The sequence below is a fragment of the Streptomyces spectabilis genome, from assembly GCF_008704795.1.
GTDB lineage: Bacteria > Actinomycetota > Actinomycetes > Streptomycetales > Streptomycetaceae > Streptomyces > Streptomyces spectabilis.
This window is the reverse complement of sequence record NZ_CP023690.1, coordinates 4221637-4452322: the sequence shown is the minus strand read 5'-3', so window position 1 is coordinate 4452322 and position 230686 is coordinate 4221637. Positions and strand designations below refer to the sequence as shown.

Annotated in this window: 200 protein-coding genes, 4 tRNA genes and 1 riboswitch (2 of these 205 running past the window's edge); of the genes, 115 read left to right on the top strand and 89 right to left on the bottom strand. The window is 72.5% G+C overall.

Features of this window, described 5'->3' with window-relative positions:
- Nucleotides 1–1151: the 3' portion of an amidohydrolase family protein gene (locus CP982_RS19245; protein WP_150511685.1), read on the top strand. The gene continues 127 nt to the left of window position 1, outside the view; 1151 of the gene's 1278 nt are visible here — the last part of the coding sequence; its start codon lies off the left edge, out of view; it ends in the stop codon at nt 1149–1151.
- 9 nt (nt 1152–1160) lie between these two features.
- On the opposite strand, the gene CP982_RS19240 is transcribed toward CP982_RS19245, so the two are convergent.
- The gene (locus CP982_RS19240) at nt 1161–1703 is read right to left on the bottom strand and encodes a Uma2 family endonuclease (protein WP_170316458.1); all 543 of its coding nucleotides are present in this window, start codon (nt 1701–1703) and stop codon (nt 1161–1163) included.
- Between the two features lie 309 nt (nt 1704–2012).
- Here CP982_RS19240 and CP982_RS19235 point away from each other — a divergent pair, with 309 nt between their 5' ends.
- The 6 genes from CP982_RS19235 to CP982_RS19210 all read left to right on the top strand — a co-directional run bounded on the left by CP982_RS19235 (nt 2013) and on the right by CP982_RS19210 (nt 8961).
- On the top strand, nt 2013–2918 hold the full coding sequence (locus tag CP982_RS19235; protein WP_150511683.1) for a TIGR03619 family F420-dependent LLM class oxidoreductase: 906 nt from the start codon (nt 2013–2015) through the stop codon (nt 2916–2918).
- 11 nt (nt 2919–2929) lie between these two features.
- Nucleotides 2930–3715 carry an SDR family NAD(P)-dependent oxidoreductase gene (locus CP982_RS19230; RefSeq protein WP_150511682.1) on the top strand — a complete coding sequence of 262 codons (786 nt, stop codon included), beginning with the start codon at nt 2930–2932 and terminating at the stop codon, nt 3713–3715.
- A gap of 110 nt (nt 3716–3825) precedes the next feature.
- Nucleotides 3826–4941: an LLM class flavin-dependent oxidoreductase gene (locus CP982_RS19225; RefSeq protein ID WP_150511681.1), complete on the top strand. Its 1116-nt coding sequence runs from the start codon at nt 3826–3828 to the stop codon at nt 4939–4941.
- A gap of 76 nt (nt 4942–5017) precedes the next feature.
- Entirely contained in the window at nt 5018–6751 is a 1734-nt protein-coding gene (locus CP982_RS19220) for an N-acyl-D-amino-acid deacylase family protein (RefSeq protein ID WP_150511680.1), read from the top strand.
- The gene (locus CP982_RS19215; RefSeq protein ID WP_150511679.1) at nt 6748–8220 is read left to right on the top strand and encodes an aldehyde dehydrogenase family protein; all 1473 of its coding nucleotides are present in this window, start codon (nt 6748–6750) and stop codon (nt 8218–8220) included. Before CP982_RS19220 ends, CP982_RS19215 begins: the two co-directional genes overlap by 4 nt.
- A 108-nt stretch (nt 8221–8328) precedes the next feature.
- Nucleotides 8329–8961 carry an NADPH-dependent F420 reductase gene (locus CP982_RS19210; protein ID WP_150511678.1) on the top strand — a complete coding sequence of 211 codons (633 nt, stop codon included), beginning with the start codon at nt 8329–8331 and terminating at the stop codon, nt 8959–8961.
- Here the strand turns inward: CP982_RS19210 and CP982_RS19205 are convergent, their stop codons facing one another.
- Nucleotides 8962–10479 carry a CehA/McbA family metallohydrolase gene (locus CP982_RS19205; RefSeq protein WP_150511677.1) on the bottom strand — a complete coding sequence of 506 codons (1518 nt, stop codon included), beginning with the start codon at nt 10477–10479 and terminating at the stop codon, nt 8962–8964.
- A gap of 234 nt (nt 10480–10713) precedes the next feature.
- On the opposite strand from CP982_RS19205, the gene CP982_RS19200 reads away from it, so the two are divergent.
- The 3 genes from CP982_RS19200 (at nt 10714) to CP982_RS19190 (ending at nt 14324) form a co-directional block, all read left to right on the top strand.
- Nucleotides 10714–13308 carry a bifunctional FO biosynthesis protein CofGH gene (locus tag CP982_RS19200; RefSeq protein ID WP_150511676.1) on the top strand — a complete coding sequence of 865 codons (2595 nt, stop codon included), beginning with the start codon at nt 10714–10716 and terminating at the stop codon, nt 13306–13308.
- An 87-nt stretch (nt 13309–13395) separates the two neighbouring features.
- Nucleotides 13396–13929: a cupin domain-containing protein gene (locus CP982_RS19195; RefSeq protein ID WP_150511675.1), complete on the top strand. Its 534-nt coding sequence runs from the start codon at nt 13396–13398 to the stop codon at nt 13927–13929.
- On the top strand, nt 13926–14324 hold the full coding sequence (locus CP982_RS19190; protein ID WP_150511674.1) for a VOC family protein: 399 nt from the start codon (nt 13926–13928) through the stop codon (nt 14322–14324). The genes CP982_RS19195 and CP982_RS19190 overlap by 4 nt, the downstream gene beginning before the upstream one ends.
- A gap of 3 nt (nt 14325–14327) precedes the next feature.
- On the opposite strand, the gene CP982_RS19185 is transcribed toward CP982_RS19190, so the two are convergent.
- Nucleotides 14328–15173 (bottom strand): NAD(P)H-binding protein, encoded by an 846-nt coding sequence (locus tag CP982_RS19185; RefSeq protein ID WP_150511673.1) that lies wholly within the window; start codon nt 15171–15173, stop codon nt 14328–14330.
- A 92-nt stretch (nt 15174–15265) separates the two neighbouring features.
- On the opposite strand from CP982_RS19185, the gene CP982_RS19180 reads away from it, so the two are divergent.
- Complete coding sequence (locus CP982_RS19180; protein ID WP_150511672.1) at nt 15266–15862, top strand: TetR/AcrR family transcriptional regulator; 597 nt, start codon at nt 15266–15268, stop codon at nt 15860–15862.
- Nucleotides 15863–15872: 10 nt separating this feature from the next.
- On the opposite strand, the gene CP982_RS19175 is transcribed toward CP982_RS19180, so the two are convergent.
- From CP982_RS19175 to CP982_RS19145, 7 genes are all read right to left on the bottom strand, one after another.
- A complete protein-coding gene (locus CP982_RS19175; RefSeq protein ID WP_150511671.1) occupies nt 15873–17336 on the bottom strand; it encodes an FG-GAP-like repeat-containing protein in 1464 nt (487 codons plus the stop codon).
- Nucleotides 17337–17392: 56 nt separating this feature from the next.
- Nucleotides 17393–18844 (bottom strand): FG-GAP and VCBS repeat-containing protein, encoded by a 1452-nt coding sequence (locus CP982_RS19170; RefSeq protein WP_150511670.1) that lies wholly within the window; start codon nt 18842–18844, stop codon nt 17393–17395.
- A 118-nt stretch (nt 18845–18962) separates the two neighbouring features.
- Complete coding sequence (locus CP982_RS19165; protein ID WP_150511669.1) at nt 18963–19448, bottom strand: hypothetical protein; 486 nt, start codon at nt 19446–19448, stop codon at nt 18963–18965.
- 785 nt (nt 19449–20233) lie between these two features.
- Entirely contained in the window at nt 20234–21085 is an 852-nt protein-coding gene (locus CP982_RS19160) for a DUF5753 domain-containing protein (protein ID WP_150511668.1), read from the bottom strand.
- Between the two features lie 17 nt (nt 21086–21102).
- Entirely contained in the window at nt 21103–21630 is a 528-nt protein-coding gene (locus CP982_RS19155) for a DUF6879 family protein (protein WP_150511667.1), read from the bottom strand.
- Nucleotides 21608–21835, bottom strand: a complete 228-nt coding sequence (locus CP982_RS19150) for a hypothetical protein (RefSeq protein ID WP_150511666.1) — start codon at nt 21833–21835, stop codon at nt 21608–21610. Before CP982_RS19150 ends, CP982_RS19155 begins: the two co-directional genes overlap by 23 nt.
- A 102-nt stretch (nt 21836–21937) precedes the next feature.
- Nucleotides 21938–22534, bottom strand: coding sequence for a DUF1707 SHOCT-like domain-containing protein (locus CP982_RS19145; RefSeq protein WP_229879439.1), 597 nt, complete (start codon nt 22532–22534; stop codon nt 21938–21940).
- 216 nt (nt 22535–22750) lie between these two features.
- On the opposite strand from CP982_RS19145, the gene CP982_RS19140 reads away from it, so the two are divergent.
- A complete protein-coding gene (locus CP982_RS19140; protein ID WP_150511665.1) occupies nt 22751–23050 on the top strand; it encodes a hypothetical protein in 300 nt (99 codons plus the stop codon).
- On the opposite strand, the gene CP982_RS19135 is transcribed toward CP982_RS19140, so the two are convergent.
- The gene (locus CP982_RS19135; RefSeq protein WP_150511664.1) at nt 23038–23322 is read right to left on the bottom strand and encodes a DUF397 domain-containing protein; all 285 of its coding nucleotides are present in this window, start codon (nt 23320–23322) and stop codon (nt 23038–23040) included. The two genes, CP982_RS19140 and CP982_RS19135, sit on opposite strands and share 13 nt — an antisense overlap.
- Nucleotides 23319–24128: a helix-turn-helix domain-containing protein gene (locus CP982_RS19130; RefSeq protein WP_150511663.1), complete on the bottom strand. Its 810-nt coding sequence runs from the start codon at nt 24126–24128 to the stop codon at nt 23319–23321. Before CP982_RS19130 ends, CP982_RS19135 begins: the two co-directional genes overlap by 4 nt.
- A 125-nt stretch (nt 24129–24253) precedes the next feature.
- Here CP982_RS19130 and CP982_RS19125 point away from each other — a divergent pair, with 125 nt between their 5' ends.
- The gene (locus CP982_RS19125; RefSeq protein WP_150511662.1) at nt 24254–24670 is read left to right on the top strand and encodes an ATP-binding protein; all 417 of its coding nucleotides are present in this window, start codon (nt 24254–24256) and stop codon (nt 24668–24670) included.
- Nucleotides 24671–24800: 130 nt separating this feature from the next.
- Nucleotides 24801–25379, top strand: coding sequence for an antibiotic biosynthesis monooxygenase (locus CP982_RS19120; RefSeq protein WP_150511661.1), 579 nt, complete (start codon nt 24801–24803; stop codon nt 25377–25379).
- A gap of 12 nt (nt 25380–25391) precedes the next feature.
- On the opposite strand, the gene CP982_RS19115 is transcribed toward CP982_RS19120, so the two are convergent.
- Together CP982_RS19115 and CP982_RS19110 are read right to left on the bottom strand one after the other, a co-directional pair.
- Nucleotides 25392–26132 (bottom strand): class I SAM-dependent methyltransferase, encoded by a 741-nt coding sequence (locus CP982_RS19115; RefSeq protein WP_150511660.1) that lies wholly within the window; start codon nt 26130–26132, stop codon nt 25392–25394.
- Between the two features lie 60 nt (nt 26133–26192).
- Entirely contained in the window at nt 26193–27089 is an 897-nt protein-coding gene (locus tag CP982_RS19110) for an MmyB family transcriptional regulator (RefSeq protein WP_150511659.1), read from the bottom strand.
- Between the two features lie 69 nt (nt 27090–27158).
- Between CP982_RS19110 and CP982_RS19105 the strand changes: the two genes are divergently transcribed.
- Together CP982_RS19105 and CP982_RS19100 are read left to right on the top strand one after the other, a co-directional pair.
- Nucleotides 27159–27599 (top strand): VOC family protein, encoded by a 441-nt coding sequence (locus tag CP982_RS19105; protein WP_150511658.1) that lies wholly within the window; start codon nt 27159–27161, stop codon nt 27597–27599.
- 104 nt (nt 27600–27703) lie between these two features.
- The gene (locus tag CP982_RS19100) at nt 27704–28822 is read left to right on the top strand and encodes an ADP-ribosylglycohydrolase family protein (RefSeq protein ID WP_229879441.1); all 1119 of its coding nucleotides are present in this window, start codon (nt 27704–27706) and stop codon (nt 28820–28822) included.
- 85 nt (nt 28823–28907) lie between these two features.
- Here CP982_RS19100 and CP982_RS19095 read toward each other — a convergent pair whose 3' ends face one another.
- From CP982_RS19095 to CP982_RS19080, 4 genes are all read right to left on the bottom strand, one after another.
- Entirely contained in the window at nt 28908–29684 is a 777-nt protein-coding gene (locus CP982_RS19095; protein WP_150511657.1) for a DJ-1/PfpI family protein, read from the bottom strand.
- Complete coding sequence (locus CP982_RS19090; RefSeq protein ID WP_425329815.1) at nt 29681–30667, bottom strand: GlxA family transcriptional regulator; 987 nt, start codon at nt 30665–30667, stop codon at nt 29681–29683. Before CP982_RS19090 ends, CP982_RS19095 begins: the two co-directional genes overlap by 4 nt.
- Nucleotides 30668–30857: 190 nt before the next feature.
- On the bottom strand, nt 30858–32420 hold the full coding sequence (locus CP982_RS19085; protein ID WP_150511655.1) for a sodium:solute symporter family protein: 1563 nt from the start codon (nt 32418–32420) through the stop codon (nt 30858–30860).
- 263 nt (nt 32421–32683) lie between these two features.
- Nucleotides 32684–33469, bottom strand: a complete 786-nt coding sequence (locus CP982_RS19080) for an SDR family oxidoreductase (protein ID WP_150511654.1) — start codon at nt 33467–33469, stop codon at nt 32684–32686.
- Nucleotides 33470–33543: 74 nt separating this feature from the next.
- Between CP982_RS19080 and CP982_RS19070 the strand changes: the two genes are divergently transcribed.
- Entirely contained in the window at nt 33544–34470 is a 927-nt protein-coding gene (locus CP982_RS19070; protein WP_229879443.1) for a hypothetical protein, read from the top strand.
- A 108-nt stretch (nt 34471–34578) separates the two neighbouring features.
- Here CP982_RS19070 and CP982_RS19065 read toward each other — a convergent pair whose 3' ends face one another.
- From CP982_RS19065 to CP982_RS19055, 3 genes are all read right to left on the bottom strand, one after another.
- Nucleotides 34579–34788 carry a DUF397 domain-containing protein gene (locus tag CP982_RS19065; RefSeq protein ID WP_150511652.1) on the bottom strand — a complete coding sequence of 70 codons (210 nt, stop codon included), beginning with the start codon at nt 34786–34788 and terminating at the stop codon, nt 34579–34581.
- 283 nt (nt 34789–35071) lie between these two features.
- Nucleotides 35072–35929, bottom strand: a complete 858-nt coding sequence (locus CP982_RS19060; RefSeq protein WP_150511651.1) for a helix-turn-helix domain-containing protein — start codon at nt 35927–35929, stop codon at nt 35072–35074.
- Between the two features lie 464 nt (nt 35930–36393).
- The gene (locus tag CP982_RS19055; protein WP_150511650.1) at nt 36394–37155 is read right to left on the bottom strand and encodes a GOLPH3/VPS74 family protein; all 762 of its coding nucleotides are present in this window, start codon (nt 37153–37155) and stop codon (nt 36394–36396) included.
- Nucleotides 37156–37333: 178 nt separating this feature from the next.
- Between CP982_RS19055 and CP982_RS42545 the strand changes: the two genes are divergently transcribed.
- The gene (locus CP982_RS42545) at nt 37334–39934 is read left to right on the top strand and encodes a D-alanyl-D-alanine carboxypeptidase (RefSeq protein WP_229879445.1); all 2601 of its coding nucleotides are present in this window, start codon (nt 37334–37336) and stop codon (nt 39932–39934) included.
- A gap of 94 nt (nt 39935–40028) precedes the next feature.
- On the opposite strand, the gene CP982_RS19045 is transcribed toward CP982_RS42545, so the two are convergent.
- The 3 genes from CP982_RS19045 to CP982_RS19035 all read right to left on the bottom strand — a co-directional run bounded on the left by CP982_RS19045 (nt 40029) and on the right by CP982_RS19035 (nt 44856).
- The gene (locus CP982_RS19045) at nt 40029–41693 is read right to left on the bottom strand and encodes a hypothetical protein (RefSeq protein WP_150511649.1); all 1665 of its coding nucleotides are present in this window, start codon (nt 41691–41693) and stop codon (nt 40029–40031) included.
- Between the two features lie 308 nt (nt 41694–42001).
- On the bottom strand, nt 42002–42901 hold the full coding sequence (locus CP982_RS19040; protein WP_150511648.1) for a MerR family transcriptional regulator: 900 nt from the start codon (nt 42899–42901) through the stop codon (nt 42002–42004).
- 29 nt (nt 42902–42930) lie between these two features.
- Nucleotides 42931–44856: a transglycosylase domain-containing protein gene (locus CP982_RS19035; protein ID WP_150511647.1), complete on the bottom strand. Its 1926-nt coding sequence runs from the start codon at nt 44854–44856 to the stop codon at nt 42931–42933.
- Nucleotides 44857–45562: 706 nt separating this feature from the next.
- Between CP982_RS19035 and CP982_RS19030 the strand changes: the two genes are divergently transcribed.
- Complete coding sequence (locus tag CP982_RS19030) at nt 45563–46300, top strand: TetR/AcrR family transcriptional regulator C-terminal domain-containing protein (protein WP_150511646.1); 738 nt, start codon at nt 45563–45565, stop codon at nt 46298–46300.
- 149 nt (nt 46301–46449) lie between these two features.
- Nucleotides 46450–47991, top strand: coding sequence for an MDR family MFS transporter (locus CP982_RS19025; RefSeq protein ID WP_150511645.1), 1542 nt, complete (start codon nt 46450–46452; stop codon nt 47989–47991).
- A 73-nt stretch (nt 47992–48064) separates the two neighbouring features.
- Here CP982_RS19025 and CP982_RS19020 read toward each other — a convergent pair whose 3' ends face one another.
- Entirely contained in the window at nt 48065–48730 is a 666-nt protein-coding gene (locus CP982_RS19020) for a winged helix-turn-helix domain-containing protein (RefSeq protein ID WP_212669191.1), read from the bottom strand.
- A gap of 641 nt (nt 48731–49371) precedes the next feature.
- Between CP982_RS19020 and CP982_RS19015 the strand changes: the two genes are divergently transcribed.
- The 14 genes from CP982_RS19015 to CP982_RS18950 all read left to right on the top strand — a co-directional run bounded on the left by CP982_RS19015 (nt 49372) and on the right by CP982_RS18950 (nt 63024).
- Entirely contained in the window at nt 49372–50595 is a 1224-nt protein-coding gene (locus tag CP982_RS19015) for a cytochrome P450 (RefSeq protein WP_150511644.1), read from the top strand.
- Nucleotides 50596–50612: 17 nt separating this feature from the next.
- Nucleotides 50613–51563 (top strand): methyltransferase domain-containing protein, encoded by a 951-nt coding sequence (locus tag CP982_RS19010; protein WP_150511643.1) that lies wholly within the window; start codon nt 50613–50615, stop codon nt 51561–51563.
- A gap of 43 nt (nt 51564–51606) precedes the next feature.
- Nucleotides 51607–52368, top strand: a complete 762-nt coding sequence (locus CP982_RS19005) for a response regulator transcription factor (protein WP_372503382.1) — start codon at nt 51607–51609, stop codon at nt 52366–52368.
- A 256-nt stretch (nt 52369–52624) separates the two neighbouring features.
- A complete protein-coding gene (locus CP982_RS43120; protein ID WP_308294309.1) occupies nt 52625–53167 on the top strand; it encodes a TcmI family type II polyketide cyclase in 543 nt (180 codons plus the stop codon).
- The gene (locus CP982_RS18995) at nt 53164–54441 is read left to right on the top strand and encodes a beta-ketoacyl-[acyl-carrier-protein] synthase family protein (protein WP_150511642.1); all 1278 of its coding nucleotides are present in this window, start codon (nt 53164–53166) and stop codon (nt 54439–54441) included. Before CP982_RS43120 ends, CP982_RS18995 begins: the two co-directional genes overlap by 4 nt.
- On the top strand, nt 54438–55649 hold the full coding sequence (locus CP982_RS18990) for a ketosynthase chain-length factor (RefSeq protein ID WP_150511641.1): 1212 nt from the start codon (nt 54438–54440) through the stop codon (nt 55647–55649). Before CP982_RS18995 ends, CP982_RS18990 begins: the two co-directional genes overlap by 4 nt.
- Nucleotides 55650–55707: 58 nt before the next feature.
- Nucleotides 55708–55965, top strand: coding sequence for an acyl carrier protein (locus CP982_RS18985; protein ID WP_150511640.1), 258 nt, complete (start codon nt 55708–55710; stop codon nt 55963–55965).
- A 43-nt stretch (nt 55966–56008) separates the two neighbouring features.
- On the top strand, nt 56009–56794 hold the full coding sequence (fabG, locus tag CP982_RS18980; protein WP_150511639.1) for a 3-oxoacyl-ACP reductase FabG: 786 nt from the start codon (nt 56009–56011) through the stop codon (nt 56792–56794).
- A 20-nt stretch (nt 56795–56814) separates the two neighbouring features.
- The gene (locus tag CP982_RS18975; protein WP_150511638.1) at nt 56815–57807 is read left to right on the top strand and encodes an aromatase/cyclase; all 993 of its coding nucleotides are present in this window, start codon (nt 56815–56817) and stop codon (nt 57805–57807) included.
- Complete coding sequence (locus tag CP982_RS18970) at nt 57804–58817, top strand: alpha/beta hydrolase (protein WP_150511637.1); 1014 nt, start codon at nt 57804–57806, stop codon at nt 58815–58817. Before CP982_RS18975 ends, CP982_RS18970 begins: the two co-directional genes overlap by 4 nt.
- Before the next feature lie 64 nt (nt 58818–58881).
- On the top strand, nt 58882–59094 hold the full coding sequence (locus CP982_RS18965; RefSeq protein WP_150511636.1) for a hypothetical protein: 213 nt from the start codon (nt 58882–58884) through the stop codon (nt 59092–59094).
- 70 nt (nt 59095–59164) lie between these two features.
- On the top strand, nt 59165–60148 hold the full coding sequence (locus CP982_RS18960; protein ID WP_150511635.1) for a DUF1648 domain-containing protein: 984 nt from the start codon (nt 59165–59167) through the stop codon (nt 60146–60148).
- Between the two features lie 519 nt (nt 60149–60667).
- A complete protein-coding gene (locus CP982_RS18955) occupies nt 60668–61786 on the top strand; it encodes a GNAT family N-acetyltransferase (protein ID WP_150511634.1) in 1119 nt (372 codons plus the stop codon).
- A 2-nt stretch (nt 61787–61788) separates the two neighbouring features.
- Nucleotides 61789–63024 carry a DegT/DnrJ/EryC1/StrS family aminotransferase gene (locus tag CP982_RS18950; RefSeq protein ID WP_150511633.1) on the top strand — a complete coding sequence of 412 codons (1236 nt, stop codon included), beginning with the start codon at nt 61789–61791 and terminating at the stop codon, nt 63022–63024.
- A gap of 7 nt (nt 63025–63031) precedes the next feature.
- On the opposite strand, the gene CP982_RS18945 is transcribed toward CP982_RS18950, so the two are convergent.
- The 5 genes from CP982_RS18945 to CP982_RS18925 form a co-directional block, all read right to left on the bottom strand.
- Nucleotides 63032–63565 (bottom strand): hypothetical protein, encoded by a 534-nt coding sequence (locus CP982_RS18945; RefSeq protein ID WP_150511632.1) that lies wholly within the window; start codon nt 63563–63565, stop codon nt 63032–63034.
- 16 nt (nt 63566–63581) lie between these two features.
- Complete coding sequence (locus tag CP982_RS18940; RefSeq protein WP_150511631.1) at nt 63582–64253, bottom strand: ferredoxin reductase domain-containing protein; 672 nt, start codon at nt 64251–64253, stop codon at nt 63582–63584.
- Entirely contained in the window at nt 64250–64783 is a 534-nt protein-coding gene (locus CP982_RS18935) for a flavoprotein (RefSeq protein WP_150511630.1), read from the bottom strand. Before CP982_RS18935 ends, CP982_RS18940 begins: the two co-directional genes overlap by 4 nt.
- Nucleotides 64784–64951: 168 nt before the next feature.
- Nucleotides 64952–66076 (bottom strand): PP2C family protein-serine/threonine phosphatase, encoded by a 1125-nt coding sequence (locus tag CP982_RS18930; protein WP_150511629.1) that lies wholly within the window; start codon nt 66074–66076, stop codon nt 64952–64954.
- Nucleotides 66077–66424: 348 nt separating this feature from the next.
- Nucleotides 66425–67834 carry an NHL repeat-containing protein gene (locus CP982_RS18925; protein WP_150511628.1) on the bottom strand — a complete coding sequence of 470 codons (1410 nt, stop codon included), beginning with the start codon at nt 67832–67834 and terminating at the stop codon, nt 66425–66427.
- 379 nt (nt 67835–68213) lie between these two features.
- Between CP982_RS18925 and CP982_RS18920 the strand changes: the two genes are divergently transcribed.
- Nucleotides 68214–70406 (top strand): ATP-binding protein, encoded by a 2193-nt coding sequence (locus CP982_RS18920; RefSeq protein WP_229879448.1) that lies wholly within the window; start codon nt 68214–68216, stop codon nt 70404–70406.
- Nucleotides 70407–70517: 111 nt separating this feature from the next.
- Here CP982_RS18920 and CP982_RS18915 read toward each other — a convergent pair whose 3' ends face one another.
- The 6 genes from CP982_RS18915 to CP982_RS18895 all read right to left on the bottom strand — a co-directional run bounded on the left by CP982_RS18915 (nt 70518) and on the right by CP982_RS18895 (nt 73209).
- Nucleotides 70518–71063, bottom strand: a complete 546-nt coding sequence (locus CP982_RS18915) for a flavoprotein (RefSeq protein WP_150511627.1) — start codon at nt 71061–71063, stop codon at nt 70518–70520.
- 251 nt (nt 71064–71314) lie between these two features.
- Nucleotides 71315–71623 carry a flavoprotein gene (locus tag CP982_RS18910; protein ID WP_150511626.1) on the bottom strand — a complete coding sequence of 103 codons (309 nt, stop codon included), beginning with the start codon at nt 71621–71623 and terminating at the stop codon, nt 71315–71317.
- Between the two features lie 19 nt (nt 71624–71642).
- Nucleotides 71643–72460, bottom strand: a protein-coding gene (locus tag CP982_RS18905) for an IS5 family transposase (protein ID WP_372503381.1) whose coding sequence is annotated in 2 segments (ribosomal slippage) — nt 71643–72109 and nt 72109–72460 — 819 coding nt in all. Because the reading frame shifts where the segments join, the coding sequence is not laid out codon by codon here.
- Between the two features lie 52 nt (nt 72461–72512).
- Nucleotides 72513–72746: a hypothetical protein gene (locus tag CP982_RS18900; RefSeq protein ID WP_308294308.1), complete on the bottom strand. Its 234-nt coding sequence runs from the start codon at nt 72744–72746 to the stop codon at nt 72513–72515.
- A gap of 170 nt (nt 72747–72916) precedes the next feature.
- On the bottom strand, nt 72917–73048 hold the full coding sequence (locus tag CP982_RS42970; protein WP_260423102.1) for a hypothetical protein: 132 nt from the start codon (nt 73046–73048) through the stop codon (nt 72917–72919).
- Between the two features lie 85 nt (nt 73049–73133).
- A tRNA-Arg gene (locus CP982_RS18895) sits at nt 73134–73209 on the bottom strand.
- A 192-nt stretch (nt 73210–73401) separates the two neighbouring features.
- Between CP982_RS18895 and CP982_RS18890 the strand changes: the two genes are divergently transcribed.
- From CP982_RS18890 to amaB, 3 genes are all read left to right on the top strand, one after another.
- Nucleotides 73402–74559: an NAD(P)/FAD-dependent oxidoreductase gene (locus CP982_RS18890; RefSeq protein ID WP_170316457.1), complete on the top strand. Its 1158-nt coding sequence runs from the start codon at nt 73402–73404 to the stop codon at nt 74557–74559.
- 95 nt (nt 74560–74654) lie between these two features.
- Entirely contained in the window at nt 74655–76073 is a 1419-nt protein-coding gene (gene hglS / locus CP982_RS18885) for a 2-oxoadipate dioxygenase/decarboxylase (RefSeq protein ID WP_150511624.1), read from the top strand.
- An 83-nt stretch (nt 76074–76156) separates the two neighbouring features.
- A complete protein-coding gene (gene amaB, locus CP982_RS18880; RefSeq protein WP_150511623.1) occupies nt 76157–77683 on the top strand; it encodes an L-piperidine-6-carboxylate dehydrogenase in 1527 nt (508 codons plus the stop codon).
- Here the strand turns inward: amaB and CP982_RS18875 are convergent.
- Both CP982_RS18875 and CP982_RS18870 read right to left on the bottom strand, forming a co-directional pair.
- Nucleotides 77670–78185, bottom strand: a complete 516-nt coding sequence (locus tag CP982_RS18875; protein WP_150511622.1) for a GNAT family N-acetyltransferase — start codon at nt 78183–78185, stop codon at nt 77670–77672. The genes amaB and CP982_RS18875 overlap by 14 nt on opposite strands.
- A 105-nt stretch (nt 78186–78290) precedes the next feature.
- Nucleotides 78291–79106 carry an SDR family NAD(P)-dependent oxidoreductase gene (locus tag CP982_RS18870; RefSeq protein WP_150511621.1) on the bottom strand — a complete coding sequence of 272 codons (816 nt, stop codon included), beginning with the start codon at nt 79104–79106 and terminating at the stop codon, nt 78291–78293.
- 635 nt (nt 79107–79741) lie between these two features.
- Between CP982_RS18870 and rho the strand changes: the two genes are divergently transcribed.
- On the top strand, nt 79742–80896 hold the full coding sequence (rho, locus tag CP982_RS18865; protein WP_150511620.1) for a transcription termination factor Rho: 1155 nt from the start codon (nt 79742–79744) through the stop codon (nt 80894–80896).
- A 14-nt stretch (nt 80897–80910) separates the two neighbouring features.
- On the opposite strand, the gene CP982_RS18860 is transcribed toward rho, so the two are convergent.
- Complete coding sequence (locus tag CP982_RS18860) at nt 80911–82242, bottom strand: M6 family metalloprotease domain-containing protein (RefSeq protein ID WP_150511619.1); 1332 nt, start codon at nt 82240–82242, stop codon at nt 80911–80913.
- A 357-nt stretch (nt 82243–82599) separates the two neighbouring features.
- Here CP982_RS18860 and CP982_RS18855 point away from each other — a divergent pair, with 357 nt between their 5' ends.
- Both CP982_RS18855 and CP982_RS18850 read left to right on the top strand, forming a co-directional pair.
- Nucleotides 82600–83268: a TetR/AcrR family transcriptional regulator gene (locus CP982_RS18855; protein WP_150511618.1), complete on the top strand. Its 669-nt coding sequence runs from the start codon at nt 82600–82602 to the stop codon at nt 83266–83268.
- A 262-nt stretch (nt 83269–83530) separates the two neighbouring features.
- On the top strand, nt 83531–85060 hold the full coding sequence (locus CP982_RS18850) for an MFS transporter (RefSeq protein WP_150511617.1): 1530 nt from the start codon (nt 83531–83533) through the stop codon (nt 85058–85060).
- Between the two features lie 40 nt (nt 85061–85100).
- On the opposite strand, the gene CP982_RS18845 is transcribed toward CP982_RS18850, so the two are convergent.
- The 3 genes from CP982_RS18845 to CP982_RS18835 form a co-directional block, all read right to left on the bottom strand.
- Nucleotides 85101–85637 (bottom strand): MarR family winged helix-turn-helix transcriptional regulator, encoded by a 537-nt coding sequence (locus CP982_RS18845; protein WP_150511616.1) that lies wholly within the window; start codon nt 85635–85637, stop codon nt 85101–85103.
- An 83-nt stretch (nt 85638–85720) separates the two neighbouring features.
- Nucleotides 85721–86806: a questin oxidase family protein gene (locus tag CP982_RS18840; protein ID WP_150511615.1), complete on the bottom strand. Its 1086-nt coding sequence runs from the start codon at nt 86804–86806 to the stop codon at nt 85721–85723.
- A 48-nt stretch (nt 86807–86854) separates the two neighbouring features.
- Nucleotides 86855–87391 carry a GNAT family N-acetyltransferase gene (locus tag CP982_RS18835; protein ID WP_150511614.1) on the bottom strand — a complete coding sequence of 179 codons (537 nt, stop codon included), beginning with the start codon at nt 87389–87391 and terminating at the stop codon, nt 86855–86857.
- A 198-nt stretch (nt 87392–87589) separates the two neighbouring features.
- Here CP982_RS18835 and CP982_RS18830 point away from each other — a divergent pair, with 198 nt between their 5' ends.
- Nucleotides 87590–88594: a sigma-70 family RNA polymerase sigma factor gene (locus tag CP982_RS18830; RefSeq protein WP_150511613.1), complete on the top strand. Its 1005-nt coding sequence runs from the start codon at nt 87590–87592 to the stop codon at nt 88592–88594.
- Between the two features lie 87 nt (nt 88595–88681).
- On the opposite strand, the gene CP982_RS18825 is transcribed toward CP982_RS18830, so the two are convergent.
- Nucleotides 88682–89665, bottom strand: coding sequence for a helix-turn-helix transcriptional regulator (locus CP982_RS18825; protein WP_150511612.1), 984 nt, complete (start codon nt 89663–89665; stop codon nt 88682–88684).
- Nucleotides 89666–89781: 116 nt separating this feature from the next.
- On the opposite strand from CP982_RS18825, the gene CP982_RS18820 reads away from it, so the two are divergent.
- The 6 genes from CP982_RS18820 to CP982_RS18795 all read left to right on the top strand — a co-directional run bounded on the left by CP982_RS18820 (nt 89782) and on the right by CP982_RS18795 (nt 96494).
- Entirely contained in the window at nt 89782–91320 is a 1539-nt protein-coding gene (locus CP982_RS18820; protein ID WP_150511611.1) for an MFS transporter, read from the top strand.
- Nucleotides 91321–91517: 197 nt separating this feature from the next.
- The gene (locus CP982_RS18815; RefSeq protein ID WP_150511610.1) at nt 91518–92279 is read left to right on the top strand and encodes a DeoR/GlpR family DNA-binding transcription regulator; all 762 of its coding nucleotides are present in this window, start codon (nt 91518–91520) and stop codon (nt 92277–92279) included.
- The gene (gene pfkB, locus CP982_RS18810; RefSeq protein ID WP_150511609.1) at nt 92276–93241 is read left to right on the top strand and encodes a 1-phosphofructokinase; all 966 of its coding nucleotides are present in this window, start codon (nt 92276–92278) and stop codon (nt 93239–93241) included. Before CP982_RS18815 ends, pfkB begins: the two co-directional genes overlap by 4 nt.
- Before the next feature lie 366 nt (nt 93242–93607).
- Complete coding sequence (locus tag CP982_RS18805; protein ID WP_150511608.1) at nt 93608–95614, top strand: PTS fructose transporter subunit IIABC; 2007 nt, start codon at nt 93608–93610, stop codon at nt 95612–95614.
- Between the two features lie 90 nt (nt 95615–95704).
- Entirely contained in the window at nt 95705–96097 is a 393-nt protein-coding gene (locus CP982_RS18800) for a hypothetical protein (RefSeq protein ID WP_150511607.1), read from the top strand.
- Nucleotides 96098–96242: 145 nt separating this feature from the next.
- Nucleotides 96243–96494, top strand: coding sequence for a hypothetical protein (locus CP982_RS18795; RefSeq protein ID WP_150511606.1), 252 nt, complete (start codon nt 96243–96245; stop codon nt 96492–96494).
- Nucleotides 96495–96521: 27 nt separating this feature from the next.
- On the opposite strand, the gene CP982_RS18790 is transcribed toward CP982_RS18795, so the two are convergent.
- The 4 genes from CP982_RS18790 to CP982_RS18775 all read right to left on the bottom strand — a co-directional run bounded on the left by CP982_RS18790 (nt 96522) and on the right by CP982_RS18775 (nt 101341).
- Nucleotides 96522–97295, bottom strand: coding sequence for a DUF6227 family protein (locus CP982_RS18790; RefSeq protein ID WP_150511605.1), 774 nt, complete (start codon nt 97293–97295; stop codon nt 96522–96524).
- Between the two features lie 204 nt (nt 97296–97499).
- Nucleotides 97500–98732 (bottom strand): L,D-transpeptidase, encoded by a 1233-nt coding sequence (locus CP982_RS18785; protein WP_150511604.1) that lies wholly within the window; start codon nt 98730–98732, stop codon nt 97500–97502.
- Between the two features lie 238 nt (nt 98733–98970).
- On the bottom strand, nt 98971–100053 hold the full coding sequence (locus CP982_RS18780) for a P1 family peptidase (protein WP_150511603.1): 1083 nt from the start codon (nt 100051–100053) through the stop codon (nt 98971–98973).
- Between the two features lie 76 nt (nt 100054–100129).
- Complete coding sequence (locus CP982_RS18775; protein WP_150511602.1) at nt 100130–101341, bottom strand: low temperature requirement protein A; 1212 nt, start codon at nt 101339–101341, stop codon at nt 100130–100132.
- Between the two features lie 158 nt (nt 101342–101499).
- On the opposite strand from CP982_RS18775, the gene CP982_RS18770 reads away from it, so the two are divergent.
- Nucleotides 101500–101712: a hypothetical protein gene (locus CP982_RS18770; protein ID WP_150511601.1), complete on the top strand. Its 213-nt coding sequence runs from the start codon at nt 101500–101502 to the stop codon at nt 101710–101712.
- Nucleotides 101713–101752: 40 nt separating this feature from the next.
- On the opposite strand, the gene mscL is transcribed toward CP982_RS18770, so the two are convergent.
- From mscL to CP982_RS18740, 6 genes are all read right to left on the bottom strand, one after another.
- Complete coding sequence (mscL, locus tag CP982_RS18765) at nt 101753–102250, bottom strand: large conductance mechanosensitive channel protein MscL (protein ID WP_150511600.1); 498 nt, start codon at nt 102248–102250, stop codon at nt 101753–101755.
- 138 nt (nt 102251–102388) lie between these two features.
- Nucleotides 102389–102889: an RcpC/CpaB family pilus assembly protein gene (locus CP982_RS18760; protein WP_150511599.1), complete on the bottom strand. Its 501-nt coding sequence runs from the start codon at nt 102887–102889 to the stop codon at nt 102389–102391.
- A gap of 353 nt (nt 102890–103242) precedes the next feature.
- Complete coding sequence (locus CP982_RS18755; protein ID WP_150511598.1) at nt 103243–104094, bottom strand: S-methyl-5'-thioadenosine phosphorylase; 852 nt, start codon at nt 104092–104094, stop codon at nt 103243–103245.
- A gap of 112 nt (nt 104095–104206) precedes the next feature.
- Nucleotides 104207–104533, bottom strand: a complete 327-nt coding sequence (locus CP982_RS18750; RefSeq protein WP_150511597.1) for an FmdB family zinc ribbon protein — start codon at nt 104531–104533, stop codon at nt 104207–104209.
- A 67-nt stretch (nt 104534–104600) separates the two neighbouring features.
- Nucleotides 104601–105866: an MFS transporter gene (locus CP982_RS18745; RefSeq protein WP_150511596.1), complete on the bottom strand. Its 1266-nt coding sequence runs from the start codon at nt 105864–105866 to the stop codon at nt 104601–104603.
- Nucleotides 105867–106194: 328 nt separating this feature from the next.
- Nucleotides 106195–107694, bottom strand: a complete 1500-nt coding sequence (locus CP982_RS18740; protein WP_150511595.1) for a potassium/proton antiporter — start codon at nt 107692–107694, stop codon at nt 106195–106197.
- Between the two features lie 228 nt (nt 107695–107922).
- Here CP982_RS18740 and CP982_RS18735 point away from each other — a divergent pair, with 228 nt between their 5' ends.
- The gene (locus CP982_RS18735) at nt 107923–110763 is read left to right on the top strand and encodes a penicillin acylase family protein (protein WP_150511594.1); all 2841 of its coding nucleotides are present in this window, start codon (nt 107923–107925) and stop codon (nt 110761–110763) included.
- An 82-nt stretch (nt 110764–110845) separates the two neighbouring features.
- Here the strand turns inward: CP982_RS18735 and CP982_RS18730 are convergent, their stop codons facing one another.
- On the bottom strand, nt 110846–111457 hold the full coding sequence (locus CP982_RS18730; protein WP_150511593.1) for a 5-formyltetrahydrofolate cyclo-ligase: 612 nt from the start codon (nt 111455–111457) through the stop codon (nt 110846–110848).
- 94 nt (nt 111458–111551) lie between these two features.
- Here CP982_RS18730 and galU point away from each other — a divergent pair, with 94 nt between their 5' ends.
- The 7 genes from galU (at nt 111552) to CP982_RS18695 (ending at nt 117369) form a co-directional block, all read left to right on the top strand.
- Nucleotides 111552–112454, top strand: coding sequence for a UTP--glucose-1-phosphate uridylyltransferase GalU (gene galU, locus CP982_RS18725; RefSeq protein ID WP_150511592.1), 903 nt, complete (start codon nt 111552–111554; stop codon nt 112452–112454).
- Between the two features lie 75 nt (nt 112455–112529).
- Nucleotides 112530–113834: a molybdotransferase-like divisome protein Glp gene (gene glp / locus CP982_RS18720; RefSeq protein WP_229879283.1), complete on the top strand. Its 1305-nt coding sequence runs from the start codon at nt 112530–112532 to the stop codon at nt 113832–113834.
- A gap of 115 nt (nt 113835–113949) precedes the next feature.
- Nucleotides 113950–114441: a cyclic pyranopterin monophosphate synthase MoaC gene (moaC, locus tag CP982_RS18715; protein WP_144003924.1), complete on the top strand. Its 492-nt coding sequence runs from the start codon at nt 113950–113952 to the stop codon at nt 114439–114441.
- Nucleotides 114438–114962 carry a MogA/MoaB family molybdenum cofactor biosynthesis protein gene (locus tag CP982_RS18710; RefSeq protein WP_150511590.1) on the top strand — a complete coding sequence of 175 codons (525 nt, stop codon included), beginning with the start codon at nt 114438–114440 and terminating at the stop codon, nt 114960–114962. Before moaC ends, CP982_RS18710 begins: the two co-directional genes overlap by 4 nt.
- Nucleotides 114959–115582 carry a GNAT family N-acetyltransferase gene (locus tag CP982_RS18705; RefSeq protein ID WP_150511589.1) on the top strand — a complete coding sequence of 208 codons (624 nt, stop codon included), beginning with the start codon at nt 114959–114961 and terminating at the stop codon, nt 115580–115582. The genes CP982_RS18710 and CP982_RS18705 overlap by 4 nt, the downstream gene beginning before the upstream one ends.
- A 306-nt stretch (nt 115583–115888) precedes the next feature.
- Nucleotides 115889–117181 (top strand): divisome protein SepX/GlpR, encoded by a 1293-nt coding sequence (gene sepX / locus CP982_RS18700; RefSeq protein ID WP_150511588.1) that lies wholly within the window; start codon nt 115889–115891, stop codon nt 117179–117181.
- 114 nt (nt 117182–117295) lie between these two features.
- Nucleotides 117296–117369 (top strand) — tRNA-Ala (locus CP982_RS18695).
- Nucleotides 117370–117433: 64 nt separating this feature from the next.
- On the opposite strand, the gene CP982_RS18690 is transcribed toward CP982_RS18695, so the two are convergent.
- On the bottom strand, nt 117434–118324 hold the full coding sequence (locus CP982_RS18690; protein ID WP_150511587.1) for a sigma-70 family RNA polymerase sigma factor: 891 nt from the start codon (nt 118322–118324) through the stop codon (nt 117434–117436).
- Between the two features lie 75 nt (nt 118325–118399).
- Here CP982_RS18690 and CP982_RS18685 point away from each other — a divergent pair, with 75 nt between their 5' ends.
- From CP982_RS18685 to CP982_RS18675, 3 genes are all read left to right on the top strand, one after another.
- Complete coding sequence (locus tag CP982_RS18685) at nt 118400–119107, top strand: FMN-dependent NADH-azoreductase (protein WP_150511586.1); 708 nt, start codon at nt 118400–118402, stop codon at nt 119105–119107.
- An 84-nt stretch (nt 119108–119191) separates the two neighbouring features.
- Entirely contained in the window at nt 119192–119656 is a 465-nt protein-coding gene (locus CP982_RS18680; protein WP_150511585.1) for a hypothetical protein, read from the top strand.
- A gap of 13 nt (nt 119657–119669) precedes the next feature.
- Nucleotides 119670–120893, top strand: coding sequence for a sensor histidine kinase (locus CP982_RS18675; RefSeq protein ID WP_150511584.1), 1224 nt, complete (start codon nt 119670–119672; stop codon nt 120891–120893).
- 79 nt (nt 120894–120972) lie between these two features.
- Here the strand turns inward: CP982_RS18675 and CP982_RS18670 are convergent, their stop codons facing one another.
- Nucleotides 120973–121452 (bottom strand): GNAT family N-acetyltransferase, encoded by a 480-nt coding sequence (locus tag CP982_RS18670; RefSeq protein WP_150511583.1) that lies wholly within the window; start codon nt 121450–121452, stop codon nt 120973–120975.
- Between the two features lie 75 nt (nt 121453–121527).
- On the opposite strand from CP982_RS18670, the gene CP982_RS18665 reads away from it, so the two are divergent.
- Nucleotides 121528–122316, top strand: coding sequence for an exodeoxyribonuclease III (locus tag CP982_RS18665; protein WP_150511582.1), 789 nt, complete (start codon nt 121528–121530; stop codon nt 122314–122316).
- A 148-nt stretch (nt 122317–122464) separates the two neighbouring features.
- Nucleotides 122465–123478 carry a DUF6528 family protein gene (locus CP982_RS18660; RefSeq protein WP_150511581.1) on the top strand — a complete coding sequence of 338 codons (1014 nt, stop codon included), beginning with the start codon at nt 122465–122467 and terminating at the stop codon, nt 123476–123478.
- Between the two features lie 19 nt (nt 123479–123497).
- On the opposite strand, the gene CP982_RS18655 is transcribed toward CP982_RS18660, so the two are convergent.
- Entirely contained in the window at nt 123498–124124 is a 627-nt protein-coding gene (locus CP982_RS18655) for a MerR family transcriptional regulator (RefSeq protein ID WP_150515563.1), read from the bottom strand.
- A 231-nt stretch (nt 124125–124355) separates the two neighbouring features.
- Between CP982_RS18655 and CP982_RS18650 the strand changes: the two genes are divergently transcribed.
- Genes CP982_RS18650 through CP982_RS18640 form a run of 3 tightly spaced genes read left to right on the top strand, consistent with a single transcriptional unit; the run spans nt 124356 to nt 127728 of the window.
- Nucleotides 124356–125900 (top strand): flavin-containing monooxygenase, encoded by a 1545-nt coding sequence (locus CP982_RS18650; protein WP_150511580.1) that lies wholly within the window; start codon nt 124356–124358, stop codon nt 125898–125900.
- Nucleotides 125897–126847 carry an alpha/beta fold hydrolase gene (locus CP982_RS18645; RefSeq protein WP_150511579.1) on the top strand — a complete coding sequence of 317 codons (951 nt, stop codon included), beginning with the start codon at nt 125897–125899 and terminating at the stop codon, nt 126845–126847. Before CP982_RS18650 ends, CP982_RS18645 begins: the two co-directional genes overlap by 4 nt.
- Nucleotides 126844–127728: an SDR family oxidoreductase gene (locus CP982_RS18640; RefSeq protein ID WP_150511578.1), complete on the top strand. Its 885-nt coding sequence runs from the start codon at nt 126844–126846 to the stop codon at nt 127726–127728. The genes CP982_RS18645 and CP982_RS18640 overlap by 4 nt, the downstream gene beginning before the upstream one ends.
- Before the next feature lie 293 nt (nt 127729–128021).
- Here the strand turns inward: CP982_RS18640 and CP982_RS41805 are convergent, their stop codons facing one another.
- Entirely contained in the window at nt 128022–128189 is a 168-nt protein-coding gene (locus CP982_RS41805; RefSeq protein WP_170316456.1) for a hypothetical protein, read from the bottom strand.
- 92 nt (nt 128190–128281) lie between these two features.
- Complete coding sequence (locus tag CP982_RS18635) at nt 128282–131536, bottom strand: S41 family peptidase (RefSeq protein WP_150511577.1); 3255 nt, start codon at nt 131534–131536, stop codon at nt 128282–128284.
- A gap of 158 nt (nt 131537–131694) precedes the next feature.
- Here CP982_RS18635 and CP982_RS18630 point away from each other — a divergent pair, with 158 nt between their 5' ends.
- Entirely contained in the window at nt 131695–132285 is a 591-nt protein-coding gene (locus CP982_RS18630) for a TetR/AcrR family transcriptional regulator (protein WP_150511576.1), read from the top strand.
- Between the two features lie 123 nt (nt 132286–132408).
- A complete protein-coding gene (locus tag CP982_RS18625; RefSeq protein ID WP_150511575.1) occupies nt 132409–134634 on the top strand; it encodes an MMPL family transporter in 2226 nt (741 codons plus the stop codon).
- 21 nt (nt 134635–134655) lie between these two features.
- On the opposite strand, the gene CP982_RS18620 is transcribed toward CP982_RS18625, so the two are convergent.
- Nucleotides 134656–135024 (bottom strand): SsgA family sporulation/cell division regulator, encoded by a 369-nt coding sequence (locus CP982_RS18620; protein WP_150511574.1) that lies wholly within the window; start codon nt 135022–135024, stop codon nt 134656–134658.
- Nucleotides 135025–135288: 264 nt separating this feature from the next.
- Between CP982_RS18620 and CP982_RS18615 the strand changes: the two genes are divergently transcribed.
- Genes CP982_RS18615 through CP982_RS18600 form a run of 4 tightly spaced genes read left to right on the top strand, consistent with a single transcriptional unit; the run spans nt 135289 to nt 139110 of the window.
- Nucleotides 135289–136368 (top strand): energy-coupling factor ABC transporter permease, encoded by a 1080-nt coding sequence (locus tag CP982_RS18615; RefSeq protein ID WP_150511573.1) that lies wholly within the window; start codon nt 135289–135291, stop codon nt 136366–136368.
- A gap of 1 nt (nt 136369) precedes the next feature.
- The gene (gene cbiQ / locus CP982_RS18610) at nt 136370–137131 is read left to right on the top strand and encodes a cobalt ECF transporter T component CbiQ (RefSeq protein ID WP_150511572.1); all 762 of its coding nucleotides are present in this window, start codon (nt 136370–136372) and stop codon (nt 137129–137131) included.
- On the top strand, nt 137119–137877 hold the full coding sequence (locus CP982_RS18605; protein WP_150511571.1) for an energy-coupling factor ABC transporter ATP-binding protein: 759 nt from the start codon (nt 137119–137121) through the stop codon (nt 137875–137877). Before cbiQ ends, CP982_RS18605 begins: the two co-directional genes overlap by 13 nt.
- Before the next feature lie 36 nt (nt 137878–137913).
- Nucleotides 137914–139110: a serine hydrolase domain-containing protein gene (locus CP982_RS18600; protein ID WP_150511570.1), complete on the top strand. Its 1197-nt coding sequence runs from the start codon at nt 137914–137916 to the stop codon at nt 139108–139110.
- Between the two features lie 34 nt (nt 139111–139144).
- Here the strand turns inward: CP982_RS18600 and CP982_RS18595 are convergent, their stop codons facing one another.
- From CP982_RS18595 to CP982_RS18575, 5 genes are all read right to left on the bottom strand, one after another.
- Nucleotides 139145–139996 carry an EamA family transporter gene (locus tag CP982_RS18595; protein ID WP_150511569.1) on the bottom strand — a complete coding sequence of 284 codons (852 nt, stop codon included), beginning with the start codon at nt 139994–139996 and terminating at the stop codon, nt 139145–139147.
- Nucleotides 139993–140526 carry a YbaK/EbsC family protein gene (locus CP982_RS18590; RefSeq protein ID WP_150511568.1) on the bottom strand — a complete coding sequence of 178 codons (534 nt, stop codon included), beginning with the start codon at nt 140524–140526 and terminating at the stop codon, nt 139993–139995. The genes CP982_RS18595 and CP982_RS18590 overlap by 4 nt, the downstream gene beginning before the upstream one ends.
- Nucleotides 140527–140592: 66 nt before the next feature.
- Nucleotides 140593–142323 carry a penicillin-binding transpeptidase domain-containing protein gene (locus CP982_RS18585; RefSeq protein ID WP_150511567.1) on the bottom strand — a complete coding sequence of 577 codons (1731 nt, stop codon included), beginning with the start codon at nt 142321–142323 and terminating at the stop codon, nt 140593–140595.
- Between the two features lie 183 nt (nt 142324–142506).
- Nucleotides 142507–144138: a penicillin-binding transpeptidase domain-containing protein gene (locus tag CP982_RS18580; protein ID WP_150511566.1), complete on the bottom strand. Its 1632-nt coding sequence runs from the start codon at nt 144136–144138 to the stop codon at nt 142507–142509.
- Between the two features lie 120 nt (nt 144139–144258).
- A complete protein-coding gene (locus tag CP982_RS18575; protein ID WP_150511565.1) occupies nt 144259–144858 on the bottom strand; it encodes a hypothetical protein in 600 nt (199 codons plus the stop codon).
- A 208-nt stretch (nt 144859–145066) separates the two neighbouring features.
- Here CP982_RS18575 and CP982_RS18570 point away from each other — a divergent pair, with 208 nt between their 5' ends.
- Nucleotides 145067–145834: a polysaccharide deacetylase family protein gene (locus CP982_RS18570; RefSeq protein ID WP_150511564.1), complete on the top strand. Its 768-nt coding sequence runs from the start codon at nt 145067–145069 to the stop codon at nt 145832–145834.
- Nucleotides 145835–145859: 25 nt separating this feature from the next.
- Here CP982_RS18570 and CP982_RS18565 read toward each other — a convergent pair whose 3' ends face one another.
- Nucleotides 145860–147602, bottom strand: coding sequence for a dolichyl-phosphate-mannose--protein mannosyltransferase (locus tag CP982_RS18565; protein WP_150511563.1), 1743 nt, complete (start codon nt 147600–147602; stop codon nt 145860–145862).
- A 62-nt stretch (nt 147603–147664) separates the two neighbouring features.
- Here CP982_RS18565 and rsmI point away from each other — a divergent pair, with 62 nt between their 5' ends.
- From rsmI to CP982_RS18515, 10 genes are all read left to right on the top strand, one after another.
- Nucleotides 147665–148594 (top strand): 16S rRNA (cytidine(1402)-2'-O)-methyltransferase, encoded by a 930-nt coding sequence (gene rsmI, locus CP982_RS18560; RefSeq protein ID WP_150511562.1) that lies wholly within the window; start codon nt 147665–147667, stop codon nt 148592–148594.
- Nucleotides 148595–148947: 353 nt separating this feature from the next.
- Nucleotides 148948–149388 (top strand): hypothetical protein, encoded by a 441-nt coding sequence (locus tag CP982_RS18555; protein WP_150511561.1) that lies wholly within the window; start codon nt 148948–148950, stop codon nt 149386–149388.
- Between the two features lie 88 nt (nt 149389–149476).
- The gene (locus CP982_RS18550) at nt 149477–150346 is read left to right on the top strand and encodes a TatD family hydrolase (RefSeq protein ID WP_150511560.1); all 870 of its coding nucleotides are present in this window, start codon (nt 149477–149479) and stop codon (nt 150344–150346) included.
- 159 nt (nt 150347–150505) lie between these two features.
- A complete protein-coding gene (locus CP982_RS18545) occupies nt 150506–152011 on the top strand; it encodes a resuscitation-promoting factor (protein ID WP_229879268.1) in 1506 nt (501 codons plus the stop codon).
- A gap of 485 nt (nt 152012–152496) precedes the next feature.
- Nucleotides 152497–153366 carry a 16S rRNA (adenine(1518)-N(6)/adenine(1519)-N(6))-dimethyltransferase RsmA gene (gene rsmA, locus CP982_RS18540; RefSeq protein WP_150511559.1) on the top strand — a complete coding sequence of 290 codons (870 nt, stop codon included), beginning with the start codon at nt 152497–152499 and terminating at the stop codon, nt 153364–153366.
- Nucleotides 153363–154250 carry a 4-(cytidine 5'-diphospho)-2-C-methyl-D-erythritol kinase gene (locus CP982_RS18535; protein WP_150511558.1) on the top strand — a complete coding sequence of 296 codons (888 nt, stop codon included), beginning with the start codon at nt 153363–153365 and terminating at the stop codon, nt 154248–154250. Before rsmA ends, CP982_RS18535 begins: the two co-directional genes overlap by 4 nt.
- A 79-nt stretch (nt 154251–154329) precedes the next feature.
- A complete protein-coding gene (locus tag CP982_RS18530; protein WP_150511557.1) occupies nt 154330–156135 on the top strand; it encodes an ABC-F family ATP-binding cassette domain-containing protein in 1806 nt (601 codons plus the stop codon).
- Nucleotides 156136–156281: 146 nt separating this feature from the next.
- Complete coding sequence (locus CP982_RS18525; RefSeq protein ID WP_150511556.1) at nt 156282–158099, top strand: outer membrane protein assembly factor BamB family protein; 1818 nt, start codon at nt 156282–156284, stop codon at nt 158097–158099.
- 48 nt (nt 158100–158147) lie between these two features.
- A complete protein-coding gene (locus CP982_RS18520) occupies nt 158148–160061 on the top strand; it encodes an outer membrane protein assembly factor BamB family protein (RefSeq protein WP_150511555.1) in 1914 nt (637 codons plus the stop codon).
- Between the two features lie 289 nt (nt 160062–160350).
- Entirely contained in the window at nt 160351–161058 is a 708-nt protein-coding gene (locus CP982_RS18515; RefSeq protein WP_150511554.1) for a helix-turn-helix transcriptional regulator, read from the top strand.
- 10 nt (nt 161059–161068) lie between these two features.
- Here CP982_RS18515 and CP982_RS18510 read toward each other — a convergent pair whose 3' ends face one another.
- The gene (locus CP982_RS18510) at nt 161069–161386 is read right to left on the bottom strand and encodes a hypothetical protein (RefSeq protein WP_150511553.1); all 318 of its coding nucleotides are present in this window, start codon (nt 161384–161386) and stop codon (nt 161069–161071) included.
- 18 nt (nt 161387–161404) lie between these two features.
- Nucleotides 161405–163093, bottom strand: coding sequence for a sodium:solute symporter family protein (locus CP982_RS18505; RefSeq protein WP_150511552.1), 1689 nt, complete (start codon nt 163091–163093; stop codon nt 161405–161407).
- 217 nt (nt 163094–163310) lie between these two features.
- Here CP982_RS18505 and galT point away from each other — a divergent pair, with 217 nt between their 5' ends.
- The 3 genes from galT to galK are packed head-to-tail and all read left to right on the top strand — an operon-like array spanning nt 163311 to nt 166481.
- Nucleotides 163311–164369: a galactose-1-phosphate uridylyltransferase gene (galT, locus tag CP982_RS18500; RefSeq protein WP_150511551.1), complete on the top strand. Its 1059-nt coding sequence runs from the start codon at nt 163311–163313 to the stop codon at nt 164367–164369.
- Entirely contained in the window at nt 164369–165328 is a 960-nt protein-coding gene (gene galE / locus CP982_RS18495) for a UDP-glucose 4-epimerase GalE (RefSeq protein WP_150511550.1), read from the top strand. Before galT ends, galE begins: the two co-directional genes overlap by 1 nt.
- A 7-nt stretch (nt 165329–165335) precedes the next feature.
- A complete protein-coding gene (galK, locus tag CP982_RS18490; RefSeq protein WP_150511549.1) occupies nt 165336–166481 on the top strand; it encodes a galactokinase in 1146 nt (381 codons plus the stop codon).
- A gap of 120 nt (nt 166482–166601) precedes the next feature.
- Here galK and CP982_RS18485 read toward each other — a convergent pair whose 3' ends face one another.
- Nucleotides 166602–167057, bottom strand: a complete 456-nt coding sequence (locus CP982_RS18485) for a GNAT family N-acetyltransferase (RefSeq protein WP_150511548.1) — start codon at nt 167055–167057, stop codon at nt 166602–166604.
- Nucleotides 167058–167292: 235 nt separating this feature from the next.
- Here CP982_RS18485 and CP982_RS18480 point away from each other — a divergent pair, with 235 nt between their 5' ends.
- Nucleotides 167293–168072, top strand: a complete 780-nt coding sequence (locus CP982_RS18480; protein ID WP_150511547.1) for a LuxR C-terminal-related transcriptional regulator — start codon at nt 167293–167295, stop codon at nt 168070–168072.
- Here CP982_RS18480 and tamR read toward each other — a convergent pair.
- A complete protein-coding gene (tamR, locus tag CP982_RS18475) occupies nt 168031–168528 on the bottom strand; it encodes a MarR family transcriptional regulator TamR (protein WP_144003879.1) in 498 nt (165 codons plus the stop codon). The two genes, CP982_RS18480 and tamR, sit on opposite strands and share 42 nt — an antisense overlap.
- 231 nt (nt 168529–168759) lie before the next feature.
- On the opposite strand from tamR, the gene CP982_RS18470 reads away from it, so the two are divergent.
- Together CP982_RS18470 and CP982_RS18465 are read left to right on the top strand one after the other, a co-directional pair.
- A complete protein-coding gene (locus CP982_RS18470) occupies nt 168760–169590 on the top strand; it encodes a trans-aconitate 2-methyltransferase (protein ID WP_150511546.1) in 831 nt (276 codons plus the stop codon).
- Entirely contained in the window at nt 169590–169970 is a 381-nt protein-coding gene (locus tag CP982_RS18465; protein ID WP_150511545.1) for a VOC family protein, read from the top strand. Before CP982_RS18470 ends, CP982_RS18465 begins: the two co-directional genes overlap by 1 nt.
- 359 nt (nt 169971–170329) lie before the next feature.
- Here CP982_RS18465 and CP982_RS18460 read toward each other — a convergent pair whose 3' ends face one another.
- Both CP982_RS18460 and CP982_RS18455 read right to left on the bottom strand, forming a co-directional pair.
- Nucleotides 170330–171049: a TetR/AcrR family transcriptional regulator gene (locus CP982_RS18460; protein WP_150511544.1), complete on the bottom strand. Its 720-nt coding sequence runs from the start codon at nt 171047–171049 to the stop codon at nt 170330–170332.
- Nucleotides 171046–172065 carry an acyl-CoA desaturase gene (locus CP982_RS18455; protein ID WP_150511543.1) on the bottom strand — a complete coding sequence of 340 codons (1020 nt, stop codon included), beginning with the start codon at nt 172063–172065 and terminating at the stop codon, nt 171046–171048. Before CP982_RS18455 ends, CP982_RS18460 begins: the two co-directional genes overlap by 4 nt.
- Before the next feature lie 309 nt (nt 172066–172374).
- Here CP982_RS18455 and ppc point away from each other — a divergent pair, with 309 nt between their 5' ends.
- Nucleotides 172375–175122, top strand: coding sequence for a phosphoenolpyruvate carboxylase (ppc, locus tag CP982_RS18450; RefSeq protein WP_150511542.1), 2748 nt, complete (start codon nt 172375–172377; stop codon nt 175120–175122).
- 153 nt (nt 175123–175275) lie between these two features.
- A complete protein-coding gene (locus CP982_RS41800) occupies nt 175276–178437 on the top strand; it encodes a DUF11 domain-containing protein (protein WP_170316455.1) in 3162 nt (1053 codons plus the stop codon).
- 204 nt (nt 178438–178641) lie between these two features.
- Here the strand turns inward: CP982_RS41800 and pth are convergent, their stop codons facing one another.
- The 6 genes from pth to CP982_RS18395 all read right to left on the bottom strand — a co-directional run bounded on the left by pth (nt 178642) and on the right by CP982_RS18395 (nt 183776).
- Nucleotides 178642–179238, bottom strand: a complete 597-nt coding sequence (gene pth, locus CP982_RS18420) for an aminoacyl-tRNA hydrolase (protein ID WP_150511541.1) — start codon at nt 179236–179238, stop codon at nt 178642–178644.
- An 89-nt stretch (nt 179239–179327) separates the two neighbouring features.
- The gene (locus CP982_RS18415; RefSeq protein WP_150511540.1) at nt 179328–179912 is read right to left on the bottom strand and encodes a 50S ribosomal protein L25/general stress protein Ctc; all 585 of its coding nucleotides are present in this window, start codon (nt 179910–179912) and stop codon (nt 179328–179330) included.
- Between the two features lie 175 nt (nt 179913–180087).
- A complete protein-coding gene (locus CP982_RS18410; protein WP_150511539.1) occupies nt 180088–181077 on the bottom strand; it encodes a ribose-phosphate diphosphokinase in 990 nt (329 codons plus the stop codon).
- Between the two features lie 159 nt (nt 181078–181236).
- Nucleotides 181237–182706, bottom strand: a complete 1470-nt coding sequence (gene glmU / locus CP982_RS18405; protein ID WP_150511538.1) for a bifunctional UDP-N-acetylglucosamine diphosphorylase/glucosamine-1-phosphate N-acetyltransferase GlmU — start codon at nt 182704–182706, stop codon at nt 181237–181239.
- A gap of 127 nt (nt 182707–182833) precedes the next feature.
- A tRNA-Gln gene (locus CP982_RS18400) sits at nt 182834–182904 on the bottom strand.
- Between the two features lie 11 nt (nt 182905–182915).
- Nucleotides 182916–183776 carry a hypothetical protein gene (locus CP982_RS18395; protein ID WP_150511537.1) on the bottom strand — a complete coding sequence of 287 codons (861 nt, stop codon included), beginning with the start codon at nt 183774–183776 and terminating at the stop codon, nt 182916–182918.
- 177 nt (nt 183777–183953) lie between these two features.
- Here CP982_RS18395 and CP982_RS18390 point away from each other — a divergent pair, with 177 nt between their 5' ends.
- Nucleotides 183954–185285 (top strand): sensor histidine kinase, encoded by a 1332-nt coding sequence (locus CP982_RS18390; RefSeq protein WP_150511536.1) that lies wholly within the window; start codon nt 183954–183956, stop codon nt 185283–185285.
- A gap of 49 nt (nt 185286–185334) precedes the next feature.
- On the opposite strand, the gene CP982_RS18385 is transcribed toward CP982_RS18390, so the two are convergent.
- Nucleotides 185335–185826 (bottom strand): SUKH-3 domain-containing protein, encoded by a 492-nt coding sequence (locus tag CP982_RS18385; protein WP_150511535.1) that lies wholly within the window; start codon nt 185824–185826, stop codon nt 185335–185337.
- A 52-nt stretch (nt 185827–185878) separates the two neighbouring features.
- Nucleotides 185879–186553: a YwqJ-related putative deaminase gene (locus CP982_RS18380; RefSeq protein WP_150515561.1), complete on the bottom strand. Its 675-nt coding sequence runs from the start codon at nt 186551–186553 to the stop codon at nt 185879–185881.
- A 268-nt stretch (nt 186554–186821) separates the two neighbouring features.
- Between CP982_RS18380 and CP982_RS18375 the strand changes: the two genes are divergently transcribed.
- The 3 genes from CP982_RS18375 (at nt 186822) to CP982_RS18365 (ending at nt 191895) form a co-directional block, all read left to right on the top strand.
- Entirely contained in the window at nt 186822–187811 is a 990-nt protein-coding gene (locus CP982_RS18375; protein WP_150511534.1) for an SMI1/KNR4 family protein, read from the top strand.
- A gap of 8 nt (nt 187812–187819) precedes the next feature.
- Nucleotides 187820–190579 (top strand): SUKH-4 family immunity protein, encoded by a 2760-nt coding sequence (locus CP982_RS18370; RefSeq protein WP_150511533.1) that lies wholly within the window; start codon nt 187820–187822, stop codon nt 190577–190579.
- A 410-nt stretch (nt 190580–190989) separates the two neighbouring features.
- Nucleotides 190990–191895: a cellulose-binding protein gene (locus tag CP982_RS18365; protein WP_150511532.1), complete on the top strand. Its 906-nt coding sequence runs from the start codon at nt 190990–190992 to the stop codon at nt 191893–191895.
- A 1253-nt stretch (nt 191896–193148) separates the two neighbouring features.
- On the opposite strand, the gene CP982_RS18360 is transcribed toward CP982_RS18365, so the two are convergent.
- From CP982_RS18360 to CP982_RS18350, 3 genes are all read right to left on the bottom strand, one after another.
- Complete coding sequence (locus tag CP982_RS18360; protein WP_229879264.1) at nt 193149–194747, bottom strand: sodium/solute symporter; 1599 nt, start codon at nt 194745–194747, stop codon at nt 193149–193151.
- Entirely contained in the window at nt 194740–195240 is a 501-nt protein-coding gene (locus CP982_RS18355; protein ID WP_150511531.1) for a DUF485 domain-containing protein, read from the bottom strand. The genes CP982_RS18360 and CP982_RS18355 overlap by 8 nt, the downstream gene beginning before the upstream one ends.
- Nucleotides 195241–195355: 115 nt before the next feature.
- A complete protein-coding gene (locus CP982_RS18350) occupies nt 195356–197011 on the bottom strand; it encodes an MFS transporter (protein ID WP_229879263.1) in 1656 nt (551 codons plus the stop codon).
- 516 nt (nt 197012–197527) lie between these two features.
- Between CP982_RS18350 and CP982_RS18345 the strand changes: the two genes are divergently transcribed.
- The gene (locus tag CP982_RS18345) at nt 197528–198316 is read left to right on the top strand and encodes an ABC transporter ATP-binding protein (protein ID WP_150511530.1); all 789 of its coding nucleotides are present in this window, start codon (nt 197528–197530) and stop codon (nt 198314–198316) included.
- Entirely contained in the window at nt 198313–200895 is a 2583-nt protein-coding gene (locus CP982_RS18340; protein WP_150511529.1) for an ABC transporter permease, read from the top strand. The genes CP982_RS18345 and CP982_RS18340 overlap by 4 nt, the downstream gene beginning before the upstream one ends.
- A gap of 72 nt (nt 200896–200967) precedes the next feature.
- Here the strand turns inward: CP982_RS18340 and CP982_RS18335 are convergent, their stop codons facing one another.
- Together CP982_RS18335 and CP982_RS18330 are read right to left on the bottom strand one after the other, a co-directional pair.
- A complete protein-coding gene (locus CP982_RS18335; protein WP_150511528.1) occupies nt 200968–201219 on the bottom strand; it encodes a type II toxin-antitoxin system RelE family toxin in 252 nt (83 codons plus the stop codon).
- Complete coding sequence (locus CP982_RS18330) at nt 201216–201491, bottom strand: type II toxin-antitoxin system Phd/YefM family antitoxin (protein WP_150511527.1); 276 nt, start codon at nt 201489–201491, stop codon at nt 201216–201218. Before CP982_RS18330 ends, CP982_RS18335 begins: the two co-directional genes overlap by 4 nt.
- 148 nt (nt 201492–201639) lie before the next feature.
- Between CP982_RS18330 and mfd the strand changes: the two genes are divergently transcribed.
- Nucleotides 201640–205179 (top strand): transcription-repair coupling factor, encoded by a 3540-nt coding sequence (gene mfd, locus CP982_RS18325; RefSeq protein ID WP_150511526.1) that lies wholly within the window; start codon nt 201640–201642, stop codon nt 205177–205179.
- Between the two features lie 28 nt (nt 205180–205207).
- On the opposite strand, the gene CP982_RS18320 is transcribed toward mfd, so the two are convergent.
- Nucleotides 205208–205645: a nuclear transport factor 2 family protein gene (locus CP982_RS18320; RefSeq protein WP_150511525.1), complete on the bottom strand. Its 438-nt coding sequence runs from the start codon at nt 205643–205645 to the stop codon at nt 205208–205210.
- A gap of 241 nt (nt 205646–205886) precedes the next feature.
- On the opposite strand from CP982_RS18320, the gene CP982_RS18315 reads away from it, so the two are divergent.
- Together CP982_RS18315 and CP982_RS18310 are read left to right on the top strand one after the other, a co-directional pair.
- On the top strand, nt 205887–206624 hold the full coding sequence (locus CP982_RS18315) for an HNH endonuclease family protein (RefSeq protein ID WP_150511524.1): 738 nt from the start codon (nt 205887–205889) through the stop codon (nt 206622–206624).
- 60 nt (nt 206625–206684) lie between these two features.
- Nucleotides 206685–207446: a GNAT family N-acetyltransferase gene (locus CP982_RS18310; RefSeq protein WP_184925704.1), complete on the top strand. Its 762-nt coding sequence runs from the start codon at nt 206685–206687 to the stop codon at nt 207444–207446.
- Nucleotides 207447–207488: 42 nt separating this feature from the next.
- Here CP982_RS18310 and CP982_RS18305 read toward each other — a convergent pair whose 3' ends face one another.
- Complete coding sequence (locus CP982_RS18305; protein ID WP_150511523.1) at nt 207489–208268, bottom strand: hypothetical protein; 780 nt, start codon at nt 208266–208268, stop codon at nt 207489–207491.
- 457 nt (nt 208269–208725) lie between these two features.
- On the opposite strand from CP982_RS18305, the gene CP982_RS18300 reads away from it, so the two are divergent.
- From CP982_RS18300 to CP982_RS18235, 14 genes are all read left to right on the top strand, one after another.
- Entirely contained in the window at nt 208726–210864 is a 2139-nt protein-coding gene (locus CP982_RS18300) for an N-6 DNA methylase (protein ID WP_150511522.1), read from the top strand.
- 116 nt (nt 210865–210980) lie between these two features.
- A complete protein-coding gene (locus tag CP982_RS18295) occupies nt 210981–211535 on the top strand; it encodes a hypothetical protein (RefSeq protein ID WP_150511521.1) in 555 nt (184 codons plus the stop codon).
- On the top strand, nt 211532–213070 hold the full coding sequence (locus CP982_RS18290; RefSeq protein ID WP_150515558.1) for a serine/threonine-protein kinase: 1539 nt from the start codon (nt 211532–211534) through the stop codon (nt 213068–213070). The genes CP982_RS18295 and CP982_RS18290 overlap by 4 nt, the downstream gene beginning before the upstream one ends.
- Before the next feature lie 189 nt (nt 213071–213259).
- Nucleotides 213260–213898: a SurA N-terminal domain-containing protein gene (locus CP982_RS18285; protein WP_150511520.1), complete on the top strand. Its 639-nt coding sequence runs from the start codon at nt 213260–213262 to the stop codon at nt 213896–213898.
- A gap of 98 nt (nt 213899–213996) precedes the next feature.
- Nucleotides 213997–214956 (top strand): nucleoside triphosphate pyrophosphohydrolase, encoded by a 960-nt coding sequence (locus CP982_RS18280; RefSeq protein WP_229879262.1) that lies wholly within the window; start codon nt 213997–213999, stop codon nt 214954–214956.
- Nucleotides 214957–215098: 142 nt separating this feature from the next.
- On the top strand, nt 215099–216394 hold the full coding sequence (locus CP982_RS18275) for a cytochrome P450 family protein (protein WP_150511518.1): 1296 nt from the start codon (nt 215099–215101) through the stop codon (nt 216392–216394).
- 132 nt (nt 216395–216526) lie between these two features.
- Nucleotides 216527–217660 carry a transglycosylase family protein gene (locus CP982_RS18270; protein WP_150511517.1) on the top strand — a complete coding sequence of 378 codons (1134 nt, stop codon included), beginning with the start codon at nt 216527–216529 and terminating at the stop codon, nt 217658–217660.
- Between the two features lie 191 nt (nt 217661–217851).
- Nucleotides 217852–218038, top strand: a riboswitch (cyclic di-AMP (ydaO/yuaA leader).
- 4 nt (nt 218039–218042) lie between these two features.
- Entirely contained in the window at nt 218043–218783 is a 741-nt protein-coding gene (locus tag CP982_RS18265) for a LysM peptidoglycan-binding domain-containing protein (RefSeq protein ID WP_150511516.1), read from the top strand.
- A gap of 271 nt (nt 218784–219054) precedes the next feature.
- Nucleotides 219055–220335, top strand: a complete 1281-nt coding sequence (eno, locus tag CP982_RS18260; protein WP_184925701.1) for a phosphopyruvate hydratase — start codon at nt 219055–219057, stop codon at nt 220333–220335.
- Nucleotides 220336–220433: 98 nt separating this feature from the next.
- Nucleotides 220434–220931 carry an FtsB family cell division protein gene (locus tag CP982_RS18255; protein ID WP_170316453.1) on the top strand — a complete coding sequence of 166 codons (498 nt, stop codon included), beginning with the start codon at nt 220434–220436 and terminating at the stop codon, nt 220929–220931.
- A 30-nt stretch (nt 220932–220961) separates the two neighbouring features.
- Nucleotides 220962–221483, top strand: coding sequence for a DUF501 domain-containing protein (locus tag CP982_RS18250; RefSeq protein ID WP_150511513.1), 522 nt, complete (start codon nt 220962–220964; stop codon nt 221481–221483).
- Between the two features lie 166 nt (nt 221484–221649).
- A complete protein-coding gene (locus CP982_RS18245; RefSeq protein ID WP_150511512.1) occupies nt 221650–222606 on the top strand; it encodes a Ppx/GppA phosphatase family protein in 957 nt (318 codons plus the stop codon).
- A 443-nt stretch (nt 222607–223049) separates the two neighbouring features.
- Nucleotides 223050–224438: an NAD(P)/FAD-dependent oxidoreductase gene (locus tag CP982_RS18240; protein WP_150511511.1), complete on the top strand. Its 1389-nt coding sequence runs from the start codon at nt 223050–223052 to the stop codon at nt 224436–224438.
- 255 nt (nt 224439–224693) lie between these two features.
- Nucleotides 224694–225992, top strand: a complete 1299-nt coding sequence (locus CP982_RS18235; RefSeq protein WP_150511510.1) for an SAM-dependent methyltransferase — start codon at nt 224694–224696, stop codon at nt 225990–225992.
- A gap of 112 nt (nt 225993–226104) precedes the next feature.
- Here CP982_RS18235 and CP982_RS18230 read toward each other — a convergent pair whose 3' ends face one another.
- Together CP982_RS18230 and CP982_RS18225 are read right to left on the bottom strand one after the other, a co-directional pair.
- On the bottom strand, nt 226105–228624 hold the full coding sequence (locus tag CP982_RS18230; RefSeq protein WP_150511509.1) for an ABC transporter permease: 2520 nt from the start codon (nt 228622–228624) through the stop codon (nt 226105–226107).
- Nucleotides 228625–228782: 158 nt separating this feature from the next.
- The gene (locus tag CP982_RS18225) at nt 228783–229604 is read right to left on the bottom strand and encodes an ABC transporter ATP-binding protein (protein WP_150511508.1); all 822 of its coding nucleotides are present in this window, start codon (nt 229602–229604) and stop codon (nt 228783–228785) included.
- Nucleotides 229605–230029: 425 nt separating this feature from the next.
- Here CP982_RS18225 and CP982_RS18220 point away from each other — a divergent pair.
- Both CP982_RS18220 and CP982_RS18215 read left to right on the top strand, forming a co-directional pair.
- Nucleotides 230030–230112: transfer RNA gene (locus CP982_RS18220), tRNA-Leu, on the top strand.
- Between the two features lie 152 nt (nt 230113–230264).
- Nucleotides 230265–230686, top strand: partial view of a 4-hydroxybenzoate 3-monooxygenase gene (locus tag CP982_RS18215; protein ID WP_150511507.1) — the beginning only. 763 nt of this gene lie beyond the right edge of the window; the window shows 422 of its 1185 coding nt (coding positions 1–422); the start codon lies at nt 230265–230267; its stop codon lies beyond the right edge, outside the window.

Sequence of the window (230686 nt, the reverse complement as noted above, 5' to 3'; positions counted from 1 at the left end):
CGCGGAAGTACCGCGACCGGGGTCCGCGCATCGTCCGCGCCCCCTTGAGGGAAATGTCGTTCCTGGGCGGTAAGTTCGCCCCGGTGATGGGCGCGAAAGGGGAGGAAGGCCCCATCGGGGACTGGTGGGTGTACGAGGATCTGCACCGGCCCCTGACCCGCCTCGACACGGCCGTCGGCTACTCCCGTGACGAGATCCGGCTGGAAGTCATCACCTACGAGCAGATGCGCCCCGGCTCCCACAGCGTCCCGGAGCGGCTCGCCGACATGGACGTCAACCACGTCCAGTCCGGTCTGTGCTTCCCCACCTTCCCGCGCTTCTGCGGCCAGACGTTCACCGAGGCGAAGGATCGTGACCTGGGTCTTCACTGTGTGCGCGCGTATAACGACTGGATGGTGGAGGAGTGGTGCGGGCCCGCGGCCGAAGGACGGCTGATACCGCTCACCCTGATCCCGCTGTGGGACGCGGAGCTGGCGGCCGCCGAGGTGCGGCGCAACGCCGCCCGCGGCGTGCGGGCCGTGGCATTCTCGGAGATACCCCCGCACCTGGGGCTTCCGTCGATCCACACCGACTACTGGGACCCCTTCCTCGCCGCCTGCGACGAGACCGGCACGGTCGTGGCCATGCACATCGGGTCCTCCAGCAAGATGCCCTCCACGTCGGCCGACGCGCCGCCCGCCGTCGGCTCCACCATCACGTTCGCGAACTGTTGCTTCTCGATGGTCGACTGGCTGATGAGCGGGAAGTTCGAGCGCTTCCCGCGCCTCCGCGTCATGTACGCCGAGGGGCAGATCGGCTGGATTCCCTACATCATGGAGCGTGCGGACGTGGTGTGGGAGGAGAACCGCGCCTGGGGCGGCGTCGCCGACAAGGTCCGCAGGCCGCCGTCCGAGCTGTTCGCCGAGCACGTCCACGGCTGCTTCTTCGACGACGCCTTCGGCCTGCGGAACCTCGACGCGATCGGCGTCGGGAACGTCCTGTACGAGACCGACTACCCGCACTCGGACTCCACCTGGCCGAAGTCGCGCGAGGTCGGGGAGGCGCAGATGGGGCAGCTGGCCCCGGAGGACGTGGAGCGCATCGTGCGCGGCAACGCCATCGACCTCCTCGGCCTCACCCCCGACGGGCTGTGGCCGGGCCCCGGGGCCTGAGGGGGCCGCTCAGTCCTCCACGGGGAACCCGCTGGTGTCCAGCGTGAACTTGCGGCCGTCGGAGAGCTTCAGGTCGACGGCAGCCCCGTACGGGTACTCGGTCTTCTTGCGGTAACCGGTGGCGCCGGAGCCTTCGTACAGCGTGCACAGCTTCTTGAACGGGTCGAGGATGAGGTACGTCTCGATGCCGAAGCGGCTGTACTTCGCGACCTTGGTGACGTAATCGTTGTCGTCGGACTCCGTGGAGACGACCTCGATGGCGGCGATCACGTCCTGGCAGATGTAGCGCTTGCCGCGGGGCTCGGCGTCCTCATCAAGGATGGTGATGTCGGGAGCTGTCGACGTCTCGCCGGGGAAGTCGATGCCTACATCGAAGACGATGGGGGCGCCCTGCAGGATGGTGTGGGCCTGCATGACCACGTTGAGGATCGTGTTCGACTGTGCCGGGCTCTGCGGGGTCATGATCACCTTTCCGTCGATGATCTCGACGACAAAGCCCTCGATGTTGGTCTGCGCTTCCACGTCCCGCCAGAGGCGGTCGAGAACTGTCATCGCCATCGTCCTTCCGTCCCTCACTGGCTGGATCTCCGCGCGTTCCAGCCTAGCGGGGCAGCCGGTGCGAACCAGGGGTAATCGCGATCTCTCCGTGAGTGACCTTCCCCCGCCGGTGAGGGGCCGGGGCTTCGCAGGGGCGGGATGTCCCGTGCCGCTCGCGGGCCTTGTCTGATGGGGCGTCAGGTACGACCATGTGGGGCGGCAAGAGGGATGACGTACCGCCGGATCAGGGCAAGGGATGGAGTTCCTATGGCACCGGTGCCGGGTAGTGCGGAAGCCTTTCCTCCGGGCCGTCTCGTCTATGGCATGCAACTGCCGGTGCAGGCCCGCAGCGTGGTGTTCGCCGAGGCGTGGGAGGCGGGCGCGGGCGCGGCCGACCTGGTGGCGGTGGCGCGGGCGGCGGACCGGGCGGGGTTCGCGTACGTGGCGTGCTGCGACCACGTGGCGATCCCGCGGCGGCTCGCCGACGCGATGGGCACGACCTGGTACGACCCCGTGGCCACGCTCGCCCACCTCGCGGCGGTCACCGAGCGCGTCCGGCTCCTCAGCCACGTCGCGGTGGTCGGCCTGCGGCACCCGCTGCTCACCGCCAAGCAGTACGCGACCCTGGACCACCTCAGCGGCGGCCGGCTGATCCTCGGCGTCGGCGCGGGCCACGTGCCGGAGGAGTTCGCCGCGCTCGGCGTGGACTTCGCCCGGCGCGGGCCGCTGCTCGACGAGACGGTGGACGCGCTCAGGGCCGCTCTCGGCCCGGAGGAGTACCCCGAGCACCACGGCCCCGCCTACGACTTCGCGGACCTCGGGCAGCGGCCGCGCCCCGCCGGACAGCGGGTGCCGATCTGGGTCGGCGGCTCCTCCCCGGCCGCCGTGCGCCGCGCCGCCACGCGCGGCGACGGCTGGCTGCCCCAGGGCGATCCGCGCGACCGGCTGCCCGCGCGGATCGCCGAGCTGACGCGGCTGCGCGAAGGGGCGGGCGTCGAGGAGCCGATCACGGTCGGCGCCATCACCGAGCCCCTGTACGTGGGCGAGCCGTCCTGGCATGTCGGGCGGCGCACCCTCACCGGCGAGCCGGCCGCCCTCGCCGACTCGCTGCGCGCGTACGCGGCGATGGGCGTGCACCAGATCCAGGTGCGGTTCCGCAGCCGGAGCCGCAGTGAACTCACCGACCAGATGGCGGCGTTCGGCGCACAGGTCGCGCCGCTGCTCGGCTGAAGGGGACCCGGATGGGCAAGCTCGACGGACGCGTCGTCATCGTCACCGGTGGGGCGCGCGGCCAGGGGGAGCAGGAGGCGCGGCTCTTCGTCGCGGAGGGGGCCCGGGTCGTCATCGGGGACGTCCTGGACGAGCAGGGGGAGGCGCTGGCCAAGGAGCTGGGGGACGCGGCCCGGTACGTCCACCTGGACGTGGGGAGCGAGGGCGGCTGGCGGGCCGCCGTGGAGGCGACGGAGCACGCCTTCGGCAAGGTCGACGGGCTGGTCAACAACGCGGGCATCCTGCGCTTCAACGAGCTGGTCAACACGCCCCTGGAGGAGTTCCAGCGCGTCGTCCAGGTCAACCAGACCGGGGTGTTCCTCGGCATCAAGTCGGTGGCCCCGCACATCGGGGACGCGGGCGGCGGCACGATCGTGAACACCGCCTCGTACGCGGGGCTCACGGGCATGGCGTACATCGGGGCGTACAGCGCGACCAAGCACGCGATCGTCGGCCTGACGCGCGTCGCCGCGATCGAGCTGGCGTCCCGGGGCATCCGTGTGAACGCGATCTGCCCCGGCGCCATCGACACCGCCATGAGCAACCCCGCCCAGCTCGACCCGGAGGCGGACGCGGAGAAGGCGTCCCGGGGCCTGGACGCGCTGTACCGCAGGCACGTGCCGCTCGGCCGGGTCGGGCAGGCGCACGAGGTGGCGCGGCTCGCGCTGTTCCTCACCGCCGAGGAGGACTCGGCGTACATCACCGGGCAGCCGTTCGTGATCGACGGCGGCTGGCTGGCCGGGGTCAACGTCTTCTGACGGAGCGTCAGTTCGGCCGGGCGCCACCCTTGACGCTCCCGGTCGCCGGTGGAACAGTCGGAGCAATCGATCTGACGGTCCGTCAGAAATGATGAGGACGGTGAACCGCCTTGGAATTCGGGCTCTTTGTACAGGGATACGTCGGCCGGCGGGCCCAGACCGACCCGCTGGCCGAGCACCGGGCGCTGATGGAGGAGACCGAGTACGTCATCGCGGCGGACAAGGCGGGCTTCAAGTACGCGTGGGCCTCCGAGCACCACTTCCTGGAGGAGTACTCGCACCTCTCGGCCAACGACGTCTTCCTCGGCTATCTGGCGCACGCCACCGAGCGCATCCACCTGGGCTCGGGCATCTTCAACCCCCTCGCCCAGGTCAACCACCCGGTGAAGGTCGCCGAGAAGGTGGCCATGCTCGACCACCTCAGCGAGGGCCGGTTCGAGTTCGGCAGCGGGCGCGGCGCCGGATCGCACGAGATCCTCGGCTTCCTGCCGGGCATCACGGACATGAACCACACCAAGGAGATCTGGGAAGAGACCATCGCCGAGTTCCCCAAGATGTGGCTCCAGGAGGAGTACGAGGGGTTCCGGGGCAAGCACTGGTCGCTGCCGCCGCGCAAGGTGTTCCCCAAGCCGTACGGGGCGTCCCACCCCGCCATGTGGTACGCGGCCGGGTCCCCGTCGTCGTACGCCATGGCGGCGAAGAAGGGCCTCGGCGTGCTCGGCTTCAGCGTGCAGAAGGTCTCCGACATGGAGTGGGTCCTGGAGCAGTACAAGACGGCGATCCGGGACGCCGACCCCGTCGGGGGCTTCGTCAACGACAACGTGATGGTGACGTCCACGGCGATCTGCGCGCCCACGCACGAGGAGGCCGTGCGCACCGCCGTCGACAGCGAGCTGAACTACCTCCAGTCCCTGGTCTTCCGCTACCACGACACGTTCCCCCGGCCCGAGGGCATCCCGCGCTGGCCCGAGGTCCTGCCCGCCTACACCGAGGAGATCGTCGAACTGCTCATCGCCGAGGAGCTGATGATCTGCGGGGACCCGGACGAGGTCCTTCGGCAGTGCGAGCGGTGGGAGCGGGCCGGGGCCGACCAGCTGTCCTTCGGGCTTCCGGCGGGGATGCCCCGCGAGGACACGCTGCGGACGATCCGGCTGATCGGCGAGCACGTGATTCCCAAGATCGATACGGATCCCGTGCACCGCACGAGCCGGTTCCGTGCGGCCTAGCTCCCGTCCCCCGTTGTTGCCGCTTCGCGGCTCGTCCTCAAACGCCGGACGGGCTTGATTGGGAGGCCGTCTCACCATGCTTGACCACCTCATCACGGGGGCCACCGTCGTCGACGGAACCGGCGCCGCGGCCCGCGTGGCCGACGTGGGCATCAAGGACGGCCGGGTCGCCGTCGTCGCCCCGGGGGTCACCCAGGAGAGCCGTACCAGCGAGGACGCCCACGGCCTCGTGCTCGCGCCCGGGTTCGTGGATCCGCATACGCACTACGACGCGCAGCTCTTCTGGGATCCGTACGCCACGCCGTCGCTGAACCACGGCGTGACGACCGTCGCGGGCGGCAACTGCGGGTTCACGCTCGCGCCGCTCAATCCGGCGCGGCCCGAGGACGCCGACTACACGCGCCGGATGATGTCCAAGGTCGAGGGCATGTCGCTGGTGGCGCTCGAAGAGGGCGCGCCCTGGTCGTGGCGGTCCTTCGGGGAGTATCTGGACGCACTGGAGGGGCGGATCGCCGTCAACGCCGGGTTCATGGTCGGCCACTGCGCGCTGCGGCGGTACGTGATGGGAGCCGACGCCGTGGGCGGGCAGCCGTCGGACGAGCAGCTTCAGCGGATGGTCGCGCTGCTGCACGAGGCCATGGATGCGGGAGCCTGGGGCCTGTCCACGACCCAGTCGTCGACGCACTCGGACGGCGACGGCGCGCCGGTGGCGTCCCGGCACGCGCGCCCCGCCGAGCTGCTCGCCCTCGCGCGGGCGGTCGGCGAGCACGAGGGCACCCAGCTGGAGGCGATCGTCGCGGGGTGCCTCGACCGGTTCGACGACGCCGAGGTCGATCTGCTCGTGGAGCTGAGCGCGGCCGCGGGGCGGCCGCTGAACTGGAACGTGCTCACCATCGACGCGGCCGTGCCCGACCGCGTGCCGCGCCAGCTCGAACCCAGCGAGCGCGCCAGGAAGGCGGGCGGCCGGATCGTCGCCCTGACCATGCCGATCCTCACGCCGATGAACATGTCCCTGGGCACGTTCTGCGCCCTGAACCTCATCCCCGGGTGGGGGGACGTCCTGGGGCTTCCGATACCCGAGCGCATCGCGCGCCTGCGGGATCCGGACGTACGCGCGGAGCTGCTGCGGCGCGCCACCGGCGAGGAGGCGGGCGTCTTCCGGCGGCTCGCGCACTTCGACCGGTACGTCATCGGGGACACGTACTCCGACGCCAACGCCGGGCTCGCGGGCCGGGTGGTCGGCGACATCGCCGCCGAGCGCGGCCAGGAGCCCTTCGCCTGCCTCGTCGACATCTGCGCCAACGACCGGCTTCGGACCGTCCTGTGGCCCATGCCGACCGACAACGACCCCGCGTCGTGGGCGCTGCGCGCCCGGACCTGGGAGCACGAGGACGTCCTGCTCGGCGGCTCCGACGCCGGGGCGCACCTGGACCGCATGTGCGGGGCGCCGTACACGACGCGGTTCCTCGGCGACTGTCTGCGCGGCCGCAGGCTCGTCGGCCTGGAGCGGGCGGTGCGGATGCTCACGGACGACCCGGCGACCCTCTTCGGCCTGCGCGAGCGCGGCCGGGTCACGGAGGGCTACCACGCGGACCTCGTCCTCTTCGACCCGGAGACCATCGCCGCGGGCGCCGCGACGCTCGTGCACGACCTGCCGGGGGACAGCCCGCGCCTGGACTCCAAGGCGCTCGGGGTGCGGGCCGTGTGGGTCAACGGCGTCGAGGCGATCCGCGACGACGTGGTGACGGGCGCGGTGCCCGGCCGGGTCCTCAGGTCGGGCCGGGACACGCGGACGGTGGCCACCAAGTGACCGTCACCGAGAGCCTGTTCATCGGCGGCGAGCCGGTCGCCCCCGACGGCGGCCACTACGACGTGCTCGACCCGGCGAGCGAGGAGGTCGTGGGCCGCGCGCCCGAGGCGAGCCCCGCGCAGGTCCGGCAGGCCGCCGCGGCCGCGCGGGAGGCCTTCGGGCCGTGGTCGCGCACGGCCCCCGAGGAGCGCGCGGCGGTCCTCGACCGGGCCGCGGGCCTCCTCCAGCGGGACGCCGACGCGCTCACCGCGCTCGCCCGGGCCGAGACCGGCGCGACCACGGCGACGGCGCGCTCGATGCAGGTCGCGGTGGCCGCGGCCCGCTTCAGGCGGTATGCGAAGGGGGCCCTCGAACCCGTCGAGGCCGCCCTGCCGCCGCAGGTGAACGAGGCGGGGCCGCTGGGCCGCGCCGCCGCCGTCGGCGCCGTGGCGATCCGCCAGCCGGTCGGCGTGGTCACCTGCGTCACCTCGTACAACAACCCCTGGGCCAACGCGGTGGGCAAGGTGGCCCCCGCCCTGGCGATGGGCAACACCGTCCTCGTGAAACCGGCCCCCCAGGACCCGCTGTCCGTCTACCGGATGGCCGCCGCCCTGACCGAGGCCGGGGCCCCGCCCGGTGTGGTGAACGTGGTCAGCGGCACCTCCACCGCCGTCGGCGAGGCGGCCGTGGAGTGCGCCGACGTCGACATGGTGAGCTTCACCGGCTCCACGGCCGTCGGGCGGCGCATCGGCGAGGCCTGCGGGCGCGGCATGAAGCGGCAGCTCATGGAGCTGGGCGGCAAGGGGGCCGCGATCGTCTTCGCGGACGCGGACCTGGACGCGGCGGTCGCCGGGATCGGCACCACGTTCTCCTTCTACAGCGGCCAGATCTGCACGGCACCGACCCGGGTGATCGTCCAGCGCGCCGTGTACGAGCCGCTCCTGGAGAAGCTCGCCGCGTACGCGTCGTACCTGAAGGTCGGCGATCCGCGGGCGCGGGGCACCGTGGTCGGCCCGGTCATCTCGGCGGCGCACCGGGACCGCGTCGAGTCGTACGTGGAGCTCGGCCGCAAGGAGGGCGCGCGCCTGGTCACCGGCGGCACGCGGCCGCCGGGCCCGGGCTTCTACGTCGCCCCGGCGCTGCTCGCCGACTGCGCCCCCGGCATGCGCGTGGTCCGGGAGGAGATCTTCGGCCCGGTCGTCGTGGCCGTCCCCTTCGACGGCGCCTCCCCGCAGGCCGCGGAGGAGGTGGCGGTGGACCTCGCCAACGACAGCGACTACGGCCTGCTCTCCTACGTCTGGTCGGCGGACGTGGCCCGCGCCTTCCGCGTCGCGCGGCGGCTGCGCTCGGGCGGCGTCGGCGTGAACACCATCGCCCGCAACATGGAGGCCCCCTTCGGCGGCTTCAAGGCCAGCGGGGTGGGCCGCGACTGCGGGTCCTACGCCCTTGCCGCGTACAGCGAGACGCAGTCCGTGGTCTGGGCGGGGTGACCGCGGGGGACCGGCCGCTACGGGACCGGGGGACTAGGTCCGGAGTGGTCCCCGGCTGGTCCCCGGGACGGATACGGGCCGGTCGCGGCCCCAACTACCGTCCCGGACATGAGAATCGGAGTGATCGGAACCGGAAACGTCGGCCGCGCCCTCGCCAAGGCCTGGGCCGCCGCCGGACACGAGGTGGTGCTCGGCTCGCGCGACCCCGAGGCCAGGAAGGACCTTGGCCTCCCGGTGGCGGAGGTGCGGGAGGCGGCGGCCGGCGCCGAGGTGGTCGTGAACGCGACGCCCGGCGCGGACTCCGTGGCCCTGCTGCGCGCGGCGGGCGCCGACGTCCTCGACGGCAAGGTGCTCGTCGACATCGCCGTGGGCTTCACAGTCGAGGACGACGGCTTCGCCCTCACCCACACCGGCGTGTCCCTCGGCGAGGAGATCCAGCGGGCCTTCCCGGCGGCCCGGGTGGTCAAGACCCTCTCCACGATGGACTCCTCCGCCATGGTCGCGCCGGACGACCTGGCCGAGGAGAGCACCGTCTTCCTCTCCGGCGACGACCCCGCCGCCAAGGCGGTGACCGGCACCCTCCTCACCGACCTGGGGTGGAGCCCGGCGTCGCAGCTGGACCTCGGCGGCATCGAAACATCGCGCGGCCAGGAACACTTCGCCCTGCTCTTCGTGGCCATCATGGGAGCCCTCGGCACCCACACCTTCAACGTACGGGTGGTGCCGCAGGGCAAGGGGTGATCAGCGGCCCAGGAAGATCGGGTTCGTGAGCGCCCGCATCGGGCCCGGGAGCGGGGGCGCCACCTGCGGTTTGCGGACCTCGGCGCGTACGTACGCCGCGTAGGAGGCCGTGGTGCGCCACTCGGCGGAGCCGGTGCCGGACTCCGGCAGGGGCGGGCTCGTGAACAGCACGCCCTGGTCCGTCACGAAGCGGATCGTGCAGCCGGGGGCGCCCTTCACGTCCAGGCGCACCGTCACGGGGGCGTCGGCGTCCACGCGCAGGCGCTCGCCGATGCCCGCGTGCCGGCCCTTGCCGCCGGTTGCGGAGAAGGCCAGCTCGACCTCCTTGGCCTCGGCGATGTAGGAGCGGCCCGCGCGGATGCCCTCCTGGACGGCCTCGCGCGTCAGGTCGTCGGCGAGGACGACGGTCTGCGGGCGGCCCACCGGGTCCGGGTCGCGGTGGGCGTCGCTGTTGCCCATCGCCGGTGTCCAGCGGCGCCCGCCGCGCGCGGCCGCCACCAGGGCGTTGTCCCACTCGGAGAGGGCGACCTCGTCCTCGGGCGAGTAGGCGCCGTTCCACACCTCGACCGCGTCCGCCTCGCCGAAGCCGAACTTCCAGTTGCAGCCGACGCAGGTGGCGTGCGGGTGCGCGGGCACCACGAGGCCCCCGGAGCGGCGGACGGCGCGGGCGTAGTGGCCGAAGCGGTTGTCGCGGGCCCGGTAGCGCCAGTCGACGAACGTGCCGGGCTCCGTGCCGATCGCGAGGACGTGGCCGTTGCGGGTGGTGATCTCCTCGCCGAGCAGGACGAGGAGGTCGTCCCCCGCGACCTCGGACCAGTGGGCGTGCGCCGAGTGCGTGTTGTGCTCCGAGGAGTTGATGAAGTCCAGGCCCGCCGCGCGGGCGAGGGCGCCGATCTCGGCCGGGGTGCGGCGCCCGTCCGAGTACCAGGTGTGCAGATGGCAGTCGCCGCGGTACCAGGCGCGGCCCCGCCCCCCGGCCCGCTCCGGCGGGTACACGGGCTTCGGGGTGGTGCCGGGGGCGCCGTAGGTGAGGGTGATGGTCACCTCGTACGGCAGGCCCTGCGGCGCCACCGTGTACGGGCCGAGCGCGATGTGCCAGCGGCCCGCCCGCACGGGCCCGGGGATATAGCCGGGGGTCGCGTCGTCGGCGCGGACGAAGAACTCCGTGCGGGCGCCGCCCGACCAGCCCCGGAAGCCCTTGCCGCCGAGGTCCGTGCCGCGCTCGTCGAAGACGCCGATGTCCAGGGCGTTGCCGACGGTGCCCGCCGGGACGGGCGGTTTCTCGTAGGTGTAGGCGACGTGGATCTCCCGCACGCCGCGCGGCACGTCCACCGGGAGGTAGACGAAGTCGGGCGAACCGGTCGGCAGCGTGCCCCTGACGGTCTTCGTCTCCTTGCCGGACCGCCGCTCGGCGGCTGCCGCGTCGTCTGCGAAGCTCACGGTTCCCAACGTAAGGGCGGTGGCCGCCCCCGTCACGAGCAGCGCCCGTCTGTTCAGGTGGCGTTCGTCCTCGCACATGGTGGCTCCCCAGGTCGGTGGCGACGGTGACGACGAGACATGAGTGGTGCGTGCAACCCTGGTATTGAGCCGTGAACTCCCCTGTAAGGGAAGGGAATCGACAGGTTTACGGGTGGGGACGACGGGGGCGCTCGCGCGCGGCGGCGGGCCGCGTGCGACGGCGCCCGCGCGCCCGCCGCGACCTGGCGGAAGTGCCTGTAGGTGTCACGTGTTGTCGCTCGTATGCTCAAGGACATGACCAACAGCGCACAGCCCGCCGACGCCGGACGTCCCACAGCCAACGCCATGCGGCGGGCCCTGAGGCGGGCCAGGGACGGCGTCACGCTGGACGTGACGGAGGCCGCCGTGCTGCTCCAGGCGCGCGGCGAGGACCTCCAGGACCTGTCGGCGTCGGCGGCCCGGGTGCGGGACGCGGGCCTTCGGGCGGCGGGCCGCGCCGGGGTCATCACGTACTCGAAGAGCGTGTTCGTCCCGCTGACGCGGCTGTGCCGGGACAAGTGCCACTACTGCACGTTCGTCACCGTGCCGGGCAAGCTGCGCCGGGCCGGGCACGGCATGTTCATGTCCCCGGACGAGGTCCTCGACATCGCCCGCAAGGGCGCCGCGCTCGGCTGCAAGGAAGCCCTCATCACCCTCGGCGACAAGCCCGAGGACCGCTGGCCCGAGGCGCGCGAGTGGCTGGACGCGCACGGCTACGACGACACGATCGCGTACGTACGGGCCATATCGATCCGCATCCTGGAGGAGACGGGCCTGCTGCCCCACCTCAACCCGGGTGTGATGTCGTGGACGGACTTCCAGCGCCTGAAGCCGGTGGCGCCTTCGATGGGCATGATGCTGGAGACGACGGCCGAGCGGCTGTGGTCCGAGCCCGGCGGCCCCCACCACGGCTCGCCCGACAAGGAACCGGCCGTCCGGCTGCGCGTCCTTGAGGACGCGGGCCGTTCCTCCGTGCCCTTCACCAGCGGGCTGCTCATCGGCATCGGCGAGACGTACGAGGAGCGCGCGGAGTCCCTCTTCGCGCTGCGCCGCGTGGCGCGCTCGTACCACGGCGTCCAGGAACTGATCATCCAGAACTTCCGCGCCAAGCCGGACACGGCGATGCGCGGCATGCCCGACGCCGAGATCGACGACCTGGTCGCCACGGTCGCCGTCGCCCGGCACGTCATGGGCCCCTCCGGCTGCGTCCAGGCCCCGCCGAACCTCGTCGACGGCGAGTACGGCCGCCTCATCCGCGCCGGGATCGACGACTGGGGCGGCGTCTCGCCGCTCACCATCGACCACGTCAACCCCGAGAAGCCCTGGCCGCAGATCGAGGCGCTCGCCGAGCAGTCCGCGGCAGAGGGCTTCGAGCTGCGCGAACGCCTCTGCGTCTACCCCGAGTTCGTCCGGCGCGGCGAGCCCTGGCTCGACCCGCGCCTGCGCCCGCACGTGGACGCGCTCGCTCTGGAGTCGGGGCTCGCGAACCCCGACGCCGAGGTGCGCGGCCTGCCCTGGCAGGAGCCCGACGAGGGGTACGTGGCCTCCTCCGGCCGCACCGACCTGCACCGCACCATCGACACGGAGGGCCGCACCGCCGACCGGCGCGACGACTTCGACGAGGTGTACGGCGACTGGGAGGCGCTGCGCGAGCAGGCCGCCCCCGGCATGGTGCCCTCACGCCTCGACGGCGACGTCCGCTCCGCCCTCGCCACGGCCGCCGACGACCCCACCCGCCTCACCGACGCCGAGGCCCTGACCCTGCTGCACGCGGACGGGGCCGCCCTGGACGCGCTCTGCTCCGTCGCCGACGACGTCCGCAAGTCCGTGGTGGGCGACGACGTCACGTACATCGTCACGCGGAACATCAACTTCACGAACGTCTGCTACACCGGCTGCCGCTTCTGCGCCTTCGCGCAGCGCCGCACCGACGCCGACGCCTACACCCTGTCCCTCTCCCAGGTCGCCGACCGCGCCGCCCAGGCCTGGGACGTCGGCGCCGTCGAGGTGTGCATGCAGGGCGGCATCCACCCGGACCTGCCCGGTACGGCCTACTTCGACATCGCCGGGGCCGTGAAGGAGCGCGTGCCGGGCATGCACGTGCACGCCTTCTCCCCGATGGAGGTCGTCAACGGCGCGACCCGCACGGGCCTGTCGATCCGCGAGTGGCTCCAGCGCGCCAAGGAGTCGGGCCTGGACTCCATCCCCGGCACGGCCGCCGAGATCCTCGACGACGAGGTCCGCTGGATCCTCACCAAGGGCAAGCTCCCGGCCGCCACGTGGATCGAGGTCGTCAAGACCGCCCACGAGGTGGGCCTGCGCTCCTCGTCCACGATGATGTACGGCCACGTCGACCAGCCCCGGCACTGGCTCGGGCACTTCCGCACCCTGGCCGCGATCCAGCGGGAGACCGGCGGCTTCACGGAGTTCGTGACGCTGCCCTTCATCCACACGAACGCGCCCGTCTATCTGGCGGGCATCGCCCGGCCGGGCCCCACCACCCGCGACAACCGCGCCGTGACGGCCATGGCCCGGCTCCTGCTCCACCCCCACATCCCCAACATCCAGACCAGCTGGGTGAAGCTCGGCACGGAGGGCGCCGCCGAGATGCTGCGCTCCGGCGCGAACGACCTGGGCGGCACGCTGATGGAGGAGACCATCTCCCGGATGGCGGGCTCCGGTTACGGCTCGTACCGCTCGGTCAAGGACCTCGTCGCGATCGCGGAGGCCGCGGGGCGGCCCGCGAAGCCGCGCACGACCCTGTACGGGGAGGTCCCCGACGAGCGCGTGCGGGCGGCCGCCGCGTCGGACGGCCACCTGCCGGAGCTCCTGCCGGTCCTCGACGTGTAGGCCGGCAGCCCCTCTGCAGAATTGACCCATGATTTTCAAGCCAAAGTGACCTGTTCGGGGAGTCATTCTGGCCATAGAGTTCTGATCATGAACGAGAACGCAGCCACCGCGAACACCGCCACCACGACCTTCGAGCCGGTGCTGACCCGCCACGCCGAGGCCGAGACCTGCGCCGACCCGAGCAGCGTCATGACCCTCCTGGGCGAGGCGGGCGGCGCCGCGGGCTTCACCAGCTACCGCTCGACCTTCGCCACGGGCGCGGTGGGTGCCCCGGCCCACTTCCACACCAAGGCCACGGAGCTGTTCTTCGTGATCAGCGGCTCCCTCCAGGTGCTGCTCGGCGAGGAGATCAAGGTCCTGAACGCGGGCGACTTCCTGGCCGTCCCGCCGCACACCCCGCACGCCTTCGCGGCGGCGCCGGGCCACGAGGCGGACGTCCTGTTCGTCTTCACGCCGGGCATGGGCCGCTTCGACTACCTGCGCCTGCTCGGCCGCGTGCTGCGCGGCGAGGCCGACTTCAAGGAGATAGCCGAGTCGAGCGAGCGCTTCGACAACCACTACGTGGACAGCCCGGTGTGGCGCGCCGCCCTGGAGGCCGCGAAGACGGAGGCCGCGCGATGATCGACGCGACGACGCACGTGCGCGTGGCCCGCCCCTCGCGGGACCTCGCCGCCGCCGAGCGCTTCTACGTGGACGCACTCGGCCTCGCCGTCCTGTGGCGGTCCACCGAGCGCGTCCCCGGCAAGCACGACCTGCTGATGGTCGGCCCGCAGGGCGGCTCCTGGCACTTCGAGCTGACCCACGACCCCGAGAAGCCGCTGGACCCGACCCCGACGGTGGACGACCTGTTCGTGGTCTACCTGGGCGAGCCGGTGGCCGAGGCCCTGGTGGACCGCCTGGTCGCGGCGGGCGGCACCCGGGTCGCCGCGCACAACCCGTACTGGGACGAGTACGGCGTGACGGTCACCGACCCGGACGGCTACCACCTGGTCCTGTGCTCGCGGGTGTGGGGCTAGCCGCTACCGGAAGGCGGCCGCGTTGCGCGCCGCCCACTGGGCGAACGAGCGGGCCGGACGGCCGATGACCCGCTCCACGTCGCCGCTGACCTGCCGCTCGGCGGGCAGCGGGACACCGAGGACGTCCAGGGTCCCGCCGATGACCTCCTCCGGCATGAACCGCGCCAGGTGGGCGTGGGCCTGCTCGCGGGACAGCTCCACGAACGCCACCTCCTCGCCCAGGACGTGAGCGATCGCCTCGGCCTGCCGGCGCGGGCTGACGGCCTCCGGCCCGGTCAGCTCGTACGTACGCCCCGCGTGCCCGTCCTCGCGCAGCGCGGCCGCCGCCACCTCCGCGATGTCCGCCGGGTCCACGACGGGCAGCGCCACGTCGGCGAACGGGGCGTGGACCGTGCGCTCGGCGCGGACCGCCCCGGCCCACGCGAGGGCGTTCGAGGCGAAGCCGCCCGGGCGCAGGACCGTGAAGCCGAGCCCCGAGCCGCGCACGGCGGCCTCGAAGTCCCGCAGGCGCGCGTGCGAAGGAGCCTCGGGGCGGGTGGAGTTGAGCTGCGACGACACCAGGACGATCCGCTTGACCCCGCCCCGCGCGGCCGCCTCGACGAGGGCCTCCGGGCTCTCGCCGCGGCTGTTCAACTCCCCGCCGAGCAGGAGGAAGAGCGCGTCCGCGCCGTCCAGGACCGGCCGCATGCCCGCCGCGTCCCCGACGTCCGCACGGGCGTGCCGCACGCCGGCGGGCAGGTCCGCGGAGCGGTCCCGCCGCGACACCGCGACGACCTCCTCGCCCGCGTCGGCCAGCAGGGGAACCAGCGTCCGGCCGATGTTGCCCGTCGCACCCGTCACCACGATCATGGAGTCTCCCGGAATTAGTTAGTTAGTTGACTGACTTACTCGATGGGTGTGACCGTAGCACGGTCGTTCGCCGCCTGCCTATAGTTAGTCGGGTGACCGACTCAGTGAAGCCGAGGGCGCGTGGGGCCGACAAGCGGCGGCGGCTCGCTGCCGCGGCCGCCCAGGTGCTGCACGAGCAGGGCGTCGAACGCACCACGCTCGCCGACATCGCGCGCGCGGCGGACGTGCCCGTCGGGAACGTCTACTACTACTTCAAGACCAAGGACGAGCTGGTCCGCGCCGCCCTTTCCGAGCACAGCACGCGCCTGGACGAGATCACGGCGGGGCTCGACGAGCTGCCGGACCCGCGCGAGCGCCTCAAGGCCCTCGTCGCGGCGTGGGTCGAGCGGCGCGAGGTCGCCGCGCGGCTCGGCTGCCCCACTGGCACGCTGGCCGTCGAACTCGACAAGCGTGCCGACGGGGTCCTCGACGCGGCGGCCGCCGCGGTGATCCGGCGCCTCCTCGACTGGGCCGCGGACCAGTTCCGCGCCCTGGCCCTGCCGGACCCCGACGCCCTGGCCGTCACCTTCGTCTCCGCGTACCAGGGCATGTCGCTCCTGGCCAACGCCCTGCGGGACCCGGAGATCATGACCCGGGAGGGCGCGCGCCTCACCGCGTGGCTGGACTCGCTGGAGGCGCGCGCCGGTTGAGCCGGAGGCGTCAGCGGCCCAGCCACGCCCCGAAGTAGCCGCGCTCGGTCGCGGCGCCGAGGGCGTTCGGGCCGAAGGACGTGCTGCCGGTGGCCGTCAGGCCGGACTTCGTGCCCTTGAGGACCCAGGCGGCGCCCACGTCCTGGACGGTGGTGTCCTCCTGGGACGCGGTGGCGGTCAGGTCGGCCTTCTTGTCGCCGTCGACGTCGGAGAGCAGGACGCGGCTACCGAAGCCGTCGCCCGTCTCGGACACGCCGGGCACGCCCGCCGTGGACTGGGTGAAGGCCTGGGAGCCCTTGCCGCTGAGGCCGCTCTTGGCGCCCTTGAGCAGGATGACGCCGCCCGCGTCGTAGGCCTCGGCGGCGCCCGCCTTGACGTCCTCGCCGGGGACGCCGACGGCGATGTCGGCGTAGCCGTCGCCGTTGACGTCGCCCGCGCCGAGGTCGGCGCCGAACCGGTCGCCGCGGTGGTACTCGCCGCCCTCGCCGGGGATGGGGCCGCCCCGCTCGCCCGCGCCGGGCACGCCCGGGCTGTCCTGGGTGATCTTCACGCTGCGGGTGGCGGCGGGCCCGTTCTTGTGGCCGTAGTCGACGCGGACGGTGCCCTCGTCGTCGGACTGCACCTCGCCGTCGCCGCTGACCGCGCGGGTGACGAAGTCGCCGTACCCGTCGCCGTCGACGTCCGCGACGACGCCGCCCCGGGAGGGCTTGAGGGCCTTCGCGGAGGTGCCGCTGAGGCCGTTGCGCGTGCCCTTCCAGAAGCGGCTCGCGAACGGCCCGTCCTCGTCGCCGTCGTTGGTGACGAGGTCGTCGACGCCGTCGCCGTTCAGGTCCCCGGCCACCACGTCCAGGAGCCCGGGCTCCGTGGGGACGCGCACGGCCTTCTTCCTGGCCGGGTGGCCCTGGGCCGTGAACGGGCCGTAGGAGACGGACAGGGTGGCCCGGTCGTTGTCGTGCGCCGGGTAGACCTCGTTCACCAGGTCGCGGTTCCCGTCGCCGTCGAAGTCACCGGCCGTGATGTTGCCGTAGGCGCCGTTCGCGACCTCGCCGGAGGTCCCGGTCAGACCGGCGGCGGAACCCCACAGGAGGACCGCCTTGGTCATGGGGTGACCGCCGACGACGAGGTCGGTGTAGCCGTCCTTGTTGAAGTCGCCGGTGACCAGTTGGCCGCCGAACTGGTCGTCCTCGCGGGCGTCGCCGGGCACGCCCTGGGTGGTGCGGTCGATGATGCGCGGGTGCGCGCGGTCGGGCCCGTTCTTGGACCCGTACACGACGGCGACGTACCCGGCGTTCTTCTTTCCGCCGGCGGTGCCGTACGCGGCGCTGATCGCGAGGTCGGCGTACCCGTCCTTGTTGAAGTCCGTCACCGGCGCCTTGGGGGGCCGGGGCGCGGCGGACGCGGTGCCCGTCGCGGTGAGCATGAGCGGTGCGGCGACCGCGGCCGCCGCGACGGCTGCGATGAGGGAGCGGCGCAAGGTTTCTCCTGTGGTGTGCGTACGGAGCTGGTGTGTCAGGGGTGGTGGTGCGGGCGCTAGCGCGCGAGGCGCTCGCCCAGGCGGGCGTCCTTCTCGGGCGCGCCGAGCGCGGCCGGGCCGAAGGAGCTGATCCCGGCCGTCGTCAGGCCGGTGGCGGCGCCCTTGAACACCCAGGCGGCGCCGGAGTCCCGGTATGTGCCGTCCTCCCAGGGGGCGGTGACGGTCAGGTCGGCCTTCTTGTCGCCGTTGACGTCGGACAGCAGGACTTCGGCGCCGAACTTGTCGCTCTTCTCGGAGGCGCCGGGGACGCCGGGCGTGGTCTGGGTGAAGGCCTGGGCGCCCTTGCCACTGAGGCCGCTCTTGGCGCCCTTGAGTAGAACTATGTTGCCGCTGTCTAGAACGTTCTTTCTAGCGGCGGTGACGTCCTCGCCGGGGACGCCGACGGCGATGTCGGCGTAGCCGTCGCCGTCGGCGTCGCCCGCGCTGATCGAGGCGCCGAACTGGTCGCCGCTGTAGTACACGTCGCCGACGTACCCGCCCCTCTCCCCGACGCCGGGCACGCCCGGGCTGTCCTGGGTGATCTTCGTGGTGCGGGTCGCGGCGGGCCCGTCCTTGCTGCCGTAGTCGACGCGGACGGTGCCCGCATCGGAGTCGAGGTCCTCGTTGCTGCTGCCGTTGTCACGGGTGACGAAGTCGCCGTAGCCGTCGCCGTCCACGTCCGCGACGGCACCGCCCACGGACGCCTTGAGGCCCTTGTACGTGTGGCCGAGGCCGGACTTGGCGCCCTTCCAGAACCGGCTGCCGTACGCCCGGTCCTCGAAGCCGTGGCTGGTGACGAGGTCGTCGACGCCGTCGCCGTCCAGATCGCCCGCGACGAACTCGCCGAGCTCGCGGAACGACCCGAAGCCGATCGCGTCCTTCCTGGCCGCCTCGCCGCCGCGCGTGAACGGCCCGTACGAGACGGTCATGCCGGTGTCGTCGCTCTCGGGCGCGGCCTTGTACTCCTGCGTCACCAGGTCGCGGTGCCCGTCGCCGTCGAAGTCACCGACGGCGAGGGAGCCGCCCGCGCCCGGCAGTTCGGCGGCGGCGTCCGTGAGCCCGGCGGCGGAGCCCCACAGCACCACCGTGCCGCCCGAGGCGGCGCCGACGACCAGGTCCGTGTACCCGTCCCCGTCGAGGTCGGCGGCGGTCAGCTCCTTGCCGAAGCGTCCGTACTCGGTGACGTCCCCGGGCACCCCGGCGCCGGCCCGGTCGACGACCTTCCGGTGCGCCTGCCCGGCCCCGCTCTTGGACCCGTACACGACGGCCACGTACCCGGCTTCCTGCTTCCCGCCGACCGTCGCGTTCGCCGCGCCGAGCACGAGGTCGGCGTAGCCGTCCTTGTTGAAGTCGACGACCGGCGCCGTGGCCGCCTTCGCCTTGGGCGCGGCGGACGCGGTGCCGGTGCCTATCGCCAGCGGCGCGGCGATGGCGGCGGCCGCGATGGCGACGACGAGGGAGCGACGCACTGTTCCTCCTGTGACTGGTGGCCCTTCGGATCACGTTGATCAGAGCCGACAGAGAAGAGACAGCCGAGGTGACGAGAGGGTTGCACAACCTTGAACAATCAGAACCGGAAGCCCAGCCTCAGCCGCTGCCCACCTCTAGTGAGAGGGGGCACGCAAGGTGCGGCATCGCGTGGTTCGGGGTGCAGCACACCAGGGCCAGTGACAGGAACGTGGGGCGTTCCAGGTAGAAGCCGTGGGAGACGTCGCCGCCCCGCGCGAGCCGTGCGGCGGCGGAGTGCTCCAGTGCCTTCAGGCGCGTGGGGCTGCGCTCCGCCGAGGAGGCGAAACGCTCCGCATGGGCGGCCAGTTGACCGGAGAGCCAGCGGGCCGCGTCCTGCGGTGCCTGCCATGTTCCCCTGACCAGGCCCGCCGGTTTGACCAGCCAGTAGGCCGTCTCCAGCGGCGGCAGGTCCGTCCTGGGAAACTCGGCGGCCACTTCGCGGTGCCGCTGGACCAGCTCGGGCCGGCTCCCGGGCGGGGGCGGGTCGGGGTGCGCGGGCCGCCGCAGGGCCTCGTCGTCGAAGCGCTGTTTCGGGCCCGCCCACAGGTATCCGTGGTGGTGCAACGGTCGCCCCCTGCGGGAGTTCAAGAGGACTGCTGAGAGGCCCTGGTCGGTCCGCTCATGTCGTCATCGGTGCTTGAATTGACCCGTTCGCGTGGACAACCGCTCCATGCGCTCAACATCGTCGCGAGGATGCCTCCACACGTTCTCGGGGTGCTCAACCAGTCGTGCTGGACAAGCTTCAAGAAACTCCGTGAACTGGTGGTCGCACCAGCTTGGAACCCAGGCACGGGAACGGCATACGAAGACCGCCTCGAACGTGACGGTCGGGGCTTCCCCGCTGTCGATGCTCATGCTCACGGGGATAACGGGCTCTTCTGTGGGCCTGGCCAAATGGACGCTGGTCCAGCAGCCTTGCCCTCCGATGTCGGAGGGGAAGACATGGGCGGCCCACGCGTTGGAGTCCGCGTACCAAACGGTGGCGGCGGGGGCGAGGGTGAAGCGGTCCCAGAAGTCCTCGTACCCGTGACAGCGGGGCAGTTCAACGCCCGCCTCGTGGAAACGGGAAAGAAGAAGTCCCAGTCCACGCACAGCAGATGCACTGGCAAGTGCCTTCCTGACCGGCGAAACGATGGTGGCGGGTGCCCCCAGCCGGGGCCGGGGGCCGAGTTGCTCGGGTGTGGTCAATGGCCGGGTGAGCCGCCACCGCCCTGGCCGTCACCGTCTTCGATGTCGGTGTTGTCGGTGTCGTCGCCTCGTTCCTTCAACCCATTGATTTCTGGGGCATGTTTTGAAGGTATGGAAGGGGAGAGTCGGCGCTCAATGAACTTCTACGGACTTGCGTAGCTTCACCTGATGGCGTCGATCGCCTCTGTGATGAGATTTCTGGCAGACGCGCCGTAGACAGCGATTCCTGCCAGCTCGGCGAAGGTCCTGGCGTACTCGGCGATCTCGCACGGCTGCGTCACCGTCAGACCTGCTGAGACCAGTTCGCAAGCGACCTGCTTGTCGTCGTACATGGAGAAGGATTCACACGGCCACGCATTTCCGCGTGTGACACCCATAGGGACAACACCCAGGCTCAGCATGGGAACCGACGTCATGCCGATCAGGTGGCGGAGCTGGTTCACCATGACGTTCGGGCTGCCGATGACCGATCGGAGAACCCACTCCTCGATCACGAAGGCGAACCGGCGTCCGCCGGAGCGGAGCACGTGCTGACGCCCCATGCGGGCCGATACGGCTTCCTCGATGTCGTCGGGGGCGCTGCGCAGGGCGACGAGCGTGGTGAGGACCGCATGCGTGTAGTCCGCGGTCTGCAGCAGGCCGGGAACGACTTGCGACTGGTAGAAGCGAAACCAAAGCGTTCGCTCGTACAGCGGGAGCACGGACTCCTGGACACGTCTGAGTCCGGCTCGCTCCATGCGGCGCCATTCGACGTACATGCCGTCGATGCCGCGGGCCGTCGCGATGAGATCCGCCGTCTGCTCCTCTGCCCGGCAGATACTCGTCCAGATGCGAATGTCGGCGTCGGACGGCGACGTCTTGCCGTTCTCAAGCCGGGAGCTCTTCGATTCATGCCATCCGGCTGCCGCTGCCAGGGCCCGAGCGGTCAGGCCGGCGTCCTTGCGGATGTCGCGAAGACGCCCGCCGAGAGCCGCGCGGGCCTGCTGGATGCTGGACGGTGGCAGTGGCGGCATGGAACATCAGGCCCGGATCACACCGGCCTGTACTCCTCATGCGGGATGGCGCGGTCCCATACGGACTCGAAGGCCGTGGAACAGAGGCGCACTACGCCCGGGTCACGCGTGCGCTCCTCGTCGCCCTCTGGGGACAGTTCGCCCTCGCCCGTGAAGTGCAGGAACAGGACCAGCGCGTCGTCGAAGAGCCAGAAGTCGTTGCCAGGCAGCGCCAAGTCCGAAGCCCTGCGTCGTGGCAGCCAGCGGACCTGTTCCCCTGCTCCCACGTTGCCCGCGGTGAGGTGGTGCTCGAACCGCAAGTAGTCGCTCATCGGTTCCGAGAAGATCCGGGCCCGGCGTACGGCGACGCCACGGTCGGTGGTCTCCCTCATCAGCGCGAGCCAGTGGCGCGAGACCGGGTCGTGCCGCGCCGGAACGCTGTGAGGGTCACGGGACCAGGCGACGAACTCCGGATCGGACCGCATGTACCCGTCCCGCATCTCCAAGTGCACGGCGGAGTGCTTGGCCTGCCGGAACAGGTCCTCAAACGTCGGTTCCCCCACCACTGTTCACCTCCGGGAAGAACGCCACCATGTACTTCGGGATCTCCACGACGGTCTCGTGGTCCGGGAGATCCATCTGCGACAGCCGCTCCTTGTCGAGTACCTTCAGCCCTTGGACCAGGTATCGGTCTTTCACGTCGTCGTAGTAGACCGTCGCGGACTTGCCGTCGGGCGACTCGGGGTCCTTCCCAAGCATGTGCAGTGTCATCGTGACCTCCTGCTTGGCCGTGGAGATGGTCTCCGGGCACAAGCCTGCCCGCAACCAGTCAGGCCTCGCAGTTGACTTGCGGGAGCTTGCATGATTTCAGGGTCAGCCCGTGTCGCCCGCACCCGGCTTGGCGCGGTGGCGTTGCCAGGGGAGGCGGCGGGGTGGGCGGGCCACTATGTCGCCGCCGGTCGACGTGCCGGTCAGCAGGACGCGCAGGTGGACGGGGGTCTCCGGGCCCGGGACCGGGGGGAGTTTGATCTCGCCCCGGCTCTTGGTGATCCCGTCCGCGTCGACCACGACCCCCGGCGGCGTGACCAGCGTCAGATTCCCGCCGATCCGCAGATCCACCTCGATCTCCAGCGTGCTGTGCGCGATCACGGCCTCCGTGAAGTCCAGCTTCAGGTCCGTGAACATCAGCCGCACCTCCATCCGGCGCGGCACCCGCCACCCGCCCGTCCGCTTGCCCTCCCCGAAGCGCTGGTCTATCCGGAGCACTTCGGCCGGCTGCGGCGGCATGCCCTCCCACGGCAGGTCCGCCGTCAGGTCCCTGAGGTCACCGACCGTCCGCGCCGCGAGCGCCGCCTCCACCCGCTCCTCCAACTCGGCCCCCGTCAGCCGCCCGTCACCCGCCGCGACCCGCAGGATCTCCACCGCCTGGTCCCGCTCCCGGTGCGACACCCGCATAGCTGCATCTACCATGCGTCCAGTCTGCGCGGGGGCCCGGCGGCCCGGCAATGGCCTCCCGGAGAGATCAGGGAACACCCTGACGGATCTCAGGGTGCCGTCACCTCTCGGGCGAATGTCCCGAAACCGCCCTTTCTGGCCCACCGACCCGCTGCTTGAATCCCTCTTCGCACAGGGACATACCGGGAGTGCCGACCGGCACCCCCTCGCGTGCGAGAGAGGGGTACCACCATGAGCATGATCCAGAGCGGCAAGCTGACCATGGACTCGTCCCACTCCACCGAAACACAGGGCGGGAAGACCGACACCTTCAAGCAGGTCACCTTCCCGACCCCGTTCCCCAGCGGTACGGACGTCGTCGTCCAGGTCACCGTGCAGACCTTCAACGGTCCTGAGACCCCCGGCGTCCGCCTGCACGAAGTGACCAACAAGGGCTTCAAGGTCCGCTTCAACGAGATCTACGGCGGCGGCGTCACCGCCGACGGCAAGCACACCACGGAGACGGTCGGCTGGACCGCCTACACGGTCTGAGTCCCCGCCGCGAAGCCGACGAACGGAGCCCAGGCCGCGCCTTCGACGGCCACCTGGGCTCCGTTCTTGTTCTTGGAGTCACGGATGTGCACGGTGGGCCCCGGGCCGGGGCTGGCTATGGCGACTTCGACGCAGTCCGCGTCGTCGCTTCCGCTGTGGCTGCTCTTACGCCAATCCTGGGCGACTTCAACGCACTCGGGGCCGTCGTTGCTGCTGTAGCTGCTCTTGCGCCACTTCAGCGCGAAGGTTCCGGTGGCCGGGGTGGAGGTCATGTCTCTCCCAGTACGTTCTCGATGAAGACCAGGGACTCCTGTGGCGGGAGGGCCTGTGCCCGGATCATTCCATAGCGCATTTCGACGATCTGGACTTCGCGGGATTCGCTGATCAGCCTGTTGGAAAGCTGCGCTTCTGTGTGTCCGAGCGTCTTGCCGTTCCGTAGCTTCAGTAGCTGGAGCGAGCCTGCCATTCCAGCGTGGTCCTCACAGCCAGTCGGCATCACCTGGATCTCCACGTGCCTCAACCTGCTGACACCCAACAGGTGTTCGAGCTGCTGCCGCAGGACCATTCTGCCCCCGATCGGACGCCGCAATGTCACCTCCTCCTGGACGAAGGTGATCAGTGGCCGGGGGACGCGCTCGAAGATGGACTTCCTGGCCATGCGAGCGCCGACGTGGCGCTCGATCTCCTCCTCCGTGTAGGAGGGGCGTCGCATCGCGTACAACGCCTGCGCGTACTCCGGGGTCTGAAGCAGCCCGTGGATGTGATGGCTGGCGTAGGCCCCAAGCTCCACCGACTCCTCCTCCAGCTTCTTCAGATCCCGAACCTTCTTCGGGTACCTCGCCTCCTCCACGTCCTTCTTCATCGCCGCGATCTTGCCGCCGGCTCCCAGGACCTCGTCCGCCCCCTCCAGGAACTCCGGCTTCGGCACGCGCCGGCCCCGCTCCACCGACGACACCATCTCGTCGCCGTACCCGATGGCCGCGCCCAGCTCCGCCTGGGTCATGCCCGCCGCCTCGCGCCACGCCTTGACCTGGCGGCCCACCGCCTTGAGTACCGCCGCGGCTTCCTCGTCCTCCATGCGGCCCACCTTCCGCGTACGAGCCGGACGGCTCCGAGCGGTACCCGGACAGTCGCTCTGCGTACCGGCTTCCCTGCTGGTCAGGGTAGACAGGAGTGACCACGCTGAGTGATGTGAATGGTGAAATGACTCAAGCCGCCGTCCAGGCACGGCACTTCACGCTGCTGCTGACCTCCTCCCGGAGGGGAGCCCGCCTTGCCCGGCTACTCACGGAGCGTCAACTTGACGCCTGGGGTTGCCCGTCGGCCGAGGCATCGCACATCGTCGCCGAACTCGCCGCGAACGCCGTCGCGCACGGCCGCGTGCCGGGCCGTGGCTTCCGCCTGACGCTCCGGCTCGACGCGGCCGGGAGGCTCCGGATCGAGGTGAGTGACGCCCGGGGCGACCGGGTCCCGGGTATCCAGGACCCGGGGGATCAGGAGGAGTCGGGGCGCGGGCTGCGCATCGTCGCGGGGTGCGCCGACCGCTGGGGCGTGGTTCCGGCGCCCTCCGGGTGCAAGACGGTGTGGGCCGAACTCGTACCGGATCGCGCGGAACCGTGACCCGGTCGGGCCCGACGCCAAAGACGCCGAAGAGGAGCCGCACCCGGAACCCGGCCCCGTGCCCGCCGACGCCCCGGCCGGACGTTGCCGCTTGACCTCAAGCGCGCTTGACGTACGAGGGTCGCTGACCATGACACCCTTCCTGGAACTCGTCCACCCCGCAGCGGGGACCGCGCTGATCAGTGAGTGGATCACGGCCACGCCCGAGCGGACGTGGGCCGCCGCCGACGCGGTGGTCGAGGAGTGGGCGGCGGGGGAGTGGCCGTCCGCGCTGCTCGCCCAGCACGTGTTCCGCGCGACGGACGGCACGGACCTGCTCTTCTACGCCCAGTGGACCAGCGACGAGGAGCACCTGACGTGGGCGCGGGCCCGGCGCGGCGCGCTCGTGAGCCGGGTCGACTCGCTGGTGCCGGGCATCGAGCGGCCGGGGCTCCACCGGACCCGCCTCCACCGCAGCGTGGTGCACCACGGCGGCCGCCCGCCCTGCGTGCTCGCGGTGACCAGGACGGCGGTGGGCGCGGTCGTGGCGGCACCGGGCCTGTTCGCGGCGCACGTCCACCTGACGGCGGACGGCGAGGAGACCTTCGTCATCGAGGAGTGGACCGACGCCGCCTCCTTCGGAGCGGCCGTACGCACCGGCGGCCGCGCCTCCAAGCGGTACACGCTCCACCAGTCGTTCCTCAACGAGGGTGGCGGCCGCCCGGTGTGAGCCCGGCGGGACTTACGGTTTGTGGGTCACCCAGAGCAGTTCCGCGGGCCAGCGGTGGGCCCAGTCGGGTGGGTCGGTCTCGTTGTAGCCGTTGGGTGTTTCGGGGTCGGGGCGTGGCTCGATGAGGTCGTCGATGACGAGGCCCGCGCGGCGCAGGACCCTGACCCAGTCGCCGTAGGTGAGCTGATAGCTGGTCGCGCCGCCGCCCTCGGCGATGGTGTTCAGCCCGAAGTAGTCCTGTTGCAGCGTGGTCGTCACGCGGCTCGCGGCGTCGTCGTAGCACGCTTCGAACCAGGGGCTGGCGACGTTGAACACCAGGCGCCCGCCCGGGCGCAGGACGCGGGCGGCCTGGGGGACGGCCAGGTGCGGGGGTGCCCAGCTGAGCCCGCCGAAGTCGCAGAACACCAGGTCGAAGCTTTCGGCGGCGAAGGGGAGGTGTTCGGCGGCGCCTTGCACCAGGGGGTAGCGGTCCGCTCCCATGGCGCGGGCCGCCGCGGTGAGCTGGGCTTCGGACAGGTCGAGCCCGACCACGGTGGCGCCCTCGGCGGCGAGCGCCCTGGACCACTGGCCGGCGCCGCAGCCGAGTTCGAGGACGCGCTTGCCGGTGACGTCGCCCAGGGCGTTCAGGTGCGCGTCGGGGATGGAGTACATGCCCCACAGCCGGGGCGCGGCGCCGATGTGCGGGTCGTGCTTGTGCTGGTAGGCGCTGCTGATCCGGTTCCAGAGCCGCCGGTTGGCGGGGATGCTGTCCACGCGCCGACTCCAGCACTGCCTGCCGGGGGCGGTCAACAGGATTGGCGCACGGGCCGTCGGTCAGGTACGACCCGGTGCGCGAGGGCCTCCGCCGACCGGCGTCTGCACCAGGACCGCCCCGCCCCGCGGCTCCGGGGTGAGCAGGAGGGTCATCTCGTACGGGCGTACGTCGCCGTCGGGAGCGGTGAGGGTGACGGCGCGCGGTGCGAAGTCGGCCACTGAGCGGCAGGCCCACCAGGCGTCGAGCTCGGGGCGCTCCGCGCGCAGCAGGGCGGTCACCTCGTGGCTGCGGGACGCCGGGGGCTCGCGGTCCGCGCGGGTGCGGAAGTGGCGGTAGAGGTCCGTGGCCAGCGGCTCCCAGTCGGGCAGGACGCGCTGGTGGCCCGGGTCGGTGGCCAGGAGCAGCAGGAGGTTGCGGCGGGCCGGGGGCACGTGGGCCGGGTCGGGCCAGAGCGCCGCGTACGGGCCGTTCCAGGCGCGCAGGTCCAGGGCCGGGTCGAGGAGCGCGGCGGGGGTGGCCCAGCCGTCCAGCATGGGCTGGTGGTCCACCGGCGTGGAGGGGCCCGTCTCGAAGGTGGCGAAGCCCGCCAGGCCGAGGGCGTGGCGGTGCGCCGCGGCGTCCAGGCGCAGGGTCCGCGCCACCGCGTCGAGGACCTGCCGCGAGGTGTCGACGCGGCCCTGCTCCAGCCAGGTGTACCAGGCCACCGAGACGCCCGAGAGCGCCGCGACCTCCTCGCGGCGCAGGCCGGACGTGCGACGCCGCGCCGTGCCCGGGAGCCCCACGTCGGCCGGGGCCACGCGCTCGCGGTGAGCACGCAGGAAGCCACCCAGCTCCCGCCGGAGCGCGGCGGGGTCGGTCGCCAGGGTCGCGGGCCGCGTCGGTGCCGCGGGCGCGGGCCGGGTGGGTGCCGCGGGCGCGGGCCGGGTGGTTGTCGGGGGCGGCGCCGGGTCCGTCATCGTGTTACCTCCACTCACCCCATGAACACCCGCCTGGTCGGCGGGCATTCCCCGCGCGAGCCTTGGCGCATGAGCAACGACACCGACCTCACCCCCACCGTCTGGCGCCGCGTCAACGACTCCTCCGGCTTCGCCGCGCCCCGCACCCTCATCCGCGTCTACACCCCCCTCGGCACCCTGGAGTCCGTCACCTCCTTCTACGAGCGGCTGCTCGGCGTGGAGCGGGACATGCGGTTCACGTATCCGGAGAAGCGGCTCACGCTCGCCGTCGTCGGGAGCTTCCTGCTCGTCGAGGGCGACGAGGAGACGCTCGCGCCGTTCCGGGCCACGGACGGCACGCTGATCGTCGACTCCGCCGAGACGTATCTGGCCCGGCTCGCGGCGGAGGAGGGCACGGAGGTCCTGGACCCGCCGCACCGGGTCCCGACCGGCACGGGCTTCACCGTGCGGCACCCCGACGGCACCGTCGTCGAATACGTCGAACACCGCCCAACTCCCGACGGGAACTAGGGAAACCGCACCTTCCGCACAAACCACGTGCACCCTGAACCCACCGTTCCCGTTCGATTACAGTGCTGCGGAGTCGGACGCCGAGGCACGGGAAAGGGGGTTCGGTGAGTGCCGTAGCAACCACGGGGGTGTGGGGCCGCACCGAGCAGCAGGACTTCCGCAGCCGGGTCCGCGGCACGCTGCTCGCGGCCGCCGTCGGGGACGCGCTCGGCGCGCCCGTGGACGGGGCGGACCTGGCGGAGATCCGGGCCGCGCACGGCGCCGAGGGCCTCACCGAACTCGCGCCCGCGCACGGCAGGCGCGGCGCCGTCACCGCCGTCACGCAGCTGTCGCTTTTCACCGTGGACGGGCTCATCCGGGCCCAGGTGCGGCGCGACACGGGAGCCTGGCACCCGCCGACCGATCTGCACCGGGCCTATCTGCGGTGGGCCGTCACCCAGCACGACTGGGGGCCCGACGAGCGGCGCAAGGAGGACGGCTGGCTGGCGCGCGAGGAGTGGCTGTACTCGCGCCGCGCGCCCGCCCGCGCCTGTCTCACCGGGCTCGCCGACGACCGCATGGGCACGCTCGACGTGCCCAAGAACCCGGGCGAGCGCGGAGCGGAGGCCGCCGCCAGGTCCGCGGCCTTCGGGCTGCTCGTGGGGTGGGAGCCGCAGCTCGTGCTGCAGCTCGCCGTGGAGTGCGCCGTGCAGACGCACGGGCACCCGCAGGCCTACCTCGCCGCGGGCGCGCACGCCGTCCTCGTGCACGGTCTTGCCCGGGGCGAGTCCCTCGACGGGGCCGTGCAGCGCGCCCTTTCGCTGCTCGCCGCGCGGCCGGGCCACCAGCCCGTCACCGACGGTCTGCGGCACGCGCTCGGCGCCGTACGGCAGGGCATGCCGAACGCGGCCCGCGTCGAGGAGCTGATCGGCGAGGGCGACGCGGAGGGCGTGCTCTCCGCCGCCGTGTACTGCGCCCTCGTGGGCGAGGACGTCCGCCACGGCCTGCGCCTCGCCGTCAACCACGGCGCGTCCTCCACGGCGGCGGGCGCGCTGTGCGGGGCGCTGCTCGGCGCCCTGCACGGCGAGACCGCGCTGCCGCCCGGCTGGCTCACCGAACTGGAGGGCCGCGCCACCGTCCTGGAACTCGCGGACGACTTCGCCATGGAGATGACCCAGGGACCCGCCCTCCACAGCCCAGCAGGCGCGTCCCCAGGCTGGCTGGCCCGCTACCCGAGAGCGTGACGGGGGGCGCGCCTTTGGGGCGCGCCCCAAAGGGGCGCGGGGAACTGCGCGACCAGCCACGACGAACCCGCAGACGAACGAGGTTCTACACCTGAGAGTCCTCCAGGAGCTTGAGGGCCCGGGCCCTCAACTCCGCACTGGCCCGACGCCAGTCGCCCGCATCGAAGGGCGGACGCGGGTCGTACTCGACCGCCAGCTGAATCGCCCGCGCGGTGTCGTCGTCGGTGAGCCGCGCCGCGAGGTGCAGCGCCATGTCGATCCCCGCCGAGACCCCGGCCGACGTGAGGAACTTCCCCGACTCCACGTAGCGTTCGGGTACGTACGTCACGTCGAAGGTCTTCTCCAGGTACTCCGCCGATGCCCAGTACGTCGTCGCGCGGCGGCCGTCGAGCAGCCCGGCGGAGGCCAGCACCAGGGAGCCCGTGCACACGGAGGTGGTGAAGCGGGTGTGCCGGTTCGTGGCGCGGATCCACTTCAGGAGGGTCTGGTTCCGCATCGCCGCGATGAGGCCGCGGTTGCCCGCGCCGGGGACGAGGAGCACGTCCAGGCGGCCCGCCTCGTCGAGGGAGCGGTCCGCGACGACGGCCACGTCACCGGTGTCGGTGCGCACCGGGCCGCGCCGCTCGGCCACCATCGTGACGCTCGCGCCCGGCACGCGCGAGAGCACCTCGGCGGGGCCCGTGGGGTCGAGGAGGCTGTAGCCGTCGTAGAGGAGGATGCCGATCCGGGGGCCCGCGGTGCCGGGCTCGCGGGGTGCGTCGGCATGGGCGGGGGCGGTCCGCGCGGCGATTCCCGCGGTGGCGAGCGCGGCCGTGGCGGCGGTGGAGCGCAGCACGGTGCGGCGTGTCGTGGGGTGCGTCATGCCCCGGGAGTCTGCCGCCGGGAGCCCGCCCGCGGCCGTGGCATGTCCGGCATCTTGCGCATCGTGTCCCCGCTGACGCCGTACGCGTCGAGAAAGGCCTGGCGCAGCGTCTGCGCGGAGCCGAAGCCGCAGCGGCGGGCGATCGCGGCGAGGGGCAGCGCGCTGGAGCGTACGAGGTGCGCGGCCGCCTCGGTGCGGGCGGCGCGCACCGCGCGGGCCGGGGTGGTGCCGAGGTGCGCGGCGAACAGGCGCGTCAGATGCCGGGTGCTCACGCCCGCGCGGGCGGCGAGCGCGGCCGGGGACAGGTCCTCGGCCAGGTGCGCGGCGATGTGCACCGCCAGATCGCGGACCAGGCGGTCGCCCGGCGGCGGCGCCGCGAGGAACATGCTGATCTGCGCCTGGTCGGCGGGCCTGTGCAGATACGAGACCAGCTCGCGGGCGACGGCCCGCGCCAGGGTCGGGCCGTGGTCGTCCTCGATCAGGGACAGGGTGAGGTCGAGGGCGCTGGTGACGCCCGCCGCGGTGTAGACGTTGCCGTCGCGTATGTACAGCGGGGCGGTGTCGACGGCCACCGCCGGGTGCCGCGCGGCCAGTTCGGCGCCGTAGCGCCAGTGCGTGGTGGCGCGGCGGTGGTCCAACAGGCCCGCGGCGGCCAGGACGTAGGCGCCGGTGCACACGGACGCGACCCGGCGGCTCGCGCGCGCGAGCCGCCGGACCTGGGTGACCAGGCGGGTGTCGGCCGCCGCCCGCGCGTACCCGCCGCCGCCCGCCACGAGCAGCGTGTCAAGCGGCCCGGCCACCTCCTCCAGGCTCCGGCAGGCCCCGAGGGCGATCCCGGCACTGCTCCTCGCGGGGGCGCGCCCGACGGTCCCGAGCTCGATCTCGTACGGCGGGTCGGCCCCGTGCCGGTTGGCCAGGTCCAACGCCCCGCTGGGACAGGCGACATCGAGGATCTGGGAGTCGTCGTACGCCACGATGAGTATGCGTCTCGCGCTGAGCATGGGGGCATCTCACCATGCCGGTGCGGGCCCGCTGCCGGGTGCGCCGCCGTCGTGGTGTTCCGCCGCTCCGCGGCGGATTTTTCCCGCCCGCCCGCCCCAAAAGGGGCGGGCGGGCGGGAGAAGCGAGCGCGTCAGCGCGAAGCCACCCGCGGACGAGGGACGGCAGAAGGCGCTACGACACCGGCTTCGAAGGGGCGGGCTCTGCCTGGCCGGGCAGGGGGAGAGCCGCGGCGGCGGAGTCGCCGTCCGTGTTGATGCGCTCGATGAGCGCGTCGCGCTCGGGGGTGTCCTCCGGTTTCACCCAGCCGATGACGACGTACAGGACCAGCGAGACCGCCAGCGGTATGGACACCTGGTACTGGAGGGGTACGCCGCCGTCGACGTTCCAGTGGACGGGGTAGTTGACCAGCCAGAAGGCGAGCAGCCCCAGGGCCCAGCTGGTGAGCGCGGCCGTGGGGCCCGAGCGGCGGAAGGTGCGCAGGAGGCCCAGCATCATCGGGATGGCGATGGGGCCCATGAGTCCGGCGACCCACTTGATGACGACGGTGATGATGTCGTTGAAGGTGGGGGAGTTGACCTGCGTGGCCACCGCCATGGAGAGGCCGAGGAAGACGACCGTGGTGAGGCGGGCGGCGAGGAGTCCCGCGCGGTCCGTCCACTGCCGGGCCCTGCGCGACAGGACGGGTGCCACGTCCCGGGTGAAGACGGCCGCGATGGCGTTGGCGTCGGAGGAGCACATGGCCATCGTGTGCGAGAAGAAGCCGACGATGACCAGGCCCAACAGGCCGTGCGGAAGGAGCTGTTCGGTCATCAGGGCGTACGAGTCCGAGCCGTCGGGCTTCTTCGCGTCGACGAGGAGCGGCGACATCCACATCGGGAAGAACAGCACCAGCGGCCACACCAGCCACAGCACGGCGGACAGCTTCGCGGACCGCGAGGCCTCGCGGGCGTTGGCCGTGGCCATGTAGCGCTGGGCCTGGTTGAGCATGCCGCCGTTGTACTCGAAGAGCTTGATGAAGAGGAAGGCGAGCAGGAACACCGTGCCGTACGGGCCGATCAGGGGCTTCTCGTGGCCGTCCAGCTCGGGGCGGTCCCAGACGCCGAAGAAGCCGCCGTAGTCGCCCAGCTCCACGACCACGGCCACGAACATCGCGATCCCGGCGAGCAACTGGATGACGAACTGGCCCAGCTCGGTCAGGGCGTCCGCCCACAGGCCGCCGATGGTGCAGTAGACGGCGGTGACGGCACCGGTGATGAGGATGCCCTGGTTCAGGGAGACGCCGGTGAACACGGACAGGAGCGTCGCGATCGCCGCCCACTTCGCGCCCACGTCCACGATCTTCAGGAGCATGCCGGACCAGGCGAGGGCCTGCTGGGTGGGCAGGTCGTAGCGGTTCTTGAGGTATTCGAGGGGGGACGCCACGTGCAGGCGCGAGCGCAGCCGGTTGATGCGCGGGGCGAAAAGGCGGGAGCCGATCGCGATGCCGAGCGCGATGGGGAAGGACCAGGTGACGAAGGACGTGACGCCGTAGGTGTAGGCGATTCCTGCGTAGCCGGTGAACATCACCGCGCTGTAGCCGGACATGTGGTGCGAGATGCCGGACAGCCACCACGGCATCTTGCCGCCCGCGGTGAAGAAGTCGCTGACGTTGTCCACGCGCTTGTGGGACCAGACGCCGATCGCGACCATCACGCCGAAGTAGCCGATGAGCACGGCCCAGTCGAGTCCGTTCATATCCCCCTCCCGGGGTCCGCCTTGTGAACTAGGTCAACTCCGTTGATCTGGTGGGAACTTCACCCGTGCGGCGCGGGAACGGCCGGGAAGGGCCCGCTCATCGTCGGTTCGGCCGCGTGGCGCGGACAACCGCCCGCACGGTCAAGAGGAAGTAAAATCGTTCGGGATGACGATCTCGATTCATGTACGTGACCAAATGAGGGCCGGGAAAGCCCCCGGCGACGGGCCGGGGGCAGGGGTGGGGGCCTGGCGGTGCCGGGGCCTCAGCGCATCAGCTCTCCCGCGTTCACCAGGAGCGACTGCCCGGTGATGGCCCGCGCCCGGTCCGACGCGAGGAACACGCACGCCTGCGCCACGTCCCCGTCCGTGGCGAGGTCGGGCAGCGCCATGCGCTCGGTGAGCCGCCGCTTCACCTCGGCCTCCGGCACGCCCTCGGCCCGCGCGGTCAGGGTCACGTACGCCTCCACCGGCGGGCCCCACATCCAGCCGGGCTGCACGGTGTTGACCCGGATCCGGTGCGGGCCCAGCTCGCGCGCCAGGGAGTACATCGCCGAGGTCAGCGCGCCCTTCGACGCCGCGTACGCCGCCTGCCGCACCTGGGAGGGCGCCGCCACCGACGACTGCGTACCGATGAGGACGACCGAGCCGCCGCGCTCCTTCAGGGCGGGCAGGCACGCCCGGGTCATGCGCAGCGAGCCGAGCAGGTTCACGTCCAGGACGCCCGCCCAGGCGGTGAAGTCGGCGTCCTGGAGCCCGCCGAAGTGGCTGTCGGACGCCGCGACCTGGACCAGCGCGTCGATGTCGCCGAACCGCTCGACGGCGAGGTCCGCGAGCGCCCCGCACTGGACCTCCTCGGTGATGTCCGTCGGCAGGTACGCGACGCGGGCGCCCCCGGGGTCCACCTCGGCGGCGGTCTTGGCGAGGTTCGCCTCCGTGCGGGCGCCGAGCACGGCGTTGCCGCCCTCGGCCACGACGGCCGCGGCCACCTCGTGGCCGAGCCCGGCGCCGACACCGGAGACGATCACGGTCTTTCCCTGGAGCAGCGGCATGCGGGCCTCCCGGCTCTGGCCTTATGTCTGACGGGGCGTCAGAGTATGGGTCCGCGCCGAAGAAGGGGAGAGGCATGGGCGACGACCCCCGGTCCACAGACGGCTCCCGGTCCACCGACGACTCCCGGCCGGCAGACGGCCCCCGGTCCGCCGACGACACCCGGTCCGCCGCGTCCGGTGGCGACGCGTACGGCGAGCTGGCCGCCGTCGGCCCGTACGGCGTGCGCCCGGGGCACGCGCTGATCACCATGGTCGAACCGCACCCGGGCCACGAGTTCGCGTACAACCGCTGGTACGAGGACGACCACTACTACGCGGGCGCGATGGCCATGCCCTGGATGTACGCGGGCCGGCGCTGGGTGGCGACCCGGGAGCTGCAACTCCTGCGCGTGCCCGAGAAGTCCGCGGTCGCGCGGCCCGTGACGGCGGGCTGCTATCTGTCGACGTACTGGATCACCGAAGGGCGCTACGACGAGCACATGAAGTGGACCGTCGCCATCAACAAGCGCCTCAACCGCGACGGCCGTGTCCACCAGGCCCGCACGCACGTGTTCACGGCCTTCCAGGACCACGAGGCGACCGTCTACCGCGACGGCGCCGCCGGGCCGCGCGACCTGCACGCCCTGGACCACCCGTACCAGGGGCTCGTCCTGGAGGTCATCGACGCCGCGGGGCCGCGGGAGCGCGCGGAGGTGCTCGAATGGCTGCGCGCCCGGCACCTGCCCCGGGCGCTCAGGGATTCGCCCGCCGCCATGGTGACCCTCTTCCGCCCGACGCCGCTGCCGGGCGACCGGATGACGTACGTGCGGCAGGTCGAGGGCGTGGACACCCGCCTGACGCTGCTGTGGTTCCTGGAGTGCGATCCGCGCGCGTGCTGGGCGGAGCGCTTCGCGGCGCGCGAGGCGGAGGTGGCCGCCGGGGGCCTGGGGCGGGTGGAGCTGCTCGCGCCGTTCATCCCGACGGTGCCGGGCACGGACCGGTACGTCGACCAGCTCCGCTAGCACCCGGGGGCAAGGCCGAGCCCCCTCGGCCGGGACGGCGGACCAGTCGAGAGGGCTCTGCGGGTGGAGCTATGCGGTTGTTGCTGCGGTTGCCTTCACTGGCACGTATCACCCGAGGTCGTGGGACCCTTCACGCACCTCGGTCACGAAGGCGTTCCACGAGTCGGCCGGGAAGGCGAGGACCGGGCCGCCCGTGACCTTCGAGTCGCGCACGGAAATGGCGCTCAGAACGGGGGACTTGACCTCGACGCACGCGCCGTTCCCGGTGGAGTAGGACGACTTGGTCCACGAGGGCGACGCGCCTTGCTGGATTGCCATGTTTGCTCCGTTTGTACAGTTGGTGAATTGCGCTGTCCCGCGGGAGAGCGGGATGCGCCAACAGCGCGGAATCCGCGTTGCTCTGTTGGCGTGAATGACGCTACTCGCCAACATCGAGTGGCGGATGGTTCGTTCACTCAACCGGATGGCATATTCCAGAGGGGTCTTCCGTCACGCCGAGGCAAAGGTGTACCGTGCGGCGCTTCCCGGGCTGGGCGGCCCTCGGCGATAAGCGGAAGGTCAACTTCCGAATACCGGGCGGGCGTATGTCAGCGGGTGTATGTCAGCGGGCGTAGTCCTTGGCGATGTCCGCGATCAGCTGCCGCGATTGCTCCACGTTCAGCGCCTGGGCCCGCAAATGCTCGTACATGACGCTGTACTGCTGCACGTCATTGGCCTTTTCCAGATACAGGTCACTGGTGACGCCCTCGATGTAGACGACGCTGGAATCCGACGCGTCCGGAAACTCCAGGATCGCGTACTGCCCATTCAGGCCGGGGTGCGCGCCCATCTCGAAGGGGATCACCTGCACCGTCACGTGCGGCAGCTGCGACTGCTCGACCAGGTACTCCAACTGCTCGCGCATCAGCGCGCGGTTGCCGACGACGCGGCGGAGGGCGGACTCGTCGAGGACGGTCCACAGGCGCAGCGGATTCTCCGGCGCGGCGATGCGCTCCTGGCGGCGCATGCGGACCTGGACCCGTTTCTCGATGTCCGTCGGTGTGGTCTCCGGCAGCGCGCCGGTGATCAGCGCCTCCGCGTACGGCCTGCTCTGCAGCAGACCGGGGACGACCTGCGGGTCGTAGACGCGCAGCGACGCGGCGTCGGTCTCCAGACCGATGTACACGCTGTACGGGATGTCGCCGAAGGAGTGCCACCAGCCCTGCTGGCGGGAGTCCTTGGCCATCTGCATCAGCGAGTCGACGATGCGGTGGTCCTCGACCTCGTACACCCCGCACAGATCGCGCACGTCGCGCTGGCTGATCGAGCGGCGGCCGTTCTCAAGGCGGCTGATCTTCGACTGCGAGACGAGCAGGCGCTCCGCCACCTCCTCCGCCGTCATGCCCTTGAGCTCACGGAGCCGCCGCAGCTCCTGGCCGAGCCGGCGACGCCTGACGGTGGGATTGACGTTGGACGCCACGGGAAGTGCACCTCCGGCAAATATGCCTCTACATTGCGTGTCTGCTGTGGAGCAGAGTGCCACCAAGGGGCAACTCGCCGCTGGGAAACAGCAGAACGGCGGTCATGTGGGGGTGCCGACGCCCCGACGGCGTCGCGCGTGCTTCTCAACAGGCGTGTTGTGTGCGGTGGTTGCCGTCGTGCGGGGCCCGGGCGCCGGTGCGACCGGCGTCCGGCCCCGCACGGCTCGACGGTTCCCGCGCCGGGTCTCGTGGGACCGGCGCGGAGTGCGTCACACGGTGCGGGTGACGCGGCGTGCGGTGGTGCTGCGTAGTGCGGTGCTGCGTGGTGCGGTGCCGTGCGCGGCGGCCGCTGCGGGCCGCGCGCCCGTGGTTCCGGTACCGATGCCGGTGTCGGCGCCCGTACCGGTCCCGGTGCGTGGTGCTGTGCCGCACGGGAATCGGCTCCCCGTGCGCGACCGCTCGGTCAGTGGGCCACGGCGCGGGCCATGGCTCCCGCACCCCGGCGCGGCTGCATCGGCACCCTGCCGGGTTCCGTCACCGCCCTCGCCGTCGGCCGTGCGCCCTGCTGTCCCGCCGTCGCGGGGCTGCGGCGCGGCTGCGCCGCCACGCCGTTCTGGACGTCCATCACGGCGTGCGCCACGAGGCCGCCCATCGGGTCGTGCCGGATCAGGTCCCGCAGCCGGGAGCGGGACGATCGTCCCTCGTTGCCCGGATACAGGTGCTTGCCGAGGCCGACCGCGTGGGCCAGCGCGGCGAGCGCCGCGGTCCGCGGGTCCGGCGGTACGCCGGTGCGGATCGCCGAATCGAGCCGGGACCTGATTTCCCGGCTGATCGCCGTGTCCGTCGCCTGGTAGCGAGTCGTCGGCAGCACTCCGCACATCTGGCCCGCCACGGCATGCACCATGCCGCACCGTTCCAGGTGTGAAAGGTAGGTCTGGCGCAGCCCCAGGCGGGGCCCGCCGATCCAGTGGACCGCGCGGACCGGGCTGCCGCGCCTGCGCAGCAGCTCCAGTGCGGAGTCCAGAGTCGGATCTCCCGTGGGCCGTGGCATCACCACGGCGATACGATCCCCGTCAGGGGCTATCCGTCCGGCCAGCGCCAGCTCCACTAGCTGTGCTCCGGCCAGACCGAGGTCGAGCGACTGCGGCTGCGCTGTGGTACCCGTGGTCGGGTCCAAAGCGAGCAGCAGAAGCTCCTCCGGAATTGTTCTGCGGCTCCTGCCCATCCATGCCTCCCCGCGTGGATGAATGACAGGGTGACCCCTCTCACATTGGTCTGTCGAGAGCGCGTGGGCGGTACGTACGGGAACCAGTAGGTATGTCGTTCTCGTCTACCACGGGGGTTAAGCCCTCACACAGGACACTGGTACATGGTTCGGACAGTGGGTCCGGGCCTCGGTCGGTGTGGCGAAGCACGGCGAGTACGGCGAGTACGAGGAGGAATCGGTGGCGGGCGAGTACCCCGACAGTTCGAAGACGGTTTCTGGCGGGGGCGCCTCTGAGGACGACGCGGCCGCCTCGCCCCCCACGCCCCCGAAGGCCAAGGCGGCCAAGGAGGCCAACGGGGACGCGCGCCTGCGGAACGCGGTGGCGGCCTGGGTCGCCTCCGCGGACGCGGAGGGCGACGAGGAACCCGAGGGCGAAGCGAAGCCCGAGGGCGGCGCGGGCGGCCGGGCGGGCGGTGTTCCTGCTGGCGGTGACGTTTCCGCTGAGGCGGATGCCGCGGCCGAGGACGCCGACGAGGCGGACGACAAGGCCTCGTCGAAGGCGGAGTCGGCCTCTGCCGGTGAGCCGAAGTCGGACACGGCCACGGCTGTGTTCCGGACCGACCGGCCGCGGGTCGAGACCTCTGACGGCGAGGAGGCCGACGCCGACAAGACCGCCGACGCGACCTCGTCGAAGACGGCGGAGGGCTCCGCCGGTGAGCCGAAGTCGGCCGCGGCTGTCCAGGTCGAGACCTCCGGTGACGAGGAGTCCGACGCCGGTGAGGGCGAGGGCGACGCCTCGTCGAAGGCGGAGTCGGGCTCCGTCGGTGAGCCGAAGTCCGATACGGCCACGGCTGTGTTCCGGACCGACCGGCCGCGGGTCGAGACCTCTGACGACGACGAGGCCGACGCCGGTGAGCCGCCCGCCGACCGGGCGACGGCGGTGCTCAAGACCGTGCCGTCGTGGGCGAAGAAGGACGCCGCCGAGGCGGAAGGTTCCGCCGGGGCCGCAGGTCAGAGCGAGTCCGCTACCGGTGCGGACGACGCCGACGAGCGTCCCGTGGACCAGGCGACGGCGGTGTTCAAGGCCGTCAAGCCGGACGCGGACGCCAAGTCGGACGCCAAGTCGGACACCAAGGCCGACGCCACCGACAAGCCCGGCGACGACAAGCCCGTCGACCAGGCCACCGCCGTCTTCAAGGCCGTCAAGCCCACCGGCTCCGGCTCCGGTGCCGGTGTCGACCAGCCCACCACCATGCTCAAGCTCGGCGACACCAAGGGCGACACCAAGGGCGAGAAGCCCAAGGCCGAGTCCGAGTCCGAGCGGACCAGCAAGTTCGTCGCGCTGAAGCCGCTCGACGAGCCCCGTGCCACCCCCGAGCGGAAGGCCCCGCCGCAGGGCGCGCCCAAGGCGCCCGCCGCCTCCGCCGCGGCCCCGGCCGCCCCGCGGGCGGCCGAGCCGGCGGCGCCGGAGGCCCCGGAGCCGACCACCCAGCAGCCGCTGCCGCCCAAGCCGCCGCTCGACCTGCTGGCCGAGCTGACGAACACGCCGCCGCCCGCGGAGACCCCGACCCGCACCCTCGTGCGGCGGTTCAAGATCTGGACGCCGCTCGTGGCGCTCCTGGCGATTGTGTTTGCAGTCGTACAGGCCGTACGTCCGCTCCCGGACGCGAAGCTCACCATGACCGCCAAGGACACGTTCTCCTTCGGCGGCGGCAAGCCCTCCATCCCTTGGCCCGCCGACGGCCAGGCCGCCATGGACGTGGACGGCATCGGCACCTTCGGCAGCTCGGGCAAGGCGAAGCCCGTGCCGATCGCGAGCATCGCGAAGGTGATGACGACGTATCTGATCCTGCGCGACCACCCCATCAAGAAGGGGACCGAGGGCAAGACGCTCACCGTCGACGCCGAGGCGCAGCGCCACTACGAGAAGGGCAAGCCGGAGAACGAGTCCGTGGTCAAGGTGACCGAGGGCCAGAAGATCAAGCAGTACGAGGCCCTCCAGGCCGTCATGCTGCCGTCCGCCAACAACGTCGCGCGGATGCTCGCGCGCTGGGACAGCGGCGGCGACGAGAAGAAGTTCGTGGCCAAGATGAACGAGACGGCCAAGGAACTCGGCATGACGAACACCCACTACACGGACCCGAGCGGCCTCGACAAGACCACCGTGTCGACCGCCGAGGACCTGGTGAAGCTCGGCCGGGTGGCGATGGAGAACCCGACGTTCAAGGAGATCGCCCGCCAGCCCAAGTACGACGACCTCAACGGCGACGAGCAGAAGAACTACTTCGGCCTCGTCCCGACGGTCGCCATCGGCATCAAGACCGGCACCACCACGGCCGCGGGCGGCAACATCCTGTTCGCCGCGGAGAAGCGGGTCGGCGGCAAGACCCACGTGATCATCGGCGCGGCCCTGGCCCAGTTCGGCAAGCCGGGCGTCGCCAACATCGACCAGGTCACGAACGTCGTGAAGGACCTGATCAGCGGCGGCCAGGACGCGCTCACGGCGAAGACGGTGGTGAAGAAGGGCACGGTCGTCGGCCACGTCGACGACGGCCTCGGCGGCGAGACGCCGGTCGTCACCACCAAGGACGTCACGGCCGTCGGCTGGTCCGGTCTGACCGCGAAGCTGGAGCTCGGCGACGGCGGCAAGAAGGTCCCGCACACGGCGAAGAAGGGCACGAAGGTCGGCGTCCTGTCCGTGGGCGACGGCACCAACGGCGCCATCAAGGTGCCGGTGGCCCTGGGCGAGGACCTCGCGGAGCCGGGCCTCGGCGCGAAGCTCACGCGGATCGGCTGACGCCGACGACGCGCGCGACAGCGCAAGCCGAAGGGGTGGGGGCGAGCCGGAAGGCTCGCCCCCACCCCTTCGTGGTGCGTCGGGTGGTGCCCGGTCAGTCCTTCTCGTTCTCGGGCGCGCACCGCGGCTGCGGGCCCGAGGGGCCGGAGTAGTTCGAGCCGATGCGCACGTCGCCGGGCTTGGTGACGGTCAGGCGCGTGAAGTCGCCGTCCTTGCGCAGACAGGCGCCCTCGGCCCACAGCCACGGCGAGTAGGCGACGCGGACGATGACGGAGCCGGGCTTCGCCATCCGGACCGTCATGTTGGCGCCGTCGGCGGCGAGCAGGGTGCCGGGCTCGTCGACCAGCGGCACCGGGTCCTTGACTCGGTAGATCCGCCAGTTGTCGTCGTTCCAGACCTCGGTGAGGTAGCTGGGCCCGCTGGTCACGAGGTTGTGCTCGCGCTCGGCGGCGCCGTCCGGCACGCTGTCGCCCTTGTAGAGCACGACGAAGCCGACGGCCCACTGGTTCAGCCAGGCGCGGTAGGAGGCCGAGCTGAAGGCGCCCTCCTTCACCTCGGAGACCGGGCGGCCCTCGTAGAAGAGCCGCCCGCGCTCGACGTCGGCCTGGCGGTTCCAGCCGCGCGCCATGTTGATGTACGGCGACAGGACGGCGGCCTCGCGGTGGTCGCGGGCCGGGACGACCTCGACGCGGGTGCGGTCGGCGCCGAGCCGCTTGAGCTCCTTGACGACGCCGTCGGTCTCCACGGCCCAGGTGGGCACCTTCGTGTACGCGACTATGTCGGAGGTCGTCTTGATCGACACCCAGATGAGGGACAGGGCGACGGCGCTGATGAGCAGGGCGTGCCGCCAGATCAGGGCGGGCTTGCCGTTGGGCTTGAGCAGCCGCACGCGCGGGAAGTCGCGGTTCAGGACGGCGGCGAGCACTATGGCGGGGGCCGCCAGCTCCGCGAGCCGCTCCACGTTCGTGCCGATCGGCGTGGGGATGACCCAGGTCAGCACGACGCCGACCGCGTACACGGCGGCGCCGAGCTTGAGCAGCCGCCAGGCGGGCGGCGCGGCCAGGATCACGACCAGACAGAGCAGCACCGGCGGGAAGATCCGTACGAACGCCATCGGCTGCTCGCCCTCGAAGGGGAACAGCCAGGTCGTGAGGCCGACGACGGCGAACGGCGGCAGGATCAGGCCGAGGGCCTTGCTCCACTCCCGCGACAGCAGGTAGGCGGCGCCCACCACGACGATGAAAAGGCCCGCCACCGGGCTGCCCATGGCCGCGAGCGCCGCGCAGGCCACGGCGGCCGCGAGCCGTCCGCGGCCGATCTTCCCGGAGACGGCGAGGACGGCCCCGACGCCGAAGGCCACGCCCAGCATGAAGGTGGCGCGCCCGCACACCACCTGGCACCACAGGGAGAAGCCGACGATGATCGACGGCCACAGGGGCTTGCGTATGCCGACGCGCGTGATGAGCGCGACGGCCATCCAGGTCGAGGCGAGGCCCGAGGCCATCGCCACGGTCCGCACGCCGAAGGCCGCCATGAGGTACGGCGAGATCACGCTGTAGTTGGCGGTGTGCACCCCGCCGTACCAGAAGAGGCCGTACGCCGAGCCGGGGTAGCGTCTGACGAAGCCGGCCCAGGCCTGCTGCGCCGCGAGGTCGCCGCCGCCGGTCGCGAAGACCGTCCACCACAGCGCGTAGAGCGGCAGTAGACCCAGCGTGATCATCAGCGGCAAGCGGTAGCGCCAGTACCAGGGCTCCCTCATGTCACTCCCCCGATGGGTTCGGGAGAGTGTCGGCGGAGACAGTTCGGCAGAGGCCACGGGCGGCGATCCGTTCGGCTGGCGGGGTCAACTCCTTCGGAGTAGACGCTAACCGCTGCGGAATGGTTGGCAGACAGCGACCCCGAGCCCAGGTATCCGTCAGTATGCGACTGATTGCGGCCGGTCGCAGTACGTCCACGTCAGGGCCGTCATGGCTGGTGCGCGTGGGCTTTCACGGGCCTGTCCGACGGGTGCGGGCCGCCTGGATATTTGCACTTGTGCGTTTGCTCACAAGGGTGCCCGTGGTGCTGTCAGCGCACCGGGAACGCCACGTCGCACACCTCGTCCTCGGGCCCGGCCGTGTCCCAGTCCGCGAAGTACACCTCCCGGCACGGCCCGGTGGGGACGAGCCCCTCGCGGGTGATCCACTCCTCCACGGTGTCGAACGCGGCGAGGATCTGCGGATAGAGGACCTGCGCCTTGGTGATGCGGACGTACGCCATCCGGTACGCGGGCTCCATGCGGGCGGTGAGGCCCTGGGACCGCCCCCGCTCCTTGACCCAGGCGCGGGCCGCCTCCAGGTCGGCGACGGGCACACAGGCCTCGGCGGGTCCGTCGCTCTCCTCGCTGACGTCGGAGTGGTAGATCACGAACGGCGGCCCGGTGATCCCGCCGCACTCCTCCGCGGCGGCCCGCTCCAGACGGCCGAGCGAGGTGCTGATCCACACGGGCAGCTCGTCGCTGACCAGGTGCCGGGTCTCGCTCACGACGGGGGTCTCGGGCACCTCGACGATCTTGACCTCGAACGTTCCTTGCATGGCGGTACTCCTTCCGGACAGACGGCCGCGGAGGTAGCCCACCAGGGTGCGCTGGGCCGCGTGCCGCTCCTCTACGCCCGCCCAGTAGCCGTCGAGCGCCGACGCGGCCCGCTCGCCGTCGAGCCGGACCACCGCCGCGATCTCCGCGAGCGGCATGTCCAGGCGCCGCAGGAGCGCGACGGTCCTGGCCTGCTCGACCTGCTCGGGCAGGTACGAGCGGTAGCCGGTCACCGCGTCCACGTGGGCGGGCGTGAGCAGGCCCTGCCGGTCGTAGAGCCGCAGCGCCTTCGCCGAGAGCCGGGTGCGGCGGGCGAAGGTGCCGATGCTCAGCAGACCGGCGGGCCTGCCGGAGCCGCAGCTGTCGGTGCTTTCGGTGCTGTCGGTGCTGTCCATGGGGGCATCCTCGGCGACCTCGGGGCGGGTCAGGGTTTCGCCGGGGCGGACGCCCCGGCACGAGGCACCTTGGACCTTGTCCCAGGGGCAAGGTCAATCCCGCGGAGCGCGTCCGTCCAGACGCGCTCGACCAGGGCGTTCCCGTACCGGGAGCCCTTGCCGCCGACGCCGGAGAGCGGCTGGAGCAGCGGGTCGCCCTTGCGCATCCGGAACAGCGTGACGGCCGTGGACACCTCGGGTGTGTACCCGGCGAACCACGCGGACTTCAGGCGGTCCCGGTCGGTGGTGCGGCCCGCCGCGACCGGCTTGCCGCGGGTGCCGGACACCGGGCCGAGGCTGTCGGCCGCCGCCCCGCGCAGCGCGCCGTCGACCTGCCCGGCGACCCGGGAGTCCAGGGCCCGCCGGGTGGGCGGCCGCTCCAGGCCCTCGATCTCCTCGCCGTCCTTGGTCACCGAGATCACCGAGTACGGGTCGTGCTGGAGCCCGCCGCGGGCGAGCGTGCCGTACGCGCTCGCGAGCCGGATGGCGCTCGGCGTGGAGGTACCGATGGCGAACATGTCCTCCTTCGGGCCCATGCTGGCGGGCAGCATCCCGGAGTCCACGGCGACGTCCCGCATCCGCTGCCAGCCGACCCGCTTGCCCAGGTGCAGATAGGTGGCGTGGCCGCCCTCGATCAGGGCGCGGCGCGGGGTCATCCCGGTGGGGCCCTTGCCGGTGTCGACGCCGTCCTGGAGGGCGGCGGCGAGGACGAACGGCTTGAACGCCGAGCCCGCGGGGACGCCGGAGGTGTCGGCGTTGTTGCTGAAGTGCCGGGTGGCGTCGGCCCCGCCGTACAGGGCGAGCACGGCCCCGTCCTCGGTCCGCACGGAGGCCGCGCCGATCTCGACGCCCCGGTCCTGCCGCCGCCGCTCGGGGTCGAGGTCGCGCCGGGCCACGCCGCGCGCGGCCGCGGCGAGCTGCCGCACCCGGCGCTCGTCGAAGGTGGTGCGGATGCGGTAGCCGCCGCGGGCCAGGTCCTTGTCGGTGAGTCCGGTGCGCTGGCGCAGGTACTTGTTGGCGATGTCGACGAGATAGCCGGCCTGCCCGTTGTGGGCGTTGAGGCTGGTGGAGCGCGACCGCGCGAGCGGCTCGGGGAAGGTGCGGTAGCGCGCGCGCTCGGCCTTGCTCATCCGCCCGACCTCCACCTGCCGGTCCAGGATCCAGGACCAGCGCGCCTTCGCCCGGCGGTGGTGGGCCGGGCTGACCGCCGGGTCGTACAGCTCTGCGCCCTTCAACAGGGCGGCGAGGAAGGCGCCCTGGCTGGGGGTCAGCTTCCGTGCGGGGACGCCGTAGTAGGCGTGCGCCGCGGCCTCGATGCCGTACGCGCCGCGCCCGAACCAGCTGCTGTTCAAGTACCCCTGGAGGATCTCGTCCTTGCTCTTGCTCCGGTCCACCTTCAGCGAGATGACGAACTCCCTGACCTTGCGCGTCACCGTCTGGTCCTGCGACAGGTAGGTGTTCTTCACGTACTGCTGCGTGATGGTGGAGCCGCCCTGGGTGTCCCCGCCGCTCGCCATGCTCGCCACGGCCCGCAGCAGACCCTTGGGGGAGACGCCCGAATCGCTGTAGAAGCTGGCGTTCTCCGCGGCGATGACGGCGTTCCGCACCGCCACGGGCACCTCGTCGAGCGGGACGTTCTGCCGGTTGACGTCCCCGGTGCTGACCATCTGCGTGCCGTCGGCCCAGTAGTACACGTTGGCCTCCTGCTGCGCCGCCGCGTTCTCGTCGGGGATGTCGACGGCCGCGTAGACGTAGCCGAAGAGCCCGCCGATGGCGCCGCCGAAGAGACCGAAGACGCTCAGCCACTGCCGCCAGGAGGGCAGCCAGCGGCGCACCCCCCGCCGGCCGCGCCGCGGATAGTCGATGAGCCGACGCCGCCGCCGGTCCTTGGCGCTGCGCGCCGTGTGTGTGCCCATGCTGGAAGAGAAGTGAAAAACCTGCGCACGGTTGACCGACAAGCTGTCAGCTCTTCGTAACAAGGCGCAGGTCAGGGCGTGTTGGCAAGATTCGGACGAATCCCTTCCGTCGGGACGACCCGGGCCTCCGGCCCCTGCCCCGGGCGCTGCCCCCGGGCGCTGCCCCCGGCCCCTGCCCCGGGCCGGGCCCTGGCCCCTGAGCCGGGGCTGCGCCCCGGGCCTGGCCGGACCCCGGCTTTGCCCTGCCGGGGTGGTCCCGCCCGCCCGCCCCCACCCGGGCTGTGCCCTGCGGCCCTGGCTGCGACGGCCGGGCGGCGCCTGTGCGCTGTGCCCACCCGTCCCGCCCTGCGGGACGATTGCCCACAGCGGGGGTGGGGTGGCGTGCCGCCTCCGTGCCCGCCCCCGCCGGGGTGGGTGTCCGTGGGGCACTTACCCGCGAGCGCCGTGCGTCGGGGTCCGGCCTCGCAAGGCTGGGGAGATTCGGGTGGGTGGGTGGGAGAAACCCGCCGCGGTAGCGGCGGGCGGTGGGCCGCCGGGCCGCAGCGCCACGCGTCGGGGCCGCGACGGGCAAGGCAGGCCAGGCACGGGTGGGCGGGTGGGAGGGAAACCCGCCTGGCGGGGATACCTCGTATTGGGGCATACATCGTATCGGCCACGCCATGTGTATTGTGCGACGCATTCACCGGGCGACGAAGGACGAGGCGACATGGCGGCACGACGCGGTGGCGGTGGGGACGGGCCCGGGCTCGTCTGGGATCGGCCCGAGCCGCCGGACCGGCCGGCGCCCAGCGCCCTGAGCCGGTACCGGATCGTCGCCGCGGCGATCAGGATCGCCGACGCGGACGGCCTGGCCGCGGTCTCCATCCGCAAGGTCGCCGCCGAGCTCAACGCGGGCCCGATGCGCATGTACACGTATCTGTCCACGAAGGAAGAGCTCCTCGACCTGATGGCGGACGCGGTCTACGGCGAGATCCCGCTGCCCCGGGGCGCGGGGCAGGACTGGCGCGAGGCGCTGCGCACCCTCGCGGAGCGCACCCGGCGCGCGGCCCGCCGCCACGAGTGGTTCGCGGACCTGCTGGGCGGGCGGCCGCTGCTCGGGCCGAACGCCCTGGCCCATCTGGAGGCCTCGCTCGCCGCGCTCGCCGGGGCCCCCGGCTTCGAGGACATCGACACGGTCGTACGGGTCAGGGACGCGGTCAACGCGTACGTGATCGGCGCGATCCGGAACGAGATCACCGAGCGGCGGGCCGAGCGGGACACGGGCCTGGACAAGGAGCAGTGGCAGCTCGCCTCCAGCGAGTACCTCAACCGGGTCATCGCCGGCGGCCGGCACCCGATGCTCGCGAAGGTGGTGCGGGACGCCGGGGACCGGGACGCGGACGCGAAGTTCGACACCGGTCTTGAGTACCTGTTCGACGGGATCGCGGCGCGGCTCGGCGGCTGACGGGCACCGTAGCCAGAGCCGAACCGACCGCACCGAGCCGGTGCCGGGCACCCGCCCGGCACCGGCTTTCGCTTGCGGCCCCGCACACCCCTTCGATACGGTGTATCGGTCCATACAGCGTATGGACCGAGAGAAAGGGGGTCCGGCGAATGACCACGGCACAAGTCGAGAAGGCCGAGCACCAGGTCGAGGCGCCCTGGCGCGCGCTCGCCGCGATGATGGTCGGCTTCTTCATGCTCATGCTCGACACCACGATCGTGGTGGTGGCGATGCCCAAGCTCTCCGCTGACCTGCACGCGGACATCAGCACGACGGTCTGGGCGACCAGCTCCTATCTGCTCGCCTACTCCGTGCCGCTGCTCCTCGCGGGCCGCCTCGGCGACCAGTTCGGACCCAAGCGGATCTATCTGATCGGCATGGCGGTCTTCACCGGCGCGTCCGTGCTGTGCGGACTCGCGGGGAACATCGGCCAGCTCATCGCCTTCCGGGCGCTGCAGGGCGTCGGCGCCGCGCTCATGGCGCCCCAGTCCATGGCCACGATCAGCAAGATCTTCCCCAAGAACATGCGGGGCCGCGCCATGTCGTACTGGGGTCTGGTGTCCGGCGCCGCCATCCTCGTGGGGCCCATCTCCGGCGGGCTCCTCATCGACGCGTTCGGCTGGCGCTCGATCTTCTTCATCAACGTGCCGATCGGCATCGCGGGCATGGTCGCCGCCCGGCGCCTGGTCCCGAACCTGCCCGGCAGGCGGCACCGCTTCGACGTCCCCGGCATCCTCATCAGCGGCGCCGCCCTGTTCTGCGTGATCTTCGCCCTGGAGAACGGGGACACGTACCACTGGTCCCGCATCACCGACAGCCTGAACCTGTTCGGACTGCGCACCGGCGTGCCCGTGTCCGTCTACGGGGTCCTCGCCCTCGGCGTGCTCTGCGCGGCCGCGTTCGTCGTCTGGGAGGCGAAGAACAAGGACGAACCGCTGGTGCCGCTCGGCATCTTCAAGGTCAGGACGTTCTCCGCGGCGAACCTCGCCATCGTGGCCGCGGGCTTCGCCATCACCGCCGCGAGCTTCCCCGGCACCTTGTACTTCCAGGTCGGCCGGGGCATGACGCCCGCGCAGGCCGCGCTGATGATGCTGCCCTCCGCCCTGGTCTCGGTCCCGCTCGCGCCGCGCATCGGCAAGCTCGTGGACAAGGTGGGGCCCAAGTGGCCCGCGTTCAGCGGGCTCGCCCTGTTCAGCGCGGCCCTGTTCGTGCGGCATTTCCTGATGACGCCCGACATGAGCCTCGTGGTGCTGCTCGCCCACGCCGCGTGGATGGGCGCGAGCAGTTCGCTGATGATGAGCCCGCTGGCCGTCGCCGCGATGCAGAGCCTGCCGCCGAAGTACATCGGCGCCGGGTCCGGCCTGTTCAACACCGCGCGTCAGGTGGGCTCCACGCTCGGTTCCGCGGTGATCGCCTCCGTGCTCGCCGCGCAGTTCAAGAGCCAGCTCGAGCGGCACTCCGCGGGGCTGCCCGCCGACCGGCGCGCCGGGCTCGCGCGGCTGGACTTCCACCACATGACGGCGGGCAAGGGCGCCGAGGGCTTCGTGCGCACCGTCACCTCGGCGACGATGGCCAACGCCTTGCTGTGGCCCGCCTGTGCCCTGGCCGTCGGAGCCGCGGTGATCCTGCTCGCGAAGCCCCGGCAGCGCTGAATCCGCCCGGTGGGCTGCGGCGTGGGCAGCGGAACCCGCCCCGGCGGCGCCGGACCCGCCCCGGCGCCCGGCCCTATCCGCTCGCCGCGTCCGGCAGACCGTCTCCGATCATGAAGCCGACCCCGCGGACCGTGATGATCCAGCCGCTGCACCCCAGCTTGCCGCGGATGCTGCTGACGTGCGTGTCCACCGTGCGCCGCGACCACGACTCGCCCCAGATCCGGCGCAGGATGTCGTCCCGCGAGACCACGGTTCCCGGGTGCGAGGCGAGCAGGTGCAGCAGGTCGAACTCCTTGCGCGTCAGCTTCACCGGCCGCCCCTCGTACGTGACTTCGCGCAGTCCCGAGTCGATTCTGAGGGGGCCGTGCTCCACGGTCCTCGGCGCCGCCCGCTCGCGCCGCGGCCGGGCGCGCCGCATCACCGCCTCGATCCGGGCGAGCAGCTCCCGCAGGCCGTACGGCGTGACCACGTAGTCGTCGGCGCCCGCCTGCAGGCCGAGGACCTTGTCCAGCTCGGAGGAGCGGGCGGTGACCGCGATGATCGGGACGTCGCTGGAGCTCCGGATCACCCGGCACAGCTCCAGGCCGTCCAGATCGCTCAGTTCCAGACCGAGCAGGATGAGGTCGGCCTCCTCGTGCACGTCGAGCGCGTGGGCCGCCGTCGCCGCGGTGTGGACGTAGTACCCGTGCCGCATCAGATCCTTTTCGAGCCGCTCCCGCTCCGCCGGCCTGCTCTCCACCAGGAGGATGCGCAGGGAGGCCGCCGGTTTCACCGGGAGCGAGGGCCAGAGAATCGCGGCCTGCAAATACTTGACCGATATCGCGGAGTGCCCGCCGAAATGAACGGCCAGGTGTCGGAATTGCTCTATGGCATGAAACACAGTTGTCCCCCGTATGTCAGTTAAGGTGCGCCCGACCTGGGTCGGCCGCAGCCTCGCGTGATCAACGGGGTCATGGTGCCACACGGGAGCGCCGCCGCCATCGGCGCGGTGGTGACGGGAAGTCTTCTTTGTGTCATGACATCGTAAATCTTGGTCAATGGCTTGAACCGTGTGCTCAGGTCCTGGCGTCTTCAGGGCGATTTCACGCCACGGTGTTCGCCGTCGGCGGAGTCTGGTGCGGAGCGCCGATTGTCGGTCTGACCAGCGGGCCTGTCAGTGCGATCGCTCCAGGACCGGTGCGGGGCGCTTGCGGCTCGCAACGCTTTTCCGATACAACGTATCTCCCCATGCGGTGTACGTTGTCAGGCCGTGGGCAGGCTGGAAGCAGCGCATGGAAAGATCCGGTCAAGCCTTTGGAGCGACCGGGCAAAGCGGCGCTGTCGCCGCCCATTCCCGCGTGCCCTCACTCATCTTCCGCGGCGATTCCACGAAGGAGTGCAATGTCCGACGCCCCGGTTCAGGAAACCGCCGGTCCGATACGCTTCCCCATCACCCGCACCTGCCCCTTCGCCATTCCGGAAACCTATGAACGGCTGCGCGAAGAGGAGCCGGTGAGCCGCGTCGAGATGTCTGACGGACGGCACGCCTGGATGCTGACCCGGCACGCGGACGTACGCGCCGCCCTGGTCGATCCGCGGCTCGGCTCCGATCGCAGCGACCCCGGCTACCCCTCCATATCGAGCGGGGGAAAGAGCGCCTTCGCGCATTTCGCGCCCTTCATGATCTCCCTGGACGGACCCGCGCACTCCGCCGCCCGCTCCCCGGTGATCAGCGAGTTCTCCATGCGCCGCGTGAACACCCTGCGGCCGCGCATCCAGGAGATCGTCGACGAGGCCATCGACAAGATCCTCGAACTGCCGCGCCCCGTCGACCTCGTGCAGCACCTGGCCCTGATCGTGCCCCGCCTGGTCATCACCGAGCGGATCGGCGCGAGCCCCGACTACCTGGAGCGCTTCTACGCCCTGGCCGCCGGAATGCTCCAGCGCTCCACCACCGGCGAGGAGCGCGACGCCATCGCCCGCGAGATGCGCGCGAACATGGACCGCCTCGTCGCAGAGAAGGAGGCCGACCCCGGCGACGACCTGCTCAGCCGCGAGATCGCCCGGCAGCGCGCGGAGACCGGCGACGTCGACCGGCCGGGACTCGCCAGCCTCGCCCAGCTGCTGCTCCTCGCCGGACACGAGTCGACCTCCGAGATGATCTCCCTCGGCATCGCCACGCTCCTGACCCACCCCGAGCAGCTCGCGAGGATGGTCGCAGACCCGAGCCGGACCCCCGCCGTGATCGAGGAACTCCTGCGGTACTTCTCGGTCGTCGAGATCGGCATGGGCCGCGTCGCCACCGAGGACGTCGAGCTCGGCGGGGTGCGCATCAAGGCGGGCGAGGGCGTCATCGCGTCCAACGTCGCCGCCAACCACGACCCCCGGGCGTTCCCGGACCCGGACGTGTTCGACCCCGACCGGGACGCCCGCCAGCACGTCGCGCAGGGCTACGGACCGCACCAGTGCCTCGGGCGGAACCTCGCCCGGGTCGAGCTCCAGACCGTCTTCGACACCCTGTTCCGGCGCATCCCCGGCCTCCGGCTCGCCGTCGGCGTCGAGGAACTGCCCTTCAAGTACGACGCGCTGGTCCACGGCCTGCGCGAACTGCCCGTCACCTGGTGAACCCCGAGGAGCCCGACGTGACCACCACCGCCGAATCCACCCTCTCCCACCACACCCCGAGCAGCGTCGACTCCGGCGCGGCCACCGCGCGCCGCGCCGCGGAGATCGAGGCCCGGCTGCGCGCCGACGAGGCCCGGCTCCTGCTGCCCCTCGACCGCGAACTGGCCCTGCTCGCCGAGCTCCAGGAGTTCGAGTTCGGCCGCTTCCTCCTGCACAACGAGGGCCTCAACGGCTACTGGACGTCGTACGTCTTCCAGTACGAGCCCGGCGACCCCACGGCGAACGACCTGGAGCGGTGGCTCCTGACGAAGTCCCTGATGCCCGGCATCAGAGAGCGCTTCCACCGCTTCAAGGCCCACATCGCCCCGCACGTCACCGACGGCGCCGTGCTCGCCTCGGTGCCCTGCGGCCTCATGGACGACCTGCTCCAGCAGGACTACACCGCCGTCGCCCCGGGCAGCGGCCTGCGTCTGATCGGCGCCGACATCGACGCGGAGTCGGTGGAGTCCGCCCGCGCCCGCGCCGCCGCGCGCGGCCTCGCCGACGTCTGCGAGTTCCATGTGCGCGACGCCTGGCAGCTCGGACTGGACGGCGAGGTCGACCTGCTGACCAGCAACGGCCTCAACATGTACGAGCCCGACCGGGCCCGGCTCGTGGAGCTGTACCGCAACTTCGCGCGCGCCCTGCGCGTCGGCGGCCGGCTCCTGGTCAGCTTCATCCCGGCGCCGCCCGCCCCGCCGTGGGCCGAGGGCGGCCGCAGCGGGGACTGGGACCGGTACGGCATCCACGCCGACGACCTGCGCCAGGACCTGGCGATCTTCGGGGACATCCTCCAGGCCAAGTACCTGAACTTCACCAGCGAGCAGGAGATCCGCGAGCAGCTCGCCGAGGCGGGCCTGACCGTGACCGGCATCTCCTACAGCGACACCGGGGTGCTGCCCGTCGCCACGGCCGTGCGCAGGCACTGAGCCGCGACGGCGGCGCGCGGGACATGGGGGAATCCACGGGGGCATGATGAACGGCAGAAGCAATGTGACGGATCTCGTCCGGGAGCCGCGGGACAGACCGCTCAGGTCGCTGAGTTCCGCGGTGGCCGGGGCGCGCGCCCTGTCCGCGACCTGGCAGGTCCTCGTGGTGGGCAGTGACTCGCCCGACCGGGACCGGCTGACGCGCGACCTGGAGCGGCACGGGCACGACGTACGGCAAGCGGCGACGGGCGCCGAGGCGCTCGCCGCGTACGGGGAGGCCGACGTGGTCCTCCTCGATTTCGACCTGCCCGATCTGGACGGCCTTCAGGTGTGCCGGGTGATCCGGGCCGCGGCGAATACGCCCGTCATCGCCGTCACGGGCCGGGGTTCCGAACTCGACACCGTTCTGGGACTTCAGGCGGGCGCCGACGACTACGTCGCGAAGCCTTATGGATTCCGTGAACTCCTCGCCCGTATCGAGGCGGTGATGCGCCGTTTCGAACCGCGTGCGGAAACCGCCCGGGTCATTGAGCACGGGCCGCTGCGCATCGATGTGAACTCCCGCGAAGTGCACTTCCACCACCGGCGCGTCCCGCTGACGCGCAAGGAGTTCGACCTGCTGCACATGCTGGCCGCGCACCCGGGGACCGTGGTCTCGCGCCGGGTGATCGTCCGGCAGATCTGGGGCGACTCCTGGTCGCGGCGGACGGTGGACACCCATGTCAGCAGCCTGCGCGGAAAGCTGGGCGACAGCGACTGGATCGTCAACGTACGCGGAGTGGGGTTCATGATGGCCGAGGCGTAAGACAGGGCTTGAGCATGGAGAAGGCCGACGCGGCACCGCCGCGTCGGCCTTCTCCATGCTCTCACCCCGCCCTTTCCGCGTGCTGCGGTTGTCAGAGATTTGACGTGCGTCTGACGTATCCACGGGTAGCAGCGGACAACCCTGAGATTCCCCTGAGAAGACCTATAACTGCCGTGCACCGGCTGTCTGGAGACTTGAATCGCGGGTCGGCCAAGCTGAGCGCAAGGTTCTACTCGGGAGGCAGGAAGAACTCCGCATGCACACCACTGTGACGCTGGCCAGCAGGGAATCCGACGCGATTCCCGATGCGCCGCGAGGCGCGGGCCTCACCCGCCGCCAAGTGTTCACGTACCACGACCTGTTGATCGACGTACGGGACTTCGCCGAGGCCCCGGGCCCGGCCGGGACCGACGGCAGGGCGGCCCGCTTCTACGACTGGTCGGCGAGCACCGCCGTCCCCGGCCCGCTGCACAGCACCCTCATCGTGAACCGCATGGACCCCGTGCGGCAGACCGAGGTCGCCGCGCTGTTCGCCGAACTCGACGCGACCGACTTCCCCGAGCGGATGGGCACCCGGCACCGCCAGCTCTTCCTCGTCGGCGACGTCTACCTGCACCTCCAGCACTTCGGCCAGGAGGACGGCGGCGCCCTGATCGACAAGGCCTGGGTCGACGCCGACCCCCGCTTCATCAGGATCTGCGACGCCCTGATGCCGATCGTCCCGCCGTACGACCCGGCGACCTGGACCACGCCCGCCGACGCCATCGCCACCCGCGTCCACCACTGGGAGGCCGCGTGACCAGCCACGGCCGCCGCGTCGTCATCACCGGCGTCGAGGTCATCGCCCCCGGGGGCGTCGGCGCCGACGCCTTCTGGAACCTGCTCAGCGAGGGCCGCACCGCCACCCGCGGCATCACCTTCTTCGACCCCGCCCCGTTCCGCTCCCGGGTGGCCGCCGAGGTCGACTTCGACCCGTACGCGCACGGCCTGACCCCGCGGGAGGCGCGGCGCATGGACCGGGCCGCGCAGTTCGCCGTGGTCGCCGCGCGCGGCGCCGTCGCCGACAGCGGCATCGACGTGGGCGCGTACGACCCCTACCGGGTCGGCGTCACCGTCGGCAGCGCCGTCGGCGCCACCATGAGCCTCGACGAGGACTACCGGACCGTCAGCGACGGCGGCCGCCTCGACCTCGTCGACCACGCCTACGCCGACCCGTTCTTCTACGGGTACTTCGTGCCCAGCTCGTTCGCCGCCGAGGTCGCCCTCGCCGTGGGCGCGCAGGGCCCCAGCAGCGTGGTCTCCGCGGGCTGCACCTCCGGGCTCGACTCCGTCGGGTACGCCGTCGAGCTGATCCGCGAGGGCACCACCGACGTCATGGTCGCGGGCGCCTCCGACGCGCCGATCTCACCGATCACCATGGCCTGCTTCGACGCCATCAAGGCCACCACGCCGCGCCACGACGACCCGGCACACGCCTCGCGGCCCTTCGACGGCACCCGCAACGGCTTCGTGCTCGGCGAGGGCGCCGCGGTGTTCGTCCTGGAGGAACTCCAGAGCGCCCGGCGGCGCGGCGCGCACGTTTACGCGGAGATCGCGGGCTACGCGACCCGCAGCAACGCGTACCACATGACCGGACTGCGCCCGGACGGCGCCGAGATGGCCGAGGCCATCCGCGTCGCCCTCGACGAGGCCCGGATGAACGGCGACGAGATCGACTACGTCAACGCGCACGGCTCCGGCACCAAGCAGAACGACCGGCACGAGACCGCCGCGTTCAAGCGCAGCCTCGGCGAGCACGCGTACCGCACCCCCGTCAGCTCCATCAAGTCCATGGTCGGCCACTCCCTCGGCGCGATCGGCTCCATCGAGATCGCGGCCTGTGCCCTCGCCATGAAGCACCACGTGGTGCCGCCGACGGCGAACCTGCACACCCCCGACCCCGAGTGCGACCTGGACTACGTCCCGCTGACCGCACGCGAGCGGCGCACCGACGCCGTCCTGACCGTCGGCAGCGGCTTCGGCGGCTTCCAGAGCGCCATGGTGCTCGCCCGACCCGAGAGGACCGCGCGGTGACCGTGCCCGTAGTAGTGACCGGCCTCGGCGTCGTCGCGCCCAACGGCCTCGGCACGAGCGACTTCTGGAACGCCACCCTCGCGGGCAAGAGCGCCATCGGCCCGCTCACCCGCTTCGACGCCTCCGGCTACCCGGCGACGCTCGCCGGAGAGATCTCCGGCTTCGCCGCCGACGAGCACCTGCCGAGCCGGCTGCTCCCGCAGACCGACCGGGTCACGCGGCTCTCCCTCGTCGCCGCCGACTGGGCGCTCGCGGACGCGGGCGTCGCCCCGGCGGACCTGCCCGCCTTCGACATGGGAGTGATCACCGCGAGCTCCGCGGGCGGCTTCGAGTTCAGCCAGGGCGAGCTGAAGAACCTGTGGAGCAAGGGCAGCCAGTACGTCAGCGCGTACCAGTCCTTCGCCTGGTTCTACGCGGTCAACACCGGCCAGATCTCCATCCGCAACGGCATGAAGGGGCCCAGCGGCGTGGTCGTCACCGACCAGGCGGGCGGCCTCGACGCCGTCGCCCACGCCCGGCGGCAGATCCGCAAGGGCACCGGGCTCGTCGTCGCGGGCGCCGTCGACGCGAACCTGTGCTCCTGGGGCTGGGTGGGCCTGCACACCAGCGGCCGCCTCAGCACCGGCACCGAGCCGACCACGGCGTACCTGCCCTTCGACGACCGGGCCGCGGGCCACGTCGCGGGCGAGGGCGGCGCGCTGCTCGTCATGGAGCGCGCGGACGCGGCGCGGGAGCGCGGCGCCCGGGTGTACGGCGAGATCGCCGGGTACGCCGCCACCTTCGACGGCCGCGACGACCGTGATGGCCGCAGCCTGCGCAAGGCCGTCGAACTCGCCCTGGCCGACGCCGGACTGCGCCCCGGGGACGTGGACGTGGTCTTCGCCGACGCCGCGGCGGACCCCGGCCTCGACCGGGCGGAGGCCGAGGCCCTCACCGGCGTCTTCGGCCCCCACGGCGTCCCCGTGACCGCCCCGAAGACCATGACCGGGCGCCTGTACTCGGGTGCCGCCTCCCTCGACCTGGCCGCCGCCTTCCTGGCCCTGGCGGAGGGGCAGATCCCGCCCACGGCCCACGTCGAGCCCGCCGACCGCTACGGCCTCGACCTCGTGACCTCGCAGCCGCGCGCCGCCGAGCTGCGCACCGCGCTCGTCCTCGCCCGCGGCCACGGCGGCTTCAACTCGGCGATGGTCGTGCGCTCCGCCGCGTGACGGCGCCCCGGCACCACCCCTTCCCACCAGCCCGACCCACCCACCAAGGAGCACCGGCATGACCGCCGCCCCCTTCACCCTCGACGACCTCAAGCGCGTGCTGCTCGAAGGCTCCGGAGCGCCCGAGGGCGTGGACCTCGACGCGGCCGACGTCCCCGACACGGAGTTCGAGCAGCTCGGCTACGACTCGCTGGCCCTCCTGGAGACCGCGAGCCGCATCGAGCGCGAGTACGGCATCGAACTCGACGAGTCGGTCGTCGGCGACGCGACCACCCCGCGCGCCTTCGTGGCGGCCGTCGCGGCCCACGCGGCCTGAGCCCCCCCCCCGACTCCCCACCGAATTCTCCGAAGGAGAGCACATGCCCCAGCAGGACCCGCGCGTGGCCGTCGTCACCGGTGCCACCAGCGGCATCGGGCTCGCGGTCGCCCGCCTCCTCGCCGAGCAGGGCCACCGCGTGTTCCTCGGCGCCCGTACCGCGGACAACGTCGTCACGACCGTCAAGCAGCTCCGCGAGGACGGCCTCGACGTCGAAGGGGCGGTGGTCGACGTCCGCTCCGCCGCGTCGATCCACGCCTTCGTGACGGCGGCCGTCGACCGCTTCGGCACGGTCGACGTCCTGGTGAACAACGCGGGCCGCCCCGGCGGCGGCCCCACCGCCGACATCGCCGACGAACTGTGGGACGACATCATCGAGACCAACCTCAACAGCGTCTTCCGGATGACGCGCGAGGTCCTGGGCACCGGCGGGATGCGGCACAAGGACCGGGGCCGGATCATCAACATCGCGTCCACGGCGGGCAAGCAGGGCGTCGTCCTCGGCGCCCCCTACTCGGCCTCCAAGCACGGCGTCGTCGGCTTCACCAAGGCCCTCGGCAACGAGCTCGCGCCGACCGGCATCACCGTCAACGCGGTCTGCCCCGGCTACGTCGAGACGCCGATGGCCGAGCACGTCCGCGGCAACTACGCCGCCCTGCACGGCACGACCGAGGACGCGATCCTGGCGAAGTTCCAGGCGAAGATCCCGCTCGGCCGCTACTCGACGCCCGAGGAGGTGGCGGGCCTCGTGGGCTACCTGGCCTCCGACACCGCCGCCTCCATCACCGCGCAGGCCATGAACGTCTGCGGCGGACTCGGCAACTTCTGAGCCGGACGAGGAGAGCACACATGACCGTTCACGACGTCGAAGACACCGTTCACCAGGCCGAAGCCGCCGAGGGCGGGCACACCGTGCGCGAGGTCGAGCACGAGATCACGGTCTCGGCGCCGGCCGATGCCGTGTACCGCCTGATCGCGGACGTGGAGAACTGGCCGCGGATCTTCCCGCCGACCGTCCACGTCGAGCGCGTGGAGGGCGACGACCGCGAGGAGCGCATCCGCATCTGGGCCACCGGCAACGGCGAGGTGAAGCACTGGACCTCGCGCCGCGTCCTGGACCGGGCCGGGCTGCGCGTCGACTTCCGGCAGGAGGTCAGCACGCCCCCGGTGGCGGCCATGGGCGGCGCCTGGATCATCGAGAACCTGCCGTCGGGTCAGTGCCGGGTACGCCTCCTGCACGACTACCGCGCCGTCGACGCCGCGGGCCTGGCGTGGCTCGACGAGGCCGTCGACCGCAACTCGCGCACCGAGCTGGCCGCCCTGAAGGAGAACGCGGAGCGCGGTCTCGCCGCCGAGGACGAGGGCCTGCTGTGCTCCTTCGAGGACGCCGTCCGCATCGACGGCACCGCGAAGGACGTGTACGACTTCATCAACGAGGCGCACCTGTGGCCCGAGCGGCTCCCGCACGTCGACTCCGTACGCCTGGACGAGCCGGTCCCCGGCCTCCAGACGCTGGAGATGGACACCCGCTCCAAGGACGGCTCGGCGCACACCACGAAGTCGCACCGGGTGACGTTCCCGCACCGGAAGATCGCGTACAAGCAGATCACGCTGCCCGCCCTGATGACGCTGCACACCGGCTACTGGACGTTCACCGACACCGGGTCCGGCGTCACGGCTTCCTCGCAGCACACGTTCGTCCTCGACACCGGGAACGTGGCGCGGGTCCTCGGCCCCGACGCGACGACGGCGGACGCGGTCGCGTACGTGCGCACGGCCCTCAGCACCAACAGCCTGGCCACCCTCGGCGCGGCCAAGGCGTACGCGGAGAGCCGGGGATGACCGGGCCGCAGCCCGGCGGGGTCGCCCTCGCCCCGCAGTCCCCGTCGACGGCGGGCGCGCCGACCCCCACGCGCCCGCCGTCGGCGGCCCGCCGCCCGGCGGGCCCCGCGCCCCGGCCGGCCCCGCCCGTGCCGCTGCCGCCCTGGACGCCGTCGCCCGGCGTCCGGCAGGTCACCCTCGCCGCGGGGGACGGCATCACCCTGTCCGGCCTGCTCGCCCTGCCCCGGGGCGAGCGGCCCCGCGCCACGGTCCTCGCCTTGCACGGCGCGGGCACGAGCGCGGCCTACTTCGACGGCCAGGCCCACCCGGGCACCTCCCTGCTCACGCTCGCCGCGGACCTCGGCTACGCGGTGCTCGCCCTCGACCGCCCCGGCTACGGCCTGTCCGCCGCCCGGCTCCCGCAGGGCCTGCCGGTCGCCGAGCAGGCGGCCACCGTCCGGGCCGCGCTGCGGGGCCACGCCGCGCTCCACGACACGGGCGCGGGCGTCCTCGTCCTCGCCCACTCCTTCGGCGGCAAGGTGGCGCTGCGGATGGCGGCGGACGACCGGGGCGACCCGTCGGACCCGGTCCTGCTCGGCCTGGACGTCTCCGGCTGCGGCGAACGGTACGCGCGGCCCCTCGCCGAACTGACCGGACCCGCCGGGGGCGTGCGCTGGTCGGGGCACTGGGGGCCGCTGCGCCTCTACCCGCCCCACACCTTCCGCGCCAGTGCCCGCATGGTCTCGCCGGTCCCGCCGCGGGAGCTGCGGGACGCCGCGCGCTGGCCGGGTGCCTTCGCCGCGCTCGCGGGCCGGGTGCGGGTGCCGGTGCGGTTCACCTTCGCCGAGTACGAGGCCCTGTGGCACTGCGACGCCCCGGCGCTCGCCCGCCTGCGCGCCGGGCTGCGCGCGGCCCCGCGCGTGAGCGTCGACCGGCAGCCGGGCGCGGGCCACAACATCAGCCTGGGCTGGGCGGCCCGGGCCTACCACCTGCGGGCGCTCGCCTTCGCGGACGACTGCCTGCGGCGCTGACGCGCGTAGGGACGCAGGGACGTATTGAGGCACGGACGGACGCACTTTCGCACGGAGGGCGACGATGGCATCCACCGGCTCCACCGACAGATTCGCTGAACTCCATCCGCTGCTCGGCGCCTTGAGCGTCTTCGCCGCCGCGCCCGGCACGCCGCGGCAGGATCTGGCGACGGCGGCCCCGGCCCCGCCCGCGGGCACCCCGCCCGCCGTCCCCGACGCCGCGCTGAGCGAACTTCCCGCCACCGCCTGGCCCTTCGTCATCTTCCGCGCCGGATGAGCCCCGACCCCTTTCCGACGTGGGGAGTTACGGTGGGAGGGACCTCGTCGGACTGATCAAAGGGGGAGCCGTGGGCGGCGCGGGCGCGGACCGGAGGAGCGGACGGCGGACATGGGGCGCCCTGGGCGCGAGCGCGGCGACCCTGGTGCTGCTCGTCGCGCTGCCCCTCGCGGCGGCCCATCGGCTTCCCGACCGTCTGGCCACGCACTGGAGCGCCGGTTCCGCGCGCCCCGACGACTCGATGCCGCTGTGGGCGGCGACGCTGTTCCCGGCGCTGGTCTGGGCGGTGGTCGCCGGTGGGGCGCTGCTCGCGGGACGGCGCGCGGACGCCTGGCGCACGCCCGTGCTGCTGCCCCTCGGCGTGGCCCTCGTCGGCGCGCAGGCGTCGATCGTGCGGGCCAACGTGGATCACGAGGACTGGCGCGACGCCACCTCGGCGACCGGGTGGGGCGTGGCCGTGGCGGTGGCCGCCGTGGCGGCGGCGGGCCTGGGGGTCCTGCTGGCCCGCCGCCGTCATCCGGACGCGCCGCCGCCGCGGGGCGCCGCCCCGCGCGCGGAGCTAGCGCCCGGGGAGCGCGTCGCCTGGCGATCCCGTACGTCGAGCCCCTGGATGCACGTGCTCGCCGCGGTCTTCGGCGTGGTGGCGGTAGTCGCGGCCGTGGTGACGGCGGCCGGGCTCACCGACCCGCTGTGGCCGCTAGCCGTGCCCCTCGCCCTGGTCGCCGTCACCTGTCTGGCCTGCGCGTCCGTCGAGGCGGCCGTGACCGACGACGGCCTGCGGGTCACGTTCGGGCCGCTCGGCCGACCGGTCCGGCGCTGGGCCCCCGAGACCATCGAGATCGCGTACGCCGAGCACCGCACGCCCGGTCAGGTCGGCGGCTGGGGCTACCGGCTGAGCGGCCTCGGCACGACGGTCATGCTGCGCGCCGGGGAGTGCCTGGTCATCCGGGCCAAGGGGAAGGCCTTCGCGGTGTCGGTGGACGACGCGGAGCGCGGCGCGGCGCTCCTGAACGCGCTGGGCGCGCGCCGCGCGCCGGACACGCACCACCCGTAGCGGGACCGCAGGCACCCTTGACAGGCTGCGTACTGCTTCGCCAGGTTTGAGCCGCGTCGGAACGGTTGAAGGACCGTCCGCCGGAGGGGCATGACGCGCACAGCGCCATGGGGGAGTTGGGGGAGGGGCCGCCCGTGCGATCCGTCAGGAAGGTTCCACGCGCCTCGGGGACCAGGACCGGCTCCGGACCCGGGTCCGGTGTGCCACCGCCACCCACGGTCGCCGAGGTGGCGTCGTGCCAGCCCTCGTGCCAGCCCTCGTGGTCCACGTCGGCCCGCACGATCGACGCCTGCGTGCCACCGGCGGCCACCGTCCAGACCAGCGCCGGGAACAGCGTCGCCGCCCGCACCCGCACCCGCGTATTCGTCCGCGTATTCGTCCGCGTACTCGTCCGCGTGCCGGGCACGCGGTCCGCACGCACCCGACGCACGCACTCGACGCACGCACCCACCGCATCGCCCGCAAGGTCCTCGCATCGCCCGCGAGGCCGCTGAGGCGCAGAAGGGCAGTTGATCCGACGTGGACATAGAGATCCACAGACCCGAGAAGCTGACCGACTCCCTGCGCGCGGCCTGGCACCGGGCCATGGACGAGTCGCCCGACTACGCCAACCCCTTCCTGGCACCGCAGTTCGCGGCCGGCATCGGCACGTACCGGGGCGGGACGCGGGTGGCGGTCCTGCGCGAGGCGGGCGAGGCCGTCGGCTTCTTCCCGTACGAGCGCAACGCCGTCGGCGTGGGCCGGGCCGTCGGCCTCGGCCTGTCCGACTGCCAGGCCCTCGTGCACCGTCCCGGCGTCACCTGGGACTCCCAGGAACTGCTGCGCTCCTGCCGGCTCTCCGCCTTCGAGTTCGACCACCTGGTGGAGGAGCAGAAGCCGTTCGGCCGGTACGTCACGGGGATGTTCGACTCGCCCGTGATCGACCTGAAGGACAGCGACGACGACGCGGGCTACGCCGAGTGGCTGCGCGGCGCGTACCCGGGCATCGCCAAGACGACCCTGAAGAAGGAGCGGCGCCTGGGGCGGGACGCGGGCGAGACGCGCTTCGTCTTCGACGAGCGCGACCCCGGGCCGCTGCGCCAGCTCATGCGCTGGAAGTCGGACCAGTACCGCAGGACGGGACGCATGGACCGCTTCGCGCGGCCCTGGATAGTCGACCTGGTGACCCACTTCTCGCACGTCAGGGACGAGCACTTCGCCGGTGTCCTCTCCGTCCTGTACGCGGGCGGACGGCCGGTGGCCGCGCACTTCGGGCCGCGCTCGCGCACGGTCTTCGCGTGCTGGTTCACCGCGTACGACCCGGACTTCCGCTACTACTCGCCCGGCCTGATCATGCATCTGCGCCTCGCCGAGGCGGCCCGCAGGGACGGGGTGCGGCTCATGGACCTGGGCCGCGGCGACAAGGAGTACAAGGACTGGCTCAAGACCCGGGAACTGCGCGTCGGCGAGGGCTTCGCGACGCGCCCGCACCCGGTGGCGGCGGCCTACCGAATGTGGCGCAGACCGGTGCGCGGCCTTCGCAACACGGTCCTGGCCCACCCCCGGCTGCGGGAGCCGGCGGACCGCCTCCTGAAGTCGGCGGGCTCCCTGCGCACGCGCACGTCCGCTCCTCCACAGGCTCCTCGACGAAAGAGGTGACGATGCCGTACGGCTCACGGCTCGCCGCGACGATGACGCGGCGACTGGGACGCGAATGCGTCTACACGCCCTCGGCACGCCTGGCCCTCTACCTCGCGCTGCGGCGCTGGTGCAGGCCCGGCGCCCGGGTGCTGATGTCGCCGGTGAACGACGACGTGATCCTCTTCGTCGTCCTCGCGGCGGGACTGCGCCCGGTGCAGGCCCCGGTGTCCCCCTGGACGGGGAACATCGACCCGGCCGCCGTACCGGACGCCACCTGGGCGTCCGTGGACGCGGTCCTCACCACCAACCTCTACGGCATGCCGGACCGCGTCACCGAACTCCGGTCGCGCTGCGACGCACTGGGCATCCCGCTCTTCGAGGACGCGGCGCACGCGATCGGCACGCACGTGGACGGCAGGCCGGTCGGCACGTTCGGGAAGGCGGCGGCCTTCAGCCTGTCCAAGCACGTGGCGGGCATGGCGGGTGGGTTCCTCGCCGTCGAGGACGCGCGCACACGGCGTGAGCTGGAGGTGCTGCGCGACGACCTGCTGGTCCCCGGGCGCCTGCGCGAGGACGTGTACACGACCGTGCGCCCGCTGGCGCGTTCGGCCGTGCGCGGGCTGCACCTGGTGCGCCCGGTGTGGCGCACGCTCCAGCGCCTCGGCCTCCTGGAACGCGACTCCTTCCGCATGCCCCTGCACGCGCCCCGCCTCTCCGGCTGCGCGCACCGGGCCCCGAACCTGTCCGCGTACGAGCCGTGGGTCCGCGTGGACCTGCACGGCTACCGGGCCCGCCACGGGGCCCTGGTGCGGGGCCAGTTGAGCCTGCGCATGGCCGGGCTCGACGCGGACCTCACCCGGCGCAGGGCGGGGGTCGCCGAGCTCTCGGGCACCATCTGGGCCACGCCGGAACTCCGCGCCCGGGCCACCGACGACGGCCCTCCGGCGCTCTTCCGGACGCCCCTCCTGGTCCGCGACCGCGACGCCCTCGTCGACCGCCTCGTACGGCGCGGCGTGGTGTGCGGCTACATCTACGACCCGCCGCTCGACGACTACGCGGGCGCGGAGTTCGTCGAGCCGTCCCCCGATCCGAAGGCCGCCCGGTGGTTCGCGTCCCACGTCCTGCCCGCGGACCCGCTCCTCGCCCAGCACGTCGCCACGGCCCTCACCAAGGAATCCGCGGCCCCGGCCACCTACCCGACCCCGCCCACGACCCCGTCCCCGGACCGCCCCCGGGCGAGTCCCTTGGCCACCTGACACCCGGCTAGGAGGCGCGGCCTCCCGGAGCCTCGGTCCGCCCGACCCGGGCCCACCGCATCCGGGGCGGCTGCGCGACCCCGACGTCCTCGACGAGCTGGTGCCGCAGCTCACTGGCGCACCGCCGGACGGCCTCGGAGTCCGCGGCGGACACGGGGGAGTCCCCGGCCTCCTCCGTGTCCGCCGCTGTGCCCGTCCCGATGCCGTCGAACAGCGCGTTCTGCAGCGCGAGATACAGCTCCTTGGCGGCGGGCGTGAGGTACATGCCGCCCGCCTCCTCGCCGAAGTACCAGTCGTGGAACTCCTTGCGGAAGCGCACGAGGTCGGCGCGTGAGGGCTCCTCCCCTTCGGGCCAGTACCGCGGGACGCATCGGGAGACGTGGAACAGCCGCTCGTACCGGTCGAGGCGCCGGTCGCGCAGCGTCACGTCGTACGCGTGCTCCAGCTGCATCAGCAGCCCGGACCGGGTCGTCACGTAGCTGCCGACGGCGCCGAGAAGTCCGCCCAGCACCACGCCGAGCAGCCCGATGACCACGGTCATGCCGGCTCCGTTCCCTTCACGTGTCCTCCGGGGCGGCCAGTTCCTGGAGTCTTTCGGTGATGTCGTCCGCCCATTCCTGGGCCCAGCGGCGCAGGTCGTCGACGGCCCGGCCGTCGAGGCCGCAGGCGGCGAACTCCCCGTCGTCGATCCACTCCGCGCCGCCCAGGCGGGCGAGGAGGTCGGTGAGGTCGAAGGCGTCGCGGGCGTGGCGGCGGCCGAGCTCCTCCAGTTCGGCGCGGCTCCAGCGGTCCGCGGCCGCCCGGACGCCGACGAGGTCGCGGGCGAGGCCGCGGTCGGCGAGGGCGCGGACCCGCGTGCCGACCGTGTCCTGAAGGGAGAGGACGAGGCCGTGCTCACCCGGCACGGGCGGCTGCCAGAGGGCTTCCTTGACGAGGTCGACGTCGTACGCGCCGCCGGTGTCCGGGGCGCCGACCACGACCCGGGCGGACAGCGGGTCGCTCTCCCGGACCTGGGCGTGCCATCCCCGCGCCTCCACGCCCGTACGCACCAGGGCGACGATCCCGGCCATCGGCTCGGGGCTCTCGGTGGCGAAGCCGAGCCTGCTACAGGGGAGTTCGAGGAGCCCGTGCTCCCGCGCGGCCCAGCACCCGGCGAGGGCGAGGGGGTACGAGGCCCCCGCTTCCAGTACGTCGGCGATCAGCCGCGGCCGCGGCCCGGTCACGCTCACGCCGGGCCGGTCAGGGTCTGCCGCACGGCGGCCAGCGCGGCGTCCCACGGGTAGTCCGCGTCCGCGCCGGGGACGAAGCCGCCCTCGCCGTACAGGACGCCGACGCCCTGCTCCCGCAACTCGGTGACGCTGCGGTCCAGTTGCCGGTGCCGGGCGAGGGCGGCGGTCAGGCACGGCACCGTCACCGTGGGGACGCCCTTGCCGATGGCCTCGGCCACGACGCCGATCACGAAGTCCTGGGACAGCCCCAGCGCCCACGAGTTGAGGCTGTCGAACGTCGCGGGGGCGAAGAGGATCGCGTCCGCCGCGGGCCAGGGGTCCACCTCGCCGGGAAGCCCGTACTCGCTGCGCACGGGGTGCCCGGTGAGCACGGCGAGTCCGTCGAGGCTCTCGCGCAGCCAGCGGCCCGCCGTCGGTGTGAGGCCGAGGCAGACGTCCCACCCGTCGGACTGCGCCGCCTCGATCACCTTCGCCACGTCGAAGAGCGGAGGCGCGGCGGAGCCGAACAAGTACAGAGTCGGAGGGGTCATGCGGGTATCCCACCCCGCGGAGTCGATCACACGCAACAGCCCCTGGGCCGGGGCCCGCTCCGCCACCCGGCCCGGACCCTTGCGGTCAAGGCTTTGAGCTGCGTAAACGTCACCGTAAGTGTTCCTGGCCCGGGAGCCCCCTCGGGAACGCCCCGCGCCGACGGCCGGCTACGACTCCCTGCGTGCCGCGGGGGCCGAGGGCCGGGCGGCGGTCGCGGGGGCGATCACGCTGGTCGGCCGGCACAGGGCGAGCGCGATGTCGTCGGTCGGCGCGCGGCCCGTGTGCGTGGCCACCATGGCGTACAGCGTGTCGAGCGCGTCGGAGGGGGAGAGCGCGGCCAGTGCGTCACCGACCCGTTCCAGGAGCGGGAAGTCGGCGCCGTCGGCGTCGCGCGCCTCGCTCAGGCCGTCGGTGTAGAACAGCAGCCGGTCCCCGCTCGTGAGGTAGAAGCGGCACAGCCGCGGCTTCGGATGCAGACCCAAGGGGGGCGCCGGCTCCATTGGTTCCAGCAACCGGACCTGCTTGCCCGCCCGTACGGGCGCGGGGTGACCGCAGTTGACGATGCGGACCTCCCCCGGGGCGAACTCGGCGAGTACGGCGGTGACGAAGTCCTCCGCCTTCAGTTCCGGGGTGAGCCTGGCGTCCATGGCGGTCGCCAGGTCGGCGAGGCCGGGGGTGAGGTAGGCGAGGTCCTTGAAGGCCCCGATGGTCGCCGCGGTGGTCCGCAGGGCGTCCAGGTCGTGGCCGCGTACGTCCCCGATGAGCAGGCGCACTCCGTACGGGGTGTGGACGACGTCGTACAGGTCCCCGCACACCGACGCCCCCGGCACGGCGCAGCGGTTGCGGGCGCACACCTCGATGCCGTCGAGCTCCACCGACATGGGCCGCAGGATCGCGTCCTGTGACGCCTGCGCGACGTCGGTGGCCCGGGCCAGCGCGGCCGCGTCGGCCGTGTGCCGGGCGGCGTCGCGGACGGCCAGAGCGCCGCCGACCAACAGGACGAGGAACTCGATTCCGAAACCCGGAGTCGTTATGACGCCGTTCGCGGCGCCCGCTCCGAGAGCGAGCGACAGCGCCGCGGCCGCCACCGCCGCCGTGCGCCGTGCGTCCAGGCGGGCGCAGGCCAGCACGGGACCGATGACCAGGACAGCGACTCCCGGCTGCCGACTGCCGAGCACGCTGAGGACGGTGAGCAGGACACTCACCCCCAGCGCGAGCACCGGTCCGCCCCGGCCGCGCCTGCTCCGCGTGGTCGTCTTCCGCCACCACCGCCCGACTGCCCTGAGCGCCATGTGCGGCCCTCGCCTCCCCGTGCGTCTCGTGAGTCCGCGGCAGAGGACGGCCACTCTGGTCCAACGTCCCGCCGGGCAGGTCCGGTCGACCGGAGCGGGCCGGGAGGTGGTCGGATGTTTTCGCCGTGGTGCGGTCATGTGAGCGCCTTGCTCGAAGAAGGGGGCCCCTCGTGACGTGCGCGGCCCGGGCCTTGAGCCGGGGAGGATACCCGTGAGGGAGGGCCGTGGCGCGGCATGCCCGCGTCCCCGCTTCGCGAGGCCGCCTCCCACGGCGACCGGTTGTGGACAAGGGACGGCGGTGATCCGGGGCCGCCGCCCCGGATCACCGCTGCCGTCCTCTGTGGCCCCCTACCCCTGGAGCTTGGCCAGGGCGAAGTCGAGCCCGGTGCCGCTCGACGTCGCGCCGCCGGCGATGACGATGTCGTCGTTGCCGGTCAGTGCGATGCCGCGCGCGACATCGGCCCCGCCGGAGTGGTCGAGGGTGACGATGCCGTCCTCGCTGAACCCGGTGTCCAGGGTGCCGTTGGAGTTGTAGCGGATGACGAGGGCGTCCCCGTCGACGGGATCGACGGGGAACACGACGGATTCGCCGGTCAGACCGGCGATCACGATCTTGCCGTCGCTGTCCACCGCGACGTCGCGCGCCTCGTCCGCCCGCAAGGTGTCCACGTCCGTGGTGACCTTGCCGTCGCCGCTGAACCCGGTGTCCAGGCTGCCGTCGGAGTTGTAGCGGACCACGCCGGACTTGATGGGGCCCGCGACGCCGAACGGCTCGGGAGCGTCGACCGCGCCCGCGATCACGTAGTCGCCGCCGGGCGCCTGGCTGAAGCCGAACGCGAGGTCGGAGAGGCCGTTGAAGTCGGTGCTGACCTTGCCGTCGCCGCTGAAGGAGGTGTCGAGGGTGCCGTCGGAGTTGTACCTCACCAGCAGGAAGTCGCTGTTGGCGCTGCCGGCCGCGATCAGCTTCCCGCTGGACAGCTCCTCCAGCGAGAACAGGTGGTCGCCGGTGCCGAAGTCCGTGACGATGTGGCCGTCGCCGCCGCCGAAGCCGGTGTCCAGGCTGCCGTCGGAGTTGTAGCGGGCGATGAAGGAGTCCGCCCCGGCCGCCCCGGCCGCGAGGATCTTGCCGCCGCTCGTCAGGCTCAGGCCGCGGATGCCGTCGCCGAGCCCGCCGGACAGGTCGGTGGTGACCTTGCCGTCGCCGCTGAAGGAGGTGTCGAGGGTGCCGTCGGAGTTGTACCTCGCCAGCGCCAGGTCGGCTATCTGCTCCCCTCCGGTGAACCCGCCCACCAGGATCTTGCCGTTGCCGCCCTCGATGACCGACCGGGCCATCGACAGGGTGTCGCCGAAGCCGGTGGTGACCTTGCCGTCGCCGCTGAAGCCGGTGTCCAACGCACCGCTGGAGGTGTACTTGGCGACGCCGAAATCGCTCGGGCCGACGCCGGGGGTGCCGAAGCCCGCTCGTCCGACGACGAACAGGGAGCCGTTGGACGTGCGGAGCAGGTCGTTGCCGATCTCGGGCTCCGACGGGGTGGCGCCGAAGTCGGTGGTGACCTTGCCGCCGGTGCCGAAACCGGTGTCCAGGTCACCGGGCGCGGCCGCGGCGGTGGGCGCCATGGTCATCATCAGACCCACGGTCAGCGCGGACAGGGCCGCCAGGTGGGCCTTCCGCGCCGGGCGGCGTCCGAAGAGCGGGCCCTGCCGGCGTCCGGAGTGCGGGCCCTGCCGGCGTCCGGAGAGTGAGAAGAGTCTGGTCATGGGTGGACCTCCTCGTGCTTGTCGGCGAAGATGCCGTCGATTGGCGGGCACCATTCCGCACCCCCAGCCCCCACACAACCGGTCCATCGGAGGCGCCCGGATGGCCGCCGGGGCGCGCCGCCCGTTCGCCGGAGCGGGTCGGCGGTCACGCTCCGTGGTGTGCGCTCCGCGCTCCGTGGTGCGGGTTGCGCGCTCTGCGACTCCACCGGTCGTGAATGCCGGCGAACCGGTCGCCACCTGCCTCGAAGTGAACAGGGAGGGCAAGGCGACGCCGTGTTTCTGTCCCCGTTCCCGGTGCCTGCCCCGCGGGTGCGCCGCTGGAGCAGACTGAGCCGGGTTCGCACAGGAGCGGGAACAGCGGGAACGGGGAGGGAGCACCGTGTCACACGGCGTGCCGGGAGAGACGGAGACGGGCGAGTGGTCGGGGAACCTGCCGCGGGAGGCCGGCAGCTTCGTCGGGAGGCAGGACGAACTCGCCCGGCTCGACGGCATGTTGTGGCCGGACGGCCTCACGACCGGGGGCGGCGGGGTGCCGCGGAGCAGGGACGGCGGACGCCGTCTTGTGACCCTCCTGGGGCCGGGAGGGGTCGGCAAGACACGGCTTGCGCTACGGGCCGCGCACGGGATGCGGGCCGCCTACCCGGACGGTGTGTGGCTGGTGGAGCTGTCGCCCCTGCACGGCATCGGGCTGACCGGGCCCAGCGTGCTGGGGCTCGTGGTGATGGAGGCACTGCGGGTGGCCGATCAGACGACGCGCCCGGCGGAGGAGGCGCTGGCCGCGTGGATCGCGGACAAGCGACTGCTGCTGGTGCTCGACTCGTGCGAACACCTGCTGGAGGACTGCGCCTCCTTCGTCGATGCGCTGCGGCTCGCGCCGCACGTGGACATCCTGGCCACCAGCCGCCGACGGCTCGGGCTGTCCGGGGAGCGGTGCCTTGAGGTCGAGCCGCTGCCGGTGGACGAGTCGGGTACGGCGGCGCGGGACGACGCGGTGACCCTGTTCGCCGACCGTGCGGCCGCCGTGCGCCCCGGCTTCGTACTCGACGAGGCCACCCGGCCGGTGGCGGTCTCCGTCTGCCAGTACCTGGACGGCGTTCCGCTGGCCGTCGAACTGGCTGCGGCCCGGCTTTCCACCCTGTCGCTCACCGACCTCGACAACCACCTCGGGACGCGGACGGACCACCGCCTCGCCCTGCTGGCCTCGGACGACGGCACCGAGGACCCGTCGCGCCACCAGGCCCTGCGCACCACCATCGGCTGGAGCCACGAGCTGTGCGCTCCGCTGGAGCGGCTGCTGTGGGCCCGGCTCTCGGTGTTCACCGGCGGCTTCGGCGCCGAGGCCGCCCAGGAGGTGTGTGCCGGGGGACCGCTGGCGGCCGGACAGGTGCCCGTCCTGCTGGACGAGCTCGCCGCCCAGTCCATCGTGCAGCGCGACCGGCGCACCGGCACGGACCGCTTCCGGATGCTCGACACGGTGCGCGAGTACGGCGCGGACTGGCTGGGGGAGTTGGGCGAGGAGGACGCCGTCCGGCTGCGCCATCGCGAGTACTACCGGCGCCTGGCCCGCGACGGCTGCGCCGAGTGGAACACCGGCCGCCAGGTGCACTGGTGCGAACGCGTGCTGACCGACCACGCCAACCTGCGCGCCGCGGTGGACTGGTCCCTCGACCGGCCCGACCGGCGGGCCGCCCTGGAGATCGCGGGCACCGTGGGCTTCCTGTGGCGGCACTGCGGCCACGTGCGCGACGCGAACCGGTGTCTCGACCGGGCGCTCGCCGCCGATCCGGCTCCGGGGCCCGACCTCCTGCGGGCCCTGTGGACGCGTGGCGCCGGAGCGATCATGCAGGGCGACATGGACGCCGCCGCCGAACACGGGCGGCGGTTCACCGACGTGGCACGGCAGCAGGCGGACCCGGTCGCCCTCTCCGTCTCCGCCTACCTCACGGGCAGCCAGCTCGCCCTGCGCGGCCGGTCGGCCGAGGCGGTCGGCCTCATGTCCGTCGCCGCCCGCCTCCGCGTCCGGGACGACTGGCTCGGTTCGGCACAGATCCAGATGATCGGCGCCTTGGCGTACGCGCACCTCATGAGCGGCGACTACGAAGCGGCCCGCGCGGTGTCGGAAGAGGTCCGCGCCGAGTGCGCCCGGCGGGGCGAGCACTGGACGCGCTCGACCTCCGACGTGATCGTGGCGAAGCTGGACCTCGCCCAGGGCGACACCGCCGCGGGGGTCCGCAACGCCGCCCGGGCCGTTGCCGCGCACCGCCTGCTGCGCAGCGCCGGCGGCCTCGCGGCCCTGGCCCTCGACACCCTGGCATCCGCCATCGTCGCCGCGGGCGAGGCGCACCGGGCGGCCGAACTCCTCGGCATCGCCCAGCGCCTGTGGGACCGCGCCGGCGGCCGCGCCCAACTGAGCTCCCCGGACTTGATCGCCGCCCGCCGAGCCTGTGAACGCGTCATCCGCGACAAGATCGGTGACCCGGCCTACGAGTACTCCTACGAGGCGGGTCGCGCCATGTCGTACGAACAGGGAATGAGCTACGAGCCGGACACCGCACCCCGCACATCCGACTGAGCCCGCGCCCCCGCCTTGGCCTGCCTGCTGTTCCCTGGGCGGGGACGGTGCCCGTCGCGCCACCCGGGCCCGGTCGACCCGCCGTTAGTACGGGCCCGTGCCGAAGGAGAGTTACGCCCCTTCGGACAGCTGCCGCACGGTCGCCAGCGCGGTGTCCCAGGGGTAAGCCGTCGGCTTCCCGGAGCCAGGCGGGTTGGGGACGAAGCCACCCTCGCCGTACAGGACGGTGATGCCTTGCTCGCGCAGTTCCGTGATGCTGCGGTTGAGCTGACGGTGCTGCGCGTACGCGGCGTTCACGCACGGCATCACCACCGTCGGGATGCTCTTGCCGATGCCCTCGGCGACGACGCCCACGACGAAGTTCTGAGTGAGGCCGAGTGCGCAGGAGTTGATGCTGTTGAACGTCGCCGGGGCGAAGAGGATCACGTCAGCTTTGGGCCAAGCGTCGGGCTGCCCCGGCAGCTTGTAGTCGCTGCGCACCGGGTTCCCGGTGAGAGCGGCCAGCCCGTTCAGGCTCTCGTCGAGCCAGCGGGCCGCCGTCGGTGTCAGACCGAGGCAGACGTCCCACCCGTCCGCCTGTGCCGCTTCGATCACCTTGGCCACGTCAAACACCGGAGGCGCAGCCGAGCCGAACAGGTACAGGGTCCGTGAGGTCATACCGCCACCCCACCTCGCGGTGTCGATCACACGCAACTGCCCCTGCTCCGCGCGGAACAGGGGCCGTTGCCGGTCCAGCGCCCTTTGGCACGGGTGCCGATCCAGATGGCGACCCGCCGTTCCCCCCCAGAGGGCGCGGATGTCCCCGCCCACGGCCGCGGTGGGGCGCGAGGCGGCCCGGGGGCGGGGTTGGAGGACAGGCCTGCCAACGTAGAGGGCAGCACGGACAGGCCGCCACGAGCTTTCGCGCCTCAGTGCTGCGGGCGCAGGGGCAGCGCGGCGACGGCCGCGCCCCAGGGGAAACCCTCCGGGTTCCCCTGCTTCGGCGGGTGCGGCTCGTATCCGTCGGGACCGTCGAGGTACCGCACGCCCTGCTTCCGCAACGCCGCGACGCTGTTCGCCACCGCTGGCTGCGCGCCCTGCGCCTGGTTGAAGTACGGCATGGCCGCGACGGGCACTCCCATGTGGACGCCTTCGGACACAAGGCCGAGGGCCAGCGTGTCCGCGATGCCCGCGCCCCACTTGTTCAGGCTCGTGCAGGACAGCGGCGCCACGAGCATGGCGTCCGCCTTACTGGCCCTAACAAAGCCTCTGGACGTGCCGATGGGTGATCAGGCAGACGGCGAGTCCAAGGAATGCCTCATGAATGTCGTCGCGTCGTTCCCAGCGGATCCGCAGGCGGCGGAAGCCGTGCAGCCAGGAGATCGTCCGCTCGACAACCCAACGGAAGGTGCCCAGACCGGTGCCGTGCGGCTGTCCCCGCTCAGCGATCGCCGGCCGGATCCCGCGTTGTCGAAGGAGCCGACGGTACTTGTCGTGGTCGTAGCCGCGGTCCGCGAAGAGCATGTCGGGCCGCCGACGTGGCCGGCCGACGACTCCCGCGACCGCTGGGATCTTGTCCAACAGCGGCAGGAGTTGGGTGACGTCGTTGCGGTTCCCGCCGGTCAGCGACACTGCGAGCGGGATGCCCTGCCCGTCGGTGAGGACGTGGTGCTTGCTGCCCGGGCGTGCGCGGTCGACCGGACTGGGTCCGCTTTTGGGCCCCTGCGTGCGGCCCGGACGTGGGAGGAGTCGATCACCGCCCGCGACCAGTCCAGCTGGTTCTTCGACCGCAGCTTGTTCAGCAGCAGCTGGTGCAGCTGGTCCCAGACGCCGGCCTCGTTCCAGGCCGCCAGGCGGCGCCAGCAGGTCATGCCCGAGCCGAAGCCGAGCTCCTGGGGCAAGTACTCCCACTGGATGCCGGTGTGCAGGACGAACAGGATGCCGCACAGGGCCTGCCGGTCGGGCACTCGAGGCCGTCCCTCCACCTGCTTCGGCGGCGGCTCGGGCAGCAACGGCTCGATGAGCGACCACAGTTCGTCCGACACGATCCACGGCCGCGACTGACGCTTCCCCATGCCCACATCAACGAGCGATCAAGTCGACAGTCACATGATCAACCCGCTTTTGTTAGAGCCAGTTAGGCAGTGCATCGCTTTCACCAGGAAGTTTGTACTGCGAGCGCACCCGGTGCCCGGTCAGTTCCGCCAGCTCGTCGAGGCGGCCTTCCCACCACCGGGCCGCAGAGGGCGTGAGGATCACACACGCCTCCCACCCTGCGGCCTGCACACAGCGGACTCCACGATCGATGTACTGGGTCGGACCTGCGGCGCAGGCGATCAAGTAGAGAACCGGCTTCGTCATGCCGGGAGTCCACACCGCTGCGCGAGCACACGCAACTGCCCTCCGGGGCCGCATGCGTGTGATGCCCCCGCGCGCTGTCTGCCGCCCGGCGAAGGCATCGCCCCCAGCCCTGACGGCCGCCCGCGCGCCTGCACGCCCTGCCACACCGTCCAGACCCGGGTCCTGGCGGCCTACCTCGACTGGTACGACCACGGCATCACCTGCCTGCGCTGCCCGCAGGTGCCCGCAGCAGGGCGTCCGGACAGCGGTACGCCGAGGACGTCGACGAGGGCGGGCACGCCGGCCGCAACCCGGGCGGGCATGGGGTCGAGCGGCATCCGCGAACAGAGGAGGCCTCCCGTTCGAATGAACGGGAGGCCTCTCGACTCGCTGGCCTGCTGCGCAAGCTGGTGCCCCCGGCAGGATTCGAACCTGCGACACCCGCTTTAGGAGAGCGGTGCTCTATCCCCTGAGCTACGAAGGCGTGCCGTCCGTGAGGGCGGCTCTGGACAGGGTATCCGATGAGGGGGCGGAGGCGGCCGGGTGTGGGTGGGGTCCTGTCGTCGTGGGCGGGTGGCGTAAACGGTCGTACGTACGGACTGTTGATGGACCTCAACTGTCCGTGTGCGTCACGATGGCAACTCCGGACACTTCCCGGCGGAAGGGGTTGGTCTCTGTGGCGCAGGCTCGGTCGTCCCGTGTCGTGGTCGTCGGTGGCGGGGTCATGGGGGTCTCGGTGGCCTTTCACCTCGCCGAGGCGGGGGTCCGGGACGTCGTGGTCGTGGAGCGGGGCGCGCTCGGCCGGGGGAGTTCGGGCAAGCCGATCGGCGGGGTGCGGGCGCAGTTCTCCGACCCGGTGAACATCGCCCTGGGCGCGCGGAGCCTGCGGGCCTACGGCGACTTCGCGGCGCGGCCGGGCGGCGACATCGGCCTGGAGCGGGTCGGGTACCTGTTCCTGCTCGACCGGGCTGAGGACGTCGCCGCGTTCGAGGAGAGCGTCGCGGCGCAGACGGAGATGGGGGTGCGCGGCCGGATCGTCGGGCCGGACGAGGCCCGCGAGCTGTGTCCGTACGTACGGACCGACGGGCTGCTCGCCGCCGCGCACTCGCCCGACGACGGGCACGCCCGGCCGGGAGCCGTCGTCGCCGGGTACGCGGGGGCCGCCGCCGCGGCAGGGGTCTCCTTCGTCACGGAGACCGCCGTGACCGGGATGGACGTGACCGGCGGGCGCGTCACCGCCGTGCGGACCGACCGCGGGGCGATCGCCTGCGACGCCGTGGTGTGTGCCGCGGGCGCCTGGTCCGCGGGCGTCGGGGAGATGGCGGGGGTGCCGCTGCCGGTGCGGCCGCTGCGGCGGCAGATCGCGTTCTCGGCGCCGCTCGTGCCGCCCCCGCCCCGCACCCCGTTCACCATCGACTTCTCCTCCACGGCGTACTTCCACAACGGCGACCGCGGCGGGCTGCTGTTCGGGCTCGCCGATCCGGGGCAGCCGGAAGGTTTCGACACGACGTGGACCGAGGAGTGGGTGGAGCTGTTCCGGGACGCGATGCGGCGGCGGGCGCCCGCGCTCGCGGGCCTGGACGTCGTGGGCGGCTGGGCCGGGCTCTACGAGGTCACGCCCGACCGCAACGCCCTCGTCGGGCGCTCCCGCGACGTGCCCAACTTCCTGTACGCCACCGGGTTCTCCGGGCACGGATTCCTCCAGGCCCCGGCCGTCGGCGAGGTCGTGCGCGATCTGTTTCTGGAGCGCGAGCCGGTCGTGGACGTGTCGTCCCTGAGCGCCGAGCGGTTCCGGGTGGGCGTGGGCGGCAGACCGGAGGCCCACGTGGTGTGACGGTCACCCCGCGCCCGCCCGGCCCCCCCCGCCCGCCCGGCCCCCCCCGCCCGCCCGGCCCCCCCGCCCGCCCGGTCCCGCCGAGAGGAGCCCCCATGACCTCCCCGTACGCCCCCTGGCAGCTCCGCGCCGCCTTCGCCGCGCGTCTCTCCGACATGTACGGGCGCGAAGTGCCCGCGTACACCACCCTCGTCGACGTGTCCCGCGAGGTGAACGAGGACGTCCTGCGCGAGCGCGGCGCCGACGCCGAGCGGCTCGGGTCCATCGGCCGGGTCACGGCCGAGCGGCACGGCGCGATCCGCGTCGGGACCCCGGCAGAGCTGGGCCAGGTGGCGCGGATCTTCGGGGCGCTCGGGATGCGGCCCGTCGGCTTCTACGACCTGCGCGAGGCCGCCGCCAGCGCCGTGCCCGTGGTGTCCACCGCCTTCCGGCCCGTCGACGGGGACGAGCTGGCCCGGAATCCGTTCCGGGTGTTCACCTCGCTCCTCACCCCCGCCGACCCGCGGTTCTTCGACGACGGGCTGCGGCGGCGCCTTGAGGACTTCCTCGCCGCGCGCGAGCTGTTCCCGCCGGAGCTGCTCGCGCTCGCCGACCGGGCCGCGGCCGAGGGCGGGCTGCCCGCCGCCGCGGCCGAGCGGTTCCTCGAACTCGCCGTCGCCGCCTTCGAGTTGTCCGCCGAACCGATCGACAAGGCGTGGTACGAGGAGCTGGCGCGGGTCTCCGCCGTGGCCGCCGACATCGGCGGCGTGCGCAGCACCCACATCAACCACCTCACGCCCCGCGTCCTCGACATCGACGAGCTGTACCGCCGGATGACCGCGCGCGGCGTCCGGATGATCGACACCGTGCAGGGGCCGCCCGCCTGGGACGGGCCCGACGTGCTGCTGCGCCAGACCTCGTTCCGGGCGCTCGACGAGCCGCGCGCGCTGCGCCTCGCCGACGGCAGCGTCGTCAGCGGGGCGCTGCGGGTGCGGTTCGGGGAGGTGGAGGCGCGCGGGATCGCCCTCACGCGGGCGGGGCGCGCCCTCTACGACGACCTCCTCGCCCGGGTCGACGCGCGCCGACCGGCCACCCCGGCCGAGCGCACGGCGACCGCCCGCGAGCTGTGGGCGGCCCTGCTGCCCCGCACCGAGCGCGACCTGGCCGCGCGGGGGCTCGGCCACTTCACGTACCACGTGGTGGCGGACAGGCCCCGCGACGGCGCCGCGCCGCCCGCGAGCCTGGACGGGCTCCTCGACGGCGGCTGGGTGCGGGCCGCGCCCCTCGTGTACGAGGACTTCCTGCCCCGGTCCGCCGCCGGGATCTTCCAGTCGAACCTGGAGGAGGCGGGGGTCCGGGACGACGCCGTCGCGGGGGCCGCGTATGACAGCGCCTGGCTGTCGGGGGCCGTGGGGCGCGAGGTCCTCGACCCCTTCGCCCTGTACGCGGCCCAGGAGCGGGCCTCTCTGGACGTGGTTGCCCAGGAGCTCCGCATCCCCGGCCTCGGCGTCCCGGCTGGGGGCTGCGCCCCCTAGACCCCCGCATCGCGCTGCGCGCTCGTCCTCAAACGCCGGACGGGCTGATTCTGTCCCTCCGCCCCTCTCCGAAGGAGACTTCCGTGCCGCCCACCCTCCCCGCCACCGACACCCTCCGCCGTCGCGCCCACGACGCCCTCTCCCGCGTCGGGGCCGAGATTCCCGAAGGACGGGGGATCCAGGCCCGTACGCCGATCACCGGTGAGGGCTTGTTCGCGCTCGCCGCGGCCGCGCCGGAGGCCGTCGAGGAGGCCGTCGCCGCCGCGCACGAGGCGTTCCTGGAGTGGCGGGCGGTTCCGCCGCCGCGCCGGGGGGAACTGGTGCGGCGCCTGGGCGAGTTGCTGCGGGAGCACAAGGAGGACGTCGCCGATCTGATCACCGTCGAGGCGGGCAAGATCCGCTCGGAGGCGCTCGGCGAGGTGCAGGAGATGATCGACGTCTGCGACTTCGCGGTGGGCCTCTCGCGCCAGCTGTACGGGCGGACCATCGCGTCCGAGCGCCCGGGGCACCGGCTCGCGGAGACCTGGCATCCGCTCGGGGTCGTCGGTGTGATCTCCGCGTTCAACTTCCCGGCCGCCGTCTGGTCCTGGAACACCGCCGTCGCCCTGGCCTGCGGCGACACCGTGGTGTGGAAGCCGTCCGAGCTGACGCCGCTGGTCTCGCTCGCGTGCGCGCGGCTGCTCGACCGGGCCGCCGACGACGTGGGCGCCCCGGCCGGCGTGCACCGGCTGCTGCTCGGCGGCCGGGCCGTGGGGGAGCGGCTCGTGGACCATCCGCGGGTGGCGCTCGTCAGCGCCACCGGGTCCACGCGCATGGGGCGCGAGGTGGGGCCGCGGGTCGCCGCCCGCTTCGGGCGCTCGCTGCTCGAACTCGGCGGCAACAACGCGGCCGTCGTCGCGCCCTCGGCGGACCTCGACCTGGCCGTGCGGAGCGTGGTGTTCGCCGCGGCGGGCACGGCGGGGCAGCGGTGCACGACCCTTCGCCGCCTCATCGTGCACGAGGACGTCGTGGACGCGCTGGTGGGGCGGCTCGCGGGCGCGTACCGGAAGCTGCCCGTCGGGGACCCCTTCGACGCGTCGACGCTGGTGGGGCCGCTGGTCTCGCTGCCCGCCCTCGACCGTATGCAGGAGGCCGTCGGCCGGGCCCAGGCCGAGGGCGGCAAGGTCCTCGCGGGCGGTCAGCGCCGCCTCGCCGACATCGCGCCCGACGCGGCGTACGTGGAACCCGTCGTGATGCGCGTCGGCACGCAGACCGGGGTGGTGCGCGAGGAGACCTTCGCGCCGATCCTCTACGTGCTGACGTACGGCGACTTCGACGAGGCGATCGCGCTGCACAACGACGTGCCGCAGGGGCTCTCGTCGAGCGTCTTCACGCGTGACCAGCGCGAGGCCGAGCTGTTCCTGTCGGCCGAGGGCTCCGACTGCGGCATCGTGAACGTCAACATCGGCACGTCGGGCGCGGAGATCGGCGGGGCCTTCGGCGGCGAGAAGGAGACCGGCGGCGGGCGCGAGTCGGGGTCCGACGCCTGGCGCGCGTACATGCGGTCCGCCACGAACACCGTCAACTACTCGGGCGGGCTCGCGCTCGCGCAGAACGTCAGCTTCCTGTAGCCGCCGGACGGACGTCCGGGCCGGTCAGGTCGCGGACGTAGCGGACCCCGGGGCGGTCGTCGAGGACGATCTCCCCGGCGGGCACGAAGCCGGTGCGGGCGAGCACGGCCTGCGAGCCGGGGTTGTCGGTGGTGGTCTCGGCGCGCAGCGACGTCAGGCCGTACTCGGCGGCGGCGAGGACGCACACCTGCCGCACCACCGATGTGGCGAGCCCCTGGGAGGTGGCCTTCTTGGCGATGCGGTAGCCGAGCTCGGCCGAACCGCCCGCCACGTCCACCAGGTTGACCCGCCCGAGGATCTCGCCGTCGCCGCCGACCACGACGTGGAAGTGGCAGGCCCCCGTCTCCTGCTCGGCGAGCAGCGCGCGGTGGCGCTCGTCGAACGCGGCGAAGTAGGCGTCACCGCGGTCCGGGACCGACGCGGCGAAGTAGGCGCGGTTCTCCCGCTCGAAGGCGAGCAGGGCCGGGGCGTGGTCTGCGCGCAGGCGCTGGAGTTCGGGCATGTCAGAACCGTACGTCGTGATGGGCCGTCAGCGGCACTGCTTAACGGCCTGTGAACAGGGACTTGGCCAGGTGCCCGGGGCTGCTCGGGGTGCGCGGCCGGACGGCTAGTCCCGCCTCGAGATGTCGAAACCGAAGGCGACCGTGCCCGGGTCGACCGCCGTCACGCCGCCGTCGACCGTGAGCGTCGCGCCGTTGACGAACGACGCGGCGGGCGAGAGCAGCCAGGCGATCGCCTCGGCGACCTCCTCCGGGGAGCCGGGGCGGCCCGCCGGGATCAGCCGCGTCGCCTGTTCGTACGCGGCGTCGAGCCCCTCCTCGCCGGTGCCGAGCCGGGCGGACCGGGCGAACATGTCCATGCGCCGGTCCGCCATCTCCGTGCGCACCCAGCTGGGGCAGACGGTGTTGGCGCGCACGCCCAGCGCCCCGTAGTCGACGGCGACGGAGCGGCAGAGCTGGAGGAGCGCCGCCTTGGAGGTGGCGTACGCGGCGTTGCCGACGCCGTTGCGAAGGGCGGAGACCGAGGCGACGGCGACGACCGAGCCACGGGTCTCAAGGAGGTGCGGCAGCGCGGCGCGCAGCAGGTGGAAGGGGCCGGTGAGGTTGGTGGTGAGAACGGTCTCCCAGTCCTCGGGGGTCACGTCGCCGACGGCCCCCGGGCGGCCGGTCCCGGCGTTCAGGACGACGCCGTCGAGCCGTCCGTACGCCTCGACGGCCGCCGCGACGAGACCGGCGACGGCCTCGGGGTCGGCCGCGTCGGCGGGGTGGGCGAGCGCGCCGGTCTCCTCGGCGACCTGGCGCAGCGGCTCCGGGCGCCGCCCGGAGACGACCACCTGGTGCCCGGTGGCGCTCAACTGGCGGGCGGTGGCGGCGCCGATGCCGGTACCGCCGCCGGTGACGAGGACAACGCGGCTGTCAGCCATGGTCGTTCGGCCTCCCTGAAGAGATCGCCCCGAGGGCGCTGGCACGCTCCACTCTGTTACCCCCGCCCGCCTGTCCGATCACCCTTCAGGGGATGTATACGTTCGCGCCGAACGCCGAGATCGTGGAGGCCCGGGAGCCGACGACCTCGATGGGCGCGCCGCCGCAGTCCGACGCGGGGTACGACCAGCACCCCCTCGGCCGCGAGCGCGGAACCCGGCACCGCCAGGGCCAGCGTTCCGGCCGCGACGACGGAGCCGAGGGCGAGGGCGATACGACGCATGAGCGGTCCTCCTGCCTGCCGGGGCCGCCGAGCACGACCCGCGAGGAAACCGAACGTACGCGATCACGCACACAGCGTCACCGGCGTGCGGAAGCTCAAGATCCCCTGCGCGGCAGGCCGTGCACGCCAGGTCGTGTGCTACGGTGCGAACAGCACGTGTGTACGCCCCCTCTGGGCGCCGTGCCTTCGTTCTCCGACTCGGTGCGCTCTTCGCCCGGTCCGGACTCTTACTCCGATCAAGCCGTCGTACGAGGCAACGATCCGTCGCCACCCTGTGTCACGGACCCTCGCGACCGGCCTTCTCCGCGCACTCGCGCACGTCCCGCGTCTTCCGCGAAAGGACCACCCACCACCATGAACCCCACTCAGACCACCATCCCCACGGATCCCGCGGCCGGCCTGCGGATCCACAGCGGTGTCCTGGACATCGCGAAGGTCGACGGGCAGCTGCGCGCCGCGGGGTGCCTGCCCGGGCCCGGCGACGTCCTCGTCCCGGCCGCCCTCGTCCGCCGGCTCGGCCTGCGGGCGGGCGACTTCGTCGAGGGCACCTGCGGCCCGCGGCCCCGTGTCCTCGCCGAGGTCACCCGCGTCAACGGCCGTCTGCCCCAAGGCCTGCGCGCCAGGCCCCGGTTCGCCGACCTCACCCCGCTGCACCCGCGCGAGCGGCTGCGCCTGGAGACGCCGGGCGGCTCCCTCGCCCCGCGCCTCGTCGACCTGGTGGCGCCCGTCGGCAAGGGGCAGCGCGGCCTGATCGTCGCCCCGCCGCGCACCGGCAAGACCGTGCTGCTGCGCCAGCTCGCGGACGCCGTCGCCGTCAACCACCCCGAGTGCCACGTCATGGTCGTCCTGCTCGACGAGCGGCCCGAAGAGGTCACCGAGATGCGCCGCGCCGTGCGCGGCGAGGTGCTCGCCTCCACCTTCGACAAGGGGCCCAAGGCACACGTCACCCTCGCCGAACTCGCCGTCGAGCGCGCCAAGCGGCTCGTCGAGGACGGCAAGGACGTCGTCATGCTCTTCGACTCGCTGACCCGGCTGTGCCGCGCGTACAACAACACCGCGGCGAGCGGCGGCCGCACCCTCAGCGGCGGCGTCGACGCGGCCTCCGTGCAGGGGCCCAAGCGGCTCTTCGGCGCCGCGCGCCTCGCCGAGGAGGGCGGCTCCCTGACCATGCTCGCCACCGTCCTGGTGGAGACGGGCTCGCGCGCCGACGAGTACTACTTCGAGGAGCTCAAGTCCACCGGGAACATGGAGCTGCGCCTCGACCGCACGCTCGCCGACCGCCGGGTCTTCCCGGCCGTCGACGTCACCCCTTCCGGCACCCGGCGCGAGGAACTCCTCGTACCGGAGAGCGAGTTGGCGGCCATGCGCGGTCTGCGGCGGGCGCTCGGCCGCCGCGACGGGCGCGAGGGGGCCGAGGCGCTGCTCGACCAGCTGCGCAAGGCGCCCAGCAACGCGGCGTTCCTGCGGCAGGTGCGCCTGTCCGTGCCGGGTGCCGCCCTCGCGGCGTGAGCGGGTCCGGGGCCTCAGTCGCGCGTGACCAGGATCCGGTGGTTGCCGTCCAGGTCCACGCCCGCCACCTTCACCTTCACTCCCGCCCTGCGGTCCGTGAAGGTCTCGCCGAGGGTGAACGGCGCGTCCGACAGCTCCGCGTGCACGTTCGGGCTGCGGGTGCAGCCGCCGCTGTCGCGGGTCGCGTCGGTGACCGCGATGGGGCCGTGGCCGGTGTCGACGTCCGCGTCCACGCGGTACACGAGCACGCCGGGGCGGCACACCGCCTCGTCGTTGCCCGCGCGGGTGCGCAGCTCCACGGCGTACCCCGTCTTCGCGTCGGCGGGGACGAACACCAGCTTCGTGCCGCCGCGCCCGGCGAGCGGGGTGAGCAGGTGCTCCGTGGTGCCGCGCGACGGGGCGCAGTCGACCTGGGTGTCGTCGAGCCAGCCGAGCTTCCACTTGTGCCAGCCGAGCAGGTCGTTGTTGGCGCCCCAGTCCTCGCTCATGATGTCCCAGTGGCCGACCGCGCCGCCGCCGTCGCGCGTGTACAGGTCCGGCAGGCCGAAGACGTGGCCGTTCTCGTGCGGCAGGACCCGGTAGCCCGTCTGGTCGTAGCTGCCCGAGCCGTCGTCCTGGCGGCTGTACACGAAGGAGGCGTTGGCGATCGGCACGCCGTCGGCCACCGGTGCCTCGTGGTTGCCCGCGAAGGTCACCGACAGGACGGTGTCGAGCGCGGAGGGGCCCGCGTTCGGCGTGATGAGGACGTTGAGCAGGTCGTACGCGCGAAAGTCCACGTCCGGGTCGGCGGCGGTCACGATGTCCCGGACCAGGTCGCGGTAGCCCGGGTCGAAGGGCGCGCCGCGCTCTATCCCGTACTTCTTGAACGGCTTCGGCATCCGCAGCCAGTCGGACACCGGCACCTCGGGCCGGTAGTCGAGGCGGCCGTAGGAGCTGGTGCGGAACCAGTCGGAGGTCTGCGGGAAGAACTCCCCGAGCCGGTCGAGCGCCGAGCCCTCGCCGGGGGCGTCGGGGAAGTCGACCATCAGGTTCAGGGCGCGCACGGTGCCGGTGGAGCGGGTGTAGCCGGGGCCCGTCGGGATGCCCTCCGACATCTGGACGCCGAGCTCGCCGCTGATCATGCAGGGGCCGAGCGCGGTGGACCGGGCCTGCGAGACCGGGCCCGCGGCCGACGGGGTGTCCGCGAGGAGGCGGCCGGTGCTCGCGGAGGTGGTGACGGCGAGCACGACCGCGGCGGCCGAGCCGAGGGCCACGGCCCTGGCGGCCCGGTGGCGGCGCGGCCGCCCCGGCCCCCGGGCCCCCGTGCCGCGGCCCCGGCCTATGCCCTTCCACGTCGGCTGCTGCATGCGTGGGCCTTCCGCTCCGCGGCAGCCGCCGGGTCCGGCTGCGCCCTGTGCGATCACCCTGTGCCGGAGGGTGCGGGGGCGCGCGCTGAGCGCGACCGATCGTGGGTTTCTCGGAAAGTTCCGGGGGAGCGGGGCCGGGGGTGTGACGCGGCCCGACAGCCCTCCTTCGACATGTGATGCAGGTCACATGGAAGGCGGGAAATAACCGGGGAGCGTCTCCCCGTTTAGACCGGTGTCGCGCGAAACGGGGATCCACTCCCCGGAACGCGTACCTCAGCTCCCGCCGGGAAATTCGTTGGACCCGCCACCCGGGCCCCTGCGAACCTGAGGCCTTTGACCGCTTCGAGGAGAACTGCCGTGTCCACCGCCACCGCCACGCAGCGCAGCGCACCGCGTCCGCGGGCAGACGCCCTGCGCAACCGGGAGCGGATCGTCGCCGCCGCACGCGAGATGTTCGTGCAGCACGGCCCCGACGTACCGCTGGACGAGATCGCGCGCCGCGCGGGCGTCGGCAACGCCACGGTCTACCGTCACTTCCCCGACCGCGGCGAACTGGTGCACCACGTCCTGCTCTTCGTCACCGACCGCGTCTCGCTGCTCGCCGAGGAGGCGATCGAGGCCGTCGACGCGGACCCGGACAGCGCCTTCGAGGCACTGCGCGGCTTCGCGCACGCCGCGGTGGACGAGCGCATCGGCGCCCTGTGCCCGATCGTCTCCGAAGCCCTCGACCCCGAGCACCCCGAACTGCACGCGGCCCGCATGCGCGTCGAGGGCGCGGTGCAGGGGCTCATGGACCGCGCCGCCGCGGCGGGTCAGCTGCGCCGCGACATCGGCGTCGCCGACGTGATGATCGCCCTGTCGCAGCTGACCCGGCCGCTGCCGGGGTCCAGCGGCTGCCTCCTGGACTTCGACCGCTTCGTGCACCGCCATCTCCAGCTGTTCCTGGACGGCCTCATGGCACCGGCCCGCTCACAGCTTCCGGGACACCCCGCGACCTTGGAGGAGCTACGCCAGAAGGCCGACTGACCGGCGCGCGACCGCCCGGGGCCCCGGCATCCCAGGTCCCCGGCCCACGGACCGGGGACCAAAGGACGAGCCGTCCTCACGACCCGCGGCCCATGCGCCCTCCCGCCCGCCCGGTGTCTCATGTCTCCGTCACCCCGCCTGAAGCAACCACGTCCGTCCTGAAGCAACCACGTCTGTACCGACCGCCTGACTCAGCATTCGCCGACTACGTCTGAATCAGCACTCGCCTCGTTCACTCCTGCGTCATTAGGTGGCTCCACCCATGTCTGCATCACCCGTCACAGCACTCGCTCCCGACCCAAAGCGCTGGAAGGCGCTCGTCTTCATCGCGCTCGCCCAGCTGATGGTCGTCCTCGACGCGACCATCGTGAACATCGCGCTGCCCTCCGCCCAGGAGGACCTCGGCATATCCGAGGGCAACAAGCAGTGGGTCATCACCGCCTACGCCCTCGCCTTCGGTGGTCTGCTGCTCTTCGGCGGCCGCATCGCCGACCTGTGGGGCCGTAAGCGCACCTTCGTCACCGGTCTCATCGGCTTCGCCGCGGCCTCCGCGCTCGGCGGCGCCGCGACCGGCGAGGCCATGATGCTCGGCGCCCGCGCCCTCCAGGGCGTGTTCGGCGCGCTGCTCGCGCCCGCCGCGCTCTCCCTGCTCGCGGTGATGTTCACCGAGGCCAAGGAGCGCGCCAAGGCGTTCGGCATCTACGGTGCGATCGCCGGTGGCGGTGGCGCCGTCGGCCTCATCCTCGGCGGCTTCCTCACCGAGTACCTGAACTGGCGCTGGACGTTCTTCGTGAACATCCCGTTCGCGATCGTCGCCGCCGCCGGTGCCTACTTCGTGATCCGTGAGCCCGAGGGCGGCCGCAACCGCTCGCCGCTGGACATCCCCGGCGTCGTGCTGTCCACGGTCGGTCTTGTCGCGCTCGTCTACGGCTTCACGCGGGCCGAGTCCGACGGCTGGTCGGACAGCGTGACCATCACGATGTTCGTCGCGTCCGTCGTGCTGCTCGCCGCCTTCGTCCTCACCGAAGCCAAGGTCAAGAACCCGCTGCTCCCGCTGCGCGTGCTGACCGAGCGCAACCGCGGCGGCGTCTACCTGTCGCTCGGCCTCGCGATCATCTCGATGTTCGGCCTGTTCCTGTTCCTCACGTACTACCTGCAGATCGTGAAGGGCTACTCGCCGGTCAAGACGGGCTTCGCGTTCCTGCCGATGATCGTCGGCATGATCACGGGTTCCACGCAGATCGGCACCCGCCTGATGATCCGCGTGCCCCCGCGCTACCTGATGGCCCCGGGCTTCCTGGTCGCCGCCGTCGGCATGCTGCTCCTGACGCAGCTGGAGGTCGACACCTCGTACGCCGGTCTGATCATGCCCGCGCAGCTGCTGCTCGGCCTCGGCATGGGTACGGCGTTCATGCCCGCCATGTCGCTCGCCACGCACGGCGTCGAGCCGCGTGACGCCGGTGTCGCCTCCGCGATGGTCAACACCTCGCAGCAGGTCGGCGGCGCCATCGGCACGGCCCTCCTGAACACCATCGCGGCCTCCGCGACCACGGCGTACATCGAGGACCACGCGGCCTCCGCGACCACCCCGGCGGCGCAGAAGCTGCTCGCGGCCCAGTCCATGGTGGAGGGCTACACCGCCGCCATCTGGTGGGCGGTCGGCATCCTCGCCGCGTCCGCGGTGATCGCCGCCGTGTTCATCAACACCGGCGCCCAGAACGGCGGCCAGTCGGCCTCCGGCGACGGCGACGGCGTCGAGGACGAGGTGAAGATCCCGGTGGTGGCGCACTGACGCCCCGCACGATCCGGCGGCGCGGGCCCGCCCGGCGCTCCTAGCGGAGCCAGGGCAGGTCCGCCCCCGCCTCCTTCGGCTGAAGTCCCTCGGCGACGATCCGCATGATCTCGCCGAGGGACTTCTGCTGTTCCGGGGAGAGCCGGTCGAAGAGCGCCTGGCGCACCGCCTCGACATGTCCGGGCGCGGTCTGCCGCAGCACCTCCTGGCCCTCCTCGGTCAGGATCGCGAACTGCCCGCGCTTGTCGGTCGGGCAGTCCTCGCGCCGCACCCAGCCGCTGCGCTCAAGCCGCGCGATCGCGTGCGAGAGCCGGGACCTGGTGATCTTGGAGCCGCGGGCGAGCTCCGTCATCCGCAACCGGCGGCGCGGCGCGGCCGAGAGCTGCACCAGGAGCCCGTAGTACAGATGGGGCATGCCCGCGTCGCGCTGGAGCTGCCGGTCGAGAGAGTCCTCCAGGAGCGTGGAGGCGTGTACATACGCGAGCCAGGTGCGCTGCTCCTCGTCGTCGAGCCAGCGCGGCTCGGCGGCGGCGCGCTCCCCGGCGGCGTCCCGTGCCGCGGTGGATGGCCTGTCCATGTAACCCACTGTACGAGGCTTTCCTGTGCCTCCGGCAGGGGCGCCCGCGTGCCGCGGGACCGCCCGCGGCCCGGCGAACGCGCTCAGAGCGCGGGCGGGTTGAGCTCCACGCCCCGCAGCGCGGCCGCGCGCGCCCGCTCGTCGCCGACGTCCAGGGCGGTGTCCGCGAACTTGATGGTGTGGTCGTCGCCGTGTGCCGCGGCCCGCGCGAAGACCTCGTCGAAGGTGCTGCGTCCGGCCTCCGCGTACGCCTCGCGCAGCTCGTCGGAGGGGGCCGGGGCCGCCGGGGCGTAGGCGGCGGTGACGGCGGCGCTCGCCGCCCAGGCCGCGTCCAGGGACGGCGCCCACAGCTCGCGGGGGAGCGCGGGCAGGGCGCGCAGGACGGCGTTCGGCGCGGTCGCCGCGTGCACCAGCATGATCGGGTCGGTGTGGCCATGGGTGGCGTACCGGTGCACGGCGGCGGTGACGAGGTCGCCGAGGCGGGCGCGCGCGGTCTGCGGGTCCGTGGCCGGGGCGGTGGGCCACGCGGGCACGGAGGTCAGCTGCGCGAAGCGGTCCGGAAGGCCGCCGTCCTGCACCGGGATCCGCTGCACGGCGTCGAGCGCGGCGGCGGCACCGGCCGCGTCCGGCAGGGCGCGGGGCGCGCGCGGCGGCAGCGGGGCGTGCCGGGCCGCCCAGTAGCCCAGGCCGTGCGCCAGCTCGGCGACGCGGGGCGCGGTCCCGCCGCCCGGCGCGGTGAGGCCGCGCACGGCGTGCCCGACGCGGATCACCGGGTGCGTGGAGCCGCCCGCGATGCCGGGAAGCAGCACCGGCCACCAGGCGGCGAGCACCTCGCGCCAGGGCCGCTCGGCGAGGGCGCGGGAGAAGTGGTCGATCCAGTCGGCGGCCCGGCGCGGCTCGCCGAGCGCCTCGCGCCAGTTCTCGTCGGTGACCGGGGACACGCGCGCGGGCATGTCCTCCAGCTTGTGGCGGTAGTAGTCGAGCCAGCGGTGCACGGTGTGGGCCTGGCCGCCCCGCACCAGGGACTCGACGGCCATCGGGCCGTGGTTGGTGAGGCGCACCACCCGCTCGGGGCCGCTGGAGTGCAGGCGCTGGAGGGCTTCGTCGAGGATGCCGTCGGAGTCGGGTGCGGAGGTGGTGTCCGCCGGGGCCGCGCTGGTCTCGTTCATGGCGGCACGCTAGGCGCGCCGACCGGCCGCGAGGAACGGTCTGCGGGACTAGTCCCTTGGCCCTAGGGGCAGCTCGTACCAGGCCACGTCCCAGTAGCGGTGAAACTTCCGGCCGACTTCCGCGTACGTACCGATGTGCCGGAAACCGAACCGTTCGTGCAGTCGCACCGAGGCCGCGTTGGGCAGTGCGATGCCCGCGTACGCCCGGTGCAGGTCCTCGCCCTCGAGTGCGGCGAAGAGGGAGCGGTAGAGCAGGGTGCCGACGCCGCGCCCGGCCGCCCGCGGGTCGCAGTAGACGCTGACCTCCACGGAGGTCGCGTAGGCGGGCTTGGCGCGCAGCGGGCCCGAAGTGGCATAGCCGAGAATGTCAGGTTTCCCCGAATTGCCAGCCTGGGCAACCATCAGGCGGTGAGGGCCGTCTTTGGGGTGGGAGAGCAGCCAGCGGCGTCTCTCTTCCGGCAGAAACGGGACGGTGTCGAATGTGATGGCTGTCTCACGGACGTAGTGGTTGTAGATCTCCGTGAGGGCCCCGAGATCCGCCTCGTCGCCGGGTCTGACCTGCACCTCTGTGGGTTCCTGCGGCACCCGACCTCCCTGTGTGGCGGCACAGGGTACTGCATGATCAGGAAAACGGACGCGCCGGTTGGGAATTCTGTCCGGATTCCAGTCGTTGTATCCATCGGATGCGGGGCACCTGGGAGGGTGTGCCGTCCACCACAGGTCCATACCGGACCGCCCGGCCCCGGCCGGACCGACCAGTGACAACCACGCAAGGGAGCACGCATGGCAACCCGTGCCGTCGCCCGTCGTAAGTCCGCCGACACCGGCGAGACCGACGCGGCACGCAGTGTTCGCGCATCTGGCGGCGAGATCGCCGACCGCGACCTGGTCGGCATGTACCTCGACGAGATAGCGCGCACGCCCCTGCTCGACGCCGCCAAGGAAGTCGAGCTGTCCCAGATCATCGAGGCGGGTGTCTACGCCCAGAAGATCCTCGCGGGCGAGGTCGAGGAGAAGTCGGCCGTGACCGCATCCGAGGCGGAGCTGCGCGCCCTCGTCGCCGACGGCGAGCGCGCCAAGGACGTGTTCATCCGCTCGAACCTCCGCCTGGTCGTCGCCGTCGCGCGCCGCTATCCGCGCAGCGGCCTGCCCCTGCTCGACCTCATCCAGGAGGGCAACGCGGGCCTGGTCCGCGCGGTCGAGAAGTTCGACTACGCCAAGGGCTTCAAGTTCTCCACGTACGCGACGTGGTGGATCCGCCAGGCCATCACCCGCTCCATAGCCGACCAGTCCCGCACCATCCGCCTTCCCGTGCACCTGGTGGAGGAGCTCGGCCGGATCCGCCGCGTGCAGCGCGAGTTCAACCGCGAGCACGGCCGCGAGCCGGAGGCCACCGAGATCGCCGCCGAGCTGGCCTCGACCCCCGAGCGCGTCACGGACGTCCTCGACTGGGCCCGCGACCCCGTCTCGTTGAACATGCCGGTGGACGACCAGGGCGAGACCCAGTTCGGCGACCTCCTGGAGGACACCTCCGCGGTCTCCCCCGAGCAGTCCGTCCTCACGCTGCTGCGCAGCGAGGAGCTCGACGACCTCATCGGCCGCCTCGACCAGCGCACCGCCTCCATCATCAAGATGCGGTACGGCATCGACGACGGCCGCGAGCGCACGCTCACGGAGGTCGGCAAGGAGCACGGTCTGACGCGCGAGCGCATCCGCCAGATAGAGAAGCACGCGCTGCTCGAACTGAAGAAGCTGGCGCGCGACACGGGCTTCGACGCGGCGGCCTAGGGCGGGCCGCCGCCTTGCGGCACCGGGCGGGCCCCGCCCGCCCGCGCCGGGCTGCTCAGCGCCCGGCGCCGTCCACCGCCGCCCTGGTCAGTGCCCGGCGCCGTCCACCGCCGCGCTGAACCGGCGCCCCAGCTCCCGTACCCGGGACACCAGCTCCCCGGGGCCGTGCACGGTGAAGTCGCAGCCGACCCAGACGAGTCGGCCCGCCACCCACTCCACGGGCTCGGTCACCGTCCCGCGCAGCCGGCAGCGGTCGTCGCCGACCGCGGCCAGCTCACCGAGCGCGGCGGGCAGCCGCCCCCGCACCCGATACAGCGGAGCGTGGAACTCCACGTCCACCTCGTACGCCGAGGACTCCGGCCGCCGCGCGAGCACGCTCTGCCGCACATAGGCGTCCGCGCTCCCGCCCGGCAGCATCCGCGGGGCGAACCGCACCGCCGTGGCGAACGGCTCCGACACCCGGTCCACCCGGAACGTGCGCCAGTCCTGCCGCTCCAGATCGAACGCGACCAGGTACCAGCGCCGCCCCGTGGACACCAGGCGGTGCGGCTCGGTGAGGCGCCGCGAGGGGGTGCCGTCCTTGGCCTCGTAGGCGAACCGGAGCTGCTCGTGCGCGGCCGTCGCCGACGCGATCACCGTCAGCGTCTCCGGCGCGATCCGCGCCCCGTCCCCGCTGGTCAGCGACATCGTCGCGGCGCCGAGCGCGGAGACCCGGTGGCGCAGCCGGGACGGCAGGACCTGCTCCAGCTTGGCGAGGGCCCGCACCGACGCCTCCTCGACGCCCTCGACGGCGTGCCCGGCCCCGGCGCGCAGCCCCACCGCGATGGCCACGGCCTCCTCGTCGTCCAGGACGAGGGGCGGCATCGCCTTGCCCGCGACGAGCCGGTAGCCGCCGCTCGCGCCCTGCGTCGCCCGCACGGGATAGCCGAGCTCCCGCAGTCGGTCGACGTCCCGGCGCACCGTGCGGCGCGAGACCCCGAGCCGCTCGGAGAGCTCGCCGCCGGGCCACTCCCGCGGCGTCTGGAGCAGCGAGAGCAGCTGGAGGAGCCGTGCCGGTGTGTCCGTGGTCATGAGGGGCCTCCCGCCGCCGTGGTCGCGCGTTCGCGTGTTCGTCTGCCGGGAACGCGCATCCATGGTCCCGCAGAACTAGGTCATGACCTGACCTATAGGGCCTCTAGCCTGGCGGCATGACTTCTCCCAGCACCCCCACCGCGGCTGCTCCGTCCCCGGAGACACCCTCCGACCGCCGTCGGTGGTTCGCCCTCGCGATCGTGATGACGGCCGCCTTCATGGACCTCGTCGACGTGACGATCGTGAACATCGCGATACCCGCCATCCAGCGGGACGCGGGCGCCACGTTCAGCCAGATCCAGTGGATCACCGCCGGGTACGCGCTCGCGCTCGGCGCGGGCCTGATCACCGGCGGCCGGCTCGGCGACATCTACGGCCGCAAGAAGATCTTCCTCATCGGCATCACCGGCTTCACCGTCGCCTCGGCGCTGTGCGGCTTCGCCGCGAACCCGGAGATGCTGGTCGCCTCGCGCATCCTCCAGGGCGCGATGGCCGCCCTGATGGTGCCGCAGGTCCTGTCGATCGTGCACGCCACGTTCCCCGCGCACGAGCGCGGCAAGGTCTTCGGCCTGTTCGGCATGGTGGTGGGCCTCGGCGCGGTCTCCGGTCCGCTGCTCGGCGCGCTCCTGACGGAGTGGAACATCCTCGGCCTCGAATGGCGCCCGATCTTCCTGATCAACCTGCCGGTCGGCATCGCGGGTCTGCTGCTCGGGCGGAAGTTCATCACCGAGTCCAAGGCACCGCGCGCGCTGCGGCTCGACCTCGTCGGCGTCGTCCTGGTCACCGCGGGCCTCCTGATGCTCCTCTACCCGCTGACGCGCGGCCGGGAGCTGGGCTGGCCGCTGTGGGGCTACGCGATGATGGCCGGCGCGGTCGTGGTGTTCGGCGCGCTCGTCGCGTACGAGCGGAACAAGGCGGCCAAGGACGGCTCGCCGCTCGTGGAGCTGTCCCTGTTCAAGGTGCGCAGCTTCGCCGCGGGCATCGCCGTGCAGACCGTGTTCGGCGTCTCGCTCGGCATCTTCTTCCTCGTCTGGACCATGTACATGCAGGTCGGCCTCGGCTGGAGCGAGCTGCGCGCGGGCCTGACCGGTGTGCCCTTCTCCATCGCCGTCTCCGTCGCCGCGGGCATCTCCGTGCAGAAGCTGGTGCCGCGCTTCGGCCGCAAGGTCCTCCAGGCGGGCGCCCTGACCATGGCCGCGGGCGTCCTTATCTACATCTGGGAGGCCGGTCGGTACGGCGCGGACATCGCGCCCTGGCAGATGGCGCTCCCCCTCGCGGTGATGGGCCTCGGCATGGGCCTCATCGTGGCCCCGCTGACGGACGCGGTGCTCTCCGAGGTCCCGCGTGAGCACGCGGGCTCCGCGTCCGGCCTCATCAACACCGTCCAGCAGATGGGCAACGCGCTCGGGCTCGGCCTGGTGTCCGTGGTCTTCTTCGGCGCCATGGACGAGAACGTGGTGCCGCAGCAGGTCGCCGCGGAGTTCGCCCACGGCTTCCAGAACGCGCTGTGGTGGGTGTTCGGCGTCCTCGTCGTCATCTTCCTGCTGATGCTGGGGCTGCCGCGCCGCCCGGCCCAGCACGTGGAGGGCGCCGAGGCCCTCGACGCGCCGTCGGCCTCCGCCGCCTCCGACCGCGAGCCGGCCCTCACTTCCTGAGCCGCCCCGCTCCTCGCGCCGTTCGACCGAGGCCCCGCCAGGCCCCCGTTCCGGGGCCGGGCGGGGCCCGTTTGCGTCCAGGTGGTGCCCGTTCCTGTTTACTTCCGGCCGGATGCTCCGTACGATCCAAGAGAACCCACACAACCGGGCACGCAACCGGGCACGCAACCGGGCACAACAGCAGGAGGCCCCGAGCCATGTACGCGCCAGAGCGCCAGCAGGAGATCCTGCGCCTGGCACGAGAGGGCGGCCGCGTCGACGTCCTCTCGCTCGCCGCCGAGTTCCAGGTCACCGCCGAGACCGTCCGCCGCGACCTGAAGGCCCTGGACCGCGCGGGCCTGCTCCGCCGGGTGCACGGCGGCGCGATCCCGGCGGGCCGCCTGGACTTCGAGCCGGACCTCGCCGAGCGCGAGGGCACCGCCGCGGACGAGAAGGACCGCATCGCCCGCGCCGCCCTCGCCGAGCTCCCCGCCGACGGCACGGTCATCCTCGACGCGGGCTCCACCGTCGCCCGCCTGGCCGCCCAGCTCCCCCTGGACTCCGCCCTCACCGCGGTCACCCACAGCCTCCCCACCGCCGCCCGCCTCGCCGACCACCCGGGCATCCAGCTCCACCTGGTCGGCGGCCGCATCAGGCACCGCACCCGCGCCGCCGTGGACGCCTGGTCCCTGCGCGCGTACGCGGAGATCCGCGCCGACGTCCTCTTCCTCGCGGCGAACGGCTTCTCCGCCGCGCACGGCCTGACCACCCCGGACCTCGCCGAGGCCGCCGTCAAGCGCGCCGCCGTCGCCGCCGCCCGCCGCGTCGTCCTGCTCGCCGACAGCGGCAAGTACGGCCAGGAGCACTTCGCCCGCTTCGGCGACCTCACCGACGTGGACCTGCTGATCACGGACACCGACCTCGGCCCCGAGGACGCCGCCGCCATCGAGCGCGCGGGCACGGAAGTGGTGCGCGCATGATCCTCACCGTCACCCCGAACCCCTCCCTCGACCGTGCCTACGAGGTCCCCGCCCTCACCCGCGGCGCCGTCGTCCGCGCCACCGGCGACCGCATGGACCCGGGCGGCAAGGGCGTCAACGTCTCCCGCGCGGCCGCCGCCGCGGGCGTCCCCACCCTCGCCGTCCTCCCGCTCGGCGGCGCCCCGGGCGCCCTCGTCGCCCAGCTCCTCGACGAGCAGGGCATCGCCGTCGCCCCGGTCGCGATCACCGGCCCCACCCGGTCGAACATCTCCGTCGCCGAACCGGACGGCACCCTCACGAAGATCAACGCCCCGGGTCCCGAACTCACCGCGGCGGAGAGCGAGTCCCTGCTCGCCGCCGTCGCCGCGCACTCCGCCCGCGCCGACTGGATCGCCTGCTGCGGCAGCCTTCCGCGCGGCCTCGCCCCGTCCTGGTACGCGGACCTGGCCGACCGCTGCCACGCCGCCGGGGCCCGGATCGCCCTCGACACCTCGGGCCCGGCCCTCCTCGCCGCCCTCGCCGGACGCCCGGACGTCGTCAAGCCGAACGCCGCGGAGCTGGCGGAAGCCGTCGGCCGCCCCCTCGCCACCGTCGGCGACGCCCTCAAGGCCGCCGACGAGCTGCGCGAGCGCGGCGCCCGCGCCGTCCTCGCCAGCCTCGGCGCCGACGGCCAACTCCTCGTCGACGACTCGGGTACGTACTTCGGGCACGCCCGCGTCGACGTCGTACGCAGCGACGTGGGTGCGGGGGACAGCTCCCTCGCCGGCTTCCTCGTCGCGGGCGGCACCGGGCCGCGCGCCCTCGCCGCCGCCGTCGCGCACGGCGCCGCCGCCGTCCGGCTTCCCGGCAGCCTCATGCCCACCCCGCCCGACCTCGTACCGGACGCCGTCACCGTCACCGCCCGAGTCCCACTCGACCTGCCCCTGACCGAACCCGCCGCCCTGACCGAACCCGCCGCTTGACCGAACCCGCGCTTGACCGAGTCCGCCGCGTGACCGAGCCCGTGCTTGACCGAGCCCGCCGCCCTGACCGAGCCCGCCGTCTGAAACCGTCCCGCTGCTTGATCCCGCCCGCCGCCTGACCGAGCAGCCTGACCCCGTCCGCAGCCAGAACCCGTCCCGCCGCTTGACCCCGCCCCGCCTGACGGAGCCCGCCGCCCTGACCGAGCCCGCTGCCTGATCCCGTCCCGCCTGACCTCGCCCGCCGTCTGATCCCGCCCCTGCCTGACCCCGTCCCCCCTGAACGAGCCCGCCTGACCCCGCCCGCCGTCTGGGCCCCCGGGCCCGACCCCCGTGCCCCCGGGCCGCCCGCGCGCAAAGGAGCCCGCGATGAGCGAGAACCATGCCATGATCACCGCGGAGTTGGTCGATCTCGATCTCGACCGGTCCGCCGACACCAAGGAGGCGGCGGCCCGCGCCCTCGCCGAGCGCATGGTGGCCCTCGGCCGCGTCACCGACCTGGACGGCTTCCTCGCCGACGTGGCCGCGCGCGAGGCTCAGATGCCCACAGGCCTGGACGGCGGCATCGGCATCCCGCACTGCCGCAGCGCCCACGTCACCGAGCCCACCCTGGCCTTCGGCCGCAGCGCGCGGGGCATCGACTTCGGCGCCCCCGACGGCCCCGCCGACCTCGTCTTCCTCATCGCGGCCCCCACCGGCGCGGACGACGCCCATCTGACGATCCTGTCGTCCCTGGCACGGCAGTTGATGGACGCCGACTTCACGGCGGCGCTGCGGGCCGTGACCTCCGCGGCGGACGCGGCGGGGCTGGTCTCCGGCGACCTGGCCGTGCCCACCCCCGACCAGTCGGAGGCCGAGCCTCCGGAGGAGGAACCTCCGGCACAGGACAGCACCCCGCGCTTCCGCATCGTCGCCGTCACCTCCTGCCCCACCGGCATCGCCCACACCTACATGGCCGCGGAGGCACTGGAGAGCGCGGCCCGCGAGGCGGGCGTGGAGCTGACGGTCGAAACGCAGGGCTCCGCGGGCTTCACCCGCCTCGACGCCGAGACCGTCGAGCGGGCCGACGCGGTGATCTTCGCCCACGACGTCCCCGTACGGGACAAACCCCGCTTCGCGGGCAAGCCCACCGTCGACGTGGGAGTCAAGGCGGCCATCAACCGCCCCGCCGAACTCATCGCGGAGGTGCGGGAGAAGGCCGCCCGCGGCGACCGCACGGCCCCGAGCGGCCCGAGCCCCGTGGACAACGCGGGCGACAGCGGCGACAGCTACGCCACCAAGCTGCGCGTCTGGCTGATGTCCGGCGTCAGCTACATGGTGCCGTTCGTCGCCGCGGGCGGTCTCCTCATCGCGCTCGGCTTCGCCATCGGCGGCTGGAAGATCGACAAGGCCCCGTCCGTCGCGGAGCACTTCGTCTGGACCGACCACACCAGCTGGGCGGCCCTGCTCTTCCAGACCGGCGGCCTCGCCTTCGCCTTCCTTGTGCCCGTCCTCGCGGGCTACATCGCGTACGGGATGGCCGACCGGCCGGGCCTCGTACCGGGCTTCGTCGGCGGTTCCGTCGCCGTCACCATCGAGGCGGGCTTCCTCGGCGGCCTCGCGGCCGGTCTGCTCGCGGGCGCCGTGGTCATGGGCATCCAGCGGCTCCACGTCCCCGCCGTGCTGCGCGGCATCATGCCGGTGGTGGTGATCCCGCTGATCTCGGCGGCGGTCGTCGGCTTCCTGATGTTCCTCGTCGTCGGCAAGCCCATCGCCTCGCTGCAGAGCGCCCTGACCGACTGGCTGGAGGGCCTGTCCGGCGCCAACGCCGTCATCCTGGGCGTGATCCTCGGCCTGATGATGTGCTTCGACCTCGGCGGCCCGCTCAACAAGGTCGCGTACGCCTTCGCCGTCGGCGGCCTCACCCACCCCACCGACGGCTCGCTGAAGGTGATGGCCGCCGTGATGGCGGCGGGCATGGTGCCGCCGCTCGCCATGGCGCTCGCGACGACCGTCCGGGGCCGCCTGTTCACCAGGACCGAGCGGGAGAACGGTAAGGCGGCCTGGTTCCTCGGCGCCTCCTTCATCACCGAGGGCGCGATCCCGTTCGCGGCCGCCGACCCGCTGCGGGTCATCCCCGCGTCGATGGCGGGCGGCGCCGTCACGGGCGCCCTGTCCATGGCCTTCGACTGCACGCTGCGCGCCCCGCACGGCGGTGCCTTCGTGGTGCCGCTGATCGGCCGGCCCCTGCTGTACCTGCTGGCGATCGCCGCCGGCGTGTGCGTCTCGACGGCCGTGGTGGTGCTGCTCAAGAGCGCCCGGAAGACACCCGCCGCACCCGGGCAGGACGCGCCCGACACCACCGCGGACGCGTCACGGGTTCCGGCCGCCGCCTGACCGGACGTTCCCGGGCCCCCCTCGCGTGGGCATACTGCTGGTACTGCGGCATGGGCGCCCGGGACACGGGCCACACCCGTGGGGGCCACCGTGAGTCAGCTTCAGCAGAGCCACCTCAGCAGCCTGCTCGGCATGGTCACCGAACTCACCGAGCAGGCGCGGGCGAGCGTCGAGAGACCCACGGAGGCCGACCGCGTCTTCCTCGCCGTCTACTCCGGCTTCCTCATCGAGACCGGCGCGGGCATCCGCTGGCTCCTCGAACCCTCCCTGATCGAGCACGCCACCCACGTCGTCCGCCACCAGGCCCCCGCCGCAAGCCCCGCCCGCACCGACGTCGCCGCCCGACTGCTCGCGACCCTGTGGGCATCCTGCCTGCTCGCGGGCATCGACACCGAGGACTGGGACCTGGAGGCCCCCGAACTCCCCGCGATCTGCGTACGGATGGCGGGCCTGGTCACCGGCGAGCGTGAACCGGAATCCTGACGCCCGGATCCGCCCCGCCCGACGGGAGCTGCGCCCCTGCCCGAGGGGAGATGCGTCCCCGCCCGATGGGAGATGCATCACTTCAAGGCCAAAGTCCCATAAACGCCCCTGTTGTTAGGCTGGCGGCTGTTGTCTACTGAGCGGCATGTTCGACGGTGCTTCGATCGTTCAGCAGACAAGTGTGGCGCTGTTCGCCGCCGTGACCACCATCTGGGCCGTGACCTTCCTGCGCGTACGACGCGACCGGGAGGCCGGGCCGGGGATCTCGAGCGGTCCGGCGCTGCGCTCCCTGCCCGTCCAGTCGGGGCCGCCGGGCGCGGAGTCCGTGCAGCTGACGGCGGCCGAGCGGGCCGCGTTCGCCGGTCTGGTCCGGCAGTTCGGCAAGGGGCGCGACTAGGCCTCGGCCCGGGGGCGCGTCGGGCGGCTAGCGGCTGCGCGTCACCGGGAACGCCCGGGCACGCCGCTCCATCGCCGCACGCGCCGCGCGCTCGCTCACATACACCTCGCACATGTGGCGGCCGTCGGTCGTCGCCGTGTGCTCGACCTCCCACAGGCTGACTTCCGAGCCGTCGAAGAGCAGGAAGGCGTGCTCGTACAGGGAGAAGCCGAGCCGGGCCTCGCCGGTGAGGCCGGAGCGGCCGAAGGCCTGGGTGATCTGGTGCGCGAAGGCCGAGCGCAGCAGGCGCGCCATGTCGTCGCCGGGGCGCTCCACGCTCGCCGGGTTCTCCGCGCGGCGCAGCAGTCTGCGGGCGTGGTCGGCCGAGTCGTCCGGCACGTAGGTGTGCCGCGGTTCGTTCGCCGTGGTCAGCTGGAGGACGACGGGCAGGTCCCCGGCCGGGGTGTCGGGCGGCAGCGGCAGGCGCGCGGTGGCGACTCCGGCCTCCTCCTCGTCCAGATACAGCTCGTACTGGGCCTGGCTGCCGGGGCCCGCGTTGTGCACGAGCTCCCACAGCGTGAGCGCGCTGCCGTCGGCGAGGAGCCAGGTGTGGCGGTACGTCTCGCGGTGCAGACCCGCGCTGTGGTGCGCGGAGTGCAGTGAACTGTCGTAGGCCAGGGACCGCTCCAGGCGCCGGACCGTGTCGTCCGGCAGGTCGAAGGAGTTCAGCGCGCGGCTGAGCAGTCGCTCGAGGTGCTCCTCAGGAGTCAGGGGCTCGGGCGACTCGGGTGGTTCGTACGCTGTCTCGTACGGAACGCTCACGGATACTCCCGGATGCTTCCGGCGTTGCTGCATGTCACCTTGTGCGTGCATACCGTAGCCCCTGGGTCCGACATCATGTCCGGGAACAGGAAAACGATCGAGCCGCACGGCAAGTTCCCGTGCGGCTCGCTCCGTTGGCGCCCCGAGTGCGCCCTTCGGGGTGTCTTACGCGCCCCTTTTGCGGTGGTGTCGGTCAGTCCCGCGTCACTCGGCGCTGCCCGCGGTCCACTGGCTCCACGACATGTTCCAGCCGTTCAGGCCGTTGTCGGGGGCGATGGTCTTGTCCGGCGAACCCTTGACCGTGACGATGTCGCCGATCAGCGAGTTGTCGTAGAACCACTTGCCCATCGTGTCACTCTGGGCGCCCTGGGCATCCTGGAGCCCAACGCAGCCGTGGCTGGTATTCGAGCTGCCGAAGATGGAGGGCGAGCTCCAGTAGTTGCCGTGGATGAACGTGCCGGACGTCGAAAGACGCATCGCGTGCGGTACGTCCTTGATGTCGTACTCCCCGCCGAAGCCGACCGTCGAGCCGTTCATCCGCGTCTGGACGAACTTCTCGGAGATCACCATCTGGCCGTTGTACGTGGGGTTCTGCGGGCTGCCCGCGGAGATCGGGACGCTCTTGAGGACCTTGCCGTCCCGCTCGACCGTCATCTTCTTGGCGCCCACGTCGACGGTGGAGACCTGCTTGCGGCCGATGGTGAAGGTGACCGTCTTGTCCTGGACGCCGGTGATGCCGTTGCCGCCCTTCACACCGTCCAGGGCGATCTTCATCGTGACCTTGGAACCGGCCTTCCAGTACTCCTGCGGCCGGAAGTCCAGGCGCTGGTTGCCGAACCAGTGGCCGACGACCTTCTGCCCGCTGCTGGACGTGACCGTGATGTGCTGCTGCACGTCCTTCTTGTTGGTGATCGCCTTGTCGAAGTTGAACGACACCGGCATGCCGACGCCGACGGTGGTGCCGCCGTCCGGCGCGTACGAACCGATGAAGCTGTTCGACGAGGACACCGTCGTGAACGTCGCGTTCTCCGTCGCCGGGCGGCCTTCGCCGTCCTTGGCGTTGGCGGCGACCTTGTACTTCGTGCCGCGCTCCAGCTGCGCCTTGGGCTTCCAGGTGCTGCCGTCGGCGGATATGGAACCCTCGACCGCGGCGCCGGACGTCACCTGCGTCATCTTCACGCTGGTCAGCTTGCCGTCCTTGACCTTCACGCCGGTGGCGTTGATCGAGGCGTCGGTCGCGCCGTCCTTGGAGGAGATGGATATCTGGGCGCCGGACGCGTCCTTGGCCGCACCGGACTTCTTGTCGTCCTTGGCGTCGGCGTCACCGCCGCAGGCCGTGAGGGTCAGCGCGCCGACAGCCGCGAGCGCGGCGGTCGCGAGGACGACCCGCCGCCGGCGAAGGTGCCGAGGCTGCGCTGCAATGTCCGGCGTTGTCACGGGCTGCTCCCATTCGGTCTGCGTTCAGCACGTTCTCGGTATGTACGTGGTCTGATCCGGTACGGGTAAAGAGTTTTCTCGCGGAGGAATGGTTCCGGGGCGCGGGTGTGAGCGCGGGCACATGGCTGCGCCCGCGGCTGTTTTCAAAGGCCCTCGGCGTGGCGGCAGTTGATGTGGTTGCAGCCCTTATGTGGGGCTTCGCCCCTTTCCCCCTTTGTTGGCGCTCCGCGCCTCGTCCTCAAACGCCGGACGGACCGGTTTCGTACAGGCTTCGGTAGGACGGGAAGGTTCCGCCCGGGGTCTCCACCGGGGTGGCCGCCAGTAGGGCTCTGACGATCGCCCGGGTCACCATGTCCGCGCCCGCCGCGAGGATCTCGTTCAGCGCCAGGGGGTTCCCGGCGTCGAGGCGATGCTCGCCCGTGGCCAGGGCGAACACCGTATCCCCGTCGTTCAGCAGGTGCACCGGTCGCACGGCCCGCGCCATGCCGTCGTGCGAGGTGCCCGCGAGCTTCTGCGCCTGGGCCTTGGTGAGCTCGGCGTCGGTGGCCACCACCGCGAGCGTGGTGTTCAACGGAGGTCGGCCGTTGCGCTCCGCGGCCTCGGCGAGGCGCCGCAGGGCCGCCTCGTGGACCTCCGCCGGGGGCAGCTCGACCGGCGCCCCCCCGAAGAACCGTCCGTACAGCGCCCCCGTCGACGGATCCACCCCCGACCCCGCCGCGTTCGCCACCACCAGGGCGGCGACCGTGATCCCCGAGCCCAGGACCGTGCTCGCCGTGCCGATGCCGCCCTTGAGCCGGCCCACCACCGCGCCCGTGCCCGCGCCCAGATTGCCCTCGGTCACCGCGTGCCCGCTCGCGCGCGCCGCCGCGTCCTCGACCGCCGCCCGGCCCAGGGCCGCGTCGGGCCGGGCCCGGAACGCGCCGCCGCGCCCCAGGTCGAACACGCACGCCGCGGGCACCACCGGCACCACATGCGCGCTCTCGGGCCCCACCCGCACGCCGCGCTCCTGCTCCTCCAGCCAGGCCATCACCCCGGTCGCCGCGTCGAGGCCGTACGCGCTGCCGCCCGTGAGCACGACCGCCTCCACCCGCTGCACCAGGTTCCGCGGGTCGAGCGCGTCCGTCTCCCGGGTGCCCGGGCCGCCGCCGCGCACGTCCACGGCCGCCACGGCCCCGCCCTCCGGTGCGAGCACGACGGTCGTCCCGGTGAGCCAGCCGTCGCCCACCCGGCCCGCGTGCCCGACCCGCAGCCCCGCGACGTCGGTCAGTGCCCCGGCCGACTCGTCCCGCGTCCCTGCCTCAGGTGCGTCAGATCTCGTCATGCGGCATGCGTATCACGGGCCTTGCCAGGAGGGGGACGGGCACTCGGCACGCTCCCGCGCTCCGCCCCGGCGGCCGTCAGACGGCGCGCTCGGACCGCACCATCCGGGACGTCAGCGTCACCCCGACCGCCACCGCGAGCGCCGCCACCACACCCGCCGCGAGGACGCCCCAGCGGCCCGCGAACGTGCAGGCCAGGATCGCGACCGCCGTGACCGGAAGCACCAGTTGCTGGGCGAGGCCCACCTTGAAGTGGCGCGAGTGCAGCAGCCACACCGTGAACAGATACACCGCCGCCGGCACCGTCACCGCGGCTGCCGCCGCCGTCTCCGAGATGTGCGCCTTGCCGACCGCCTGCTCCACCGCCACCTCGATCCCCGCGCCGATCGCCGCCGCCGAACCGAAGATCACGTAGTGGCCGTAACCCCACAGGAACGCCTGCTGGTTGGAGCGGAGATGGCCGTGGATGGGCACCACGAAGTAGATCCACCACGCGGCGAAGATCAACAGGAGTCCGCCGACGGCGATGGGCAGCAACTCGCCGAGCGCGTCGTTCTCGTCGATGCCCGACTTCACCGCGATCGTCGCCGCGGCGATCGTCTCGCCGAGCATGATGATCGTGAACAGGCCGTACCGCTCGGCGATGTGATGCGGGTGCCACGGGGTCGTCCGCGCCCTCTCCGCGATCGTCGGCACGGCCATCTCGGCGATCGCCATCACCAGGAACGTCCACGGCCGCGCCCCCTCCGGCAGGACGAGGAGGCCCAGCCAGCCCACCTGGCACAGCGCGACCCCGCCCGCATAGCGCAGTGCCGTGCGCCGCTCGGCGCCCGTCGTCGAGGCCGCCGCCCGCAGCCACTGCGCGATCAGCGCGAGCCGCATGATCAGGTAGCCGAGCCAGAGGGCCAGGAACTGATGGTCCTCGAAGGCCTTCGAGACCCCCGCCGCGAGCACCAGGACGCCGGCGATCTGGAGGAGCGTCACGACGCGGTAGAGCGAGTCGTCGTTGTCGTACGCCGAGGCGAACCAGGTGAAGTTCATCCAGGCCCACCACACGGCGAAGAACACCATCGCGTAGTTGAGGACCCCGTCGCCCGGGTGCCCCTCGGCCACGGCGTGCACCAGCTGCACCCCGGCCTGGGCGACCGCGACCACGAAACACAGGTCGAAGAAGAGCTCCAGCGGCGTCGCCGCGCGGTGGGACTCCTCCCGCCCGCGGGCGACCATCGGGCGCAGCGGCGGGGGAGGGGAGACGGGAGCCGGACTCGCAGGGGGAGGACTGGACGTCATGGGGCAAGAACAGCAGAGCCCGGCGGCGCGACGGCCCGGGCCGGGCCGTGTCGGAGCGGGAGCACCCGGGTGGGTGGCGGCGGCCCTCCGCCAGGGGCCGGGCCGCGGCCACCGCGGTGCCGGGGCCGCCCCGGCCCCGGCGGACGTACGCTGGAGGCATGAGCACCGCCCCCGCACCGCGCGACCCCAAGGACGCGAAGCCCCGGCAGGCCCCGAAGAAGCCGGCCGGCGCGCTGATCTTCGACGACCCCCTGGCGCAGCAGTCCTCGGACGACACGGATCGCGGGTGGGGCGAGCGGCCGTCGGCGGGCGGCGACAGCGCCGCCGATCTCGCCCGTTTCCTGGACGAGAAGCCGCCCCACCACATCTGAGCCCGCGCCGCCGCCCGCGCGGCGAGGGCCCGTGTCCCCGCTAGCGGGCGTCGCCCCCGGGCTGTCCCGTCTCGCCGGGGCTCGTGCCGCGCTGCGCGACCAGCGCGTCGCGGATCTCCTTGAGCACCTCCAGCTCCGTCACCTCGAGGACCTCCTGCGTGCCCTCCTTGGCCGCCTGGCGGGCGGTCTGCTTGGCCAGGTACTTGGACATCGGCAGGACCATGAGGAAGTAGACGACGGCCGCGGTGATCACGAAGCTGAGGGTGGCGCTGAGCACCGAGCCCCACATGATCGGGATGCCGCTCACGGCCTCGCCGTTCTTCACCACGCACGGGTCCTTGAGACACGAGCTGTAGTGATCGAGGTCCTTCGTCCCGAAGGCGCCCACCAGGGGGTTGATGACGCCCTTCACCACGGAGTTCACGATGTTCGTGAACGCGGCGCCGATGACGACCGCGACCGCCAGGTCGACGACGTTGCCGCGGGTCAGGAAGGCCTTGAAGCCCTGCCAGACGCTCGGTTCCTTCTTCTCGCTCACCACTAGGCCTTTCGTTGCAAATGCGGGTTGTGCGGCAAACCGCTTCGCAACCTACGGCAGCGCCTGGCAGCCCTGTCCACTTCCGTAACGCGAACGAGCGACTTGACAGAGCATCAGGCGTCTGCGCGGGCGCGCGACTCATCGCAGCGTCACCGCCAGGCGCGCGGTGGCGCTCGCTCCCGCGAGCCGCGCCGCCGTCCTTCTGGGCACGGAGAGGACGACCAGTGCCCCGCCCTCCGCCGTCCCGTCCGCGAGCTCCGGCACCTCGGACACCCGGGCGTTCGACGCGACCACCCGGGGTGCGCCGCCCCCGCCCGTCGCCGGGTCCTCCGCCGCGACCACGTCCACGCGGTCGCCGGGGCGCAGCAGGCGCGCCGTCGCCGCGTCCGCGATCCGGACCGGCGCGGTCACCGGCCGGGCCGCCCGCCGCGGCCGCTGCCCTCCGTCGTCCGCCCCCTTCGCGGCCACGGACGCCGTGGAGTCCTCGGGCCGTGACCGCTCGGCGTCCTCCGGGCCGGCGGCCGCAAGCGCGGCGGCGGTCATCGCGAGCCCCACGGCCACCGCCCGCCTGCGGTGCCGGGCCAGCCGCCGCAGCCGCCGACGCCCGCCGCGCACGTGCAAGGGGGAGAAGTGCGGCACCTCGCAGGGTGGGGGCGGGGCACCTCCGCCCCCACCGCCGCCGGGCCCGGGCCGCGTCCCGGACACGTACGACGCTGCCCGGGCGCCGGGCCACGTACTGGTGCGCGTACCGATGTGTGAAGCGTCCTGCGTCATGACGACCACCGCCCGCCGTGAGGAGTTCGGACCGAGGAGTTCGGATTCCGATCCCACGATGCGGGCCCGCCGCCGATCCCGCTGAGCCCCGTGCGCTACCGGCCGGTTGTGGACAACTCCCTCACCCGAAGGGAAAGTTCCGCCGCCCGTCCTCCGGCCCCCACCCCCGTCCCCACCCCCACCCCCGTCCCCGCCCTGGCTCCGGCCCCCGACCTCGGCTACGGCAGCCGAAACCCCGGATCCATCCCACCCAGCGCCCCCACGCACAGACAGTCCCGCGCCCCGGCCGCCGGAAGCCCCGCCACCGCGTCGAAGAGCACCGTCCGCAGCCGGTCCACGTTCGCGGAGAAGACCCGCAGGACCTCGTCGTGCGAGACGCCCGCGCCCGATTCCGCGCCCGCGTCCAGGTCGGTGACCAGCGTCATCGACGTGTAGCAGAGCTCCAGTTCGCGGGCCAGCGCCGCCTCGGGGTGGCCGGTCATGCCCACCACGGACCAGCCCTGCGACGCGTACCAGCGCGACTCCGCGCGGGTCGAGAACCGCGGCCCCTCGATCACCACGAGCGTCCCGCCGTCCACCGGCTCCCAGTCCTGGCCGCGCGCGGCCTTCAGGGCGGCGGCCCGACCGGCCGGGCAGTACGGGTCGGCCAGCGACACGTGCACCACGTTCGGCACGCTGCCGTCGGGCAGCGGAAGCCCGTCGAAGTACGACTGCGTGCGCCCCGTCGTGCGGTCCACGAACTGGTCGGGCACGAGGAGAGTCCCCGGCCCGTACTCGGGGCGGAGCCCGCCCACCGCGCACGGGCCGAGCACCTGCCGCACGCCCAGGGAGCGCAGCGCCCACAGGTTGGCGCGGTAGTTGATGCGGTGCGGCGGCAGGTGGTGGCCGCGGCCGTGGCGGGGCAGGAAGGCCACCCGGCGCCCCGCCATGTCACCGAGGAGGACGGAGTCGCTCGGGGCGCCGTAGGGGGTGTCGACGTGCACTTCGGTCACGTCGTCGAGGAAGGAGTAGAAGCCCGATCCGCCGATGACGCCGACATCGGCCTGCTGCGCGTTCGCCGTGTTCACCATGGCCCGCACAGTAGCCGTACGGACAAAGGGCCGGGAGGCCGCGGCGGGTGCGCGAAAGGCCCCGCCGTCCCGGGGGACGGAGGGGCCTTGCGAAGTGCGGAGAACCGGCGCGCTACGCGGCCGATGAGCTCGACGAGGTGGTGCTCGACGCCTTGGAGTCCGAGGACGACGACGAGGAGGAAGAGGCCGACTTCGCGGACGACGTCGAAGAGGACGACGCGGACGAAGAGGACGTCGACGCGGGCGAGCTGCTCGACGACGAGCCGCGGCTGTCGTTGCGGTAGAAGCCGGAGCCCTTGAAGACGATGCCGACCGCCGAGAACACCTTCTTGAGGCGTCCGTCGCAGTTCGGGCACACGGTCAGGGCGTCATCGGTGAACTTCTGCACCGCCTCGAGGCCCTCGCCGCACTCGGTGCACTGGTACTGGTACGTCGGCACTTGCTTCCTCCTGGCACTCTCACTCGATGAGTGCTAACGACGGTCCATAGTGACGTATTCCGCGGGTTCAGTCCACCGTCACCGGTACGCGGTGACCCACGCCACGTGCGACGGTCCGGCCCGTGCCCGGCGGCGTGAGCCGCGAACGCAGAGTCAGCAGCACGGCCAGAGCGAGCACGGTGCCGCCGAGCGGCACCAGGAATCCGGCACCGTCCCAGAGGCGGTCCTCCAGCTGCCCGGCGACCGTGACGGCGGCCGCCTGCCCCAGCGCGACGGCACCGGTGAGCAGGGTGAAGGCCTCCGTGCGCGCGGTCGGCGCGACCAGGCTGTCGACCAGGGTGTAGCCCGTGATCAGGGCGGGCGCGATGCAGACGCCGACGAGCAGGCCGAGCCCGGCCAGCAGGAGCACCGACTGCGCGGCCCACAGGCCGGAGGCCATCAGGGCCAGCGCCGTGTAGCCGACGACGAGCCGCCGCTGCGGGGAGACCTTCCAGGCGATGGCGCCGCAGATGATCCCGGAGAGCATGTTGCCTGCGGCGAAGGTGCCGTACAGGACGCCGTTCAGACCGGGCCGGTCGATGGACTCCGTGAAGGCGGCCAGGGAGACCTGCATGCCTCCGAAGACCGTGCCGATGCCGAGGAACGTCACGATCAGTACGCGCACACCGGGCACCCGGAGCGCCGAATCGTGCTTCACGCGCGCGTGGCCCGCCGCGGCCGGCTGCGGCTGAGTGCTCTTCTGGGCGGCGAACAGCAGGCCGCCCACCAGGGTCAGACCGGCCTCCGTGAGGAGTCCGGCGGCCGGGTCGACGCCCGTGCACAGGGCGGTCGCCACCAGCGGGCCGAGCACGAAGGTCAGCTCGTCCGTGACGGACTCGAAGGCGGCGGCCGTCTGCGCGAGCGGCGAACCCTGGAGCTTGACGCCCCAGCGGGCCCGCACCATGGGGCCGATCTGCGGCGTCGAGGCACCCGTGGGCACCGCGGCGACGAAGAGGGCCCACAAGGGGGCGTCGGACAGCGCGAGCACGGTGAGGGCGACACCGGACGCCGTGTGCACGAGGACGCCGGGCAGCAGCACGGCACGCTGCCCGAACCGGTCGGCGAGCTTGCCGCTGAAGGGGGCGAACAGCGCCATGGAGACGCCGGTGGCGGCGGAGACGGCACCCGCGGCGCCGTACGAGCCGGTGGTGTGCTGCACGAGCAGCACGATGGAGATGGTGAGCATCGCGAACGGCTGCCGCGCGGCGAAGCCGGGGAGCAGGAACGTCCAGGCGCGGGGGGTGCGCAGCAACTGCCCGTAGCCCGGGCGGGGGTCAGTGACCGTGGACGCCACGGCCCATGCCTTTCTGCTGCCTGGTAGCGCGCCCGTGCGGGGGCGCCGAGAGCTGTCCTCTAGCGCAGAACTGCGGTAGATACCGGGCAGCCCACTGCGAGGGCGCCGCGGCCGCCATACGGTCGCGCCAGCTCTGCGTCAGACAGAGTTGGTTCGATCAGTGTCGGTGCGTGGGTCTCGGTACGCGCGCCGCCGACGCGCTGAGAGCGCGCTGACGGGACGGACCGAGTGCGCCTTCATCATACAGGTACATCACAAATGAGGCCTGTGATTACGAGAAGTGAGACCGGCGACACCTGTGATTCCCCCGGCCACTCGTGGCCTGTGGTCACCGCTGCCCTCCCTGCACCCCCAGCCAGCCCGCGAGCTTGCCGCCCTGGGCCACCGCGCGCAGCCGCTTCTCGGCCGCGTCGCGCGCCGGCTCGGTCGCCACCACCAAGAGCTCGTCGCCGTGCCGCAGGACCGTGGTGGGCAGCGGCACGAACGAGGTCTCGTCCCGTACGACGAGGGTGACGGCCGAGCCCGCGGGCAGCCGCAGCTCGTTGATCTCGACGCCGTGCAGCAGTGAGCCCTCCGGGACGGGCACCGACAGCAGATGGCCGCGCAGCCGCTCCAGGGGGGCCGATTCGATGCCGAGGTCGGAGGTTCCCGAGCCGTTGCCGAGGCCGAGCGCCTTGGCGAGTCCCGGCAGCGTGGGCCCTTGGATCAGGGTGTAGACGACGACCAGGACGAAGACGATGTTGAAGATCCGCTCGCTGTTCTCGACCCCGTTCACCATGGGGATCGTGGCGAGGATGATGGGCACGGCGCCGCGCAGGCCCGCCCAGGACATCAGCGCCTTCTCCTGCCAGGGCATCGTGAAGGGCAGCATGCTCACGAAGACCGAGACGGGTCGCGCGACGACCGTCAGGGCCAGGCCGATGAGGACGGCGGGCCAGATGTCGTCGAGCAGGGTGTGCGGCGTGACCAGCAGGCCGAGCAGGACGAACATGCCGATCTGCGCGATCCAGCCGAGCCCTTCGGCGAAGCCCCGGGTGGCGGGCCAGTGCGGCAGCTTGGCGTTGCCGAGGACCATCGCGGCCAGGTACACCGCGAGGAAGCCGCTGCCGTGGGCCATGGCCCCGGCCGCGTAGGAGGTCACGGCGATGGCCATGACGGCGATCGGGTAGAGGCCGGACGCGGGCAGCGCCACGTGCCGCAGGCCGTAGGCGCCGAGCCAGCCCACCGCGAGGCCGATGGCGGCGCCGATGGCGAGCTCCAGGGCGATCTCGCCGATGAGGACGTACCAGTGGTCCACGGGGCCCGCGGCCGAGAAGGCCACGACGAGGATCACCACGGGGGCGTCGTTGAAGCCGGACTCCGCCTCCAGGACGCCGGTGACCCGGGAGGGGAGGGGGACCCTGCGCAGGACGGAGAAGACCGCGGCCGCGTCCGTCGACGAGACCACCGCGCCGATGATGAGCGCCTGTCGCCATTCGAGCCCGACCAGGTAGTGCGCGGCCGCCGCGGTCACGCCGACGCTCACCGCGACGCCCGCGAGCGCCAGGGACGCGGCCGCGGGAAGCGCCGGTTTGATCTCGCTCCACTTGGTGCCGAGGCCGCCCTCGGCCAGGATCACGACGAGTGCCGCGTAGCCGATGACCTGGGTCAGTTGTGCGTTGTTGAACGTGACGTTGCCTATGCCGTCCTGGCCCATGGCCACCCCGATGCCGAGGTAGAGCAACAGGCTGGGCAGTCCGCTGCGCGAGGAGATGCGCACGGCGACCACCGCGACGAGCAGGACGAGCGAGGAGACGAGCAGGAGCTGGTTGAGGTCGTGGACAGACAGGGGCGTTCCTTCCGTCGTGCGAGCCGTGGTGCTTCGTTACTTTACCTAAGTTTTAACGCTTCCTTGACGTGGGCCCCTGTACTTCATCCACATTGAGCGAACTTTCGTTCGATGTCGGTTTCCGACTCCGCGTCCGGGGCCGTCCCGCCCTGCGCCTATGGTTGCTCCAGCACTCCAGGACCCGCCCATGCCCCGAACTGCCGCTCGCGAAGGACAGCAAGGACAGCGATGCCCTCCAACACCACCGCCCCTTCCGGCGCTAAGCCCGGGAAGAAGAAGGGGCGCCGAGCCCGACTGATCGTGATCCTCCTGGTCCTGGCCGTCGTCGGCGGCATCGGCTTCGGCGCGTACTGGAGCATCAGCACCGTCCGCGCCTCCTTCCCGCAGACCAAGGGCACCATCGACCTGAAGGGCCTGAAGGGCCCGGTCGACGTCAAGCGCGACGGCAACGGCATTCCGCAGATCTACGCCGACTCCCCCGAGGACCTGTTCATGGCCCAGGGGTTCGTGCAGGCGCAGGACCGCTTCTGGGAGATGGACGTCCGCCGCCATATGACCTCCGGGCGGCTCTCCGAGATGTTCGGCAAGAGCCAGGTCAAGACCGATGAATTCCTGCGCACCCTCGGTTGGCACCGGGTGGCCAAGAAGGAGTACGACTCCAAGCTCTCGCCCGGGACGAAGAAGTACCTCCAGGCGTACGCCAAGGGGGTCAACGCCTATCTCGACGGCAAGGAGGGCAAGGAGATCTCGCTCGAGTACGCGGCGCTCGAGTTCGAGAACGACTACAAGCCCCAGAAGTGGACGCCCGTCGACTCGGTGGCCTGGCTCAAGGCCATGGCCTGGGACCTGCGCGGCAACATGCAGGACGAGATCGACCGCTCCCTGATGACGAGCCGCCTCGGCCCGTCCCAGATCAAGGACCTGTACCCGGACTACCCGTACGACCGGAACAAGCCGATCGTCCAGGAGGGCGCGTACGACCCGGTCACCAAGAAGTTCACCGGCGACGGCTCGGGCACCGCGCAGTCGCAGACCGGTACGGGCACCGGTACCGGCAGTACGGGCATGGGTACCGGCAGCACCGGCACCGGTACCGGCAGCACTGGTACTGGCAGTACGGGCACCGGCACCGGCACCGGCACCGGTGTCGCGGGCGGCGGCCAGCCCTCCAGCGGCCTCCAGTCGCAGCTCTCCGGCCTCTCCGACGTGCTCGACGAGGTCCCGGACGCGGGCCTCGGCTCGAACGGCAACGGCATCGGCTCCAACTCGTGGGTCGTCTCCGGCGCCCACACCATCACCGGCAAGCCCCTGCTGGCCAACGACCCGCACCTGGCGCCGCAGCTGCCGTCCGTCTGGTACCAGATGGGCCTGCACTGCCGCTCGGTCTCGGCGAAGTGCCAGTACGACGTCAGCGGCTACACCTTCTCCGGGATGCCCGGCGTGGTCATCGGCCACAACCAGGACATCGCCTGGGGCATGACGAACCTGGGCGCCGACGTCACCGACCTCTACCTGGAGAAGTTCACCGCGGACGGGTACCAGTTCGGCGAGAAGGTGCTGCCGTTCACCGCCCGCGAGGAGAAGATCAAGGTCGCGGGCGGCAAGACCAAGACCATCACCGTCCGGGAGACCAACAACGGCCCGCTGATCTCCGACCGCGACGACGAGCTGGTCAAGGTCGGCAAGAGGGCCCAGGTCGACTCGGCGGCCCCGGACCGCGGCGAGGGCTACGGCATCGCGCTGCGCTGGACCGCGCTCGCGCCCGGCAAGTCCATGGACGCCGTCTTCGAGCTCAACCGGGCCAAGGACTTCAAGGAGTTCCGCAAGGCGGCGGCCTCCTTCGAGGTGCCCTCGCAGAACCTCATCTACGCCGACACCAAGGGCAACATCGGCTACCAGGCGCCCGGCAAGATCCCCACGCGCGGGAAGGGCGACGGCTCGCTGCCCGCGCCCGGCTGGGACCCGAAGTACCGCTGGACCGGCTACATCGAGCAGGACGAGCTGCCCTACGAGTACAACCCCAAGCGCGGCTACATCGTCACCGCCAACCAGGCCGTGATCAGCGACAAGTACCCGTACAAGCTCACGACGGACTGGGGCTACGGCGCGCGCAGCCAGCGCATCGAGGACCTGATCAAGTCCAAGACCAAGAACGGCGGCAAGATCTCCACGGAGGACATGCGGCTGATGCAGACCGACAACAGCAGCGAGATCGCACGCCTGCTCGTGCCCAAGCTGCTCAAGGTCGACATCAGCGACAAGCACGTCCGTGAGGCGCAGAAGCTCCTGGAGGGCTGGGACTACACCCAGGACGCCGACTCGGCGGCGGCCGCGTACTTCAACGCCGTCTGGCGCAGCATCCTGCAGCTGTCGATCGGCAACAAGCTCCCCAAGGAGCTGCGCGTCAAGGGCCAGTGCCTGTGGGTGGACCACACCAGCGACACCCGGCCCGCCGACGAGGACAAGAAGGTCCGCGAGTGCGGCGAGCGCGACGCGGACTCGGCGCAGCCCGACGGCGGCGACCGCTACTTCGAGGTCATCCGCAAGATCCTCAACGACGAGGACAACGACTGGTGGAAGACCCCGGGCAACCGCACCGACAAGGAGACCAAGAACCGCGACCAGCTGTTCGCACGGGCTCTCGCGGACGCCCGCTGGGACCTGACGGCCAAGCTCGGCAAGGACATCGACACCTGGAACTGGGGCCGTCTGCACCGGCTCACGCTGAAGAACCAGACGCTCGGCACCGAGGGCCCCGGCTGGCTGCAGTTCGTGCTCAACCGCGGCCCCTGGAAGCTCGGCGGCGGCGAGGCCACGGTCAACGCCACCGGCTGGAACGCGGCGGGCGGCTACGGCGTCATCTGGGTGCCGTCGATGCGGATGGTGGTGAACCTGAAGGACTTCGACAAGTCCAAGTGGATCAACCTCACCGGCGCTTCGGGGCACGCCTACAGCGACCACTACACCGACCAGACGAGCAAGTGGGTCAAGGGCGAGCTGTTGCCGTGGTCGTACTCCAAGAAGGCCGTCGAGGACAGCACGAGCGACACGCTGGTGCTGAAGCCCTGACAGGCAGTTGATGCGAAAGGGCCCTCCACGCGCGCGTGGAGGGCCCTTTCGCTTTTCGCCCTCTTAGGGAGGGCCGGTGGCCTCAGCCGAACCGCCGTACCCCTGAAGGCGTCACGACGGCGCGCACCGGGCGGTCGTGCGCCTCTCCGGGGACGTGCGCGACGACCTCGGCGTCGTACAGGAGCACGACGAGCGCGGGGTCGGCCCCCGCCCGCTCCAGTCGTGCCAGGACCCGGTCGTACGAGCCGCCGCCGCGCCCCAGGCGCATCCCGCGCCCGTCCACCGCGAGCCCCGGGAGCAGCACGGTGTCGGCCTCCAGGACGGCGTCCGGGCCCAGTCGCGGGCCGGAGGGCTCCAACAGCGCCATCTTCCCCGAGTGTTGGACGCGGGCGAGCGACGCGGGTCCGTCGTACGCCGCCCAGTCCAGGTCGTTGTCCGGGAGCAGCACGGGCAGCAGGACGCGGGTCCCGCGCGCGTGGAGGGTGTCCAGGAGTGCGCGAGTGCCCGGTTCGCTGCCGACGGAGACGTAGGCCGCTACCGTACGGGCCGTGGCGAGTTCGGGCAGTTCCAGCGCGCGCTCGGCGAGGCGGGCCGCCGCCTCGTGCGCGTCATCTTTCGGCAACCCCCGTCTCACCGCGAGGATCTCTCCCCGCAATGTGCGCTTGATTCCCTTGCCTGAGTCGGGGTGATCCATGACGAAGTCACACATCCTTCCTATTGTGCTCACATGTGGGCCAATAATCCGGAGCCGCAGATTCTTCGCATAGGCACCGGATATGGTGACGGGCATGACTGAGTCTCACCCCAAGATCACCAAGGCTGTCATCCCCGCAGCTGGTCTTGGCACGCGCTTCCTGCCCGCAACCAAGGCCACGCCCAAGGAAATGCTGCCGGTCGTCGACAAGCCGGCGATCCAGTACGTGGTGGAGGAGGCGGTCGCCGCGGGCCTGGACGACGTCCTCATGATCACGGGTCGCAACAAGCGTCCCCTGGAGGACCACTTCGACCGCAACTACGAGCTGGAGTCCGCCCTGGAGAAGAAGGGCGACGAATCCCGGCTCGCGAAGGTCCAGGAGTCCAGCGACCTCGCCACCATGCACTACGTCCGCCAGGGCGACCCCAGGGGCCTCGGCCACGCCGTCCTGTGCGCCGCCCCGCACGTGGGCCGCGAGCCCTTCGCGGTGCTCCTGGGCGACGACCTGATCGACCCGCGCGACCCGCTGCTCGCCCGCATGGTCGAGATCCAGGACCGGTGCGGCGGCAGCGTCATCGCCCTCATGGAGGTCGCGCCGGAGCAGATCCACCTCTACGGCTGCGCCGCGGTCGAGGCCACCGACGAGGACGACGTCGTGAAGGTGACCGACCTGGTCGAGAAGCCGGACGTGGCGGACGCCCCCTCGAACTACGCGATCATCGGCCGGTACGTCCTCGACCCGCACATCTTCGACATACTGCGCACGACCGAGCCGGGCCGCGGCGGCGAGATCCAGCTGACCGACGCCCTCCAGCAGCTCGCGGCCGACGAGAAGATCGGCGGCCCGGTGCACGGCGTGGTCTTCAAGGGCCGCCGCTATGACACCGGCGACCGCGGCGACTATCTGCGTGCCATTGTCAGACTCGCGTGCGAACGTGAAGACCTGGGCCCGGATTTCAAGGCCTGGCTCCGCAGTTACGTCACCGAGGAGATGTAGCACTTGAGCAGCAGCGGCACGACGACGCACGACGGCACCGGGACGCACCGCGGGCAGGACACCGGCCGGGAGCACGTGTGGTCGGTGGACGAGCACCTGGAGGACATCCTGGCGGCCGTCCGCCCGCTGGAGCCCATCGAGCTCCAGCTCCTCGACGCCCAGGGCTGCGTCCTGGTCGAGGACGTCACGGTGCCCGTGTCGCTGCCGCCCTTCGACAACAGCTCCATGGACGGGTACGCGGTCCGGGCCGCCGACGTCGCGGGCGCGGGCGAGGAGTTCCCCGCCGTCCTGACCGTCGTCGGGGACGTCGCCGCCGGGCAGGGCGAGCAGCCCGCCGTCGGCCCCGGCCAGGCCGCCCGCATCATGACCGGCGCCCCGCTGCCGCCCGGCGCCGAGGCCGTCGTGCCCGTGGAGTGGACCGACGGCGGGCTCGGCGAGGGCCCCGTCTCCGGGATGCGGGCCCACAGCGCGGCCCCCGAGGGCGCCTCGGGCGAGGTCCGGGTCTATCGCCCGGCGAAGGCACGCGCGCACGTCCGCGCGCGGGGCAGCGACGTGCGCGCGGGAGACCGCGCGCTGTCCGCGGGGACGGTCCTCGGCGCCCCGCAGATCGCCCTGCTCGCCGCGATCGGCCGGGGCACGGTCACGGTCCGCCCGCGCCCGCGCGTGGTCGTCCTGTCCACCGGCAGCGAACTGGTCCAGCCCGGCGAGGAACTGGCCGACGGTCAGATCTACGACTCCAACAGCTTCTCCCTCACGGCCGCCGCCCGCGAGGCCGGGGCGATCGCCTACCGGGTGGGCGCCGTCGCCGACGACGCGGAGACGCTGCGCTCCACCATCGAGGACCAGCTCATCCGCGCCGACCTGGTGGTGACCACGGGCGGCGTCAGCGTCGGCGCGTACGACGTCGTCAAGGAGGCCCTCTCCGCCCTCGGCGACCCGGACGACGAGGAGGGCCTCGGGGCGGGCGGCGGCGTGGAGTTCCGCAAGCTCGCCATGCAGCCGGGCAAGCCGCAGGGCTTCGGCTCGATCGGCCCCGACCACACCCCGCTCCTCGCCCTCCCGGGCAACCCCGTGTCGTCGTACGTCTCCTTCGAGGTCTTCGTGCGCCCCGCCGTGCGCGCCCTGATGGGCCTGCCGGACGTGCACAGGGCCACCGCCCGGGCCCGGCTGAGCACCGCGCAGGCGCTCACGTCGCCGTCCGGGAAGCGCCAGTTCCTGCGCGGCCGCCACGACGCGGAGGCGGGCACGGTGACGCCCGTCGGCGGCAGCGGGTCGCATCTCGTCGCCGCCCTCGCGCAGGCGGACGCGCTGATCGTCGTCCCCGAGGACACGACGTCGGTCGAGCCGGGCGCGGAGGTCGACGTCGTGCTCCTCGGCTGACCCCGGCCCGGCGCCGGATCGGGCGGGGCGACCGCGCGGCACGGGCGGGCGGTACGGTGTCGCGCACAGCAGGCCGCGCGCCCGCGCGGGGTCCGGACCAGGAGCGCCACAGCACATGAGCAGCCAGCAGGGACTGACGCACATCGACGAAGCGGGCGCCGCCCGCATGGTCGACGTATCGGAGAAGGACGTGACCGCGCGCACCGCGCGGGCGAGCGGGCGCGTCCTGGTCGCGCCACGCGTGATCGAGCTGCTGCGCGGCGAGGGCGTCCCGAAGGGCGACGCCCTGGCGACGGCCCGGATCGCGGGCATCATGGGCGCCAAGCGCACGCCCGACCTGATCCCGCTGTGCCACCCGCTCGCGGTCTCCGGGGTGAAGCTCGACCTGTCCGTCGCGGACGACGCCGTGGAGATCACCGCCACCGTGAAGACGACCGACCGCACGGGCGTGGAGATGGAGGCCCTCACGGCGGTGAGCGTCGCCGCGCTCACGGTCGTCGACATGGTGAAGGCCGTCGACAAGGGGGCCGTCATCACGGACGTACGGGTGGAGGAGAAGACGGGCGGCAAGTCCGGCACCTGGAGCCGCGAGGGAGCGGGCGCGTGAGCGCCGCCGCCCCGGGCCCTCCGGCCCCGTACCGCGCCCTCGTCATCACCGCGTCCAACCGCGCCGCCGCCGGTGTCTACGCCGACAAGGGCGGCCCGATCCTCGCCGAGGGGCTCGCCGCGCTCGGCTTCGCCGTCGAAGGACCCCAGGTCGTGCCCGACGGCGAGCCCGTGGCGGCGGCGCTGCGCGCCGGGGTGGAGGCCGCGTACGACGTCATCCTCACCACCGGCGGCACCGGCGTCTCGCCCACCGACCGCACGCCCGAGGCGACCCGTGGCGTCCTCGACCACGAGGTGCCGGGGATCCCGGAGGCGATCCGCGCGTACGGCCGCGAGAAGGTGCCCACGGCCGCGCTCTCCCGGGGCCTCGCCGGGGTCGCGGGCCGCACCTTGATCGTGAACCTGCCGGGTTCCAGCGGCGGCGTGCGCGACGGCCTGGCGGTCCTGGGGCCGCTCCTCACGCACGCCGTCGACCAGCTGCGCGGCGGCGACCACCCGAGAACCGACGGGGGTGCGAGCTGAACAGCCCCAGCTGGCCCGCCGAGCTGACGGACGGTGACGTCACCCTCCGCCCCATAAAGCTGCGCGACCAGCGCGCCTGGCGCGAGGTCAACCGGCGCAACCGCGACTGGCTGCGCCCCTGGGAGGCCACGATCCCGCCGCCCACCCCCGGCGGCCCGGTCGCGCACCGGCCCACGTACCGCCAGATGGTCCGGCATCTGCGGGCGGAGGCGGGCGCGGGCCGGATGCTGCCGTTCGTCATCGAGTACCAGGGGCGGCTCGTCGGGCAGTTGACGGTCGCCGGGATCACCTGGGGTTCGATGTGCTCGGGGCACGTCGGGTACTGGGTGGACGAGTCCGTGGCGGGGCGCGGGGTGATGCCGACGGCCGTGGCGCTCGTCGTCGACCACTGCTTCCGGACGGTCGGACTGCACCGCGTCGAGGTCTGCATTCGGCCGGAGAACGCGCCGAGCCGCCGGGTCGTGGAGAAACTCGGATTCCGCGAGGAGGGGCTTCGTCCACGATATCTTCACATCGACGGAGCCTGGCGCGACCACCTCGTGTTCGCGCTCACCGTGGAGGAGGTCCCGGAGGGCCTGCTGCACCGCTGGCACCGGGCCCGGCCCCGGCACACCGCGTAGCGGACCGTGTGCGCGGGGCGGGCGTGACGGGTCGCCCGGGAGCGAGCGTGACGGCGCCCACCAGGGCGCTTTGGCGCGCGGGCGGCGCGAGTTGGCGCGCCCCGACCGCCGACCGGCGGGGATGCTGCCTCTCTCATAAATGAAATACCTGTTCGAAATTGGTCGGTGAGCGGCCGTTAAATTCCTTGCGTCGTCGGGCTGTTGATCGCACCAGTCGGAAAAAAAGTTTGAGATATCAGCCAGATCGTGCGACACACCGGCCCAATTGGCGGATGGCCTCGACAAAACCCCTCTACCGTGTGAGGCGTGAGCAGCAGCGGCCTCTTCTACGCAGTCATCGTCGGGGCCTGGGCCGCCTACTTGGTGCCGATGTGGCTCCGTAGGCAGGACGAGCTCAATGAAGCCCGTCCGACGGAACGCTTCAGCACCGCCATCCGGCTGCTGTCCGGACGGGCGGGCATGGAGCGCCGATACGCCAAGGACCTGCGCGCGCGCACGTCCGACTCGTCCGACGAGGAGGAGTCGCGCGCCGAACCGGACGCAGCCACCGACTCGGTGGACGTCCGGTCCTTCGCCATGCTCCCGGACGAGGACGTGGCGACCGAGCCGCGCGGCCGGGCGACGGGGCGGCAGCGGCCCCGGCACCAGGCGGGCGTGGACACGGAGCCGCACGGCCGGGAGCCGTCCGCGCCGGAAGGGGCGCCCCAGCGCGAGCGCCGGGGTCCGGGCCGTCCGGCCCCCGACCGCCCGCAGGCCCACCGGCAGGGCCCCCGGAGCGCGGCCGCCGAGCGGCAGGCCGCACGCGGCGCCGCCGAGGCCGCCGCGCGGGCCCGGCGCTCCAAGGTCCTGGCGCGTCGCCGCCGCACCACCGTGATGCTGTTCTTCGCCTTCACGCTCGGGGCGGTCGCCGCCGCGGTCGGCGGTGTCGCGCTCCTGTGGGTGCCCGGCGTGCCCGCGGCGCTGCTGAGCGCGTACATCGTCTATCTGCGCCGCCAGGAGCGGCGGCGCTTCACGTACACGATGGACCGGCGCCGGGCCGAGGCCGCCGCGCGGCAGCTGCGCGAGCGGCAGCCGCGCCGGCGCGAGCAGAGCGCCGAACCCGTCGCCGAGGAGCCCGTCGCGGAGGCCGACCCCGGTCTGTCCGCGCTCGCCGCCGACCGGCGCGCGCTCGTCGAGCAGACCGACCACGCCGAGTGGGTCGACCAGCAGCGCGAGCGGCGGCACGGCCCCGACCGCGGCGACAGCTGGGACCCGGTCCCGGTGCCCCTGCCGACGTACGTGACGGCCCCGGTCGCCCCGCGCGCCACCGGCAGCGTCGACCTGGGCGCGCCCGACACCTGGAGCTCGGCCCGGTCGAGCACGGTGGAACCGGCCGCGGACGGCACGGCGGACCGCGCCGAGCAGGACCGGTCGGAGCGGTCCGGGCGCGAGCACCCGGCGCCGGAGGAGCGGACCGAGGCCGTCGCGGACGACACCCGCAGCGACGCCCGCCGGGCCGCGTCCGCCCGCCGCTCCCGCGAGCGCGGCCGCACCCCGCTGTTCGACCAGTACGACGACGCCGCCTCCGCCGACGGCCGCCCGCGCGCCGCGAACGAGTGACCCGCGGCACACCCCGGGATCCCGTCGCGCCGCCGCCGGGTCCCGCTCGCTGACCAGCGGGGGAGCGGATTTCCAAGCACCCCGTCGGGGGTGCTAGAGTTTCACTCGTTGCAAGGGCCTGTGGCGCAGTCCGGTAGCGCACCTCGTTCGCATCGAGGGGGCCAGGGGTTCAAATCCCCTCAGGTCCACTGCACATGAAGATCCCGCCCGATCGAAAGATCGGGCGGGATCTTTGCGTTGTGCCCTCCCCTCTTACGCGAGGACCGCGAGGTCGAGTGCGCGCAGGCGGGCCGGGGTGGCGATCACGTCGTACGCCGTGACGCGGCCGGCCTCGATCGTGAGGGTCAGGGCCAGGAGCAGACGGCCGTGCGGGGCGACGATCAGGCCGGGGCGGCCGTCGACCAGGGCCGGGGCGGCGACCAGGGCGTTGCGGGTGAGCAGGACCGTCTCGCGGGCGACGGCGTCGGCGCCGCGGATCTCGGCCAGGGCGCCCGCGGGCAGCGCCGCGGCCTCGGCGCGGCGGACGACGTCGGGGGCCAGGACCGCGAGGAGCGCGGTGAGGTCGCCGCAGCGGGCCGCGCTGAGGAAGGCCTCCACGACGTCGCGGTGCCGGGCGAGTTCCGCGTCGGGCAGGGCGGGGGTGCCGCGGACCTTCTGGCGGGCGCGGCTCGCCAGCTTCTTGGTGGCGACGGGGGAGCGCTCCACGATGGGGGCGATCCGGTCGAAGGGCACCGCGAAGGTGTCGTGCAGCACGAACGCGACCCGTTCGGCGGGGCCGAGCCGGTCGAGGACCACGAGCAGGGCCCGGCCCACGGACTCGACCAGGACGGCCTCCTCCTCGGGGGCGGGCGTGGCGTGGCTGGGGACGCGGTCGAGGGCGCCTTCGTCGGACGCGAACTCCTCGCGGCGCGAGGCGCGCGTGCGCAGCGTGTCGAGGCAGATGCGGGAGACGACTGTCGTCAGCCAGCCGGGCAGGTTCGCGATGTCCCCGGCGTCGCTGCGGGCGAGCCGCAGCCAGGTCTCCTGCACGGCGTCGTCGGCCTCGGCGACGGAGCCGAGCATGCGGTACGCGACGGCCCGCAGACGGCCGCGGTGCGTCTCGAAGAGGTCCGCGAGGCCGTCCGCCTCGTTCCGCTCGTCCATCGGTCACCTTTTCCCGGGTCGCTCCGTCAGGGCCGTGACGTAGCCAACCACCTTGTGGTGACAGGAGTGACGATCATGGATGAGGACGTGAAGGCCGGGACGCCGGTGCTGCTGCACCTGGACTCCAGCGCGGACCGGCGCGCGGGTTCGGTGACCCGGGAGCTCGGAGCTGCCTACGCGCGCGGCTGGCTGGCGCGGCACCCGGGCGCCGCCTACCGGTACCGGGACCTGACCGCGGAGCCCGTACCGCTCGTCGGCGAGGGGTACGTCCGGCTCGGGATCCGCGCGGAGCGGCAGGGCGCGGTGCCGCTGGAGAAGGTGGCCGCCCTCGCCGAGGGCGCCGAGGAGGAGCGGGAGTGGGCGGCAACGCTGCCGCTGGTCACCCAGGTGCGGGAGGCCACGACGCTGCTCGTCGGCGCCCCCATGTACAACTTCTCCGTCTCCGCCGCGCTCAAGGCCTGGATCGACCGGGTCTCCTTCCCCGGCGCGTACGTCGACCCGGACGACGGGCGGCCGCTGCTCGCCGGTACCCGGGTCGTGGTGGCCGCCGCGTGCGGGGGCGGCTACGGTCCTGGCACGCCGCGCGAGGGGTGCGACTTCCAGCTGCCGTATCTGCGGGCGTACTTCGCGACGCTCGGGGTCGCGGGGGAGAACCTGCGCGTGGTGCGGGCCGAGCTGACGCGGGCCCGGGACATCCCGGCGCTCGGGCGGTTCCGTGAGCTGGGGGAGCGGTCGCTCGCCGGGGCCAGGGAGGCGATGGGGGAGCTGGCGGAGTCGTTCTAGGCCCGGCGCGGCCCTGTGGCAGGGCGTCCCTCCTCCGGCTGGTCTCCGCGCGTGCCGCCATGAGGTGATCGTTACCTTGGTCGCATGGTGGGCAGCTGGAAGAGGCGTGCCGGTGCCGTCGGCGGGGCGGCGCTCGCCGCCGTGCTCGCCGGGGGCTGCGCGGAGCACGAGGGGCTGCACGTCGAGGGGTCCGCGCTCAAACCGACGCGGATCAGCGGCCCGGTGTACGTCGCGGACGCCCTCGCGCGGCCCCTGCAGCGGCCCACGGTCTTCGGCGTCTCCGACGACGTGGCCATGTCGGCGCTGCGCTGGAAGGACTGGGGCGGGCCCACCGCACGGGCCACGGGGCGGCTCAGCGGCACCTGGTGCCTGCCGGGGTGCGGCCGGGAGCCGTACGAGGCGACGCTGACGCTCAGCGGGGTCGAGCGGGACGACTCCGCCGCCTCCTACCGGCGGGCGACCGTCGAGCCGGCGAAGCCCGAGGTGCTGCCGCCCGCCGCCGTGAACGTGCAGTTCCAGGGCATCCGCCTGATGGCGCCGGACTTCTGAGGCCGGGGCGCCCATGGGACTGCGGACGAAGATCGGCCTGGCCATCGCGGGCACGGCGGCCGTCGTGTCCGTGGTGATCGGGCTGCTCGTGCACCACCGCACCGTCGAGGCGCAGTACGCGAGCGCGCGCAGCCAGGCGGGGGAGCGGCTGCGGACCGCCGTGCAGGACCACGCGGCCGGGATCGACGGCGACCGCACCCTCATCGATCCGCCCGATCTGCCGAGGCCCCTCGCGCGCGCGGCGCGGGCCGGCAAGTGGGGCGTGTACCTCGACCGGAGCGGGAAGCTGCCGCAGCTGTGGGCGGCCAGCGGGTACCGGGACGAGATCGTCGCGGTGAAGCGGCCGTACCGCTGGGAGACCGATACGGTACGCGATCTCGACCGGGTCCTGTGGGCCGCGGGCGGCATCGGCACCGCGCTCGCCTGCGTGGCCGGGCTGCTCGTCGCGACGCGCCTGGGGCACCGGCTCACCGCGAAGGCGGACGCGGCGCAGCGGATCGCGGACGGCGATCTGACGGCACGCCTTCCGCTGCACGGCAAGGACGAGATCACCCGGCTCGCCGCCGCCGTGAACACCATGGCGGACGCGCTCGCCGGGCGGCTCCGGGCCGAGCGCGAGGTCACCGCGAACATCGCCCACGAGCTGCGGACGCCCGTCGCGGGCATGGTCACGGCGGCGGGCCTGCTGCCGCCCGGGCGCCCCGCCGAGCTGGTGCGGGAGGCCGCGGGGCGGCTGCGGGAGCTGGTCGACGACGTGATCGAGGTGGCGCGGCTCGACGCGGCGAGCGAGGAGGTGCGCACAGAGGTGTGCGGGCTCGCGGGCGTGGTGCGGCGGGCCGTGGGCGGGGCGGTGGGGGACGCGGAGGGGGTGTCCGTGCGGGTGGTGCGGGACGTGGAGGTGGAGACCGATCCGCGGCGGGTGGAGCGGATCGTGGCCAACTTCGTCACCAACGCGATGCGGCACGGGCGGGTGCCGGTGGTGGTGTCGGTGGACGGGGGCGTGGTGTCCGTGCGGGACCGGGGGGACGGGTTTCCCGAGGCGCTGCTGGCCGGGGGGCCGCAGCGGTTTCGCACGGGGGCGAGGGAGACGGGTCTTGGGCTCGGCCTGACCATCGCGCTGGGGCAGGCGCGGGTGCTGGGCGCGACCGTGCGCTTCGCCAATGAGGGGGGTGGGGCCGTCGCCACGCTTGACCTCAGTGCTGCGGTGCGGCGGCCCTCCGGGGGCAGGGCCCCGTAGGGGCGCGGGGAACTGCGCGATCAGCCACAACGGGCCGGCAGGCGAGCGACGGCCCGGGCACGCCGCTCCAGCGAAGCGCTCAGCGCAAGGGCTTGGCGTAGCAGCGGCTCAGGTCGTGGAAGCGGTAGTAGCCGAAGCGGTCGCACAGGGCGTAGCCGCTGGAGGCGTAGAGGGCGATGGCCTCCGGCTGCTTGGTGCCGGTTTCGAGGACCATGCGGGCCCGCCCCGCCGCGCGGGCGTCGTCCTCCAGGGCGGCCAGGATGCGCCGGGCGAGCCCGAGGCCCCGCGCCTCGGGGACGACGTACATGCGCTTGATCTCGGCGTCGCCGTCGGCGTACCCCTCGCCGTTCTGGTCCATCACGCGCCAGCCGCCCGTCGCCACGGGCGCGTCCGCGGCGTCGTACGCGAGGAGGTAGAGGCCGTGCGGGGGCCGGAACATCGACGGGTCGAGGGGCGTGACATCGCCCTCGTCCCCGTAGCGCTCGGCGTACTCGGCCTGGACACGGTCGTTGAGCTTCACGGCGTCGGGGTGGTCGAAGGCGACCTGACGTATGTCCATGCTGTGAATCGTATCCCTATGCATGAGGTGTGGTGGCTGCGGTGGCAGCCTCCAGTGTGCCGGTAGGGTGCCGGGATGCTCACTGTGACCAGCGTGAATGTGAACGGCCTTCGAGCCGCCGCCAAGAAGGGGTTCGTGGAGTGGCTCGGCGGTACCGACGCCGACGTGCTGTGCCTGCAGGAGGTGCGGGCCGAGCCGCACCAGCTGCCGGACGAGGTGCGCGCGCCCGACGGCTGGCACGTGACGCACGCCCCGGCCGCGGCGAAGGGCCGCGCGGGCGTCTCGCTGTACACGCGGCGCGAGCCGGAGCGCGTGCGGGTCGGCTTCGGGTCCGCCGAGTTCGACGCGAGCGGCCGCTATGTGGAGGCCGATCTGCCGGGCGTCACGGTCGCGAGCCTGTACCTGCCCTCCGGTGAGGTCGGCACCGAGCGGCAGGACGAGAAGGTCCGGTTCATGGGGGAGTTCCTCGCGCATCTGAAGGACCTGAAGGCGCGGGCCGCCGCCGACGGCCGCGAGGTCCTCGTCTGCGGCGACTGGAACATCGCCCACCAGGAGGCCGACCTCAAGAACTGGCGGGGCAACAAGAAGAACTCCGGGTTCCTGCCGGAGGAGCGCGCCTGGATGTCGGACGTGTTCGCCGAGTTCGGCGACGTCATGCGGGTCCTGCACCCGGACGTCGAGGGCCCGTACTCGTGGTGGTCCTACCGCGGCCGCGCCTTCGACAACGACACGGGCTGGCGCATCGACTACCACGTGGCGACGCCCGGCCTGGTGGACCGCGCGGTCAAGGGCTTCGTCGAGCGGGCCGCGACGCACGCCGAGCGCTGGTCGGACCACGCCCCGGTGACCGTCGTCTACGAGTAGGCCGCTCGCGGAGGGGGCCGGGTTGCGCCCTCCGGGCGAACCGTCGGTGAAAGGTCCGGCGGAGGGCTGTCCCGCCCCCGTGCGGCATGGCAGATTGCGGTCGCGTACATGGCGAGCGCGTCAACTGCCGGTCGGGCGAGGGGGCTTCATGGCTGCTGGTCTTTCCAGACGGAGTTTTCTGATCGGAGCGGGCGCCGCGGGTGCGCTGGGGGCGGCTCCGGCCGTGGCCGCGGCGGGCGGCGTGCCCCCGGGCACCCCGCCCGTCCTCGTCACCGAGCAGGCGAGCAGGCGGCTGCTCGTGCTCGACCCGAGGCGGCGCGAGTGGGACCCGGCCGCCGACCCGTCCGTGGTGCGCTGGCAGTTCTCGCCCCTGGGCGACCCGCGCTACGCGGACCTGCGGCCCGAGGCGAGCTGGGTCTACCCGTGCGAGGCGAAGCCGCGGCGGCTGCGGGGCCGCACCCTGGTCCTGACGACGGCGTCCTTCGGGTTCGTGGCAGCCGTGGAGTACCCGTCGGGCCGCCGCTACTGGGGGACCGCGATCGGCCCCGGCGACGACCTGTTCAACCCGCACAGCGCCGAGGTGCTGCCCGACGGCAACGTGGCCGTCGCGTGCAGCACCGGCGCCCTCGTGCGCCTGTACGCCGCCTCGTGCGGGCCGTACGCCGCGCGGTACGCGGAGGCCCGCCTCAAGGGCGCGCACGGTCTGCACTGGGACCGGGCGCGGCGCGTCCTGTGGGCCGTCGGCGACGACGACCTCGTGACGTACGAGGTCGGCGGGGAGCCCGCGCGGCCCGTCCTGGCGCAGACCTCCGCCACCCCGCTGCCGGTGGCCGTGCCGGGCAGGACGGCGGGCGGCCACGACCTGTTCCCGGTGGCGGGGCGGCCGGGCAGGCTGTGGGTGACGACCAACGCGGCCGTCTTCCAGTACGAGAAGCGGACGGGAGCGTTCGTACGCGACTACCCGGGGCACGGGCTCATCGACCGGGCGAAGGTGAAGGCGGTCGGCAACGACCCGCGCACCGGGCAGGTGCTCAGCACCGTGCCGGAGGGCGGCCTGGGGGAGACCTGGTGGACGACGCGGGTCACGGTGCACCGGCCCGCCGGTAGCTACCGCCTGGCCGGCGGGGGCATCTACAAGGCCCGTTGGTGGCTTCCGGCCTGAGCGGCGACGCGCGCGCGGCTCAGGGCTTGTGCAGACGCCGGTCGAGAGCCAGGGACAGCTCCGCCTCCACCACGCTCTTGGCGAGCGGGCGCAGCTCCTCCGGAGTCACCTCCGGGTGCTCGGCGGCGTGCTCGACGGTGAACGCGATGAACAACTCGGCCAGCGCGTCCGCGTGTTCACGGATGCGCTGGCCCGCCTCCATGACGGACGCCAGCGGGATGCCCTTGCGCACCAGGGCGGCCGAGGCGTCGAGCAGACGGTGGCTGATGTGCACGATGTCGTCGCCGTCGGTGCCCAGATAGCCGAACTCCATCGCGGCGGACAGGTTCTCCGGGGTGACCTGGCCCGCGAAGCGGTCGGCCAGCTCCTCGGGGGTGAGGCGGACCGGGGTCTCCTCCGACGGGCCGTCGATGCCCAGGAGTTCGGCCACGTCGCGGCCCTTCTCGAAGGCCTCGGCCAGCTCGGCGATGCCCTGGAGGGTGTGGCCGCGCTCCAGGAGGGCGGCGATGGTGCGCAGGCGTGCCAGGTGGTGGTCGTCGTACCAGGCGATGCGGCCCTCGCGGCGCGGGGGCGGGATGAGGCCGCGCTCGCGGTAGAAGCGCACGGTGCGCACCGTGATCCCGGCCGCCTCGGCCAGCTCGTCCATGCGGTACTCGCGCACCGGCGGCGTGCTTCCGCCCGTGCCCGCTGCCGCTGTCGTCCCGTCCGTCACCGCGTCCGCCCCATCTCCCGCCACACCGGCAGCCTATGCGCAGGCCCGAGCCCTACCGTCGGTAACTTTCCCCCGCAGCCCCCTACCCATCAGTACGGAGCTGCTCTACGCTCCAATTGTGCCAGCAATTACTGGCAGAGTCATGGGACTTCGGGAGGCGGCGGCATGGCCGAACGCAAGCGGGTACGCGACGAGGCGCACGAGCACGTCCGGGTGGCGGTGATCGGATCCGGGTTCGGCGGCATCGGGGCCGCCGTGCGGCTGCGCCGGGAGGGCGTCACCGACTTCGTCGTCCTGGAGCGCGCCGACGCGGTCGGCGGCACCTGGCGCGACAACAGCTATCCGGGCTGCGCCTGCGACGTGCCGTCCCATCTGTACTCGTTCTCCTTCGCGCCCAACCCCGACTGGCCGCGCACCTTCTCCGGCCAGGAGCACATCTGGGACTACCTGGAGCGGGTCGCCGACACCTTCCGGCTGCGGCCGCACATCCGCCTCGACACCGAGGTGCGCGGGGCCCGCTGGAACGGCGAGCGGCTGCTGTGGGAGCTTGAGACGAGCCAGGGGCGCCTCACCGCCGACGTCGTGGTGTCCGCCACCGGGCCGCTGTCCGACCCGAAGACGCCCGACATCCCGGGGCTCGACACCTTCCCCGGCAAGGTCTTCCACTCCGCTCGCTGGGACCACGACTACGACCTGCGCGGCAAGCGCGTCGCGATGATCGGCACCGGGGCGTCCGCGATCCAGATCGTGCCGGAGATCCAGCGCGACGTACGCCGCCTCACGCTCTTCCAGCGCACGCCGCCGTGGGTCATGCCGCGCGCGGACCGGGACATCACCGGGGCCGAGCGCTGGCTGCACCGGCAGCTGCCGTTCACCACGCAGCTGCGGCGCGGCCTGTTGTGGGGCATCCGCGAGCTTCAGGTGCAGGCGTTCACCAAGCGCCCGAACGAGCTGGGCCTGATCGAGAGCATCGCCAAGCGGAACATGGCGCGCGCCATCAAGGACCCCGAGCTGCGCGCCAAGCTGACCCCGACGTACCGCATCGGCTGCAAGCGCATCCTCCTGTCCAACAGCTACTACCCGGCGCTCGCGCAGCCCCACGTGGACGTGGTCGCGAGCGGCCTCGCGGAGGTGCGCGGCTCCACGGTGGTGGCCGCCGACGGCACCGAGGCCGAGGTCGACGCGATCGTCTTCGGCACCGGCTTCCACGTCACGGACATGCCGATCGCCGACCGCGTGGTGGGCGACGAGGGCCGCACGCTGATGGAGACCTGGAAGGACGGCATGAAGGCCCTGCGCGGCGCGACCGCGGCGGGCTTCCCCAACTTCCTCACGGTCATCGGCCCGAACACCGGCCTCGGGAACTCCTCCATGATCCTCATGATCGAGTCACAGCTGAACTATCTGGCGGACTATCTGCGGCAGTTGGACGTCCTCGGCGGCCGGGCCGCGCTCGCCGCCCGGCCGAGCGCCGTGGGCGCCTGGAACCGCCGCGTGCAGGAGCGCATGAAGCGCACCGTGTGGAACACCGGCGGCTGCACCAGCTGGTACCTGGACGCGAACGGCGTCAACACGACGGTCTGGCCCGGCACCACGACGGAGTTCCGCGCGGCGACGCGCAGCGTGGACCTGAACGAGTACGAGGTGCTGCGGCCCCCCGCCGCACGCCCCGCCGACCGGGGCGGCCGCAAGCTGGAGGTCTCCGCGTGAGGCGCCGGGGGCACGCCCCGGCCGGGCCGTTCGCGCCGCCCGTCGCCGCGCGCGAGCTGACCGCCGTGTCGGCCGACGGCACCCGCCTCCACGTCGAGGCGCACGGGCCCGACGGCGCGCCCGCCGTCGTCCTGATCCACGGCTGGACCTGCTCGACGGCGTTCTGGGCGGCGCAGGTCAGGGCCCTGTCGGCCACGCGCCGCGTCATCGTGTACGACCAGCGCGGGCACGGGCGCAGCCAGGTGCCGGTGGAGGCCGCCGGATACAGCACGCGGGCGCTGGCCGACGACCTGGAGGCCGTGCTCGCCGCGACGCTCGCGCCCGGCGAGCAGGCGGTGCTCGTCGGGCACTCCATGGGCGGCATGACGCTGATGGCGGCGGCCGCCCGGCCCGGGGTGCGCGGGCACGCGGCGGCGGCGCTGCTGTGCAGCACGGGCAGCTCGCGCCTGGTCGCGGAGTCGACGGTGGTGCCGCTCCGCGCGGGCGCGGTACGCACCTTCCTCACCCGGCGGGTCCTGGCGGCCCGGGCGCCGATGGGCCCGGTCACGCCGCTCGCGCGGGGGCTGCTCAAGTACGCGACGATGGGCCCCGGTTCGGCCCCCGAGCGGGTCGACGCCTGTGCGCGGATCGTGCACGCGTGCCCGCGCGTGCCGCGGTACCGCTGGGCGCACGTCCTCGACGGACTCCAACTCGACGCCGGGCTCGCCGACTTGACGGTCCCCACGGCGGTGCTCGCCGGGACCGCGGACCGGCTGACCCCCGTCGTGCACGCACGGCGGCTCGCGGCGGCGCTGCCGCACTGCACCGGCCTGACCGAGCTGGCGGGGGTCGGGCACATGACGCCGGTGGAGGCACCGGAGGCGGTGACGCGCGCGGTCGCGGACCTCGCCGACACCTACGCGCACGGACCGTCCGGGGCGTACGGACGACTGAAGGAGGGCGCATGAGCAAGGTCAGCCTGGAGGGGCAGGTCGCGGTCGTCACCGGGGCGGCGCGGGGAGTCGGTGAACTCCTCGCCCGCAAGCTGTCGGCGCGCGGCGCGCACGTCGCGCTCGTGGGCCTGGAGCCGGAGGAGCTGAAGCAGGTCAGCGGACGGCTCCACACCGAGAGCGACTTCTGGTACGCGGACGTCACCGACCACGAGGCGATGGCGCGGGTGGCGGCGGAGGTCAAGGAGCGCTTCGGCAAGGCCGACGTCGTCGTCGCCAACGCGGGCGTCGCGAGCGGCGGGCCCTTCATGGCCTCGGACCCCGTCGCCTGGCGGCGGGTCATCGAGGTCAACCTGATCGGCAGCGCGGTGACGGCGCGGGCGTTCCTGCCCGTCCTGGCCGAGAGCCGGGGCTATCTGCTGCAGATCGCCTCGCTCGCCGCGATCACTCCGGCGCCGATGATGACCGCGTACTGCGCGTCCAAGTCCGGTGTGGAGGCGTACGCGCACGCGCTGCGGGCCGAGGTCGGCCACCAGGGCGTGAAGGTGGGGGTCGGGTATCTGTCCTGGACGGACACGGACATGGTGCGGGGGGCCGATCAGGACGACGTGATGCGGGAGTTGCGGCAGCGCCTGCCGTGGCCGGCCAACAAGACCTACCCCCTGGGGCCCGCCGTCGACCGACTGGTGGCGGGCATCGAGCGGCGCTCGGCCCACGTCTACGGCCAGTGGTGGCTGCGGGGCATGCAGGGCGTCCGGCCCTATCTGCCGGGGATCATCGCGGGGGTCGGGCAGCGCGAGATGCGCCGCTTCGGGCCGCGGCTCGCCGAGGTCTCCACGGGCCTGGTGGGCGCGGGCGGCACCGCCGACGAGGCCACCCACAGGCTGAGCGGCACCTAGGGCTGCGCCTTGCTGGAACGGCTGAGCGGCACCTCGGCGCTGTGCCCACCCGTCCCGCCCTGCGGGACGATTGCCCACAGCGGGCAACGGGCAGTCCCACCCACCGCCCCCACCCGGACCGGCGAAGCTGGGGAGTTTCGGGTGGGCGGGTGGGAAACCCCGCCGCGGCAGCGGCGGCACCACCCACCGGGCGGCAGCGCTCCGCGTCGGGGCCGGGCGGGCGAATGCCGGGGCGCAAACGGGCGGGTGGGTGGGAGGAAACCCCACTCACCCGCCCGAGCACAGCGCTGGCGTTACGCGTCGTAGTCCCGGTTGAACCGGTCCTCCGCCTCCCGCTGCGCGTCGTCCAAGGAGTCCTGGGACTGCTCCCGCTGCTGCGAGGAGCGCTCGCGCTGCGCGGCCTGCTTGGCCTTCTCGGAGAGCTCCTCCGCCTTGTCCTGGAACTGGTCCTTGATGCCCATGAAGGTTCACTCCCGGTGTGGGTGAGGGGATCGGGCCTCGACCAGCCTGCCACGCGCCGACATACCACGCATGTCGGACAGTTACGCTCCGCTCACCCGCGCGGCGGCAGCGGCGGCCGCCGCCGGTCGGGCACGTCGTCGTACCCGGGAGGACAGGCCGCGGGGTGCTCGGCGAGGAGGTCGAGCGCGACCCGCACCGCGTCGTCGAGCTGGGCGTGCCGCCCCTCGGCCCAGTCCAGGGGCGTCCGCAGCACGGCGATGTCGGGCTCGACGCCGTGGTTCTCGACGCCCCAGCCGTACGCGTCGAACCAGCCCGCGTTCATCGGCACGGTGATCACGGTGCCGTCGCCGAGCGTGTGCCGCCCGGTCATGCCGACGACGCCGCCCCAGGTCCGCTGCCCCACCACGGGCCCGAGTCCGAGGAGCCGGAACACGGCGGTGATCATGTCGCCGTCGGAGGAGGTCGCCTCGTCCGCGAGGGCCACCACGGGGCCCCGGGGCGCGTTGGACGCGTACGACACGGCCTGCGCGTTCCGGGTGAGGTCCCAGCCCAGGATCTTCCGGGTCAGCTTCTCCACGACCAGCTCGCTGATGTGCCCGCCCGCGTTGCCGCGCACGTCGACGATCAGCGCGGGCCGGGAGACCTCCAGGCGCAGATCGCGGTTGAACTGGGCCCAGCCGGAGCCGCCCATGTCGGGGATGTGCAGATAGCCGCACTTGCCGCCGCTCAGCTCCCGTACGACACCACGGCGTTTGGCGACCCAGTCCTGGTAGCGCAGCGGCCGCTCGTCGATCAGCGGCACGATGGCGACGCGCCGGGCGCGGCCCTCGCCCTCGGCGGGCATGAAGGTCAGCTCCACGGTGGTGCCGCCCGCCGCCCCGAGCAGCGGGTAGGGGCCCGTCACCGGGTCCACCGGGCGCCCGTCCACGTGCGTGAGCACGGCGCCCTCGCGGATGCCCGAACCGGCGAGCGGCGAGCGGGCCTTGGAGTCGGAGGACTCGCCGGGCAGGATGCGCTTCACCATCCAGCCGTCGTCGCGGCGCACGAGGTTGGCGCCGAGCAGGCCGATGGCGCGCTGGTAGTGGGCGGGCCCCTCGTTGCGCCGGGCGGCGGTCACGTACGCGTGCGACGTGCCCAGCTCGCCGAGGACCTCCCGCAGCAGGTCGGCGAATTCGTCGGGCGATGCGACGCGCTCGACGAGCGGCCGGTACTGGTCGAGGACCGCGTCCCAGTCGATGCCGCACATCCCGGGGTCCCAGAAGTAGGCGCGGATCAGGCGGCCCGCCTCGTCGAAGGCCTGGCGCCACTCGGCGGCCGGGTCGACGTCGTGCAGGATGCGCCGCAGGTCGATCCAGACCGTGCTGTCGCCGTCGCCGGCCTCCGTGGACGGCACGGCCCGCAGGTCGCCCTCGTCGACGACGACGAGCCGGCTGCCGTCGCCGCTGAGCGCGAACCAGTCCAGGTGGTCGACCAGTTCGGACTTCTTGGCCTTGGTGATGTTGAAGTACTCCAGGGTGGGCCGCCCCGAGGTGTCGGCCGGGTTGGCGAACGTCTCGCCGAGCGCGCCCGAGATCGGCCACCGCAGCCACACCAGACCGCCGCCGCTCACCGGGTACAGGGCCGAGTACTTGGACGCCGCCACCGGGAACGGCGTCACCCGGCTCTCCAGGCCCTCCGCCTCGACGGTCACCTGTCCGTCCCGGGAGTCGCCGTCGTCGTCCGGGTCGAGCCCGCCCGCCGCGGGCCGTCCGTCCGGCAGGAGCGCGAAGGGGGAGGGCGTGGCGGAGGACAGCGGCACGAGGTAGGGGCGGCAGCCGAGCGGGAAGGACAGGTCGCCGGTGTGCACGTCGTAGACGGGGTCGAAGCCGCGCCAGGACAGGAAGGCGAGATAGCGGCCGTCCCGGGTGAACACCGGGTTCTCGTCCTCGAAGCGGCCGTTGGTGACGTCGATGACGGTGCGCGCCCCGGGCCCCTCGATCCGGGCCAGCTTGATCTGCCGCAGGGAGCGGCCGATGCCGGGGTGCGACCAGGTGAGCCAGGCGCCGTCGGGGGAGAACGCCAGATCGCGCACCGGCCCGTTCAGGGACCGGATCAGCTCGGTGACCTCGCCGTTGGAGTCCTCCGTCGCGTCGACCAGGAGCAGTCGTCCGTCGTGCGCGGCGATGGCGAGGCGCTCACCGTCGGGGTCGGACACCAGCTCCAGGACCCGGCCGAGCTCCCCGGCCGCGAGGCGGCGCGGTTCGCGCTCGCCGCTGGCCCGGGGCAGATAGGCGATCTCGACCGCGTCCTCGCCCTCGGCGTCGGTGACGTAGGCGACCTGCCCGCCGGAGCCGAGCATCTCGGGGAGCCGGACGCGCACGCCCGGGGTGTCGGCGATGGTGCGGGCGGGGCCGTCGCGGTGGGTCAGCCAGTACAGGCTGCCCCGGACCACGACCGCGCTCGCGCGGCCCGTGGTGTCCACGGACAGGGCGTCGATGTGGTGGGCGGCCGGCACCTGGTAGGTGCGCCGCCCGGCGCGCGGGCCGCCGATGGTCACCGGGACGCGCCGCGGAACCGAGTCCGCCGCCAGGTCGTCGACGAGCCAGATCTCGCCCGCGCACTGGTAGACGACGCGGGTGCCGTCGCTGGCCGCGTGCCGGGCGTAGAAGGCGTCGTGGTCGGTGTGGCGGCGCAGGTCCTTGCCGTCGGGCAGGCAGGAGTAGAGGTTGCCGACGCCCTCGTGGTCGGAGAGGAACGCGATGCGCCCGGACACGAACATGGGCGCGTCCAGATGCCCTTCGAGGTCCTTGAGGAGGTGCTCGCCGTGCAGCCAGAGGCGGCCCGTGGCGCCGCCCCGGTAGCGCTTCCAGGCGGCGGGCTCGTGCGGGGGCTTGCCGGTCAGGAGCAGCGTCTTGCGCTCGCCGTCCAGGTCGTCGATCGCGATGTCGTGGACCGGGCCCCAGGGCAGCTTGCCGCCGGGCGAGCCGTCGGTGGGCACGCTGTAGGCCCAGCAGAAGTGCGAGAAGGGCTGGCCGTGCGAGGACACGGCGAGGACCTGCCCGTCCGGCGTCCAGCCGCACACGCGGGTGTCGGGGGAGCCCCAGTACGTCAGGCGGCGCGCGGCCCCGCCGTCCACCGGCGCCAGCTGGATCTCCGGATCGAGGCTGCGCCAGCTCGTGTACGCGATGTGGCGGCCGTCCGGGGCGAAGCGGGGGTGGCCGAGCTTGGTGCGGTCGGCCGTCACCCGCCAGGCCCGTCCCGGCGGGGCGCCCGCGGCGGCCAGCGGGGCCACCCACAGGTCGTCCTCGGCGACGAAGCAGAGCCGGTCGCCGCTGATGTGGGGGAAGCGGAGGTACGCCTGGGTCACGTCCCCATGCTTTGCCGAGCTTGTTGGTCCAGCAACTTTTCTCCTAGTGAACGGAACCGTTTCGTTTCTGTGACGGAGCGCACGTACGAAACCGTTTCGTTTCGCTATCTCGGCCGCGTAGAGTACGAGGGCAGTCGACGGTGGAAAGGGTGAAGGTCATGGCGGAAGCGGCAACGGCACGGCGCAGCCGGATCTCGCCCGAGCGCGCGGCCGAGCTGTACGACGCCGTGCTCGACCTGCTCCGCGAGGTGGGGTACGAGAGCCTCACCATGGACGCCGTCGCCACCCGCACCCGCTCCAGCAAGGCCACGCTCTACCGTCAGTGGGGCGGCAAGCCGGAGCTCGTCGCACGGGCACTGCGGCACAACAAGCCGGCGTCCCTCGCGGACATCGACACCGGCTCGCTGCGCGGGGACCTCATGCGGATGGCGACCTTGCAGGACGACTGCAAGATGGAGCAGGACCACGCCCTGATGCGCGGCCTGTTCCACGCCATCCACGGCAATCCCGAACTCCACCAGGCGCTGCGCCAGTTGCTCATCGAGCCGGAGCTCACCGGCCTTGACGCGATGCTGCGGCGCGCGGTCGAGCGCGGCGAGGTCACCGCGGACAACCCGGCTCTGGAGTACGTCATCCACATGCTGGTCGGCGGCTTCGCCGCCCGTGAGCTCATCGAGGAGCGCACGGTCGACCAGGAGTTCCTCATCAAGTACATCGACGCCGTGATCCTCCCCGCCCTCGGCGTCTGACCCGAGACCCGCAGCACCCCTCTCGAAGAACCACCCGTTCCACCTGACGCGAGCCGCTCACGTCGTCGGGCCGATCCCCCCTGCCCCGAAGCCACCCCACGACCTGACCGGGAGTACCCCCTCGTGGCCACCTTCCTCTACAAACTCGGCCGACTGGCCTTCCGGCGACGGCACTTCGTCACCCTGATCTGGGTGGCGCTGCTCACCCTCGCGGGCGTGGGCGCCGCATCGGCGCCGACCGCCGCGTCCAGCTCCTTCTCGATACCGGGCACGGAGGCCCAGCGGGCCTTCGACCTCCTGGAGCAGCGCGCCCCCGAGGCCAGCGCCGACGGCGCGAGCGCCCGCGTGGTGTTCAAGGCGCCGGACGGCGAGAAGGTCACAGACCCGGCCAACAAGGCCGCGATCAGCAAGACCGTGACCGCGCTCAAGTCCGGCTCGGACCAAGTGGCGCGCGCCGACGACCCGTTCGCGGCCAAGGCGGTCTCCAAGGACGGCACCACGGCGTACGCATCGGTGACGTACAAGGTCACCTCCATGGAGCTGACCGACGACAGCCGGGACGCCCTGGAGAAGACCACCGACAAGGCCCGCACGGGCGGCATGACCGTCGAGGTCGGCGGCGACGCGCTCCAGGCCATGCCGCACACCGGCGCCACGGAGATCATCGGCATCGCGATCGCCGCCGTCGTGCTCGTCATCACCTTCGGCTCGCTCGTGGCGGCCGGGCTTCCGCTGCTCACCGCCCTGATCGGCGTCGGCATCGGCGTCTCCTCGATCACCGCGCTGGCCAGCGCGCTCGACCTCGGCACGACCACGTCGACGCTCGCCATGATGATCGGCCTCGCGGTCGGCATCGACTACGCCCTGTTCATCGTCTCGCGCTACCGCGCCGAACTGGCCGAGGGCCGCGACCGCGAGGACGCGGCGGGCCGGGCCGTCGGCACGGCGGGCTCCGCCGTGGTCTTCGCCGGTCTGACGGTGGTCATCGCGCTCGTCGGCCTCGCGGTCGTCAACATCCCGATGCTCACCAAGATGGGCGTCGCGGCGGCGGGCACGGTCGCCATCGCGGTCCTGATCGCGCTCACCATGATCCCGGCGCTGCTCGGCTACGCGGGCCGCAAGGTCAAGCCCATGGGCGAGAAGGGCAAGCGGTTCGCCCGCCGCGAGGCGAAGGCGGCCGCGCCCGCCAAGGAGAACCTCGGCACCCGCTGGGCCCGCTTCGTGGTCCGCCGCCCGGTCGCCGTCCTGCTGCTCGGCGTGCTCGGCCTCGGCGCCGCCGCCCTGCCGGTCACGAGCCTCGAACTCGGCTTGCCCGACGACGGCTCGCAGCCCACCTCCACCACCCAGCGCAAGGCCTACGACCTCATCGCGGACGGCTTCGGACCCGGCTACAACGGCCCGCTGATGACCGTCACCGACCTCAAGGGCGTCAAGGACCCCAAGGCCGAGGCGGCCGCGGTCGCCAAGAAGGTCGGCGGCCTGGACGACGTGCTCACCGTGAGCCCGCCCGTGCTCAACAAGGCGGGCGACACCGCGATCATCAGCGTCGTGCCGTCCTCCAAACCGAGCGGCACCGAGACCGAGGACCTCGTCCACGCCATCCGCGACGAGGCCGAGACCGTCAAGGCCGACAGCGGCGCCGACGTCATGGTCACCGGCTCCACGGCCATGAACATCGACGTCTCGCAGAAGCTCAACGACGCGCTGCTCCCCTACCTCGCGCTCGTCGTGGGCCTCGCCTTCCTGCTCCTGATCGTCGTCTTCCGCTCGATCCTGGTCCCGCTCAAGGCGGCGCTCGGCTTCCTGCTCTCGGTGCTCGCGGCGCTCGGCGCGGTGGTCGCGGTCTTCCAGTGGGGCTGGCTGGGCTCGCTGTTCGGCGTGGAGCAGACCGGCCCGATCATGAGCATGATGCCGATCTTCATGGTGGGCGTCGTCTTCGGCCTCGCGATGGACTACGAGGTGTTCCTCGTGACCCGCATGCGCGAGGCGTACGTCCACGGGGAGAGCCCGACCGAGGCGATCGTCACCGGCTTCAAGCACGGCGCGCGCGTGGTCTCCGCGGCCGCGGTCATCATGATCGCCGTCTTCGCGGGCTTCATCGGCTCCAGCGAGCAGATGATCAAGATGATCGGCTTCGGCCTCGCGATCGCGGTCTTCTTCGACGCGTTCATCGTGCGCATGGCCATCGTGCCCGCGGTGCTCGCGCTCCTCGGCCGCAAGGCGTGGGGCCTGCCGAAGTGGCTGGACAAGGCGCTGCCGAACGTGGACGTCGAGGGCGAGGGCCTGAAGGACATGACGCCCCCGGCCACCGGCGACCGCGACGGGCGACGGGAGCCCGTGGGCGCCTGACGCCCGTGCCCCCGATCGCTGTCAGTGACTGACCGGCGTGGCGGCCGTGTACGTACGACGCAGGAAGCGCACCAGCGCGGACGAGTCGAACTGCACGACCGCCACGCCTTTCGGTGTGTGGAACTCCACGACCGCCTGCACCCGGCCGCAGGGCCAGATCCGAACGTCACCGCTGGTCGCCGGGGCCCGAAGGCCTCGCTCCAGGAGATCGCGCTCAAGCACCCAGTCGGGTGACCCGGAGCCGCCCGGGGCCACGGTGCCGGGCAGGCCGATGCGCACCGAGCGCGGATCGGCCTCCGGGTCGTAACGCAGTGCGACGGGGACGACGACGTGGTCGTCGGGGGAGTCGGTGACGAGGTGGGCCCGGGTGACCTGTTCGACCGCTGACATGGTTCTGTCCTCTCGTCGTCCCGGCCCGCACAGGTGCGGATGCCCTCTCCCCAATGTCCCATATGTACAGATATTGAGGTGCGCGGGGAGGCGCTGTTCCGGGGCGCGGACGGGGGCGCGTATTGGTACTCATACGCTCTTGCGACCTTTTCGCAACAGCGCACATCATTGAAAGGTTCACGAGCGTCCCGCTCGGAGCGATCCGCTCATTTCGCGTGAGCGCCTCCCCACGCTCACGACATGCACCTTTCCAGGAGCGCGCGTATGCATGTCCCCGATGGATTCATCAACGCTCCCGTATCCGCCGTCGCGGGCGTGGCCGCGGTGGGCGCCGTCGCCGTCGCGCTGCGCGGCGCACGGCGTGAGTTGGACGAGCGGACGGCACCGCTCGCGGGTCTCGTGGCGGCCTTCATCTTCGCCGTGCAGATGCTGAACTTCCCCGTGGCCGCCGGGACCAGCGGCCATCTCCTGGGCGGCGCCCTCGCGGCGATACTCGTGGGCCCCTTCACAGGGGTCCTGTGCGTGTCCGTGGTGCTGCTCATGCAAGGCGTCCTGTTCGCGGACGGCGGCCTGACCGCGCTCGGCGTGAACATCACGGTCATGGCGGTCGTCACCACCGTCGTGGCGTACGCGGTCTTCCGGGGCCTGGCGAAGGTCCTGCCGCGCGGCCGCCGCTCGCTCACCGCCGCCGCGTTCACGGCGGCCCTGCTCTCCGTGCCCGCCGCGGCCGCCGCCTTCACCTTCCTCTACGCCGTCGGCGGCACCACCGACGTCCCGATCGGCAAGGTCGCCACCGCCATGATCGGCGTGCACGTCCTCATCGGCATCGGCGAGGCCGCCATCACGGCGCTCACCGTCGGCGCGGTCGTCGCCGTGCGGCCCGACCTCGTGCACGGCGCGCGCGGCCTGACCGCCCCGCTCAAGCTGCGGGTGGGCGACGCCCTGATCGACGCGCCCGCCGCGCACGAGCCCGCGCCCGCGGCCCCCCGCTCCCACCGCAAGCTGTGGGCCGCGGGCCTGGTCACCTCGCTCGTCCTCGCCGGCTTCGTCTCCTTCTACGCCTCCACGAACCCGGACGGCCTGGAGAAGGTCGCCCACGACAAGGGCATCGACCGCAAGGAGGAGGAGCACGCCGCCAAGGACTCGCCCTTCTTCGACTACGGCGTGGAGGGGATCACCGACAGCCGTCTCTCCGGCGGCCTCGCGGGCGTCATCGGCGTCGGCGTGACGGTGGCCGCGGGCACCGGCGTCTTCTGGGCGGTGCGCAGGCGGCGCGCACAGGACGCAGGGGACACCGACCCGGCCGGGACGGCCGCGGTGACCGAGCCCGCCGAGAGCGCCTGACGTGGGCGCGGGCCACGCCCACCGCCTGTACCGCCACGGCCGCTCCGCGGTGCACGCGCTGCCGCCGCACACCAAGCTCACCGCCGTCCTCTGCTTCGTGGTCGTGGTGGTGTCCACCCCGCGCGAGGCGGTCTGGGCCTTCGCGGCGTACGCGGCACTGCTCGCGACCGTGGCGTACGCGGCCCGCGTACCGGCCCTGTTCCTGCTGAAGCGGCTGCTGATCGAGACCCCCTTCGTGGCGTTCGCGCTCCTGCTGCCGTTCGTCGCGCAGGGCGAGCGCGTGCACGTCCTCGGCCTCTCGCTCAGCGAGAGCGGCCTGTGGGGCGCGTGGAACGTCCTCGCCAAGGGCACCCTCGGCGTCGCCGCATCGGTGCTGCTCGCCGCCACCACCGAGCTGCGCGAACTGCTCCTCGGCCTGCAGCGGCTCAGACTCCCGCCGCTCCTCGTCCAGATCGCCTCCTTCATGATCCGCTACGGCGACGTCATCGCGGACGAGATGCGCCGCATGCGCGTCGCGCGCGAGTCCCGCGGCTTCGAGGCGAGCGGCGTGCGCCACTGGGGCGTGCTCGCCAAGTCGGCCGGGGCGCTCTTCATCCGCTCGTACGAGCGCGGCGAGCGCGTGCACCTGGCCATGGTGAGCCGGGGCTACACCGGCTCCATGCCGGTCATCGACGAGGTGACGGCGAGCCGTGCCCAGTGGTCGTACGCCCTCGCCCTGCCCGTGACCGCCCTCGTCGTCTGCCTGTTGGGATGGACCCTGTGACCGCTTCCCTGGAGGTCTCCGGCCTCGCCTACGCCTACCCCGACGGCCACCAGGCCCTGTTCGGCGTGGACCTGACGATCACGCGCGGCGAGCGCGTCGCCCTGCTCGGGCCGAACGGCGCGGGCAAGACGACGCTCGTGCTCCATCTGAACGGCATCCTCACCGCGGGCGCGGGAACGGTCACCGTGGCCGGACTGCCCGTCGGCAAACGGCACATGGCGGAGATCCGCCGCAAGGTCGGCATCGTCTTCCAGGACCCCGACGACCAGCTGTTCATGCCGACGGTGCGCGAGGACGTCGCGTTCGGCCCCGCGGCCGCGGGCCTGCGCGGTCCGGAGCTCGAAGCGCGCGTGCGCGAGGCGCTCGCCCGGGTCGGCATGGACGGGTACGCCGAACGGCCGCCGCACCACCTCTCCTTCGGCCAGCGGCGCCGGGTGGCCGTGGCGACGGTCCTCGCGATGGAGCCGGAGATCCTCGTCCTGGACGAGCCGTCGTCGAACCTCGACCCGGCATCGCGCCGTGAACTCGCCGACATCCTGCGCGCGTTGGACGTCACCGTCCTGATGGTCACGCACGATCTGCCGTACGCGCTCGAACTGTGCCCCAGGGCACTGGTCCTCAGTGAGGGCGTGATCGCGGCCGACGGCGCCACGGGGGAGCTGCTCGCGGACGAGGAGCTGATGCGGAGCCACCGTCTGGAACTGCCCTTCGGCTTCGATCCGAAGACGGCGGGAGTGGCCCGCTAGTGGAATCTTCGGCGGCACGGGGTGGTTGGCTCAGGTATGGACGCTGACGTAGTGGCTGCGGCGGGGGCCGACACCGACGTGCACGGCACGGTCGCCCCCGGTTACGAACCGGTCGGAGACGCCTTCCGGCTCACCTTCGGCGCGCTCGGCGAGCGGGGCGCGGCGGTCGTCGTGTACCGCGACGGGCGGCGCGTGGTGAACCTGTGGGGCGGCACCCGGGACTTCGACGGCGGCGCCCCCTGGGAGCAGGGCACCGCCCAGATCGTCCGCTCGGCCACCAAGGGCGTGGCCGCCGCCGCGCTGCTCCTGCTGCACCAGCGCGGACGCCTCGACCTGGACGCGCCCGTCGGCGCGTACTGGCCGGAGTTCAAGGCGCGCGGCAAGGAGCGGGCGCTCGTCCGGCACGTGCTCGCCCACCGGGCCGGGGTGCCGGCCCTCGACCAGCCGCTGACGCCCGCCGAGGCGTACTCGCCCGACCTCGCGGCCGCGGTCGTCGCCGCGCAGGCGCCCGCCTGGGAGCCGGGCACCGACCACGGCTACCACGCGCACACGTACGGCTGGCTGACCGGGGAGCTGGTGCGCCGCGTCACCGGCCGCGCCATCGGCGAGTGGATCGCGGACGAGGTCGCGGGGCCGCTGGGCCTCGACCTGTGGCTCGGGCTCCCCGACGCGCGGGCCGCGCGCGTCGGACGGCTCGGCCCGCTGGCCGCCGACACCGGGCGCGGCGGCCTGCGCGCGCGGCCCAAGCCGGAGGTCGCGGCGGCGTACGCGGATCCCTCGTCCCTGACGCGGCGCGCCTTCGCGGTGATCGACCCGCCGCCCGACGAGAACGACCCCGGCCACCGCGCGGCCTCCCTGCCCGCCTCGAACGGCATCGCCACGGCCGACGGGCTCGCCCGCTTCTACGCCGCGCTCATCGGGGACGTCGACGGGGGCGGGCGCCTCTTCGAGCCCGGCACCCTCGCCCTCGCCCGGGGCGAGGCGTCCGCCGGGCCCGACCGCGTCCTCGTCACCCCCACCCGCTTCGGCCTCGGCTACATGCTCCACGGCCCCGCGGCGCCCCTGTTGACCCCCGCCTCCTTCGGCCACCCCGGCCGCGGCGGCACCCTGGCCTTCGCCGACCCGGACTCGGGCCTGGCCTTCGCGTACGTCACGAACGGCATGGGCCGCGGCGTCACGGCGGACCCCCGCCCCCAGACCGTGCTCCGGGCCCTGCGCTCCCTGCGGCCATAGCCCTCGCGGGCCTGGGGCGCCACCCGCGAGGGCGTCAGCCCGCGTGCAGCATCAAGCCGATGCCCGCCACCATCACGCCCGCGGCCAGCATCCGCGGTGCCCCGAACCGCTCCTTGAAGAACACCGCCCCGATCCCCGCCCCCACGATGATCGAAGACTCCCGCAACGCGGAGATCGGCGCGAGATCGGCCCGCGTCTGGGCCCACAGGACGAGGGCGTACGCGGAGACGGAAAGGGCCGCGCCGAGGAGCCCGAGCCCGGCCACGGGCCGCACCCGCCCCACGAACGCCCCGCGCCACCGCCACGCCGCGTACAGCGGAACGACCGTGCCCTGCACGAGCATCAGCCAGGCGATGTACCCGAGGGACGACCCGGACGCCCGTACCCCGAGCCCGTCCACGACGGTGTACGCGGCGATGGAGACGCCGGTGGCGAGCGCCGCGCCGAGCGCCGTCCAGTCGGGCCGCCGACCGGAACCCCGGATGCCCCACAGGGCGAGCCCGGTGAGCCCGGCCGAGCAGACGGCGACCCCGGCGGCCTGCCACCCGCCGGGCACCTCGCCCGCGAACACCGCCGCGAGCACGGTCACGACCAGCGGCGCGGTGCCGCGCGCGATGGGGTACGCCTGCCCGAAGTCGCCGAGCCGGTAGGACCACATGAGCAGTGCGTAGTAGCCGACGTGCAGGACGGCGGAGAGCAGCAGGAAGGGCCAGGCACCGGCGTGGGGGAGGGCCACGAAGGGGGTGAGGAGGAGCCCGATGAGGGCACCGCCGCCCGATATGAGGGTGAAGCCGACGAGTTTGTCGGTGATGTGGTGGGCGAGCGCGTTCCAGGCGGCGTGGGTGACGGCGGCGAGCAGGACGGCCGCGGCGACCAGCGGGGTCACCGAGCGGTTCCGGCGGCCGCCTCGCGCACGTCCACCAGGGTGCCCCCGGCGTGGGCGACGAGGCTCTCGGGGTCCATGGGGAACACGGTGTGGGGCGTGCCCGCGGCGGCCCACACCAGGTCGTGGGCGAGCAGCGAACGGTCGGCGAGGACCCGGACCCTGGTGGCGTGCCCGAAGGGCGGCACCCCGCCGATGGCGTACCCGGTGGTCTCCCGCACGACGGCCGCGTCGGCCCGCGTGACCCGCTCCGCGCCCAGCTCGGCGCGCACCCGCTCGACGTCGACGCGGGACGCGCCGTCCACGAGCACGAGGACGGGCACCCCGTCCGCGGCGAAGACCAAGGACTTGCAGATCCGGTCCTGTGCGCAGCCGATCGCGGCGGCGGCCTCGGCGGCGGTCCTGGTCCGGTCGGGGAACCGGCGGACCGCGCCGGTCAGTTCGTCGAGGCCGAGCTCGCGCAGGGCCCGCGCGAATCGGGGGTGCGCGGCTGAACCGCCGGTGTCGTACGCGTCGCTCGCAGATGTACCCATGCGGCGCACGCTAGCGGTGGGTGTAGGCGCCACGCGACCGGGTATCGCTGGCCGGGCGGCGGGCCCTCAGCCCCCGGCCAGCAGCACCGCCCGCACCACGGGCCCCGCCGAGTCGCCGCCGTGCCCGCCCGCCTGCACCACCGCCGCCGCGGCCACGTCCCCGCGGTAGGCCGTGAACCAGCCGTTGGGCTTCTTCTGCCCGTCGACCTCGGCGGAGCCGGTCTTCGCGCCGGAGTCGGCGCCGAGGCCCGACATCGGCTTGACGGCGGTGCCCGCGACCGCCGTGTAGTGCATGAGGTCGCGCAGGGCGGACGCCGTCGAGGGGGACATCTTCCGCGCGGCCGTCGCCAGCTTGCGCCTGTCCAGGGCGGGCGGGACCAGATACGGCTGCCGGAACGTGCCGGACTTGACCGTCGCCGCCACCGACGCCATGTTCAGCGGGTTCATCCGCACCCCGCCCTGGCCGATGAGCGACGCCGCCATCTGCGCGTCCGACTGCACCGGCACCGCGCCGTCGAACGACGACACGCCGATCGACCAGTTGTCGTTGCCGAGCCCGAAGACGTCCCGGGCCTGCTTGGTCAGGTCGTCGTCGGAGAGCTTCTTCGCCTGGCTGATGAAGGCCGTGTTGCAGGACCGCGCAAAGCTCGCCCGGAACGTGCCGTTCTTGATCTGGAACTTGTCGTCGTTCTGGAACTTCCAGCCGCCGTACGTCTCGTACTTGGGGCACGGGTGCTTCTTGTCGACGCCCGCGAGCTTCTTCTCCAGGAGCATCGAGGACGAGACGACCTTCATCGTGGAGCCGGGCGCGAGCGAGCCCTGGAAGGCCGTGTTGAAGCCGCCGGGGCTCGAGTTGGCGACGGCCAGGATCTCGCCGGTGCTCGGCTTCACCACCACGACCGACGCCCGCTTCCGCTTGGCCGTCTCCCGCTCGGCCGCCGCCTGCGCCTTCGGGCTGATCGTCGTCTTCAGCGTGCCCGGGGTGCCGGGCGCGAGCGTCAGGAGCGTCTTGTCGGGCGTGACCTTCGCGTCGTCGCTCTTGGTCTTCGTGCGCGCCGCGTCCCGCGCGTCCTTGCGGACGACCCGCAGCTCGATGCCGCCGGTGCCGCCCGCCTTCTTGCCGTACTTGTCCCGCATGCCGTCGATGACCGTGCCGAGCGAGGGGTACTTGGCGGCCGTGAGCGCGCCGCCGGCGCGGTCCAGGGCCTTGATCGGCGGATTGCCCGCCTCGCCGGTGACCAGGCGGTCGCCAGGCTTCAGCTCCGGGTGGACGACGGAGGGGCGCCAGGCGACGAGCGTCCTGCCGTCGGACGCCCGGCGCACCACCCGCAGCGCCGAGTCGTACGCGTACGGCTTGCGGACCGTGCCCACCGCGCCCTGACGCTTGCGGTTTCCCTCGTACGAGACCGTCGCCGCGGCCTTGAACGGCACCTTCGCGCTCTTGCGGCTCGCGGGCTCGCCCGGCGTGAGGCGCACCTTCGTGACGCGCGCGTCCTCGCGGTACGACCGCAGGGCCGTCCGCGCCGCGTCGCGGTCGTCGGTCAGCGCGGCCGCGCGGTCCACGTCGCCCGCGGCCCAGGCCGCGAGGAACTCCCGCGCGGTGGTGCGCACTTCGGCGGCCGTCGGCGGGCCCGACGCCACCGCCTTGCCGTCCGCGCCGCCCGAGCCCCCCGTCTCCGGCTCCCCTGCCAGGGCGTACGCGGCGAAACCCACCCCGCACACGACGGCGACCACCGCCCCGCCGAGCACGCCCGGACGCACCTTCTTGCGCTCGGCGACACGTCTTCTCTTGCCCACGAACCAGCCCTCCGTGATTCCCCGTCGGCCCCCGCCGCACCTCTGCTCAACTCACCGAAAGCCCAACCTAGCGGGAGCCCGTCCGGGCACGGGGGGCGGCGTGGTTGGTTCGGGTTATGTGTGACCTGCGGGCCGTCTGGGGCTGGGCGCGCAGTTCCCCGCGCCCCTTCGGGGCGCTTCCCTTCAGCGGGTTGCTCGTAGGACCGTTGCGACGATCGGGCCCGCCGTGTCGCCGCCGTGGCCGCCCTCCTGGGCCATCGCGGCGGCCGCCACGTCCCCGCGGTAGCCCGTGAACCAGCTGTTGGGCCGGGCCTGCCCGTCGACCTCCGCCGAGCCGGTCTTCGCGCCGACGTCGGTGCCGAGGCCCGCCATGGCCCGCGCGCCCGTGCCGGAAAGCGCGGTGCGCCGCAGCATCTGGCGGAGCTGGACGACGGTGGCCGCGGACAGGCCGCGCGCGGTGGCCGGTTCGCCCGCGATGAGGGACTTCGGCACGAGCACGGGCTGGCGGAAGGACCCCGTCATCGCCGTGGCCGTCACCGACGCCAGGTTCAGCGGGTTGAGCTGCACCTCGCCCTGGCCGATGGCGTTCGCCGCCCGGTCGGGGCCGCCGGAGGCGGGCACGGAGCCGTCCGCCGAGGGGATGCCGGTGCGCCAGTCGTCCCGCCCCAGACCGAAGTTGTCCCGCGCCTCCTCGGCGAGGGAGGCGTCGGTGAGCGGCTTCTCGTCGACGAGCTTCACGAACGCCGTGTTGCACGAGCGCGCGAAGCTGTCCGCGAGCGTGGCCCCGCCGTCCGGCCGAAGCCCGGTGAGGTTCTTGAAGGTCTGGCTCTGCCAGGTCGCCGTCGACGGGCACGGCGCCGGGCCGCCCGCCTTGGCGACGCCCTTGTCGATGAGCATCGCCGCCGTCACGATCTTCATGGTCGAGCCGGGCGCCAGCTTGCCCTCGAAGGCCGCGTTGAAGCCGTCCTCACGGTGGTTGGCGACCGCGAGCACCTCGCCGGTGCTCGGCTTGACGGCGACCACCGACGACTCGGGGTACTTGGCGACCGCGTCCTCCGCGGCCCGCTGCGCGGCGGCGCTCAGCGTCGTCGGCAGCGTGCCGGGTCTCCCCTCGGCGAGCGTGAGCAGCGTCGTCGTACCGGCGTCCTCCGAGGCCCGCCGCACGTACAGCTCGATCCCCGGGCGGCCGCCCGCCTTCTCGCCGTACGCCGCCCGCAGCCGTGCGAGCACCGGTGTGAGCGAGGGGTACCGCTCGGGCGTCAGGACCCGCCCCTCGCGGTCCACGGCCCGGATGGGCGGCGCCGCGGCCTCACCGGTCTCCAGGCTCTCGCCCTCGTGCAGCTTCGGGTGCACGACGGACGCCTCCCAGTCGACCAGGGGCCGCCCGGTGGACCGGCCGCGCACGACCTCGAACGAGGACGCGTACGCGAGGCGCTTGGACGTGCCCTTGTACGACACGGTGGCGCGGACCGAGAACGGCACGCGGGTGCCCTGGATCCGGCCCGGCGTCAGCCGCACCTCGCGGATGTGCGCGTCCTCGCGGTAGCCGGTCAGGGCGAGCGCGGCCGCCTCCGCGTTGTTCGTGTACACGGCCGCCGTGTCCGCGTCCCCCTTCGCCCAGGCCGTGAGGAACGTCCGCGCGGTGTCGCGGACTTCCCTCGCGTCGGGCGTCCCCTTCTTCACCGCGGCCGTTCCCGACGCCGAACCGCCGTCGTCGTTCAGCGCGTTCACCACGTTGAACGTGCCGTATCCGGCTCCCCCCACCATGACGGCGAAGACCCCGCCGACCATGACGGTCTTCACTTGTTTGCGCATGAAGCGCTCCCTCCCCAGGAATGCCCACACTTTAGGAGGAGGGACAGCGGCTTACGCAGGCTTTTCGGTGGGGAAGCGCGCGACTCGCAGATGTTCAGCCATATTCTCGATCGCTATGCGTCAAGAAGAATCGCCCGGCCGACAGGGACCGCCCATAAGCGAATGGGCCGTCAGATGGGTTTGTACGGCCCGGGCGAAGTCCGTCCTCGCCCGGGCGAGGCTCTCCCAGCCGGAGTCGATCCGGCCCGCCTGATCGCCCATGGCCTCCGCGTCGCCGGACTCGAACGCCTCCAGCCAGCGCGCGAACAGCTTGTGCTGAGCGTGCGCCGTGCCGGTGATCTCCTGGGCGGCGGCGACGATTTCGTCGGGCCCCCACAGCTCCAGGTGTCCCGACACGATCAGCAGTTCACGCGTGGCCGCGAACAGCTCGGTCATCTCGTCGTCCGGCAGCGCGCGGGCCGCCCGGACGCAGGAGCCGCAGGAACTCGCCACCTGCACATAGCGGCTGAACGCGTCGAAGACGTCGGTGCACGCCTGACGGCGCTGGTCCCTCACCCACTGCTGGTGGTCGACGGACGACTGCGCCTGGACCTGGGTCTGCGCCGCCTCGATGGTCTTCTGCGCACCGATCCGGGCCCCGTAGGCCGTGGCGAGTCCCCCCACCCCGGCCCCGATGAGCCCTGCGATGCCCGCGGCCAGTCCGGCGATGCCCTGATCCATCGCAGCATTCTCGGGCGCGCACCGGCACGGAGGGAAGCGATCGAGCCAACCCGTACGGTTCCGGCCGCCGTTCGCGGGGGAGTTGTCCGCGAACCCTCCCGGAATTGTCCTTGATCGGTAACAGAGGCATCCCTCGATCACCCCTCTCCGTCCTGCGGGGTGGTCACAAGGGGGCCGGGGATCGACAGGGACTGTGAGAGGGGCGGACATGGCGCGGCACAGCGGTGGGCGGGGCTGGTACGGCAAGGTGGTCGGGGCGGCGCTCGGGGTGATGCTGCTCGCCACCGGAGCCTCGGTGTGGACCGCGCAGGCCGGTGACGCGGACGACGCCGCACCGAACGCGACCGCGCCCGCCGAGCCCGCGGCCAAGCCGGTCTCGGCGGACATCGCGCACGCGTCGGAGAAGGGGAAGCGCGGCGTCAACATCACCATCGACGACGGCCCCGACCCCAAGTGGACCCCCCAGACGCTCGACCTGCTGCGGCAGTACGACGTGAAGGCCACCTTCTGCATGGTGGGGACGCAGGCGCAGGCCCACCCGGACCTCGTGAAGAAGGTCGTCGCGGACGGGCACCGGCTGTGCGACCACTCGGTGTCGCACAACACCGCCATGGACAAGGACACCCAGGCCTACCAGTCGAAGCAGATACTCGACGCCGAACGCATGATCACCAAGGCGTCCGGCGGAGTGCGCCCGATGTACTACCGGGCGCCCGGCGGGGCGTTCACCCCCTACAGCCGCAAGCTCGCCGCCTCCCGGGGCATGCGCCCGCTGGGCTGGAACGTGGACACCAAGGACTTCGAGCGCCCGGGCACGGACGCCATCGTCGCCACCGTCCAGCGGGAGCTGCCCAACGGCCCGACGCTCCTCTTCCACGACGCGGGCGGCGACCGCACCCAGACCGTCGAGGCCCTCCGTCGGCTCCTGCCCTGGCTCAAGGGCCAGGGCTACACCTTCGGCTTCCCGGTCCGCTGACCCCGCCGCCGCCCGGCTCCCCCCGCTAGACCCAGGTGTCCAGCCACATCCGCGAGCGCCACGAGTCGATGGGGATCGCGGTGCCCGTGTAGATCGGCCAGAAGTAGATGAAGTTCCAGAAGATCAGCAGGACCAGGACGCCCGCGCCCGCCGCGCCCGCCACCCGGCGCCGCTCGCTGGAGCCGGGCGGTCCGATCAGCGCGCCGACGAGCATCGCCACGGCCAGGCACAGGAACGGCACGAAGACCACGGCGTAGAAGTAGAAGATGGTCCGTTCCTGGTACATGAACCACGGCAGATAGCCGGCCGCGATGCCGCACACGATCGCGCCCGCGCGCCAGTCCCTGCGGAAGAACCAGCGCCACAGCACATAGACCAACGCGGCGCCCGCCGCCCACCACAGCAGCGGGGTGCCGAGCGCGAGGACCTCGCGCGCGCACTTCTCCTTGGTGTCGGCGGGGCAGCCGTCCTTGCCGGGCAGCGGCGACTCGTAGAAGTACGAGACGGGGCGGCCGTCGACGAGCCAGCTCCACGGGTTCGACTGGTAGGTGTGCGGCGAGGACAGGCCGACGTGGAAGTCGTACACCTTGTTCTCGTAGTGCCACAGGCTGCGCAGCCAGTCCGGCAGCCAGGTGAAGCTGCCGCCCTTGCCGTCCGTCGCCGCCCAGTTGCGGTAGTAGCCGCCGGTGCCGTCGCTCGGCGAGAGGATCCAGCCGAGCCAGGAGAGCAGATACGTGCCGAAGGCGACCGGCACCGTCGCGGCGAACGCGGGCAGCACGTCCAGCCTGAGCACCGCCGCGTACGGCCGCCGCGCCCCGGCCACACGGCGCGCGCCCACGTCCCACAGGACCGTCATCAGGCAGAAGAACACCATGATGTACAGGCCGTTCCACTTGGTCGCGAAGGCGAGCCCGAGGCAGAGCCCCGCCGCCCAGCGCCACGGCCGCCACCCCAGGCGCACGGTCTCGGCGACGCGCCGGTCCGGGCGCGCGACCCCGTCGGAGCCCACCGGAAGCGCCGCCGCCAGGCGCTCCCGCGCCCGGTCCCGGTCCACCAGGAAGCAGCCGAACGCGGCCAGCACGAAGAACATCAGGACCTGGTCGAGCAGCGCGGTGCGGCTCATCACGAAGTGCAGCCCGTCCACGGTGAGCAGCGCGCCCGCGACACAGCCGAGGAACGTGGAGCGGAACAGGCGGCGCCCGATCCGGCACAGCATCAGGACCGAAAGGGTGCCGAGCACCGCCGTCATGAACCGCCAGCCGAACGGGTCGAAACCGAACAGCCATTCACCGATGGCGATCACGTACTTGCCGACCGGCGGATGCACCACGTACGCGGCGTCCGTGGGCAGCGCGATGGAGTCGCCCTGCTGGACGACCGTGTCGTTGATCTTGTCGGGCCAGCTCAGTTCGTACCCGCGGTGGAGCAGCGCCCAGGCGTCCTTGGCGTAGTACGTCTCGTCGAATATCACCGCCTTCGGGCTGCCCAGGTTCCAGAACCGCAGCAGGCCCGCCACGAGCGCCACCAGGATCGGTCCGCCCCAGCCCGACCAGCGCGTCACCCGCCGCGCGGCCAGGGGCGGTACGCCGAGCGCCGCCCAGATCCGCGAGCCGGGCTCGGCGTACGGCGGGACGAGCCGCGCCCGCACATCGCCTCTGGGCCGCGCCGCGTAGCCGAAGCGGCGCAGTCTGCGGTGCCAGGGCGACGGCTGCTGTTCCTCGGGATGCTGGCCCTCACGGGTGTCCGGGGACGACGCGGTACTGGTCACCGCGCCATCGTAGGGAACCAGACTGTGACAGTCCCGCGCCCTGCCCCTGCGAGGATGGAACCGTGACAGGAAGCGCAGACTCAAGCCCCGACGGCACGCCCGGCACTCCTCCCGGCGGCACGCCCGGCGGCTCCCCCGACGGCACCGGCACGCTCGTCCTCGCGGGCACCCCCATCGGCGACACCGCGGACGCCCCGCCCCGGCTCGCCGCCGAACTGGAGCGCGCCGACGTCGTGGCGGCCGAGGACACCCGCAGGCTCAAGCGGCTCGCACAGGCGCTCGGCGTCACCGTGGGCGGGCGCGTCGTGTCGTACTTCGAGGGCAACGAGTCGGCGCGCACGCCCGAGCTCGCCGACGCGCTCGAAGGCGGCGCGCGGGTGCTGCTCGTCACCGACGCGGGCATGCCGTCGGTCTCCGACCCCGGCTACCGCCTGGTCGCGGCCGCCGTCGAGCGGGGCATCCGGGTCACCGCGGTGCCCGGCCCCTCCGCCGTCCTGACCGCGCTCGCGCTCTCCGGCCTTCCCGTGGACCGCTTCTGCTTCGAGGGCTTCCTGCCCCGCAAGGCGGGCGAGCGGCTCGCCCGTCTGCGCGAGGCCGCCGAGGAGCGGCGCACCCTGGTGTACTTCGAGGCCCCGCACCGCCTGGCCGACGCGCTCGCCGCGATGGCCGAGGCCTTCGGCCCCGAGCGCAGGGCCGCCGTCTGCCGCGAGCTGACCAAGACGTACGAGGAGGTCCGCCGCGGCCCCCTCAAGGAGCTCGCCGCGTGGGCGGCCGAAGGGGTGCGCGGCGAGATCACCGTGGTCGTGACGGGCGCGCCCGAGCGGAGCGGCGACGAACTCGACGACGACGAGCTGGTGCGCAGGGTCCGGGTGCGCGAGGAGGCGGGGGAGCGGCGCAAGGAGGCGATCGCCGCCGTGGCCGCCGACGCGGGGCTGCAGAAGCGGCGCGTTTTCGACGCCGTGGTCGCGGCGAAGCACGCGCCGCAAGCGTGACGCGGGGCGGGAGCGACAGCGTGTGCGCGGGGGCGTGGGATACCGGCGCACACGCATGCCGCCTGCACTTTCCTCACCTTCGCCGCGCGTTTCGAGCTCCGGGGTTTTATTCCTCCGAGCGGCCCATCGCCTGGTAAAGGACTATCGTGAAAGGCAAAAGCGTGGGCCGCGCGTCAGGCTGAATTCCTATGGGAATGCCAAATCGGGCCCAACAGTGCACAGGTCTGATGCGCGCGCTGCGGAAAGGGCGTCCACTGGTGGTCAGGGACGCACCCGTCCCTCACCGCCGGGCCCGGGTCCGGGCAGGACGCTCCGGGCCGGTGGTGCTTGTCCTGCGGACAAGAGGAGCTCGCATGAGTGAGATCGCAGACACCGGTCACCGCACGGCTTTCGACGTCGTCCATGAGTCCTACGCGTTCGCCTGCATGCGCTGCGGGCACGGCTGGGAGCAGTCGTACGAGATCGAGCACCACGTGGACGCCAAGGGGCAGCAGTTCGTGACGTATCTGGCGGGCGGGCACCGCGTGCCGTCCCCGCTCACCCGGCCCACCTGCCTGAACTGCGGGGGCCACGTCGTCCGGATCATGCGCGCGGGCCAGGTGTCGACCGTGCGGTCCGCTCTTGAGTCCCTGCACCGGCAGCCCCACACCGAGCATCCGCCGTCGGCGACGAAGGTCCCGGCGAGCGACGGCTCGGCCGAGGGCGCGGGAGGGGGCGCGGAAGGGGGCGCCAAGCACCACTGGCACCTCTCGGACCTGCTGCACCCGTTCCAGAACCACCGCAAGGCCGGCTGAGGCCGTCCTCTCCCCGGGCACCCGCCCCGCCCCCGGGGCGGGTGCCCTCGGCGGGACCCCTCGGCCGGGGGCTCCGTAGGATCGGGGCATGCCCGCCGACACCACCCCGCCCCCGGCCCCCGCCCCGCTCCGCGTCCCGGTCGCCGACTCCCACACCCACCTCGACATGCAGTCGGGGACCGTCGAGGAGGCGCTCGCCAAGGCCGCCTCGGTGGGCGTCACCACGGTGGTCCAGGTCGGCTGCGACGTCGCGGGCTCCCGCTGGGCCGCCGAGACGGCCGCCGCGCACGCCGCCGTCCACGCCGCGGTGGCCCTTCACCCGAACGAGGCGCCGCGCATCGTGCACGGGGATCCCGACGGCTGGTCGCGGCAGGGCGCCAGGCCCGGCGGGGGAGAGGCCGCGCTCGACGAGGCGCTCGCCGAGATCGACCGGCTCGCGGCCCTTCCGCACGTCAAGGGCGTCGGCGAGACCGGCCTCGACCACTTCCGCACCGGGCCCGAGGGCATGGCCGCGCAGGAACGGTCCTTCCGCGCGCACATCGAGATCGCCAAGCGGCACGGCAAGGCCCTGGTCATCCACGACCGCGAGGCCCACGACGACGTGCTGCGCGTCCTCAAGGAGGAGGGCGCCCCCGAGCGCACCGTCTTCCACTGCTACTCCGGCGACGCCGCGATGGCCGAGGTGTGCGCGGAGCACGGCTACTTCATGTCCTTCGCGGGCAACGTGACCTTCAAGAACGCGGGGCACCTGCGCGAGGCCCTCGCCGTGGCCCCGCCGGAGCTCGTCCTCGTCGAGACCGACGCCCCGTTCCTGACCCCCGCGCCCTACCGCGGACGGCCCAACGCCCCGTATCTCATTCCGGTCACGCTGCGCGCGATGGCCGAGGTGAAGGGGATCGACGAGGACGCCATGGCCGCGGCCGTCTCGGCGAACACGGCCCGCGCCTTTGATTACTGATCGATAACGACCGAAGCGTTCCGGGGCCTGACAGCCTGGGGCAGTGCCGCGACACAGAGTAGTCACCCTGCTTTGGAGAGTGACGGCCGCTCCGCTAGGTTCTGCAAGCCGATCTGCACATGGCTTGTCAGTGGTTCACATGTCAGCTGGAGCGTCGTCGTGAGCAAACCGCAGTACGAGACGTATGGGCAGCCGCCGTTCGCGCCCTATGAGCCGTACGGGGACGGCGGGGCCGCCGTGGGGCACGGGGGGTACCAGGACACGTACCGGCCAGCGTACGAGATGACGCCGGGAGGGTACGGCGCGTACGGGGCCGGGGGCGACGGGGGCGCGGCCGGTGCGCCGGGCGCGGAGTACGGCGGATACCCCGAGAGCCCCGTGAGCCCCGCCATCCCCGAAAACCCCGAGCCCGAGCGCGTCGAGTACGCCGAGGCCGCGGACGGCGCGGCGTACACCCCGGCCGACGGGGCCGAGGGCGCCGGCTCCGGGCCCCTGCTGCCCCGGCAGGCGGGCGGGCCCCGGAGCGCCGGGCGGGCCCAGGCGCGCCGCGCCGCGCGGCGCAAGCGGAGCGGCGAGCGCCCCGACGGACTGCGCAGGCTCGTGCCGCAGGCCCTCGTCGTCGCCTTCCTCGCGGGCGGCACCTCCGCCTTCGTCGCCAACGACAAGGCCGTCCAGCTCAGCGTCGACGGCAGGTCCCGCACCCTGCACACCTTCGCCGACGACGTGGGCGAACTGCTCGCCGACGAGGGCGTGGACGTCGGCACCCACGACATCGTGGCGCCCACCGCCGACACCGTGCTCGCCAGCGGCGACGAGATCGCCGTCCGCTACGGCCGCCCCGTGCGGCTCACCCTCGACGGCAAGAGCCGCCAGGTGTGGACCACCGCCCGCACCGTCGACGGCGCGCTGCGCCAGCTCGGCGTGCGCGCCGAGGGCGCCTATCTGTCGGCCTCGCGCGGCAAGCGCATCGCCCGCGAGGGCCTCGACCTCGACGTCCGCACCGAGCGCACCGTGACCGTCATGGCCGACGGCAGGGCCCGCACCATCCGTACGAACGCCGCGACCGTCCACGAGGCCGTCGAGGAGTCCGGCGTCACCCTGCGCGGCTCCGACACCACCTCCGTCGCGCCCGACAGCTTCCCGCGCGACGGGCAGACCATCACGGTCATGCGGATCTCCGGCCGCAAGGAGGTGCGCGAGGAGGTCATCCCGTACGCGGTCCGCAAGACCGAGGACGCCTCGCTCCTGCGCGGCACGGAGGTCGTGGTGCAGGCCGGGCACGAAGGGGCCCGGCGGGTCACGTACGCGCTGCGCACCGTCAACGGCGTGAAGCAGAAGCCGCGGCGGATCAAGAGCGAGGTGGTGCGGGAGCCGCAGACGCGGATCGTGAAGGTCGGCACGAAGGCCCCGCCCACGTCCGTGCCCGGGGCCGACGGGCTCGACTGGGGCGCCCTCGCGTCCTGCGAGTCCGGGGGGCGCCCCACCGCGGTGGATCCCTCCGGCACGTACGGCGGGCTCTACCAGTTCGACACGCGCACCTGGCAGGGGCTCGGCGGCTCGGGCCGCCCCCAGGACGCGTCCGCCACCGAGCAGACCCACCGGGCGAAGAAGCTCTACGTCCAGCGGGGCGCGAGCCCTTGGCCCCACTGCGGCAAACGCCTCTAGCCCCCGGGGCCCGCCCGCTGCCGGGCGGCCTCCCACCCGCCCACCCGTGCCACCCCGGCTTCCGCCCGCCCGACCCCGACGCGGAGCGCCGCCCGTGGCGCCCTCCCCCTCCCCGCCGCTACCGCGGCGGGTGCTTGCCCACCCCGCCCACCCGAAACTCCCCAGCGTCGCGAGACCGGGCCTCGGGGCACCTGGGCGGGGGCGGGCGGGTGGGACCACCCCGGCGCTCGGCGCGGGGCGTACGCGCAGGCCGGGCCCGGGCCGGGCGGAGCCACCCCCTCCCCGCTGTGGGCAATCGTCCCGCAGGGCGGGACGGGTGGGCACAGCACCAGGCGCCGCTCAGCCGTTCCGCTTGGCCTCGGGCGCGCAGGGCCGGGTGCCGCTCAGCCGTTCCGCCTGGCCCGTGCCCGCAGGGCCGGTGCCGCGCGGCCGGGGAGTGGGGCGGATGGGCCGGGGGCGGGGTGGGGCGCGGATACCCTGGGGCGGTGAGTAGCACCGAGCACGACGCCCTCCTGGGCCCCGCCGACATCCGCGAGCTTGCCGCCACCCTCGGCGTCCGGCCGACCAAGCAGCGCGGCCAGAACTTTGTCATCGACGCGAACACCGTCCGCCGCATCGTCCGCACCGCGGACGTGGGCCCCGACGACGTCGTGGTCGAGGTGGGCCCGGGCCTCGGCTCGCTGACCCTCGCGCTCCTGGAGACCGCCGCGCACGTCACCGCCGTGGAGATCGACGACGTACTCGCCGGGGCCCTCCCGGCGACCGTCGAGGCCCGCCTGCCGCAGCGCAAGGACGCCTTCGACCTCGTCCACAGCGATGCCATGCAGGTGCGCGAGCTGCCAGGACCCGCCCCGACGGCCCTGGTCGCGAACCTCCCGTACAACGTGGCGGTACCGGTCCTGCTGCACATGCTCGACACCTTCCCCAGCATCGAGCGCACGCTCGTGATGGTGCAGGCCGAGGTCGCCGACCGCCTCGCCGCGGCACCGGGCTCGAAGGTGTACGGCGTCCCGTCCGTGAAGGCCAACTGGTACGCGGACGTCAAGCGCGCGGGCGCCATCGGCCGCAACGTCTTCTGGCCCGCGCCGAACGTCGACTCCGGCCTCGTGTCCCTGGTGCGGCGCGCCGAGCCGGTCGCGACCACCGCCTCGAAGCGGGAGGTGTTCGCCGTCGTGGACGCCGCCTTCGCCCAGCGCCGCAAGACGCTGCGCGCCGCCCTCTCCGGGTGGGCGGGCTCCGCCGCCGCGGCCGAGGCCGCCCTGGTCGCCGCGGGCGTGTCCCCGCAGGCGCGCGGCGAGTCCCTGACCGTCGAGGAGTTCGCCCGGATCGCCGAGCACAAGGGGGCCGCGGCGTGAGCGTCACCGTACGCGTGCCCGCGAAGGTCAACGTGCAGCTGGCCGTGGGCCCCGCCCGGCCCGACGGCTTCCACGACCTCGCCAACGTCTTCCTCGCCGTCGGCCTGTACGACGAGGTGACGGCGGCGCCCGCCGACGAGCTGCGCGTCACCTGCGCGGGCCCGGACGCCGCCCAGGTGCCCCTGGACCGCACCAACCTCGCGGCCCGCGCCGCGCTCGCCCTCGCCGAGCGCCACGGTCGCCCCGCCGACGTACACCTCCACATCGCCAAGGACATCCCGGTCGCCGGCGGCATGGCGGGCGGCAGCGCGGACGCCGCGGGCGCCCTGCTGGCCTGCGACGCCCTCTGGGGCACCGGCGCGTCCCGGGCCGAGCTGCTCGACATCTGCGCCGAGCTCGGCAGCGACGTGCCGTTCAGCCTGGTCGGCGGCGCCGCCCTCGGCACGGGGCGCGGCGAGCGGCTCCAGGAGCTCGCGGTGGGCGGCGACTTCCACTGGGTGTTCGCGGTCGCCGACGGCGGCCTCTCGACGCCCGCGGTGTACCGCGAGTTCGACCGCCTGACCCCCGACGCCCCCGCCCCCGAGGCCTCCCCGGCCCTCCTGGAGGCGCTGCGCACCGGCGACGCCGCGGCTCTCGCGGCCACCCTGTCGAACGACCTCCAGGCCGCCGCGCTCTCCCTCTTCCCGGCGCTCGCCGACACCCTGAAGGCGGGCACCGAGGCGGGCGCCCTCGCGGCCCTGGTCTCCGGCTCGGGCCCGACGACCGCCTTCCTGGTCAAGGACGCGGACGCCGCGGAGCGGGTCGCCGCCGCCCTGCGCGCGTCGGGCACCTGCCGCACGGCCCGCCCCGCGACCTCGCCCGCGCCCGGGGCCGGGGTCCTGTAGCTCCGCGCGCGAAAGAGGTCCGCTCGGCGGGCGACTACGCTGGACGGTCGGGTTCGTCTTTTCCGTCGTCAGGAGTGAAATGGCCGTCAACCTCGTCAATGTCGAGGCAGTCAGCAAGGTGTACGGCACCCGCGCGCTGCTCGACGGCGTCTCACTGGGCGTCTCCGAGGGCGACCGGATCGGTGTCGTCGGGCGCAACGGTGACGGGAAGACGACCCTCATCCGGATGCTCGCCAAGCTGGAGGAGGCCGACACCGGGCGCGTCACGCACAGCGGCGGCCTGCGTCTCGGCGTCCTGACCCAGCACGACTCGCTCGACCCCGAGGCGACCGTGCGGCACGAGGTCATCGGTGACCTCGCCGATCACGAGTGGGCGGGCAACGCCAAGATCCGGGACGTCCTCACGGGCCTCTTCGGCGGGCTCGACCTGCCGGGCTTCCCGCAGGGCCTCGACACCGTCATCGGACCGCTGTCCGGCGGCGAGCGGCGCCGCATCGCGCTCGCCCAGCTGCTCATCGCCGAGCAGGACCTGATCGTGCTCGACGAGCCCACCAACCACCTGGACGTGGAGGGCATCTCCTGGCTCGCGCAGCACCTGCGGGAGCGCCGCTCGGCCCTCGTGTGCGTGACGCACGACCGCTGGTTCCTCGACCAGGTGTGCACCCGCATGTGGGACGTGCAGAAGGGCACCGTCTACGAGTACGAGGGCGGCTACTCCGACTACGTCTTCGCGCGCGCCGAGCGCGAGCGCATCGCGGCCACCGAAGAGGTCAAGCGGCAGAACCTGGTCCGCAAGGAGCTGGCGTGGCTGCGCCGCGGCGCCCCGGCCCGCACCTCCAAGCCGCGCTTCCGCGTCGAGGCCGCCAATGAGCTGATCAAGGACGTGCCGCCGCCGCGCGACACCAGCGAGCTGATGAAGTTCGCCACCACCCGGCTCGGCAAGACCGTCTTCGACCTGGAGGACGTGTCCGTACAGGCCGGTCCCAAGCTGCTCCTGAAGCACCTGACGTGGCAGCTCGGCCCGGGCGACCGCATCGGCCTGGTGGGGGTGAACGGCGCGGGCAAGACCTCGCTCCTGCGGGCCATGGCCGACGCCGCCCGCTCCGAGGGCGAGACGCAGCCCGTGGCGGGCCGGATCACGGTCGGCAAGACCGTGAAGCTCGCCTACCTCTCCCAGGAGGTCGCCGAGCTGGACCCGGCCACGCGCGTCCTGGAGGCCGTGCAGCAGGTCCGCGAGCGCGTCGACCTCGGCAAGGGCCGGGAGATGACCGCGGGCCAGCTGTGCGAGACGTTCGGCTTCAGCAAGGAGAAGCAGTGGACGCCGGTCGGCGACCTGTCCGGCGGTGAGCGGCGCCGGCTCCAGCTCCTGCGCCTGCTGATGGACGAGCCGAACGTGCTCTTCCTCGACGAGCCCACCAACGACCTCGACATCGAGACCCTGACGCAGCTGGAGGACGTGCTCGACGGCTGGCCCGGCTCGATGATCGTGATCTCGCACGACCGGTTCTTCGTCGAGCGCACCACGGACCGGGTGCACGCGCTCCTGGGCGACGCCACGATGCGGATGCTGCCGCGCGGCATCGACGAGTACCTGGAGCGCAGGCAGCGGATGACGGAGGCCGCGGCCCCGGCCCCCGCCGCGCGCCCCGAGCCCGAGACCAACGCGGTCTCCGCCGCCGACGCCCGCGCCGCGAAGAAGGAACTCCAGAAGATCGAGCGGCAGCTGGACAAGATCTCGGCCAAGGAGAGCACCCTCCACACGCAGATCGCCGATAACGCCACAGACTTCGAGAAGGTGGCCAAACTGGACGCCGAACTGCGCGAACTCGGCAGCGAGCGTGAAGAGTTGGAAATGCGCTGGCTGGAGCTCGCGGAGAACGCGTGAGCATCGCGTAACGGACGCATCACGGGCCGGTCCTCCCTTGGGTACAGGGTCAGGACCGGTCCCGGCCATGGCTTGATTGGAGTGATAGAAAGGTCGGCCTGAGCACCACTTGGCGTGCCGAAAAATCAGTGAAGGGGGAAGCGCTGATGACTCAGCCGCCCAACCAGCCGCCGCACGGCGGCTTCGGAGCTCCACAGGATCCACAGGACCCGCGGCAGTCCGGCCCGCCGCAGCCGCAGCCGCCGATGCCGCCCGCGGGTCCGCCGCAGTCGCCTCCCCCGGCCCCGCAGCCCGGCTACGGCCAGCCGCAGCAGCCGCCCGCACAGGCCGGCGCGTACGGCTATCCGCAGCAGCCGGGTCCGTACGGCCAGCCTCCGCAGCCCGGCCCCTACGGCCAGCCCCCGCAGCCGGGTCCCTATGGCCAGCCGCCGCAGCCCGGCCCGTACGGCCAGCCCGCGCAGCCCGCCGGTTACGGCTTCCCGCAGCAGCAGTACCCGGGCGGACCGGCCGCCCCGCCGCCCGGCGGTGGCGGCGGCAAGAGCCCCTTCAAGGGCAAGACCGCGGTGATCATCGGGGCCGCCGTGGCCACCCTGCTCGTCGCGGGCGGCGCGGTCTACGCGCTCACCAGCGGTGGTGACGACAAGAAGAAGTCCGAGTCCAAGAACAAGGGCCCCAAGCCCACCGCCTCCGCCCCGGTCAACCCGGGCGACGGCAGCGGCGACGGCCACGCGGGCAAGGAGGACCTCAACGAGGGCCGCCAGGCCGGCGAGTCGAAGGTGCTCTGGTACAAGGAGGCCCCCAAGGCCCCCGGCAAGGGCGCCGACGCCCCCGGCATGTGGGTCGAGGACGGCGTCGCCGTCAAGGCCGTCTACAAGGAAGTCCTGGGCTACGAAGTCGAGTCGGGCAAGCCGAAGTGGCCCGCCATCAAGCTGCCCCAGGACATCTGCGCGGCCTCCCGGCAGGTCAGCGAGGACGGCAAGGTCGTCATCGCGTACAAGGGCGGCACGAAGAGCAACGCCAATTGCGACCAGCTCCAGGTCATCGACCTGAAGACGGGCGAGAAGGGCTGGAAGAAGCAGATCAAGGAGGAAGGTCTCTTCGACTCCACGCTCAGCATCGAGCTGACCATCACCGGCGACACCCTGATGGTCGGCCGCTCGCAGTCCGGCACCGCGTACAGCATGAGCGGCGGCGACGAGCTGTTCGTCTCCCGCAAGAAGGACGAGGGCACCTGCTTCCCGAACGGCTTCACCGGCGGTGACCGGCTGCTGCGGGCGCTGTCCTGCGGCGCCAGCACGCCCACCGAGCACGACGAGATCCAGGAGCTGGACCCGAAGACGGGCAAGGCCAAGTGGACGAAGAAGTTCCCCAAGGGCTGGCGTCTGAACAAGGTCTACTCCACCACCCCGACCGTCCTCTACCTCACCAACGAGGACAAGAAGCAGTGGAACATCACCACGCTCAAGCCGGGTAGCTCCGCCACCCGCTCCGAGGTCCGCGTCAACGAGGACTTCGCGCCCGAGTGCGGCTGGGGCGGCATCATGGTCAACGACCTGCAGGGCTGCTCGGGCGCCGTCGCCGACGACACGTACCTGTACCTGCCGACGAAGAAGACGACCGGCGCCAACGAGATCGTCGCGATCGGCCTGAACACCGGCAAGGCGAACTGGCGCGTCAAGTCGCCGTCGGACACCTCGATGATGCCCATGAAGATGGCGGACGGACAGCTCGTCGCCTACGTCAAGCCGTCGTACAGCAGCGGTGGCCAGGTCGTCTCCATCGCGCCGAGCGGTTCGCACACGCCGAAGACGCTCCTGAAGAACCCCGAGGGGACGTCGAAGATCGAGAACGGCTTCTTCTCGAAGGCGATCGACTACGTGGACGGGCGCTTCTACATCTCCACCACGCGCCTCTCCGGCAGCGCGCAGGGCCGCGAGAAGCTGATGCTGGCCTACGGCAAGTGACCCTCCCCCTCGCCTAGTTCCCCTTCCGTCCCCCCAAGGAAAGACGTCATGACTCAGCCGCCTCAGCCCCCCAACGAGCCCCCGCAGGGCGGGTTCGGCGCCCCGCAGGAGCCCCCGTCCGGCGGTTTCGGCAAGGCCCCGGAGCCGGGCTACGGCTATCCGCAGGCACCGGGCACCCCGCCGCCGCCTCCGCAGGGGCCCCCGCAGGGCCAGCCGGGCCAGGCGCCGTACGGCTACCCGCAGCCGCCCCAGGCTCCCCAGCCGCCGCAGACCCCGCCGCCCGCCGCCCCGCCGCAGGCACCGCCCGCCCCGCCGGCGTACGGCCAGCCCGCGGCTCCCGCTTACGGCCAGCCCGCGGCCCCGGCGTACGGCCAGCCCGCCACGCCCGCCTACGGTCAGCAGCCCGGCCAGGGCTACCCCGGCCAGCCGCAGTACGGCTACCCGCAGCCGCCCACCGTCTCGATGCAGCCGCAGCCCGCGGGCCCCGGCGGCCCCGGTGGTTCCAACGGCAAGAAGAAGCAGCTCACGATCATCGTCGCGGCGGTCGCCGCGATCGCGCTGATCGTCGGCGGCGGCGTGATCTACGCGTCCCAGAAGAAGGACGACGACAAGAGCGCCAGCGCCAAGAAGGACGACAAGGGCGGCAAGGGCGGCGACAAGAAGGAGCTGCCCTCCGGCGGCCCCGCCAAGGAGAAGGCCCCCGCGGACACCGGCGCCAAGGTGGCCTTCCAGGTTCCCGCGCCCGCCGTGCCCAAGGACGACGTGTGGAACGTCGAGGGCTCCTGGCTGACCGACGACGCGGTCGTCAAGTCCGGCTACCAGGGCAAGGACAAGGACCACGCCCTGATCGCGTACGAGCCCTCCTCCGGCAAGGAGAAGTGGTCGATCCCGCTCTCCGGCGAGACCTGCGCGGTCTCCAAGGAGATCACCAAGGACGGCATCACCGCGGTCGTCGCCAAGGACGCCAAGGCCACCAAGGCGAACAAGTACCCGGACTGCAGCCAGGTCTCCGCGATCAACCTGAAGACCGGCAAGAAGCTGTGGACCAAGGACGTCACCAACAGCGGCATGAAGGTGGAGTTCGAGGAGATCACCCTCTCTGGCTCCACCATCGCCGCGGGCTCCGGCACCGGCGGCACCGGCGCCGCCTGGGACCTCTCCGGCAAGCTCCTGTGGAAGCCGCAGATCGGCGACAAGTGCAAGGACGTCGGCTACGCGGGCGGCGACCAGCTTGTCGCGGTCCGCAAGTGCGGTGACTACGACGACCCCAAGCTGAAGATCCAGCTCCTCGACCCCAAGACGGGCGACGACAAGTGGAGCTACCCGCTGGCCGCGGGCATCGACAACGCCAAGATCATCTCGACGAGCCCGGTCGTCTTCGGCCAGGACACCGAGGAGATCACGGCGAGCGGCGCCACGGACGTCTTCTCGCTGAGCAACAGCGGCAAGCTGCGCGCCCGCATCAAGCTGGAGGACGGCAAGTACTCCCACGACTGCGACGTCAACAAGGTCTACAGCTGCAAGGCGATCGTCGTCGGCAACGACAAGCTGTACGTCCCCACGCGCCAGCACGACGCGGGCGGCTCCGGCTACGGCTTTACCAACGAGATCATCGGCTTCTCCCTGGCCACGGGCAAGACCACCGGTGACCGCGCGGACGCCGGCGACGACGGCGAGATGTTCCCGCTGCGCATGGACGGCGGCAACGTCCTCGCGTACAAGGGCGGCGGCTACAACAAGGGCGCCAAGGTCGTCTCGCTCGACGGCAAGTCGATGAAGGAGACCACGCTCCTGCAGACGCCCGCCACCGAATCGGTCAGCAGCGCCATCAGCGGCATGGTCCCCAAGTCCAACGAGGTCCTGTACGGGAACGGCCATCTGTTCATGGGCAAGGAGCTGATCAGCAAGCCGTACTCCAAGGACGACAAGGAGTACATCGCGCTGGGCTTCACCACGGAATGACCGGTTCCTGACCGGGCGCGCACCGAACGCGTACCCGTCACGCACCGCCACGAAGGGCCCCGGACCGCACGGTCCGGGGCCTTTCCCGTCCCGGGGGCCGTTCACTCTCCGTACTCCCGTACAGCCGCTACCCCAAAGGCAGTGATTTCGGCATCCAGGGCTGCATCTGGACGGTAGGGGCAGCGCAACGTCGAACAAGCGTGTAGCTTCCGGGGGATGGAGGGCCGGGGCCCCGGGTCCGTGGGGGGACCAGTGGGGGAATCCGTGGGGGACATTGGGGGGTTGCTCGATGGGTGTGCGGCTCATGGTGGTCGATGACCACCGACTGCTCGCCGAGGCGCTCGCCTCGGCGCTCAAGCTGCGCGGGCACCGGGTGCTGGCCGCGGCCGCGCCCGCCGCGGGCGCCGCCGAGCTGGTCATCAGCAGGGCCCCCGAGGTGTGCCTGCTGGGCACGGCGACGCCCGCCGAGCCGGGCATGTTCGACCCCGTGGTCAAGATCAAGCGGGAGCGTCCGCAGGTGGCCGTGGTGGTGCTCGGGCCCGTGCCGTCACCGCGCGGCATCGCGGCGGCCTTCGCCTCCGGCGCCTCCGGGTACGTACGGCACGACGAGCGCATCGAAGGAGTCGAGCGCGCCATCATGAAGGCGCGCGCCGGTGAGGCCGCCGTCGCGCCTCAATTGCTTCAAGGCGCCTTCAGTGAGCTGCTCAACCCCGCGGCACAGCCCGACGACGAGGGGCAGCGGCTCCTCCAGATGCTCACGCCGCGTGAGGTCGAGGTGCTCGTACGGGTCGCGGACGGTGAGGACACGCGGCTCATCGCGGCGGGCATGGGCATCGCGCCCAGCACGGCGCGGACGCATGTGCAGCGCGTGCTGATGAAACTGGGCGTGGGCTCGCGCCTGGAGGCCGCCGCCCTCGCTGCCCGCACGGGGCTCCTGGACCGCGCGGAGCGCCCCGCATCGAGCGGCCACGTGAACAACTCGGGCACGCCCCAGTAGCCCCCGGCCCTCATCGGCCTTCGGCCTCGTCCGCAACCGCCGGAGGATCTTCCAGCCCCTCCGGCGGTTGCGGAGCGAGGGCCGGGCGCAGCCAAAGCCAGGTGAGGAAGAAGAGGCCGAGGGCGAGCATGCCCAGGCCGGTCCAGAGGTTGATGTTGATGCCCTCGGCCTTGTCGAGGTCGGCGTCGGACGCCGTGATCCCCGCGATCGTCACGATCACGCCGTACACGACGAACAGGCCCCCGATGATCCGCCGGATGTCGAAGAGACGCGCGGCCGTCGCGGACTTCCGCTCCAGTTCGGAGACTTCCTTCTGCAGGTCGGACATGATGGCTCGGACCTCCGGTCAGAACGAGTAGGGGACGTAGCAGGCCGCGGCGAGCACCACCGCGCCCCAGCCGAGCAGCGCGGGCCTTCGGTACCAGGCGGAGTCGCCCGGCTCGGCGCCGTCGTCCTCCAGGCCGGGCGAGGCGGTGCCGTACACGAGCCCGGCGAGCTCGGCCTCGGGCTTGGGCGCGGTGAAGAGCGTGACCACGACCATCACCACCGCGCCGGCGGCGAAGCCGACGATCGCGGAGACGAAGTTGGCGCCCTGGTCGGTGGGGATGTCGACGACGCCCTGCTTGTAGATCCAGAAGTAGTTGAGCATCGCGGCGGTGGTGCCCGCGAGCAGGCCCCACACACCGGATTTCATGGAGGCCCGCTTCCAGAACATGCCGATGACGAAGACCACGAACATCGGGACGTTGAAGAAGGAGAAGAGGGTCTGGAGGTAGCCCATGATGTTGGAGAAGGACGAGGCGATGAAGGCCGTGCCGATCGAGGCGAGCACGCCGATCGCGGTGATGAGGCGGCCGAACGTCAAGTAGTAGCCGTCCTCGCGGTCCTTGACCACGTACCGCGCCCAGATGTCGTACGTGAACACGGTGTTGAAGGAGGACACGTTGGCCGCCATGCCCGCCATGAACGCTGCGAGCAGACCGGTGACCGCGATGCCGAGCACGCCGTTGGGCAGCAACTCCTGCATCAGATAGGGGATCGCGTCGTTGTAGGTGAGGTCCGAGCCCGCCGTGCCGATCTTCGGGACGAGCACCGCCGCGATGAGCCCCGGCAGCATCACCAGGAACACGATGAACATCTTCGGGAACGCGGCGATGAGCGGGGTGCGCTGGGCGGCGGAGAGGTTCTTCGCGGACAGGGCCCGCTGTACCTCGGCGAAGTTCGTCGTCCAGTAGCCGAAGGACAGCACGAAGCCGAGGCCGAGGATGATGGTGAGCCAGTTGGCGCCCAGCGGGTTGGGGTCGCCGATGCCGGTGCCGCCCCAGGCGGTGAGGAAGTTGTCGCCGTGCTGCTTCTCCAGGTTGCCGCTCAGGCCGTCCCAGCCGCCGACCTTCTTCATGCCGATGACGCAGATCGGGATGAGCGCGGCGAGGATGACGAAGAACTGCAGGACCTCGTTGTAGATCGCCGAGGACAGGCCGCCGATGGTGATGTACGCGAGCACGAAGATCCCGGCGACCACGATCGCCACCCACTGCGGCCAGCCGAGCAGCGCCTCCACGACGATCGACAGGGCGTAGAGGTTCACGCCCGCGATGAGGATCGCGGCGAACGCGAAGAGCGCCGAGCTGAGCAGGTGCGCCGACTTGTCGAAGCGCTGGAGCAGGAACTCGGGGACGGAGCGCACCTTCGAGCGGTAGTAGAACGGCATCATCACCAGGCCCAGGAAGACCATGGCGGGGATGGCGCCGATCCAGTACCAGTGCACGACGGCGACGCCGTACTGCGCTCCGGTCGCCGCCATGCCGAGGATCTCGGTGGCGCCGAGGTTGGCGGCGACGAAGGCGAGGCCGGTCACCCAGGCGGGCAGCGAGCGGCCGGACAGGAAGAAGTCGAGGCTGGTCCGCACCGAGCGCCGGGCGGCGAAGCCGATGCCGAGGACGACCACGAAGTAGAGGGCGAGGAGGGTGTAGTCGAGGCCGTTGACGGGCAGCCGGAGCCCCTCGGCCAGGGTGTGGGTAGGAGGTGCCTGCATGGGAGCACTCACTTCGTCGCGCGAACTGATCTGAGCGGAACCTACGCCTGGCCCTTCGGGAAGTGAACACTTCTGTTGACGTTCTTTGTTTGATTGTGATCGAGCCGGGGGTGGGCTCGACTCCAGGAGGCTCAGGATCGTCCGGCATTGACGCCGCTGTTGGCTTGTGATTTGTTGTGTTCGGTTCTGTTGGCGGGCGGGATGAGGAGCCCCACACGTGAAGAAGACCTCGACGCGTCTCGCTGACGGTCGTGAGCTCATCTACTACGACGTGCGCGACGACGCCGTCCGCGCCGCCCCCGACCGGCGCCCCCTCGACGCCGTCGCCACCACCGCGGAGATCCGCCGGGACCCCCTCCTCGGCGACAGCGTGGCGATCGCCTCCCACCGCCAGGGCCGCACCTACCACCCCCCGGCCGACCAGTGCCCCCTGTGCCCCTCCACCGCCGAGCGGCCCACCGAGATCCCCGAGTCCGCGTACGACGTCGTGGTCTTCGAGAACCGCTTCCCGTCCCTCGCGGGCGACGCGGGCCGCTGCGAGGTCGTCTGCTTCACCTCCGACCACACCGTGTCCTTCGCCGACCTCACCGAGGAGCAGGCCGGGCTCGTCCTCGACGCCTGGACCGACCGCACCGCCGAGCTGTCCCACCTGCCCGCCGTCCAGCAGGTGTTCTGCTTCGAGAACCGGGGCGCGGAGATCGGGGTGACCCTCGGCCACCCGCACGGCCAGATCTACGCCTACCCCTTCGTGACCCCCCGCACGGCCCTGATGCTGCGCTCCCTGGCCGCGCACAAGAAGGCCACCGGCGGCCGCAACCTCTTCGACGACGTCCTCGCCGACGAGCGCGCGGGCGAACGCGTCGTCCTGGACACCGCGCACTGGGTGGCCTTCGTGCCGCACGCCGCGCACTGGCCCTACGAGGTGCACCTCTACCCCAAGCGCCGCGTCCCCGACCTGCTCGGCCTCGACGAGGCGGCGCGCGCCGAGTTCCCCGGCGTCTATCTGGAACTGCTCAAGCGGTTCGACCGGATCTTCGACACGGACGGGCCCCCGACGCCCTACATCGCGGCCTGGCACCAGGCGCCCTTCGCCGCGCTCGACGCGTACGACGGCGTCAACCGCGACGACTTCGCGCTCCACCTAGAGCTTTTCACCATTCGCCGCACTTCCGGCAAGCTGAAGTTCCTCGCGGGTTCCGAATCCGGCATGAGTGTGTTCATCAATGACGTGCCGCCGGAGGCCGCGGCCGAGCGACTGCGAGAGGTAGCGAGTTGATGAGTGCGAAGTACCTGGTCACGGGCGGCGCGGGCTATGTCGGCAGCGTCGTCGCACAGCATCTGATCGAGGCCGGGCACGCCGTCACGGTCCTCGACAACCTCTCCACCGGCTTCCGCGATGCCGTCCCCGCGGGCGCCGACTTCATCGAGGGCGACATCCGCGATGCCGCCAAGTGGCTGGATTCCTCGTACGCGGCCGTCCTGCACTTCGCCGCCTCCTCCCAGGTCGGCGAGTCCGTCGCGAAGCCCGAGAAGTACTGGGACAACAACGTCGGCGGCACCATGGCGCTGCTCGCCGCCATGCGCGACGCCCACGTGCGCACCCTCGTCTTCTCCTCCACCGCCGCGACGTACGGCGAACCGGTGAGCAGCCCCATCAAGGAGACCGACCCGACCGCGCCGACCTCCCCCTACGGCGCCTCCAAGCTCGCCGTCGACCACATGATCACGGGCGAGGCGAGCGCCCACGGCCTGGGCGCGGTCTCCCTGCGCTACTTCAACGTGGCGGGCGCGTACGGGGAGTACGGCGAGCGCCACGACCCCGAGTCCCACCTCATCCCGCTCGTCCTCCAGGTCGCCCAGGGCAGGCGCGAGGCGATCTCCGTCTTCGGCGACGACTACGCCACGCCCGACGGCACCTGCGTCCGCGACTACATCCACGTCGCCGACCTCGCCGACGCCCATCTGCGCGCCCTCGACGCCGCGACGCCGGGCGAGCACCTCATCTGCAACCTCGGCAACGGCAGCGGCTTCTCCGTGCGCGAGGTCATCGAGACCGTCCGCCAGGTGACCGGGCACCCGATCCCCGAGGTCGTCGCCGAGCGCCGGGGCGGCGACCCGGCGGTCCTGGTCGCCTCCGCCGCCACCGCCCACGAGCGCCTCGGCTGGCGGCCCGCCCGCGCCGACCTCGCGGGCATCGTCGCCGACGCCTGGGCCTTCGCCCAGCGAAAGGGGTAACCCGCCCATGTCCGTCGCCGAGGAGTTCACCGCCCTCTACGGATACGAGCCCGCCGGGGTGTGGGCGGCACCGGGCCGCGTCAACCTCATCGGCGAGTACACGGACTTCAACGAGGGCTTCGTGATGCCGCTCGCCCTGCCGCACACGGCGGTGGCCGCGGTCGCCCGCCGTGACGACGGGATCCTGCGGCTGCACTCCGCCGACGTCGAGGGGCCCGTCGTCGAGCTCGCCGTGTCCGCCCTGGAGCCGCTCTCCGACAGCGGCGGCTGGGCCGCCTACCCGGCGGGCGTCGTCTGGGCGCTGCGCGCGGCCGGGCACCCCGTCGGCGGCGCGGACCTGCACCTGGCCTCCACGGTGCCGACCGGGGCGGGCCTGTCCTCCTCGGCGGCCCTGGAGGTGGTGACGGCGCTCGCCCTGCGCGACCTCTACCAACTCGGCCTGTCCCGCCGAGAGTTGGCGCTCCTCGCGCAGCGCGCCGAGAACGAGTTCGTGGGCGTGCCCTGCGGCGTCATGGACCAGATGGCGTCCGCCGCCTGCGAGCCGGGCCGGGTCCTGCACCTCGACTGCCGCGACCTGTCCGTGCGCCAGGTCCCCTTCGACCTCGCCGCGCACGGGCTGCGCCTGCTCGTCGTCGACACGCGCGTGAAGCACGAGCTGGGCGACGGGGCGTACGCGGAGCGGCGCGCGGGCTGCGAGGCGGGGGCGCGCGCGCTCGGCGTCTCCCATCTCCGGGACGTCCCCCACGCCGAACTCCCCGCGGCCCTGGACCGCTTGGCCGACGACCGGGTCCGCCGCTACGTCCGGCACGTCGTCTCCGACGATCACCGGGTCGAGCGGGTCGCGGCCCTCCTCGACGCGGGCGACGTGCGCGGCATCGGCCCCGTCCTCACCGAAGGCCATGCCTCCCTCCGGGACGACCTGCGCATCTCCTGCCCCGAACTCGACCTGGCCGTCGAGGCGGCGGGTGCGGCGGGGGCGCTCGGCGCGCGCATGACCGGGGGCGGGTTCGGTGGCTCCGCGGTCGTCCTGGTCGAGGCGGCGGAGGCGGAGGCCGTCACGAAGGCCCTCCACACCGCCTTCGCCCAGGCGGGCTTCCCCCCACCCCGCGTCTTCGAGGCGGAGCCTTCACGGGGGGCCCACCGCCTGAGCTGATCCCTCGCGGGGCGCCCCTGGCCCGCCCCTTCCCGCTTCCTGGGGGCTTCGCCCCCAGACCCCCGCTCCTCAAACGCCGGAGAGGCTGGATCTTCTAGCCCCTCCGGCGTTTGAGGAGCGTCAGCCCAAGCGCTTCGTCAGGGTGTACTCCGTGGTGCCCTCCGGGTAGTCGGGGATGGCGCACACCACCGTGTAGCCCTGCTTCTCGTAGAAGGAGGGGGCCTGGAAGTCCCAGGTCTCCAGGCGGGAGTTGCGGCAGCCGCGCTCCGCCAGGGCCACCGCCTCCGCCCGCGCGAGCAATCGGCCCCCGAGCCCCGCCCCGCGCGCGCCCGGCGCGACCCAGAGCAGGGCCACGTGCAGCCACCCCGCCCACGTATGCCCGGACAGGCCCCCGACAAGGGCGTCGTCGTCCCCCAACGCCCAGATCCCGAGCGGAACTTCCCGCTCGGCGGGGGTCCCCCGCATCGCCCGCAACACGGGTGAGGCATCCGTATTGGCCGTTCGCAGCCGCGCCCGAAGCAGACGAAGCCGTTCTTTGTCGACTCCTGTCTCAATACGAAACATACGGCTCACCATAAACGCGCCGGACAATCAGTTCTGCAAATCCACTTCCGCTCCGGGCCCCCGTCCGTACTCTGAAGGACAGCGCCGGTGGGGGCCGGCGCCGTTCAGGGGGCGAGACAGTCGGGTACGACGCCCGGCCTGGGGGTGGCAGTCACAGCACGGCGGCGGCCGTGCGGCTGTGGTGCTCCCTCATGCCGGGCGCCGTATCCGCACTTGGTCCACCGTCCTCCAGCCTGTGGGGGTTTCCGTGGTTCGAATCCGAGTCCTGGTCGTCGACGACCATCGCATCTTCGCCGAGTCGCTCGCGGCCGCGCTCGCCGCCGAGCCCGACGTGGACGTGTCCGCCGCGGGCAGCGGCCCGGCGGCGCTGCGCTGCCTTGACCGAGCGGCCGCCGAAGGCCGCAGATATGACGTGCTGCTCGTGGACGCCGACCTCGGCGGCACCGCACCCGCGCTGCACAGCACGACCCGCCCGGCGGTGCCGGTGCACGACGGCCAGGCGGACGGGCTCGTGGACGGCATCTCCCTGGTCACGGGCGTGCGTTCGGCGCAGCCCGCCGTGCGGACCGTCGTCCTCGCGGAGAAGGACGACCCGCGCCGCGCCGCGCTCGCGCTCCAGGCCGGGGCCTCCGGCTGGGTGGCGAAGGACTGCTCGCTCTCCCGGCTGCTCACCGTCATCCGCGGCGTGCTGCGGGACGAGACGCATCTGCCGCCCGCCCTCCTCACCGGCGTACTGCGCGAACTGACAGCGGCCCGCAAGCACCGCACGGAGAGCGAGCGGCTCGTGGAGTCGTTGACCCCGCGCGAGCGCGAGGTGCTGCGCTGCATGGTCGCGGGCCTCGGCCGCAAGGCCGTCGCGGAGCGCCTCTTCCTGTCCCCGCACACCGTCCGCACCCATATGCAGAACGTGCTCGGCAAGCTCGGCGTGCACTCCACGCTCGCCGCCGTCGCCCTCGCCCGCAGGGCCGGCGTCGGGCCGGTCGACCTAGCCGGGGATGTTGTCGAACGGGGCGGTCAACTGGCGTAGCAGCGCGGCCAGTTCGCCGCGCTGCGCGCGCGACAGCTCACCGAGGATCGCCCGCTCCTGCTCAAGGAGGCCCGCCAGGGCCTGGTCGGCGCGGTCGCGGCCCTCTTCGGTGAGCCGCACCAGGACGCCCCGGCGGTCGCTCGGGTCGGGCAGGCGCTCGACGAGGCCCTTCTTGGTGAGCCGGTCGATGCGGTTCGTCATCGTGCCGGAGGTCACCAGGGTCTGGGTGAGGAGCTGGCCCGGGGAGAGCTGATAGGGGGCGCCCGCGCGCCGGAGCGACGTCAGTACGTCGAACTCCCAGGGCTCCAGCTCGTGCTCGGAGAACGCCAGTCGACGTGCCCGGTCCAGGTGGCGCGCCAGCCTGCTCACGCGGCTCAGCACCTCGAGCGGTTCCACGTCGAGGTCAGGGCGCTCCCGGCGCCACGCAGCGACCAGCCGGTCGACCTCGTCCTCCATGACGATCAGTGTAGGGGGTCTGTCGACATGAAGTCTCTTGACGTCAAGATAGTCAGGGGGTGAGGATGGCGGCGACCGATCGGCACGCCCTGTCCGTAGGGGGTGGCCGTACGGCGTGCGTCCGCACGCCCCGGTGGCGCGCGCCACGTGCCGCCCCGGGCCGCGCCCGCGTCCGCCGCCGCGCCCCGCCCGTACGGACCCGCCCGCCCGTGCGCCGCAGAGGAGCCCCTCATGCCGTCTCCCGCATCACCCGTCTGGGATCCGCACCAGTACCTGCGCCACGCGGGCCACCGCAACCGCGCCCTCACCGATCTGCTCGCCCACGTGAGCCCGCCCGCCGACGGGCGCCCCCTGCGCATCGCCGACCTCGGCTGCGGGCCCGGCAACTCCACCGCGCTCATCGCCGAGCGCTGGCCCACCGCGCACATCACCGGCTACGACAACTCGCCCGACATGCTGGAGCGCGCCGCGGCCGACGCGGGCGCCACGCCCGGCGGGGGCCGCGTGGACTTCGCGCCCGCCGACCTCACGGGGTGGGTGCCGGCGGAGGAGTACGACCTGATCCTCTCCAACGCCACCTTCCAGTGGGTGCCGGGGCACGCCGGGTCCTTCGCCGCCTGGATCGCCGCCCTCGCGCCCGGGGGCACCTTCGCCTTCCAGGTCCCGGCCAACTTCGACGCGCCCAGCCACGCGCTGATGCGGGACCTGGCGGGGGCGCCGCGCTGGCGCGGACGCCTGGCGGGGAGCCTGCGGCACGCGGACGCCGTCCTCGAACCCGCCGCGTATCTGGAGCTCCTCAGCGGGCTCGGCTGCGCGGCCGACGTCTGGGAGACCACGTACCTCCAGGTCCTGGCGGGGGAGGACGCGGTGCTCGACTGGGTCAAGGGCACCGGGCTCCGCCCCGTCCTCACGGCCCTCGCCGACGACCCCCCGGCGGCGGAGGACTTCCTGGCCGAGTACGGGGCCCTGCTGCGCGAGGCCTATCCGCGGCGGGAGCACGGCACGGTCTTTCCCTTCCGCCGCCTGTTCGCGGTGGCCCGCGCGGCGGAAGGGGCGGTTTGATGCTCACCGCCCTGGACCATGTGCAGCTTGCCGCGCCGCGGGGCAGCGAGCCGGTGCTCCGCGCCTTCTACGTGGACGTGCTCGGGATGGAGGAGGTGGCGAAGCCGCCGGTGCTCGCGGGGCGGGGCGGCTGCTGGTTCCGGGCGGGCTCCGTCCAGCTTCACATCGGGGTCGAGGACGGGTTCCGGCCCGCGCGGAAGGCCCATCCCGGGCTGCGGGTCGTCGGCATCGACGCGTACGCCGCGCGGCTCGTGGCCCGCGGGGCCGCCGTCACCTGGGACGGGCTCCTGCCCGGCCACCGCCGCTTCTACGCCCACGACCCCGCGGGCAACCGCCTGGAGTTCCTGGAACCCACCCCGGCACCAGACGCAGCGCCCTAGTGAGCGGCTGAGCGGCACCTCGGCGCTGTGCCCACCCGTCCCGCCCTGCGGGACGATTGCCCACAGCGGGCCCGGGGAGGTGTCCCTGAGGCAGGGCGCCGTCTCCAGCCCCGGCCCCGGGGGCCGCGCTGCGCGCCGCCGGGACAGTCCCGCCCACCCGCCCCCACCAGGACGGGGACCCACGGAGCCCCCCCCGCGCGCCGGGGCCAGGTCGCACAGGGCCGGGGTAGTCCCGCCCGCCCACCCGCCCCCACCTGGGACGGCGCCCCGCGTCGGGCCCGGGCGGTGAAAGCCGGGGTGTTTCGGGTGGGAGGGTGGGCTGCCCCGCCGCGGTAGCGGTGGGGGCCCGCGACGTGCCGTCAGGCTTTGCGGTGGCCTATCAGGCGAGGCTTCGGCTCCAGCCCGTCCAGACCGTGCCAGGCCAGGTTGACCAGGTGCGCGGCCACCTCCGCCTTCTTGGGCTTGCGCACGTCGAGCCACCACTGCCCGGTGAGGGCCACGCTGCCGACCAGCGCCTGCGCGTACAGCGGGGCCAGCTTCGGATCGAAGCCGCGGGTCTTGAACTCCTGGCCCAGGATGTCCTCGACCTGCGTCGCGATGTCGGAGATCAGCGAGGCGAAGGAGCCCGTGGACTGCGGGATGGGGGAGTCGCGGACCAGGATGCGGAAGCCGTCCGTGTACTCCTCGATGTAGTCGAGGAGGGCGAAGGCGGCCTGCTCGCACAGCTCCCTGGGGTGCCCGGCGGTCAGCGACCCCGTCACCATGCCCAGGAGCTGCCGCATCTCGCGGTCCACGACCACCGCGTAAAGGCCCTCCTTGCCGCCGAAGTGCTCGTACACGACCGGCTTGGAGACCCCGGCCTTCGCCGCGATCTCCTCGACCGACGTGCCTTCGAAGCCCTTGGCGGCAAACAGGGTGCGGCCGATGTCCAGCAGCTGTTCGCGGCGCTCGGCGCCGGTCATACGGGTCCGGCGGGTACGCCGGGGTTTGTCGTTGTTCGAATTCGACGGGCTCTTCGGGGCCCGCGAGGAGCCCTTCGTGCCCGGAGTGCTGGAGTCGGTCGCCACGGGTTCCATCATGCCGCGTCAGCGGCCCGACGGTTGCCAGGGGCATCGATCGCGTCGGCCGGCTTGCGGCGCGCGTCGATCCGGGACCGCGACGGCCAGCGCACGTCGTACGCCCAGCCGAACTGTTCGAACCAGCGGATCAGGCGCGCGGAGGAGTCGATCTGCCCCCGCATCACCCCGTGCCGCGCGGACGTCGGGTCGGCGTGGTGGAGGTTGTGCCAGGACTCGCCGCAGGACAGGACGGCCAGCCACCACACGTTCCCCGAACGGTCACGGGACTTGAAGGGGCGCTTGCCCACCGCGTGGCAGATCGAGTTGATCGACCACGTCACGTGGTGGAGCAGCGACACCCGGACGAGTGAGCCCCAGAAGAACGCCGTGACCGCTCCCCACCACGACATCGTCACCAGACCCCCGACCAGCGGTGGGAACAGCAGCGACACGAGCGTCCACAGCACGAACTGACGCGAGACGGCGCGGATCGCCGGATCCTTGATCAGATCCGGCGCGTACTTCTCCTGCGACGTCTGCTCCTCGTCGAACATCCAGCCGATGTGCGCCCACCACAGGCCCTTCATCAGGGCCGGCACGCTCTCGCCGTACCGCCACGGGGAGTGCGGGTCGCCCTCCGCGTCGGAGAACTTGTGGTGCTTGCGGTGGTCGGCGACCCAGCGCACCAGCGGGCCCTCGACCGCGAGGGAACCCATCACCGCGAGGGCGATCCGCAGCGGCCGCTTGGCCTTGAACGAGCCATGCGTGAAGTACCGGTGGAAACCGATGGTGATGCCGTGACAGCCCAGGAAGTACATGAAGACGAGCAGACCCAGATCGAGCCAGCTCACCCCCCAGCCCCACGCCAGCGGCACCGCCGCGGCCAGGGCCAGAAAGGGGACGACGATGAAGGCGAGCAGCGTGAGCTGCTCCAGCGAGCCCTTGCGCTCGCCGCCGAGGGTCGCGGACGGGGGCGGGGGCGGGGCGCCGCCCGGCGCCCCCTTGGATTCTTCGATGACGTCGGGGCTTGTGGTCATTGGACGTTCCCCTGGGGGGTCGAGGGTGAGGGCACAGGCCGTGTGCCATGAGAGCGAGTGCCCGCGCGGCGGCCGGCGCATGCCGCGCCTACGGGACCGTAACCTACGGGCACGTAAGTATCGCAGCGCGCGGCACGGCGGCAAGAGGCCGCGAGACAGCCGGATCGCATCGACACCTATCCTTGGACCGGTCGGACAGCGCGGTCCGCTCTGTATCTCCCCCGGTTCACCCACCGGGACCCCTCCCAGACGTGCCCACCGTCTCCCACCGCCCGCGAGGGCCGGGATTCACCGCAAGGAGCCGCACCTGTGAGCAGTGCCGACGACCAGACCGCCCCGCAGGCCGCCACGACGGCCACCAGCGAGCTGCGCGCCGACATCCGCCGCCTCGGCGACCTCCTCGGCGAGACCCTCGTCCGCCAGGAAGGACCCGAGCTCCTCGACCTCGTCGAGAAGGTCCGCCGCCTCACCCGCGAGGACGGCGAGGCCGCCGCCAAGCTGCTCGGCGGCACCGAGCTGGAGACCGCCGCCAAGCTGGTACGGGCCTTCTCCACCTACTTCCACCTCGCGAACGTCACCGAGCAGGTGCACCGCGGCCGCGAGCTGCGCGCCCGCCGCGCCGCCGAGGGCGGACTCCTCGCCCGCACCGCGGACCGGCTCAAGGACGCCGACCCCGAGCACCTGCGCCAGACCGTCGAGCACCTCAACGTGCGCCCGGTCTTCACCGCCCACCCCACCGAGGCCGCGCGCCGCTCCGTGCTCAACAAGCTGCGCCGCGTCGCCGAGCTCCTGGAGACCCCGGTCATCCCCTCCGACCGGCGCCGCCACGACATCCGCCTCGCCGAGAACATCGACCTCGTCTGGCAGACCGACGAACTGCGCGTGGTCCGCCCCGAGCCCGCCGACGAGGCCCGCAACGCCATCTACTACCTCGACGAGCTGCACGCCGGAGCCGTCGGCGACGTCCTGGAGGACCTCACCGCGGAACTGGAGCGCGTCGGCGTCCAGCTCCCCGAGGGCACCCGGCCGCTCACCTTCGGCACCTGGATCGGCGGCGACCGCGACGGCAACCCGAACGTGACGCCCGCCGTCACCTGGGACGTCCTGATCCTCCAGCACGAGCACGGCATCAACGACGCCCTCGACACCGTCGACGAGCTGCGCAGCTTCCTGTCGAACTCCATCCGCTACACCGGCGCCACCGAGGAGCTCCTCGCCTCCCTCCAGGCCGACCTGGAGCGCCTGCCCGAGATCAGCCCCCGCTACAAGCGCCTCAACGCCGAGGAGCCCTACCGCCTCAAGGCCACCTGCGTCCGGCAGAAGCTGGAGAACACCAAGCAGCGCCTGGCCAAGGGCACCGCGCACGAGCCCGGCCGCGACTACCTGGGCACCGCCGAGCTGCTGCACGACCTCACGCTCATCCAGACGTCGCTGCGCGCCCACAAGGGCGCCCTCTTCGCCGACGGCCGGATGAACCGCACCATCCGCACCCTCGCCGCCTTCGGCCTCCAGCTCGCCACCATGGACGTGCGCGAGCACGCCGACGCCCACCACCACGCGCTCGGCCAGCTCTTCGACCGCCTCGGCGAGGAGTCCTGGCGGTACGCCGACATGCCGCGCGAGTACCGGCAGAAGCTGCTCGCCAAGGAACTCAGGTCGCGCCGCCCGCTCGCCCCGTCCCCGGCGCCCCTCGACGCCGCGGGCCAGAAGACCCTCGGCGTCTTCGAGACGGTCAAGAAGGCCCTTGAGGTCTTCGGACCCGAGGTCATCGAGTCGTACATCATCTCCATGTGCCAGGGCGCCGACGACGTCTTCGCCGCCGCCGTGCTCGCCCGCGAGGCGGGCCTGCTCGACCTGCACGCCGGCTGGGCGAAGATCGGCATCGTGCCGCTCCTGGAGACCACCGACGAGCTCCGCGCCGCCGACGTCATCCTCGACGAGATGCTCGCCGACCCCTCCTACCGCCGCCTCGTCGCCCTCCGCGGCGACGTGCAGGAGGTCATGCTCGGCTACTCCGACTCCTCCAAGTTCGGCGGCATCACCACCAGCCAGTGGGAGATCCACCGCGCCCAGCGCCGCCTGCGCGACGTCGCCCACCGCTACGGCGTGCGCCTGCGCCTCTTCCACGGCCGCGGCGGCACCGTCGGCCGCGGCGGCGGCCCCTCCCACGACGCCATCCTCGCCCAGCCCTGGGGCACCCTGGAGGGCGAGATCAAGGTCACCGAGCAGGGCGAGGTCATCTCCGACAAGTACCTGGTGCCCTCGCTCGCCCGCGAGAACCTGGAACTCACCGTGGCGGCCACCCTCCAGGCCTCCGTCCTGCACACCGCCCCGCGCCAGTCCGACGAGGCCCTCGCCCGCTGGGACGCCGCCATGGACGTCGTCTCCGACGCCGCGCACGCCGCGTACCGCAAGCTGGTCGAGGACCCGGACCTGCCGACCTACTTCCTCGCCTCCACCCCGGTCGACCAGCTCGCCGACCTGCACCTGGGCTCCCGGCCCTCCCGCCGCCCCGGCTCGGGCGTCTCGCTCGACGGCCTGCGCGCCATCCCGTGGGTGTTCGGCTGGACGCAGTCGCGGCAGATCGTCCCCGGCTGGTACGGCGTCGGCTCCGGCCTCAAGGCACTGCGCGAGGCCGGCCTCGACACCGTCCTGGACGAGATGCACGAGCACTGGCACTTCTTCCGCAACTTCGTCTCCAACGTCGAGATGACCCTGGCCAAGACCGACCTCAGGATCGCCCGGCACTACGTGGACACCCTCGTCCCCGACGACCTCAAGCACGTCTTCGCCGCCATCGAGGCCGAACACGAGCTGACCGTCCGCGAAGTCCTCCGCGTCACCGGCGAGAACGAACTCCTCGACGCCCAGCCCGTCCTCCGCCAGACCTTCGCCATCCGCGACGCCTACCTCGACCCGATCTCCTACCTCCAGGTCGCCCTCCTCAAGCGCCAGCGCGACGCGGCCGCCGCCGACGGCGAGGCCGACCCGCTGCTCGCCCGCGCCCTGCTGCTCACCGTCAACGGCGTCGCCGCCGGACTGCGCAACACCGGCTGACCCCACCGCACGGCCGCAAGGCCCCGTACCACTGAAAGGCCCCGCACCCTCCCGGATGCGGGGCCTTTCAGGTGAAAAGTGCGCTTAACGCCTTGTCGTAGCGAAGGAGGCGCCCCCCACCGCCCCACAGTTGACCCGTCCTCAGATCCCCTCGTGGTCGGAAGTGCTGTGGTCCTCCTCGCCCACCGGTACCGTCGCGCGCTCGGCGCCACGGTGGCCGTCCTGCTCGCCGCCCTCGCGGCGCTCGCCCTGGTCCCGCACGACAGCGCGGCCCGCGCCGACGCCCGCATGAGCGTCCGCCTCGACCCCGGCACCTCACCGGTGCCCGCCGGCGACCACGTCACCTACAACGGCTTCATCCAGTGCTCGATCCCGGGCGACTGCCAGTCGGTGACCGTCACCTTCACCCCGCCGCCCGGCGCCTCCGGAAACGGCGTGGTCTCCCAGCCGTACCCGCCCGGCGTCACCGGCGTCACCGCGAACGACGACGGCAGCGTCACCGTCACCTACAGCTCCATCGCCAGCGGCCAGAGCTCACAGCTCACCGTCAGCTGGCCCACCGAGGACTACTGGACACCCCCCGGCGACCAGCGCGCCACCATGTCCGCGACCGCCACCAACGGCGACGGCACCCCCAGCACCGACGACGCCGTCGTCGAGGTGAGCGCCGAACCCAACCCGGCCGTCCGCAAGGAAGGCCCCTCCCGCGCCCGGCCCGGCGAGACCCTCACCTACAAGGTCACCGCCACCAACGACCCGCGCAACGCCAACCGCCCCCGCGGCAACCTCGCCCTGGAGAACGCCGTCCTCACCGACGTCCTCCCCGAAGGCGTCGACCTCGTCGACGCCACCCCCGCCGGATACACCTACGACCCCGCCACCCGCACCATCAGCTGGCCCGTCGACACCGAACCCGACCGCCCCGGCAACCAGCTCGCCCAGGTCAAGACCTACCCCTACGGCGCCGTCCACGAGATCCGCGTCAAGGTGCGCGACGACGTCGCCGACGGCACCACCCTCACCGACACCGCCACCCTCAGCGGCGACCCCTTCGGCCCCGGCACCGAGGAGATCACCAGGAGCGACAAGGCCGACACCGTCGTCGGCACCGGCGGCGGCGAGGTCTCCGGCACCCTCGACAAGTCCGTCGACCCCCCGCTCGCCGCCGACGGACAGCGCGTCTCCTACGTCCTGCGCTTCGCCAACACCGGCACCGACCCCGCCGACGCCCGCCTCACCGACGCCCTCCCCGACGGCTTCACCGCACAGACCCTCAGCCTCTCCACCCCCTCCGGCGGCGCCTACTCCGGCGACTGGACCGTCCAGGTCACCCGCCGCGACGGCAGCACCGAGACCGTCACCCCCACCGGCCAGACCATCGACCTGAGCCGCCTCGGCGACCTCGTGTCCGTACGCGTCGACGTCCCCGGCCTCCCCGCCGGCACCAGCCTCGTCGCCCAGATCAGCGGCCGCGCCGACGCCACCGCCCTGCCCGGCGGCAGCGGCGACGTCGACAACTGCGCCCGCCTCGGCCTCACCGGCGCCGCGGGCACCGCCGACGAAGAGTCCTGCACCAGCTTCCACATCGAACCCGAGGTCTCCCAGCCCGAGCTGACCAAGTCCACCGACCCCACCCCCGTCGGCCCCGGCGGCAGCCACACCTGGACCGTGACCCTCCGCAACGACCGCTACCGCACCGGCTCCTCCCCGCTGCGCCCCCGCTTCGTCGACCTCGTGCCCCGCCAGCTCGCCTACACCAGGGGCTCCTGGGCCCTCGCCGACGGCCAGCCCGACTACTGCCCGGCCGCCGACCGCTTCACCGAGACCGTCTCCGAAGGCCCCGACGGCCGCACCCGCGTCGAGCTCACCGCCGAACCCGGCGCCGAGATCCCCGCCGACGACTCCTCCTGCGCGTACGAGTTCCGCACCACCGTCGAACCGGGCGTCGCCAGCGGCACCTACGGCGGCTCGCCCGACTCCGCCGACTACGCGGGCAACCGCGCCGGGCTCTACGACGCCGAGCGCCCCATCAACACCCGCAGGACCGACACCCACGACATCGACGGCGACGGCGACACCGCCGAGAACGTCGCCGATGCCACCGACGACTTCGCCATCGCCGAGTCCTCCGCCCTGTTCGTCACCAAGGAGGTCAAGGGAGACAAGGACGACGCCTTCAAGGGCTCCGCCGAAGTCCCCGGCAAGGAGGACGAGGTCGGCCAGTCGACCATCTCCGGCACCGTCGAATACCGCACCGTGCTCGGCAACATGGGCAACACCGACCTCACCAACGTCGTCGCCTACGACCTGCTGCCCGCACCCGGCACCTACGGCGTCACCAGCGGCCGCTACGAGGACGACGTGACCAGCCAGTGGCGCCCCACCCTCACCGGGCCCATCGACGCGGGCGGCGCCCCCGTCACCATCACGTACTCCGAAGAGCCCGACCCCTGCCGCCCCGAGATGGACAACACCCCCGACAAGAGCGCGCCCTTCCAGTGCGAGGGCGAGCCCGACCCGTCCTTCGTCCCCGCCGACGAAGTCACCGACTGGAGCCGCATCCGCTCCATCCGCTTCGACTTCGACGGGCACGTGTTCTCCGCCGGCGAGCGCTATACGCTGCGCTGGCTGATGGAGGTGCCGGACCGCGCGGCGGGCGGGGAGCCCTTCGAGGGCGGGGAGCGCACCTGGAACAAGATCGCCATCGCGGGCGACCGGCGCCAGCCGGACGGCTCCACGCGGGGCCTCCTGGCCACCGAGGCCCCCTGGGTCGTAGACGAGGTCCACCCGTCGCCGTCCCCGTCCCCCTCACCGTCCCCGTCGGATTCGCCGTCCCCGTCGCCCTCGCCGTCGGATTCGCCGTCCCCGTCGCCCTCGCCGTCGGATTCGCCGTCGCCTTCACCGTCCCCGTCGGATTCGCCGTCCCCGTCGCCCTCGCCGTCGGACTCCCCGTCCCCGTCCCCGTCCCCGTCCCCGTCCCCGTCTCCGTCGGATTCGCCGTCCCCGTCACCGTCTCCCTCGCCGTCGGATTCCCCGTCCCCGTCTCCCTCGCCGTCGGACTCGCCTTCGCCTTCACCGTCTCCGTCGGATTCGCCGTCGCCGTCGCCCTCCCCGTCTGACTCGCCGTCTCCGTCCCCGTCGCCTTCGGACTCGGACTCCCCGTCGCCGTCCCCCTCGCCGTCGACCCCGTCGCTGCCGGACACCGGGTCCGGGGGCGCGTGGCTGGCATCGGGGATCGCTGCGGCGCTGCTCGCGGCGGGTGCCTTGCTCGCGGCGATCGCCCGCAGACGACGCGAGGTACGGGACCACCTGTGAGGCGAGCCCTCGCGGGAAATCAGGGGGAGGCCGCACCGGACGCCTGAAACGCCCCCGCCCACCCACCCCATCGGGGGCGGGTGGGCGGGGGAACATTCGGACAACGGCGGGCAAGCCGCCAGGCCGGGCGGGCGGGTGGGCAGGGAGAGGCCGAGCCGGCCCGGCGCGTGAGGGGGAGGCGCGGAGCGCCGATCGAGCCCCGGTTCAGGAGTTGTACGTGCTCTGGGCGCGCTCCAGGCCCTCCACGACCAGGCACTCGACCGCATCCGCGGCCCGGTCCACGAAGTAGTCCAGCTCCTTGCGCTCCGTGGCGGAGAAGTCCTTCAGGACGAAGTCCGCGACCTGCATCCGCCCGGGCGGCCGGCCGATGCCGAAGCGGACCCGGTGGTAGTCGGACCCCATGGCCTTGGTCATGGACTTCAGACCGTTGTGCCCGTTGTCACCGCCACCGAGCTTCAGCCGCAGCGTGCCGTAGTCGATGTCGAGCTCGTCATGGACGGCGAGGACGTTCGCCGTCGGCACCTTGTAGAAGTCGCGCAGCGCCGTCACCGGACCGCCCGACAGGTTCATGTACGACGTCGGCTTGGCGAGGACGACACGGCGGCTGCCAGGACCCATCGGGCCGAGACGGCCCTCCAGGACCTGCGCCTGCGCCTTCCCGGCACGCTTGAACGTGCCGCCGATCCGCTGGGCCAGCAGGTCGACGACCATGAAGCCCACGTTGTGCCGGTTCATCGCGTAGCCGGGCCCGGGGTTGCCGAGACCCACGACCAGCCAGGGAGCGCTCGGGTCCGTCGTCATCTGCGTGTCTCCTCCATCGCTGCTCATAGCCCAACCGCCGCCCAGCGCCGGGGCGCTGGACGGCGGTTGACAGTGCCTTGAGGCGCGGCTCAGGCCTCGGCGGCGGCCTCGTCGCTCTCGGCCGGGGCTTCCTCGGCCTGCGCGGCCAGGACCTGCAGGACCACGGCGTCGCCGTCGACGGCAAGGGTCGAACCGGCGGGCAGCGTGATGTCCTTGGCGTGGATGGAGGCACCGGCCTCCAGGCCCGCGATGGAGACCGTGACGGCCTCCGGCAGGTGCGTGGCCTCGGCCTCGATCGGCAGCGTGTTCAGGACGTGCTCCAGGAGGTTGCCGCCCGCGGCCAGCTCGCCCTCGGTGTGGACCGGAACCTCGACGGTGACCTTCTCGCCGCGCTTCACGAGGAGCAGGTCGACGTGCTTGATGAAGCCCTTGAGGGCGTCACGCTGCACGGCCTTCGGGATGACCAGCTCGTTCTTGCCGTCGATGTCCAGGGAGAGCAGGACGTTCGGCGTGCGCAGGGCGATCATCAGGTCGTGACCCGGCAGCGTGACGTGGACGGGGTCCGTGCCGTGGCCGTACAGGACGCCGGGAACCTTGTTCTCGCGGCGGATGCGGCGGGCGGCGCCCTTGCCGAACTCGGAACGGGTCTCGGCGCTGAGCTTGACCTCGGACATGAAGCACTCCTCGTAGAAAGGTGAACGGATGTGTCACCCGGCCATACGACTGGCCTGCTACGAAGAGCGCGTCGATAACGGACCGCCGTACCCCAATGAGTACGGCCTCCCTCGCCGAGCAACTTCGACAGTCTACTCGGCGGGGAGGCCGCACCACAAAACGATCAAGCGGGACTCAGTCCTGCGGACCCGACTGCTCCTCGAAGAGGCTGGTCACAGAGCCGTCCTCGAAGATCTCCCGCACCGCGTTGGCGATGGTCGGGGCGATCGACAGGACCGTGATCTTGTCGAGCTCCAGCTCGTTCGGCGTCGGCAGCGTGTTCGTGAACACGAACTCGCTCACCTTGGAGTTCTTCAGCCGGTCCGCCGCCGGGCCGGACAGCACACCGTGCGTCGCCGTCACGATGACGTCCTCCGCGCCGTGCGCGAACAGCGCGTCCGCGGCCGCGCAGATCGTGCCGCCCGTGTCGATCATGTCGTCGACCAGGACACACACCCGGCCCTCGACGTTGCCGACCACCTCGTGGACCGTCACCTGGTTGGCGACGTCCTTGTCGCGCCGCTTGTGCACGATCGCGAGGGGCGCGCCCAGACGGTCGCACCAGCGGTCGGCCACACGCACCCGGCCCGCGTCCGGGGACACGACCGTGAGCTTGTCCCTGTCCACCTTCGCGCCCACGTAGTCCGCGAGGATCGGCAGGGCGAAGAGGTGGTCGACCGGGCCGTCGAAGAAGCCCACGATCTGGTCCGTGTGCAGATCGACGGTGACGATGCGGTCGGCACCCGCGGTCTTCATCAGATCGGCGACAAGGCGCGCCGAGATCGGCTCACGGCCGCGGTGCTTCTTGTCCTGACGGGCATAGCCGTAGAACGGCACGATCACGGTGATGCTCCGCGCGGAGGCCCGCTTCAGAGCGTCGATCATGATCAGCTGTTCCATGATCCACTTATTGATCGGAGCCGTGTGGCTCTGGATCAGGAAGCAGTCCGCGCCACGTGCCGACTCCTGGTACCGCACGTAGATCTCGCCGTTGGCGAAATCGAAGGCCTTGGTGGGTACGACGCCGATGCCCAGCTCGTGGGCCACCTCCTCGGCCAACTCGGGGTGGGCGCGGCCGGAGAAGAACATCAACTTCTTCTCGCCGGTCGTCTTGATCCCGGTCACAGCACTGTCTCCTCAGACGAGTTCTTCCGCTGCTGCACCCGCGATACATCCAGAGGTCCAGGAGCGATTCCTCGCATCCCAGGACATAGGTCGCGCCACGAGTCAGCCGATTGGTGTGCACCTATCACGGTACGCGGTGTTCAGCGCACCTTTTTCCAGTCAGGTTGCCGGCCGGCTCTCCCCGGCCGCGTTCTCGGCACCCCGGGAGGCCGTCTCGGCCGCCTTCGCCGCCGCGCTCCCCGGCCGCTTTCGGGCCACCCAGCCCTCGATATTCCGCTGCTGGCCCCGGGCGACGGCCAGTGAACCCGGCGGCACGTCCTTCGTGATCACGGACCCCGCCGCCGTGTAGGCGCCGTCGCCAATCGTGACAGGAGCCACAAACATGTTGTCCGAACCCGTCTTGCAGTGCGACCCCACCGTCGTGTGGTGCTTGGCCTCACCGTCGTAGTTCACGAAGACGCTCGCGGCACCGATGTTCGTGTGATCACCGATCGTCGCGTCCCCCACGTACGACAGGTGCGGCACCTTCGTGCCCTCACCGATCGACGCGTTCTTCATCTCCACGTACGTCCCGGCCTTGGCCTTCGTGCCGAGCCGCGTGCCGGGCCGCAGATACGCGAACGGGCCCACGGACGCCCCCTCGCCGACCTCCGCGCCGTTCGCCACCGTGTTGTCCACCCGGGCGCCCGCACCCACCGTCGTGTCCAGCAGACGTGTGTTGGGGCCCACCTCCGCACCCTCACCGAGGTGCGTCGCCCCCTGGAGCTGCGTCCCCGGGTGCACGAGCGCGTCCCGCTCGAACGTCACCGTCGCGTCCACCCACGTCGACGCGGGGTCCACCACCGTCACGCCCGCGAGCATGGCCTCCGTCAGCAGCCGGTCGTTCAACACCCGCCGCGCGTCCGCCAGTTGCACCCGGTTGTTGATCCCCGCGATCTCCCGGTGGTCCTCCGCCACGGACGCCCCCACCCGGTGCCCCGCCTCCCGCAGGATCCCGAGGACGTCCGTCAGATACTCCTCGCCCTGACTGTTGTCCGTACGCACCTTGCCGAGCGCGTCGGCCAGGAGCTGCCCGTCGAACGCGAACACCCCGGAGTTGATCTCACGGATCGCGCGCTGCTCGTCGCTGGCGTCCTTGTGCTCCACGATCGCGGTGACCGCGCCGGAGGCCGGGTCGCGCACGATGCGGCCGTAGCCGGTCGCGTCGGGGACCTCGGCGGTCAGGACGGTGACGGCGTTGCCGTCGGTGGCGTGGGTCTCCGCCAGGCGCCGCAGGGTCGCGCCCGTCAGGAGCGGGGTGTCGCCGCACACGACGACGACCGTGCCGTCGACGCGGCCGCCGATCTCCTCCAGGCCGATGCGGACGGCGTGCCCGGTGCCGTTCTGCTCCGCCTGGTAGGCGGTGCGGGCCTGCGGGTCGATCTCGGCGAGGTGCGCGGTCACGCGCTCGCTGCCGTGCCCCACGACGGCGACCAGACGCTCCGGCGCGAGCTCGCGCGCGGCGGCGAGCACGTGCCCGACGAGGGAACGGCCGCAGATCTCGTGCAGGACCTTCGGGGTGGCCGACTTCATACGGGTGCCCTCACCCGCTGCGAGGACGACGACGGCTGCCGGGCAATTGGCGCTCACGGGGGTGCCCTTCGGCTTCGGATGCGTGGGGTTCGGACATCCGCAGGATACCGGGGCGTAAGGGGGCGGAAATGGGGGCGGGTCCCGACCTTGCGGTCAGGACCCGAACCTAGGCGATGTATCTGAGCTCCCGGGGAAGGAATCGAACCCTCATTCAATGGACCAAAACCATTTGTCCTGCCATTAGACGACCCGGGATGGTTCGTCCGCTATGTCCGATTCTGCTGATCGGCTTCGCGCGCGGACAACACTATGCCGTACCAAGCGCCTTCCATGCGACGGTACAGCTCGGCGCTCTTGAGGACGTAGATGGCGAGGCAGCCTCGATAGGCTTCGGAGGTGTTCTTCCGGACCGTCCTGGGGTTGTGCTTCTTGATCGTCGTCTTCTGGAGTGTGGAAGCCTCCATGCCCACCAAGTCGGCCCAGAACGCTTCGGCTTCGGCCACGTCCGCTGATTCGTGGATGCTCACCCGGAGGCGCAGGCGCTCGCGCTCCACGCCCTGAAGGTCGAGCCAGTGCAAGTAGAACGCGATCACGTTCGGGTCGCTGTTGATGAACGCCAGCCTCTCGCGGCGGCTGTACGCCTTGTCCTTGGTGCCCTCGGCCCAGTAAAGAACGACGCCTGCCAGGAACGCCTCCCGATCGGACAGGCTGCCGACTTCTGCGGTCCAGACGGCCTTGGTCCGCCGCCGCTCCTCGTCCCTCACTGCCAACTCGTGCTCCCAGCGCTTCCGCGCGGCCAGCTTCGCCTGTTCCGACGGGTCCGGGCGCTCCGGCTTCGGCAGGTCTCGTACCCACAGTGAGACGGAACTCTTCGAGCAGCCCAGCTCTGCCTGGATCTGGTTGTACGTCCAGCCCTTGAGGCGCAGCTCGCGGGCGCGTTCGCGGAGGTCGTCCTTGGCCCGGGGGCGCTTGGTCCACTCCGGTGCGGGTTCGCCCTCGACGAGGCGCTGGAGGAGGTCCTTGCTGCGGACCTGGAGGGCGTCGGCGATCTGCCGGAGGCTCAGGCCCGCGCGGCGCAGCGTGATGGCCCGGTGGCGCAGGGACGCGAAGTCGGTGATCTCGGTCATGCGGCGAGCCTCGTTCGGAATTTTGGGTTCCGGGTCGAAAATCTGGGCGGTTCAACTGTTCGAGGGTTACCTGGCGGTTCGGGGGTCGTCCGAGGGCCGCGCGGGTAGGGCCGCGGGGCGATCGCGTGCCGGAAACTCACCGGAAAACCGGGCGTCGGCGCCCGTAGGCTGGAAGGCATGACCACGACGGGGGACAGCGGGGCCGCGGCCAGGACAGGGCCGTGGTGGTGGGAGCGGCGGCGCAGTGCCGTGCTCGATGTCGGGCTCGGCGTCGTGTCGGCGGCCGAGTGCGGTGCGGAGGGTGTGGAGTTCGCGCGGGACGCGGGGCTGCCGCTCGCGGTGGGTGTGGTCTTCGGGGTGCTCGCGGGCGCGACCTTGGTGTTGCGCCGCCGGTGGCCGATCGCGGTGGTGCTGATCGCGGTGGCGATCACGCCGGCGCAGATGGGCGTCCTGATGACGATCGTGGGTCTGTACACGCTGGCGGCGTCGGAGCTGCCGCGCCGGATCATCGGGGCGCTTGCGGGCATGTCGCTCGTGGGCACGCTGATCGTGACGATGGTGCGGGCCAATCAGGACATAGCGAGCGGGGATCTGAGGATCGGTGAGGGGGTCATCCCGTTCATCGCGATCAGTACGTCGCTGGGGGTGACGGCGCCGCCGTTGCTGCTCGGTCTGTACGTGGGTGCGCGGCGTCGCCTCATGGAGTCGTTGCGGGAGCGGGCGGACAGCCTGGAGCGGGAGCTGCAGCTGCTCGCGGAGCGGGCGGAGGAGCGGGCGGAGTGGGCGCGGAACGAGGAGCGCACGCGGATCGCCCGGGACATGCACGACGTGGTGGCGCACCGGGTGAGTCTGATGGTGGTGCACGCGGCGGCGTTGCAGGCGGTGGCGCGGAAGGATCCGGAGAAGGCGGTGAAGAACGCGGCGCTGGTGGGTGACATGGGCCGGCAGGCGCTGACGGAGCTGCGGGAGATGCTGGGGGTGTTGCGGGCGGGTGAGGCGCCGCCGAAGCCCGCTCCGGCGCCGGTGCCGCTGGCGGCCGTGGCGGCGGCCGCGGCGCAGGCGGCGTCGCGTGCGGGGGGCGAGGAGGCCGCGGAGGCGGTGGAGGGCCCGTGTCTGGCGGAGCTGGACGAGCTGGTGGACCAGTCGCGGGCGGCGGGCATGGTGGTGGACATGTCCGTGGAGGGGGAGTCGCGGTCGTACGCGGCGGATGTGGAGGAGACGGCGTACCGGGTGGTGCAGGAGGCGTTGACGAACGTCTTCAAGCACGCGGCGGGGGCGAAGGCGTATGTGCGTCTGGCGCATCGCAGTGCGGAGATCGCGATGCAGGTGGAGAACGGTCCGCCGCCGGAGACGGCTCCGGCGGACGCGCGGCTGCCGAGTGGTGGCAATGGTCTGGTGGGGATGAAGGAGCGGGTGACGGCCCTGGGCGGGGTGTTCGTGTCGGGGCCGACGGACGCGGGTGGTTTCCGGGTGTCGGCGGTGCTTCCGGCGGGGGCGGCCGGGGCCTGATCGGCGTCGGCCGCCGGACGGCGCGGGGCGGTGAGGTCCAGCGAGGCGCCTACGCTCCGGCGGTGAGGCGTACGGGCCGGGTGCCGGCGATGAGTGTGGTGAGGGCCTGGTCGATGTGCTGTCCCAGGTACCAGTCGCCGGTGTGGTCGAGGCTGTAGACGCGGCCGCGGGCGTCGATGGCGAGCAGGGCCTGGGTGTCGGTCTCCTCGCCGATGGGGGTGACCTGGGTGCCGAGGGCGCGTCCGAGGTCGCCGAGGGTGCGGGCCAGGTGGAGGCCGTACATCGGGTCGAGGTGCAGGGTGGCGGGGGCTATCTGGCGGCCGGGGCCCTGCGGGGTGATGTGCAGGCCGCCGAATTCGGCCCAGGCTTCGACGGCGGCGGGGAAGACGGCGTGCCGGTGTCCGGCGGGTGAGGTGTGGCGGCGCAGGACGTCGGCCCAGATCTCGGCCTGTTTGATGTCCCAGCGGCCCGGTCGCCAGCCCGCGGTGCGCAGGGCGGCGTCGACGGGCACGGGGAAGCGGGTGGAGTGGTCGGTGTGCATGGTTGCGTGAGCCCTCGTGGTGCGGTGCGGATGGGGACGGCGGGCGGGGGTGTCAGCCGTCGGCCGCCGTGGGGTCCACGACGCGGACGCCGAAGTGGTCGGTGAGGGCGGTGCAGGAGCGGCAGGGCCGGGCGAAGGCGCCGTGCAGGGGGTCGCCGTCCTCGCGGATGCGGCGGGTGGTGAGTTTGGAGTGCTTGAGGGCTTTGCGGGCCTCGCCGTTGGTCATGGGTTTGCGGCGGGCGCGTTTGGAGCGGCTGGCGTCGGCGGTGGTGAGGTGCCGGGAGACGAGCAGGGCTTCGGCGCAGCGGCCGGTGAAGCGTTCGCGCTGGCCGCTGGGGAGGGCGTCGAGGAAGTCCTGGACGAGGGGGTGGAGTTCGGGTGGTTCTTCGCCGCGCTTGGGGGTGGCGGTGAGGGTGGTGCCGCGGACGGAGAGCGCGGCGGCGACGGTGGGCAGGATGCCGTCGCGGCGCTGGAGCAGGATGGGTGCGTCGGCGGGCACGCTGCTCCAGCCGACGCGGGGGTCGCCGCCGGGTGCGGCGGGTGCGGTGGCCGCTGTGGTGCCCGGGGGGCTGTGGGTGCTGTGGGTTCCGTGAGTCCCATGGGCGCTGGTGGTGCCGGTGGTTCCGGTGGTTCCGGTGGTGCCCCGGGTGGTCGCCGTGGTCGTTGCTGTGGTCGTGGAGTGAACGGTTCCGGCGCTTTCCGTGGATGTGTCGGTGGTCCGTGACATGCTGGTTTGTGCCGTGTGCATGTGGTGTTTCCCTCCCCGTGCCCGCGGCGTCGGCCGCTGGTGCCACGCCCCCGCGTTGCGGGAACAGACTGCCAAATGGGGCGCCTGGTGCGGAAGCTGGGTCGGTGCGACACGACCGGGTTTCGTCTCTGGGTGACGGTCCCGTGGCGGGTGGTCACGGTTGTGGAGGCCCGATGACCCGTGTCGTCCTTCCGCATAGGCTGTCGCCATCCGTGAACCTCGACAGTGCCGCAGGAGGGCAACCGCCATGACGACAGGTCGGCCAGGTCGGCTCGGGCAGCAGGCCGCGCCGCCGAACGCGGCCTACGCCGGGCAGGTCGTGCACTTCCCGGACCCGGTCCGCGCCGCGCGCCATCCCAGGGGGGTGCGGGTGGACGGTGACGGCTACCCGGACTTCTCGCCGTACGCGCGTGCCGCCGCGGAGATCGCGGAGCCGCCGGAGGGCTTCGGTGTGGACGAGCTGCGCCTCACGGACTACGTGTCGGCGAACGCGGCGCTCGCGGCGTCGGGCCACGAGCTGTGGGACACGATTCCGGCGGTGGCGACGCCGCACGGCTGGACGTGGCACCACGCGCCGGGCGGTCGCCGGCTTGAGCTGGTCCCGGTGGAGGTGAAGGCGTTGCTGCGGCATCACGGCGGCATCGCCACGTCGGCCGTGGACCACCACAAGCGGGGTACGCGGCCGCTGCAGGAGACGCGGCCGGCGCATCTGGCGCTGCCGAAGGCGGCCCTTGCCGTCACGGAGGGCCAGGTCACGGGGGTCGAGGAGGATCTGGGCTATCGCCTGCCGGGTGCGTACCGCGCGTTCTTGAAGGCGGCGGGCGGCTGTGCTCCGGTCGGTACGGCGCTCGACGCGGAGCTGGGTCTGCTGATCGACCAGCCGTTCTTCACGGTCCGCGACGAGGCGGCCGTGAACGACCTGGTGTACGTCAACAAGTGTCTGCGCGACCATCTGACCAAGGACTTTCTGGGGGTCGGCTTCGTGCAGGGCGGTCTGCTCGCGGTGAAGGTGAAGGGCGACCGGATCGGCTCGGTGTGGTTCTGCGCGTACGACGACGCGCGGGACGTGGATCCGTCGTGGGCGCCCGCGGAGCGGGTGCAGCGGCTGCTGCTGCCGTGCGGTGACGACTTCGACGCGTTCCTGTCCCGGCTCGCGGGCAGTCCGCCCGAGCTGGAGACCGTGGCGAACCTGATGGTGGACGGCGGCTTCGCGCGCGCCGTCCCGGTGGGGGAGTGAGCTCCGAGATGGTGACCTTCGCACAGGCGCAGGAGCGCGCCGAGGAGTGGATCAACGGCGACGTACCGCCGCCCGGGCACCGGGAGGTGCGGGTGCGGGAGTTCGACCTGGGCTTCGTGGTCTGGGCGGAGGACCGCGAGGGCGGTCCCCGTTCGGACGGTGGCGGCCAGCGGCTCGTCATCGCCCGGGACAGCGGTGAGGCCACGCTGTGGCCCGCGCTGCCGGTGGGTGAGGTGATCCGCCGGTACGAGGAGGAGTACGGGGTGCCGGACGCGCAGGAGCCCGCTGCGGCGCCCGCGGCCCCGGAGCGCATGGATCTGAATCAGACGTCGTTCCTGCTGAGTCCGCCGGAGTGGTTGCAGGAGGCGGCGGACAAGCTGGGGATTCCGGACCGGCGGTCGTCGGCCGCGGAGGCCGGGGCGTCGCCGGAGCCTGTGGTTCCGGCCGCTCCGGTGGCGCCGGCTGCTCCGGTGGCTCCGGAGCCCGCGGTGACGTCGGCGGGGCCGGTGCCCGCGGCCCCTTCCACCGCGCCCGCTCCTGCCGGTGGCGGCACGCCGTGGCCTGCCGCAGGTGGGTCGGCCGGGGCGTCGGTGGGCGTCTCGGGTTCCGCCGGGCCGTCGTCGGAGACGCCGTGGGCCGGTACGGACACGAACATCGGTGCCGATGACGACGACGTGGCGGTGCCGCTGCCCGCGACGGTGTTCTCGCCGCCGGTGAATCTGGACGGCGAGGAGGAGGACGCGCCGCCCGCCGTGTCGCCGGAGGCGAAGACCGCGCTGATCTCGGGCGGCAGTCAGCTCCCGAAGACGGCGGTCGCGCCCGCCCTTGACGAGCCGGTGCCCGGGGCGCCGGGCCCGGGGCCGAGCCTTCCGCCGCCGCCCGCGGGCGCTGCGGTGAGCGGTCCGCACCTTCCGCCGCCGCCCGCGGGTGCGGCCGTGAGCGGCCCCCATGTGCCGCCGCCGCCCGCCGGTGCGGCTCCGAGCGGGCCCGGCATGCCGCCGCCCGCGGGCGCGGCCGTGAGTGGTCCGCACCTTCCGCCGCCGCCGGCTGGTGCGGCGGTGGGCGGTCCCGGTACGCCGCCTCCGCCCGCGGGTGCGACTCCGCCGCCCGGGCCGCAGGCGCCGTCGGCCCCGTCCGAGGGCGCCGCTGTCGGTGGCGGCGCGACTCCGCCGCCCGGTGCGCCCGGTGGCGGCTATGTGGCGACGCAGCTCGTGTCGTCGCTCGGCCCCGAGGGGCCGCAGCCTCCGGGGGCGCCGCAGCCGCCTGCCGCTCCGAGCGCGCCCGGTGTTCCGGGTACGCCGCCCGGTGGGGTGCACCACGCCGCGACGATGCTGGCGGACCCGAGCATGGGCGGCGGGGTCCAGCCTCCGGCGGCTCCGGGTGCGCCTGGCGCGCCCGGCGCGCCTGGTGCTCCGCAGCCTCCCGGTCCGCCCGGTGTTCCGGGTACGCCGCCCGGTGGGGTGCACCACGCCGCGACGATGCTGGCCGACCCGAGCCTGGGCGGGGCGCCCAAGCCTCCGGGGGCTCCGGGTGTGCCCGGTGCTCCGCAGCCGCCTGGTGCTCCCGGTGCTCCGGGTGCCCCCGGCGGTGGCGTTCACCACGCCGCCACCATGCTCGCGGGCCCGGCCGTCGGCGGGCCGGGTGCGCCCCTGCCGCCCGCGGCCCCGCAGCCGCCGGGTGCCCCGGGTGCTCCGGGCATGCCGCCGCCCGCTCCGGGCATGGTTCCGCCGGGCCCCGGCATGCCGCCGCCCGGCGCGGGGCAGCCCTACGGCTATCCGCAGCCGCCCGTCGGGCAGCCCACCGTGGGCCCCGGCTACCAGGCCGTGCTGCGGTACCGCGCCGCCGACGGGTCCGAGCAGCAGCTGATCCGGCGGTCCGCGCCGGGAACGCCGCACCCGGAGTGGCAGATCTTCCACGAGCTGCGCGGCATGAACGTGCCGCCGGACCAGGTCCTGGAGCTGCACACGGAGCTGGAGTCGTGTGAGCTGCCGGGCGCGTACTGCGCGCGGATGATCCGGGAGACCTGGCCGCAGGCACGTATCACCTCGATCGCTTCGTACGGCAGGGACCACGCGTCGCGTCAGCAGGGCATGCGGCAACTGCTCGCGCACCAGGGTGAGTTGCACCAGGTCGCGGACGGTCCCGCGCGTCCGGCGCCGGTGCGGGCGCCGCTGCCGCAGGTGCCGCCCGCGCAGCCGGTGCCGCCGGAGGCCGTGGCGCAGGAGCTCGCGGCGGCGTTCGGGCCCGGCGTTTTCCGGTTCGACCAGCGGGCGGTGTCGCGGCAGGGCGTGCCGGACGTCGTGGCGCACACGCTCGTGGTGGCGGGGCTGCCCCTGGACTTCGGCCCGTTCTTCTGGGCGCAGGCCCAGCCGGGGCGGCCGGTGCCGACCCTGGCGGAGCTGGCGCAGGAGCGGGGCGTGGCGCCCGCGCCGGACGCGGGTTCGTACCTGGTGATGGGCAGCGACTTCGGCCGGGCGGTCTGTGTGCAGTACGGCACGGCGCACATCGTCGCGGTGCCGGTCGAGGCCGGGCCCGGCGGAGTTCCGGTGCCGCCGCAGTTCGTGAACACGGGGCTGCCCGAGTTCGTGCGCTGTCTGGCGCTGCTCGGCCGCATGTGGCGGCTGCGCTACGGCCTCAACCAGGAGCAGGCGGGCCGCTGGACCGTCGACTTCCAGTCGCAGCTGGCCGCGCTCGACCCGGCGGCGCTGTCCTCGCCGGAGAGCTGGTGGTCGGTGCTCCTGGAGCAGATGTGGGACGGCTTGCTGTAGCCGGCGCGCTTGTCCGACGGGGCGCTCGACCTGCGTGGCGGGTCGGGCGCCCCGATCATGCGGTGATGAGTACGCGGCCGCTTCCGGGGGCCTCGCGGGACTCGTACGCGTGGATCCCCGGCCACGGTTCCGGTGGCGGGCGGGCCCGAGGTGCCCGGCGTCGGCGATGTCGTCGTAGGGGACTCCGAGCGGGTCAAACGGCTCTTCGACGCACTGCGGAACGACACCCCGATTCCGACTTCTGGCCCCAATTGACGCATCCTTGAGCGGGTGGCGCTGACGGAGTGTCGTGTTATGACCACTTCCGCTTGATCCATCAAGATGTGCGCCAATCGCGTTGTACGCGGGTGGCGCGACGGAGAGAGTCAGCGCGACGGTGAGAGTCCGTGTGGGCGAAAGAGGGGAACCAGATGAGCGGCAGCGGTGCGTCACCTCATGGCTTCGTCGCCGTACGCGGGCGCGGCTACCGTCCCGAACAGGTGGAGGCGTACGCCGACGCGCTGTCCCGGGACCGCGACGCCGCGTGGGAGCGCGCGGCCCGGCTCACCGTCCTCGCCCGGGACATGGGGGAGGAGGCCGCGCGCCTTCGTGCGGCCGTCGCGCGGCTCGCCCCGCAGACGTACGACGAGCTGGGGCAGCGCGCCCAGTACCTGCTCGTGTTGAGCGAGGAGGAGGCCGCGGCCGTGCGGGACGCCGCCGCGGCCGACACGTACGAGCTGGGGCAGGCCGTCGGGGCGGCCGCCGACGAGCTGCGCGACGGTGCGCGGGCGTACGCCGAGTCCGTGCGGGGCGAGGCCGAGGAGCGGGCCCGGCAGCGGCTGCTCGCCGCGCGGGCCGCCGCCGACGAGCTGCGCGTCGCCGCGCGCGGCGACGCGAAGGAGTGGCGCGACGAGGCGCTCGCCGCGCTGCGGGAGATGCGCCGGCGCACGAGCGGGCTGCTCGCCGAGCAGGAGAAGGAGCACGGGGAGCGCTGGGAGGCCACGGAGCGGGAGATCGCCGAGCGGGAGGCCGTCGCCGACGCCCGCGAGGCGGCGCTCGTCGCCGCGGCCGAGGCCCGTCTCACCGAGGCCAAGCGGGCCTGCGCCGAGGCGGAGGAGGCGGCCCGGCACGGCGAGGAGGACGCGGCCGCGCGGGCCGCGGAGCTGATCTCGCGGGCGCGGGTGCGGGAGGAGCGGGTGGGGCGGGAGACGGAGCGGGTGTTGCGGGAGCATGGTGAGCGGTGGGAGGAGGTGCGGGCGCACATGGACCACGTCCGCAACAGCCTCGCCTCCCTGACCGGCCGAGCCCCCGGCGACACCCCGGGCCCCACCCCCTGACTTGAGCCTGGGCCCAGCTCCCCTCGTCCGCGGGGGGGGGCTTTCCTTGGCCGCGCGGCGGGGTGGGTTCTGCCCACCTGCCCGTGGCGGGGCGCCGTCCGAGGCCCTCCGCGTGCGCCCTGTTCCGAGCGTCGGGGCGGTCCCGCCCACCCGCCCCCACCCTGTGTCGGGGCGCCGTCCTCCGCGTTGGCCCAACCCTGAGCGTCAGCGCGGTTCCGCCCACCCGTGGCGGGGCACTGCGCGAGGCCTCCCGCATGCGCCTCGTTCCGAGCGCCGGGGTGGTCCCGCCCACCCGCCCTCACCCATGACGGGGCACCGCCTTCCGCGTACGCTCCGCCCCGAGCGCCCTCGCGGTCCTGCCCGCCGGTGATGGGGCACTGCCCGAGGCCTTCCGCGTGAGCCCTGTTCTGAGCGTCGGGGTGGGGCCTGCCCAGCTGCCTGCGACGGGGCACTGGCCGAGGCCTACCGCGTGCGCCGTGCCCCGAGTACCGGGGTGGTCCCGCCCACCCGCCCCCACCCTGTGTCGGGGCGCCGTCCTCCGCGTTGGCCCCACCCTGAGCGTCAGCGCAGTTCCGCCCATCCGTGGCGGGGCGCCGCCCTCCGCGTGGGCCCCGCCTGGAGCCCTCAGCGCGGTCCTGCCTGTTCGTGGCGGGGTACTGCCCGAGGCGCCCCGCCCCGAGCACCGACGTGGTCCTACCCACCCCCGCCGTGCCGGGGGAGCGGCAGCCCCCTACGGTCCGGTCCGCCGCCCGGCGCGGTCCCGCCTCCCGGCCAGGTGCCCCGAGGCCCGGTCTCGCGACGCTGGGGAGTTTCGGGTGGGCGGGTGGGCAAGGCCTGGGCCTGCTGGTGTGGGGTCCGGCTGGCGGGACCGGTGCCTCGGCGGATCGGCTGGGTGGCACCTGGGTGCTGTGTCCACCGTGCCGAGCTCTCTGCTTCGCCCAGCGTGGACGGGGTGCCTCCGCCCGTCGGGGTGGTCGCGGCATTCTGCGTAGGGGCCGGGGCGGTTCTGTCGGCCCGGGCGTGAGGCGTCAGTCGGCACGGCCCCTCCCGCCGAGGTGCCCCGAGGCCCGGTCTCGCGGCGCTGGGGAGTTTCGGGTGGGCGGGTGGGCAAGCGCCCGCCGCGGTAGCGGCGGGGAGGGGGAGGGCGTCACGGGCGGCGCTCCGCGTCGGGGTCGGGCGGGCGGGAGCCGGGGTGGCACGGGTGGGTGGGAGGGAGGCCGCCGCCCCGGCGGTGGCTGGTGGGCGGGGCCCCGTCATGGTGTGGGGGTGCGGCCCGCGAGGAGCCAGGGCTCCACGGCCTCGTAGCGGCGCTGAGCCTCCCGCCGAGCCCCCCGACGGCTGAGCACCGTACCGATCCACCCCAGGAAGAACCCCAGCGGAATCGAGACGACCCCGGTCGTGGTGAAGGGGAACCAGGCGAAGTCGTGCTCGGGGAACGCCGCCCCGGCCGAGCCGGACACGAGGTTCGTACCGGTCATGAGCACGGCGCAGCCGACCGTACCGCCGATGAGGGTGGCGAGGAGCCCCGCCCGGGTGAAGCGCCGCCAGAACAGCGCGTAGCCGAGCGCGGGCGCGAGCGCGGACGCGCCGAGGCAGAACGACAGGGTGACGAGCGGTTGCAGGCTGCGGTCCTGGATGAGGACCGCGAGGCAGATGGCGCCCGCGCCCACCGCGAGGGCGCACCCCCGGGCGAGCGCCATCTCGCGGCGCGGCGAGAGGTCGCGGCGGCAGGCGGCGAAGACGTCGTGCGCGAGGGAGTTGGCGCAGGCGAGGATCATCCCGGCGACGGACGCGAGGAGCGTCAGGAAGATCGCGGTGGTGACGGTGGTGAAGAGCAGCGTCTCGGCGGTGGAGGCGTCCGCGCCGAACACGGCGCGCGAGCCGAGGAGATAGGCCGTGTTGCCCTGCGGGTCGTGCCCGGCGATCTCCTTGCGCCCGAGCATGGCCGTGGCGCCGAAGCCGATGACGGTGATGACGAGGACGAAGAGGGCCACGCACGCCACGGCCCAGGACATCGAGCGCCGTATCGCGGGCGCGCCGCGCGCGGTGTACATCCGCATGGTGATGTGCGGCAGACACGCGCCGCCGAGGACCACGGTGAGCTCCGAGCTGATCATGTCGAGGCGGGGCGCGGGGCTGTCGCGGAACTGGAGGCCGGACTCCAGGAAGGCCGGGCCGAGCCCGCTGCCCGCGCGGGCAGCGGCGAGCAGCGCGCCGGGGTCCCAGTCGTAGCGGCGCAGGATCAGCGCGGCGACGGCGAGGCCGGAGCCGAGCAGGATGACGACCTTGAGGATCTGGATGAGGGCGGTGCCCTTCATGCCGCCGATCGCCGCGTAGCTGATCATGAGGGCGCCGAGTGCGACGACGCAGCCGGTCTTCAGGCCGGGGCTCGTGAAGCCCAGGATGAAGGCCAGCAGGTCGCCCGCGCCCGCGAGTTGGACGAGCATGAGCGGAAGGAGCGCGGCGAGGGTCGCGGCGCTCGCGGTGACGCGGACCAGACGGCCGGGCATGCGGCGGGCGAGGACGTCGCCCATGGTGAACCGCCCCGTGTTCCGCAGGGGTTCGGCGAGCAGGAACATCAGGAGCATCAGGGAGAGTGCGGTGCTCAGGGCGAGGACGACGCCGTCGTAGCCGAGGAGTGCGATGACGCCGGTGGTGCCGAGGACGGTGGCGGCGGAGATGTAGTCGCCCGCGATGGCGAGGCCGTTGCGCAGCGGGGTGAGGCGGCCGTAGCCGGTGTAGAACTCGCCGAGGTCGTCGCGTTCGGGGCCGGTCATCACGCACAGCAGCAGCGTGAGGGTGACGACGGCGGTGAAGGCGACGAGGGACGTGCTGCGGGTGGCGTCATCCACGGCTCGCCTCCAGTTCCACGAGCTTGCGCAGGCGTGCGGCGAGCCGGTCGAGGCGGCGCCGGGCCGTGACCTCGTACAGCGCTATGGCCAGGCACATCACGGGGAGTTGGAGCAGTCCGACGAGGAGCCCGGTGGTGAGGCCGCCGGTGACGGCGCCGGTCATGAGGGCGGGCGCGAAGGCGGACAGGAGGAGGAAGAGCGTGAAGTAGCCGAGGGCGGTGAGGGTGGCGACGCGGCGCTGCCGGCGGTAGGCGCCGCGCAGTTGGCGCAGGTCGCCGCGGTGGCCGGGGCCGGGGGCGGGCCTTCGGCGCGGGCTCGCGGGGGCGGGCGGTGGCGGGGCGGGGGGCTGCCAGGGGTAGGTGAGGTGGAGCGGGGCCTCCGGGGCCTCCGGGGCTTCCGGGGCGCGGGAGGAGGGTGGAGTGTAGGGAGGGAAGGCGTGGGGAGGGCGAGCGTGGGGAGGGTAGGGGGACGAGTCTGGGGGAAGGTGGGGCATCCCGGTCTCCTTGCGTCTCCTTGCGCGGCTTCGGTCCGGTGCGGACCGCGAGGGAGCGAGGGCCGAGTACGTTACTGGCAGGTAGTGGGAGCGCGTGGGGTTTTCCCCATACTGATCAGTCGGTATGGGGCTTCTTGGGGCGCGTACGAGTCAACTGCGCCTCCTGGGGCTCCTGTTGCGCATCGGTCTCGTCGGCCCGGCCGGCCCCGTCGGCGTCCGGCTCCGGCTCGGACCCCTGCCCCGGCTCCGGCTCGGACCCCTGCCCCGGCTCCGGCCCCGGCTCCGGATCCTGGAGGACGGGGAACCTCCGCGGCGCGAGCAGCAGCAGGACGAGCAGGCACAGCACCGCCGCGCAGGCCGCCCCCACGTACACGGAGTCCACGGCCGCGTCGACCGCCCGGCGCAGCCGGTCCGCGTCGGCGACGGAGCCGGGGTCGTCGAGGGACTTCGCGACGGAGTCGAGCGAGCCCGCGCCGCCCAGGCGTGCGCTCAGGACGCCGTTGGCGATCGCCCCGAAGACGGCGGCGCCCACGGTCTGGCCGATCTGGCGGCAGAACAGCACGGAGGCGGTGGTCGTGCCGCGCTCCGCCCAGCCCACGGTCGACTGGACGCCGACGATCAGGGGCAGCTGGAAGAGCCCGAGCGCGGCGCCGAGCAGCAGCATCAGGAGCGCGGGCTGCCAGGCCGCGCCGGGGTAGGGGAGCAGCGGGAAGGCGAACAGGACGCAGGCGGCGGCGCTGATGCCGATCATCGCGGTGTTGCGGAAGCCGATGCGCCGGTAGACGTGCTGGCTCAGAGCGGCCGAGACCGGCCAGCTCAGGGTCATGATGGACAGGACGAAACCGGCGCCTATCGGGGCGAGTTGGAGCACCGACTGCGCGTACGTGGGCAAGAAGACCGTGGGTGCGACCATCAGCAGGCCGAGCGAGCCGAGCGCCAGGTTCACGGCGGCGATGGGGCGGCGCCGCCACACCCAGCCCGGAATGATCGGGTCCGCCGCGCGCCGCTCGATCACCACGACGGCGCCGACGCACGCGAGCCCCGCCGCGAACAGCGCGAGCGAGGGCGTCGACAGCCAGTCCCAGGCGACGCCGCCCTGGACGAGGGCGGTGAGCAGCACCCCGCCCGCGGCGAACACGGCGAGCGCGCCGGGCCAGTCGACGCGGTGCCGGGCGCCCCGGGGGCGTACCGGTTCGTGCAGGTGGCGGGCTATCAGCCAGAGGGCGAACGCGCCGACGGGCAGGTTGATCAGGAAGATCCAGCGCCAGTCGGCGTACGCGGTGAGCAGGCCGCCGACCGCCGGTCCCGCGACGGCGGAGACGGCCCACACGGTGGACAGCCTGGCCTGGATGCGGGGGCGTTCCTTGAGCGGGTACAGGTCGGCGGCGACGGTCTGCACGGTGCCCTGGAGGGCGCCGCCGCCGAGCCCTTGCAGGACGCGGAAGGCGATCAGTGAGCCCATGTTCCAGGCGAGCGCGCACAGCACCGAGCCGGCGAGGAAGAGGGCGCAGCCCGCGATCAGGACGGGCTTGCGGCCGAAGGTGTCGGACAGCTTCCCGTAGACGGGCAGGGTGACCGTCGCGGCGAGCAGATAGCCGGAGAACAGCCAGGAGAAGACGGAGAAGCCGCCGAGGGAGCCGACGATCTGCGGTACGGCCGTGGAGACGATGGTGGCGTCGAGCGCGGCGAGCGCCATGACGAGCATGAGCGCGGCGACGACGGCGCCGCGCCGGTCCGTGCGCTGTGTCTCCGCTGCCGCCGTCGCCTCCATGACCAAAGTCCTTTCCCCCTGCACCGGTTGCCCCGGTCACCTTCTCACCGATGGCGCGCTCCAGGGAGGGTGGAGGGCTTCTCCGCTGGTAGGACGGTTGCTCGGTAAACAAGAGGGTGGAGTAACCCTGAGATGCGCTCCACCGCCGGGTGGAGAACCCCTAGGGGGTCCTCCGTACTAGGGACAGGGGGACGTTGGTACCGGCGGAGGACGAGACGGCCGGGCTCCGTCCTTAGATTTGCTTTACGCCGCAGGGCACGGGGCGAAGCCGCCGGGCACGGGGCGAAGCCGCCGGGCACGGGCGCGGGGCGTGGGGCCGGTAACGGGGGTCCGGCTCCGCGGCCTGTAACGGGGTCCGGCCCGCGCCCTGCGACGAACCACAGCGCGGGGGGTGGGGTTTTCCCCAGGAAAAGACTGCGCTGCGCACCAGGGCGCCGGAGTACCCCGGCGATCCACACTGATCTGCGTGAGCGCGCCGACACGCGTTCACCTCGTCACCGACATAGGAGACTTACCGTGACAACGGCTGTATCCACTCCCAGGCACGGGGGAACTGGCGGGCGTACGGCCGTCGCGGCGCGGGCACGCCAGGTCGTCAAGGCGTACGGCTCCGGGGAGACCCGAGTCGTCGCGCTCGACCACATCGACGTGGACATCGCTCGCGGCCAGTTCACCGCGATCATGGGCCCCTCCGGGTCCGGCAAGTCCACGCTGATGCACTGCCTCGCCGGCCTCGACACGGTCAGCAGCGGTCAGATCTATCTCGACGAGACCGAGATCACCGGCCTGAAGGACAAGAAGCTCACCCAGCTGCGCCGCGACCGCGTCGGCTTCATCTTCCAGGCGTTCAACCTCCTCCCCACGCTGAACGCCCTGGAGAACATCACGCTGCCGATGGACATAGCGGGCCGCAAGCCCGACCAGGGCTGGCTCGACCAGGTCGTGCAGACCGTCGGCCTCGCGGGCCGCCTCAAGCACCGGCCCACCGAGCTGTCCGGCGGTCAGCAGCAGCGCGTCGCCGTGGCCCGTGCCCTGGCATCCCGGCCCGAGATCATCTTCGGTGACGAGCCGACCGGAAACCTCGACTCCCGCGCGGGCGCCGAAGTCCTCGGCTTCCTGCGCACGTCGGTGACGCAGCTCGGCCAGACCATCGTCATGGTCACCCACGACCCGGTCGCCGCCTCGTACGCGGACCGCGTGCTGTATCTGGCCGACGGCCGCATCGTCGACGAGATGTACAGCCCCACCGCCGAGCAGGTCCTGGACCGCATGAAGCACTTCGACGCCCGGGGGCGCACGTCATGACCGTCCTGAAGACCTCGATGCGCAACTTCCTCGCGCACAAGGGACGCATGGCGCTCTCCGCGGTCGCCGTGGTCCTCTCGGTGGCCTTCGTGTGCGGCACCCTCGTGTTCTCCGACACGATGTCCACCACCTTCGACAAGCTCTTCGCCGCCACGTCCTCCGACGTCACGCTCACCCCGAAGAACGCCCCGGACGCGGGCGACGAGGGCCCGCGCACCGGCAAGCCCGAGACCCTTCCCGCCGCCACGATCGCCCAGGTGAAGAAGGCCGACGGCGTGAAGTCCGCCGAGGGCGCGATCAGCAGCGACAGCGTCACCGTCGTCAACTCCAAGAACAAGGACATCGGCCCGTCCGGCGGCGCCCCCACCCTCGCGGGCAACTGGACGAAGAACGACCTGCGGTCGATGGAGATCACCTCGGGCCACGCCCCGCGCGGCCCCACCGAGGTGATGCTCGACGCCGACACCGCCGACAAGAAGAACCTCAAGATCGGTGACGAGCTGCGCACCATCGCCGCCACCGGCAGCTTCACCGCGAAGATCACCGGCATCGCCACCTTCAAGGTGACCAACCCCGGCGCCACCGTCGTCTACTTCGACACCGCCACCGCCCAGCGCGAACTCCTCGGCGCCACGGGCAGGTTCACGCACGTCAACGTCACCGCCGCGAGCGGCGTCAGCGACGAGCGGCTGAAGGCGAACGTGGCGAGCACGCTCGGCGCCGGAGCCGCCGATTACAAGATCAAGACGCAGAAGGAGAGCGCCGACGACAACCGCAAGTCCGTCAGCAGCTTCCTGGACGTCATGAAGTACGCGATGCTCGGCTTCGCCGGGATCGCCTTCCTCGTCGGCATCTTCCTGATCATCAACACCTTCTCGATGCTGGTCGCCCAGCGCACCCGTGAGATCGGCCTGATGCGGGCCATCGGCTCCAGCCGCAAGCAGGTCAACCGCTCGGTGCTCGTCGAGGCCCTGCTGCTCGGCGTCGTCGGCTCCGTCCTCGGCATCGGCGCGGGCATCGGCCTCGCGATCGGCCTGATGAAGCTGATGTCGGGCATCGGCATGGAGCTGTCCACGGAGGACCTCACCATCTCGGCGACGACCCCGGTGGTGGGCCTGCTCCTCGGCGTCATCGTCACCGTCCTCGCCGCGTACCTCCCGGCCCGCCGCGCGGGCAAGGTCTCCCCGATGGCCGCCCTGCGTGACGCGGGCACCCCGGCCGACGGCAAGTCCTCCGCGGTGCGCGCCGCCCTCGGCCTGGTCCTCACCGGCGCCGGAGTCTTCGGCCTCTACGCCGCCGCCGCGGCCGACGAGGCGAAGGAGGGCTCCCTCTTCCTCGGCCTCGGCGTGGTCCTCACCCTCATCGGCTTCGTCGTCATCGGCCCGGTCCTCGCGGCCTTCGTGGTCCGTGCGATCAGCGCGGTGCTGCTGCGGATGTTCGGCCCCGTCGGCCGCATGGCCGAGCGCAACGCCCTGCGCAACCCCCGCCGCACCGGCGCCACCGGCGCCGCCCTGATGATCGGCCTGGCCCTGGTGGCCTGCCTGTCGGTGGTCGGCACGTCGATGGTCGCCTCGGCCACGGACGAGCTGGACAAGTCGGTCGGCGCGGACTTCATCGTGCAGGGCAAGCAGCCCGTGAGCCACCAGGTGGAGAAGCGCCTGAAGGACACCCCGTACGTCGCCCACACCACGCGCTACAAGGAGCTCAAGGCCGACATCACCACCCCGGACGGCAAGACCGACAAGGGCGTCGGCCTCAGCGCGAACGACCGCACCTATGTGCAGGACCTGCGCCGCGAGACCACCGCGGGCGAGATGTCCGCCGCCTACGGGCCGAACGCGATGTCGGTGGGCGAGGCCTTCGCCAAGGACCACCACCTGAAGGTGGGCGACAAGCTCAAGGTCGCCTTCGACGACGGCCGGACCGGTCAGCTGAAGCTCGCCGCGATCACCGACGAGGAGGGCACCCTCGACCGGGGCGCGATGTATCTGAACATCACCACCGCCGAGCGGTACGTCGACGCCGACCGGATGCCGCTGAGCGACACCGTCTTCGCCAAGGCGGTCGACGGCAAGCAGGACGAGGCCTACGCGGCGCTCAAGAAGACCCTGGAGACGGACCCGCAGCTCAAGGTCCAGGACCAGACCGACTTCAAGCAGACCCTGAAGGACCAGGTCGGCCAGCTCCTGAACATCGTCTACGGCCTTCTCGGCCTCGCGATCATCGTGGCCATCCTGGGCGTGGTGAACACCCTGGCCCTCTCCGTGGTGGAGCGCACCCGTGAGATCGGCCTGATGCGGGCCATCGGCCTCTCGCGCCGCCAGCTGCGCCGCATGATCCGCATGGAGTCGGTGGTCATCGCCCTCTTCGGCGCCCTCCTCGGCCTCGGCCTGGGCATGGGCTGGGGCGCGACCGCGCAGCAGCTCCTCGCTCTGGAGGGCCTGAAGGTCCTGGAGATCCCCTGGCCGACGATCATCGCGGTCTTCGTGGGCTCCGCCTTCGTCGGCCTCTTCGCCGCCCTGATCCCGGCGTTCCGGGCGGGCCGGATGAATGTGCTGAACGCGATCGCGACGGAGTAGTCCTCCCGGACGGGGAAGCAGCGACCAGGGCCGGGCCCGGTGGGATTCCACCGGGCCCGGCCCTGGTCTCGGTCAGGCGGTGCGCCCGAGATGGAGCACCATCACCGTGACGGTGCTCTCCGTGATCTCGTACAGGACGCGATACCGGCCTACGTGCATGCGGCGCAGGTGGGGCGAACCGTACTCGGCTGTTCCGGCGGGCTGTGGATCTAAGGAGAGCAGGTCGGTCGCGGCGAACACTTGCTGTACCCCGTCAGGATCGTCCGCCATGAAGCGAGCCGCGACGTCCAGTGCCGGCTCTTCCCAGAGGACCTGGTAGCTCAAGGGCGGTCCAGGCCCAGTCGCGCGCGGGCCTCGTCCTGCGGGATCCCGACCACCGTGCCCGCGGCCTTGCGCGCACGGTAGCGTTCCACCGCGAGGTCGTCCTCGAGGTCCGCCAGTCGCTTCTCCATCTCGGCCAGCTCAGCCGGATTGATGAAGACGGCCGCAGCCTGGCCGTGATCGGTGATGGTGATGCGCTCACGCGCATGGGCGGTGCGGCGAACCAGGGAGCCGAACTTGGCCCGTGCCTCGGTGATGGGCAGCGTCTCGCTCATAGACAAAACAGTACGCTTCACGCGCCTTCTGTACAGTCCCTCGATCGGGTGAGCGGCGGCGCGGCGACGTACCCTGGGAGGCCCCCCGGCCCGTGAGACGTGTCGGGTGGTTCGCGTTGTCCACGCCCCCCGGACGGGATGCCCCTTCATGACCCTGCACGGACTGCTGGACGCCGTCGTCAAGGACGCGGCCCTCACCGAAGCGGTGAAGGCCGCCGCAGACGGCAACCGGCACCACATCGACCTCGTCGGTCCCCCGGCCGCCCGGCCCTTCGCCGTGGCCGCGCTCGCGCGTGAGACACGGCGGACCGTGCTCGCCGTGACGGCGACCGGCCGGGAGGCCGAGGACCTGGCCGCGGCGCTGCGCACGATCCTGCCGCCGGAGGGGGTGGCCGAGTACCCGTCGTGGGAGACGCTGCCGCACGAGCGGCTGAGCCCCCGCAGCGACACCGTGGGCCGCCGCCTGGCCGTCCTGCGCCGTCTGGCGCACCCGAGCACCGACGGCGCCGACCCGGAGACGGGCCCCGTGAGGGTGGTCGTGGCGCCCGTGCGCTCCGTGCTCCAGCCGCAGGTCAAGGGGCTGGGCGACCTGGAGCCCGTGGCGCTGCGCACGGGGCGGTCGGCCGACCTGAACGACGTGGTCGACGCGCTGGGCGCGGCCGCGTACTCCCGTGTCGAGCTGGTCGAGAAGCGCGGCGAGTTCGCCGTGCGCGGCGGCATCCTCGATGTCTTCCCGCCCACCGAGGAGCACCCGCTGCGGGTGGAGTTCTGGGGCGACGACGTCGAGGAGATCCGCTACTTCAAGGTCGCCGACCAGCGGTCCCTGGAGGTCGCCGAGCACGGCCTGTGGGCACCGCCGTGCCGGGAGCTGCTGCTCACCGAGGACGTACGGGCCAGGGCGCGGGAGCTCGCCGAGGCGCACCCCGAGCTGGGCGAGCTGCTCGGGAAGATCGCCGAGGGCATCGCGGTCGAGGGCATGGAGTCCCTCGCCCCGGTGCTCGTGGACGACATGGAGCTGCTGCTCGACGTGCTGCCCGAGGGCTCGATGGCCGTCGTGTGCGACCCGGAGCGGGTGCGCACCCGGGCCGCCGACCTGGTGGCGACGAGCCAGGAGTTCCTCCAGGCCAGCTGGGCGGCCACGGCCGGCGGCGGCGAGGCCCCGATCGACGTGGGCGCGGCCTCGCTGTGGGGCATCGCCGACGTCCGGGACCGGGCCCGGGAGCTGGGCATGATGTGGTGGTCGGTGAGCCCGTTCGCGGCCGACCTCGACGCGGACGACGACACCCTCACGCTCGGCATGCACGCCCCGGAGACCTACCGCGGCGACACGGCGAAGGCCCTCGCCGACACCAAGGGCTGGCTGGCCGACGGCTGGCGGACGGTGTACGTCACGGAGGGGCACGGCCCGGCCGCCCGCACCGTCGAGGTGCTCGGCGGCGAGGGCATCGCGGCCCGCCTGGACGCGGAGCTCGACGGGATCAGCCCGTCCGTGGTGCACGTGGCCTGCGGCTCCATCGACTACGGCTTCGTCGACCCGAAGCTCAGGCTCGCCGTCCTGACGGAGACCGACCTCACCGGCCAGAAGGCCGCGGGCAAGGACGGGCAGCGCATGCCCGCCCGCCGCCGCAAGACCATCGACCCGCTCACCCTCGAACCGGGCGACTACATCGTCCACGAGCAGCACGGCGTCGGCCGTTACATCGAGATGGTGCAGCGGACGGTCCAGGGCGCGACGCGCGAGTACCTGGTCGTCGAGTACGCGCCCGCCAAGCGCGGCCAGCCCGGCGACCGCCTCTACATCCCCACCGACCAGCTGGAGCAGATCACCAAGTACGTGGGCGGCGAGGCCCCCACGCTGCACCGGCTCGGCGGCGCCGACTGGACCAAGACCAAGGCCCGCGCGAAGAAGGCGGTCAAGGAGATCGCCGCGGACCTGATCAAGCTGTACTCGGCGCGGATGGCGGCTCCCGGCCACACCTTCGGCCCGGACACGCCCTGGCAGCGCGAGCTGGAGGACGCGTTCCCGTACGCGGAGACGCCCGACCAGCTCACGACGATCGCCGAGGTCAAGGAGGACATGGAGAAGTCGGTCCCGATGGACCGGCTCATCTGCGGCGACGTCGGCTACGGCAAGACGGAGATCGCGGTGCGCGCCGCGTTCAAGGCCGTCCAGGACGGCAAGCAGGTCGCGGTCCTCGTGCCCACGACGCTGCTCGTGCAGCAGCACTTCGGCACGTTCACCGAGCGGTACGGCCAGTTCCCCGTCAACGTGCGGGCGCTCAGCCGCTTCCAGACCGACACCGAGTCGAAGGCGACCCTGGAGGGCCTCAAGGACGGCTCCGTCGACATCGTCATCGGCACCCACCGCCTGTTCTCCTCCGAGACGAAGTTCAAGGACCTGGGCCTGGTCATCGTCGACGAGGAGCAGCGCTTCGGCGTCGAGCACAAGGAGCAGCTGAAGAAGCTGCGCGCCAACGTCGACGTCCTGACGATGTCGGCCACCCCCATTCCCCGTACGCTCGAAATGGCCGTCACCGGCATCCGCGAGATGTCGACGATCACGACGCCGCCGGAGGAGCGCCACCCGGTGCTGACCTTCGTGGGGCCGTACGAGGAGAAGCAGATCGGCGCGGCCATCCGGCGCGAACTCCTCCGCGAGGGCCAGGTCTTCTACATCCACAACCGGGTGGAGTCCATCGACCGGGCCGCCGCCCGCCTCCGTGAGATCGTGCCGGAGGCGCGGATCGCCACCGCCCACGGCCAGATGTCCGAGCAGGCCCTGGAGCAGGTCGTGGTGGACTTCTGGGAGAAGAAGTTCGACGTACTCGTGTCGACGACGATCGTCGAGTCCGGCATCGACATCTCCAACGCCAACACCCTGATCGTGGAGCGCGGCGACAACTTCGGCCTGTCCCAGCTGCACCAGCTGCGCGGCCGGGTCGGCCGCGGCCGCGAGCGCGGCTACGCGTACTTCCTGTACCCGCCGGAGAAGCCGCTCACGGAGACCGCGCACGAACGGCTCGCGACGATCGCCCAGCACACGGAGATGGGCGCGGGCATGTACGTGGCGATGAAGGACCTGGAGATCCGCGGCGCGGGCAATCTGCTCGGCGGCGAGCAGTCCGGGCACATCGCGGGCGTCGGCTTCGACCTGTACGTGCGCATGGTGGGCGAGGCCGTCGCCGACTACCGCAAGTCCCTGGAGGGCGGCGAGGCCGAGGAGGAGCCGCCTCTGGAGGTGAAGATCGAGCTGCCGGTCGACGCCCACGTCCCGCACGACTACGCGCCCGGCGAGCGGCTCCGCCTCCAGGCCTACCGCGCGATCGCCTCCGCCAATTCGGAGGACGACGTCAAGGCGGTCCGCGAGGAGCTCACCGACCGCTACGGCAAGCTGCCGGAGCCGGTCGAGAACCTGCTCCTCGTGGCGGGCCTGCGCATGCTGGCGCGGGCCTGCGGCGTCGGCGAGATCGTGCTCCAGGGCACGAACATCCGCTTCGCGCCGGTGGAGCTGCGGGAGTCCCAGGAGCTGCGCCTGAAGCGGCTCTACCCCGGCTCGGTCATCAAGGCGGCCACGCACCAGGTCCTCGTGCCGCGGCCGAAGACCGCGAAGGTCGGCGGCAAGCCGCTGGTCGGGCGGGAACTGCTCGGCTGGGTGGGGGAGTTCCTGGCCTCGGTCCTCGGGTCGTAGCGGGGCGGCGTGCGCGCCCCGGGCGGGCTCAGGGCGTGCACGCCGCCGCGACGGACAGGCTGTTCTCGTACAGGTGGTGCCGGGTGATCCGGCCGTTCTCGACGGTCAGGCGCAGCGCGAAGGGGCCCTCGAAGGACTTCCCGGTGGCGCGCACGGTGCCCGACAGATGGCCCATGACGATGGCGTCCTGCCCGGTCACCAGGTAGGTGTCCACGCTCACCCGCGCGTCCTGGGCGACGGTGTGGCGCGCCAACTCCTCACCCTGTGCGGCGCATTCGGCGCCGGTGGAGCGCGGGCGTATCCACGGGACGACGGGGTTGTCGGCGAGCAGCCAGTCGACGTCGTCGGCGAAGATCTCGGTGAGGCGCGCGGTGTCGTTCGCGACGCGCGCGGCGAAGAAGGCGTCGACGGTGGCGCGGGTGGCGTCCTCGACCGTGCCGGTGGTGCGGGCGGCTTCCGTGGCCATGATGCTCCCTCGGTGACGTGACCGGGCTTCCGTGCGGGGCCCGTTGACGTTCCTGAGGATGTCAGGGGCGTGCGACGCCGGTCGATTACCTCTGAGGTAGCCGACTTCCGGCCCTGCTCGGGCCGGCCCTTGACGTACGGCTGACGTTACGTCGGTTACGCGTGTCTTGCCTGGTGGGGCCGGGTATGGTCTGGACCGCCCGGCCGCTACGGTGGGGGCCGGTCCATGGGGAGGGAATTCCGTGAGGTTCGGGGTCACGGGGCGGCGCGCGGCCGCCCACGCCGTCGTACTGGCTGTCGCGCTCGGCGGCCTGACCGCCTGCGACGTCGACGGCAAGGACGGGGCGGAGAAGGGCGGTGCGCCCGGCGGGCGCGCGGGGACGGCGCTCGCCGCCGTGGACTCGCTGACCGTCAAGGGCCGTGCCCCCAAGACCGGTTACGAGCGCGCGCGCTTCGGCAGCGCCTGGGCCGACACCGACTCCAACGGCTGCGGCACCCGCGACGACATACTCAAGCGGGACCTGAAGGACGTGAGGTTCCGGGGCGGCGGCTGCGTGGTCACCGCGGGGAAGCTCGCGCCCGACCCGTACACCGGCAAGGACGTGACGTTCACGCGCGGCCGCAGCCGCGTCGACATCGACCACGTCGTGGCGCTCTCCGACGCCTGGCAGAAGGGCGCGCAGCGCTGGGACGCGAGCAAGCGCATCGCCCTCGCCAACGACCCCCTGAACCTCCTGGCCGTCGACGCGGGCCCCAACCGCGGCAAGGGCGACGGCGACACCGCGACGTGGCTGCCGCCCGACAAGGGCTACCGGTGCACGTACGTGGCGCGGCAGGTGGCCGTGAAGAAGAAGTACGAGCTGTCGGTGACGGGGGCCGAGCGGGACGCGATGCGGCGGGTCCTGTCGGGCTGCCCCGAGGAGAGGCTGCCCGGCGGCGGCAACCCGACGCAGGCGCCGGGGCGGTTCCGGGCCCGATAGGCGGCTCCCGGCCCGTTAATCGGTTTTCCGGCGCGGGGCGGGTCGTTAGCGTGGTGTTCCGTGGACCTCGCCATCAGCACCCTCGCCGAGCGGCCCGAACTGGCCGGGCCGATGTGGGCCATGGACGACTCCTGGGCCGAGTTCGTGGGCCACGACCTGGTCGCCCGGTCGCACATGAGCCGCATCCCCGACGCGTTCCCGGAGTACGTCCTGCTGGCCACGGACGGTCAGGAGCGGGTGGTGGCGCGGGCGTTCAGCGTGCCGTTCGCGCTGCGGTCCGACGAGCGCGGCGGGGCGCGCGGCGAGCTGCCCGACGGCGGCTGGGACCAGGTCCTGGTCTGGGCGTTCGCCGACCTGCGGTACGGCGACGAGCCGGACACGGTCAGCGCCATCGAGGTCGCCATCGACCCCGCGCACCAGGGGCGGGGCCTCTCCGGCCGGATGCTGGCCGCGATGCGGGACAACGCCCGCGCCCGCGGCTTCGCGGAGGTCGTCGCCCCGGTGCGGCCCAACGCCAAGCACCTGGAGCCGACGACGGCGATCGAGGAGTACGCGCACCGCACCCGCGCCGACGGCCTGCCCCACGACCCGTGGCTGCGCGTCCACGTCCGCGTCGGCGGTGTCATCGCGAAGGTGGCGCCCACCTCGATGACGGTGTCGGGCTCGCTCGCCCAGTGGCGGGAGTGGACGGGCCTTCCCTTCGACGCCGCCGAGGACTGCCTCGTCGAGGTGGAGGGCGCGCTGGTCCCGGTGCACTGCGTGCCGGAGCGCGGGTACGCGGTCTACGCCGAGCCGAACGTGTGGGTGCGGCACGCCCTGTGACGGGCGCGCCGCCCGCGCCCCGCGGCCGCGGCCCTGCGGGTGTCAGCCGTCCAGCTTGTCGAGGTCGAGCACGTCGCCCTTGGGCGGGGTCGCCTTCACGGGCTTGTCGAAGTCGGTGAAGGTGAGCGTGTCCTTCTTCTTGCCCTTGCCGGGGTCGTTGACCGCCTTCAGGAGGTACGGCTTGCCCTCGGTGGCCACGTAGAGCGTCGCCCGCTCCTTGCCGTCGCTCTCGTGGAGCGCGATCGCCGGGGTGCCGTCGACGGTGGTGGCCTTGCCCTTGCGCGCCGCCGACTCGGTGTCCTTGAAGTCGGCGAGGACCGTCTTCAGGTCGCAGAACTCGGCGAAGTCCTGCTCGTCGGACTCCGTGGAGCCGGTCTTCACCCAGCGGTCCGCCATCATGTCGACCGACGCCTGGACGTCGGCGTCCTTCTCGCCCTTCATCTCGGAGCGCAGGAACGCGGCGTCGTACCGCATGTACACCGTCTTGCCCTTGCCGATCAGGTCGACCGAGCCCTCGCCGCCGGTGCCGATGGTGCCGACGCAGCTTCCCTTGGTGTCGAGCGCGAGGTCGATGAAGCCCGGGCCGCCGCCGTCCGCCATGGACCCCTTCATGCGGAGCGAGGATGCGCCGCTCGTGGCCTTCACGGCCTTGTCGATGATCTGGGGCCCCGACAGGTCCGCGAACGGGGCCTTCTTTTTCGCGGCCGCCGCCGGCTTCTTGGCGTCGTCGGACTTGTCGCCCCCGCAGCCCGTCAGCGTGACGGTCGCGGCGGTGGCGAGGCAGAGCGCGGCGAAGGTGGTGCGGCGCGAGATCGCGTGCATGGAAAGCCCCCCAGGGAGTTCGTGTTCAGCTCGGCCATCAGACCAGATGCTTGTGAACCGAGTCAACACCGTTCACAATCATCGAGAGGTTAACGGCCGTGAAAGGGGTTTGCCCGACTCGCGTGGGTAGGCTCGGCGTCACAGGCGGTGCGCGAGGACCAACGCGTGCCGCACGCGGGATCGAGCGACGAGGGGCGGGCCAGTGGGGACCAGCGGGCCGACGCGGCCGGGCGGGAGCACGGGGGATGCGGCGACGGGGGACGGGGCGACGGGGCACGTGACGTACGACGCGGGTGGGGCAGGTGGGGCAGACAGGACAGGCAGGGCCCGCGGGTCGAGCAGGGCAGGCAGGGCCGACGGGTCGGGCAGGGCAGGCGAGGCAGGTGGGACAGACAGGACAGGCAGGGCCGACGGGTCGGGCGGGGCAGGTGGGGCGAGCGGGGCAGGCGCCACCGAGGTGACCGCCGCCGGGATCGCCCGCCTCGCCGGAGTCGGCCGCGCCGCCGTCAGCAACTGGCGCCGCCGCCACGCCGACTTCCCCCAGCCCGTCGGCGGCACCGACACCAGCCCCTCCTTCGCGCTCGCCGAGGTCGAGCGGTGGCTGCGCGGCCAGGGCAAGCTCTCCGAAGTGCCGCTGCGCGAACGGGTCTGGCAGCAGCTCGCCGGACACCCCGCTGGCCCCGTCACCGCCCTGCTGCACGCGGGCTGCGGCCTGCTGCTCGTGCACGACCGGCACACCGACTGGCTGCGCCTGAGCGCCGTGTCCGACGCGCACCTGGCGCGCCTGCTCCCGGACGCCCTCGACGCCGTGCTCACGCCGAGGTTCGGCAAGCCCCGGCGGACCCGCGCCGTGCGGGTCCCCGCGACGCCCGAACTCCTGCCGTCCGTCCCGCTGCTCCGCTCCGCCGCCGAACTCGCCGCCGAACTCGGCGCGCACAAGGCGTACGAGTTCCTGCTCGGCCGCCACCTCGACGCCAACCCCCGCCAGTACACGCTCACCCCCCAGGGCCCCGCCGACCTCATGGCCGCGCTCGCCGGGCCGGCCCGCAGCGTGCTCGATCCGGCCTGCGGCACCGGCGCCCTGCTGCGCGCCGCCGCGGGCGCCCCCGGCCAGCGCCTCTACGGCCAGGACAGCGCCCCCGACCTCGCCGCGCTCACCGCGCTGCGCCTGGCCCTCGGCTCCGACGCCCCGGCCACCGTGCGCACCGCCGCCGCCGACACCCTGCGCGCCGACGCCCACCCGGACGTGACCGCCGACGCCGTCCTGTGCCACCCGCCGTTCAACGACCGCAACTGGGGCCACGACGAGCTGTCCTACGACGCCCGCTGGGAGTACGGCCTGCCCGCGCGCACCGAGTCCGAACTCGCCTGGGTGCAGCACGCCCTCGCCCGCCTCCGCGACGGCGGCACCGCCGTCCTGCTGATGCCGCCCGCCGCCGCGTCCCGCCGCTCGGGGCGCCGCATCCGCGCCGACCTCCTGCGCCGCGGCGCCCTGCGTGCCGTGATCGCGCTGCCGCCGGGCGCGGCACCCCCGTACAACCTGCCGCTGCACGTCTGGGTCCTGCGCAGGCCGGGCCCCGGCGCGCCCGCCGCCTCCGACGTCCTCCTGGTCGAGGCCGCCGAGGCCACCGCCGCCGACGGCAGGCACCCCGACTCCCGCCACACCGACGGGCGCGACCCGCGCGCCTGGCCGCCGGTGCAGGACGCGGTGCTCGACGCCCACCGCCGCTTCGAGCGGCACGGCACCCTCGACGAGATCCCCGGCTTCGCCCTGTCGGTGCCGGTGCTCGAACTCCTCGACGACGAGGTCGACCTGGCGCCCGCGCGCCGCCTGCCGCCCCGGGCCGCGGGCGGCGGCGCGCAGGAGCTGGGCGAGGTCCGCGACCGGCTCGGCGAGACCCTGCGCCTGACCGCCGAGCTCACCCCGCCGCGGGCCGCGCCCGGCGCCCCCGACACCTCCCGCTGGCCGCTGACCACCGTCGGCGAACTCGCCCGCGCGGGCGCCCTGGTGATCCGCACCGGCGGCGCCACCGCCGCGGCCGGGGTGCCCGTCCTCACCGACCACGACGTGCTCACCGGAGCGCCCCCGGCCGCCCCGGCCGCGGCCCACGACGACGCCCTGACCGCCCAGGGGGAGCCGCCCGTGCTCACCGAGCCGGGAGACGTCGTCGTGCCCGTCTCCGGCGGCGCCGCCGCCCGTGTCGTCGACGAGGCCACCGCGGGCGCCGCCCTGGGCCGCGGCCTCGTGCTGCTCCGCCCCGACCCGGCGGCGCTCGACCCCTGGTTCCTCGCCGGTTTCCTGCGCGGCACCGCCAACAACCGCCAGGCCAGCAGCTACGCCTCCACCTCCGCCCGGCTCGACGTGCGCCGCCTCCAGCTGCCCCGCCTCCCGCCGGAGCGCCAGCGCGGCTACGGCGAGCGGTTCCGCGCGCTCGCCGCGTTCGAGGACGCGCTGCGGCTCGCGGGCCGCCTGGGTGAGCAACTGGTGCGCGGCATGTACGACGGGCTCACCGACGGCACGGTCGCGGCGGACGGGCCCGACCCGGCTCCGCGGCAGGCCTCACGGGCACCACGCGCCCCGGAGACACCGGAGTGACACGTACCGCGTGACCAGTACGACAACGGTTCGGTACAACCCGATTCGGGTCCCCGGAGTCGGCCTATACGCTCGAATCCTCAACTGTCCGTCTCGTCAGGTATCCAGGAGCAGCCATGCACGGCCACGGCTATGTGCCGCCGCCCCCGTCGGCTCCGTCGGCTCCGTCGGCTCCGTCGACGGGGGCGCCCGTGACGATGCGCGTGCTGTTCGTGGTGCTCGCCGCCCTGACGTGCGGCCTGCTCGCGTGGGCCGCGATGCTGCGGCTCGCCCTCGTGACGCGCGCGGTGCGCGACTGGGTGCTCTTCGTGGCCGTCGTCGGCCTCGACGTGCTCGCCGTCGTGCTCATCGGCGTCGACAAGGGCGACGAGGAGTTCACCGGGCCGGGCAACACGGGCATGACGATCCTCGTCGCCACCCTGGTGCCGGTGATCGCCTACTACCTGACCATGGACATCCGCCACCACGCGCGGCTCGCCCGCGCCCGGGCCCCGTACCAGCAGACGCAGTTCCCGGCCTACCCGCCGCCGCAGCACCAGCCGTCGTACGGCTACCCGACGCAGAGCACGCCCGCCCCCGCGCCGGGCCCGGCGCCCGCCCGCATCGACCAGGTCAGGGCCGAGCTGGACGAGCTGAGCGACTACCTGCGCAAGCAGGAAGGCGGCAGCTGACCGTGGCACCCGGGACCGACCGGCGCGTCGTCGCCGGGCGCTACGAGCTGGCCACCCTCATCGGCCAGGGCGGCATGGGCCAGGTCTGGACGGCGTACGACCAGCGCCTGGACCGCCGCGTCGCCGTCAAGCTCCTGCGCCCGGACAAGGTCGCGGGCGCCGAGGCCGACGAGCTGCGCCGCCGCTTCATCCGCGAGTGCCGCGTCACCGCGCAGGTCGACCACCCCGGCCTGGTCACCGTGCACGACGCGGGCAGCGACGACGACGACCTCTACCTGGTCATGCAGTACGTCGACGGCGCCGACCTCGGCGACCACCTCGCCGAGCACGCCCCCTACCCCTGGCAGTGGGCGGTCGCCGTCGCCGCCCAGCTGTGCGCCGTGCTCTCCGCGGTGCACGCCGTGCCGATCGTGCACCGCGACCTCAAGCCGCGGAACGTGATGGTCCGCCAGGACGGCACGCTCACCATCCTCGACCTCGGCATCGCCTCGGTCATGGACACCGACACCACCCGGCTCACCCACACCGGCTCCCCGATCGGCAGCCCCTCGTACATGGCGCCGGAGCAGGCCATGGGCGGGGCCGTCGGCCCGTACACCGATCTGTACGCGCTCGGCGTGCTGCTCCACGAACTCCTCAGCGGCGACGTGCCCTTCGCCGGATCGACCGCCCTCGGCGTGCTGCACCGGCACCTGTACGAGCCGCCGCTGCCCGTGCGCCGGCTGCGCCCCGAGGTGCCCGAGTCCATCGAGTCCCTGGTCCTGCGGCTGCTCGCCAAGGACCCCCAGCACCGGCCCGCCAGCGCCCAGGACGTCTACGAGGCGCTGGTGCCGCTGCTGCCCGCGCGCTCCGCGCCGTCCGGGCGCCCGCTCGACCCGACCCGCCCGTTCCTGCGCCCGCACGCGCCCTGGCCGGACCGCGCGGCGACCCCCGCCGCGACCCCGCAGGCCCAGCCGCCCCGGCCCGGCCACGGCCAGGACGTGGCCCGCGCCGTCGACGAGGTCAAGCGGCTGCTCGGCGAGGGCCGCATCACCCAGGCCGTGGACGTCCTCGGCTCGATCCTGCCGGCCGCCGCGGCCCAGCACGGCGAGCACTCACCGGTGGTCCGCACCCTGCGCAAGCAGTACGCGGCCACGCTGATGGACGACGGCCAGTACCGCCGCGCCCTGCCGGAGCTGCGCCGCCTCGCCGACCAGCGGGCCGCCGAGTCGGGCCACGCCGACCCGCAGTCCCTCCAGTTCCGCTACGAGGCGGCCCAGTGCCTGGAGCAGCTCGGCGAACCGGCCGCGGCCCTGGCCGAGTACCGCGCGCTGCTCCCCTATTACGAGAACCAGTACGCGACGGACGACATCCGCCAGTCCCTGGAGATCCGCCGCCGCATCGGCCAGCTGCTGCTCGCCCTCGGCGACCGCTCGGCGGCCCACGACACGCTGGCGCGGCTCGTCCTGGACGCGGAGCGCGTCCACGGGATCGGGCACCCCTTCCCCGCGGAGATCCGCAGAACCCTCCAGTGGCTGGGGCAAGTGCGCGGATAGGGCGGTTTACGGGCGCCGGGGGTGCCCCAACTCCCGGTGAGTCGTTGGTGGTGGCGCATCCCCCTGAACGAACGGGACGAACTGAACGAAGTTCTGGGGGAAGGGTGGCCGAGACGACCACCGCTGCCTACCATCGATCACCGCAAGACTTTGTGCAGCGAAGCACAATCTCTCCACCGGGAGGCTCACTTGCACCGCCGCCGTCGCACCGCGCTCCTCCTCTCCGCCGCGGCCGTCGCCGCCGCCCCCCTCCTCACCGCCTGCGGCAGCGACGCGCGCCCCGGCGCCGCGGCCGTCGTGGGCGACGACCGCATCACGGTGGCGCAGCTCGAACACCGGGTGAACGAGGTGCGGTCCGCGCAGCGCGCCGCCGTCCCCGACGAGCGGCAGTACGAGCAGGTCATCGCCAAGACCGGCACCCTCACCCGCAACACGCTGCACACGATGGTCCTGGACCGGGTCCTGCACCGCGCCGCGCGCGACGCCGGGGTGACCGTCACCCGCAAGGAGATCCAGACCACGCGCGCGGGCATGGCGAAACAGGCGGGCGGCCGCAAGGCCCTGGAGGCGGGCTGGCTCCAGCAGTACAACGTCCCGCCCAAGCGCCTCGACGACAGCATCCGCACCGAGATCGAGGCGCAGAAGCTCGCCGCGAAGCTGGGCGCCGACATGAGTTCCAAGCCGGGCCAGGAGGCCTTCTGGGCCGCCCTGTCCAAGGCCTCCAAGAAGCTCGACGTCAATGTGAACCCGCGCTACGGCACGTGGGACGCCGCCCAGAACAAGCGCGTCGACACGAAGACGCCCTGGCTCCGCGAAGCAGCGGCCTGACCCGCGTACCGGCGCTCCGCGCGAACGCGCCGGCGCGGCCAGGGGGCCGTGCCCCACGAGGGCAGCCCGCTGTCAGAGGCGTGGGTTACGTTCGAGCGGTGAACGAAACCTCGGCGGGGCGCATCGTCCTGCTCACCACCAGCCACCGCGTAGCCCCCGGCCTGCTGTCCTGGCCCGCCTGGCAGGCCCTGCACGGAGCCGACGAGGTCCTGTGCGCCGACGCCGCCCACCCGCAGCTGCCGTATCTGCGGGAGGCGGGCGTCGACGTCAAGCAGGCCGCGCCCACCGCCGAGGAGCTGGTGCGCGCCTGCGAGGGCGGCCGCACGGTCCTGGTCGTGGCCACCGCCGAGGGCGACCGCCCGCTGACGGACGGCCTGGCCCGGCTCGCGGGCTCGGGCCGCTTCGCCATGCCGGACCTGGAGCTGCTCCCCGGCTCGTACGACCTGCCGGGCGCCCGGCTCCTGGACCTCGTCCAGGTCATGGACCGCATCCGGGCCGAGTGCCCCTGGTCGTCCCGGCAGACCCACAAGAGCCTCGCGAAGTACGGCATCGAAGAGGCGTACGAACTGGTCGAGGCGATCGAGGACGGCGACCGCACGGAGCTCCGCGAGGAGCTGGGCGACGTCCTGCTCCAGGTCGTCTTCCACGCGCGCGTGGCGGAGGAGGACGAGGAGGAGCCGTTCTCCGTGGACGACGTGGCGGGCACGATCGTCGACAAGCTCATCCACCGCCACCCCCACGTCTTCGGCGACGACACGGCCGCCACGCCCGAGGAGGTCAAGGCGCACTGGCTGCGCACCAAGGCGGTGGAGAAGCAGCGCGACTCGGTGACGGAGGGCATCCCCCTCGGCCAGCCCGGCCTCGCCCTCGCCGCCAAGCTCGCCTCCCGCGCCCGCACGGCGGGCCTGACCGTCCCCCTGCCGAAGGGCGAGGGCATCGGCTACGACCTCCTGGCGATGGCCGTCCGCGCGGAGGCCTCCGGCACGGACCCGGAGGCGGCCCTGCGGGCGGCGGCCCGCGCGTACCGGGACGCCGTCCGGGAAGCGGAGACGGCGTAGCGGACCACGCTCCGGCCTGTCCGGCGTTTGAGGACGAGGCGCGGAGCGCCGATGAAGGCGGGGGCCCGGGGGCGGCAGTCCCCGGTTCGGGAAGGGGCGGGCCTGGGGCGCACCGCGAGGACGGGCGGCTACCGTCGACCGCATGCACGACAAGCCCCCCGTTTCCCCCGAGCCCGAGCTCTTCACCTGGGAGTTCGCCAGTGACCCCTACCCCGCCTACGCCTGGCTGCGCGAGCACGCGCCGGTGACGAAGCGGCGGCTGCCGAGCGGTGTCGAGGCCTGGCTGGTCACCCGCTACGCGGACGCGCGGCAGGCCCTCGCCGACCAGCGGCTCAGCAAGAACCCGGCGCACCACGACGAGCCCGCGCACGCCAAGGGCAAGACCGGCATCCCGGGCGAGCGCAAGGCCGAGCTGATGACGCATCTGCTCAACATCGACCCGCCGGACCACACCCGGCTGCGCCGCCTGGTGTCGAAGGCGTTCACACCGCGCCGCGTGGCGGAGTTCGAGTCCCGGGTGCAGGAGCTGACGGACCAGCTCATCGACGGGTTCGCGGAGCGGGGCGAGGCCGACCTCATCCACGAGTTCGCGTTCCCGCTGCCGATCTACGCCATCTGCGACATGCTCGGCGTACCGCGCGAGGACCAGGACGACTTCCGGGACTGGGCCGGGATGATGATCCGGCACGGCGGGGGCCCGCGCGGTGGTGTGGCGCGCTCGGTGAAGAAGATGCGCGGCTACCTCGCCGAGCTCATCCACCGCAAGCGCGAGTCGCTGGCCGACGAGGGCGACGACGACCTGATCTCCGGGCTCATCCGCGCCTCCGACCACGGCGAGCACCTCACCGAGAACGAGGCCGCCGCGATGGCCTTCATCCTGCTGTTCGCCGGTTTCGAGACGACCGTGAACCTCATCGGGAACGGTACGTACGCCCTGCTCGACCACCCCGAGCAGCGGCAGCTGCTGCAGCGGTCCCTGGCCGCGGGCGACACCGCGCTGCTCGCCACGGGCCTGGAGGAACTCCTGCGCTACGACGGGCCGGTCGAGCTGGCCACCTGGCGGTTCGCCACCGAGGCGCTGCGCATCGGCGGCCAGGACATCGCGGCGGGCGACCCGGTGCTCGTCGTGCTGGCCGCCGCCGACCGCGACCCGGCGCGCTTCGCCGATCCGGACCGCCTCGACCTCGCCCGGCGCGACAACCAGCACCTCGGTTACGGCCACGGCATCCACTACTGCCTCGGTGCCCCGCTGGCCCGGCTTGAGGGCCAGACCGCCCTCGCCACCCTGCTCCGCCGCCTGCCGGACCTGCAACTGGCCGTGGCTCCCGAGGAGTTGAGGTGGCGCGGCGGGCTCATCATGCGTGGGCTCAGGACGTTGCCGGTGCGTTTCACACCCGCCCCGCGGGTCACCCGTGCTGACGGGCCGTCAACGATGTGACTTTCGCGTGATCTCGGCTGAACCGACTTGTGACTGGCGTTCGACTGCGGCTACGTTCACGACGGCCCGGCACCCGCGCGCTCGCGCGTAACGGATGCCGTGCCTGACCTGTCGTCCACGAAAGGCACCTGCATGCTCTCCGGCCAAGGCCGTCACCGCCGCCCCCGTCAGGTCCCGGCGATCCTCGTCACGGCGGGCGTCACCGGATCAGCCATCGCCATCCCGCTGCTCGGCGCGTCCGGCGCGAGCGCCGCGGACGCCGGGACGTGGGACAAGGTCGCGGAGTGCGAGAGCGGCGGGGCGTGGAGCGCCAAGGGCAGCGGCTACTACGGCGGCCTCCAGCTCACCCAGGACACCTGGGAGCAGTACGGCGGCCTCTCCTACGCGCCGACCGCCGACCAGGCGAGCCGCTCCCAGCAGATCCACGTCGCCGAGAAGGTGCTCGCCGACCGGGGCCCCGACGCCTGGCCGAACTGCGCCCCGGCCGCGGGCCTGGCGAAGGGCGGCGAGGCCGCCGCCGTCGATCCGGGCCTGCCGTCGGCCCCGCCGAGCTCGTCGGACTCCGACGACTCCGCCGAGTCCTCGGAGCCCTCCGACTCCTCGCGGTCCGGCAAGGAGAAGGACGCGGAGAAGGACGCGAAGGAGGAGCGCGAGGCCGCCGGGTCCGACCGCTCCGAGAAGGCCGAGAGGCCGGGCAGTTCCACCGAATCGCGAGACAAGACTCACGATTCGGGCAACGGTGACGATGGCGACGACGGTGCCACCCAGGGCGGGAAGAGCGCCGAGGACGGCTCGCGCGAGGGCGGCGGCAAGCACCGCAAGCCCGCCGGTGACGCGGACAAGTCCGGTGCGGACGACAGCGCTTCGTCCCAGGAGTCCGAGGAGTCCGAGGCGTCCCAGGAGTCCGAGGGCGCCGAGCCCGGCGCGGACGACGCGGCCGACGACCGCCCCGCGGGCCGTCACCGCGGCGGCAGCGCCGCCGATGACGCCCCGTCCGGCGACACCGGCCCCGGGCGTCACGCCTCGCGCGGCGAGGCGCGTGACGTGCCCGCCGCCGAGCGCCCCTCGGGCACGTACACGGTCCGCTCCGGTGACAACCTCTCGGCGATCGCCGACAGCCACGACCTTGACGGCGGCTGGTCGGGCCTCTACGCCGGGAACAAGAAGACCGTCGGCTCCGATCCGGACCTCATCCTCCCCGGTCAGCGGCTCGAACTGAGCGCGGAGGACAAGGGCGCCACCGCCGGGAAGTCGAGCGAAAAGTAGGGCAGTTGCCCGGCGGTTCGCGGTGAATGTCCGGTTTAAAGACGGTGAGAGGCAAGTGAGAGATGGGTCTCAGAAGCCCTGATCGTCTTTGAAATTCGGATGATTGCCTGGCTACGGTCGGGACCGCTCGCCACAGCGGGCCCCGCCGGTCGGTACGCCGAATCCTGCCAACGGCCGGACGGGAACAGTCGTCGCTTCGAGCGCCGAAGGCAGGAGCGGGGGACCCAAGGTAAGTGCCGGGCCCGGACGTTGAGCGGTCGTAAGACGCGCGAGACGTACGGACACGGCTTGGGGTGAAGTCGCGCGCTAGGACGCGCGGCCGGGCACTCACCCGCCCGAACCCGACAGCTCACCTCGCAGGCGTCGGTGAGGGGATCACTTCATGCTGCGTTCCGGCAAGGGCAAGCACCGCCGTCCGACCAAGCTCGACAAGGCCACCCGCGCCGCCACCGTCGTCGGTGTCACCGGTGCCGCCGTCGCCGCCCCGCTGATGGCGACCGGCACGGCCAACGCCGCCACCGCCTCCGAGTGGGACCGCGTCGCCGCGTGCGAGTCCGGTGGCAACTGGTCCATCAACACCGGCAACGGCTACTACGGCGGCGTGCAGTTCTCCGCCTCCACCTGGGCCGCTTACGGCGGCACCAAGTACGCGGCCACCGCCGACAAGGCCTCCAAGGCCCAGCAGATCGAGATCGCCGAGAAGGTCCTCGCGGGCCAGGGCAAGGGTGCCTGGCCGAAGTGCGGCGTGGGCCTGTCCGGCTCCCCGTACACCGGCGGCGGCTCCTCCGGCGGCGGCCAGCAGCAGCCGCAGCAGCAGGCCAAGCCGCAGCCGCAGCAGCAGGCCCAGCCGCAGCAGCAGGCCGCGCCCAAGCCGCAGGCCCAGCCGCAGCACCAGCCGCAGCAGGCCGCCCCGCAGGTCGAGAAGAAGACCGTCCAGACCCCGACCGGCAAGGTCGTGAAGAAGGGCGACGGCGAGTACAAGGTCGTGACCGGCGACACCCTGTCCAAGATCGCCCAGGAGCACGACGTCAAGGGCGGCTGGCAGAAGCTGTACCAGCTGAACGACGACATCGTCAGCGACGCCGACTTCATCTACCCGGGTCAGCAGCTGCACCTCAGCTGACCCGCCCCGGCCCCGGCAGCGCCCGGAGCCACCCCGTCCCCATGGGCTACCGCCCCGGTGCGCTCCCCCCTGCGCACCGGGGCGGTACCTTTTGGTCCGGTAGTTTGTTTCGTGAGGGAACTATCCGGCCCCGGACCCGGCCCTGTGCCTGTCCATGGGCTGGGCGGTCGGCTGGCCGATGCCCCGGAGCCGGTTAGGCTCGTGTCGCAGGGGCCAGCGCGGCCCCTAGTACCCCCGCGTACCCCGCATCACATCCCAGAAGGAGATGCTCGTGCCGTCCATCGACGTCGTCGTAGCCCGGGAAATCCTGGACTCCCGAGGCAATCCCACGGTCGAGGTCGAGGTCGGCCTCGACGACGGCTCCACCGGCCGTGCCGCCGTCCCGTCCGGCGCCTCCACCGGCGCCTTCGAGGCCATCGAACTCCGTGACGGAGACGCCAACCGCTACGGCGGCAAGGGCGTGGAGAAGGCCGTTCTCGCCGTCATCGAGCAGATCGGCCCGGAGCTCGTCGGCTACGACGCCACCGAGCAGCGTCTGATCGACCAGGCCATGTTCGACCTGGACGCCACGGACAACAAGGGCTCCCTCGGCGCCAACGCCATCCTCGGCGTCTCCCTCGCCGTGGCCCACGCCGCCTCCGAGGCCAGCGACCTGCCGCTCTTCCGCTACCTCGGCGGTCCGAACGCGCACCTGCTGCCGGTGCCGATGATGAACATCCTGAACGGCGGGTCCCACGCGGACTCCAACGTCGACATCCAGGAGTTCATGATCGCCCCGATCGGCGCGGAGTCCTTCTCCGAGGCCCTGCGCTGGGGCGCCGAGGTCTACCACACGCTGAAGAAGGTCCTGAAGGCCAAGGGCCTGTCCACCGGCCTCGGCGACGAGGGCGGCTTCGCGCCGAACCTGGAGTCGAACCGCGCGGCCCTCGACCTCATCGTCGAGGCCATCAAGCAGGCCGGTTACGTCCCGGGCGAGCAGATCGCGCTCGCGCTCGACGTCGCCGCGTCCGAGTTCTACAAGGACGGCTCCTACGAGTTCGAGGGCAAGTCCCGCTCGGCCGCCGAGATGACGGACTACTACGCCGAGCTGGTCGCCGCGTACCCGCTGGTCTCCATCGAGGACCCGCTGTACGAGGACGACTGGGACGGCTGGAAGATCATCACCGAGAAGCTGGGCGACAAGGTCCAGATCGTCGGCGACGACCTCTTCGTCACCAACCCGGAGCGCCTCCAGCGCGGCATCGACGAGGACGCCGCCAACGCGCTGCTCGTCAAGGTCAACCAGATCGGTTCGCTGACCGAGACCCTGGACGCCGTCGAGCTGGCCCAGCGCAACGGCTTCAAGTGCATGATGTCCCACCGCTCCGGCGAGACCGAGGACGTCACCATCGCCGACCTCGCCGTCGCCGTGAACTGCGGCCAGATCAAGACCGGCGCCCCGGCCCGCTCGGACCGCGTCGCCAAGTACAACCAGCTGCTTCGCATCGAGGAGATCCTCGACGACGCCGCGGTGTACGCGGGCCGCTCGGCGTTCCCGCGCTTCAAGGGCTGAGCCCTCTTCGCGGGCCAAGGCCTAGCCAGTCGTACGTACGTCCCCGTACTCGGTCCCGTACCGTGTGCGGGGACTACGCACGTACTGGGGAGGCGGACATGGCAGTGAAGAACCGCGACCGGTTCTCCACCGCGACGCGGCTCAAGCTGCTCGGCGAGCAGACCGCGCAGCGCGTCTACCGTTCCCAGACCAAGCGCCAGGCCCGCCGCTCCCGGCTCACCGGGCGCGCGGCGCTGCTCGTCCTGGTGGTCTGCTCGCTGGTCGTCGCGCTCGCCTATCCGATACGGCAGTACGTCTCCCAGCGCGCCGAGATCGCCGAGCAGCGGCAGAAGCAGGCCGAGCACCGCGAGAACGTCGAGCGCCTGCGCGACGAGAAGGCCCGCTGGCAGGACGACGCCTACGCCGAGCAGCGCGTCCGCGACCGGCTGCACTACGTGATGCCCGGCGAGACCGGCTTCACGGTGATCGACCCCGAGGCCGCCGAACGCCACCGGACCGACGGGGGAGGGGCCGACCGGCCCTGGTACTCCAACGTCTGGGACGGCGTCGACAAGGCGGACCGCTCCGGCGCCGCAGGCCGCCCCGACGACAACTGAACCGACCTCCGCACTGACCGAAAGACAGGCATGGAAACGCCTCCGCCCCAGACCGAGTCCACCGCGCCCACGGACGCCGACATCGCCGCGTTCAAGGAGCAGCTGGGCCGCCCGCCGCGCGGCCTGCGGGCCATCGCGCACCGCTGCCCCTGCGGCAGCCCGGACGTGGTGGAGACGGCGCCCCGCCTGGAGGACGGCACGCCGTTCCCGACGACGTTCTATCTGACGTGCCCGCGCGCGGCCTCCGCGATCGGCACGCTGGAGGCGAACGGCGTGATGAAGGAGATGACGGAGCGGCTCGCCGCCGACCCGGAGCTCGCCGCCGCGTACCGCGCCGCGCACGAGGACTACATCGCCCGGCGCGACTCGATCGAGGTCCTGGAGGGCTTCCCCTCGGCCGGCGGCATGCCGGACCGCGTGAAGTGCCTGCACGTCCTGGTCGCCCACTCCCTGGCCGCGGGCCCCGGTGTGAACCCCCTCGGCGACGAGGCCATCGCCATGCTCCCGGAGTGGTGGCGCAAGGGCCCCTGCGTCTCCGCGGACGCGAGCTGAGCCGGTTTCCGGACCCGCCGCTACCGCGGCGGAACCTCCTCCCACCCGCCCACCCGTGACGCCCGGCTGCACGGGCCAGCCCCGACGCGGAGCGCCTGATCGTCCGTCTCCGCCGTGGGCAGGGCCCCGCTGTCCGATACCCGTCAACGCAAAGGAGCACCCCAGCGTGACCCGCGTGGCCGCCATCGACTGCGGTACCAACTCCATCCGCCTGCTCGTCGCGGACGCCGACCCGGCCACGGGGCAGCTCGTGGACCTCGACCGCCGGATGCAGATCGTTCGCCTCGGACAGGGCGTGGACAAGACGGGCCGCCTCGCCCCCGAGGCGCTTGAGCGGACCTTCGCGGCCTGCCGCGAGTACGCCGCCGTCATCAAGGAGCACGGCGCGCAGCGCACCCGCTTCGTGGCGACCTCCGCCTCCCGCGACGCCGAGAACCGCGACGAGTTCGTCCGCGGCGTCCTGGACATCCTCGGCGTCGAGCCGGAGGTGATCAGCGGCGACCAGGAGGCGGAGTTCTCCTTCACGGGCGCCACCAAGGAGCTGACGGGCCGCGCGGACCTGGAGACGCCGTACCTCGTCGTGGACATCGGCGGCGGCTCCACGGAGTTCGTCGTGGGCGACGGCAGCGTCCGGGCGGCCCGCTCCGTGGACGTCGGCTGCGTCCGGATGACCGAGCGCCACTTCGTGCGCGACGGGGTCGTCACCGACCCGCCGTCCGCCGAGCAGCTCGCCGCCGTCCGCGCGGACATCGACGCGGCGCTCGACCTGGCCGAGGAGACGGTGCCGCTGCGCGAGGCGAGGACCCTGGTGGGCCTCGCGGGCTCGGTCACCACGGTGGCCGGGATCGCGCTCGGCCTCGACGCGTACGAGTCCGCCGCGATCCACCACTCGCGCGTCTCGTACGAGCAGGTCGCGGCGATCGTGGAGCGGCTCGTGCGCTCGACGCACGCCGAGCGCGCGGCGATCCCCGTGATGCACCCGGGCCGCGTCGACGTGATCGTGGCGGGCGCCCTCGTGCTGCTCTCGATCATGGAGCGGGTCGGTGCCCGGGAGGTCGTCGTGAGCGAGCACGACATCCTGGACGGGATCGCCTGGAAAGTGGCGGAGGAGCTGGGCGAGTAGCCCCTCGCGGATCCTCCCCGCGCAGGCGTTGCCGATCATCGCCTGAGCGGGGAGGATGTCGTTTGAGCAGCCGTCGAACGGCTTCGGGGCCCCCGCGGCGACACCTCGTCGGAAAAGTTCGTGAAGTTCTTCACAAGGAAAACGGCCCTGTAGGGCGTGGTTCCGAGGGGTTTCGGGTCCGGAGGCGGGGTTTTGAAGGCGCCGGGCTGACGCCCGCGGCGCATCGCAGGTGTTACGGGGGTGTGAACCGAGGACTGGTTCACCCGGTGTTGAAGCCCGGAGTGGCTGCTCAAGTGGGGTTGACAACGACTCGCGGTGTCCGCTGGTTCCCCTCGGGTGCCATGACCTCCGTCACGTGGGCGGCGAAGTGTAGCAGAGGCCCCACCCATCCTTGTGAAGGGGCGCACGAGCGACCCCCTCCGAGGGGGTGGATACTCAATGGCATGAGCACCACGGAGCGTCCCAGGATCCTCGTAGTAGGCGGTGGGTACGTAGGCCTGTACGCAGCTCGTCGCATTCTCAAGAAGATGCGCTACGGCGAGGCGACCGTCACGGTCGTCGACCCGCGCTCGTACATGACGTACCAGCCCTTCCTCCCCGAAGCCGCCGCCGGCAGCATCTCGCCGCGGCACGTCGTCGTCCCGCTGCGACGCGTGCTGCCCAAGGCCGAGGTACTGACCGGTCGGGTCACGACCATCGACCAGGACCGCAAGGTCGCCACGATCGCGCCGCTCGTCGGCGAGGCGTACGAGCTGCCGTTCGACTACCTGGTCATCGCGATGGGCGCGGTCTCCCGCACCTTCCCGATCCCCGGCCTCGCCGAGCAGGGCATCGGCATGAAGGGCATCGAGGAGGCCATCGGCCTGCGCAACCACGTGCTCGAGCAGCTCGACAAGGCCGACTCCACGACCGACGAGGAGGTCCGCCGCAAGGCGCTGACCTTCGTCTTCGTCGGCGGTGGCTTCGCCGGTGCCGAGACCATCGGCGAGGTCGAGGACATGGCCCGCGACGCGGCCAAGTACTACAACACCGTGTCGCGCGACGACATGCGCTTCGTGCTGGTCGACGCCGCCGACAAGATCCTCCCCGAGGTCGGCCCGAAGCTCGGCCAGTACGGCAAGGAGCACCTGGAGAGCCGCGGGGTCGAGGTCTACCTCTCCACCTCCATGGACTCCTGCGTCGACGGCCACGTCGTGCTGAAGAACGGCCTCGAGGTCGACTCCAACACGATCGTGTGGACCGCCGGTGTGAAGCCGAACCCGGCGCTCGCCCGCTTCGGCCTCCCGCTCGGCCCGCGCGGCCACGTCGACACCCAGACGACCCTCCAGGTCCAGGGCACCGACTGCATCTGGGCCGCGGGCGACAACGCCCAGGTCCCGGACCTCGTCGGCCGCAAGGCGGGCAACGAGAACGCCTGGTGCCCGCCGAACGCCCAGCACGCCCTGCGCCAGGCCAAGGTCCTCGGCGACAACGTGGTCTCCGGCATGCGGGGCTTCCCGCAGAAGGAGTACAGCCACGCCAACAAGGGCGCGGTCGCGGGTCTCGGCCTGCACAAGGGCGTCGCGATGATCGTCATGGGCAAGATGAAGATCAAGCTCAAGGGCCGTCTCGCCTGGTACATGCACCGTGGCTACCACGGCATGGCGATGCCGACGTTCAACCGCAAGATCCGTGTCTTCGCGGACTGGACGCTCGGCATGTTCCTCAAGCGCGAGGTCGTCTCGCTCGGCGCGATGGAGACCCCGCGCGAGGAGTTCTACGAGGCCGCCAAGCCCGCGCCCAAGCCGGCCGCCGCTGCCGCTCCGGTCGAGGAGAAGGCCAAGGCCTCCTAGGTCGGGCGCGCACCTCAGGCGCACACCGTATTGACCCGAAGGGTCCCCGCTATCCGTGGAGCGGGGGCCCTTCGGGTTTTTCGCGTTCCGGTGGGAAGAACGGGAGGGAGCGGTTCCCGTTGGCCGATTTCCATGCCTGCTACACGTATTTTGCCGATTCGTGACGCCGTAACGGGACTCCGCGGGCGTGTCGTTGGTGTTTACGTGGAGACGGACCATTCCCCGGGGTATCCCCCCATAGCGGAGGTGTGTGCCATGCAGGACGCCGCTTCGCGGCTGAAGAACATCGCCGAGCAGGTGCTGGGAGCGCGGCTGCCCGTTCGCATCCGCGCCTGGGACGGTTCGGAGACCGGCCCGCCGGGGGCGCCCGTCCTCGTCGTACGCCATCGGCGCGCGCTGCGCCGCCTGTTGTGGAAGCCGGGGGAGCTGGGGCTCGCCCGGGCCTGGGTGGCGGGGGACCTCGACGTCGAGGGCGATCTGTACCGGGCCCTCGACCTGCTCGCCGAGTTCATCTGGGAGCGCGACGACGACGCCCCCACGCTCGCCGAGTCACTGCGCGACCCGAAGGTGCGGGCCGCCGTCCGCTCGCTGCTCGCGCTCGCCGCGCCGTTCCTGCCGCCGCCCGTGCCGGGCGAGGAGATGCGCAGACACGGCAGGCTGCACCGGCACACCAAGGGCAGCGACAAGCAGGCCATCAGCCACCACTACGACGTCGGCAACGACTTCTACGAGCTGGTCCTCGGCCCCTCCATGGTCTACTCCTGCGCCTACTGGGAGTCGCCCGACGGCACCCTGGAGGACGCCCAGCGCGACAAGCTCGAACTGATCTGCCGCAAGCTCGCCCTGAAGCCCGGCATGCGCCTCCTCGACGTCGGCTGCGGCTGGGGCTCCATGGCCATCCACGCCGCCCGCGAGCACGGCGTGCGCGTCGTCGGCGTCACGCTCTCCCGCGAGCAGGCCGCGTACGCCCGCAAGCGCATCGCCGAGGAGGGCCTGACCGACCGCGTCGAGATCCGCGTCCAGGACTACCGCGACGTGCGCGACGGCCCGTACGACGCGATCTCGTCCGTCGGCATGGCCGAGCACGTCGGCGCCGACCGCTATCTGGACTACGCGCGCGACCTCCACACCCTCCTGAAGCCGGGCGGGCGGCTGCTCAACCACCAGATCGCGCGCCGCCCCCTCGGCGACGAGACGGCGTACTCCGTCGACGAGTTCATCGACGCGTACGTCTTCCCCGACGGCGAGCTGGCCCCGATCGGTACCACCGTGGGCCTCCTGGAGCGGGCCGGCTTCGAGGTCCGCGACGTGGAGTCCATCCGCGAGCACTACGCCCACACCCTGCGCCGGTGGGTGGCCAACCTGGAGGCCGACTGGCCGCGGGGCCAGCGCCTGACGAGCCCGGGCCGGGCCCGCATCTGGCGCCTCTACATGGCCGCGTCGGCCCTGGCCTTCGAGCGCAACCGCATCGGGGTGAACCAGGTCCTGGCGGTCAGAACCCCGGAGGACGGCACGTCCGGCATGCCTCTGCGTACCCGTGACTGGCGGAACTGAGGGTCCCGAAGGGGCGCGGGGAACTGCGCGACCAGCCACGACGAATCCGCAGACGAAGCACTAAAGGGGGGCCCCGGGCGCACCAGCGCCCGAGGCCCCCCACAGCCCGACGTCAGTCGGACTTGATGGCCTGCAGCGGATTGAGCCGCGCAGCGGACCGCGCGGGCCACACCGCGGCGAGCACGCCCACCACCGCGGCGATGGCGAGGAAGACCAGGATCCGCCCGGCGGGGATCTCCATGGTGTACGTCTTCACCGAGCCGGAGATGCTGTCGCCCGCGACCCAGCCGAGGAACAGGCCGAGGCCGACGCCGAGCACCGCGCCGAACAGCGAGATCACGACGGACTCCAGGCGCACCATCTGCTTGATCTTCGCGCGGTCGAGGCCGATCGCGCGGAGCATGCCGATCTCGTGCTTCCGCTCGAAGACGGACATCGCGAGGGTGTTGATGACACCGAGGACCGCGACCAGGATGGCCATGGCGAGCAGGCCGTACAGCATGTTCAGGAGCAGGTTGATGGCCCCGCCGACCTCGTTGCTGATGTCGTCCTTGTCCTGGATCTTGATGGCGGGGTTGTCGCCGAGGGCCTTCACGATGGCGTCCTCGGCCCGGTCGGACGCGCCGTCCTTCATCTTCAGCAGGACCTGCTGGTCCTGGATCTTCGACAGGTGCGGGGTGACGACCGAGGTGGGGGTGAAGAGGCCGTTGAGCATCTCGTTGGACTTGTAGACGCCCGCGACCTTCAGCCGGGTCGTCCTGTCGTCGTCGAACTTCACCGGGACGGTGTCGCCGGCCTTCAGGCCCTTGGCGTCGGCCGTCTCCTTGTCGACGAGGACGGCGTCGCCCTTGAGCCCGGCCGCGGAGCCGCTGGTGAAGTCCAGGCCGACGAGCTTGTCGAAGTCCTGGGGGTCGACGCCGGAGATCCGGGTGTCGCGGCCGTCGGCCTCGCCCCAGGTGGTGCGCAGGGCGCTGCTGGCCTCGACCTCGGGGAGCTCGGCCAGCTTGTCGTGGACCGCGGGGGTGAGCGGCTGGAAGTTCGCCATCGAGACGGCGTAGTCGGCCTTCAGGGAGTCGGTGGCCATCTTGTTGATGGCACTGCCCATGGAGACGGCGACGACGGTCATCGCGGTGATGAGGGTCAGGCCGATCATCAGGGCCGAGGCGGTGGAGGCCGTGCGGCGCGGGTTGCGGACCGAGTTCAGCCGGGCCAGCTTGCCGGTGACGCCGAAGGGCTTCAGGAGCGGGCCCGCGGCGGCGATGAACGGGCGGGACAGCAGCGGCGTGAGGACGATGACGCCGACGAGGATCGTCGCGGCGCCGCCGGACTTCACGTAGTTGTCGTCCATGAAGAGCATGACCGCGCCGAGCGCGACGATCAGCGAGCCGATGCTGTTGCGGACGACCAGGCCGCGCGTGGTGGGCGAGGCGTGGACGCTGTTCATCGCGGCGACCGGCGGGATCTTCGCGGCGCGGCGGCCCGGCAGCCAGGCGGCCAGCATGGTCACGACCACACCGATGAGCAGCGCGGTGATGATCGTCGTCGGGCCGATGACCAGCGGCCCGTCGGGCAGTGAGGCGCCGCCCGCGTTCATCAGGGCCTCCAGGCCGACGGCCACGCCGATGCCGAGCGCGAAGCCCGCGACGGCGGCGACCAGGCCGACGATGAACGCCTCGATCAGGACCGAGCGCGTGACCTGGCGGCGCGAGGCGCCCACGGCCCGCATCAGGGCCAGCTCCTTGGTGCGCTGGGCGACCAGCATGGTGAAGGTGTTGGCGATGATGAAGATGCCGACGAACAGCGCGATACCGGCGAAGATCAGCAGCACCTGGCTCATGGAGCTGGTGTTCTGCTCGATCATGCGGTCCTGCTCGTCCTTGAGGGAGACCCCGGTCTCGGCCTCGGTGTCCTTCGGCAGGATCTTCTCGACGGCACCCTTGAGGGCGGTCTCGGACGTACCGGCGGCGGCCTTCACGTCGATCTCGTCGTACTCGGTCTTGCCGAGGACCTTGCGCGCGGTGTCGTTGTCGAACAGGACGAGGCTGCCGCCCGCGACCACGCTGCCGTCGTCGGTGTCGAAGACGCCGGAGACCTTGGCGGTCTTCACGGGGCCGTCGGTGGAGTAGCGGACGGCGTCGCCGACCCCGTAGCCGGTGCGGTCGGCGGTACGGCTGTCCAGGGCGATCTCACCCGCGGACCGCGGGGCCTTGCCCGCGGCGAAGTCGTAGCGCGGGTCCTTGCCGTCCTTACCGGGGTAGTAGTTGGCGCCGGTGGTGCCCCACTCGCCGCCGACGAGCTTGCCGTCCTTGTCGGCGAGCGCGGTGAAGCCGGAGTACGTGCCGATCACGGAACCGGCGCCGGGCAGCTTCCCGGCCTCGGTGAGCAGCGCGTCGGTGAGGCGCGGCGGCTGCTTGGCCTCCTGGCCGTCGTCGTGGGAGGAGCCGCCGTCCGGGCGGATGGCGACCGAGACGTGGTCGAAGCTCTTCGCCGACTTGTTCTTGTAGGCGGAGCCGAAGGTGTCGGTGAAGACCAGCGTGCCGGAGACGAACGCGACGCCGAGCATGACGGCGAGCACGGTCATCAACAACCGGGCCTTGTGCGCGAGCACGTTGCGCAGGGCGGTACGGAACATGGTGTGAGGTCCTGGTGAGGGGGTGACGTAGGTCGCGGTGCGGGAGCGCCCCGAAGGGGCGCGGGGAACTGCGCGACCAGCCACAGACGGCCCGCAGTGTCAAGAATCGCTCAGCCGCGATGGCGGATGGCGACCGGTGAAGGCCAAGCGGCCATTAGCTAGCTGGTCCGGCCCTTGGCGTCGAAGTCCTTCATGCGGTCGAGCACGCGCTCCGCGCTGGGCTGGTGCATCTCGTCGACCACCCGGCCGTCCGCGAGGAAGATCACGCGGTCCGCGTACGACGCGGCCACCGGGTCGTGGGTGACCATGACGACGGTCTGGCCCAGCTCGCGCACGGAGTTGCGCAGGAAGCCGAGGACCTCCGCGCCGGAGCGGGAGTCGAGGTTTCCGGTCGGCTCGTCACCGAAGATGATCTCCGGCTTGGAGGCCAGGGCGCGGGCCACGGCGACGCGCTGCTGCTGACCGCCGGAGAGCTCGGTGGGCCGGTGGGAGAGGCGCCCGGCCAGACCCACCATGGAGATCACCTGCTCCAGCCACTGCTTGTCGACCTTGCGGCCCGCGATGTCCATGGGGAGCGTGATGTTCTCCAGGGCGGTCAGGGTCGGCAGCAGGTTGAACGCCTGGAAGATGAAGCCGATCTTGTCCCGGCGGAGCTTGGTGAGCTGCTTGTCCTTCAGCGTCGACAGCTCGGTCTCGCCGATGCGCACCGAGCCGGAGCTGAAGCTGTCCAGACCGGCCACGCAGTGCATCAGCGTGGACTTGCCGGAGCCCGAGGGGCCCATGATCGCGGTGAACCGGCCCTGGCCGAAGTCGACGGAGACCCGGTCGAGCGCGACCACCTGGGTCTCGCCCTGGCCGTACACCTTGGACAGATCCGTGGCGCGCGCGGCCACGGCGGTGGCGTGGGCGGCGAAGGCAGTGGTGGTGGTCACGGGAGGGTGCTCCTGTCGGTACGACGGGGTCGGGGGGACTTCATCCATCGTCCTGTCCGAGGAGGGCCCCGTAGTCAGCCGCTGTTCCGGTTCCGGGGGGCGACTGCGGTCGGACTCGCGGCGGCCATGTCATACCTGGGGATGACGGGCGTCCCTGAGGGGCGGGCCGGGGGAGGCGCGCGAGGCACGGCCGGGACGCCGGTGTGCGCGGGGGCGGCGCACAACGGTGCGCGGCCCCGGAAGGGGCGGGCGGAGCACGCTTGCCGCACACGGCGCGGAGACGGCTAAATTCCGTCAATTCCCTCGCGTTCGAGGGCCTTGGCCGGTGTGGCCCACGGCAAGTACCACCGGCGCGTACCAGGTGCTGATGCACCCTCAGACGTCAATAAAATAAGACAACGTCGGGCTGCTGTTCCGCTATTCGGGGGATGCCTCCCGATAGGGTCGAAGCCTTGATGCGGAGCCTACGGCCTGCCCGGGTGGTGGAATGCAGACACGGCGAGCTTAAACCTCGCTGCCCTTCATGGGCGTACCGGTTCAAGTCCGGTTCCGGGCACCTCCGCCACCCTCAGCGGGACGCTCCACCCAGCCCCTGCGACTCGCGTGACGGGGCGTCAGTTCCCGGCGGGATCCGCACTCTTGAGTACCACGAACGGGTCTCCGTGAGGGACCGTTGACACCGGAAGCGGAGGGCCGGAGACTCCCCGGATGCGGACGCAGGTGGGGATCATCGGAGCGGGCCCCGCGGGCCTGGTGCTGGCGAGGCTCCTGCACGCCGCGGGCATCGAGACCGTCGTCATCGAGGCCCGCGACCGGTCCTATGTGGAGGGCCGTCAGCGGGCCGGAATCCTGGAGCACGGCACCGCCGACATCCTGCGCGCGGCGGGCGCGGGCGAGCGCATGGACCGCGAGGGCCACCGGCACGACGGCATCGAGCTGCGCTTCGACCGCCGCAGGCACCGCGTCGACTTCCCGTCCCTGACCGGCGGCCGCTCCGTGATGGTGTACGCCCAGACCGAGGTGTGCAAGGACCTCATCGCCCTCCGGCTCCGGGACGGCGGCCCGCTGCTCTTCGGCGCCGAGGCGCTCGCCGTGGAGGGCGCGGACACCGGCAGGCCGCGCGTCCGCTA

Excerpts from the sequence above, each read along its gene's own strand:
- CP982_RS19240 (WP_170316458.1), bottom strand. The coding sequence starts at position 1,703 with ATGACAGTTCTCGACCGCCTCTGGCGGGACGTGGAAGCGCAGACCAAC.
- CP982_RS19235 (WP_150511683.1), top strand. The coding sequence starts at position 2,013 with ATGCAACTGCCGGTGCAGGCCCGCAGCGTGGTGTTCGCCGAGGCGTGG.
- CP982_RS19230 (WP_150511682.1), top strand. The coding sequence starts at position 2,930 with ATGGGCAAGCTCGACGGACGCGTCGTCATCGTCACCGGTGGGGCGCGC.
- CP982_RS19220 (WP_150511680.1), top strand. The coding sequence starts at position 5,018 with ATGCTTGACCACCTCATCACGGGGGCCACCGTCGTCGACGGAACCGGC.
- CP982_RS19210 (WP_150511678.1), top strand. The coding sequence starts at position 8,329 with ATGAGAATCGGAGTGATCGGAACCGGAAACGTCGGCCGCGCCCTCGCC.
- CP982_RS19205 (WP_150511677.1), bottom strand. The coding sequence starts at position 10,479 with ATGTGCGAGGACGAACGCCACCTGAACAGACGGGCGCTGCTCGTGACG.
- CP982_RS19200 (WP_150511676.1), top strand. The coding sequence starts at position 10,714 with ATGACCAACAGCGCACAGCCCGCCGACGCCGGACGTCCCACAGCCAAC.
- CP982_RS19195 (WP_150511675.1), top strand. The coding sequence starts at position 13,396 with ATGAACGAGAACGCAGCCACCGCGAACACCGCCACCACGACCTTCGAG.
- CP982_RS19190 (WP_150511674.1), top strand. The coding sequence starts at position 13,926 with ATGATCGACGCGACGACGCACGTGCGCGTGGCCCGCCCCTCGCGGGAC.
- CP982_RS19185 (WP_150511673.1), bottom strand. The coding sequence starts at position 15,173 with ATGATCGTGGTGACGGGTGCGACGGGCAACATCGGCCGGACGCTGGTT.
- CP982_RS19160 (WP_150511668.1), bottom strand. The coding sequence starts at position 21,085 with ATGCCGCCACTGCCACCGTCCAGCATCCAGCAGGCCCGCGCGGCTCTC.
- CP982_RS19150 (WP_150511666.1), bottom strand. The coding sequence starts at position 21,835 with ATGACACTGCACATGCTTGGGAAGGACCCCGAGTCGCCCGACGGCAAG.
- CP982_RS19145 (WP_229879439.1), bottom strand. The coding sequence starts at position 22,534 with ATGGTAGATGCAGCTATGCGGGTGTCGCACCGGGAGCGGGACCAGGCG.
- CP982_RS19140 (WP_150511665.1), top strand. The coding sequence starts at position 22,751 with ATGAGCATGATCCAGAGCGGCAAGCTGACCATGGACTCGTCCCACTCC.
- CP982_RS19135 (WP_150511664.1), bottom strand. The coding sequence starts at position 23,322 with ATGACCTCCACCCCGGCCACCGGAACCTTCGCGCTGAAGTGGCGCAAG.
- CP982_RS19130 (WP_150511663.1), bottom strand. The coding sequence starts at position 24,128 with ATGGAGGACGAGGAAGCCGCGGCGGTACTCAAGGCGGTGGGCCGCCAG.
- CP982_RS19125 (WP_150511662.1), top strand. The coding sequence starts at position 24,254 with ATGACTCAAGCCGCCGTCCAGGCACGGCACTTCACGCTGCTGCTGACC.
- CP982_RS19120 (WP_150511661.1), top strand. The coding sequence starts at position 24,801 with ATGACACCCTTCCTGGAACTCGTCCACCCCGCAGCGGGGACCGCGCTG.
- CP982_RS19110 (WP_150511659.1), bottom strand. The coding sequence starts at position 27,089 with ATGACGGACCCGGCGCCGCCCCCGACAACCACCCGGCCCGCGCCCGCG.
- CP982_RS19105 (WP_150511658.1), top strand. The coding sequence starts at position 27,159 with ATGAGCAACGACACCGACCTCACCCCCACCGTCTGGCGCCGCGTCAAC.
- CP982_RS19095 (WP_150511657.1), bottom strand. The coding sequence starts at position 29,684 with ATGACGCACCCCACGACACGCCGCACCGTGCTGCGCTCCACCGCCGCC.
- CP982_RS19085 (WP_150511655.1), bottom strand. The coding sequence starts at position 32,420 with ATGAACGGACTCGACTGGGCCGTGCTCATCGGCTACTTCGGCGTGATG.
- CP982_RS19080 (WP_150511654.1), bottom strand. The coding sequence starts at position 33,469 with ATGCCGCTGCTCCAGGGAAAGACCGTGATCGTCTCCGGTGTCGGCGCC.
- CP982_RS19070 (WP_229879443.1), top strand. The coding sequence starts at position 33,544 with ATGGGCGACGACCCCCGGTCCACAGACGGCTCCCGGTCCACCGACGAC.
- CP982_RS19065 (WP_150511652.1), bottom strand. The coding sequence starts at position 34,788 with ATGGCAATCCAGCAAGGCGCGTCGCCCTCGTGGACCAAGTCGTCCTAC.
- CP982_RS19055 (WP_150511650.1), bottom strand. The coding sequence starts at position 37,155 with ATGGGCAGGAGCCGCAGAACAATTCCGGAGGAGCTTCTGCTGCTCGCT.
- CP982_RS19045 (WP_150511649.1), bottom strand. The coding sequence starts at position 41,693 with ATGAGGGAGCCCTGGTACTGGCGCTACCGCTTGCCGCTGATGATCACG.
- CP982_RS19040 (WP_150511648.1), bottom strand. The coding sequence starts at position 42,901 with ATGGACAGCACCGACAGCACCGAAAGCACCGACAGCTGCGGCTCCGGC.
- CP982_RS19035 (WP_150511647.1), bottom strand. The coding sequence starts at position 44,856 with ATGGGCACACACACGGCGCGCAGCGCCAAGGACCGGCGGCGGCGTCGG.
- CP982_RS19030 (WP_150511646.1), top strand. The coding sequence starts at position 45,563 with ATGGCGGCACGACGCGGTGGCGGTGGGGACGGGCCCGGGCTCGTCTGG.
- CP982_RS19025 (WP_150511645.1), top strand. The coding sequence starts at position 46,450 with ATGACCACGGCACAAGTCGAGAAGGCCGAGCACCAGGTCGAGGCGCCC.
- CP982_RS19015 (WP_150511644.1), top strand. The coding sequence starts at position 49,372 with ATGTCCGACGCCCCGGTTCAGGAAACCGCCGGTCCGATACGCTTCCCC.
- CP982_RS19005 (WP_372503382.1), top strand. The coding sequence starts at position 51,607 with ATGATGAACGGCAGAAGCAATGTGACGGATCTCGTCCGGGAGCCGCGG.
- CP982_RS43120 (WP_308294309.1), top strand. The coding sequence starts at position 52,625 with ATGCACACCACTGTGACGCTGGCCAGCAGGGAATCCGACGCGATTCCC.
- CP982_RS18985 (WP_150511640.1), top strand. The coding sequence starts at position 55,708 with ATGACCGCCGCCCCCTTCACCCTCGACGACCTCAAGCGCGTGCTGCTC.
- fabG (WP_150511639.1), top strand. The coding sequence starts at position 56,009 with ATGCCCCAGCAGGACCCGCGCGTGGCCGTCGTCACCGGTGCCACCAGC.
- CP982_RS18975 (WP_150511638.1), top strand. The coding sequence starts at position 56,815 with ATGACCGTTCACGACGTCGAAGACACCGTTCACCAGGCCGAAGCCGCC.
- CP982_RS18970 (WP_150511637.1), top strand. The coding sequence starts at position 57,804 with ATGACCGGGCCGCAGCCCGGCGGGGTCGCCCTCGCCCCGCAGTCCCCG.
- CP982_RS18965 (WP_150511636.1), top strand. The coding sequence starts at position 58,882 with ATGGCATCCACCGGCTCCACCGACAGATTCGCTGAACTCCATCCGCTG.
- CP982_RS18950 (WP_150511633.1), top strand. The coding sequence starts at position 61,789 with ATGCCGTACGGCTCACGGCTCGCCGCGACGATGACGCGGCGACTGGGA.
- CP982_RS18945 (WP_150511632.1), bottom strand. The coding sequence starts at position 63,565 with ATGACCGTGGTCATCGGGCTGCTCGGCGTGGTGCTGGGCGGACTTCTC.
- CP982_RS18935 (WP_150511630.1), bottom strand. The coding sequence starts at position 64,783 with ATGACCCCTCCGACTCTGTACTTGTTCGGCTCCGCCGCGCCTCCGCTC.
- CP982_RS18930 (WP_150511629.1), bottom strand. The coding sequence starts at position 66,076 with ATGGCGCTCAGGGCAGTCGGGCGGTGGTGGCGGAAGACGACCACGCGG.
- CP982_RS18925 (WP_150511628.1), bottom strand. The coding sequence starts at position 67,834 with ATGACCAGACTCTTCTCACTCTCCGGACGCCGGCAGGGCCCGCACTCC.
- CP982_RS18915 (WP_150511627.1), bottom strand. The coding sequence starts at position 71,063 with ATGACCTCACGGACCCTGTACCTGTTCGGCTCGGCTGCGCCTCCGGTG.
- CP982_RS18910 (WP_150511626.1), bottom strand. The coding sequence starts at position 71,623 with ATGCTCGTGGCGCCGCTGTCCTGCACGAGCCTGAACAAGTGGGGCGCG.
- CP982_RS18900 (WP_308294308.1), bottom strand. The coding sequence starts at position 72,746 with ATGACGAAGCCGGTTCTCTACTTGATCGCCTGCGCCGCAGGTCCGACC.
- CP982_RS42970 (WP_260423102.1), bottom strand. The coding sequence starts at position 73,048 with ATGCCCGCCCGGGTTGCGGCCGGCGTGCCCGCCCTCGTCGACGTCCTC.
- hglS (WP_150511624.1), top strand. The coding sequence starts at position 74,655 with ATGACCTCCCCGTACGCCCCCTGGCAGCTCCGCGCCGCCTTCGCCGCG.
- CP982_RS18875 (WP_150511622.1), bottom strand. The coding sequence starts at position 78,185 with ATGCCCGAACTCCAGCGCCTGCGCGCAGACCACGCCCCGGCCCTGCTC.
- CP982_RS18870 (WP_150511621.1), bottom strand. The coding sequence starts at position 79,106 with ATGGCTGACAGCCGCGTTGTCCTCGTCACCGGCGGCGGTACCGGCATC.
- rho (WP_150511620.1), top strand. The coding sequence starts at position 79,742 with ATGAACCCCACTCAGACCACCATCCCCACGGATCCCGCGGCCGGCCTG.
- CP982_RS18860 (WP_150511619.1), bottom strand. The coding sequence starts at position 82,242 with ATGCAGCAGCCGACGTGGAAGGGCATAGGCCGGGGCCGCGGCACGGGG.
- CP982_RS18850 (WP_150511617.1), top strand. The coding sequence starts at position 83,531 with ATGTCTGCATCACCCGTCACAGCACTCGCTCCCGACCCAAAGCGCTGG.
- CP982_RS18845 (WP_150511616.1), bottom strand. The coding sequence starts at position 85,637 with ATGGACAGGCCATCCACCGCGGCACGGGACGCCGCCGGGGAGCGCGCC.
- CP982_RS18840 (WP_150511615.1), bottom strand. The coding sequence starts at position 86,806 with ATGAACGAGACCAGCGCGGCCCCGGCGGACACCACCTCCGCACCCGAC.
- CP982_RS18830 (WP_150511613.1), top strand. The coding sequence starts at position 87,590 with ATGGCAACCCGTGCCGTCGCCCGTCGTAAGTCCGCCGACACCGGCGAG.
- CP982_RS18825 (WP_150511612.1), bottom strand. The coding sequence starts at position 89,665 with ATGACCACGGACACACCGGCACGGCTCCTCCAGCTGCTCTCGCTGCTC.
- CP982_RS18820 (WP_150511611.1), top strand. The coding sequence starts at position 89,782 with ATGACTTCTCCCAGCACCCCCACCGCGGCTGCTCCGTCCCCGGAGACA.
- CP982_RS18815 (WP_150511610.1), top strand. The coding sequence starts at position 91,518 with ATGTACGCGCCAGAGCGCCAGCAGGAGATCCTGCGCCTGGCACGAGAG.
- pfkB (WP_150511609.1), top strand. The coding sequence starts at position 92,276 with ATGATCCTCACCGTCACCCCGAACCCCTCCCTCGACCGTGCCTACGAG.
- CP982_RS18805 (WP_150511608.1), top strand. The coding sequence starts at position 93,608 with ATGAGCGAGAACCATGCCATGATCACCGCGGAGTTGGTCGATCTCGAT.
- CP982_RS18795 (WP_150511606.1), top strand. The coding sequence starts at position 96,243 with ATGTTCGACGGTGCTTCGATCGTTCAGCAGACAAGTGTGGCGCTGTTC.
- CP982_RS18780 (WP_150511603.1), bottom strand. The coding sequence starts at position 100,053 with ATGACGAGATCTGACGCACCTGAGGCAGGGACGCGGGACGAGTCGGCC.
- CP982_RS18775 (WP_150511602.1), bottom strand. The coding sequence starts at position 101,341 with ATGACGTCCAGTCCTCCCCCTGCGAGTCCGGCTCCCGTCTCCCCTCCC.
- CP982_RS18770 (WP_150511601.1), top strand. The coding sequence starts at position 101,500 with ATGAGCACCGCCCCCGCACCGCGCGACCCCAAGGACGCGAAGCCCCGG.
- CP982_RS18755 (WP_150511598.1), bottom strand. The coding sequence starts at position 104,094 with ATGGTGAACACGGCGAACGCGCAGCAGGCCGATGTCGGCGTCATCGGC.
- CP982_RS18735 (WP_150511594.1), top strand. The coding sequence starts at position 107,923 with ATGCCCTCCAACACCACCGCCCCTTCCGGCGCTAAGCCCGGGAAGAAG.
- CP982_RS18730 (WP_150511593.1), bottom strand. The coding sequence starts at position 111,457 with ATGGATCACCCCGACTCAGGCAAGGGAATCAAGCGCACATTGCGGGGA.
- galU (WP_150511592.1), top strand. The coding sequence starts at position 111,552 with ATGACTGAGTCTCACCCCAAGATCACCAAGGCTGTCATCCCCGCAGCT.
- moaC (WP_144003924.1), top strand. The coding sequence starts at position 113,950 with ATGAGCAGCCAGCAGGGACTGACGCACATCGACGAAGCGGGCGCCGCC.
- CP982_RS18690 (WP_150511587.1), bottom strand. The coding sequence starts at position 118,324 with ATGGACGAGCGGAACGAGGCGGACGGCCTCGCGGACCTCTTCGAGACG.
- CP982_RS18685 (WP_150511586.1), top strand. The coding sequence starts at position 118,400 with ATGGATGAGGACGTGAAGGCCGGGACGCCGGTGCTGCTGCACCTGGAC.
- CP982_RS18680 (WP_150511585.1), top strand. The coding sequence starts at position 119,192 with ATGGTGGGCAGCTGGAAGAGGCGTGCCGGTGCCGTCGGCGGGGCGGCG.
- CP982_RS18675 (WP_150511584.1), top strand. The coding sequence starts at position 119,670 with ATGGGACTGCGGACGAAGATCGGCCTGGCCATCGCGGGCACGGCGGCC.
- CP982_RS18670 (WP_150511583.1), bottom strand. The coding sequence starts at position 121,452 with ATGGACATACGTCAGGTCGCCTTCGACCACCCCGACGCCGTGAAGCTC.
- CP982_RS18665 (WP_150511582.1), top strand. The coding sequence starts at position 121,528 with ATGCTCACTGTGACCAGCGTGAATGTGAACGGCCTTCGAGCCGCCGCC.
- CP982_RS18660 (WP_150511581.1), top strand. The coding sequence starts at position 122,465 with ATGGCTGCTGGTCTTTCCAGACGGAGTTTTCTGATCGGAGCGGGCGCC.
- CP982_RS18655 (WP_150515563.1), bottom strand. The coding sequence starts at position 124,124 with ATGGACGAGCTGGCCGAGGCGGCCGGGATCACGGTGCGCACCGTGCGC.
- CP982_RS18650 (WP_150511580.1), top strand. The coding sequence starts at position 124,356 with ATGGCCGAACGCAAGCGGGTACGCGACGAGGCGCACGAGCACGTCCGG.
- CP982_RS18640 (WP_150511578.1), top strand. The coding sequence starts at position 126,844 with ATGAGCAAGGTCAGCCTGGAGGGGCAGGTCGCGGTCGTCACCGGGGCG.
- CP982_RS41805 (WP_170316456.1), bottom strand. The coding sequence starts at position 128,189 with ATGGGCATCAAGGACCAGTTCCAGGACAAGGCGGAGGAGCTCTCCGAG.
- CP982_RS18630 (WP_150511576.1), top strand. The coding sequence starts at position 131,695 with ATGGCGGAAGCGGCAACGGCACGGCGCAGCCGGATCTCGCCCGAGCGC.
- CP982_RS18620 (WP_150511574.1), bottom strand. The coding sequence starts at position 135,024 with ATGTCAGCGGTCGAACAGGTCACCCGGGCCCACCTCGTCACCGACTCC.
- CP982_RS18615 (WP_150511573.1), top strand. The coding sequence starts at position 135,289 with ATGCATGTCCCCGATGGATTCATCAACGCTCCCGTATCCGCCGTCGCG.
- CP982_RS18605 (WP_150511571.1), top strand. The coding sequence starts at position 137,119 with ATGGACCCTGTGACCGCTTCCCTGGAGGTCTCCGGCCTCGCCTACGCC.
- CP982_RS18600 (WP_150511570.1), top strand. The coding sequence starts at position 137,914 with ATGGACGCTGACGTAGTGGCTGCGGCGGGGGCCGACACCGACGTGCAC.
- CP982_RS18590 (WP_150511568.1), bottom strand. The coding sequence starts at position 140,526 with ATGGGTACATCTGCGAGCGACGCGTACGACACCGGCGGTTCAGCCGCG.
- CP982_RS18580 (WP_150511566.1), bottom strand. The coding sequence starts at position 144,138 with ATGCGCAAACAAGTGAAGACCGTCATGGTCGGCGGGGTCTTCGCCGTC.
- CP982_RS18575 (WP_150511565.1), bottom strand. The coding sequence starts at position 144,858 with ATGGATCAGGGCATCGCCGGACTGGCCGCGGGCATCGCAGGGCTCATC.
- CP982_RS18570 (WP_150511564.1), top strand. The coding sequence starts at position 145,067 with ATGGCGCGGCACAGCGGTGGGCGGGGCTGGTACGGCAAGGTGGTCGGG.
- CP982_RS18555 (WP_150511561.1), top strand. The coding sequence starts at position 148,948 with ATGAGTGAGATCGCAGACACCGGTCACCGCACGGCTTTCGACGTCGTC.
- CP982_RS18550 (WP_150511560.1), top strand. The coding sequence starts at position 149,477 with ATGCCCGCCGACACCACCCCGCCCCCGGCCCCCGCCCCGCTCCGCGTC.
- CP982_RS18530 (WP_150511557.1), top strand. The coding sequence starts at position 154,330 with ATGGCCGTCAACCTCGTCAATGTCGAGGCAGTCAGCAAGGTGTACGGC.
- CP982_RS18525 (WP_150511556.1), top strand. The coding sequence starts at position 156,282 with ATGACTCAGCCGCCCAACCAGCCGCCGCACGGCGGCTTCGGAGCTCCA.
- CP982_RS18520 (WP_150511555.1), top strand. The coding sequence starts at position 158,148 with ATGACTCAGCCGCCTCAGCCCCCCAACGAGCCCCCGCAGGGCGGGTTC.
- CP982_RS18515 (WP_150511554.1), top strand. The coding sequence starts at position 160,351 with ATGGGTGTGCGGCTCATGGTGGTCGATGACCACCGACTGCTCGCCGAG.
- CP982_RS18510 (WP_150511553.1), bottom strand. The coding sequence starts at position 161,386 with ATGTCCGACCTGCAGAAGGAAGTCTCCGAACTGGAGCGGAAGTCCGCG.
- CP982_RS18505 (WP_150511552.1), bottom strand. The coding sequence starts at position 163,093 with ATGCAGGCACCTCCTACCCACACCCTGGCCGAGGGGCTCCGGCTGCCC.
- galE (WP_150511550.1), top strand. The coding sequence starts at position 164,369 with ATGAGTGCGAAGTACCTGGTCACGGGCGGCGCGGGCTATGTCGGCAGC.
- galK (WP_150511549.1), top strand. The coding sequence starts at position 165,336 with ATGTCCGTCGCCGAGGAGTTCACCGCCCTCTACGGATACGAGCCCGCC.
- CP982_RS18485 (WP_150511548.1), bottom strand. The coding sequence starts at position 167,057 with ATGGTGAGCCGTATGTTTCGTATTGAGACAGGAGTCGACAAAGAACGG.
- tamR (WP_144003879.1), bottom strand. The coding sequence starts at position 168,528 with ATGGAGGACGAGGTCGACCGGCTGGTCGCTGCGTGGCGCCGGGAGCGC.
- CP982_RS18470 (WP_150511546.1), top strand. The coding sequence starts at position 168,760 with ATGCCGTCTCCCGCATCACCCGTCTGGGATCCGCACCAGTACCTGCGC.
- CP982_RS18465 (WP_150511545.1), top strand. The coding sequence starts at position 169,590 with ATGCTCACCGCCCTGGACCATGTGCAGCTTGCCGCGCCGCGGGGCAGC.
- CP982_RS18460 (WP_150511544.1), bottom strand. The coding sequence starts at position 171,049 with ATGATGGAACCCGTGGCGACCGACTCCAGCACTCCGGGCACGAAGGGC.
- CP982_RS18455 (WP_150511543.1), bottom strand. The coding sequence starts at position 172,065 with ATGACCACAAGCCCCGACGTCATCGAAGAATCCAAGGGGGCGCCGGGC.
- pth (WP_150511541.1), bottom strand. The coding sequence starts at position 179,238 with ATGACGACGGACCCGAGCGCTCCCTGGCTGGTCGTGGGTCTCGGCAAC.
- CP982_RS18415 (WP_150511540.1), bottom strand. The coding sequence starts at position 179,912 with ATGTCCGAGGTCAAGCTCAGCGCCGAGACCCGTTCCGAGTTCGGCAAG.
- CP982_RS18395 (WP_150511537.1), bottom strand. The coding sequence starts at position 183,776 with ATGACCGAGATCACCGACTTCGCGTCCCTGCGCCACCGGGCCATCACG.
- CP982_RS18390 (WP_150511536.1), top strand. The coding sequence starts at position 183,954 with ATGACCACGACGGGGGACAGCGGGGCCGCGGCCAGGACAGGGCCGTGG.
- CP982_RS18385 (WP_150511535.1), bottom strand. The coding sequence starts at position 185,826 with ATGCACACCGACCACTCCACCCGCTTCCCCGTGCCCGTCGACGCCGCC.
- CP982_RS18380 (WP_150515561.1), bottom strand. The coding sequence starts at position 186,553 with ATGTCACGGACCACCGACACATCCACGGAAAGCGCCGGAACCGTTCAC.
- CP982_RS18375 (WP_150511534.1), top strand. The coding sequence starts at position 186,822 with ATGACGACAGGTCGGCCAGGTCGGCTCGGGCAGCAGGCCGCGCCGCCG.
- CP982_RS18370 (WP_150511533.1), top strand. The coding sequence starts at position 187,820 with ATGGTGACCTTCGCACAGGCGCAGGAGCGCGCCGAGGAGTGGATCAAC.
- CP982_RS18365 (WP_150511532.1), top strand. The coding sequence starts at position 190,990 with ATGAGCGGCAGCGGTGCGTCACCTCATGGCTTCGTCGCCGTACGCGGG.
- CP982_RS18355 (WP_150511531.1), bottom strand. The coding sequence starts at position 195,240 with ATGCCCCACCTTCCCCCAGACTCGTCCCCCTACCCTCCCCACGCTCGC.
- CP982_RS18350 (WP_229879263.1), bottom strand. The coding sequence starts at position 197,011 with ATGGAGGCGACGGCGGCAGCGGAGACACAGCGCACGGACCGGCGCGGC.
- CP982_RS18340 (WP_150511529.1), top strand. The coding sequence starts at position 198,313 with ATGACCGTCCTGAAGACCTCGATGCGCAACTTCCTCGCGCACAAGGGA.
- CP982_RS18330 (WP_150511527.1), bottom strand. The coding sequence starts at position 201,491 with ATGAGCGAGACGCTGCCCATCACCGAGGCACGGGCCAAGTTCGGCTCC.
- mfd (WP_150511526.1), top strand. The coding sequence starts at position 201,640 with ATGACCCTGCACGGACTGCTGGACGCCGTCGTCAAGGACGCGGCCCTC.
- CP982_RS18320 (WP_150511525.1), bottom strand. The coding sequence starts at position 205,645 with ATGGCCACGGAAGCCGCCCGCACCACCGGCACGGTCGAGGACGCCACC.
- CP982_RS18305 (WP_150511523.1), bottom strand. The coding sequence starts at position 208,268 with ATGCACGCGATCTCGCGCCGCACCACCTTCGCCGCGCTCTGCCTCGCC.
- CP982_RS18295 (WP_150511521.1), top strand. The coding sequence starts at position 210,981 with ATGCACGGCCACGGCTATGTGCCGCCGCCCCCGTCGGCTCCGTCGGCT.
- CP982_RS18275 (WP_150511518.1), top strand. The coding sequence starts at position 215,099 with ATGCACGACAAGCCCCCCGTTTCCCCCGAGCCCGAGCTCTTCACCTGG.
- CP982_RS18270 (WP_150511517.1), top strand. The coding sequence starts at position 216,527 with ATGCTCTCCGGCCAAGGCCGTCACCGCCGCCCCCGTCAGGTCCCGGCG.
- CP982_RS18265 (WP_150511516.1), top strand. The coding sequence starts at position 218,043 with ATGCTGCGTTCCGGCAAGGGCAAGCACCGCCGTCCGACCAAGCTCGAC.
- CP982_RS18255 (WP_170316453.1), top strand. The coding sequence starts at position 220,434 with ATGGCAGTGAAGAACCGCGACCGGTTCTCCACCGCGACGCGGCTCAAG.
- CP982_RS18250 (WP_150511513.1), top strand. The coding sequence starts at position 220,962 with ATGGAAACGCCTCCGCCCCAGACCGAGTCCACCGCGCCCACGGACGCC.
- CP982_RS18240 (WP_150511511.1), top strand. The coding sequence starts at position 223,050 with ATGAGCACCACGGAGCGTCCCAGGATCCTCGTAGTAGGCGGTGGGTAC.
- CP982_RS18235 (WP_150511510.1), top strand. The coding sequence starts at position 224,694 with ATGCAGGACGCCGCTTCGCGGCTGAAGAACATCGCCGAGCAGGTGCTG.
- CP982_RS18230 (WP_150511509.1), bottom strand. The coding sequence starts at position 228,624 with ATGTTCCGTACCGCCCTGCGCAACGTGCTCGCGCACAAGGCCCGGTTG.
- CP982_RS18225 (WP_150511508.1), bottom strand. The coding sequence starts at position 229,604 with ATGGATGAAGTCCCCCCGACCCCGTCGTACCGACAGGAGCACCCTCCC.